The sequence below is a fragment of the Agrobacterium sp. 5Ca50 genome (assembly GCF_055381905.1).
On record NZ_AP026439.1, the window covers coordinates 633,873 to 864,558 of the forward strand.

193 protein-coding genes, 2 pseudogenes and 2 riboswitches (2 of these 197 only partly in view) are annotated in these 230,686 nt (G+C 53.1%); of the genes and pseudogenes, 105 read left to right on the top strand and 90 right to left on the bottom strand.

Annotation, left to right across the window (positions count from 1 at the left end):
- The 4 genes in view from ACZ5FM_RS20480 to ACZ5FM_RS20495 are tightly spaced (at most 37 nt apart) and all read left to right on the top strand, a layout consistent with a single transcriptional unit that may run on beyond the window.
- A protein-coding gene (locus ACZ5FM_RS20480; protein ID WP_312947600.1) for a carbohydrate ABC transporter permease crosses the window boundary here: on the top strand, window positions 1–110 show its 3' end. It extends 766 nt beyond the left edge of the window; 110 of the gene's 876 nt are visible here — the last part of the coding sequence; its start codon lies off the left edge, out of view; its stop codon occupies window positions 108–110.
- A 17-nt stretch (window positions 111–127) separates the two neighbouring features.
- Complete coding sequence (locus tag ACZ5FM_RS20485; RefSeq protein ID WP_464040569.1) at window positions 128–1,141, top strand: Gfo/Idh/MocA family protein; 1,014 nt, start codon at window positions 128–130, stop codon at window positions 1,139–1,141.
- Window positions 1,134–2,201: a Gfo/Idh/MocA family protein gene (locus ACZ5FM_RS20490; protein WP_312947604.1), complete on the top strand. Its 1,068-nt coding sequence runs from the start codon at window positions 1,134–1,136 to the stop codon at window positions 2,199–2,201. The genes ACZ5FM_RS20485 and ACZ5FM_RS20490 overlap by 8 nt, the downstream gene beginning before the upstream one ends.
- Before the next feature lie 37 nt (window positions 2,202–2,238).
- Window positions 2,239–3,315, top strand: coding sequence for an ABC transporter ATP-binding protein (locus ACZ5FM_RS20495; protein ID WP_464040570.1), 1,077 nt, complete (start codon window positions 2,239–2,241; stop codon window positions 3,313–3,315).
- An 18-nt stretch (window positions 3,316–3,333) separates the two neighbouring features.
- Here ACZ5FM_RS20495 and ACZ5FM_RS20500 read toward each other — a convergent pair whose 3' ends face one another.
- Both ACZ5FM_RS20500 and ACZ5FM_RS20505 read right to left on the bottom strand, forming a co-directional pair.
- Window positions 3,334–4,386 (bottom strand): polysaccharide deacetylase family protein, encoded by a 1,053-nt coding sequence (locus ACZ5FM_RS20500; protein WP_464040571.1) that lies wholly within the window; start codon window positions 4,384–4,386, stop codon window positions 3,334–3,336.
- Between the two features lie 26 nt (window positions 4,387–4,412).
- A complete protein-coding gene (locus tag ACZ5FM_RS20505) occupies window positions 4,413–5,618 on the bottom strand; it encodes a carboxylate--amine ligase (RefSeq protein WP_464040572.1) in 1,206 nt (401 codons plus the stop codon).
- 258 nt (window positions 5,619–5,876) lie between these two features.
- Here ACZ5FM_RS20505 and ACZ5FM_RS20510 point away from each other — a divergent pair, with 258 nt between their 5' ends.
- The 8 genes from ACZ5FM_RS20510 to ACZ5FM_RS20545 all read left to right on the top strand — a co-directional run bounded on the left by ACZ5FM_RS20510 (window position 5,877) and on the right by ACZ5FM_RS20545 (window position 14,236).
- Window positions 5,877–6,701 carry a class I fructose-bisphosphate aldolase gene (locus ACZ5FM_RS20510; RefSeq protein ID WP_464040573.1) on the top strand — a complete coding sequence of 275 codons (825 nt, stop codon included), beginning with the start codon at window positions 5,877–5,879 and terminating at the stop codon, window positions 6,699–6,701.
- Between the two features lie 27 nt (window positions 6,702–6,728).
- On the top strand, window positions 6,729–7,883 hold the full coding sequence (locus ACZ5FM_RS20515; protein ID WP_464040574.1) for a Gfo/Idh/MocA family protein: 1,155 nt from the start codon (window positions 6,729–6,731) through the stop codon (window positions 7,881–7,883).
- A complete protein-coding gene (locus ACZ5FM_RS20520; protein ID WP_192489308.1) occupies window positions 7,883–8,554 on the top strand; it encodes a D-lyxose/D-mannose family sugar isomerase in 672 nt (223 codons plus the stop codon). The genes ACZ5FM_RS20515 and ACZ5FM_RS20520 overlap by 1 nt, the downstream gene beginning before the upstream one ends.
- The gene (locus ACZ5FM_RS20525; RefSeq protein ID WP_464040575.1) at window positions 8,554–9,603 is read left to right on the top strand and encodes a carbohydrate kinase family protein; all 1,050 of its coding nucleotides are present in this window, start codon (window positions 8,554–8,556) and stop codon (window positions 9,601–9,603) included. The genes ACZ5FM_RS20520 and ACZ5FM_RS20525 overlap by 1 nt, the downstream gene beginning before the upstream one ends.
- 65 nt (window positions 9,604–9,668) lie before the next feature.
- Complete coding sequence (locus ACZ5FM_RS20530; RefSeq protein WP_259146732.1) at window positions 9,669–10,631, top strand: substrate-binding domain-containing protein; 963 nt, start codon at window positions 9,669–9,671, stop codon at window positions 10,629–10,631.
- Between the two features lie 73 nt (window positions 10,632–10,704).
- The gene (locus ACZ5FM_RS20535) at window positions 10,705–12,207 is read left to right on the top strand and encodes a sugar ABC transporter ATP-binding protein (protein WP_464040576.1); all 1,503 of its coding nucleotides are present in this window, start codon (window positions 10,705–10,707) and stop codon (window positions 12,205–12,207) included.
- Window positions 12,208–12,222: 15 nt separating this feature from the next.
- Window positions 12,223–13,209, top strand: a complete 987-nt coding sequence (locus ACZ5FM_RS20540) for an ABC transporter permease (protein ID WP_464040577.1) — start codon at window positions 12,223–12,225, stop codon at window positions 13,207–13,209.
- A gap of 13 nt (window positions 13,210–13,222) precedes the next feature.
- On the top strand, window positions 13,223–14,236 hold the full coding sequence (locus tag ACZ5FM_RS20545; protein ID WP_464040578.1) for a hypothetical protein: 1,014 nt from the start codon (window positions 13,223–13,225) through the stop codon (window positions 14,234–14,236).
- A 19-nt stretch (window positions 14,237–14,255) separates the two neighbouring features.
- On the opposite strand, the gene ACZ5FM_RS20550 is transcribed toward ACZ5FM_RS20545, so the two are convergent.
- The 3 genes from ACZ5FM_RS20550 to ACZ5FM_RS20560 all read right to left on the bottom strand — a co-directional run bounded on the left by ACZ5FM_RS20550 (window position 14,256) and on the right by ACZ5FM_RS20560 (window position 16,985).
- The gene (locus ACZ5FM_RS20550) at window positions 14,256–15,275 is read right to left on the bottom strand and encodes a LacI family DNA-binding transcriptional regulator (RefSeq protein WP_464040579.1); all 1,020 of its coding nucleotides are present in this window, start codon (window positions 15,273–15,275) and stop codon (window positions 14,256–14,258) included.
- Window positions 15,276–15,350: 75 nt separating this feature from the next.
- Window positions 15,351–15,653 (bottom strand): DUF6522 family protein, encoded by a 303-nt coding sequence (locus ACZ5FM_RS20555; protein WP_464040580.1) that lies wholly within the window; start codon window positions 15,651–15,653, stop codon window positions 15,351–15,353.
- A 105-nt stretch (window positions 15,654–15,758) separates the two neighbouring features.
- The gene (locus ACZ5FM_RS20560) at window positions 15,759–16,985 is read right to left on the bottom strand and encodes a M24 family metallopeptidase (RefSeq protein WP_464041061.1); all 1,227 of its coding nucleotides are present in this window, start codon (window positions 16,983–16,985) and stop codon (window positions 15,759–15,761) included.
- A 235-nt stretch (window positions 16,986–17,220) separates the two neighbouring features.
- Between ACZ5FM_RS20560 and ACZ5FM_RS20565 the strand changes: the two genes are divergently transcribed.
- The 13 genes from ACZ5FM_RS20565 (at window position 17,221) to cysG (ending at window position 32,226) form a co-directional block, all read left to right on the top strand.
- Window positions 17,221–18,744, top strand: coding sequence for an ABC transporter substrate-binding protein (locus ACZ5FM_RS20565; protein WP_464040581.1), 1,524 nt, complete (start codon window positions 17,221–17,223; stop codon window positions 18,742–18,744).
- A gap of 173 nt (window positions 18,745–18,917) precedes the next feature.
- On the top strand, window positions 18,918–19,883 hold the full coding sequence (locus ACZ5FM_RS20570) for an ABC transporter permease (protein WP_464041063.1): 966 nt from the start codon (window positions 18,918–18,920) through the stop codon (window positions 19,881–19,883).
- On the top strand, window positions 19,880–20,743 hold the full coding sequence (locus ACZ5FM_RS20575) for an ABC transporter permease (RefSeq protein ID WP_464040582.1): 864 nt from the start codon (window positions 19,880–19,882) through the stop codon (window positions 20,741–20,743). Before ACZ5FM_RS20570 ends, ACZ5FM_RS20575 begins: the two co-directional genes overlap by 4 nt.
- On the top strand, window positions 20,740–21,549 hold the full coding sequence (locus ACZ5FM_RS20580) for an ATP-binding cassette domain-containing protein (RefSeq protein ID WP_464040583.1): 810 nt from the start codon (window positions 20,740–20,742) through the stop codon (window positions 21,547–21,549). Before ACZ5FM_RS20575 ends, ACZ5FM_RS20580 begins: the two co-directional genes overlap by 4 nt.
- Window positions 21,546–22,298 (top strand): ABC transporter ATP-binding protein, encoded by a 753-nt coding sequence (locus ACZ5FM_RS20585; RefSeq protein ID WP_275642451.1) that lies wholly within the window; start codon window positions 21,546–21,548, stop codon window positions 22,296–22,298. Before ACZ5FM_RS20580 ends, ACZ5FM_RS20585 begins: the two co-directional genes overlap by 4 nt.
- A gap of 62 nt (window positions 22,299–22,360) precedes the next feature.
- Window positions 22,361–22,960 (top strand): ANTAR domain-containing response regulator, encoded by a 600-nt coding sequence (locus ACZ5FM_RS20590; RefSeq protein WP_192489451.1) that lies wholly within the window; start codon window positions 22,361–22,363, stop codon window positions 22,958–22,960.
- A gap of 64 nt (window positions 22,961–23,024) precedes the next feature.
- On the top strand, window positions 23,025–24,320 hold the full coding sequence (locus ACZ5FM_RS20595) for a CmpA/NrtA family ABC transporter substrate-binding protein (protein WP_464040584.1): 1,296 nt from the start codon (window positions 23,025–23,027) through the stop codon (window positions 24,318–24,320).
- Window positions 24,321–24,701: 381 nt separating this feature from the next.
- On the top strand, window positions 24,702–26,000 hold the full coding sequence (locus ACZ5FM_RS20600; RefSeq protein WP_464040585.1) for a CmpA/NrtA family ABC transporter substrate-binding protein: 1,299 nt from the start codon (window positions 24,702–24,704) through the stop codon (window positions 25,998–26,000).
- Between the two features lie 117 nt (window positions 26,001–26,117).
- The gene (ntrB, locus tag ACZ5FM_RS20605; RefSeq protein WP_312947654.1) at window positions 26,118–27,011 is read left to right on the top strand and encodes a nitrate ABC transporter permease; all 894 of its coding nucleotides are present in this window, start codon (window positions 26,118–26,120) and stop codon (window positions 27,009–27,011) included.
- Between the two features lie 10 nt (window positions 27,012–27,021).
- A complete protein-coding gene (locus ACZ5FM_RS20610; protein ID WP_192489293.1) occupies window positions 27,022–27,819 on the top strand; it encodes an ABC transporter ATP-binding protein in 798 nt (265 codons plus the stop codon).
- 4 nt (window positions 27,820–27,823) lie between these two features.
- Window positions 27,824–30,271: a nitrite reductase large subunit NirB gene (gene nirB / locus ACZ5FM_RS20615; protein WP_464040586.1), complete on the top strand. Its 2,448-nt coding sequence runs from the start codon at window positions 27,824–27,826 to the stop codon at window positions 30,269–30,271.
- A gap of 4 nt (window positions 30,272–30,275) precedes the next feature.
- Window positions 30,276–30,608: a nitrite reductase small subunit NirD gene (gene nirD / locus ACZ5FM_RS20620; RefSeq protein WP_464040587.1), complete on the top strand. Its 333-nt coding sequence runs from the start codon at window positions 30,276–30,278 to the stop codon at window positions 30,606–30,608.
- A 136-nt stretch (window positions 30,609–30,744) separates the two neighbouring features.
- Window positions 30,745–32,226 (top strand): siroheme synthase CysG, encoded by a 1,482-nt coding sequence (gene cysG / locus ACZ5FM_RS20625; protein WP_464040588.1) that lies wholly within the window; start codon window positions 30,745–30,747, stop codon window positions 32,224–32,226.
- Between the two features lie 22 nt (window positions 32,227–32,248).
- Here cysG and ACZ5FM_RS20630 read toward each other — a convergent pair whose 3' ends face one another.
- Together ACZ5FM_RS20630 and ACZ5FM_RS20635 are read right to left on the bottom strand one after the other, a co-directional pair.
- Complete coding sequence (locus ACZ5FM_RS20630; protein WP_464040589.1) at window positions 32,249–34,204, bottom strand: polysaccharide biosynthesis protein; 1,956 nt, start codon at window positions 34,202–34,204, stop codon at window positions 32,249–32,251.
- 216 nt (window positions 34,205–34,420) lie between these two features.
- Window positions 34,421–35,590, bottom strand: a complete 1,170-nt coding sequence (locus ACZ5FM_RS20635) for a glycosyltransferase (protein ID WP_464040590.1) — start codon at window positions 35,588–35,590, stop codon at window positions 34,421–34,423.
- Window positions 35,591–35,771: 181 nt separating this feature from the next.
- On the opposite strand from ACZ5FM_RS20635, the gene ACZ5FM_RS20640 reads away from it, so the two are divergent.
- The 12 genes and pseudogenes from ACZ5FM_RS20640 to ACZ5FM_RS20695 all read left to right on the top strand — a co-directional run.
- Window positions 35,772–36,656, top strand: coding sequence for a glycosyltransferase family 2 protein (locus tag ACZ5FM_RS20640; protein WP_464040591.1), 885 nt, complete (start codon window positions 35,772–35,774; stop codon window positions 36,654–36,656).
- Window positions 36,657–36,796: 140 nt separating this feature from the next.
- Window positions 36,797–37,873, top strand: a complete 1,077-nt coding sequence (gene gmd / locus ACZ5FM_RS20645) for a GDP-mannose 4,6-dehydratase (protein ID WP_464041064.1) — start codon at window positions 36,797–36,799, stop codon at window positions 37,871–37,873.
- Between the two features lie 2 nt (window positions 37,874–37,875).
- Window positions 37,876–38,820 carry a GDP-L-fucose synthase family protein gene (locus ACZ5FM_RS20650; RefSeq protein WP_464040592.1) on the top strand — a complete coding sequence of 315 codons (945 nt, stop codon included), beginning with the start codon at window positions 37,876–37,878 and terminating at the stop codon, window positions 38,818–38,820.
- A complete protein-coding gene (locus tag ACZ5FM_RS20655; RefSeq protein WP_464041065.1) occupies window positions 38,795–39,988 on the top strand; it encodes a DegT/DnrJ/EryC1/StrS family aminotransferase in 1,194 nt (397 codons plus the stop codon). The genes ACZ5FM_RS20650 and ACZ5FM_RS20655 overlap by 26 nt, the downstream gene beginning before the upstream one ends.
- 28 nt (window positions 39,989–40,016) lie before the next feature.
- A complete protein-coding gene (locus ACZ5FM_RS20660) occupies window positions 40,017–40,865 on the top strand; it encodes an ABC transporter permease (RefSeq protein WP_192489278.1) in 849 nt (282 codons plus the stop codon).
- A 3-nt stretch (window positions 40,866–40,868) separates the two neighbouring features.
- The gene (locus ACZ5FM_RS20665; protein WP_464040593.1) at window positions 40,869–42,128 is read left to right on the top strand and encodes an ABC transporter ATP-binding protein; all 1,260 of its coding nucleotides are present in this window, start codon (window positions 40,869–40,871) and stop codon (window positions 42,126–42,128) included.
- 2 nt (window positions 42,129–42,130) lie between these two features.
- Window positions 42,131–42,961, top strand: a complete 831-nt coding sequence (locus tag ACZ5FM_RS20670; protein WP_464040594.1) for a glycosyltransferase — start codon at window positions 42,131–42,133, stop codon at window positions 42,959–42,961.
- A gap of 62 nt (window positions 42,962–43,023) precedes the next feature.
- Entirely contained in the window at window positions 43,024–44,073 is a 1,050-nt protein-coding gene (locus tag ACZ5FM_RS20675) for a glycosyltransferase family 10 domain-containing protein (RefSeq protein ID WP_464040595.1), read from the top strand.
- A gap of 14 nt (window positions 44,074–44,087) precedes the next feature.
- Entirely contained in the window at window positions 44,088–45,062 is a 975-nt protein-coding gene (locus ACZ5FM_RS20680; protein ID WP_464040596.1) for a glycosyltransferase family 2 protein, read from the top strand.
- Window positions 45,059–45,967, top strand: coding sequence for an alpha-1,2-fucosyltransferase (locus ACZ5FM_RS20685; RefSeq protein WP_464040597.1), 909 nt, complete (start codon window positions 45,059–45,061; stop codon window positions 45,965–45,967). Before ACZ5FM_RS20680 ends, ACZ5FM_RS20685 begins: the two co-directional genes overlap by 4 nt.
- Entirely contained in the window at window positions 45,964–47,019 is a 1,056-nt protein-coding gene (locus ACZ5FM_RS20690; RefSeq protein WP_464040598.1) for a glycosyltransferase, read from the top strand. The genes ACZ5FM_RS20685 and ACZ5FM_RS20690 overlap by 4 nt, the downstream gene beginning before the upstream one ends.
- Before the next feature lie 364 nt (window positions 47,020–47,383).
- Window positions 47,384–48,289 (top strand): annotated as a pseudogene (locus tag ACZ5FM_RS20695) (acyltransferase family protein); the annotation flags it as partial.
- A 72-nt stretch (window positions 48,290–48,361) separates the two neighbouring features.
- Here the strand turns inward: ACZ5FM_RS20695 and ACZ5FM_RS20700 are convergent.
- The 3 genes from ACZ5FM_RS20700 to ACZ5FM_RS20710 form a co-directional block, all read right to left on the bottom strand.
- Window positions 48,362–49,309, bottom strand: coding sequence for an NAD-dependent epimerase/dehydratase family protein (locus ACZ5FM_RS20700; protein WP_464041066.1), 948 nt, complete (start codon window positions 49,307–49,309; stop codon window positions 48,362–48,364).
- 78 nt (window positions 49,310–49,387) lie between these two features.
- On the bottom strand, window positions 49,388–49,954 hold the full coding sequence (locus ACZ5FM_RS20705) for a sugar transferase (protein ID WP_464040599.1): 567 nt from the start codon (window positions 49,952–49,954) through the stop codon (window positions 49,388–49,390).
- 118 nt (window positions 49,955–50,072) lie between these two features.
- Entirely contained in the window at window positions 50,073–51,350 is a 1,278-nt protein-coding gene (locus ACZ5FM_RS20710) for a nucleotide sugar dehydrogenase (protein WP_464040600.1), read from the bottom strand.
- A gap of 245 nt (window positions 51,351–51,595) precedes the next feature.
- On the opposite strand from ACZ5FM_RS20710, the gene ACZ5FM_RS20715 reads away from it, so the two are divergent.
- Window positions 51,596–52,609, top strand: coding sequence for an NAD-dependent epimerase (locus tag ACZ5FM_RS20715; protein ID WP_464040601.1), 1,014 nt, complete (start codon window positions 51,596–51,598; stop codon window positions 52,607–52,609).
- A 51-nt stretch (window positions 52,610–52,660) separates the two neighbouring features.
- Here ACZ5FM_RS20715 and traA read toward each other — a convergent pair whose 3' ends face one another.
- Window positions 52,661–56,275, bottom strand: coding sequence for a Ti-type conjugative transfer relaxase TraA (traA, locus tag ACZ5FM_RS20720; RefSeq protein ID WP_464040602.1), 3,615 nt, complete (start codon window positions 56,273–56,275; stop codon window positions 52,661–52,663).
- A gap of 253 nt (window positions 56,276–56,528) precedes the next feature.
- Here traA and ACZ5FM_RS20725 point away from each other — a divergent pair.
- Window positions 56,529–56,660 (top strand): annotated as a pseudogene (locus ACZ5FM_RS20725) (TraC family protein); the annotation flags it as partial.
- A gap of 726 nt (window positions 56,661–57,386) precedes the next feature.
- Window positions 57,387–57,851 (top strand): outer membrane protein, encoded by a 465-nt coding sequence (locus ACZ5FM_RS20730; protein ID WP_464040603.1) that lies wholly within the window; start codon window positions 57,387–57,389, stop codon window positions 57,849–57,851.
- A 184-nt stretch (window positions 57,852–58,035) separates the two neighbouring features.
- On the opposite strand, the gene ACZ5FM_RS20735 is transcribed toward ACZ5FM_RS20730, so the two are convergent.
- Both ACZ5FM_RS20735 and ACZ5FM_RS20740 read right to left on the bottom strand, forming a co-directional pair.
- Window positions 58,036–58,911, bottom strand: a complete 876-nt coding sequence (locus ACZ5FM_RS20735) for a glycosyltransferase (protein ID WP_464040604.1) — start codon at window positions 58,909–58,911, stop codon at window positions 58,036–58,038.
- 614 nt (window positions 58,912–59,525) lie between these two features.
- Window positions 59,526–59,753, bottom strand: a complete 228-nt coding sequence (locus tag ACZ5FM_RS20740) for a helix-turn-helix domain-containing protein (protein WP_464041067.1) — start codon at window positions 59,751–59,753, stop codon at window positions 59,526–59,528.
- A gap of 539 nt (window positions 59,754–60,292) precedes the next feature.
- Here ACZ5FM_RS20740 and ACZ5FM_RS20745 point away from each other — a divergent pair.
- From ACZ5FM_RS20745 to ACZ5FM_RS20785, 9 genes are all read left to right on the top strand, one after another.
- The gene (locus ACZ5FM_RS20745) at window positions 60,293–61,840 is read left to right on the top strand and encodes an ABC transporter substrate-binding protein (protein WP_464041068.1); all 1,548 of its coding nucleotides are present in this window, start codon (window positions 60,293–60,295) and stop codon (window positions 61,838–61,840) included.
- A gap of 4 nt (window positions 61,841–61,844) precedes the next feature.
- Window positions 61,845–62,822, top strand: a complete 978-nt coding sequence (locus tag ACZ5FM_RS20750) for an ABC transporter permease (RefSeq protein ID WP_312948444.1) — start codon at window positions 61,845–61,847, stop codon at window positions 62,820–62,822.
- 12 nt (window positions 62,823–62,834) lie between these two features.
- Window positions 62,835–63,743 carry an ABC transporter permease gene (locus ACZ5FM_RS20755; RefSeq protein ID WP_464040605.1) on the top strand — a complete coding sequence of 303 codons (909 nt, stop codon included), beginning with the start codon at window positions 62,835–62,837 and terminating at the stop codon, window positions 63,741–63,743.
- A gap of 101 nt (window positions 63,744–63,844) precedes the next feature.
- Window positions 63,845–65,509, top strand: coding sequence for a dipeptide ABC transporter ATP-binding protein (locus tag ACZ5FM_RS20760; protein WP_464041069.1), 1,665 nt, complete (start codon window positions 63,845–63,847; stop codon window positions 65,507–65,509).
- A gap of 247 nt (window positions 65,510–65,756) precedes the next feature.
- On the top strand, window positions 65,757–67,061 hold the full coding sequence (locus ACZ5FM_RS20765; protein WP_464040606.1) for a CapA family protein: 1,305 nt from the start codon (window positions 65,757–65,759) through the stop codon (window positions 67,059–67,061).
- Between the two features lie 174 nt (window positions 67,062–67,235).
- Window positions 67,236–68,537: a peptidase T gene (gene pepT, locus ACZ5FM_RS20770; RefSeq protein WP_464040607.1), complete on the top strand. Its 1,302-nt coding sequence runs from the start codon at window positions 67,236–67,238 to the stop codon at window positions 68,535–68,537.
- Between the two features lie 4 nt (window positions 68,538–68,541).
- Window positions 68,542–69,507, top strand: coding sequence for a citrulline utilization hydrolase CtlX (ctlX, locus tag ACZ5FM_RS20775; RefSeq protein WP_464040608.1), 966 nt, complete (start codon window positions 68,542–68,544; stop codon window positions 69,505–69,507).
- A 252-nt stretch (window positions 69,508–69,759) separates the two neighbouring features.
- Window positions 69,760–70,365 (top strand): TetR/AcrR family transcriptional regulator, encoded by a 606-nt coding sequence (locus ACZ5FM_RS20780; RefSeq protein WP_464040609.1) that lies wholly within the window; start codon window positions 69,760–69,762, stop codon window positions 70,363–70,365.
- 217 nt (window positions 70,366–70,582) lie between these two features.
- A complete protein-coding gene (locus ACZ5FM_RS20785; RefSeq protein ID WP_464040610.1) occupies window positions 70,583–72,322 on the top strand; it encodes a chemotaxis protein in 1,740 nt (579 codons plus the stop codon).
- Window positions 72,323–72,347: 25 nt separating this feature from the next.
- Here ACZ5FM_RS20785 and ACZ5FM_RS20790 read toward each other — a convergent pair whose 3' ends face one another.
- From ACZ5FM_RS20790 to ACZ5FM_RS20875, 18 genes are all read right to left on the bottom strand, one after another.
- Complete coding sequence (locus ACZ5FM_RS20790) at window positions 72,348–73,049, bottom strand: ParA family protein (protein ID WP_250985195.1); 702 nt, start codon at window positions 73,047–73,049, stop codon at window positions 72,348–72,350.
- Between the two features lie 124 nt (window positions 73,050–73,173).
- Window positions 73,174–74,265, bottom strand: a complete 1,092-nt coding sequence (locus tag ACZ5FM_RS20795) for a protein-glutamate methylesterase/protein-glutamine glutaminase (RefSeq protein ID WP_464040611.1) — start codon at window positions 74,263–74,265, stop codon at window positions 73,174–73,176.
- Window positions 74,266–74,273: 8 nt separating this feature from the next.
- The gene (locus tag ACZ5FM_RS20800; RefSeq protein WP_312947712.1) at window positions 74,274–75,122 is read right to left on the bottom strand and encodes a CheR family methyltransferase; all 849 of its coding nucleotides are present in this window, start codon (window positions 75,120–75,122) and stop codon (window positions 74,274–74,276) included.
- Window positions 75,123–75,135: 13 nt separating this feature from the next.
- Window positions 75,136–75,630 (bottom strand): chemotaxis protein CheW, encoded by a 495-nt coding sequence (locus ACZ5FM_RS20805; RefSeq protein WP_464040612.1) that lies wholly within the window; start codon window positions 75,628–75,630, stop codon window positions 75,136–75,138.
- Between the two features lie 3 nt (window positions 75,631–75,633).
- Window positions 75,634–77,448: a methyl-accepting chemotaxis protein gene (locus ACZ5FM_RS20810; RefSeq protein ID WP_464040613.1), complete on the bottom strand. Its 1,815-nt coding sequence runs from the start codon at window positions 77,446–77,448 to the stop codon at window positions 75,634–75,636.
- Between the two features lie 175 nt (window positions 77,449–77,623).
- Window positions 77,624–79,318, bottom strand: coding sequence for a methyl-accepting chemotaxis protein (locus tag ACZ5FM_RS20815; protein WP_464040614.1), 1,695 nt, complete (start codon window positions 79,316–79,318; stop codon window positions 77,624–77,626).
- Between the two features lie 25 nt (window positions 79,319–79,343).
- On the bottom strand, window positions 79,344–79,859 hold the full coding sequence (locus ACZ5FM_RS20820; protein ID WP_192489260.1) for a chemotaxis protein CheW: 516 nt from the start codon (window positions 79,857–79,859) through the stop codon (window positions 79,344–79,346).
- On the bottom strand, window positions 79,856–81,850 hold the full coding sequence (locus tag ACZ5FM_RS20825) for a chemotaxis protein CheA (protein WP_312947717.1): 1,995 nt from the start codon (window positions 81,848–81,850) through the stop codon (window positions 79,856–79,858). Before ACZ5FM_RS20825 ends, ACZ5FM_RS20820 begins: the two co-directional genes overlap by 4 nt.
- Window positions 81,847–82,215, bottom strand: a complete 369-nt coding sequence (locus ACZ5FM_RS20830; RefSeq protein WP_250985202.1) for a response regulator — start codon at window positions 82,213–82,215, stop codon at window positions 81,847–81,849. Before ACZ5FM_RS20830 ends, ACZ5FM_RS20825 begins: the two co-directional genes overlap by 4 nt.
- Window positions 82,215–82,538, bottom strand: a complete 324-nt coding sequence (locus ACZ5FM_RS20835; RefSeq protein ID WP_250985203.1) for a hypothetical protein — start codon at window positions 82,536–82,538, stop codon at window positions 82,215–82,217. The genes ACZ5FM_RS20830 and ACZ5FM_RS20835 overlap by 1 nt, the downstream gene beginning before the upstream one ends.
- Window positions 82,528–83,667, bottom strand: a complete 1,140-nt coding sequence (locus tag ACZ5FM_RS20840) for an HD domain-containing phosphohydrolase (RefSeq protein WP_464040615.1) — start codon at window positions 83,665–83,667, stop codon at window positions 82,528–82,530. The genes ACZ5FM_RS20835 and ACZ5FM_RS20840 overlap by 11 nt, the downstream gene beginning before the upstream one ends.
- Window positions 83,668–84,114: 447 nt before the next feature.
- Entirely contained in the window at window positions 84,115–85,917 is a 1,803-nt protein-coding gene (locus tag ACZ5FM_RS20845) for an aminopeptidase P family protein (protein WP_464040616.1), read from the bottom strand.
- Window positions 85,918–85,933: 16 nt separating this feature from the next.
- Window positions 85,934–87,235, bottom strand: a complete 1,302-nt coding sequence (locus tag ACZ5FM_RS20850) for an alpha/beta fold hydrolase (protein ID WP_464040617.1) — start codon at window positions 87,233–87,235, stop codon at window positions 85,934–85,936.
- A gap of 14 nt (window positions 87,236–87,249) precedes the next feature.
- Complete coding sequence (locus ACZ5FM_RS20855) at window positions 87,250–88,206, bottom strand: ABC transporter permease (RefSeq protein ID WP_192489253.1); 957 nt, start codon at window positions 88,204–88,206, stop codon at window positions 87,250–87,252.
- Entirely contained in the window at window positions 88,203–89,168 is a 966-nt protein-coding gene (locus ACZ5FM_RS20860) for an ABC transporter permease (protein ID WP_464040618.1), read from the bottom strand. Before ACZ5FM_RS20860 ends, ACZ5FM_RS20855 begins: the two co-directional genes overlap by 4 nt.
- A complete protein-coding gene (locus tag ACZ5FM_RS20865) occupies window positions 89,165–91,018 on the bottom strand; it encodes an ABC transporter ATP-binding protein (RefSeq protein ID WP_464040619.1) in 1,854 nt (617 codons plus the stop codon). Before ACZ5FM_RS20865 ends, ACZ5FM_RS20860 begins: the two co-directional genes overlap by 4 nt.
- 162 nt (window positions 91,019–91,180) lie before the next feature.
- A complete protein-coding gene (locus ACZ5FM_RS20870; RefSeq protein WP_464040620.1) occupies window positions 91,181–92,923 on the bottom strand; it encodes an ABC transporter substrate-binding protein in 1,743 nt (580 codons plus the stop codon).
- A gap of 150 nt (window positions 92,924–93,073) precedes the next feature.
- Window positions 93,074–94,069, bottom strand: a complete 996-nt coding sequence (locus tag ACZ5FM_RS20875) for a LacI family DNA-binding transcriptional regulator (protein ID WP_275642350.1) — start codon at window positions 94,067–94,069, stop codon at window positions 93,074–93,076.
- Between the two features lie 182 nt (window positions 94,070–94,251).
- Here ACZ5FM_RS20875 and ACZ5FM_RS20880 point away from each other — a divergent pair, with 182 nt between their 5' ends.
- The 11 genes from ACZ5FM_RS20880 (at window position 94,252) to ACZ5FM_RS20930 (ending at window position 109,873) form a co-directional block, all read left to right on the top strand.
- Window positions 94,252–95,496 carry an ABC transporter substrate-binding protein gene (locus ACZ5FM_RS20880; protein ID WP_464040621.1) on the top strand — a complete coding sequence of 415 codons (1,245 nt, stop codon included), beginning with the start codon at window positions 94,252–94,254 and terminating at the stop codon, window positions 95,494–95,496.
- Window positions 95,497–95,669: 173 nt separating this feature from the next.
- Complete coding sequence (locus tag ACZ5FM_RS20885; protein WP_464041070.1) at window positions 95,670–96,599, top strand: carbohydrate ABC transporter permease; 930 nt, start codon at window positions 95,670–95,672, stop codon at window positions 96,597–96,599.
- Complete coding sequence (locus ACZ5FM_RS20890) at window positions 96,596–97,465, top strand: carbohydrate ABC transporter permease (protein WP_275642348.1); 870 nt, start codon at window positions 96,596–96,598, stop codon at window positions 97,463–97,465. Before ACZ5FM_RS20885 ends, ACZ5FM_RS20890 begins: the two co-directional genes overlap by 4 nt.
- A gap of 31 nt (window positions 97,466–97,496) precedes the next feature.
- Complete coding sequence (locus tag ACZ5FM_RS20895; protein ID WP_464040622.1) at window positions 97,497–99,443, top strand: glycoside hydrolase family 127 protein; 1,947 nt, start codon at window positions 97,497–97,499, stop codon at window positions 99,441–99,443.
- Window positions 99,444–99,452: 9 nt separating this feature from the next.
- Window positions 99,453–100,550 carry an ABC transporter ATP-binding protein gene (locus ACZ5FM_RS20900; RefSeq protein WP_464040623.1) on the top strand — a complete coding sequence of 366 codons (1,098 nt, stop codon included), beginning with the start codon at window positions 99,453–99,455 and terminating at the stop codon, window positions 100,548–100,550.
- A 224-nt stretch (window positions 100,551–100,774) separates the two neighbouring features.
- Window positions 100,775–101,299, top strand: a complete 525-nt coding sequence (locus tag ACZ5FM_RS20905) for an RNA polymerase sigma factor (RefSeq protein ID WP_275642345.1) — start codon at window positions 100,775–100,777, stop codon at window positions 101,297–101,299.
- Complete coding sequence (locus ACZ5FM_RS20910; protein WP_464040624.1) at window positions 101,296–102,249, top strand: FecR family protein; 954 nt, start codon at window positions 101,296–101,298, stop codon at window positions 102,247–102,249. Before ACZ5FM_RS20905 ends, ACZ5FM_RS20910 begins: the two co-directional genes overlap by 4 nt.
- 33 nt (window positions 102,250–102,282) lie before the next feature.
- A complete protein-coding gene (locus tag ACZ5FM_RS20915) occupies window positions 102,283–104,886 on the top strand; it encodes a TonB-dependent receptor (protein WP_464040625.1) in 2,604 nt (867 codons plus the stop codon).
- A gap of 252 nt (window positions 104,887–105,138) precedes the next feature.
- Complete coding sequence (locus ACZ5FM_RS20920) at window positions 105,139–105,663, top strand: RNA polymerase sigma factor (protein WP_464040626.1); 525 nt, start codon at window positions 105,139–105,141, stop codon at window positions 105,661–105,663.
- A gap of 121 nt (window positions 105,664–105,784) precedes the next feature.
- A complete protein-coding gene (locus ACZ5FM_RS20925; RefSeq protein WP_464040627.1) occupies window positions 105,785–106,774 on the top strand; it encodes a FecR family protein in 990 nt (329 codons plus the stop codon).
- A 192-nt stretch (window positions 106,775–106,966) separates the two neighbouring features.
- Complete coding sequence (locus ACZ5FM_RS20930; RefSeq protein WP_464040628.1) at window positions 106,967–109,873, top strand: secretin and TonB N-terminal domain-containing protein; 2,907 nt, start codon at window positions 106,967–106,969, stop codon at window positions 109,871–109,873.
- A gap of 82 nt (window positions 109,874–109,955) precedes the next feature.
- Here the strand turns inward: ACZ5FM_RS20930 and ACZ5FM_RS20935 are convergent, their stop codons facing one another.
- Complete coding sequence (locus ACZ5FM_RS20935) at window positions 109,956–112,319, bottom strand: putative bifunctional diguanylate cyclase/phosphodiesterase (protein WP_464040629.1); 2,364 nt, start codon at window positions 112,317–112,319, stop codon at window positions 109,956–109,958.
- Between the two features lie 3 nt (window positions 112,320–112,322).
- Window positions 112,323–113,546, bottom strand: a complete 1,224-nt coding sequence (locus ACZ5FM_RS20940) for an FIST signal transduction protein (protein ID WP_464040630.1) — start codon at window positions 113,544–113,546, stop codon at window positions 112,323–112,325.
- 389 nt (window positions 113,547–113,935) lie between these two features.
- Here ACZ5FM_RS20940 and ACZ5FM_RS20945 point away from each other — a divergent pair, with 389 nt between their 5' ends.
- Complete coding sequence (locus ACZ5FM_RS20945) at window positions 113,936–114,670, top strand: hypothetical protein (protein ID WP_464040631.1); 735 nt, start codon at window positions 113,936–113,938, stop codon at window positions 114,668–114,670.
- A gap of 20 nt (window positions 114,671–114,690) precedes the next feature.
- Here ACZ5FM_RS20945 and ACZ5FM_RS20950 read toward each other — a convergent pair whose 3' ends face one another.
- The 5 genes from ACZ5FM_RS20950 to ACZ5FM_RS20970 form a co-directional block, all read right to left on the bottom strand.
- Window positions 114,691–115,389: an ABC transporter ATP-binding protein gene (locus ACZ5FM_RS20950; protein ID WP_464040632.1), complete on the bottom strand. Its 699-nt coding sequence runs from the start codon at window positions 115,387–115,389 to the stop codon at window positions 114,691–114,693.
- Window positions 115,390–115,392: 3 nt separating this feature from the next.
- On the bottom strand, window positions 115,393–116,130 hold the full coding sequence (locus tag ACZ5FM_RS20955; protein WP_464040633.1) for an ABC transporter ATP-binding protein: 738 nt from the start codon (window positions 116,128–116,130) through the stop codon (window positions 115,393–115,395).
- Window positions 116,127–117,089: a branched-chain amino acid ABC transporter permease gene (locus ACZ5FM_RS20960; protein WP_464040634.1), complete on the bottom strand. Its 963-nt coding sequence runs from the start codon at window positions 117,087–117,089 to the stop codon at window positions 116,127–116,129. Before ACZ5FM_RS20960 ends, ACZ5FM_RS20955 begins: the two co-directional genes overlap by 4 nt.
- Window positions 117,086–117,967: a branched-chain amino acid ABC transporter permease gene (locus ACZ5FM_RS20965; protein ID WP_192489236.1), complete on the bottom strand. Its 882-nt coding sequence runs from the start codon at window positions 117,965–117,967 to the stop codon at window positions 117,086–117,088. The genes ACZ5FM_RS20960 and ACZ5FM_RS20965 overlap by 4 nt, the downstream gene beginning before the upstream one ends.
- A 99-nt stretch (window positions 117,968–118,066) precedes the next feature.
- On the bottom strand, window positions 118,067–119,377 hold the full coding sequence (locus tag ACZ5FM_RS20970; protein WP_464040635.1) for an ABC transporter substrate-binding protein: 1,311 nt from the start codon (window positions 119,375–119,377) through the stop codon (window positions 118,067–118,069).
- 457 nt (window positions 119,378–119,834) lie between these two features.
- On the opposite strand from ACZ5FM_RS20970, the gene ACZ5FM_RS20975 reads away from it, so the two are divergent.
- The 3 genes from ACZ5FM_RS20975 (at window position 119,835) to ACZ5FM_RS20985 (ending at window position 125,382) form a co-directional block, all read left to right on the top strand.
- Window positions 119,835–121,274: a hypothetical protein gene (locus ACZ5FM_RS20975; protein WP_464040636.1), complete on the top strand. Its 1,440-nt coding sequence runs from the start codon at window positions 119,835–119,837 to the stop codon at window positions 121,272–121,274.
- Between the two features lie 140 nt (window positions 121,275–121,414).
- On the top strand, window positions 121,415–124,015 hold the full coding sequence (mprF, locus tag ACZ5FM_RS20980) for a bifunctional lysylphosphatidylglycerol flippase/synthetase MprF (RefSeq protein ID WP_464040637.1): 2,601 nt from the start codon (window positions 121,415–121,417) through the stop codon (window positions 124,013–124,015).
- Window positions 124,012–125,382: a virulence factor family protein gene (locus ACZ5FM_RS20985; RefSeq protein WP_464040638.1), complete on the top strand. Its 1,371-nt coding sequence runs from the start codon at window positions 124,012–124,014 to the stop codon at window positions 125,380–125,382. Before mprF ends, ACZ5FM_RS20985 begins: the two co-directional genes overlap by 4 nt.
- A gap of 71 nt (window positions 125,383–125,453) precedes the next feature.
- On the opposite strand, the gene ACZ5FM_RS20990 is transcribed toward ACZ5FM_RS20985, so the two are convergent.
- Together ACZ5FM_RS20990 and ACZ5FM_RS20995 are read right to left on the bottom strand one after the other, a co-directional pair.
- The gene (locus ACZ5FM_RS20990) at window positions 125,454–125,981 is read right to left on the bottom strand and encodes a DUF992 domain-containing protein (protein ID WP_192489230.1); all 528 of its coding nucleotides are present in this window, start codon (window positions 125,979–125,981) and stop codon (window positions 125,454–125,456) included.
- 188 nt (window positions 125,982–126,169) lie between these two features.
- On the bottom strand, window positions 126,170–127,399 hold the full coding sequence (locus ACZ5FM_RS20995) for an ROK family transcriptional regulator (RefSeq protein ID WP_275642328.1): 1,230 nt from the start codon (window positions 127,397–127,399) through the stop codon (window positions 126,170–126,172).
- A 293-nt stretch (window positions 127,400–127,692) separates the two neighbouring features.
- Here ACZ5FM_RS20995 and ACZ5FM_RS21000 point away from each other — a divergent pair, with 293 nt between their 5' ends.
- The 4 genes from ACZ5FM_RS21000 to ACZ5FM_RS21015 all read left to right on the top strand — a co-directional run bounded on the left by ACZ5FM_RS21000 (window position 127,693) and on the right by ACZ5FM_RS21015 (window position 131,336).
- Window positions 127,693–128,715 (top strand): sugar ABC transporter substrate-binding protein, encoded by a 1,023-nt coding sequence (locus ACZ5FM_RS21000; protein ID WP_275642327.1) that lies wholly within the window; start codon window positions 127,693–127,695, stop codon window positions 128,713–128,715.
- A 130-nt stretch (window positions 128,716–128,845) separates the two neighbouring features.
- Entirely contained in the window at window positions 128,846–129,931 is a 1,086-nt protein-coding gene (locus ACZ5FM_RS21005) for an ABC transporter permease (RefSeq protein ID WP_312947788.1), read from the top strand.
- The gene (locus ACZ5FM_RS21010; RefSeq protein WP_250985231.1) at window positions 129,931–130,713 is read left to right on the top strand and encodes an ATP-binding cassette domain-containing protein; all 783 of its coding nucleotides are present in this window, start codon (window positions 129,931–129,933) and stop codon (window positions 130,711–130,713) included. The genes ACZ5FM_RS21005 and ACZ5FM_RS21010 overlap by 1 nt, the downstream gene beginning before the upstream one ends.
- Window positions 130,710–131,336 (top strand): nucleoside triphosphate hydrolase, encoded by a 627-nt coding sequence (locus tag ACZ5FM_RS21015; protein ID WP_464040639.1) that lies wholly within the window; start codon window positions 130,710–130,712, stop codon window positions 131,334–131,336. The genes ACZ5FM_RS21010 and ACZ5FM_RS21015 overlap by 4 nt, the downstream gene beginning before the upstream one ends.
- Window positions 131,337–131,363: 27 nt before the next feature.
- Here the strand turns inward: ACZ5FM_RS21015 and ACZ5FM_RS21020 are convergent, their stop codons facing one another.
- Window positions 131,364–132,164, bottom strand: a complete 801-nt coding sequence (locus ACZ5FM_RS21020) for an NAD-dependent epimerase/dehydratase family protein (protein ID WP_464040640.1) — start codon at window positions 132,162–132,164, stop codon at window positions 131,364–131,366.
- Between the two features lie 191 nt (window positions 132,165–132,355).
- Between ACZ5FM_RS21020 and ACZ5FM_RS21025 the strand changes: the two genes are divergently transcribed.
- The 7 genes from ACZ5FM_RS21025 to ACZ5FM_RS21055 all read left to right on the top strand — a co-directional run bounded on the left by ACZ5FM_RS21025 (window position 132,356) and on the right by ACZ5FM_RS21055 (window position 139,098).
- Window positions 132,356–133,096: a FadR/GntR family transcriptional regulator gene (locus ACZ5FM_RS21025; RefSeq protein ID WP_464040641.1), complete on the top strand. Its 741-nt coding sequence runs from the start codon at window positions 132,356–132,358 to the stop codon at window positions 133,094–133,096.
- Window positions 133,097–133,165: 69 nt separating this feature from the next.
- Window positions 133,166–134,077 (top strand): 5-dehydro-4-deoxyglucarate dehydratase, encoded by a 912-nt coding sequence (kdgD, locus tag ACZ5FM_RS21030; RefSeq protein ID WP_192489222.1) that lies wholly within the window; start codon window positions 133,166–133,168, stop codon window positions 134,075–134,077.
- Window positions 134,074–135,210, top strand: coding sequence for a mandelate racemase/muconate lactonizing enzyme family protein (locus tag ACZ5FM_RS21035; protein WP_464040642.1), 1,137 nt, complete (start codon window positions 134,074–134,076; stop codon window positions 135,208–135,210). Before kdgD ends, ACZ5FM_RS21035 begins: the two co-directional genes overlap by 4 nt.
- A 1-nt stretch (window position 135,211) precedes the next feature.
- Window positions 135,212–136,087: an amidohydrolase family protein gene (locus ACZ5FM_RS21040; protein WP_464040643.1), complete on the top strand. Its 876-nt coding sequence runs from the start codon at window positions 135,212–135,214 to the stop codon at window positions 136,085–136,087.
- Window positions 136,088–136,234: 147 nt separating this feature from the next.
- Window positions 136,235–137,212 carry a TRAP transporter substrate-binding protein gene (locus ACZ5FM_RS21045; protein WP_192489219.1) on the top strand — a complete coding sequence of 326 codons (978 nt, stop codon included), beginning with the start codon at window positions 136,235–136,237 and terminating at the stop codon, window positions 137,210–137,212.
- 83 nt (window positions 137,213–137,295) lie between these two features.
- Window positions 137,296–137,817 carry a TRAP transporter small permease gene (locus tag ACZ5FM_RS21050; RefSeq protein WP_192489218.1) on the top strand — a complete coding sequence of 174 codons (522 nt, stop codon included), beginning with the start codon at window positions 137,296–137,298 and terminating at the stop codon, window positions 137,815–137,817.
- Window positions 137,818–139,098: a TRAP transporter large permease gene (locus ACZ5FM_RS21055; protein WP_192489217.1), complete on the top strand. Its 1,281-nt coding sequence runs from the start codon at window positions 137,818–137,820 to the stop codon at window positions 139,096–139,098. It begins immediately after the preceding gene.
- Window positions 139,099–139,173: 75 nt separating this feature from the next.
- On the opposite strand, the gene ACZ5FM_RS21060 is transcribed toward ACZ5FM_RS21055, so the two are convergent.
- A complete protein-coding gene (locus ACZ5FM_RS21060; RefSeq protein WP_464040644.1) occupies window positions 139,174–140,367 on the bottom strand; it encodes an AGE family epimerase/isomerase in 1,194 nt (397 codons plus the stop codon).
- 206 nt (window positions 140,368–140,573) lie between these two features.
- Here ACZ5FM_RS21060 and ACZ5FM_RS21065 point away from each other — a divergent pair, with 206 nt between their 5' ends.
- Window positions 140,574–142,004 carry a mannose-1-phosphate guanylyltransferase/mannose-6-phosphate isomerase gene (locus ACZ5FM_RS21065; protein WP_275642321.1) on the top strand — a complete coding sequence of 477 codons (1,431 nt, stop codon included), beginning with the start codon at window positions 140,574–140,576 and terminating at the stop codon, window positions 142,002–142,004.
- A gap of 53 nt (window positions 142,005–142,057) precedes the next feature.
- On the opposite strand, the gene dps is transcribed toward ACZ5FM_RS21065, so the two are convergent.
- The 5 genes from dps to ACZ5FM_RS21090 all read right to left on the bottom strand — a co-directional run bounded on the left by dps (window position 142,058) and on the right by ACZ5FM_RS21090 (window position 146,366).
- Entirely contained in the window at window positions 142,058–142,579 is a 522-nt protein-coding gene (gene dps, locus ACZ5FM_RS21070; protein ID WP_275642562.1) for a DNA starvation/stationary phase protection protein Dps, read from the bottom strand.
- A 112-nt stretch (window positions 142,580–142,691) separates the two neighbouring features.
- On the bottom strand, window positions 142,692–143,450 hold the full coding sequence (locus ACZ5FM_RS21075) for an iron ABC transporter ATP-binding protein (protein WP_464040645.1): 759 nt from the start codon (window positions 143,448–143,450) through the stop codon (window positions 142,692–142,694).
- Window positions 143,447–144,415, bottom strand: coding sequence for an iron chelate uptake ABC transporter family permease subunit (locus ACZ5FM_RS21080; RefSeq protein ID WP_312947818.1), 969 nt, complete (start codon window positions 144,413–144,415; stop codon window positions 143,447–143,449). Before ACZ5FM_RS21080 ends, ACZ5FM_RS21075 begins: the two co-directional genes overlap by 4 nt.
- Window positions 144,405–145,367, bottom strand: coding sequence for an ABC transporter permease (locus ACZ5FM_RS21085; protein WP_275642318.1), 963 nt, complete (start codon window positions 145,365–145,367; stop codon window positions 144,405–144,407). The genes ACZ5FM_RS21080 and ACZ5FM_RS21085 overlap by 11 nt, the downstream gene beginning before the upstream one ends.
- Window positions 145,368–145,436: 69 nt before the next feature.
- Entirely contained in the window at window positions 145,437–146,366 is a 930-nt protein-coding gene (locus ACZ5FM_RS21090) for a siderophore ABC transporter substrate-binding protein (RefSeq protein WP_464040646.1), read from the bottom strand.
- Between the two features lie 285 nt (window positions 146,367–146,651).
- Here ACZ5FM_RS21090 and alkB point away from each other — a divergent pair, with 285 nt between their 5' ends.
- On the top strand, window positions 146,652–147,302 hold the full coding sequence (gene alkB, locus ACZ5FM_RS21095) for a DNA oxidative demethylase AlkB (protein ID WP_464040647.1): 651 nt from the start codon (window positions 146,652–146,654) through the stop codon (window positions 147,300–147,302).
- Between the two features lie 164 nt (window positions 147,303–147,466).
- The gene (locus ACZ5FM_RS21100; protein ID WP_464040648.1) at window positions 147,467–148,423 is read left to right on the top strand and encodes an NAD-dependent epimerase/dehydratase family protein; all 957 of its coding nucleotides are present in this window, start codon (window positions 147,467–147,469) and stop codon (window positions 148,421–148,423) included.
- Between the two features lie 48 nt (window positions 148,424–148,471).
- On the opposite strand, the gene ACZ5FM_RS21105 is transcribed toward ACZ5FM_RS21100, so the two are convergent.
- Genes ACZ5FM_RS21105 through ACZ5FM_RS21115 form a run of 3 tightly spaced genes read right to left on the bottom strand, consistent with a single transcriptional unit; the run spans window position 148,472 to window position 150,624 of the window.
- The gene (locus ACZ5FM_RS21105) at window positions 148,472–148,954 is read right to left on the bottom strand and encodes a glycosyltransferase (RefSeq protein WP_464040649.1); all 483 of its coding nucleotides are present in this window, start codon (window positions 148,952–148,954) and stop codon (window positions 148,472–148,474) included.
- Window positions 148,951–149,397 carry a glucuronosyltransferase gene (locus ACZ5FM_RS21110; RefSeq protein ID WP_312947827.1) on the bottom strand — a complete coding sequence of 149 codons (447 nt, stop codon included), beginning with the start codon at window positions 149,395–149,397 and terminating at the stop codon, window positions 148,951–148,953. Before ACZ5FM_RS21110 ends, ACZ5FM_RS21105 begins: the two co-directional genes overlap by 4 nt.
- Window positions 149,398–149,457: 60 nt before the next feature.
- Window positions 149,458–150,624 (bottom strand): nucleotide sugar dehydrogenase, encoded by a 1,167-nt coding sequence (locus ACZ5FM_RS21115; RefSeq protein ID WP_464040650.1) that lies wholly within the window; start codon window positions 150,622–150,624, stop codon window positions 149,458–149,460.
- An 834-nt stretch (window positions 150,625–151,458) separates the two neighbouring features.
- On the opposite strand from ACZ5FM_RS21115, the gene ACZ5FM_RS21120 reads away from it, so the two are divergent.
- Genes ACZ5FM_RS21120 through ACZ5FM_RS21135 form a run of 4 tightly spaced genes read left to right on the top strand, consistent with a single transcriptional unit; the run spans window position 151,459 to window position 155,240 of the window.
- Window positions 151,459–152,313, top strand: coding sequence for a glycosyltransferase family 2 protein (locus ACZ5FM_RS21120; protein ID WP_464040651.1), 855 nt, complete (start codon window positions 151,459–151,461; stop codon window positions 152,311–152,313).
- Window positions 152,314–152,336: 23 nt separating this feature from the next.
- A complete protein-coding gene (locus tag ACZ5FM_RS21125; RefSeq protein WP_464040652.1) occupies window positions 152,337–152,741 on the top strand; it encodes a hypothetical protein in 405 nt (134 codons plus the stop codon).
- Window positions 152,738–154,210 (top strand): oligosaccharide flippase family protein, encoded by a 1,473-nt coding sequence (locus tag ACZ5FM_RS21130; protein WP_464040653.1) that lies wholly within the window; start codon window positions 152,738–152,740, stop codon window positions 154,208–154,210. The genes ACZ5FM_RS21125 and ACZ5FM_RS21130 overlap by 4 nt, the downstream gene beginning before the upstream one ends.
- Complete coding sequence (locus ACZ5FM_RS21135) at window positions 154,200–155,240, top strand: glycosyltransferase family protein (RefSeq protein ID WP_464040654.1); 1,041 nt, start codon at window positions 154,200–154,202, stop codon at window positions 155,238–155,240. Before ACZ5FM_RS21130 ends, ACZ5FM_RS21135 begins: the two co-directional genes overlap by 11 nt.
- Window positions 155,241–156,227: 987 nt before the next feature.
- Here the strand turns inward: ACZ5FM_RS21135 and rfbA are convergent.
- From rfbA to ACZ5FM_RS21180, 9 genes are all read right to left on the bottom strand, one after another.
- Complete coding sequence (rfbA, locus tag ACZ5FM_RS21140) at window positions 156,228–157,097, bottom strand: glucose-1-phosphate thymidylyltransferase RfbA (RefSeq protein ID WP_464040655.1); 870 nt, start codon at window positions 157,095–157,097, stop codon at window positions 156,228–156,230.
- 66 nt (window positions 157,098–157,163) lie between these two features.
- Window positions 157,164–158,060, bottom strand: coding sequence for a dTDP-4-dehydrorhamnose reductase (gene rfbD / locus ACZ5FM_RS21145; protein ID WP_464040656.1), 897 nt, complete (start codon window positions 158,058–158,060; stop codon window positions 157,164–157,166).
- Window positions 158,057–159,130: a dTDP-glucose 4,6-dehydratase gene (rfbB, locus tag ACZ5FM_RS21150; RefSeq protein WP_464040657.1), complete on the bottom strand. Its 1,074-nt coding sequence runs from the start codon at window positions 159,128–159,130 to the stop codon at window positions 158,057–158,059. The genes rfbD and rfbB overlap by 4 nt, the downstream gene beginning before the upstream one ends.
- Before the next feature lie 106 nt (window positions 159,131–159,236).
- Complete coding sequence (gene rfbC / locus ACZ5FM_RS21155) at window positions 159,237–159,809, bottom strand: dTDP-4-dehydrorhamnose 3,5-epimerase (protein ID WP_464040658.1); 573 nt, start codon at window positions 159,807–159,809, stop codon at window positions 159,237–159,239.
- 292 nt (window positions 159,810–160,101) lie between these two features.
- Window positions 160,102–161,361 carry a hypothetical protein gene (locus tag ACZ5FM_RS21160; RefSeq protein ID WP_464040659.1) on the bottom strand — a complete coding sequence of 420 codons (1,260 nt, stop codon included), beginning with the start codon at window positions 161,359–161,361 and terminating at the stop codon, window positions 160,102–160,104.
- 49 nt (window positions 161,362–161,410) lie between these two features.
- Window positions 161,411–162,721, bottom strand: a complete 1,311-nt coding sequence (locus ACZ5FM_RS21165) for a hypothetical protein (protein ID WP_464040660.1) — start codon at window positions 162,719–162,721, stop codon at window positions 161,411–161,413.
- Window positions 162,722–164,072: 1,351 nt separating this feature from the next.
- Window positions 164,073–165,020, bottom strand: a complete 948-nt coding sequence (locus ACZ5FM_RS21170; RefSeq protein ID WP_464040661.1) for a glycosyltransferase family 2 protein — start codon at window positions 165,018–165,020, stop codon at window positions 164,073–164,075.
- Between the two features lie 36 nt (window positions 165,021–165,056).
- Complete coding sequence (locus ACZ5FM_RS21175; protein WP_464040662.1) at window positions 165,057–165,890, bottom strand: glycosyltransferase; 834 nt, start codon at window positions 165,888–165,890, stop codon at window positions 165,057–165,059.
- 1,194 nt (window positions 165,891–167,084) lie between these two features.
- Window positions 167,085–167,684 carry an SGNH/GDSL hydrolase family protein gene (locus ACZ5FM_RS21180; RefSeq protein WP_464040663.1) on the bottom strand — a complete coding sequence of 200 codons (600 nt, stop codon included), beginning with the start codon at window positions 167,682–167,684 and terminating at the stop codon, window positions 167,085–167,087.
- Between the two features lie 324 nt (window positions 167,685–168,008).
- Between ACZ5FM_RS21180 and ACZ5FM_RS21185 the strand changes: the two genes are divergently transcribed.
- From ACZ5FM_RS21185 to ACZ5FM_RS21215, 7 genes are all read left to right on the top strand, one after another.
- The gene (locus ACZ5FM_RS21185) at window positions 168,009–168,893 is read left to right on the top strand and encodes a dihydrodipicolinate synthase family protein (protein ID WP_464040664.1); all 885 of its coding nucleotides are present in this window, start codon (window positions 168,009–168,011) and stop codon (window positions 168,891–168,893) included.
- 24 nt (window positions 168,894–168,917) lie between these two features.
- Window positions 168,918–169,577 carry a GntR family transcriptional regulator gene (locus tag ACZ5FM_RS21190; RefSeq protein WP_250985263.1) on the top strand — a complete coding sequence of 220 codons (660 nt, stop codon included), beginning with the start codon at window positions 168,918–168,920 and terminating at the stop codon, window positions 169,575–169,577.
- A 77-nt stretch (window positions 169,578–169,654) separates the two neighbouring features.
- On the top strand, window positions 169,655–170,986 hold the full coding sequence (locus ACZ5FM_RS21195) for an ABC transporter substrate-binding protein (RefSeq protein ID WP_464040665.1): 1,332 nt from the start codon (window positions 169,655–169,657) through the stop codon (window positions 170,984–170,986).
- Entirely contained in the window at window positions 170,986–171,924 is a 939-nt protein-coding gene (locus tag ACZ5FM_RS21200; RefSeq protein ID WP_464040666.1) for a carbohydrate ABC transporter permease, read from the top strand. The genes ACZ5FM_RS21195 and ACZ5FM_RS21200 overlap by 1 nt, the downstream gene beginning before the upstream one ends.
- A complete protein-coding gene (locus tag ACZ5FM_RS21205; protein ID WP_464040667.1) occupies window positions 171,924–172,745 on the top strand; it encodes a carbohydrate ABC transporter permease in 822 nt (273 codons plus the stop codon). The genes ACZ5FM_RS21200 and ACZ5FM_RS21205 overlap by 1 nt, the downstream gene beginning before the upstream one ends.
- Before the next feature lie 50 nt (window positions 172,746–172,795).
- Window positions 172,796–173,851, top strand: coding sequence for an ABC transporter ATP-binding protein (locus ACZ5FM_RS21210; protein ID WP_464040668.1), 1,056 nt, complete (start codon window positions 172,796–172,798; stop codon window positions 173,849–173,851).
- Complete coding sequence (locus ACZ5FM_RS21215; protein ID WP_464040669.1) at window positions 173,848–174,765, top strand: sugar kinase; 918 nt, start codon at window positions 173,848–173,850, stop codon at window positions 174,763–174,765. The genes ACZ5FM_RS21210 and ACZ5FM_RS21215 overlap by 4 nt, the downstream gene beginning before the upstream one ends.
- Before the next feature lie 21 nt (window positions 174,766–174,786).
- Here ACZ5FM_RS21215 and ACZ5FM_RS21220 read toward each other — a convergent pair whose 3' ends face one another.
- Window positions 174,787–176,097 (bottom strand): sensor histidine kinase, encoded by a 1,311-nt coding sequence (locus ACZ5FM_RS21220; RefSeq protein ID WP_464040670.1) that lies wholly within the window; start codon window positions 176,095–176,097, stop codon window positions 174,787–174,789.
- A 19-nt stretch (window positions 176,098–176,116) separates the two neighbouring features.
- A complete protein-coding gene (locus ACZ5FM_RS21225; protein ID WP_192489437.1) occupies window positions 176,117–176,770 on the bottom strand; it encodes a response regulator in 654 nt (217 codons plus the stop codon).
- Between the two features lie 1,092 nt (window positions 176,771–177,862).
- On the opposite strand from ACZ5FM_RS21225, the gene ACZ5FM_RS21230 reads away from it, so the two are divergent.
- Window positions 177,863–178,939 carry an acyltransferase family protein gene (locus ACZ5FM_RS21230; protein ID WP_464040671.1) on the top strand — a complete coding sequence of 359 codons (1,077 nt, stop codon included), beginning with the start codon at window positions 177,863–177,865 and terminating at the stop codon, window positions 178,937–178,939.
- 101 nt (window positions 178,940–179,040) lie between these two features.
- Here the strand turns inward: ACZ5FM_RS21230 and ACZ5FM_RS21235 are convergent, their stop codons facing one another.
- From ACZ5FM_RS21235 to ACZ5FM_RS21255, 5 genes are all read right to left on the bottom strand, one after another.
- The gene (locus tag ACZ5FM_RS21235; protein ID WP_464040672.1) at window positions 179,041–181,059 is read right to left on the bottom strand and encodes an SGNH/GDSL hydrolase family protein; all 2,019 of its coding nucleotides are present in this window, start codon (window positions 181,057–181,059) and stop codon (window positions 179,041–179,043) included.
- A gap of 28 nt (window positions 181,060–181,087) precedes the next feature.
- On the bottom strand, window positions 181,088–181,480 hold the full coding sequence (locus ACZ5FM_RS21240) for a transposase (protein ID WP_464040673.1): 393 nt from the start codon (window positions 181,478–181,480) through the stop codon (window positions 181,088–181,090).
- Between the two features lie 166 nt (window positions 181,481–181,646).
- Window positions 181,647–181,871: an IS110 family transposase gene (locus ACZ5FM_RS21245; protein WP_464040674.1), complete on the bottom strand. Its 225-nt coding sequence runs from the start codon at window positions 181,869–181,871 to the stop codon at window positions 181,647–181,649.
- Between the two features lie 193 nt (window positions 181,872–182,064).
- Window positions 182,065–182,439: a diacylglycerol kinase gene (locus ACZ5FM_RS21250; RefSeq protein WP_464040675.1), complete on the bottom strand. Its 375-nt coding sequence runs from the start codon at window positions 182,437–182,439 to the stop codon at window positions 182,065–182,067.
- Between the two features lie 5 nt (window positions 182,440–182,444).
- Entirely contained in the window at window positions 182,445–184,064 is a 1,620-nt protein-coding gene (locus ACZ5FM_RS21255; protein WP_464040676.1) for a phosphoethanolamine transferase, read from the bottom strand.
- A 327-nt stretch (window positions 184,065–184,391) separates the two neighbouring features.
- On the opposite strand from ACZ5FM_RS21255, the gene ACZ5FM_RS21260 reads away from it, so the two are divergent.
- Window positions 184,392–185,108 (top strand): FadR/GntR family transcriptional regulator, encoded by a 717-nt coding sequence (locus tag ACZ5FM_RS21260; RefSeq protein WP_250985271.1) that lies wholly within the window; start codon window positions 184,392–184,394, stop codon window positions 185,106–185,108.
- Here ACZ5FM_RS21260 and ACZ5FM_RS21265 read toward each other — a convergent pair.
- Window positions 185,077–186,504: an aspartate ammonia-lyase gene (locus tag ACZ5FM_RS21265; RefSeq protein ID WP_250985272.1), complete on the bottom strand. Its 1,428-nt coding sequence runs from the start codon at window positions 186,502–186,504 to the stop codon at window positions 185,077–185,079. The two genes, ACZ5FM_RS21260 and ACZ5FM_RS21265, sit on opposite strands and share 32 nt — an antisense overlap.
- 273 nt (window positions 186,505–186,777) lie before the next feature.
- On the opposite strand from ACZ5FM_RS21265, the gene ACZ5FM_RS21270 reads away from it, so the two are divergent.
- Both ACZ5FM_RS21270 and ACZ5FM_RS21275 read left to right on the top strand, forming a co-directional pair.
- Window positions 186,778–188,256, top strand: a complete 1,479-nt coding sequence (locus ACZ5FM_RS21270; protein ID WP_464040677.1) for an amino acid permease — start codon at window positions 186,778–186,780, stop codon at window positions 188,254–188,256.
- Window positions 188,253–189,197 carry an asparaginase gene (locus ACZ5FM_RS21275; RefSeq protein WP_464040678.1) on the top strand — a complete coding sequence of 315 codons (945 nt, stop codon included), beginning with the start codon at window positions 188,253–188,255 and terminating at the stop codon, window positions 189,195–189,197. The genes ACZ5FM_RS21270 and ACZ5FM_RS21275 overlap by 4 nt, the downstream gene beginning before the upstream one ends.
- A gap of 97 nt (window positions 189,198–189,294) precedes the next feature.
- Here the strand turns inward: ACZ5FM_RS21275 and ACZ5FM_RS21280 are convergent, their stop codons facing one another.
- From ACZ5FM_RS21280 to ACZ5FM_RS21310, 7 genes are read right to left on the bottom strand one after another with little or no spacing between them, the layout of a single operon-like run.
- Entirely contained in the window at window positions 189,295–190,293 is a 999-nt protein-coding gene (locus ACZ5FM_RS21280) for a TRAP transporter substrate-binding protein (RefSeq protein ID WP_464040679.1), read from the bottom strand.
- A 13-nt stretch (window positions 190,294–190,306) separates the two neighbouring features.
- A complete protein-coding gene (locus ACZ5FM_RS21285) occupies window positions 190,307–192,118 on the bottom strand; it encodes a TRAP transporter large permease (protein WP_464040680.1) in 1,812 nt (603 codons plus the stop codon).
- A 2-nt stretch (window positions 192,119–192,120) separates the two neighbouring features.
- Window positions 192,121–192,915 carry a bifunctional hydroxymethylpyrimidine kinase/phosphomethylpyrimidine kinase gene (gene thiD / locus ACZ5FM_RS21290; RefSeq protein ID WP_464040681.1) on the bottom strand — a complete coding sequence of 265 codons (795 nt, stop codon included), beginning with the start codon at window positions 192,913–192,915 and terminating at the stop codon, window positions 192,121–192,123.
- Window positions 192,912–193,574, bottom strand: coding sequence for a thiamine phosphate synthase (gene thiE / locus ACZ5FM_RS21295; protein WP_464040682.1), 663 nt, complete (start codon window positions 193,572–193,574; stop codon window positions 192,912–192,914). Before thiE ends, thiD begins: the two co-directional genes overlap by 4 nt.
- Window positions 193,561–194,304, bottom strand: coding sequence for a hydroxyethylthiazole kinase (locus tag ACZ5FM_RS21300; protein WP_250985279.1), 744 nt, complete (start codon window positions 194,302–194,304; stop codon window positions 193,561–193,563). The genes thiE and ACZ5FM_RS21300 overlap by 14 nt, the downstream gene beginning before the upstream one ends.
- The gene (locus tag ACZ5FM_RS21305) at window positions 194,301–195,245 is read right to left on the bottom strand and encodes an ABC transporter substrate-binding protein (protein WP_464040683.1); all 945 of its coding nucleotides are present in this window, start codon (window positions 195,243–195,245) and stop codon (window positions 194,301–194,303) included. Before ACZ5FM_RS21305 ends, ACZ5FM_RS21300 begins: the two co-directional genes overlap by 4 nt.
- Window positions 195,245–196,027, bottom strand: coding sequence for an ABC transporter permease (locus tag ACZ5FM_RS21310; protein ID WP_464040684.1), 783 nt, complete (start codon window positions 196,025–196,027; stop codon window positions 195,245–195,247). Before ACZ5FM_RS21310 ends, ACZ5FM_RS21305 begins: the two co-directional genes overlap by 1 nt.
- Before the next feature lie 139 nt (window positions 196,028–196,166).
- Window positions 196,167–196,269: riboswitch (TPP riboswitch) on the bottom strand.
- A gap of 299 nt (window positions 196,270–196,568) precedes the next feature.
- On the opposite strand from ACZ5FM_RS21310, the gene ACZ5FM_RS21315 reads away from it, so the two are divergent.
- From ACZ5FM_RS21315 to ACZ5FM_RS21335, 5 genes are all read left to right on the top strand, one after another.
- On the top strand, window positions 196,569–198,566 hold the full coding sequence (locus tag ACZ5FM_RS21315; protein WP_464040685.1) for a methyl-accepting chemotaxis protein: 1,998 nt from the start codon (window positions 196,569–196,571) through the stop codon (window positions 198,564–198,566).
- 107 nt (window positions 198,567–198,673) lie between these two features.
- Window positions 198,674–198,911: riboswitch (cobalamin riboswitch) on the top strand.
- A gap of 182 nt (window positions 198,912–199,093) precedes the next feature.
- Complete coding sequence (locus ACZ5FM_RS21320; protein WP_464040686.1) at window positions 199,094–200,113, top strand: ABC transporter substrate-binding protein; 1,020 nt, start codon at window positions 199,094–199,096, stop codon at window positions 200,111–200,113.
- Between the two features lie 5 nt (window positions 200,114–200,118).
- Window positions 200,119–201,150 carry a FecCD family ABC transporter permease gene (locus ACZ5FM_RS21325; protein WP_464041041.1) on the top strand — a complete coding sequence of 344 codons (1,032 nt, stop codon included), beginning with the start codon at window positions 200,119–200,121 and terminating at the stop codon, window positions 201,148–201,150.
- Complete coding sequence (locus ACZ5FM_RS21330) at window positions 201,147–201,911, top strand: ABC transporter ATP-binding protein (RefSeq protein WP_464040687.1); 765 nt, start codon at window positions 201,147–201,149, stop codon at window positions 201,909–201,911. Before ACZ5FM_RS21325 ends, ACZ5FM_RS21330 begins: the two co-directional genes overlap by 4 nt.
- A gap of 2 nt (window positions 201,912–201,913) precedes the next feature.
- The gene (locus ACZ5FM_RS21335; protein WP_464040688.1) at window positions 201,914–202,687 is read left to right on the top strand and encodes a class I SAM-dependent methyltransferase; all 774 of its coding nucleotides are present in this window, start codon (window positions 201,914–201,916) and stop codon (window positions 202,685–202,687) included.
- Between the two features lie 3 nt (window positions 202,688–202,690).
- Here the strand turns inward: ACZ5FM_RS21335 and ACZ5FM_RS21340 are convergent, their stop codons facing one another.
- The 5 genes from ACZ5FM_RS21340 to ACZ5FM_RS21360 form a co-directional block, all read right to left on the bottom strand.
- A complete protein-coding gene (locus ACZ5FM_RS21340) occupies window positions 202,691–203,944 on the bottom strand; it encodes an NAD(P)/FAD-dependent oxidoreductase (RefSeq protein WP_464040689.1) in 1,254 nt (417 codons plus the stop codon).
- A gap of 131 nt (window positions 203,945–204,075) precedes the next feature.
- Complete coding sequence (locus ACZ5FM_RS21345; RefSeq protein ID WP_464040690.1) at window positions 204,076–205,506, bottom strand: cryptochrome/photolyase family protein; 1,431 nt, start codon at window positions 205,504–205,506, stop codon at window positions 204,076–204,078.
- 51 nt (window positions 205,507–205,557) lie between these two features.
- Complete coding sequence (locus ACZ5FM_RS21350; protein WP_464040691.1) at window positions 205,558–206,775, bottom strand: class I SAM-dependent methyltransferase; 1,218 nt, start codon at window positions 206,773–206,775, stop codon at window positions 205,558–205,560.
- Window positions 206,762–207,565, bottom strand: coding sequence for a DUF1365 domain-containing protein (locus tag ACZ5FM_RS21355; protein WP_464040692.1), 804 nt, complete (start codon window positions 207,563–207,565; stop codon window positions 206,762–206,764). Before ACZ5FM_RS21355 ends, ACZ5FM_RS21350 begins: the two co-directional genes overlap by 14 nt.
- Window positions 207,565–208,914: an NAD(P)/FAD-dependent oxidoreductase gene (locus tag ACZ5FM_RS21360; protein ID WP_464040693.1), complete on the bottom strand. Its 1,350-nt coding sequence runs from the start codon at window positions 208,912–208,914 to the stop codon at window positions 207,565–207,567. Before ACZ5FM_RS21360 ends, ACZ5FM_RS21355 begins: the two co-directional genes overlap by 1 nt.
- Before the next feature lie 221 nt (window positions 208,915–209,135).
- Between ACZ5FM_RS21360 and ACZ5FM_RS21365 the strand changes: the two genes are divergently transcribed.
- The 3 genes from ACZ5FM_RS21365 to ACZ5FM_RS21375 are packed head-to-tail and all read left to right on the top strand — an operon-like array spanning window position 209,136 to window position 210,818.
- Window positions 209,136–209,711 carry a sigma-70 family RNA polymerase sigma factor gene (locus tag ACZ5FM_RS21365; protein ID WP_312947951.1) on the top strand — a complete coding sequence of 192 codons (576 nt, stop codon included), beginning with the start codon at window positions 209,136–209,138 and terminating at the stop codon, window positions 209,709–209,711.
- Window positions 209,711–210,373, top strand: a complete 663-nt coding sequence (locus ACZ5FM_RS21370) for a ChrR family anti-sigma-E factor (protein ID WP_464041042.1) — start codon at window positions 209,711–209,713, stop codon at window positions 210,371–210,373. Before ACZ5FM_RS21365 ends, ACZ5FM_RS21370 begins: the two co-directional genes overlap by 1 nt.
- A 25-nt stretch (window positions 210,374–210,398) precedes the next feature.
- The gene (locus ACZ5FM_RS21375; RefSeq protein ID WP_250985292.1) at window positions 210,399–210,818 is read left to right on the top strand and encodes a DUF2177 family protein; all 420 of its coding nucleotides are present in this window, start codon (window positions 210,399–210,401) and stop codon (window positions 210,816–210,818) included.
- Here ACZ5FM_RS21375 and ACZ5FM_RS21380 read toward each other — a convergent pair.
- The 7 genes from ACZ5FM_RS21380 to ACZ5FM_RS21410 all read right to left on the bottom strand — a co-directional run bounded on the left by ACZ5FM_RS21380 (window position 210,805) and on the right by ACZ5FM_RS21410 (window position 218,468).
- On the bottom strand, window positions 210,805–211,500 hold the full coding sequence (locus ACZ5FM_RS21380; protein WP_464040694.1) for an HAD family hydrolase: 696 nt from the start codon (window positions 211,498–211,500) through the stop codon (window positions 210,805–210,807). The two genes, ACZ5FM_RS21375 and ACZ5FM_RS21380, sit on opposite strands and share 14 nt — an antisense overlap.
- A 45-nt stretch (window positions 211,501–211,545) precedes the next feature.
- The gene (locus tag ACZ5FM_RS21385; RefSeq protein ID WP_464041043.1) at window positions 211,546–212,565 is read right to left on the bottom strand and encodes a LacI family DNA-binding transcriptional regulator; all 1,020 of its coding nucleotides are present in this window, start codon (window positions 212,563–212,565) and stop codon (window positions 211,546–211,548) included.
- Between the two features lie 143 nt (window positions 212,566–212,708).
- Entirely contained in the window at window positions 212,709–213,989 is a 1,281-nt protein-coding gene (locus ACZ5FM_RS21390; protein WP_464040695.1) for a D-tagatose-bisphosphate aldolase, class II, non-catalytic subunit, read from the bottom strand.
- The gene (locus tag ACZ5FM_RS21395; protein WP_464040696.1) at window positions 213,989–214,939 is read right to left on the bottom strand and encodes a tagatose kinase; all 951 of its coding nucleotides are present in this window, start codon (window positions 214,937–214,939) and stop codon (window positions 213,989–213,991) included. The genes ACZ5FM_RS21390 and ACZ5FM_RS21395 overlap by 1 nt, the downstream gene beginning before the upstream one ends.
- Before the next feature lie 21 nt (window positions 214,940–214,960).
- The gene (locus tag ACZ5FM_RS21400) at window positions 214,961–215,923 is read right to left on the bottom strand and encodes an ABC transporter permease (RefSeq protein WP_192489155.1); all 963 of its coding nucleotides are present in this window, start codon (window positions 215,921–215,923) and stop codon (window positions 214,961–214,963) included.
- Window positions 215,920–217,434: a sugar ABC transporter ATP-binding protein gene (locus tag ACZ5FM_RS21405; RefSeq protein WP_464040697.1), complete on the bottom strand. Its 1,515-nt coding sequence runs from the start codon at window positions 217,432–217,434 to the stop codon at window positions 215,920–215,922. Before ACZ5FM_RS21405 ends, ACZ5FM_RS21400 begins: the two co-directional genes overlap by 4 nt.
- Window positions 217,435–217,577: 143 nt before the next feature.
- Window positions 217,578–218,468, bottom strand: coding sequence for a substrate-binding domain-containing protein (locus ACZ5FM_RS21410; protein ID WP_464040698.1), 891 nt, complete (start codon window positions 218,466–218,468; stop codon window positions 217,578–217,580).
- A gap of 304 nt (window positions 218,469–218,772) precedes the next feature.
- Between ACZ5FM_RS21410 and ACZ5FM_RS21415 the strand changes: the two genes are divergently transcribed.
- Window positions 218,773–218,952, top strand: coding sequence for a hypothetical protein (locus ACZ5FM_RS21415; RefSeq protein ID WP_464040699.1), 180 nt, complete (start codon window positions 218,773–218,775; stop codon window positions 218,950–218,952).
- Between the two features lie 691 nt (window positions 218,953–219,643).
- Here ACZ5FM_RS21415 and ACZ5FM_RS21420 read toward each other — a convergent pair.
- From ACZ5FM_RS21420 to ACZ5FM_RS21430, 3 genes are all read right to left on the bottom strand, one after another.
- A complete protein-coding gene (locus ACZ5FM_RS21420) occupies window positions 219,644–220,576 on the bottom strand; it encodes a rhizobiocin (protein WP_464040700.1) in 933 nt (310 codons plus the stop codon).
- Between the two features lie 162 nt (window positions 220,577–220,738).
- Window positions 220,739–222,085 (bottom strand): HlyD family type I secretion periplasmic adaptor subunit, encoded by a 1,347-nt coding sequence (locus ACZ5FM_RS21425; RefSeq protein ID WP_464040701.1) that lies wholly within the window; start codon window positions 222,083–222,085, stop codon window positions 220,739–220,741.
- The gene (locus ACZ5FM_RS21430) at window positions 222,072–223,772 is read right to left on the bottom strand and encodes a type I secretion system permease/ATPase (RefSeq protein WP_464040702.1); all 1,701 of its coding nucleotides are present in this window, start codon (window positions 223,770–223,772) and stop codon (window positions 222,072–222,074) included. Before ACZ5FM_RS21430 ends, ACZ5FM_RS21425 begins: the two co-directional genes overlap by 14 nt.
- Before the next feature lie 1,605 nt (window positions 223,773–225,377).
- On the opposite strand from ACZ5FM_RS21430, the gene ACZ5FM_RS21435 reads away from it, so the two are divergent.
- From ACZ5FM_RS21435 to ACZ5FM_RS21445, 3 genes are all read left to right on the top strand, one after another.
- Window positions 225,378–226,751, top strand: a complete 1,374-nt coding sequence (locus ACZ5FM_RS21435) for an ISNCY family transposase (protein WP_312951373.1) — start codon at window positions 225,378–225,380, stop codon at window positions 226,749–226,751.
- A 274-nt stretch (window positions 226,752–227,025) separates the two neighbouring features.
- The gene (locus ACZ5FM_RS21440; protein WP_312951373.1) at window positions 227,026–228,399 is read left to right on the top strand and encodes an ISNCY family transposase; all 1,374 of its coding nucleotides are present in this window, start codon (window positions 227,026–227,028) and stop codon (window positions 228,397–228,399) included.
- 629 nt (window positions 228,400–229,028) lie between these two features.
- Window positions 229,029–229,454 (top strand): hypothetical protein, encoded by a 426-nt coding sequence (locus tag ACZ5FM_RS21445; RefSeq protein ID WP_464040703.1) that lies wholly within the window; start codon window positions 229,029–229,031, stop codon window positions 229,452–229,454.
- A gap of 121 nt (window positions 229,455–229,575) precedes the next feature.
- On the opposite strand, the gene ACZ5FM_RS21450 is transcribed toward ACZ5FM_RS21445, so the two are convergent.
- Window positions 229,576–230,686 carry the 3' portion of a DUF4139 domain-containing protein gene (locus ACZ5FM_RS21450; RefSeq protein ID WP_464040704.1) on the bottom strand. The gene runs 830 nt beyond the window's last position, so the window shows 1,111 of its 1,941 coding nt (coding positions 831–1,941); its start codon lies beyond the right edge, outside the window — the gene reads right to left on this strand; the stop codon is at window positions 229,576–229,578.

The window sequence follows — 230,686 nt, forward strand, 5'->3', positions numbered from 1 at the left end:
CAGCCTTGTTCGCCATGTCCAACCTGTCGCTGATACCTGTTTTCCTCTTCTTCCTGTTTTTCCAGCGCCTTCTGATCGAAGGCATCGCAACAACCGGCATGAAACGCTGAAACGCCAAGGCATACCCATGAAACCTGTTCGATTTGCAGCCATAGGCATCAACCACGACCACATTACCGGGCAAACCCGCTGCCTGCTGGATGCGGGCGCTGAGTTTGTCGGTTTCCATGCAGTGGAAGACGACTTGTCCCAGGCCTACAGCGCGAAATTCCCCGGCGCACAGCGATTTGATGAAAAGCGCCGCCTTATTGAAGACGAAACCATCGACCTGATTATCAGCGCTGCCATCCCCGATGAGCGTGCCGGCATCGCCATCGAGGCCATGAAGGCGGGCAAGGATGTGATGGTTGATAAACCTGGAATGACCACGCTTGAACAACTTGCCGAGGTAAAACGCGTTCAGGAAGAAACTGGCCGTATTTTCTCTATTCTCTACTCAGAGCATTTCGAAAATCGGGCGACCGTCAAAGCGGGTGAATTGATTGCTGACGGTGCAATTGGCAAAGTGGTGTCGACGGCCGGTTTTGGGCCACATCGTTTGCGCGCACCGACCCGCCCTGAGTGGTTTTTCAAACGCGAGCGATATGGCGGTATTCTGGTTGATATAGCGTCACACCAGTGCGAACAGTTCCTGTTTTTCACCGGGTCAGATGCGGCCGACATCCTGTCTGCAACGGTTTCAAACCGTGCCAATTCGCAGTTTCCCGGCCTGCAGGATAGCGGTGACATCCATCTTTCGACGGCTGATGCCGATGGCTTTATCCGAGTAGACTGGTTTACACCCGAAGGGTTGCCGAGCTGGGGTGATGGTCGTCTGTTTATCACTGGAACAGAAGGCGCAATCGAACTGCGCAAAAATATTGACGTTGCTGGTCGTGAAGGTGGCAATCACCTGTTCCTCAGCGACAAAAAGGGTGTTCAATACATCGATTGCTCCGATGTGCAGCTTCCCTATGGTGCGCAACTGCTTGCCGATATCCGAAACCGTACCGAAACGGCGATGCCGCAGGCCCGTTGTTACGCGGCGATGGAACTTGCCCTGAAGGCCCAGAAGCTGGCGGAGGATAAAATCCATGGCTAAGCGTTACAAGGTAGGCATTATCGGCTGCGGTATCGGCAAGTCGCATATGGAAGAGGGATATTTTCCGCATGCCGACAAATATGAGGTTGCTGTGTTGTGTGATCTCGATGAGGTCAGGCTGAATGCGGTTGCTGATGAGTTCGGTGTCAAAACGCGGACATGCCTGTCCGATGAGGTGATGGCTATGGAAGATATCGACATCATCGATATCTGCACGCCGCCCGCCACGCATACTAAGCTCATCCTGCAGGCGCTTGCCGCAGGAAAACATGTCGTTTGCGAAAAGCCTTTGACAGGATCATTGGCGGAAGTGGATGAAGTAAGGCGTGCCGAACAGACCGCAAAAGGCGTTCTCATGCCGATTTTCCAGTATCGATATGGTGAAGGTGTCGCGCAGGCACGTCACATCATTGAAAACGGTTTGGCAGGTAAACCTTATGCTGGTACCGCCGAAACCTTCTGGAAGCGTACTGCCGATTATTACGACAATCCATGGCGTGGACGCTGGGCAACCGAGCTAGGCGGTGTGCTGATGACCCACGCAATCCATCTGCATGACATGCTGACATATCTCATGGGGCCGGTTGAGCGAGTTTTTGCGCGCACGGCAACGCGGGTAAATGCCATTGAGGTTGAGGATTGTGTTTCAGCCAGCCTTCTGATGCAAAATGGTGCGCTTGTTTCCGCCACCTGCACGTTGGGGTCTCAGGACGAGATAAGCCGTCTTCGGCTCGCATTTGAAAATGTCACCTTCGAAAGTGTGCATTCTGCCTATTCGCCCGGGGATGGGCCCTGGCAGATCATTCCTGCAAATGAAGAGATCGGTTTGAAAATCGCTGAGCTTGTCAAAGAAATGCCGCCGATCGGTCGACGGTTCAACGGCCAGATGGCAGCCTTTTATGAGACGCTTGAAAAAGGAGAACGCCCACCGGTGACGAGTGATGACGCGCACCGCTCCTTGGAGCTTTTGACGGCGATTTATCATTCAAACGATACCAACAGCGATGTTGCCCTGCCGATTACGCAGGCCCATCCGAAGTACAAGAGCTGGCGGCCTTAACAGGCTGGATCTAGGCTGCCGGACGGGAGGAAACGATATGGCAAGCAGCATTAAACTGGAAAAAATCGTCAAACGTTATGGTTCGCTGCCAGTCATCCACGGCATCGACCTGCAAATTGAGCCGGGTGAGTTTACGGTTTTTGTCGGTCCTTCCGGCTGTGGCAAGTCAACGCTGCTGCGCATGATTGCCGGGCTGGAAGAAATCTCCGGCGGCGAATTGCGCATTGATGGTGAGCGGGTGAATGAGACGGCTGCGTCCAAGCGTGGCATAGCCATGGTGTTCCAGTCCTATGCGCTCTACCCGCATATGAGTGTTTACAAGAACCTGGCTTTTGGTCTGGAAACGGCCGGTTACAAGAAGCCGGAAATCGAAGCACGCGTCAATAAGGCAGCTGATATTCTGCAGATTGGTCCGCTGTTGCAGCGCAAGCCAAAAGCACTCTCCGGTGGCCAGCGTCAGCGTGTTGCGATTGGGCGTGCAATTGTGCGCGAACCCAAGATATTTCTGTTCGATGAACCTCTGTCCAACCTTGATGCCGAACTGCGCGTGCAGATGCGCGTTGAAATTGCCAAACTGCACCAGACACTTGGCAGTACGATGATTTATGTGACGCATGACCAGGTGGAAGCCATGACCATGGCGGACAAGATTGTTGTGCTTCGGGACGGACATATCATGCAGGTCGGCAAGCCGCTCGACCTCTATAACCATCCAGCAAATCAGTTCGTTGCAGGCTTCATTGGCTCGCCCAAGATGAATTTTCTTAATGCGAAACTGGCGGCCGACGATGGTTCAAAGCGGACTTTAGAGGTTGCAGGCCAGAAAATACAGCTTGAGAAACCATTGGCGGCGCAAGACGGCGAGCCACTGACGTTTGGTTTGCGGCCCGAACATGTTGAACCGCAGGCACAGTCCGCGACCCTTGGTCAGGGCGCAATTCAGCTTGTCGAGCATTTGGGTGGTTCGACCGTTGTCTACACCAATACAGTGGATGGCCAGTCTGCTACGGTGCTGCTGGATGGCCAAAAGCACATCAGGATTGGTGAAACCATTCCGCTGGCGTTTGAGCTTGCAAATACACACATCTTTGGCGCTGATGGGCGCAGGCTTTGAGGATGCTCCGTCCCCTGTCTATTTTGCAATCTTGAACGGGATGCCGGACACCAGTGTTTTCACATAGCGTTTTTTTTGGAAAAGCCCATTCAGGGAAACGCGAGGTAGAAGTCCCATGTTGTCACGACTGGCGTTCGACAGAACACCCGGTTGCGTGGTGACGGCGACCGGGATGCCAGCACTTACAACGGCATCCGCTTCGCGTTCTCCAGTTGCCGACTTGTAGCCGTAGGGATAAGAGAACGAGCGCGGCTTGACGCCTGTAAAGCCGTGCAATATCGAAATTGACTGGCGGATTTCACTTTCCAGTCGTGCTTGGTCGACACGTTTCAGATTAACATGTGTCATGGTATGCGCACCCATATGCGCAAATGCATCGTCGCTTACCAGTTGGCGCAACTCATCCGTTGTCATGATGAGATTATCGACAATGCTGAGCGGATCGACGCCATACTGACGCGCTGCCGCGTCAATGCGTGCAACGGCGACATCCTCATCATTTGAGTGCACGAAGGCGGCAAGACGGTCAAACGCATCGTATTTTTGCGTTAGGCTTGCTGCTATTATGGTTTCAGTGCCTTGGCCAAAATCAAAGTCAAATTTGTCCTGTTGGCGGACCAGCGCCTCCGCGGTTTCCCACCACATGGAACGCGTGCGTTGTGTGAGGCCCGGGGATATGAATATCGTGTAGGGAACTTTGTATTTGCGGAAGATAGGCGCCGCAAACTGCGCATTGTTGCGATAGCCGTCATCCAACGTGAATGCCACAAATGACCTGACATCTGTCGGGTCGCTCAGCAGGGCTGGCAGATCATGCAAATGTACCGGCGTGAGGTTCAATTCCAGCGCGGCGTTGATCGCTTCCTCCAGGAATTGCGGGGTGACCGAGAGAATGGCGTTCGGGCCAAAGGCGGGTGGCGCATCCGGGCGGACATGATGCAGGGTGAAAATGAGGCCCCGTCCACCTGCTTTGGGAAACAAGGCCCGAATAACCGGGATGGCAGAGACTTCGAGACCGGCCCTGATAATCTCATATTTCAGGATGCGCTTTGCGGATTTCAAAGAGAACATGGGATCGGTCCGGTTGTCTCGCGATTTTACTTCTTTGACAGGTTGAGTACTCTGCGTGTCAATACACGCCATGCGGTTAACGGCAGGTCAAGCAGGCCTGGCAGGGGATCTTTCCAGGCAAACGCCGCCACGGCGCGCACTTTGGTGAAGGAACGGATGAACGTTCCCATTCGCAGCTTGCCGCGTTTGATGAGTGTCATTGCCGCAGCGAGGTCACGAACAGCGTAAATCCATGCTGTTCCGGGCTTTGCGGTGGCAGATACTGGTGTCTGATATCCTTGGGCGATGTTCCACATCATTGGGCCGAAATCGATACCGGCTGCGGCTGAAAGTGCGAGCCAGGCCCAGGGTCTTGGATTGACGTCGAGAATATTGAGGGTGCCGTTGAGAGCATGGCGTTTGAACTCAATTTCGACCAGACCACTAAATGTCAGGGACGAGAGTAGCTTGTGCGATGCTTCGATCAGTGCAGGTTCGCTGACGACCTCGACATAGGTGCTGGTGAAGCCGAAATCGACCGGATATTGCCGGGTGCGGCGCGCCGTGAATTCAGCCACCGCTTTTCCATCATGCCACAAGCCGACATAGGAAAACTGGCTTTCACCACCGCCAGGGATAAGTTCCTGCACAACAACATTGCGCGCACCAATTTCTCCGGCAGCATCGGTGAAACTGTCAATAAATGTCGTCTTGTCATCAGCCCTGATGACTTTTGCCTTGACGATTCGGCTGTTTCCACCACCCATATTGGGTTTCAAGATCACTGGGAATGTGGGCGCCAGCAAGTGCGCTTCTTCGGTGGATGCCAGTTCGTATGTGCGTGGATATTGCAGCCCCAGTTCCTCTGCACGCTTGTAGAGAAGAGGTTTGTCGCACAGCCATTGCAGCTCTTGCCATTGCGGTAACATGATGCGGTATTCCGCTTGCAGGATCTGTTTCTCTTGCGAGACCAGTAAAACCTCTGCATCGCCGGCCGGCACCAAAAGACTACCTTGCAATGCGTTTTTACGAGCAAAATCCACAAGGAAGCCGATTGCGTCCGCATGGTCCGCGCCTGGCCATCTGATCTGCTTTTGCACGAAGCGCGACCAGCCGGTGAGGGGGGAATCATTACTGATATAATGTACCTTTATGCCTGAGCGCCCGAGGCTTCTTGCCAATGCCAGTGCTCCGTGCGCTCCGCCAAGGATAACGACACCTGTCGATTGCGGTGAAATGGCTGTGCGTGGCAAGATTTTGGTCCTGAAAGGGCGCCGAACAAGGACGGCTAGGCGGGGCTGGTACGTTAGAACGATACGCCCAAATGACAAGCAAACCCTTAATTCCTGCGGGACACGCACCAATGCCGTCTGAATAGTTTCACTGGCTTCGAATTGCCTATGCTCGAATATCTGAAACAGAATGTGGAAACGTTACCACATTTTTGTTGACGCTCGCTCTTGAACCCGATAGCAAAATATGGAAACGTTACCATATTGGGGGGAACCATCATGAAGGCAGCACGCCTCAATCGTCTTTTCGGCACGTCCGGAAACTGCTTTGACGTGGCAATCGACCACGGCATGTTCAATGAGCGCACGTTCCTTGCGGGCATTGAAAACATGAAAACCGCCATTCAGGTGATTGCTGAAGCAAAACCGGATGCCATTCAGCTTCCGCCGGGCACAGCACCCCTTCTTCAGGCTATTCCAGGCAAGGACCGTCCAGCCCTGGTGCTGCGCACCGACGTCGCCAATATCTACGGCAATCCACTTCAATCCGTCCTGTTTTCAGAAGTGATTGACCGGGCTGTCGAACAAGGCGTTGTGCTGGATGCGGCCTGCGTGGTGGTCAATCTACTGATGTTGCCGAACCAGCCTGAGGTTTACCAGGCCTGCGTGCGCAATGTGAACATTCTCAAGCGCGAATGCGAAATCTACGGCATGCCATTGATGGTTGAGCCTCTGGTCATGCAGGACAATTCCAAGGGCGCTTATATGGTTGACGGCGCGATTGATAAAATCCTGCCTTTGGTACGCCAGGCTGCTGAATTGGGCGCTGATATCATCAAGGCCGATCCATGCGACAACGTTGAAGCATATTACCGCGTTATCGAGATTGCGCAGGGGCTTCCCGTGCTGGTGCGTGGCGGTGGCCGCGTCAGTGATCAGGAAATCCTGTCACGCACCAAGGTGCTGATGGAGCAGGGCGCTCGCGGCATTGTCTATGGTCGTAACGTAATCCAGCACAACAATCCCAAGGGTATGACACAGGCGCTGATGGCTATCGTTCACGACGGTGTAACTGCAGAGGAAGCGGCACGCCTTCTCGGCTAACCGTGCGGTAACGAAGGGAGGAATGTTATGACGAAGATTTTGCGCTTCGGCGTTATCGGCTGCGGTCTGATGGGTCGTGAATTTGCAAGTGCGGCCGCGCGCTGGCTGCACTTGGTGGATGCGAAAGCACGACCAGAAATTGTTGCGGTGTGCGATACGAACACCACCTTGATGGACTGGTTCAGCGACAACGTACCAACCGTTCGACAGCGCACAACGGACTATAAGGAACTGCTGGCTAATCCGGATGTGGATGCCATTTATTGCGCCGTTCCGCATGTCCTGCATGCCGAATTCTACACGGATATCCTTCAGGCAGGCAAACATCTGCTCGGCGAAAAACCGTTTGGCATGGATCAGTTACAAAACAGCGAGATCATGAAGGTTTTGAGTGAAAAACCTGAACTCGTGGTGCGCTGCTCGTCTGAAATGCCGTTTTTCCCCGGTGCGCAGAAAGTCATTGATCTGGCGCGTAGTGGTGAGATGGGAGAGATCCTGGAAGTCGAAGCGGGATTCCTGCATTCTTCCGACATTGATCGGCAAAAGCCGATCAACTGGAAGCGTATGGAACACATCAACGGCGCCTACGGTTGCATGGGTGATCTTGGCATGCACGTGCTGCATGTACCGCTGCGTCTCGGCTGGCGCCCTTCCACCCTTCACGCGCAATTGGTGAAGAAGGTAACGGAACGTCCAGACGGCAAGGGCGGCGTTGCACCCTGCACCACCTGGGACAATGCGACCATCAGCGCTCGTGTCACGACGCAGGATCAGGACTTTCCCATGGTGCTGAAAACCTGGCGTATTGCGCCCGGTGAATCCAACACCTGGTATATCCGCATTCTCGGTATGAAAAAGAGCGCCTATTTCAGCACCAAGTCTCCACGCCAGTGGCAGTGGATGGACTATAATGGCGCCAGCCAGGCCTGGAGCACCGAAGATCTCGGATATGGTTCGCTTTTCCCTGCGATAACAGGCAAGATTTTCGAGTTCGGTTTTGCCGATGCCATCCAGCAAATGTGGGCCGCATTCGTTGACGAATTGGCGGGTGGTAATGGTAGAGGTTTCCATTGCGCGACACCGCAAGAAGCCGCTGCACATCATGCCGTGTTGACGGCGGCCTTGCAGTCTGGCCGCGAAAATCGCGTTGTTTCCGTCAATTATGCTGAGGGGGCGTCCTGATGAAGCGCTCCGAAATCAACACGGCCCTTAAATTTGCCGTTGAGATGCTGGATAACTGGAAATGGTCGCTTCCGGTGTGGGGTGACTGGACCGGTGAAACACTTGCAGCCCGACCCGAAGATGCTGCCTATCTGCGTGCCCACCAATTGGGCTGGGATGTGACAGACTTTGGCAGCGGCAGGTTTGCTGAGTGTGGTCTTGTGCTTTTTTGCCTGCGCAACGGCATCGTTGGCCAGGCTGATGAACGGACCTACGCCGAAAAATTGCTGTTCGTTGCCGAAGGGCAAATGACGCCCGCACATCTTCACAAAGCCAAGATGGAAGACATCATCAATCGTGGCGGCGGTACGCTGGTGATCGAGTTCTGTGCTGCGAATGAAGATGGTACGTCGAGCAGTGAGGATGTTGTTGTGCTAGTTGACGGCCTGCCACAGCTGTTGGCGCAGTGGGAAGAGCTTGAGCTGTCTCCCGGACAGAGCGTGACGATCCATCCCGGTCTTTACCACCGGTTCTACGGCAAGGCAGGTGACGGACCGGTGCTGGTCGGCGAGGTCAGCCAGGTCAATGACGACCGCAACGATAACTTCTTCCTTGAACCGATTGGACGCTTTGCGGACATTGAGGAGGACGAGCCACCCTTCCGGCCTCTCTGGAACGAAGGGGGCGGCTGATGTCTTTGGGGGAGGAGACAAAAGGCGGACATTCTGGAGGTATTGTCTGCGCCGGAAATTTCATCGTGGATCGCGTCCATGCACTGTCCTATTGGCCGGAGCAGGGTAATCTCACGCACATCTTGCATCAGGACATCGGCGTTGGTGGCGGAGCCGCCAATGTTGTGACTGACCTTGCTTCGCTTGGTTTTCGCGGCGGGCTTTCTGCAGCCGGCTGCCTTGGTGATGATGCTGATGGCCTGTTTGTCCGCGAACGTCTTGCACAACACGGCATCGATGTTTCAGGCATGGTGTCGTCAGGTGAAGCTGCGACAGCCCATACCCATGTGATGACGGTTCCCGGGCAAAGCCGGACCTTCTTCTACCATGGGGGTGCCAATGATGACATGACGCAGGCGTCGATCAACATGGCGTCCTATGCCCAACAGGGGTATCGCCTTTTTTATCTGGGCTATCTCATGTTGCTGCCGGGGTTGGACAAGCTTGATGGTGATGGACGCTCCGGTGCCAGTCATCTGCTGGAAGCTGCGCAAAAGGTCGGATTGCTGACCTGCGTGGATTTCGTTTCCAGCGAGGACCCTGCCTTCCAGCGTCAGGTTGGCGTTGCTTTGCCCTATTGCGACTACGTTATCATAAACGAGATCGAAGCCGGTCGGGCGACGGGAATTGCCGTTCGTGACAGCCAAGGCAAGTTGCTCGTTGATGCCGTTCACCAGGCAGGCAACAGTTTGCTGGCTGGTGGCGTGCGGCGTGGCGCAATCATCCATGCACCAGAGCTTTCTTTATGGCTTGAGCGTGGATGCGAGGCGATCACAACCCACTCGCTTCCGGTCGCAGTAGAAGAGATCGTAAGCCCAGTCGGTGCTGGAGATGCTTTCTGCGCCGCTGTTCTTTACGGCCTGCATGAGGGCTGGCCCTCTGCCAGAATTGCCGCTGTCGCGCATCGCGCGGCGGCCCATTGTCTCGGTGGCGCAACCGCCACCGATGGAATTCCGCATATGTCCGTTCTCGTTGAGGAAACAAAGGAGGCGAGACCGGCATTCGGCTAAATCCCGGTTTTTCGCAGAAGGAGTATGCGAAGGCCGGTACCATCAACACAAGGGAGGAGAATAGCATGAAGGCATATCTTAAAGCCGCAGCATTGGGTTTGATTACATCTGTCAGCATGGCGCCAATGCTGGCACAGGCTGCCGACAAACCGGTGGTGGCAAGCATCGTGTTCCAGGGCGACCAGTTCATGAAATCCCTGCAGGCCGGGATGCGCAGTGCAGCTGAAAAAGCCGGTGCGGAAATTCTTGAAATCAATATCGATGGCGATCAGGCCAAGGAAACGCAGGCGATCGATACCTATATCGCCCGCAAGGTGAATGCGATCGTCATTGCCCCTGTGTCTGCCAAGAACTCGGCCGCAGCTCTGAAGCGCGCCCGTGACGCAGGCATCGTCGTAGTCGCCGTCAACGGTGGCCTGACCGATGCCGGTATTGCACAGGCAACCTTCTCGACCTCAAACAAGGATCTTGGCATTTCTACCGGCAAGGCGGCAGGCAAATTCATCACTGAAACTCTGGGCGGTAAGGCAAAGGTTGCCATTTTGGGCTTCAAGTCGCTGCTGCCGGAACAAAGTGGTGAGCGCACAGGGGGCTTCAAGGAAGCCGCAGCTGAAGGCAATACCGTTGATGTCGTGACCGAACAGGACGCATGGCTTCCAGAAAAGGCCGTGTCTGTCGCCACCGACATTCTCACTGCCAACCCTGACGTCAATGTGGTCTACGCGGCCAATGAAGGTGGTACGATTGGTGCCATGCAGGCTGTGCGCAATGCTGGAAAGGCTGGTTCCGTTTATGTCTTCGGTATCGACGGTTCCGAACAGCTTGCCAAAGGCTTGATGGCCAATGACAATGTTCTGCAGGCCGTTACTGCGCAGTCTCCATTCGACATGGGCGCACAGGGTGTCGATGCCGCTCTTTCCATTCTTAAGGGCGACAAGGTGGCTGAACAGACGACCGTTCCGGCTCTGCTGCTGTCACGCGCTGATCCTGACGGCGTAAAGGCCTTTGCCGAAAGCCTCAAGAAGTAAGGAAACGCGCACGGCATAATCAATTTATGCCGTGCGCATTCTCCCACCCTCCAGACAACATAACGGAGAACGTATGTCTTCCGTCCTCGAATTGCGTGGCCTCACCAAGCATTATGGCCGGGTGACGGCGCTCGACGACTTCAACCACTCCTTTGAACGGGGGAAGGTTCACGCCCTGCTTGGTAAAAACGGTTCAGGTAAAAGCACCTTCATCAAGATGATGTCCGGTGCCACCGAACCGACAAAGGGCGAGATCATTCTGAATGGTGAAGTATGCCGCTTTTCGCGCCCATCCGACGCGCTGGAAGCGGGTATTGTCACGGTTTATCAGGAACTAAGCCTTGTGCCACATTTGAGTGTGGCCGAGAACATCTTCATGGGACGTTTGCCCAAGCGTAAAGGCACGCCGTTTATTGACTGGCCTGCGTTGCGCAAGTGTGCGGCCCAATTGCTCAATGATATGGGGGCGGGTGACATTGATCCGGATATTCCCGCTGGTGCCTTATCCGTCGGACGCCAGCAGGTGGTGGAAATCGTCAAGGCGATGTCGTTCAAACCGATTGTGCTGCAATTGGACGAACCGACCTCGGCGCTCGCCCAGGCTGAAGTCAAACAATTGTTTGAACTTGTCCGGCGTCTGCGGGATCGCGGTGTGACGATCATCTATATTTCGCATCGACTGGCAGAACTGACCGAGATTGCCGACACGGTAACAGCGCTGCGGGATGGTGTTTTCACGGGCTCTTGCTCGATTGAGGAGGCGACACCTGCGGTCATTCTTGAAATGATGTTTGGGGAAATCCAGCCGGTTCATCGCCCGTTGCACCCCAAAGAGCGGACCAAACCAATCCTTTCGGTGCGCAACCTGTCGCTTGCCCCTTTGCTAAAAGACATTTCCTTCGACCTTTACCCCGGTGAAGTGGTCGGTATTGCGGGAATGCTCGGCTCGGGCAGAACGGAGCTTTTGCGGGCGATCTACGGCGCAGGACCGCATGATACGGGTGAAATTGTCGTTGATGGCGAAACCGTTTCGAACGTCTCCATCCCTGTCATGAAAGCATTTGGTATCGGTTACACCTCCGAAGACCGCAAGCATGGAGGATTGGCGCAAATTCTGTCCAGTCATGCAAACCTGTGTCTTGCCGCCATGCAGCGCATTGGCAAACTCGGTTTCATAACCACCGGTCGCGAAGACCCTTATGTCAAACGGCAGATCGACAATTTGCTGATCAAGGTGGGAGATCCGTCGCTGCCCGTTTCCAGCCTTTCCGGCGGTAACCAGCAAAAAATTGTGGTTGGTAACTGGCTGAATGACGACCCTCGCATACTGCTTTTTGACGAGCCGGGTCGCGGCGTTGACGTGTTGGCCAAACAGCAGATCTACAACATCATCTGGGAACAGGCGACGCGCGGCCTTGCCAGTATCGTGGTCTCCACCGAACTGGAAGATCTGGTCGAATGCTGTGACCGCATTCTCATCTTGCGCGGCGGCGTTATCGCCGACGAATTCGTCAATGAGAAACTTGATCCCAAAACCCTCTATGCCGCCTGCATGGTCCGGCACCAAACCCATTGAATTCAGGAGATTTCCATGACGCTTTCCGGCGGAAAAATCGGAACCTTCGCACGACGGAACTCCATGCTGATCATCCTCATCGGCCTTTACGTGCTGGTGGCGTTCACCGCACGCGGGTTCATGTCGCTTGATAATCAGCTCAATATTTTGCGCACCATCGCCGTACCCGGCATGATCGCATTTGGCATGACACTGCTGATCATTGTTGGTGAAATTGACCTTTCAGTCGGCTCCATGGTGGCGGCCTCTTCATGTCTTGTCGCGTGGCTGGTGTCATGGATATCAGGCGGTGACTTTGAGCCGGCTATATTGGTCGTTATTGCGGCCTTTGCACTGACATTCGCTTTCGGCGCCGGCATCGGTATCTTTAACGGCTGGTTGAGAAACCGCTTCATGGTGCCGACCTTTATTTCTTCGCTGGCGATGATGGCAACGCTTGCCGGTTTGGCCAATCTGATCACCGACGGAACACCAATCGAGTCCTTCCCGTCATGGTATTATTTCATCGGAAGCGGACGCATATTCCACGTTCCGGTACCGGTATATCTGCTGTTGATTGCCTTTATTATCGCTTACGTTCTGGCCAATTACACCAGCTTTGGACGTTCGGTCTACGCCATCGGTGGTAATGCGGAGGCAGCGCGCCTTTCAGGTCTTGCTGTGAGCCGCACCCGCACCTTGTGCATGATCATCACCAGCCTTTTTGCTGTCACGGGTGGTATCGTTTATTCGTCGCTTCTCAATTCCGGCAATCCGACCATTGCTAAAGGCATGGAATTGGAGGTCATCTCTGCTGTCATCATCGGCGGTGTCAGCCTGTTTGGGGGCAAAGGATCGATATGGGGAGCCTTTGTTGGCGTGTTGTTTTTAGGTGTGCTTTTGAACGCTATGACGTTGTGGGGCTTTAACCCCTACGCGCAGCAGGTGGTTCGTGGCGCACTGATCCTTGGCGCTGTATTCATCAATCTGATCATCGATCGCCCACATGCCGGCCATGGCTGAGGAAGACAAGCACATGCAAAATTTGTCGATGTTATGGGATCGGGGTGAGGCAGCACTGCAAAGTCTGGGCGGCATGCTGGGACCGGTGTCTTTTATCCTCGAGGATGGGCGGTCAGTGTCGCCGTTGCATGTTGCTCCCTGGGCAAATGAGGATATGGCCGATCAACCGGCCATCCTTCAGCGTTTGCGCGGTGTATGGCCTTGCGTGCCATTTGGTGCGGTTCCGGATCGACCACTTCCCGAACGCTGGCGCGAGGCGCAAGGACGCGCCGTCATCTCTGATCCTGCATTCGAGGATCCACATGGCATTGGTTCAAACCACCATTGGACCATCTCGGCTGGTGGCGAAGGAGAACTTCTGGCTGAAATTGAATATCCGCAGGCAAGCGTGATCAAATCCCTGCAACGGCGTATTGTAGCTGTGACCGGCAATGCGGGGTTGGAATTTGAGCTAACGATCACGGCGCGGCGCGATTGCGAGATACCTATTGGCCTGCATCCCTGTTTTGTTTTGCCGGAAACGCCTGGTGCCATCAAGCTTCACACCGGTCCGCACAGTGGTGTGTGGACACACCCTCTGGATGAACGCCAGCCATTGTCACGTTTTGCAGAGGATCAATGTTTCGCAGATCTGTCCGTGTTAAAGAGCCGCGACGGCGATGAGGTCGATGCCACCGCTTTGCCATTTGCGGGGCAATCCGAAAATCTTCTTCTGGTGACGGTCGTTGAAGGACGGCTGGTCCTCGATAATCTCGAGCAGAATTATCGCACCGTTCTTGAATGGGACCGTGAAATCTTCCCGAGCCTGATGTTGTGGATTTCCAATCGCGGCCGCAGCCAGCGCCCGTGGCTCAACAGACATCTGGCACTCGGGGCAGAGCCGGTGAGGGCGGCGTTCGATCTGGGGGTCGGCATTTCAGTGGCCTCAAATCCGCTCAATCAGGCTGGTGTGCCAACAGCGTGGCGTTTTACGGCCGGTGAGAGCCTGACGACACGTTATTCGATTTCAGCTTCTGTTCTGTCGTGACCGCAATATTGCCACCGGGTTAAAGCCGTGCAGGCCCGGTGGATTCACGCTTAACCAGCGTAACCGGCAAGCGCAGCACTCCCATGGCTGGAAGGTCCTTTTCCTTGCGGTGTGCATCAATCAATTTTTCCAGCCGCTCGACAGCCTGCAGACCAACCTCACGAATGGGCTGTGCAATAGTGGTAAGGCGCGGCAACATGTGCGACGCTTCCGGCAAATCATCAAAGCCGATTACCGAGTAATCCTGCGGCACAGAGTGCCCCTGATGATGAATGGCATGAATGGCGGCAATCGCGGCAATATCGGTTGTCCCAATCAGCCCCGTTACGTCGGGGCAGTCGCGTAAAAGCTGTTGCGCCATTTCGTGGATTTCCGCAAAGCGATGTTCCTCGCCGATTGCTTCCTTGGCGGGCGCAAGTCCGTGAGCGGCAAGTTCCTGGCGAACACCTTCAAGGCGCAGTTGAATAGGCTGGCTGTGACCGGGTGCGCCGATGACGGCGATTTTGCGGTGGCCAAGGTCGAGAAGATGTTTCGCCATCATGCGTCCACCCTCGATATGGTCAGCCATAACAGCATCTTTGGAAATGCCGCTCATTTCGCGGTCAATTCCGACGATTGGAATTTGTGTACTGGCGAGAGAACGGAAATGCGACAGGTCGCCAAAGGCGCTTGCAACGATGACGCCATCAACACGCTGCGACAACAGCATGGAAATGTATCGTTCTTCATGTTCACGGTTTTCAGCGGTGCTGCAAATCAGCGTCTGATAGCCCCGTTCAAAAAGCTGTTGTTCGATGCTGTGGGCAAGAATACCAAAAAACGGCAGATCGATTGATGGCAACAGCAAACCAATCATGCGGCTTGGTTCGCCGCGCAACATGCGCGCCCCCTTGCTCGGCGTGTAGTTGAGTTCCTTGATTGCCGCTTCGACCTTTTCACGCACATCTGCGGACGTGTAGCCGCTGTTGTTCAGCACGCGCGAGACTGAGGTAACGGAGGTTCCCGCCAATTTGGCAATGGTTCTAATGCTTGTTTTCACGTCGATGGGTTCCATACCCAGAGGGTATTCAGTCAATACTTGGAAAAGGCGATGTTCACAAGTTTTATCAGTGCCTTATCGTGACTGAGGTGACACGAAACGGATGGTCTCGTCATGTAATTCGCCATCGATCCCCAGTATCGCCCGCCACTGCCGGTTGCCACACCGCAAGGTAAGCCGCCAGGTGTTTGCGTCAGTGTCGCGACCTTCCTCGACCAGGCTGTGAACGAGGTTGCGCCGCATCAGGTCGCGCACGGCATTTTCCTGCAGGCCAAAGCGGCTGGCAATGAATTCTGCATCGAGAATGAAGTTTCCGTCTTCATCGCGCTTTGCAGAAGGGGCTTTTTTGTTAGGTGATACTGTTGGAGGCTGGCTCATGGTGGTTGGTGATTTCCGCACAAATGGCGTTGGTTGCTTGCCTTTGAGGATAATGCGCAGATGCGTGATGCGCCAGTGACCGACTGACGCATCAATTCTTGAATTTCAAACGATCGATACGAGCTCGCGAGAAAGACGGTTCATGGTTTCTGCGCCAGTGGATGCGATCAGGAATTGCTCCTCAATCATCAGCGCACCCAGGCCATTGGCATAAAATGGCACTTCCAATGCCAGCACCATATTGGGTTCTATGGTGATGTCATTGCCATGTGAAATAAATGGCCATTCTTCGATGCCAACTGCGGCGCCAACCGAGTGGCCGAAATGGCCGCGATAATATTCCTCAAAGCCGAGCTTGCGCATGTTTGCCAACATGACTGCGTGGACCTGACCGAATGTATTGCCGGGTTTGAGTGCGTCCACCCCGATAAGAAACGTTTCAAGCAATGCCTTGTAGACTTCGCTGGCGAGTGGTGAGGGCTGACCAAAGACGAATGTTCGCGCGCCATCGGATGAGTATCCGCCGACGAGCGTACCGACATCGGCCTTTATCAGGTCGCCGTCTTTAACGGTTGCTGCCATGTTCTGCAGATCTGCGCCGATGGAGATGTAATCCCAGTGTCCTGAAAGAACCTCACCATTGGCGATCGCTGCTTCTGTCGCACCTGTGAGCCATGCGGTGGACAAATCCTTGAGGCTGGAGCCAGATTTTGCTGACTTTGCCAGCAGTTGCAGCCCGGCTTCCGCATAGGATGCAGCATTGCGCAAACGCTGGATTTCAGGGGGATTCTTGATCATCCGCAGCCGTTTGACGATGCCGGACGCGTCCTGCCAGTTGACTGTCGGGATCGTCTTTTTCAGTTTCGCAAAATCGGCTGCGGGCATGAACTCGAGATCGACACCGAGGCGTGCATGATCGAGACCACGCTCCTTTATGATGTCGGCCAGAAGCTGAAAACATGCCTGTTGGTCAAAGGTTTCAGGCCTCGGTCCAATATTATTGCTGTTGCGATAGGCCGCATTGATGTCTGAAACCGAGGTCGTCTCATGAAGAGACACGGCATCGATCCAGATGCGGTGTGAACGCAGATCGATCGATTGGCGCAAATTGCCTGTACCGGCAAAAACATGGTCGCTGACGACTGCGGCGAGCCTCGATGTGCTGTCGGCCGGGACCAGTGCGATAGCCGAGCCCGCACGCCCCCACATGATGGCAACGCCCGCGCTTATGCCGGTCGCATAACGGAAGGTTTCCGGCTGGAATAAAACCATGCCGTCCAGCCCCGAGGCGCCCAGCAGTTGCTGCGCCCGTTCGCGATCCATATCCGCCATCATGTCCTCTTGTCGTCGATTCCAGATTTGATGGAGTGAAGTTTATCCTGTCCGACGAAAACATGCTTCTGCCAATTTAGCAAAAAATCTCTACGTAACGATCTTTAATCGAGATAAATTTCTATGAAACAATTATAAATAGGTGTTCAGCCAGATATCGATCCTATCGGCGTGATTGTATAATCTCTGTCGACGGCAAGCCACAACAGGCAGCAATTTCGAACAGGAGAATGATATGAGCGGTTTCAAAACCCGCAACGGCACCATGAAACACACCAACCGGGCTGTAACGACCGCACTTGCGATCGTGCTTGGAGCCGGCGTGTTCACCCATGCGTTTGCTGCTGAAAACAATCCGGATGCCACAATCAATATCGGTTCGCTCTATGAGCCGCAAAACCTTGATAACACCGCCGGTGCCGGTCAGGGTATCAACGAAGCCTTCAATGGCAACGTTTATGAAGCGCTTTTCCGCCTTGATGATGATGGCTCCGTACAGCCCGCCCTGTCGAAAGAGTTCACTGCAAGCGAAGATGGTTTGACATACACCTTCAAACTTCAGCCTGGTGTGACCTTCCATTCGGGTGCGCCGCTGACCTCGAAGGACGTCAAGTTCTCTATTGAACGCGTTGCTGCGCCGGAATCGAAAAGCTCGCGCAAGAACAGCCTGAAGACAATTGCCGGTATCGAAACCCCTGACGACGAGACTGTTGTCATCAAGCTCTCGTCTCGGTCGATCTCGCTGCCATACAATCTGAGCTATGTCTGGATCGTCAATGACGATTCAACCGATCTGCAGGCGAAAGAAGACGGTACCGGTCCATATGCGCTCGAAGATTGGCGTCGCGGTTCGTCTCTGGCCATCAAGCGCTTTGACAAATACTGGGGTGAAAAGCCGAAAAATGGCGAAGTTGTTTTTCAGTATTTCACCGAAGCGACTGCGCTAAATAATGCGCTGCTGACTGGTTCGGTTGATGTGATCACCTCGGTGCAGAGCCCTGATTCTCTGGCGCAGTTCAAGGATAATCCTGAATTTACCGTCAGCGAAGGCAAGTCCACCACCAAGCTTCTCCTTGCGTATAATGACCGCGTTGCACCATTCGACAACGTCAAGGTTCGCAAGGCGCTGGCGCGCGCCATCGATGACCAGAAGTTGCTGAAGGCTGTCTGGGGCGATTATGGTACGCTCATCGGTTCTTTCGTACCACCGACAGATCCATGGTATGTCGATCTGACCAAGGTCGACGCCTACAATCCTGAAAGCGCCAAGGAATTGCTGAAGGAAGCCGGTTATCCCGATGGCTTCACCTTCACAATCGACACGCCGAACTACGACCCACATCCGATTGCTGCCCAGTTTATCCAGAGCGAACTGGCCAAGGTGGGCGTGAAGGTCAACATCAACATCATCACCGCCAATGAGTGGTACACGAAAATCTACAAGGCGCATGATTTCCAGGCGACCCTGCAGGAGCACGTGAACCACCGCGATATCGTGTTCTACGGTAACCCGGACTTCTACTGGGGTTATAACAACCCTCAGGTTGTTGACCTGATCAAGCAGGCGGAAGCCAGTGCGACGACCGATGAGCAGACTGCAAAACTGACCGAAGCAAACAAGATCATTGCCGAAGATGCAGCCAGCAACTGGTTCTATCTCTATCCACAGATCGTTGTTTCGAAAAAATCGGTCACCGGTTATTCGCTGAACGGATTGAACTCGCAGTTCTTCGCTTACGACATCACCAAAGCCGAATAAGCAGAGAAACTCTATACTCGACACGGAACGCCGCCTGAATTATTTTCCGGCGGCGTTGCTGCGTTTGCTGTAATCCGTTGATCTTGTATAAGGAAATGGTCAGCAGCAAACTGTGAAATGTCAGCCGATGAGCGGACCGGAAGTCGGTAGCTCATGCTTGAGAGGTAAGCGTCATATTTTCCTATCTTGTTCGCCGCTCGGCCATTCTGGTCCTGTCGGTCGTTATCGCTTCTCTCGTCCTGTTTGTTTTGCTGCGGCTGCTGCCGGGCGATCCTGCCAATGCGCTGGTTTCTGTCGGTGCCGATGCCGCGCAGATTGAAGCCGCGCGCCGGCAAGTTGGTTCCGATCTACCGCTCTATGAGCAGTTTTTGCGCTTTATCAGCAGCCTTGCGCGTTTTGACCTTGGAAACTCATTCGTCAGTGGCGCGCCTGTACTGTCTGAAATCGGCAAACGGTTGATCGTGACAGTACCGCTGACGCTGATGGCGTTTTTTGTGGCAATCGCAATTGCTGTTCCGCTCGGGATTTTGTCGGTGGTGCGCCAGAACCGCTGGTATGGGACGGTGATATCAGTCGTTTCACAGCTCGGTATCGCGGTTCCGGTCTTCTGGATCGGTATCCTGCTGGTCGGCATTTTTGCGGTTAACCTACGGCTGTTTCCATCGGGCGGCTTTCCGTCTCGTGGATGGCAAACTGCGCCTGCCGCGTTTCAATCCCTTGTGCTTCCCGTCGCGACCATCGCCATCGTCATGTCAGCCTCGTTGATCCGCTATGTGCGGTCTGCGACGCAGGATGTGCTGGGCAGTGATTATCTGCGCACCGCACGCGCGCTCGGCGCGACGTTTTCGCAGGCGCTGATCCGCCACGGAATTCGAAACGGCGCGGTGCCGGTCATTTCCATTAGCGGTATCGAACTGGCGTCCACTTTGCTTGGCGCCGTGGTGGTTGAGCGGGTGTTTTCGCTTCCCGGCCTCGGCTCCATGCTGCTTTTGGGCATTGAACAGCGCGACTATCCGAATGTTCAGGGCGTGCTTTTTATCTCGACACTGCTGGTGCTGCTTGTCGGTTTTGCGGCTGATCTGGCGCAACGAATTATTGATCCGCGATTGCGCAATCGCGTAGCAGGAGGTGGAGTATGAGCGATCATCATATGACCCTTCCTGTGGAGACAACCGAAGCGAAGATAAAACTGCCATTGCCGCTGCTGATTGGTGGTCTGTTTGTCGCCCTGCATCTGGCAATTGCGCTTCTGTCACTGTTTTGGACACCTTACGGTGTCAGCGACATGGTCGGTGGCAGGCTTGAAGGTCCATCGCTCATTCATTGGGCGGGAACCGACAGGCTGGGCCGCGACCTGATGACACAAATCATGATTGGCTCGCGGATCGCTCTGATCGTCGGCTGTGGTGCGGTTGCCATCAGTGCATTGATCGGGGTGACAATTGGCATACTCTCGGCATTTGCAACGCAGACACTGGATGATGTGCTGGCCGCGACGCTTGATATTCTGATTGCCTTTCCGACACTGCTTCTGGCCATGCTGATTGTCGCCTCAAGCGATGGAGCCAGCCTTTGGACTGCAATCCTTGCCATCGGTATTGCCGGTTCTGCCATTGTCGCCAGACTGACCCGCATTCTGGCAAAGCGTGTCTTGGCGATGGATTACATAACGGCCTCCAGAATATCTGGAACCTCCTGGCTGGGCATCGTTCGTATTCACGTCCTTCCCAACATCTGGCCGACATTGATCGTCAATTTTGCCCTGCAATTCGGCTTGGCCGTCATTGCGGAGGCGTCGCTTTCCTATCTTGGACTTGGCGCGCCACCCCCCAATGCATCGTGGGGCAGATTGCTGCAGGAAGCACAGGCATCCGTTTATACAGCACCTTTTGGTGCCATTGCTCCGGGTCTTGCTCTGGTGTCTCTGGTGATTGGGTTGAACTTGTTTGCCGATGGCCTGCGTGATGCGGCAGATCCAACACGCAGGAGACAGAGATGAGCGTTTTGCTGTCGGTTGAAAATCTTGAAATCGAAACCGCAGGCCGCAAGCTGGTTTCCGGCATCTCCTTCTCGATCTCACAGGGTGAACGGGTTGGACTTATTGGTGAGTCCGGCTCGGGCAAATCATTGACGGCGCTTGCTGCTATGGGCCTGCTGACCGACGCCATGCGAGCAAGCGGCTCCATCATCCTTGATGGACAGCAGGTGATCGGGGCGAAAGACCGTGACCTCGTGCCTTTGCGCGGCAACAGCGTGGCGGCTGTATTTCAGGAGCCGATGACAGCGCTTGATCCATTGATGCGAATTGGCAACCAAGTTGCAGAGGTCGTATCTCGCCGTGCGTTACGCGATGGGCAGAGAGCTTCGAAGGCCGAGATTCACAAACGGGTTGTGGCGTTGCTGGAGCGCGTTGCATTGCCGGATCCGGAGCGGATTGCCGCGTCATGGCCGCATGAAATCTCCGGCGGCCAACGGCAGCGTGCGGCGATCGCAATGGCCTTGGCCTGCCGCCCCAAGCTGCTGATTGCGGATGAACCGACAACTGCACTTGATGTCACAACGCAGGCCGAAATTCTGAAACTGCTTGAGGCGCTCGTGCGGGATGAAGGCATGGGGCTGCTGTTTATCAGTCACGACTTGCCAGTTGTTGCGACTGTGACCGAACGTGCACTTGTTTTGCGGCAAGGAGAGTTGATTGAGCAAGGACCAGTAGGATCCCTGTTTTCCCAACCCGCGCATCCTTATACGCAGGGGTTGGTTGCCGCGGCCCGTGCCTTTGACAAGGCGTTGGAGATTGCGTCATGAGCCTGCTGAATTTGTCCAATGTGTCGTTTTCCTACACCGCAGGAAAACCGGTGTTGCATGATATCAACCTGACGCTGGAGGCTGGCAGCAATCTGGGAATTGTTGGCGAATCCGGTTCAGGTAAGACAACCATGCTGAAGCTGTTGCTTGGGCTTCAGCGAGCGTCTGCTGGACAGGTTTCTTTCCGCGGAGAGGCGCTTGATATTAAAAATAGCGGTTTCATGCGTGGCTTTCGTCGCAGCGTGCAGGCCGTGTTTCAGGATCCCTATTCGTCGCTTGATCCTCGTCAGCGTGTGTTCGATATTATTGCCGAACCACTGCGTTCTCTCAAAATCGAAACAGATATCATGCAGGCTGTGTCGCAGGCTCTGGCAGCGGTTGACCTGCCTGCGGATGCGCTCAGACGTTATCCTCATGAATTTTCCGGTGGTCAGCGTCAACGTATTGCGATTGCCCGTGCGATTGTCTCAAACCCCGATCTCATTATCGCCGACGAGGTCGTCAGTGCCCTCGATCTCTCCACGCGCGCCCGTATCATCGAGTTATTGCGGGACCTGTCAAAACGCATGACTTTTGTTGTGGTGTCGCATGATATTGCACTCGTTTCCATGCTTTGCGACAGGTTGATCGTGCTTGAAAAGGGCAAGATCGTAGAGCAGGGCGCGACACGTGATATCCTCGCCAACCCTTCCCATCTCTACACCCAGAAACTACTTGCTAGCACGCCCCGCATGCCCAGGGCCGGCTGAACATTCTCATCAATCCCCTGAACTCGAATGATGAGGGATTGCGCAACGTGCTGCGCTGCGTCATGAATTGCGCCATGACGCACCCGGACCTGACAATCCTCGTTATTGATGAAAACGCTATCCGTGCTTCCATTATCGAGGAAGGCTTGCGGGAGGCAGGGCACAGCCGTGTCACTGTCATTCATGAGGTTCACGGTGTCGCGCGTACCATCGAGACGCTCTGTCCGGATGTTATCGTTATCGATATTGAAAACCCCAACCGCGACATGATGGAGCATCTGTTCCAGTTAACCCGGACGGTTGGCCGGCCAATTGCCATGTTTGTGGACCGCTCTGACACAGCCTCGATTGAGGCGGCTGTTGAAGCGGGTGTTTCCGCCTATATTGTTGATGGATTGAAGAAGGAGCGGGTCAAGCCGATCCTCGATATGGCAGTCAGTCGCTTTAATGCGTTTAGCCGCCTGCAGCGTGAACTGGCGGAGGCGAGATCGGCGCTGGAAGAGCGCAAGATTGTTGAGCGCGCCAAGGGCATCTTGATGAAAATGCGTGGTTTGTCCGAAGAGGAAGCTTTTGCGTTACTGCGCCAGACCGCCATGAACGAAAAGAAAAAACTGTCTGAAATTGCGCAAAGCGTGGTGACGGCTGCCGGTTTGCTGATGTAACGCCCGCAGGAGAATTGACCTCGGGCGTCACGCGCACACTGACGGTAGATGTGGAGTGAATGACATGACGGCAAACGGTAGTGGAACCAACAGACAGGGTGAAAACCCGGCGTCTCATGCTGCGCCGGAATTGATCGGTAACGACAGACAGCGCACACTGCGCGCTGGCTTCATTCCCCTGGTCGATGCGTCTGTGCTGATTGCTGCCGCGGAATTTGGATTTGCCGCCAAAGAAGGCCTGAGCCTTGATCTGGTTAAGGATGTTTCCTGGGCGAACGTGCGAGACAGATTGGCATTTCGCCAGTTCGATATAGCGCACACGCTGTCGCCCATGCCTGTAGCCTCGATGCTTGGCCTTGGCTCCAACCCGTCGCCGACCATCACACCGTTTTCGCTGGGTCGTGGAGGCAATGCGATCACTTTATCCAGTCGGCTTTTTGTCAAAATGCGCGAAGCGACCGGTCTTTCGGAAACGGCAACCGCTCTGGAAAACGCTGTCGCACTGAAGCGGGTGCTTGAAACTCTGCGTGAGCAGGGTGAGCCACAGCCTACCTTCGGCGTGACCTATCCGTTCTCATCGCACAATTATGAGTTCCGGTACTGGCTGGCAGCCGGCGGCATTGATCCTGATCGTGATGTCAAACTTGTCGTCGTGCCGCCGCCTCTAACCTCGGATGCGTTGGCGGCAGGCGCTATTGATGGTTTTTGTGTCGGAGCGCCATGGAACATGGTGGCCTCTGAGCGTGGTGTTGGCAAAATTGTCGCCGCCAAGCAGGACATTTGGCCTTCTGCGCCTGAAAAGGTCATTGGCATGCGCCCTGAATGGGCCGAAACGCAGCAGGAATGTGTGGGGAGACTGCTGGTCGCATTGGATGCGGCGGCGCGGTGGTGCGATGTGCCTGACAACCATGATGCGCTCAGCAGTGTGCTGGCTGACCCGCGCTACATCGGCACTTCGTCTGGGATTTTACGGCATGTATTGGCGGGCGAGTTCAACATTGATGATCGCGGCAACCGTCGGGTCATCAGCCGTTATTTCACCTTCCATGGTGACCATGCCAATTATCCGCGGCAGAGCCAGGCCCTGTGGATATATAGCCAGATGATCCGCTGGGGCCAGACGAGGTTTTCACCGCAGGGAGCCGATGCCGCCGCATCTGCATATCGGCCTGATATCTATCGCGCAGCACTCGGGGACGTAAGTCTACCGTCTGATGCTGATATTCGCGTTGAAGGTGCTGATGCTGATGATCGTTTCATGGACGGACATGTGTTCGACCCGGCCTCCATTGAACGCTACGTAGAGGCATTCGCGGTGCGCCGGAAAACCGGCGAGCTTGCACGTCGCGATCACGAATAAAATCTGCAAGCTGCACAAACACTGCCCAAAACAGGTTTCGTGCTTTTCAGCAATTGCATAAATAACACCCTATTCTTGTGCGGCCTAAAAAATAGGCGTTTAATGTTCCTTTCAAAATAATCGTTAGAATACAGCGCTTTGTTGTCCGGTTTTCGAATTGGCACGCTGATTGCTTTGTATTTTGCGCAGCGGTCAATGGAGATCGCGGCAAGCTGGGTGCGAGATATGCACCCACAGAAGACACGGACGTCGCAAGGTTTTGCTGCCCGGGACATTGGATCCTGATGGCGCAATATCCGAGCGGCGTTTTTTTTTATTTCCGGATTTTTTTCGCAAGAAACAAACCACCGTTCTGGTGGTCACCAAAAGGGGAACATGCGAATGAAAAATATACTCACGGGTTCTGTTAGTCGCCGCGGTCTTTTGAAAACCACAGCAACCGCTGCCCTGATTACGGCGGTCCGGTCAGCATTTCCATCCGGTGCCTTTGCTGCCGCTTCCACTCCGGAAGTGACAGGGGCAAAGCTCGGTTATATCGCCCTGACGGATGCCGCTCCTTTGGTGGTGGCAGCGGAAAAAGGCCTGTTTGCCAAACATGGCATGCCGGATGTTGAGGTTATCAAGCAGGCGTCCTGGGGTGCGACACGCGATAATCTGGTGCTGGGTGGTGCCTCTAACGGCATTGATGGCGCGCATATTCTGACGCCAATGCCTTATCTCATGCATACCGGTAAGGTAACGCAAAACAATGTGCCGGTGCCGATGGCAATTCTTGCTCGCCTCAACCTTGATAGTCAGGGCATTTCGGTCGCCAAGGAATATGCCGAGACAGGCGTTCAGCTTGATGCGTCGAAATTGAAGGCAGCGTTTGAAAAAAAGAAAGCTGAAGGCAAAGAAATCAAGGCCGCCATGACGTTCCCTGGTGGAACACACGATCTGTGGATCCGCTATTGGCTGGCTGCGGGTGGTATCGATCCCGACAAGGACGTGTCCACCATTGTCGTTCCTCCTCCGCAGATGGTCGCCAATATGAAGGTTGGCAACATGGATGTTTTCTGTGTTGGTGAACCGTGGAATGAGCAACTCGTCAATCAGGGTATCGGCTTCACAGCCTGTACCACCGGCGAGCTGTGGAAGGGACATCCCGAAAAGGCGCTCGGCATGCGTGCCGATTGGGTCGAGAAAAATCCAAATGCTGCAAAGGCCCTGCTCATGGCCGTGATGGAGGCGCAGCAGTGGTGCGACAGCATGGACAACAAGGATGAGATGTCGACGATCCTTGGCAAGCGTCAATGGTTTAACGTGCCCCCGAAAGATGTTTTGGGCCGCCTAAAAGGCGACATCAACTACGGCAATGAACGTTTCGTTCACGGCAGTGATCTCTATATGAAGTTCTGGAAAGACGGTGCGTCTTATCCATACAAGAGCCACGACACGTGGTTCATTGCTGAAAATGCCCGCTGGGGCAAGTTTGCACCAGACACTGATATCAAGGCGCTGGTCGATCAGGTCAACCGCGAGGACCTGTGGCGGGAAGCAGCGCAAGCGCTTGGCGTCGCTGCTGCCGATATTCCTGCCTCACCTTCGCGTGGCAAGGAAACATTCTTCGACGGCAAGGTCTTCGATCCGGAAAACCCATCATCCTATCTCGAAAGTCTCAGCATCAAAGTTGCCTCCTGAGGAGGAGAGCGGGGATGTGTCATGCCTTAGCGTCGCACCCTTTCGTTCCCCTCTTTGGTGCGGTCCGACCGGCGGGCATATCCCCACGGCATACAATTGATTTTAAAGGAATAATTCATGTCTGCATTGGCCCGTGAATTGCAACCGCAACCGGAAAAGCCGAAGATTTCCAAGGCGACAGTCGTGACACTGACGACGAAGCCTGCTTCGCGTTTTCGGTTTGACCAAATTGGTATTGCTGCTGCACGCAATACGCTGCCGCCTCTGGTGGTCTTGGTGATGATGCTGGGGATCTGGCAGTTTCTCTGTTCTGCCCCAGGTGCGACCTTGCCGCCTCCCAGCCAGGTTTTTCAGGAAAGCTATGACCTGATTGCCTATCCTTTCTTCAACTACGGCTCGCAGGATATCGGTCTTGGCTGGCGTGTCCTGGTGTCGCTGGAGCGTGTCGCTTACGGGTTTGGTCTTGCCGCGATTGCCGGCGTCGTGGTCGGTGCTGTCATCGGACAATCGATATGGGCCATGCGTGGTCTCGATCCAATCTTTCAGGTGCTGCGTACAGTACCGCCGCTTGCCTGGCTTCCGCTTTCGCTTGCAGCGTTTCAAGACAGTAATCCATCGGCAATTTTTGTGATTTTCATCACGTCGATCTGGCCGGTCATCATCAATACGGCCGTGGGTGTGCGTAACATTCCGCAGGACTATCGCAACGTCGCCAAGGTGTTGCGGCTCAATCAGCTAGAGTTTTTCTTCAAAATTATGCTGCCGTCCGCCGCGCCGTACATTTTCACCGGGCTTCGCATTGGTGTTGGCCTGTCCTGGCTGGCTATTGTTGCAGCCGAGATGCTGACGGGTGGTGTCGGTATTGGCTTCTTCATCTGGGATGCGTGGAATTCATCGCGGCTGCCCGACATCATCGTCGCGTTAGCATATATCGGTGTGGTCGGCTTTGTCCTCGACAAGCTGGTGGCCGCACTTGGAAAATTCATCACCCGTGGCGCCGCGGCAAATTGAGGAGCCCATCATGAATGCTTATCTCAAGCTTGATCATATCGACAAATATTTCGACAAGGGTGGTTCTCGGGCCGAGGTATTGAAAGGCATCAACCTCACCATCGACAAAGGTGAGTTTGTGTCGGTCATCGGCCATTCCGGATGCGGAAAATCGACGATGCTGAACCTGATTGCAGGCCTCACCAAGGTGTCTTCTGGCGCGGTTTTGCTTGAAAACCGTGAGGTGAATGAACCGGGCCCGGAACGTGCCGTCGTATTCCAGAACCACAGCCTGCTTCCCTGGCTGTCGGTCTACGAGAACGTCAATCTGGCGGTTGAAAAAGTATTCAGCTCCACCAAAAGCAAATCAGAGCGGCATGACTGGGTCATGCGCAATCTTGATCTGGTTCAGATGGGGCACGCCCGGGACAAGAAACCCTCGGAAATTTCCGGTGGCATGAAACAGCGTGTCGGCATTGCCCGGGCACTTTCTATGGAGCCAAAAATTCTGTTGCTGGATGAGCCGTTTGGCGCGCTGGATGCGCTGACACGTGCGCATCTCCAGGACGCGGTGATGGAAATCCATGCCCGCCTCGGGAACACCATGGTGATGATTACCCATGATGTCGACGAAGCGGTGCTGCTGTCCGATCGCATTGTCATGATGACCAACGGACCAGCCGCCCATATCGGTGAAGTGCTTGACGTGCCGCTGTCTCGACCACGCAACCGGATCGAACTTGCGGCCGACAAAACCTACCTCAAATGCCGAGAAGCCGTTTTGAAGTTCCTTTACGAACGTCACCGTTTTGTTGAAGCCGCGGAGTGAAACCATGACGCAAAAACTTGTCATTATCGGCAACGGCATGGCTCCGGGCCGCATGCTCGAAAATCTGTTTGAGACGGCTCCAGGCCTTTATGATGTTACGATTTTTAATGCCGAGCCTAGAGTTAACTACGACCGTATCATGCTGTCACCGGTGCTTTCCGGCGAGAAGGATTATGAAGATATCATCATTCATTCGGATGAATGGTATGCGGCAAATAATGTGACATTGCACAAGGGAGCCAAGGTCTCCGGAATTGATCGTGATCGCAAGACAGTAACCAGCGAAAACGGTATTACAGTTTCCTACGACAAGCTGGTTATTGCCACCGGCTCCTCGCCATTCATCATCCCTGTTCCGGGGCACCAGTTACCGGGTGTTCTGGCCTATCGTGATCTTGATGATGTCACGAAGATGCTGGATATCTCGCAGCGTGGCGGCCGGGCAATTGTCATCGGGGCTGGTCTTTTGGGGCTTGAAGCAGCCTATGGGCTGAAGCGTCAGGGAATGGACGTTACCGTCATTCACCTGATGCCGACCATCATGGAGCGCCAGCTTGACCCCGCCTCTGCCTATCTTCTTGAAAAGGCTCTCACGGATCGCGGTATCGACATCATCACCAAAGCCAACACCAAGCGTATTCTCGGTGCGGATAAGGTGGAGGGTATTGAACTCGAAGATGGCCGCATCATACCAGGTGAGATGGTGGTTATGGCGGTCGGCATTCGTCCGTCCGCCGGGCTTGCGAAGGATGCTGGCCTTACCGTCAACCGAGGTATCGTGGTCGACGATGGCATGATGACCTCTGATGCTTCGATCTATGCGTTGGGTGAATGTGCCGAACATCGTGGCATGTGCTACGGCCTTGTCGCTCCGCTTTATGAAAGTGCAAAGGTTTTGGCCGACAGGCTGACTGGCGGCCAAGCGGAATATCATGGCTCCGTTACCAATACTAAGCTGAAGGTCACAGGCATCAATCTGTTTTCTGCAGGTGATTTTGCCGAGGGTGACGACCGTGAAGAGATCGTGCTGCGTGATGCCACGGCCGGCGTCTACAAACGCCTGATCCTTAAAGAAAACCGTATTATCGGTGCTGTGCTTTACGGTGAAACCTCGGATGGCTCGTGGTTCTTCGACCTGTTGAAGAAAGGCACGAATGTCTCCGAAATGCGGGATACACTGATTTTCGGGCAAGCCTATCAGGGTGGTTCTCCGCTCGATCCGATGGCGGCAGTAGCAGCCTTGTCAGCTGATGCGGAAATATGCGGCTGTAACGGCGTCTGCAAGGGACAGATCGTCAGTGCCATTACATCAAAGGGTCTGACGAGCCTTGACGACGTTCGTGCCCACACCAAGGCCTCTGCCTCCTGTGGCAACTGTACGGGTCTGGTTGAGCAGTTGATGACCCTGACGCTTGGCGACAGTTACAATCCGGCAGCCGTTCAACCGATGTGCAAATGTACGGATCTTGGCCATGATGATGTTCGCCGACTGATCAAAGCCAAGGGTCTGAAGTCAATTCCTGCTGTCATGCAGGAGCTGGAATGGAAGACATCATGCGGTTGCGCGAAATGTCGCCCGGCGCTGAACTACTACCTCGTCTGTGGCTGGCCAGATGAATATGCCGACGATTACCAGTCCCGTTTCATCAACGAGCGCGTTCACGCAAATATTCAAAAGGATGGCACCTATTCTGTTGTGCCGCGCATGTGGGGCGGTGTGACCAATGCCAATGAATTGCGCGCAATCGCCGACGTTGTCGACAAGTTCGAAATTCCCCTTGTGAAAGTTACAGGCGGCCAGCGTATCGACCTGTTGGGGATCGAGAAAGAGGATTTGCCAGCGGTATGGGCTGATCTTGGCAAGGCCGGGTTCATTTCCGGCCAGGCCTACGCCAAGGGTCTGCGGACGGTGAAAACCTGCGTTGGCCAGCAGTGGTGCCGCTTTGGAACACAGGATTCGACCGGATTTGGTGTGCGCATCGAAAAGTTCATGTGGGGTTCCTGGACACCTGCAAAATTGAAGCTGGCCGTGTCAGGTTGTCCACGCAACTGTGCTGAGGCGACCTGCAAGGATATCGGTGTCATCTGCGTGGATTCCGGTTTCGAAATCCATTTCGCCGGTGCCGCCGGTCTGGATATCAAGGGGACCGAGGTTCTTGGTCTTGTTAAGGCCGAGGATGAGGCACTTGAGCACATTGTGGCTCTGACCCAGATGTACCGTGAACAGGCGCGGTATCTTGAGCGCATCTACAAATGGGCCAAGCGTATCGGTTACGACGAGGTTCGCCGCCAGATTATGGAGGATGGCGAAAAGCGGCGCGCGTATTACGACCGCTTTGTGTTCAGTCAGAAATTTGCGCAGGTCGACCCATGGTCCGAACGTGTGTCGGGCGAACATAAACATGAGTTCAATCCGATGGCGACCATCGGTTTTAATCAGGCCGCGGAGTAAAGCCATGAGCAACTGGGTCGAAATTGGTCATGTCTCGGATATTCCACAGCGAGGTGCGCGCTGCGTGAAAACGCCTATGGGGAAGATTGCCGTTTTCCGCACAGCGGACGATCAGATCTTTGCAATTGAAGATCATTGCCCGCACAAGGGCGGTCCGCTTTCACAGGGCATCGTCCATGGCGCGTCCGTTACATGTCCATTGCACAACTGGGTGATCTCGCTTGAGACGGGGAAGGCCTTGGGAGCGGATGAGGGGGAGGTGAGAACCATTCCGGTCCGCAACGTTGACGGCATGTTGGCCATTGCGCTTGAAGCGCTGATGATCGCGGCAGAATAACCGTATTCTAGTCGCGGTCCTGCATTCGAAAACGCCTGCGCCATTTTCTCCTGGCGCAGGTTCAAACACAACAGCCACATTTTCAATGCCAACGCGACCTGCAGCAGATCGGCCGCTACGATGGAAGGGATTATCCATGGATGTCGTGCAAACCAAGAGAAATGAAGCGGTGCGAATGGAGACGCTGGCCAAATTGCCGGTGTTCTGGGATTTGAATGGCAAACCCGTCGTCTTGTCTGGTGGATCGGATGCTGCTGCCTGGAAGGCCGAACTCGTTCTGGCCTGCGGTGCACAGCTACATCTTTACTGCCCGCAACAGCAGTGTGGCGAAGCCATGTTGTCGTTGATGGCGCGCGTTTTGCCAAATCCGGCGGCTGCGATCATCCATCACGATACAGAATGGTCTGCGGAATGCTTTCAGGGAGCTGTTCTGGCGATTGCTGACTGCGAGGGCGAACAGGATGCCGTGGCGTTTTTTGAGGCCGCCAAACGTGCAGGCGTTCCTGCCAATGTCATCGATAAACCCCAGTTCTGCCAGTTTCAGTTTGGTTCGATCGTCAATCGATCACCTGTTGTGGTTGCGATTTCCACTGATGGTGCAGCGCCTATCCTGGCGCAGGCTATCCGCCGACGCATTGAGACCTTGCTACCGCTGTCGCTTCAGAAGTGGGCCGACATGGCCCAACATATTCGTGAGCATGTGAACGGCTCACTTGCGCCCGGAAATGCCCGGCGGAACTTCTGGGAGCGGTTTGTTGATCGCGCATTTACCGAGAGTGCCGACAATCAGATGCAGGACAAGTTATTGTCGGATATCGGCGGCGCCGGAAAACTCGCCAGTGGCAGCTATGGCAAGGTCACGCTGGTTGGTGCCGGGCCGGGGGATGCGGAGCTGTTAACGCTCAAGGCGGTTCGTGCACTACAGGCGGCAGATATTATTCTGTTTGATGACCTTGTGTCTGATGAGGTGCTTGAACTCGCCCGACGTGAGGCCAAACGCATGCTGGTTGGTAAGCGTGGTGGCCGCACAAGCTGCAAACAAGAAGACATCAACGCGATGATGATCAGTTTCGCCAAGGCTGGCAAAAGGGTTGTGCGGCTGAAATCAGGCGATCCGATGATTTTCGGTCGGGCTGGGGAAGAAATTGCAGCTCTTGAAGGCGAGGGTATCCCGGTGGAAATTGTGCCTGGCATTACTGCAGCGAGCGCCATGGCGTCCCGTCTCGGCGTTTCCCTGACCCATCGCGATCATGCGCAATCGGTAAGGTTTGTGACCGGTCATTCCCGGAGAGGTCATTTGCCGGAAAATCTGGACTGGTACAGCTTGGCTGATGCGACGATAACGACGGTCTTCTATATGAGCGGGCGTACTGCACCAGAAATCAAAGCACGCCTCATCGAACATGGCATGAGCGATTGCACACCCATTGTTATCATGAGTGCTATTACCCGCGCTGGAGAGCGGCGCTGGTGCGGACGTTTGCGCGATCTCGATGCCGGAATTATTGAAATTGGTGTAGATGAGCCGGTTTTGATCGGCATTGGCAATGCATTTGCACCAGCGCTTAAGCGGCGTGGTGAACAGCCAATCGAACACTTTGTTCAAATGGCTGTGTAACCAGATATATTGTCTATGTATCTTAGCCGGTTGGTGTTTCGGTAAACGGGTCTAACAATGTGTCGTTTTCCCGCTGCCGCATCATGACCAAATCAACGATATCCGCACTTGGTCGGTAACCCGATACCATTGTGCCCATCAGCTTGCGCACCTCAACGAGATCATTGGCATCCATCGCCGATTTCAGTTTTTCGAGCATGGATTCCAGTTCAGGCCAGGGGAAAAACTCCTCATGGGCCGTCATGATGCGAGGGTGTGTCGTTTCAGCAGGATTATCGCCGATCAGCAGCTCCTCGTAGAGCTTCTCGCCCGGTCTTTGTCCGGTCATGACGAACTCGATATCACCCTCCGGATTTGTCTCATCCTTGATTGTCATACCTGATAGCTCAACCATGCGGCGGGCGAGATCGATGATCTTTACCGGTTCGCCCATATCAAGGACGAAAACATCGCCACCTGTGGCCATCGCACCTGCCTGAATGACCAGCTGAGATGCCTCAGGAATTGTCATGAAGTAGCGGGTCATTTCCGAATCGGTAAGCGTGATCGGGCCACCATTGGCAATTTGCTGTCGGAACAATGGAACGACCGAACCCGAGGAACCAAGCACATTCCCAAATCGTACCATAGAGAATGTTATGTCAGAGTTTTTGACGGCGAGAGCCTGCAGAACCAGTTCTGCAACTCGCTTTGACGCACCCATTATGTTGGTAGGGCGAACGGCTTTGTCCGTGCTGACCAATACGAATGATTTTACGCCTTTTTCTATCGCAACTCGGGCGGTCTCAAGCGTGCCGAGAACATTGTTGGAAATACCCTCTACCGGGTTCTGTTCGACGATTGGCACATGCTTGTATGCCGCAGCATGATAAATTGTGTGGGGTTTGAAGCTTTCCATAATGTCGGCCATGCGCTTCGCATCGCGCACTGAGCCGAGAAGAGGGACAACGATATCTTCCTTGGAGGGATCGTTACGCACCAATTCGGCGTGAATGGAATAAAGTGTGAACTCGTTCTGTTCGAACAAAATCAATCGCTCGGGACCGATCTGCAGGATCTGACGACACAGTTCGCTGCCGATTGAGCCGCCAGCGCCTGTCACCATGACAACCTTGTCTTTGATGTTGCGTTTGAGCAGTTCTTCGGACGGCTTGACTGGTGGGCGGCCGAGAAGGTCGTCAATGGCCAATTCCTGGAAATCCGCCATATGCACGCGACCCTGTGCAATCTCGCTGACATTCGGCACCAGCCTAACCGCAACACCAACACCCCGGAGGCTTTCTATAATCGCCATTCGGCGTTCAGCGCTGATATTTGGTACAGCGAGAAGAACGGTTTTGACGTTCAATAAGGTAGCTGCATCTTTGAGTTCGTGCGGTGCATAAACACGCACACCGTTGATCAGCGCGCCATGAAGGTGCTTGTCATCATCAAGGTAACCACGCACCGAGAGCTGCCCACCGTTCAGCAGTGCGCTCGCAAGCTGGCGACCGACGGTTCCGGCACCGTAAATCAGCACATTGCGTTGGGCGTTTTTGCTGAGTTCACGCCGGTAGGGAGCGCCGAGTATCTGGCGTGTAACCAATCTCGAGATGCTGATGGCCAACAGCAGCAGGAGAGGCTGCATGATGCCGACCGTTCTTGGTATGCCCGGCACGCTGATAAAGGTGAACACCAGCATGAACAGAACGCCATAGATCGCGATGGCCCGGATGATGGCCAGAAAAGCGGCCCAACCAATGTAACGAAAGATAGCTCTGTACAAGCCGTTCACAATGAAGAGCGGTAGAGCAATGGCGAGAGAAACCGGAATCGTCAGAAGCTGGACGCCCGACAGGAAATCCCATGTATCCAGCCGTAAAGAAAAGGCCAGCCATAGCGTCAGCACACACAGAGCGCTGTCAACGCACAGGGCGGTAAAGCGCTTTAGCCAGCGCGGGAGGCTCAAAACGACCGAAATAATGTTTCTAAATGCCATTCGTTGATGCCTGGTGCCAATACCGCAGATGTATTCCCGTCACGGAGCGATCGCAGCCTAAGGAGGTTGGTTGTCATGAAACTTTATCAAGCATGGATATGTTTTTATAATGCGACATCTCTCATGTCTTGAAATCTGGTGATAAGTTCAAAAATGCTCAACTGCAACGTTTTACCGCTGTCTTGCGTGAGCGGAAATCGCCTACTCCTCTTTTGGTCAAACTTTAAGGGATTTGCCCGAAAAACCCAAAAGTTCAACAAAATGCTCGATGACAGAACTTTCGGAAAATCCACCTGCACGGAAGTGACTGAGGGCTGCTTTTGAATGTGCTGCCAATATCGACGGGTTTTTCGCATATACATCAGTTGCGGACGCGATGTCATCGGCCATTTCAGAGAGCGCTCCGGGTTTAATAAGTACGCCTGTCTCACCATCCAGCACGATCTCGTTACAGCCAGGAACATCAGTCGCTATTGATGCTATACCGCAGGCCGCCGCTTCAATTAAAATACGGGGTATACCCTCTCCGTACAAAGTAGGAAGGCAAACGACATCAACGGTTCTAAGAAGTGACGGCATATCATTTTGCTCACCCAAAAACGTGATTGCTGGATTGCGCGCCAATTCTTCTGCAGAATAGCCATCGGGATCATCTGCTTCGATCATCCCAGCTACGACATACTGGATTGAACTACCATGGACGTTTTTTTGTGCCGCCATGAGGAATGCCTCCAGGCCCTTTGATTTCAGCAGTCGAGAGGCAAACAAAATCCGCAAAGCGCCCGTCGGCTCGGTTTTTTCCTTTGGGTAGAATAGGGCGGGATTGACGCCGGCGCCTTTGATGACAGATGCATTGGTTTGAATGACAAGTTTTTTCTCAACAAAAACAGAAAAATCGTGTTGAGTTTCGAATGTGAAATGAACGTCTTTTTGCGATGAGATAAATCTGAGGGCCAATCCGATCAGTTTTCGAGCAAAATTTGCCATGAACCCAGACATGGAGCTCGATGGTGACATGAGCCGCCCTAAGCCTGGTATGGTGATTAGAACTCTCTTTGGGCCTCCGCCTAATGCTCGGGAAATTAGCGCGGCAATGCCAGCATAGATTGCGGGTTTTAAAGTTATCAGATGAACTGCTTCAGGTTTCGTCCGAAGAAATATTTTCAACGACCTGACAGTCAGAGCCGCGTCTAAGAACGGATTGAATGAAAAACGTTCAATCGGTGTGTGCTCAAAATCAAGGTCTGGTTGATCCGATACCTGCGCAAATCGACCTCCGGTTACAATCGTAACCTGATGGCCGTTCTTTTTAATTTTGAGTGGCACCTCCGCCCTATGCCGGAGGAAGTAATCAAGGTCGTTACAAATTACCACCAAGCCAGACATCTTTTTTATCTCAATTGAAGTGCAAGAATTTAGGGCGAAAACAGCGCGACACATTCCAAAAAGTAGAGTTTCCTCAAACTAATTTGACTTGGAGTTTAGTTTGCATTGCCATTGTCCGACTTATGATGTCAATGCGCGACATCCGGATTGCAGCAACGACGCATTTATCAGGTGAAATTGTATGAAGGCACAGATACCACTGACGTTTGTAATTCCGTCATATGGGCGTCAGCAAAAACTTGAACGCGCTGTAAACAGCATCTTGGAGCAAGATGTTTGGCCGGTAGAGGTATTGGTTATTGATGATGCGTCGCCGGAGCCGCTGGTGTTGTCTGAACGTACTGCATCAACAGGCATAGTAAGGATTGTCCGGCTGGATGCGAATGGCGGTGCGGGAAACGCACGCAATGTCGGCTTGGAGATTGCCAAAACCGAGTGGGTCAGCTTCTTAGATAGCGATGATTGGCTGCTCCCCGGCACGATGGAAGCGCGGTGGGCATATCTTGATGACGCAGAGAAGCATTGCCCAGTGCCAGGCCGAACCGTTTATGGCTGTGGCTGGATGGACGTTTTGCCGAGTGGAGTTTTATGGCAGGAGAGAGTTCCTCTACCTGCTTCCACACCGGATGAGTTTTTCCGAGGGTGCTGGTTCGCGCCGGGCTCGTGCATCGTACTAAATCGCGCTGAAATCATGAATGCAGCTGGTGGTTCCGATGTCAGTCTACGTCGTTTGGAAGATTATGAATGGTTCGTGCGCATTGCGTTAGCTAACTTCGAACTGAAAATTCAAGACATGATTGGTGTCGCTGTAGAAAGAGGCAATAATACAAACCTCGTTGCTGTGACGAATGCGTCCGCCTATATCCGTCATAAAATTGCATCGCTAACCACCGACAAATCCTTGCGCAAGACCGCTGATGCCTACCTGTTTTACGAACGCGCGGCATCGGCATGGCGTGAACGTCGCTTGGCAAGTTTTTTGTTGTTGATAACAGCGTCGCTTTTGTCCCGGCCGAGGATTAAGCTTTCTCCGTTACCCGGATGGCGTGTGCGGCGGTTACGGTAGTTGTACGGTGGTTACACAGGCCTGGAGCGGCGGTATCGTAGAATTTTGACAGTTGTCGATAGGTAGTGCTTCGTGTAAGTGGTGGTCAATTCTGCGACGGTTTTTTACATGATCGCGAAGTTCGTATCACTAAAATATGGATTTTATCTTTGCAAAAACGCGCACTTATCACTGGTGTAACTGGACAAGATGGCGCTTACCTGGCCGAGCTACTGCTTTCCAAGGGCTATGCTGTCTGGGGCGTAAAACGGCGGTCGTCGTCCTTTAACACCGGTCGAATTGACCACCTGTTTAAAGACACACACGAAGAGGCTACGAATTTCCGTCTTGTTTACGGAGATATGACAGACTCGACGAATATTATCCGAATTATTCAAGAAATTCAGCCTGATGAGATTTATAATCTCGCCGCTCAGAGTCATGTTCAGGTGAGTTTTGAGACTCCCGAATATACTGCAAATGCTGATGCTACCGGAGCGCTGCGTATTCTTGAGGCTATTCGTCTGTTGAAGCTAGAAGGTAAGACGCGGTTCTATCAGGCGTCTACATCAGAGCTTTATGGCAAGGTACAAGAAATACCACAAAAAGAAACGACACCATTTTATCCCCGCAGCCCCTACGCGGTGGCGAAGTTGTATGCCTATTGGATTACGGTGAACTACCGCGAAGCTTATGGCATGCATGCCTCTAATGGAATTCTATTCAATCACGAAAGCCCGCTTCGCGGTGAGACGTTCGTTACTCGAAAAATTACACGAGCCGTTGCTGCTATCGAGCTTGGACAGCAGAAAGCACTCTATCTCGGTAATTTGGATGCGAAGCGAGATTGGGGACATGCGCGTGACTACGTCGAGGGCATGTGGCGAATTCTGCAGATGGATCAATCCGACGATTATGTGTTGGCGACTGGTGAAACCCATGCTGTCCGCGAATTTGTAGAGCTTGCTTTTGCTGAAGTTGGTCGCGAAATCGCGTGGAGCGGTACCGGAGTGGACGAAGTTGGTGTTGATGCGAAAACCGGCGCTGAGTTGGTGAAGATTGATCCTCGGTATTTCCGCCCAACAGAAGTTGATCTGCTGCTTGGCGATCCTTCTAAGGCGTTTGCCAAGTTGGGTTGGCGCCATACGACACCTTTCCGCGACTTGGTAAAGGAAATGGTTGCAAGCGATCTGGAAGAAGCGCGCTGTCTTGACCGAAGTAATGCGGCGAAGGTCTGACCATGGCGCGAGTTCTTGTTACCGGCGGCTCAGGCATGGTTGGTCGCAATCTGCTAGAGCTTCTTAAGGCGAGCCATCACGAGGTTCTTGCGCCGAGTAGTTCAGAACTTGATCTCATGGCTCACGGTGCAACGTTTGCCTGGTTGGAAAAACATCGTCCGGACGTGATCATTCATAGTGCTGGTCACGTCGGAGGGATCCAGGCAAACATCCGCGAGCCAGTAGCTTTCTTGGCGCGAAATCTGTCCATGGGGCAGAATCTGTTACTTGGAGCGCGTGAGGCTGGTGTTGAGACTGTCCTTAATTTGGGCAGTTCTTGTATGTATCCTAAGAACAGTCCAAACGCTCTGCGTGAGGAAGATGTCCTGACGGGCGCCTTGGAGCCGACCAATGAAGGCTACGCTCTTGCTAAGTGTGTTGCTGCACGGATGTGCGGTTACATGCGAAGTGAAGATCCATCATTGCAATACAAGACACTGATCCCGTGCAATCTTTACGGAAAATACGATAAGTTTGATCCCAAAGTATCTCACTTGGTTCCAGCTATCATTCGTAAGCTGCACGTCGCTCGCCTAACTGGACAACGTCATGTCGAGATTTGGGGGGACGGCAGTGCGAGGCGAGAGTTTATGTACGCTGGCGATTTGGCGGACGCGATCGTGTTCTTCCTCGAGCGAACCTCGGAATTGCCTGGCGATATGAACGTCGGCTTGGGGTCTGATCTGTCCGTATTGGAGTACTACCAGGCTGCGGCGGATGTAATTGGATTTGATGGAAGTTTCGTCTTCGATACCACAAAGCCGGTTGGTATGATGCGGAAATTGTTGGATGTTTCTCGCCAGAAGAATTTGGGTTGGTCTGCCCCAACTTCGTTGCGGGAGGGTATCCAGAAAGCCTATGAATATTTTTTGACATTGGATGATGCAAATGACTTATCCGCTGGCTAATTCGAGCTGGGACGAAGAAGAGTACGAAGCAATTCGTAGCGTAACCGAATCGGGCATGTTCTCGATGGGGCCGCGCGTGGCTGAGTTTGAACAGGCGTTTGCTGAGTATTGTGGCAGCAAATATTGCGTCATGGTGAACTCGGGTTCATCTGCCAATTTGATTATGGTTGGCGCACTCAGATATCGCAGCAATTCTCCACTGCTGCCCGGGGACGAGGTTATCGTGCCTGCAGTGTCCTGGAGCACGACATATTATCCACTTTACCAGTATGGACTAAAGCTCCGGTTCGTCGACATCGATATCAATACCCTTAACTATGATCTGGCCAAATTGGAGCGCGCGATAACGCCTAGCACTAAGGCGATTATGGCGGTCAATCTGCTTGGTAATCCCAATGACTTCGCCAAGATCAGGAAGATCATTGGTGACCGGCAAATTGATATCATCGAGGACAATTGTGAATCGATGGGCGCAACTTTCGAGGGGCGGCAGGCCGGGTCACACGGTATCATGGGCACATTTAGCGCGTTCTTTAGTCATCACATTTCGACCATGGAAGGCGGGATGGTAATTACTGATGATGAAGAGCTTTATCACATATTGCTTGCGCTCAGAGCGCATGGCTGGACGAGAAATCTGCCAAAAGTCAATAAGATCACAACGCCGAAGAGTGATGACGCCTTCACGGAATCGTTCAGGTTTATCTTGCCTGGATATAATGTAAGGCCATTGGAGATGAGTGGCGCAATTGGCCTGGCTCAGCTGCGCAAACTTCCAACGCTTGTCAGTGAACGTAGACGCAATGCCGAGACGTTCAAGGCAATCTTGACTGACTATCCATTTTTGCGCACTCAACGCGAGATTGGCGAAAGCAGCTGGTTTGGTTTTTCGATGATTGTGAGCGCAGATGCTCCTTTTTCCCGTGAGCAGCTGGTTGCGTCATTCAATAATCACAAGATTGATGTCCGACCAATTGTCGCTGGAAATTTCGCGAAGAACGAAGTTCTGAAATGGTTTGATTATTCAATCAGCGGCAATCTTCCAAATGCGGAGATTATCGATGGCGCGGGCCTTTTCATTGGTAATCATCACTATCCGCTTGATGAAGAATTCGGGTTACTGCGTTTGGCAATTGAAGAAGCAATTGCTGTCGGAAGCGGCACGTAACTAAGATTCGAAAAACGGAATTAGACGAATGACAGATATGCTCTCGAAACACGGCGCTGCGCGTGTTGTAATTCGTCCGCGAGCAGATCGAACAATGTGGGACGGTCTAAGGGATATATGGTTAAATCGAGATATCGCTTGGACGCTCGCTTTGCGAGAAATTCAGATTCGATATAAACAATCGGTGATTGGTATCGCTTGGGCCGTCTTGCAGCCTTTGATAACGACGATTATTTTTTCGGTTATATTTGGTTTTCTGGCAAAGATCCCTGCCGACGGCATTCCGTACCCAGTCTTCGTCCTTTCCGGCCTTCTATTTTGGCAGTATTTCAGCAAGGTCGTTGTTGAGGCGTCTGGAGCGCTTGTCAAAAACGAAGGTATTATCACGAAGGTGTTTTTCCCTCGTATTATTCTTCCTTTGGTCCCGACAATATCGGCCGGAGTGGACCTTTGCATCTCCCTTGTTATTTTGTTGGCGCTGATGCTGATTTACGGGGTGGTGCCTACGCCTTATGTCGTACTCCTGCCGCTTCTTTTGATTTTTGGTGGATTGCTTGGCTATGCGATAGGGTTGATGCTCTCGCCTCTGAACGCGATCTATCGTGATATTGGTATTGCCCTACCATTCTTTGTGCAGATTGGTATGTATGTGACACCTGTGATCTACCCTGTCAGTTTTGTTCCAGAAAAATATCAGTGGGTGTTTATCCTCAACCCAGTTGCAACGCTTTTGGATACAGCTCGGGCAGTGCTTCTCGGTACTCCGTTTCCGTCCCTCGCTGCTCTTGGAATTGTGGTGCTTTGGGCAGGGATTATCTTCAACTTCGGCTTTCGCATTTTTCGTAAGCTGGAACCGACGATCGTCGATAGGATCTAAATCATGTCTCCGATCATCAGTGTAAACGGTATCGGAAAACGGTATCAACTAGGCGGTTCAGGACCTGCTCACGATACGTTGCGGGATTTGCTGGCATCTATCTTCAAAGGAAAAATAAAAGAGAGCGCCGAAAATGGCCAGCCCTCTCAGAAGGGGGAGTTCTGGGCACTGAACGACGTCAGTTTCGATGTGAATGAAGGTGAGGTTGTTGGTATCATTGGTCGCAACGGCGCCGGCAAAAGTACTCTTTTAAAGATTCTGTCTCAAATTACCACACCGACATCTGGCGAAGCAATTCTGAACGGACGCGTTGGTTCATTGTTGGAGGTTGGAACAGGTTTTCATCCTGAACTTACCGGGCGCGAAAATGTTTTCTTCAACGGAACGATACTCGGGCTGAGGAAGCACGAGATCAAGGCGCGCTTCGATGAGATCGTAGCTTTTTCTGGCGTGGAAGAATTTATCGATACGCCAATAAAGCGCTACTCCAGCGGCATGAAAATGCGCCTTGCTTTCTCTGTGGCTGCTCATCTGGAGCCAGAGATCATGATCATTGATGAAGTATTGGCTGTCGGTGACGTTGATTTCCAGAACAAGTGCCTCGGTAAAATGCGTGATGTTGCCAGCGCGGGTCGTACGGTGCTGTTTGTGTCGCACAACATGAGCGCCGTCCGACAGCTCTGCTCTCGTATCGTCTGGCTATCTGGCGGCCAATTGCAGCTAGACACCCACGATGTGGATGATGGCTTGACCCGGTACACTCAGGCAGGCGTCACGCAGGCTGACTGGCGGGCTAAACTGCCAATTGGGAAGGAATACTTCACGGTTCACGACTTCCTGACATTCCAGGGCGATCCAAGTAACCTATCAACCAGTTTTGGTGACGGGGACAGCATCGGCGTTTTGATTGACGTTGACGTGCATAGGTACGTGCCACAACTTAACTTCGGCATTCAGGTTCATGACGCGCTCGGCAATGCCCTGTTTTATTCGCTCACAACGGATGGAGCGCAGCAAGACTGGCCTGTGACATCGGAGGGGCGCCACCGCCTTGTGGCTTATCTACCCGCGCGTGTGCTCAATGCTGGTGATTACAATATCCGTCTCGTCGCTAGTCTGCATAACGAGAGGTGGATTCTTGACCCGGAAGAAAGTGAAGCCGGAAGCCGGATCACCATCGAGTTCACCGGCCTACAGTCGCCTTACTGGCGCACGCGCCGCCCCGGCCTCATCGGCCCACAACTGGATTGGCAGAGAATTTAAGTATGTCGGCAGCTCCAGTCATTTCCTTCGTCACTCCATGCTTTAACCGTCGCAGCTTTCTCGCGCGTTGCATCGAAAGCATTCCCGAGGCTTTTAGGGGACAGGTGGAGCACATCATTGTAGATGGTGGGTCTACGGATGGCAGCTTGGAGCTGATCCGTACCTATCCTCATATCCGCCTTCTGAGCGAGCCGGATGAAGGCCTCTATGACGCCGCCAATAAGGGCATACGCATGGCACGGGGGCAATATGTCGGATTTCTTGCTACGGATGACTTCATCTCGGACTCTTTCTTCGAGATGTTTCTGCAGTCGTATCGCGAGTGTTCCGATACTCCGGTTCTCACGTTTGATTTCTTCAATCATACGGGTGAAACAGAGCGGCGCTGTGCTGCCTCAACGTTTGACCTTGAAGGTATTTTCCATGGACGTACGCCGCTTTTTTCCATGCTGGTGAAGAGGGACATTCTGACGAAACTCGGGGGCTTTGATGCTTCCTATAGGATTGCCGGAGATTTTGAATTGAACTTGCGGCTTGACCGTCTCAACTTGGAGGCGCGAGTGTCACCCTATCCCATGCAGAACTTCTGGATGCATGATGGTTCGCTAACCGGGCACTCGGGGAACGGGCGAGAAAGGGAGTTTAGTGAAGTTATCAGGATTATCTTCGCTAATATGCTCTCTTCGACGGGACGACCGGCCTATCTGCGTCTTGCCCGGGCGCGCGTCGCCGATGTTGCGAGGCATTTGTACCGGACCAAAGGCCTGAAACCGCTATGGTCAAATTGGCGACTGTTGAGTCTCATTTTGGTGATGGTTATCGATTTCAGGTGAGTATTACCCGCCTATGACATACAGACGATTATGGCCGTAATTTTGGGGGCGGCGTTCGAAACATGAAAACTGATTCATCTCTCATACGCGCCGCTTTTGTCACAGGGCATGAAACCTTACCATGGAACCGGCAACTTCCCGAAGGACAGGGCACGGTGCATGGTGTTCAGTTCTTTGTGCCTGTTGATCAAGCGGATGTTGTCTTTGTCTACGACGCCTTGCCCGCTTCGCGACTTACGGTTCCTAGCCATGCGCTGACCGTTTTCGTCTCCTCTGAGCCTGAGAATGTCAAACGTTACAACGCTGCCTTTTTAGCCCAGTTCGATGTAGTGATTACGTCTGACCGGGAGACACGGCATCCTAACCGTGTCTTTGTCCAAGCAGGGCTTCCCTGGCATGTTGGGTGTATGACAGACGGCGGAAAATTTCTGTCTAAACCAATGAGTTTTGAGGAATTCGAGCGCCACGATCCGTTGAAAACACGGCTCGTCTCGGTCGTTTCGTCGGACAAGGCGTTCACGGAAGAGCACCGGGCGCGTCTTGCATTCGTGGCCAAACTCAAGGAGATGCTTGGTGATCAGGTTGATGTCTTTGGACGGGGCATTGCCGATTTTGCTGATAAGCGAGATGTTCTTGATACTTACCGGTACCACATTGCTCTCGAGAACTGCTCCATCCAGGACTATTGGACGGAAAAAATCGCGGATCCATATTTGACTTTGACATATCCAATATATCACGGCTGCCCGAATATATTGGATTATTTCAACGACGATGCTGTAACTCAGATAAATATATACAATCCTGATGAAGCCATAAGCACTATCAAAAAGATTATTGAATCTGATTTGGCTGAGCGTAGTCGAGGGGCGTTAATAGAGGCCAGACGCCGCTTGATGACGGAGCACAATGTGTTCTTTTTGTTGGCCAAAGTCGCTCGTGATGAAATGTCGGGTAAAAGCAAGGCTAAAGCGAGAGTGGTCGGACTGAAACGAGAGGTCGCATTTTTACCATTTGGTGTTCGGTGGAAGATTTACGCGTTGGAATTCGTTGAGGAAAGGCCCCGGTTGAGGTCTTTTCTACGAAAGATTAAGCTTTTGATCTTCAGGTGAAACATTCGTTAGATATGACAAATAATATGTTCGGCAAGCCATCAGTTGATGTGATTGTACCCGTGTATAATGGGGAATTGTACTTAGAGGCGGCAATTCGGTCAGTGCTGTCGCAGACTTATCCGGTAAACAAACTCATTCTTTGCGACGATGGGTCGGAGGATGGAACTGCCCTAATTTGTCAGCGGTTTCAATCAGAACATGAAAATGTGCTCTACCGCCGTTTATCCAAAGGTGGCGTTTCAGCAGCTAGAAATGCTGGGATTGCAGGTTCGTCTGCAGACCTCCTGGCCTTCCTGGATGCGGATGACATCTGGCTAAGTACCAAACTTGAGGAACAAGTGCGGGTTCTGACGAATAGCGGTCCTCGTGTTGGTTTTGTTCACTCCTCATATTTCTTGATTGATGCACAAGGGAATCAGATTTCCTCTGAGGGTGTCGTTCCGCCACGGCTTTCCGGTGATATTTTTCTTCCACTCGTATTGGAAAATTACACTTTGTCCGGTTCTGCATCGAGTGTGCTTGTACGTCGGGATGTCCTAGACGAAGCAGGACATTTTGATGAGCGACTATTCTATGGTGAGGACTGGGATCTTTGGATGCGACTAGCTAAGGTTAGTGAAGTTAACTTCACCCCAGAGGCGGTAGTAGGCATCAGGGTTCATAATCGGAGCGTTCAGCGGCAGGCTGATCCTGCAAAATTCATCGAATTCTTCAATCAACTTTTATTGATTTTTTCAAAGTGGGAGTTGGTGTTGATTGAAAATTCGCAGTTCAAGGCTGGTTTGAAACGTCGAGCTGTCGAAACTATACTTCCGTTTTGGAGAAGACCAAAAGAATTACATGCATTTTATAAAAAAATTTCGCGCAGTGATATATTGATTGCAAGGAAAATTTTCGCAAATGAAATAGACTTTTGGTTCTCCGTTGCGTTCGCGCTATATCGAATATCTTGCAGGCGCATGAAGCGCAAAGTGGGGCTGAAATGACCGGTAACTCGGGCACAAGCGGCACGGTTGTAACTCGAATCCGTGGCGGGCTTGGTAATCAGATGTTTCAATACGCAGCAGCGCTTGGTTTGGCTAAGCGGCAAGGTAAGGAGCTGCAACTGGATATCTCGGCCTTCGAAAGCTATAAAATCTGGCCCTATCAACTTGATTGCCTCAAGGTGCCGCAAAGCATTTATAGAGGGCGTCCATTGGCCACGCCTGTCTCGAATTCACTAGTCGCGCGTTTGATACGCAAAATTAATGGCGGGTATACTTTCCGGGATGGCGTCTACCAAGAGCCGCATTTCCACTTCGATCCTGCGGTCTTCAACCTTCCGGGCGATGAGATTCTACTTGACGGCTATTTCCAGAGCCCTCGATATTTCGAAGGCGCAGATGCGCTTCTTCGTGAGCAGTTTCAGCCCGCAGCGCCGTTGACGGCTACTGCGGCCGAATGGGCGGCCAGGATTGATGCTTCACCTTGCAGTGTCTCTCTGCATGTGCGCCGGGGTGATTATCTGACAGTCGACGCTTCCGCCATGCATACGGCTTTGGATAAGGGGTACTATGACCGAGCCATTGCTTTGATGAAAGATCTGGTCGGACCAGAGGCGGAGTTCTTTCTCTTCTCCGATGAGCCGGATTTTATCGCGGACGCATTTGTCAACCTGCCGCGCGCCCATGTGGTACGCTCCGATTCGTCAGCTCCATGGGAAGACATGTTCCTGATGGCGCGCTGCACGCATAACATAGTTGCCAACAGTTCCTACTCCTGGTGGAGCGCTTGGTTAAATCAGGATAAGGATAAGCGTGTCATCGCACCAGCGCGCTGGTTTACACCGGATAAGCTGGCCGCTTGCAATGTGCTTGACCTTTATCCGGCTGACTGGATTCTTCTTAAATGAATGATCGACCATTAGTCAGCGTTATTTTACCTGTTTATAATGCCGAAAAATACGTGCGCGAAGCTGTGGAAAGCGTGCTGGCGCAAACACTTTCAAATTTTGAGCTGATCGTCATCAACGATGGCTCAACGGATGGAAGTGGGGAAATTTTGCGCGAGTTGGCTGCCAATGATCAGCGTATCGTACTCGTTGACCGACCCAATAGGGGGCTTGTTTCTACCCTTAATGAAGGAATGAAACTGGCCCGCGCTGAACTCATTGCACGTATGGATGCTGATGACATTTCGTTACCAGAGCGTTTCGCGGAGCAGTACCGTCGCATGTCCGAGGCACCAAATCTTGGAGTCCTAGGCAGTTTTATTGTTCTCATCGACGCTGATGGAGAGACTATTCGTCAGGGGGACTATCCTATCTCTGAGGGCGACGTTTCAGCGTTTCTCGAAGCCGGATGCCCATTCGCACACCCTACTGTATTCATGAGAAAGGAAGCGGCACTGGCTGCTGGTGGGTATCGCCGAGCATTTTCTCATGCTGAAGATTATGACCTTTGGTTGCGTATTCATGAGCTTGGTTATGCGCTCAGCAACATTCCAAAGCCTTTGTTAAAATACCGAGTTCATGACACAAATGTCTCGCTGGTTCATCGCGAGCAACAAGAGCTGGCGACTGTGATAGCCAAACTGTGTCATCGGATGCGTGTAGCGAAATTGCCTGATCCTTCTCAGCATGTAGAATCGGTCGGCCCTGATCTTATCGATACGATACCTGTTGAAATGCGCAGAGACGTAGAAGCTTCTCTCTTTGTCATTCGCCATGCACGCGTTTCACTCGGCCAAGTTACTGAGCTTAAAAGTGCCTGGCAAGACTATCAGCACTTAGACGCGAAAACTCGTTCCGAGCCCATTATGACTGATTTTCTTCTCAGGCTATTTAATGGTGCAGTACGCAAGTCATCGATCATGCTGGCGGTCTGTGCGCTAAGTTTGGCAATAAGGGTCGACCCTAGAAGGGCGTCCGGACTGTTATTGCGTAAAACGAAAATTAGATTTTGAGAATTAAGTTATTAACTTAATTCATCTTTGCGTTCTGTAGAAGAGTTGCGATTGTTGCCAATGTCCTGCCCGTGGCTGGCAGAGAAGATACTATTTTTTGTTATTGTCAGCATGATAACCGACTACAGATACCCTTGACGACGGTTATCGCTCGTGCAAAAGCCTCGGTCATGGGTGCTCTTCGTCTTTTGCTTGCGACATACGTTGTTCTTGCGCATTTCCCTGCTTGGTGGACGGGTTTTCGTCCACTCATGGGCGGCGAGATGGCAGTGGAAATCTTCTTCATGATTTCCGGATTTTATATGTCATTGGTTCTCACAGACAAATACAGAAATGCTGATGCAACCATCCGGACGCAGATTTTTACGTGGCAAGAGCACTCAGGATTTATCCTGCATATTGGGCAGTGCTGGCGTTCATGTGCATTTGGACAATCGTTGAGCGCGCGGCGATAATCAAACATGCAATTGAATTGGGACCGTTGTACACTGCTTGGGCCGTGTTCTCGAATACCTTTATATTTGGCCAGGATGCGCTGTTATTTACGAAAGTGACGGATGCAGGCACAGTGCTTGTTGATGCACTTGGGCGAGCGCCGATACCGCAGCCTTATCATCTTGCGTTGATCGCGCCAGCTTGGACGCTTAGTCTCGAGTTGATGTTTTACTGTTTAGCACCGTGGTTCTCTAAGCGGAGAACAAGAGTTCTCGTATCGATTATCGCACTTTCAGCGATTGCTCGTTTTGCGACTTACCAAGCCGGCTATGAAGGTGATCCCTGGAGATATCGCTTTTTTCCGTTTGAATTAGCGTTGTTCTTGGCTGGAATGGTGTCTCACCGCATTTACGTTTCTGGCAAGTTGCGGAAGTGGCGGTACGCCACTGGTTTGCCTGTGATGCTTGTTGTCCTTGCTGTCATTCCTGACATCAGAATTTCACACATATCGGTGATCGGTAGCTTAACTTTACTGAGCGCGTTTTTTGCATTGCCTTGGATATTCCAATGGAAGAAAAACTCTAAAATTGATCGCGCAGTCGGCGAACTTTCCTACCCTGTTTATCTTATTCATCTGCCGGTTCTGATTGTGTGCTCAAAGTGGTTCAGCGGACAAAATGAGTTGCTTGATGCCTTAGTGATACTGATATGCGTTTTTGGTGCTTCGTTCGCACTTGAATACATTAATAACCGCTATCTTGATGGTTGGGGCCGGAGGGGCTTGCTGCTTATCGGAATCGGACGCGCCAAGCTTTTGAGTGGAAGCCAAGTCTAATCGTAGCGGGAAACTAAACTCCATAGGTGACTATGTTGTCTCTGATCACAAATGGTCGAAACCAATATGACGTTAAGTTTGATTAAGCTTGCGTAAGCTCTCACTTACCGAAAATGTTGGCGTCCAACCTACTGACTGTGTCGTCATTGACGCGTCGACTTCAAGGTTTTCCGTCAACCGTGCAATCATGTCCTTGCGACCGACAAGTGCTCCAAGTCCTCGTAAGATAAACGGAGGGAGTGGTATACTTTTAGGCGTGCGTCCAAACTCTGTGGTCAATCTGGTCAAAAGTTCATGGGTTGAAAGATCTTCGCCATCACTTACCAGAAATACTGAATTTGATGCGTTGGGGTGATCCAGAACCGTTATGAGAAAATCACAAAGATTATCGACGGAGATGAAGGATCGTTTGTTGTCTACCTTGGAAAAAATCGATGGCCCGCCCTTACGTGCCCATTTGATCAAGGTTTGAAAATTACCTTTAACGCCAGGGCCGTAGACGAGTGGGGGACGAACGATTGTAATCCCCATTCCCGTTTTCGCGCCTAGTTCAATGAGTGCTACCTCGGCTTCTGCTTTTGAGATGCCATATGGATCCAGTGGGCCTCGCGGGTCAGTTGCGCGAAATGGTTTCCCGGCCGGTGTGGACTCACCATTCACCTTGATGGAGCTCACGAATACAAAACGTCGAACGCCGGCTTCTGCAGCGTGTTTAGCCAAATTAATCGTCGATAAAACGTTTGCTTCACGAAATCGCTTGATTGGATCTACGTCGGTCTCTCTCATCACGTGAACGCGGGCGGCTAAATGTACGATAGTCTCGACATCCTTGAGATAAGGATGCCAGCTCATGTCTGAGCTGTAAGAGGGGATCGTTACCAAGTTAGGCGCACTGCCTCTCGTAAGTCCCCTAAACGGCATGTTACGTCGCGCCATCTCGGTAACTAGGTGGGAACCCACAAATCCAGACGCTCCAGTGACCAATGTCGTCTTCAACAAAAAAAATACTCCATCAATCAATTCAAGTGTGCTGACTACCTTTCTCAAAGAAAGGCAAAATTCTTGCTGGGCGATGACTTGGCATCAAAAACTGAAGTTCTAGTGCTTGACGCCTCTGGCTCTGATAACGCTCACGGCGGTCATAATCAAAATGCGCATATCGAGAAAGAAACTTTGCCGTGCTAGGTAGTGAGCGTCTAAGGCGACTTTTTCTGGAATTGCCAATTCATCTCGACCGTTGATCTGTGCCCAGCCCGTCAGCCCTGGCGGAAGTGAATGGACATTGCACAAGGTCCGCGCTTCAATCAGGTCGTATTGATTGTAAAGAGCGGGCCGCGGCCCCACGAAACTCATCTCGCCATTCAGTATGCACCAGAGCTGGGGTAGTTCGTCGAGACTGGTCTTGCGCAAGAAGCTGCCAATTGGCGTTAAATGCTTTGCTGGGTCATTTAAGAGATGTGTTGCGACCACTGGGGTATCCACAGCCATCGTTCGAAACTTTGGCATATCGAACAATTGATTGCCTCTACCAACGCGTTTCGACCAGTAAAGAGCCGGACCCTTCGAGGTAAGCCTCACGGCAATGCCGACCATGATCATGGGCACGGCGAGAATTATCGCTGCTAGTATCACGAGAACTAGATCGGTTATGCGTTTCGCCGTCATTTTCAGAGCTCTGAATTATAATATTGTAATCTCATCGACTGCAGATAGACGATGTATTTGGAAACGGCCAGCCTAGCAACCTCGACATCTCAAGGGCCGGAAGAGTTCCCAAAAACCGTTATAGTCTCCAATCGGTTGTTTCCTTGGCGAATATGGATTTCACGTCCAGCAATGCGCCATTTTCCTTTGCAAGGTTGCGCAATGCGTCTGTGCCCATTTCCTTGAATTGGCTGTGGCCAACAGCGACGATAACAGCACTGTAATCGTCAGTTTCTGGTAATGCTGTCAGGCATTTCAGGCCGTACTCACGGTCGGCGTCCTCAACATTTATGCAAGGGTCGTAAATATCGACCTCAAGATTATATTCTTTGAGGGAGTGAATGATGTCGACAACTTTGGTGTTGCGTAGATCCGGGCAATCTTCCTTGAATGTCAGCCCGAGCACGAGTACCCGCGCATTGTTGAGCGGTAAATCACGTTGCAAAATAAGCTTTACCGTCTTTTCTGCAACAAATGCGCCTATGCTGTCATTGATGCGGCGCCCGGCTAGGATGACAGCTGGATGATAACCGATCTGTTGAGCCTTGTGTGTGAGGTAGTAGGGATCAACACCAATGCAGTGGCCGCCAACGAGACCGGGTCTGAACGGTAAGAAGTTCCATTTCGTACCGGCGGCTTCAAGCACGTCCATCGTGTCAATTTCCAGCCTCTGAAAGATCAGGCTCAATTCATTCATCAAAGCGATGTTGACGTCTCGCTGGGTGTTTTCAATCACTTTGGCGGCTTCGGCAACACGAATGGAACTGGCCTTGTGGGTGCCAGCCAGAATGATCTGTTTATACAGGCTATCAACAAGGTCAGCGGTTTCGGGCGTGCTGCCACTCGTGACCTTTACGATGTTCTCCAAACGGTGGACCTTATCCCCAGGATTGATACGTTCCGGGCTGTAACCGCAGAAAAAATCTCGGTTGTAGACCAAGCCAGACTCCGCTTCGAGGATAGGTACACAGACTTCTTCCGTCGCGCCCGGATAGACTGTGGATTCGAAAACGACGACATCGTTTTTTTTCAGCACTCGTCCCACTGTTTCGCTTGCCTTAACAAGCGGTGTCATGTCCGGGCGATTTGCCTCATCCACGGGTGTCGGAACGGTTACGATAAAGATGGAGGCGGTTGATAACTGCGCCGGATCCGCCGTGAACGATATTTTGGTGCTGGCTTTCAACTCATCCGGCGTCAGTTCCTGAGTACGGTCGTGTCCCGACGAAAGTTCCGTTATTCGCGTTGGGTTGATATCGAAGCCGATTGTTTTTCTAACGCGACCGAATGCTGCTGCGAGAGGAAGTCCGACATAGCCAAGGCCAATAACGGCTACAGTGCGATTTTCCAACGTCATTATCTCACCTTTCAGAATGATATGAGCAGCTTCTTCGTAACGCTTGAAGGTATGTGCGATTAGCAAAGTGCACGTGGTTTTTCTATGGTGGATTGTCGTTTTAAACTGCACTATCTGAATGTTGATCGTCTTTAAGTGTAAAACGAATTGACGATTTATCGTTTGTGTTGGAAACGCTTGGTGTTCCGTTGCCGAGGCGACGAGTCACACATTACTGAACTTAACTGCGAGTTGGAGCGTCTGTCGTGAAAATACTGCTTACTGGTGCGGCGGGATTTATCGGGATGCACACAAGCATTCGTTTGCTTGAGCGTGGCGATACGGTCATTGGTGTGGACAACTTGAACGACTACTATGACGTCGCTTTAAAAGAAGCGCGTTTGGCACGGTTGAAAGAGTATCCGAATTTCATCTTTTCCAAGCTGAGTGTCGAAGACAAGGATGGTGTTGCCGGCATCTTCAAACAACACCGTCCGCAGCGCGTCATTCATCTGGCCGCACAGGCCGGTGTTCGGTATTCTTTAGAAAATCCGCACGCTTATATCGATTCCAACATTCAGGGTTTCCTGAATATTCTTGAGGGTTGTCGGCATAACGGTGTTGAAAGTCTGGCCTATGCAAGTTCGTCCTCGGTGTATGGTGGAAACACCGCTTTGCCGTTCAGCGAACATCACAATATCGACCACCCGATAAGTCTTTACGCTGCCACAAAAAAGGCAAATGAACTCATGGCTCACACATACAGCCATCTGTTCAATCTACCGACGACAGGTTTGCGCTTTTTCACGGTCTATGGTCCGTGGGGACGCCCGGATATGGCGCTGTTTCTGTTCATTAAAGCAATATTGGACGGTAAGCCGATCAATGTCTTCAACCACGGGCAAATGGTCCGTGATTTCACTTATATCGATGACATTGTCGAAGGTGTTGTGCGAATAAATGATCGACCTGCCGAGGCCGACCCTAATTTTGATCCGGCCAATCCTGATCCCTCAACCAGCAACGTGCCGTATCGTGTATTCAATATAGGCAACAATCAGCCAACCCATCTCATGGACTACATCGGCGCGCTAGAGGATGCCCTAGGCATGAAGGCTGAAAAAAACTATCTGCCGATGCAGATGGGTGATGTGCCGGCAACCGCGGCTGATACCGATGAACTTGAACGTTGGGTCGGTTTTAATCCAGACACGCCGGTCAAGGTTGGGGTCGCGCAATTTGTCGAGTGGTATAAAAGCTATTATGCTGTAAACACTTGATGTTCGTTACGTATACGGGTTCGTTGGGTCATAATTGAGGTACCCGTATTATCATCTTAGCACCATCCCTTGGTTCTTTGTCTGCTGGAGTGTCTCTGCTTCCTTGAGTGCCGAGGCTGTCCGCTCATGGGCGGCCAGTTGCTGCGCGGTCCTCATGGTTTTCCAGGACTGGGCGACCTCTTTTTTCTGAGCCGTGTTCATGCCTGACGTCACACGCTGGTACGTCGCGCCATCGCTGTCTTTGGCTGCGAGCGGCAGGAACGTCCGTTCACCGAAACGCTCAGAGACTGCTTTGGCAAAACCATCAAGCTCGGCTTTGATCATCGTGTCGGCCAGCGCATAGTCGAGACCTCCCGACAGATCGTTTCTGTCGATAGCCTCACGAACACGTTTAAGGACAGCTTTGGCATTCTCAGAAAGTGCAGGTATTGCAATCGCGACCCTTTCGCGGCGAGCGGTCTCGTTGGCAATATGACGCTGTTCCACCTCACTGCGCTGACGCAGGTAGTCACTGATGCTGGCTGCAAGTGCTGTGACATTGTTTAATGCCCGATCACGGTTGGTCGTGTCAGTTCGACTGGCAAACAAGCCTGTCTTGCCCTTGAGTGCGCCGAACGTCTCAGGCCTACTGAGGATTTTGGCAAGCTTCTCTGTCGCTGTCGCCTGATCGCGCACCATCGCATTGACGTCGATGGCTGCAAACGCTGCCTGTGGCTCCGCATAAACAAGATGGAAACGCATCGACACTTCCTCCCACAGCGTCTTCAGGCCAGTGTCGGCTGCAACCCTGTCATCAACCACCTGCTCGATCGTCCTGGGATAAAGGGTGATGCCGGACACCATCGGCTTGACCTCTCTTTTCGGATTGATTGCCGTGTGGGGACCAGTGGTATTGCTGGCGCCTTTCAGGCCCATTGCGAGGTCGATCTCACGCCACATCCTTGCGCCAATGGTTGCAAGTCGATCTCCCAGATCCTGCAACCGATGTTTTTGCAGAATGGTCGATGCGAGCCGGTCTCTGGCGATCGTGCGGGCGACATTCATCAGGTTGAGGCCGCGCGTCTGCGCAAATCGCAGCGCGGCGCGATAGGAAGACGCCTGCTGATAATCGAGTGTGGTTTCCTTGGATCCGTCACGAGAAAGGCGCTGCTTCAACCGCTCCATGGCAATCTCATGCAACGGTACAACATGCCAGCTGTTGCGTTCGGCTGTTGTACCATCTGGCAGTGTGACCGGCTGTGAACCCTTGTGCTCAAGTGCGATGTGGTCACCGATATTTGCCTTGGCATCCGTGATCGCACGGGCCAGATCAACACCCCATAGGGTGTGCTGCTGGCCATCACGCTGTGCGAGCGTCACGAAGTAGCTTTTGCGGTTGTCCGGTTGGTGCTCATAGGGTGCAGCACCATGGTCGATGAGAATGCCACCGCGTTTGCCGATGAACTCATCCATGCCGACGTAGATCTCGGCTGTCTGACGGTGCCGCGTCATCGCGACATAGGTCAGATGACGGTCCAGCGTGTTTGAGGCAAGGACCTTCACACAATCAACCGTAGCACCCTGGGATTTATGGATTGTGGTCGCATAGCCATGATCGATGTTGTTATAGAAGCGCTGTTCGATAGTGACCTGGCTCCGGTTCGTACCGTCACCGATCTTTGCCACGACACGGCCCGGGCCTGCGTCCACGACCCTGGCCAGCATCCCGTTTTTGACCCCGAGGCTGCCCTCGTTCTTGAGGAAGACGATCCTGTCACCGACATCAAAATGACGAACCCCATCCTCGGTACGGAACGCAAAACCTTCCCTGACAATGCCACGGTCGACCAATTTGGCACGGGCCAGTTCGTTCAATTCACGAACATCACGACGGCGATGGGCGAGGATCAGTGAGGATGACTGGTCTTGGAACTCCTGGTTCCAGGTTTCGATCAGCGCCTCAATTGCGTCCTGACGTGAGGACGCAATCCGCACCAGTCCGGCCCGCTCATACGCCTCCAGGCCTGTGGCGACGTTGCCACGCGCCAGATCCAGCGATGCATTGCGCATCCATTGTGTCTGCTGGCGATAGATCGTCTCAAGTTCTGCATATCCAATACGATCGGCAATGGCCCGGAATGCAGCACCTGCTTCGATCGGCTGAAGCTGATCGGGATCACCAACCAGCACGAGTTTGGCGCCAGCCTTCGTTACCGCCTCGACGAACATCGCCATCTGCCGTGACGACACCATGCCAGCCTCGTCGAGAACAAAGATCGTTTTGTCATCAAGCTGATCACGACCCTCATTCCAGCGAAGTTCCCAAGAGGAAAGCGTGCGCGAGACAATGCCGGCTTCCTTCTCCAGACCATCGGCAGCCTTGCCAGCCAGTGCGCCACCGACCACGCGGTAACCGGCTGCCTGCCATGCCTGACGAGCGGCCTTCATCATGGTTGTCTTTCCCGCACCTGCGCGCCCGACAACGGCTGCGATCCGTTCCCGCCCGGCAATATGGGCAATGGCGGTCTTCTGCTCCTCGGATAGTCTGGTGTGTTGGATAAAGGCAGTGTCGAGCACTGACTGACGAACGCCGTGCGATGATCGTCGTGATAGCCAGAGCGCCTGGGCTGCCATGCCCGCTTCCAACCGGATCAGGTCTTGCGTCGTGTACTTCTCGAGCGACCGCGCACCACTCTCAAAGTCGATCCTCTCGCGATCAAGCCGCAGGATCTGCGGGCTTTGCAGAATGCGTGCCATCAGGCTCTGGAAGAGGGCGGCATCATCGATATAGCGATGCAGGATTTTTGCAATGTCGTGACTATCGAAGACGCTTTTCTCGCGACTGATCAGGTCAAGCACAAGATCGGGATGACGCTCGATACGGCGGGCATTCTCCGCACGACGCTCCTGCTGCAGCTCGAGCCGCTCAAGCTCGGCTGCCTTTCCCTCAATGTCAGCTTTGCGCTCGATGGCCCTGGCGCCGACGCCCAGATGAATGGTCGGAGTGAGATCGATGCCTTGCTTTTCAAATGAGCGGCCATCAACGGTGATATCAAGACCGGCACGTGCAAGGTGACGGTTCTGGCAGGCGAACCAGCCATCGCGGAGCGCGTTGAAGTCGTCGATGCCACCGGCCCAGAGTTCATAGGCGATCTTGCCGGCATCATTGCGAAGCGGCTTGCCATCCGGACCTGTCACCGCAATCTTTTTTGGCCCGAACCCGTCTTCGGTCAGCGGTCGCAATGTGGTCATCAGATGGATATGCGGATTATCAGGCGCATCATGATAGACCCAGTCAGCCACCATGCCACGCGCCGTGATGTGATCTGCCACGAAGTCCCTTGTCAGTTCGATGTTCTGTTCCCGTGACAACTCGATCGGCAGGGCGATCGTTATGTCCTTGGCAAGCTGTGCGTCGGAACGCTTCTCAAAATCCTCGACCCTGTTCCAGAAGACTTCAGCCGCAGTTGAGACGGAGTGATCGGCGATCATTTCGCGCAGCCATTCAGGGGCATCGGCGGGAATGGCGAACTCCTCATGCAGGAGGTCCTGCTTGCGGGTGTAGTCGATTGTTCGGGCTTCGCGCCCATATTCCATCTTTGCACAGTGGCGATAGGCCGCCGACAACACGGCACTGCGGCCGGAGCCACGTGCAACGATGCTGACTGAGAAGTGCGGGACGGCCATAACGACAAAAGATCCTTTGCTGGAACATCATCAGAAGTGTTCGACAGGATCGGATGGCCCCGCCAGGGGTCTACAGCAACACGTCGCATAGCGACGTATAATTGCGCCCTTCGGATCCGTCCTTCGAACGGTCGGGATGGTGCGCAAAAGCGTAGGCTGCGCCTACTCGCATTTCTGTCAGTGGATCGGCGCGCCGATCTGACAGAGCATGATGGCATAAATTACGATCAATGCCGTCAAGGGACAATCGGAAATGAAGAAACCATCATCAAAGATTCGGCAGGAAATCGCCAAGCTGCAGGACCAGCTAAAGGAAGCCGAGACGAGAGAGGCCGAGCGCATTGGGCGCATTGCACTAAAGGCTGGGATTGGCGACATCGAAATCGCCGCTTTAATTTGGATCGGAGGGCTAGAAAACTGACGAACGAACTCGGTTCGTTCTCTGGCTCAATATTGCCTACAACCTTGCCAAGAACGCATGTGATTGGCGCGGTAATGCCGCGCAAGCGTTCCACGATGTCGCTCTTTCGTCGCTGGCTTTCTGGACTTGGACGCTGAGTGTAAATGGCCAAAAGTATTGCCGAGAGCATTGAGCCCGCCGCACTGTTTTTCGTGCATCATGAGGCGTCGTGCGCCGCGCCATAACGGCGCGGGTCACATTCGGTGCTGTTCCAGATCCGGCCGAACGTGAAAACTGCCATTGCGGCATAGACGCCTATCCCTGCACCTATGAGAACCTGCGTTATACTCCGCACACGATTGCTGCTGGAAACATCGTCGAGCTGGTTTTGCACGAGGAATCTCACGTGCCTGGTGTCCCGTTGTCAAACCGATCCACATCTCCTTTTGGAACTGTTCTTTTGATATCTTTCCAGCCCTTTAGTCCTCTCTGATGTTCGCCTCGGCGGTAGCAATCATTTCCGGGTTCGCATTTTCGCTCAATCTCAGACCTCTTGCTTTGCTGGTGCATCTGGGTGAAGCTTTGCGCGTCCGTTCAGCATGGTCCTGATGGCCGCTCCGGATCAGGTATCAGGTGTATGCAATCATTGGCAATCGTCGCGGCGTGTTTAACGGCAGCATTCCAAGCGTCATCCAGTAGTGTCGCCTTGTCGTGCACTGGCGCGGTTATGCGGAGCGCAGCACCTCGAGAGCATCAAACGGAAAGAACCAGCACTTCGCGCCGCTTTCGTTTGAAAAGTCCGCCCGCACGACGGCGATTTCGACCGCGAAAATCGATTTGGATTATTACGGCACTGTGCGGGCTCGCGCTGGCTGCGCCTTCGATCTATTCATGCCGTATGTAGCTGCGGGTGTCGCATACGGTCAGGTTAAGTCTACTGTGGACATAGATGTGTTGGGCCGGTACGCTAGCCTCAATGGCAGTAATGTTGGTTGGATTGTTGGTGCAGGTGCAGACTATGCCGTGATTGGAAAACTTTGGTTGCGAACTGAGTATTTGTATGGCGACCATGGTACCGCGAAGCATCTCAGTGTTTCTGGATTTGGGGGCATATCCAGTTACGTCGCGGATTTGATCGTGAAAACCGTTCGTATCGGCCTTAATTACAAATTTTGAGCGCGCGGCCGCCAAGATAACCATCACCCTATTATCAAATGGGTGGGGGTGGTTGTTCGCTTGCTTAGACATGTGCCGTGTGGGATCATGCAACACATGTAAGGGGCCGTCCATGGATTTCAATCGCAACACTACGGTCCGCGCAACCGGCAGTCTGGACGAGGAGAGCTTCGCTGCTTTTCAATCAGCCGTTTATGCGCTTGCTCGTTGGAGCCGATAACTCAGGCAGGTATCGGTCTGCCAATCGGCCCAAAAGTGTCGTTGTCGGCCATGGGCTGTTCTTGTCGAAGCCCTTCTTGCGCCATCGCTCGTTATAGCAGTGCAGAAAGCCAGTGCTCTTGGGCAGACGGGTGCCTTTCTTGAAGAGGGCGCGGGGGCATTCAGCGGGCAGGAGCGGATTGGCGAAATCCGGTTCCATCAACGTGGGTACGACCACCGGGTAGTTTCTGGCAAGCATCGTTAATAGCCTCGGTCCGCAATCGCCCCATCGCAGCTTCTGGGTGTCGTAGCGCTCCGCAATCGCAAGGGCGAGATCGATGATATCGCCGGATTTCGGTTGGGGGAGGTAGATCAGATTGTTGTTCAGCCGGTAATGACGTCCATCCATTTTGTGTTCCGTTACGACGAAGCCATCAACTGCCTTTGCTTTCAACTGCAAAGCAGGAAGCATGCAGATGACGTCGAGATCGGACCAAAGACCACCCTTCACGCAAAGGACGGCATAGCGGAACAGATCGGCGAAACCCGCGTAGCTGCCATTGTAATAGCGAAAAATGCGGCTTTCCGGCAGGATTTCGCGCGCGTCGCACAGCTCCACACCAGCGGGAACTTCACGCATATCGCCATATGTCCAGAGCTGAACACGGTATCCGTTTTTAACGAAGCTGGAGCATGAGAGCCGTTCGAGGTTGCTCAGCTCTCCATTAACCCAAAGCATATGGACCGCGACCTCGACGTCGGGTGCAGCAGGCTTTTTTGGCAGGTCACTAAAGTACGAGAGCGGTATGCTGTCCTTACTTGCAATTGCTTTTGAAAAGCTTTTTTTTAGTCCAAAAAACACAAAAAATTTCCTTGGCGTCGTATCGATTGGATCGCACAACCAAAACTATATTGCAATCACCCCTTAGGCATTTGGTGGGGTGTGCATCGTCTAATTCTAAGCTGAGGTTGCGCGAACAATAGAGGTTACATCAATGACCGATCCTCGCGAGAGCCCGATAGTGCTATAGTTGGTGCTGGATAGCCTGAAGTCAGAAAGAATACCCGATTTGACGAGTTATCCTTGCTCACAGGAGCAGCTCCTTACCATTCTGAATGAGATGCTTATGTTGTTCGCACCTTAACAAACCGAAGGCGCGTTGGCAGTCACCTTTCTTTCACGATCTACCATGGCCTTGAGGCCATTTTCTTGATTACGCAGGTCGGTAGTCTCAAATCGTGTTTCGCTGCCCTTGATGCATTATTTCCTTAGGCAAGGAGGCCTAGGCGTCTATGGCTTCTGTGGGAATTTCGTAGCGCGCTATCACTGCAGTGGGTGCTGCTGTTTGGACTGTTAGGAGGTTAAACGCGCCGGATCTTGAGGCGTCCATCGTTTGCGCGCTATTGCTGCCCGGATTTACGCGCTAGTTATTTTCTTGGATTTGCTAACGGCGTTGCGCTTGAGTGTATCAATAGTCACGATGGGTTTTTGAAACGCACTCCGACACCACCGCCATTTGCATCGATGAACTCGATACCAGCGTTTTCGAGCGCTGTTTTTATGCTTTCGAGTGTGGCTGGGCGCAATTGTTCGTCCCGTTCCAAACGCGTAATAGTTTGTGTCGAAACGTTAGCATTTTTAGCAAGTTCCAGAACACCCCACCCCAAAGCAACCCGCGCAAGTTTGCACTGAATTCCCTTCATATCACCATACCATGATGATTTCGGTTGCGCATCTGTAAGTTGCCTTGTATAGTTTCGCATATTGAAACGGCTGCATTCGGTGTTACGAGCACCAAATGCAGCCTGACCACAATCAAGCTGTTTGGGAGCTCGGATCATGGCTGATTCCGACAATAGCAGAACTTTGTCTGCAATCGCGAGACCTGATTTCATATCAAGCACCTTTGTGCAACTTTTTGCAACTTCCTGGCGGGCAGGGTGCAACGCATGGTCGCGTCTTCTGTCGTCGATTTTTCCAATAAAACGGACCTATCCGGCCAGTTAGCGCAGCTGCGTAAACTGCCAAGAGCGGTGCTCGTGATTTCCTGACCCGGACAGGAATGTGACCCGCGTTCGGCTTTTGTGGCCCCAGAATTTCAGAACAGCAACCGCAAACCTCTCGATGTGGGCAACCACAGCGCGGAGTGCGGTCGCCTTTATTCCAATAACAAAGAGGGAACTATCTCATGAACTTTGCATATGCATTTCGTCCCGTCGCGATCACTGCGGCCATCCTGTCCATGACAGTGTTCAGCGGGCCAGCAGCCCTGGCCCAGACCGGGGCACAGGCAGAACTGCGGATCGCAACATCCTACAAGCTGATGACGCTGGATCCGCATTACGCCAACCTCAACGAGAATACATCGCTGCTGTCGCATATCTATGAGCGGCTGGTGTACCAGGATGAGCAGCTTGCCCTTAAACCCGGCCTTGCCGTGTCATGGTCTATGGTATCGGAGACGCAGTGGGAGTTCAAACTGCGTGATGGCGTCAAGTTCCAGGATGGATCGGAGTTTACCGCTGATGATGTCGTTTATTCCATCGAGCGTATCCGGGATTTTCTGCAATCGCCGAGCGGGGGCTATCGTTCCTACGTGACCGGCATCAAGACAGTCACGGCAACTGACCCGCTGACTGTGGTTATCGAGACAAGCACAGCCGTACCCAACCTGCCGCTTTTGATGTCGTCGGTGTTTATCATGCACAAGCCGGACGAGGGTTTTCAGACCACGGAAGAACTCAATGGTGGCCAGGCATCCAATGGCACCGGGCCCTACAGGTTCGAGCGCTGGAGTTCCGGCGAGACCCTGCAACTGACCCGTTATGACGGCTACTGGGGTGATCGTCCGGCATGGCCGTCGGTAAGCTTCCGGGTGATGGAAAGCCCGGCTGCCCGTGTGGCAGCCCTGTCGACCGGTGATGTCGATATTGCCGATGCCATTCCGGCCCGCGATGTCGGCTCTCTCAAACAGCGCGGCGCCGATGTCGCCAGTATCAGTGCGGCCCGGATCAACTTCCTGCAGTTTGATGTCGAGAAAGAAGCGGTTGCAGGCGTTACCGACAAGGCGGGGTCCGCTATCAAAAACCCGTTCCGGGATGTGCAGGTCAGACGCGCTCTTGCCATGGCAACCGACCGCGACGTGATCGTGGAAAAAATCCTGTCGGGGTATGGCACGGCCGCCTCGCAGGTGTTTCCCGAGGGGCTGCCGGGCACCTCGGCGAAGCTGAAGGCCGCAGCACCGGATTATGATGCCGCAAAAGAGCTTCTGACCAAGGCCGGTTTTCCAGATGGCTTTAATGTCATTCTTGCCGGTCCCGCCGGGCGTTATCCCGGTGATGGCGACAGTCTGCAGGCGGTGGCACAGAGCTGGGCACGCATTGGTGTGTCTGTGCGCCCGCAGGCCTCGCCATTTTCGGTGTTCAACACCAAACGTGCTGCCGGTGACTATGCCGTCTGGTATGGCGGCACCTCAGGGGAGGCGGTCGACATCATCCTGCATGCGCTGGTCGCGACACAGGACAAGGAGCGCGGTACCGGTGCGCTGAACTTCGGCCACTACAGCAATCCGGAGTTTGATGCGCTGCTGACCAAGGCGCAAGGCATTGAAGCGGGTGAGGTTCGCAATCAGGCACTGGCAGACGCGACCGAACTTGTCATGCAGGACCAGCCGATCATCCCGCTCTACCACTTCCACCACATTGTCGGCTTTGGTCCCAAGGTCGGTTCCTATGTCATGCATCCGCGCGGCTGGACCACAGCGATGCAGACCAAGGCAGCGACGGAGTAAGCGGATGGCCATTCTCTCTGCCGTCTCAGGGCGACTGACCCAGGCTCTGCTGTTGCTGCTGGCCATGTCGCTGATCGGCTTCATCGGCATTCACAGCGTCGGCAATCCGGTGTTCAACGTCGTCAATATCGAAACCGCCACGCCTGAGGATATCAGGCGTGCCACGATCGCGCTTGGTCTTGATCTGCCGATCTGGCAGCAATACGGGCTGTTCCTCAAAAATGTGCTGAGCGGTCAGTTCGGCACCTCCTACATCTACCACCAGCCGGCATTCGATCTGGTGATGAGCAAACTGCCCGCGACGCTGGAGCTTGCCTCGCTGGCCATGCTGGTTGCGGCAACCGCCGGGGTGGGGCTTGGCCTCGTTGCCGGACGTCGCAAAGGCTCAACTCTCGACCGGATCGTGCTGCGTGGCAGCGTCTTTGCCCTCAGCATTCCCTCCTTCTGGCTCAGCATGATGCTGATCCTGACCGGTGCCATCCTGACAGGATGGTTTCCGTCGGGGGGCAGGGGACCGACCACCACCGTGATGGGCACCGAGTGGAGCCTGTTTACCGGTGAAGGCCTCAGGCACATGGTGCTGCCAATGCTGGCGCTGGCCATTCCCAATATCGCACTGATTGCCCGCCTGACACGGTCAGGCACGATCGAGATCGAAAGACAGGAGTTCACGCGCTTCAGCCGGGCCCGTGGTCTGTCACCACGCCGTATCCTGTTTGCCCATACGCTGCCCAATATCAGCGTGCCACTGGTGACGATCATCGGGCTGCAGTTCGGCGGCATGCTGGCCTTTGCGGTTGTCGTCGAAACCATCTTCGCATGGCCGGGCATCGGCAAGCTGCTGATCGATTCCATCCAGCTGCTCGACCGGCCGGTGGTGATGGCAACGCTGACCTTCACCGCCGTTGCCTTCGTCCTGCTCAACGCACTGGTCGATCTCTACTACGTCGTGATCGATCCACGCGTGCGAACGTCATCATAAGGGAGGATGGATATGAAACCGCTCATCTTGCGGGCACTTGGCATGCGCAGCAGCTCAGGGCATGGCCCGCTGTTGCCAACCTGGCTGTCAGCCTATCTGCACCTATCCACTGTGCTGCTTGGCCTGTCTATCGTGGCGGCCATTGCCGCACCACTGATCTCGCCGCAAAACCCCTATGATCCGCTCCAGATCTACGCTTGGGAGGCGTCATCACCACCGGGCACAGTTGGCAGTGGCGGGTTTACCTATCTGCTGGGCACGGATGGCCTTGGCCGCGATATCTTCAGCACCATTCTCTATGGCTTGCAGATCAGCCTGGTCGTGTCGTTCACCAGTGCGGCCCTTGCCGCCATCATCGGGCTGACGGCCGGTGTGACGGCGGCGTATTTTAAAGGGTGGGTCGATGTCGTCATCATGCGCATCGTCGACCTGCAGCTTAGCCTGCCGACCATTCTGGTGGCGCTGATTGCCATCGTGGCGCTCGGACCGGGTGTTGACCGTATCATTCTTGCGCTGGTGATTGCCCAATGGGCGGCCTATGCACGGCTGGTGCGCGGTGTGGCACTTAGCGAGACACAAAAACCCTATATGGATGCCGCACGGCTGATGCGGCTGCCAACCCGCCGGGTGATCTTCCGCCACCTTTTGCCCAACAGCATTGCACCGGCCATCAGTCTCATCCCCATTGAAGTCGGGCATGCCGTTGCCCTTGAGGCCACGCTGTCATTCCTTGGCCTTGGCGTGCCGCTCGACAAACCGTCGCTTGGTTCGGCAGTTGCCAATGGTTTCCAGTATCTTCTGACCGGTCAGTACTGGATCAGCCTGTTTCCGGGGCTTGCACTGTTTTGCCTGATCGCCACCATCAATTTTACCGGTGAACACGTCCGTCTTCGCCTTGATCCCGGGAGTAATCTGCGATGACACCAGCCCTGTCCAATCATCCTGTCTCTTCAAACGATCCACGATCAACCCACTCAACGGGAACGAAGGTACTCACAACGCATATACTGACAGCCGACGCAATGCCGCTGCTCGAGGTCAAGAACCTTGGTCTGCGCCACCGATCGCCGGGTGGAACACACACCATCCTCAGCGATGTCAGCTTTACCCTTGGGCGAGGGGAGATCCTTGGCATTATCGGAGAATCCGGGGCTGGCAAATCGTCTATCGGCAATGCCGTTCTCGGCCTGATGGCCCCGGGCATGCAGCAGGTCTCCGGAACCATCATGCTTGATGGGTCGGCGATCGATGCCATCGAGACTTCACATCACGCCAGCAGGCGCCAGAAAATCTCGGCGGTGTTCCAGGATCATACCGCCTCACTGGATCCGCTGATGTCGGTCGGGGCGCAACTGCTCGAGACGGTGATTGCCCATAATCCGCAGATGTCTGCACGACACGCGCATGATCGGTCGCTGGAGTTACTGGAACAGGTTGGTATCCGCGAACCCGACCGCCGTTACCGCAACTTCCCGCATCAGTTCTCGGGCGGACAAAGACAGCGTGCGGTGATTGCCATGGCGCTGGCTGGCTCACCCGATATCATCATCGCCGATGAACCGACCTCTGCACTCGATGCCACGGTCCAAAAGCAGATCCTGCATCTCTTGCGCAGCATCGTCGACCAGACCGGTGTATCGGTCATCCTCGTCACCCACGATATGGGTGTGGTCTCCGAGGTCACTGACCATGTGCTGGTCATGCGCAACGGCAAGGTGGTCGAGTTCGACAGAACCGACAGGGTCCTCGACAATCCAAGAGAAGACTACACCCGCGAGCTGCTGGCGGCAGTGCCACGCCTCCACCTGACACCCAATGACCCGCCATTGCACAATCAAATCGCCAGAGAGCAAAGCGACATCGGTAAAAACGACAGTGCAATGAGAGACCCGATTGTTCTGGTCTCCGGCATCACCAAAACCTTTGCCCCAACCAACGTGGTGTCATTCGACAGACGGGGCAGGGACGGTTCCCGGCCCGCCCTTGATGACATCTCCTTCGTTCTGCCACGCGGCGAGATCACCGGCATTGTTGGCGAAAGCGGTAGTGGCAAGTCAACGATCGGACGTATTCTGGCCGGTCTTGTGACGGCGTCATCCGGGACACTCACGCTGGACGGGCAACGCTATGATGTAACCAGGCCTGGCCATCGCAGTGGCCTCATCGGTCAGGTGCAGATGATTTTCCAGGATCCGGCAGTCTCGCTCAATCCACGCATGCGCATTGGAGAGACATTGCGCGAAGCCATCCGTTTCGGGGCAGGTCTCAGAAACCGGGATGCGCATTACGAGATCGAAGCGATGATGGAAGGGTTGGGACTACCCGTCTCGTTGCTCAGCCGTTTTCCGCATCAACTCTCAGGCGGACAGAAACAGCGCGTGTGTATTGCAAGGGCGCTTCTGGCCCAACCGCGCATTATCATCGCCGACGAGCCGACCTCGGCACTCGACGTCTCTGTTCAGGCACAGATCATCCAGCTTTTGCGCGACACCGTCAAAGCCCGTGATCTTTCGATGCTGTTCATCTCCCATGATCTGGCCGTCGTGCAGCAGCTTTGCCAGTCGGTGATGATTTTTAAAGACGGCAGGATCGAAGACAGGGGAAGCTGTGACGAGATATTTTCCAACTCACAAAATCCCTACACCCGCAGCCTGATCGACGCCCGGCCAAGGCGGTTTTCGCGTTGAACGACAAACATTGAGCGACATGCCTGCTCGGCAACTCTGCACTCCGAGGCCCGGGACGCCGGGCAGTGGGGCAAGGAACCGGTAAAGGGAATTGGCAACGGGTCAAGAACGGGCGGCTTACGCCGTTGCTTGCCATCGTCTTTCCGGCGCCAGTCGTTGCGCTCCTCGTCGCTCGATGCCCGTCAATCTTCGGGCATAGTCACAGCCAATCCAATGCCATCTCGTTGGCAACAACAGGTAATAACCCATGACCAATCGATTTACAGTGGCTGTCACCGGCCAGTCCCTCATCAAACACGATATCCGTGATATCAAGAGCCCGGGTTTCCAGGCCGTCAAACAGGTGCTGCGACAGGCAGACCTCTCCTTCACCAACTTCGAAAGCACCATCCTCGGCAGCCATGGTGGCTGGCCGCTCAAAGGGTCATATTTCGGGTGCAGTGAACCGGCGGTGCTCGATGCCCTAAATGATCTCGGCATCGGTGCGCTGGCACTGTCCAACAATCATGCCTTTGATCTCGGTCCATCAGGCGTACTGTCCACACTGGAAGAAGCCGATCGCCGTGGTTTCCTGCATGCAGGTGCCGGTCGCAATCACGCCGAGGCAGCGCGGGCCGGGCAGGGGATCGTCGGCAACCGGCGAGTTGCCATGGTTGCCATGGATGGCGGACCCGGACCGGATATCATGTATGCAGCCGATGGCGGACTGTTGCGGCCAGACCGTCCCGGCATCAATCGCCTTAAACTCACCCAGCTGCTGGAGGTCGATGATACTGCCTTTGCTCAGCTGAGGGCAATTCGCGACAGGGTCGGTTATACATCGACGGATCTTGCCAATGACAGCCAGCCCAATGACCCGCCTTACGTCGACCCTCACGATGAACTGGCAATCGGCCGGACAATATTCAAACGAGCCGGTCGTTTTGGCCGCAACGTCCGCATCGATATCGCCGATTTCGAACGAAACCTGCAGGCCATCACCGCTGCTGCCGAAGACGGGGCACTTGTGGTTGCCTATCTGCATCATCATCATTGGGCGTCCAACTGGTACCAGGTGCCGGACTGGGTGGCATCCGTTGCCCGTCAATGCATCGACGCTGGTGCCGCGATGTTCCTCAGCCATGGTGCACCGGTTCTGCAGCCGCTGGAGATTTATCGCGGCCGTCCGATCTTCTACAGCTTGGGCAACTTCATCTTCCACGTACCGGCAACAGCAAACTGGCAGGCGCCGGAGGTGTGGGAGAGCGTGATTGCGTCCTGCGCTTTCGATCATGACAATACACTCACGGATATCGTGTTTCATCCGGTGGTGATTGGTGGAGAAGACACCATGTCGGACCCGGATCTGTCGTTGCGCCGTGCGCCCTATCTGGCCACCGGGGAACGGGCGACACGTATTCTCACAAGGTTTCAGGAGCAGTCGCACCGGCTGGGAACAGAGATTGATGTGTCAGACGGTATAGGTTCTCTACGGTTGGACACCAGGGATATCGACGTGGTCGCCGCAAAAGAGCATATCAACGCCGGGTATACCAGGCAGCGCACATCATGATGGTGCAAACCAGCGGACGACTGAAGCGGGGAAAGGGATCAAAGGCCATTGTCGACAGCGCTTCGCCCCTTCTCGTCATTGGCGGATGCTCAAAAAGTGCACCTGGCCTACAGCCTCAAGCAGATATTGAGCGGTAGACAGTCAACAGCAATGCCTCAGAATGCGGATGATAACATGACACCAGAAACACAGGCTGCAACGGACATTCGTGACGAACTCGTTGAGCGGTTCTTTCGCTATGTCGGCATCGAGAGCCAGAGTGATGCGGCGGCAGCCACCCTGCCATCAACGCCGGAACAACTTGACCTCGCCCGGCTACTGGCCGACGAACTGCGTCAACTTGGCCTTTGCGATGTGGTGGTTGATAACAGTGCAATCGTCACGGCAGTCAGGCGTGGCAACAATCCTGACGCGCCCTGCATCGGCTTTATCGCCCATCTCGATACAGTCGATGTCGGCCTGTCTCCCGACATCCACCCGCAGATCAAACGCTTCGAAGGTCTCGATCTCTGCCTCAACCCCGAGCAGGATATCTGGTTGAGGGTCAGTGATCACCCGGAGATCAAACGCTGGGCGGGCGAGGACATCATTTTCAGCGACGGTACCAGTGTGCTCGGCGCCGACAACAAGGCGGCCATTGCCACCATCATGACCTTGCTGGCACGCCTGGATACTGAACAGACACTTGGCGATATCGCCATTGCCTTCGTTCCCGATGAGGAAATCGGACTGCGGGGTGCCAAGGCACTCGACCTCAACCGCTTCCCTTGCGACTTCGCCTATACCATTGATTGCTGTGAGCAGGGCGAAGTTGTCATCGAGAACTTCAATGCTGCAACGGCCGAGATCATCTTTACCGGGGTCACTGCCCATCCGATGTCCGCCAAGGGTGTTCTCGTCAATCCGCTGCTGATGGCTATGGATTTCGTGTCGCATTTCGATCCGGCCGACACGCCAGAACATACCGAGGGCAGGCAGGGCTACTTCTGGTTCAAGGACCTCGATGCCAATGACAGCAAAGCGCGCCTCAAGGTGATGATCCGAGATTTCGACCGGGAACGCTTTGAAGAGCGCAAGGCCCGTATCACGGAGGTTGTCGAACTGATCGAGGCCGATTACCCCACGGGTACCATCCAGACCATCATCACCGACACCTATGCCAACATCGGGGATCATCTGGCCAGCGACCCGCGCGCCGCCACCCTGCTGTTTCAAGCTTTCGAACATGTCGGAATTGAACCCAACGTCATTCCCATGCGCGGCGGCACCGATGGGGCCGCATTATCGGCACGCGGCATTCCGACACCGAACTTCTTCACCGGCGCCCACAATTTTCATTCCCGCTTCGAGTTTCTGCCGATCAGTGCCTTCGTGAAGTCCTATGAGACCGCGACGACAATCTGCAAACTGGCTGGACTGTCCTCTGTCTCAGACAATGGGCAACACCCATTCAATCCCACCGCTGAGAAGGCGTGACGCGATGTTTCATTCTCCACAGGCACCGGCAGCCGTCGTCATGGTTCGACCACGTCATTTTACCGTCAACGCTCAGACGGCAAAGGACAACAGCTTCCAGGCGCAATGCACCGATACAAAGCACCTTGCCCAGAAAGCCTGGCAGGAAATCACCATGGCCGCCCAGACGTTGCGCAGCCACGGCGTCACGGTTCACCTGTTTGAGGACGAGGGGACAGAGACACCGGATTCGGTGTTTCCCAATAACTGGTTTTCCACCCATGCCGGTGGGCATATTGCCATCTATCCGATGAAAGCAAAAAACCGTCGGCTGGAGCGCCGGTTCGATATCATCGAGATGCTCAAATCCACCTACCGCGTTCAGGAAGTCGTTGACTATTCCGGACTTGAGCAGGACGGACTGTTTCTCGAAGGCACCGGCGCCATGGTGCTTGATCACATCGATCGTGTTGCCTATGCGGTAAGGTCAGACCGCACGGATCCCGTCATCCTTGAACGCTTTGCAACGAAGTTCGGCTTTGAGCCCATGGTGTTTGATGCCTTCGATGCCAACGGGGTTCCTGTCTATCATACCAACGTTTTGATGTGCATCGGCACGGATATCGCCATGATTGGCACGGACCTTATTCCTGACGTCGAGCGATGCAACGAATTAGCAGCGCGCCTGCAACGCTCAGGCCGACATATCATTGAACTGCGACACGACCAGATCGGCAGATTTGCAGGCAACGCTCTTGAGCTCCAGAGCAAATCGGGACGGATTCTCGCCATGTCGACAACGGCTTTGGCGTCTCTCGATCCCATCCAGCGCCAGGCAATCGAAGAACGGACACCCATCGTTGCGCTCGATATCCCGACCATTGAAATGGCCGGTGGTTCAGTGCGGTGTACTCTCGCTGGGATCCATTTGGCACCGAGGGAAACGAGCCCAATCCGTCACAGCAACGGTTCCTCCTGGGACCTCAAATAGAGGATGGCGTCTGCTCGTTCGAGGAAGTGCTTACAGTTCTCAGGAAACCAGTACACTTTGTTACTATTAAAAGGCCGTCAAGGCTGCTCGGGGTAAGTGATTATTTGATTGGCAGCGGCAGAAATTGTTACTAGCAATAGAAATGGACGGCAGCCCAACAATCAGATCAAAGGCTTGAACCTGATTGCAACGTAGTCCTACTTCGCTCGCTGCGTCGTGATGTGCAGTTCATTAGCTAGGGACGTTCCCAACTTGAAACAGAAAGCTTACAAGAGCAGCGATGCGTCGCTTGATGGAGTTTCCAGATTAACCGACCGCCATCTCGAGGTACTAGAAGCAGCAGGTACGCTATTTGCCGAGCGTGGGTTTGCAGCGACCTCCATCCGCGACATAGGTGAAAAAGTCGGGCTGCTCGGCGGTTCGCTTTACCATTACATCAAGTCCAAGGAAGCCCTGTTTGTCAAAGTCCATGATATGGCCTTGCAAATGGGTGAGGACCGTATTCGCGCCGCCATCGAAGGCGTTGAGGATCCCTGGAAGCGGCTGGAAGTCGCATGTATCACCATGCTGGATATCCAGCTTGACCCGAATTCATTGACCTTGCCGCTGATGAATGATTTTCAGTCAGTGCCACCTGCGGTCCGTGAAAAACTGATCCTGAAGCGCGATGCTTTTGAGGCGCTGTTTACAGAACTCGTCAACGCGCTACCGCTCGATCCAGCTCTTGACCGCGGCATTTATCGCCTTTTGTTGCTGACATTGCTCAATAAGGTGGCTGGCTGGTATCGGGCAGGGCGTCTTTCACCGGAAGACATTGCTCGCCAAATCGTGGCGATATTCCATCATCCTGCGCAGTGACATCAAGTTCTTAGATCAGCACAAGAAATTCGCTTCACAGTCGAGATAAGACAGGGTGTAGAGACCTTGCTGTGACAGATCCATTGCAATTCTAGTGATATGTGACTCAGTTCATTAACCTTCAAATTGTTCTGTTTTAGAACAGGCGCTCGAATTTACCTGTCATTTCCATATTCCACCTAGCTTGCCTTCAAACAGGGCGGTTGGGAAAAGAATAGTGAACGCACAACGTAAACTCACAACCAATATAATTGATCATCGAGCGGACCTGTCGACAGGCTTGTCGGTTGCGCATGCTCGCATCGAAAAGACCTTTCTAGATGGCGGCTCAGTGCTGGTTTCCGTCATGGAAATTTTGAGTGATCTGATTGCAATTCTCGACCGCATGGCCGGTACGATGGATGGCGGTACTGCTGATGCGGCGATTGCCGGCATGCGCAAGACGATTGAAGACCTTGCCCGTCTGCCTGATACCGAGCAGCAGCGGCAGGTGGCGTTTGAAGCCATGGCTGAATTCTGCAAGTCGACGGACAATCATCTCGATGATATCAGAGAGACAATCCGCTATCTCAAGACATTTGCCATCACGGTGAAGATTACCGGCGCGGGTATTGCCGAATTTTCTTCCTTTGCTGACGAAATCCGTGAGCGTATTCAGTTCGGTGCTGACGAAGTTGGCAAGTTTGGTACCTATCTTGAAACCATGCGCCAGCAGCTTGGCAAGGCGCGCAATTTCTCTGCAGCGATCTTAAAGGATTTTCAGGCAACGATCCCGGAAATCATTGAAGGTTTGAAGCGCAATTCAGCGCTGGTGGGCGAACAGCACCGCGAAATGAAACAGATGGCTGCGCAGGTCAAATCCATTGCGCAGGGCGTTCAGAGCAAGATTGCCTCCGCACTGTCATCTTTGCAGATCGGCGACATCACACGCCAGCGCATCGAGCATGTTCAGTCGACCATGCAGATGCTGGATGAATATCTGAATTCGGATGAGGGCAGGGAGCTCTCTCAGGATGAAGTCGATACATTGAAAGAAGCGGTTGCGGTTCTCGTGAATGCACAGCTGGAGGAAACCACGACAGATCTGCAGCGGGACTGCCGCAAGATTTTCGCAGGTATTTCCAGCTTCGCCGATGACGCTGCACGTATTCTGTCCCTGCGCGATAACCTCGTTGAGAACACGCGCCAGGGCGGTGGCGGTGCCTTGCAGCTTATGGAGCGTGATATCTCCAAGGCCTGTCAACTGGCAGAACGTGTGCAGGGTAGCAGTACGGATGCCGATGCTGTTGTGAGCACGGTTACACAAACTGCGGACGACCTGCTCCGAGGCATGGGGGTACTGCGTTCCATCAAGACAGAAATTCACTACATGGCTTTGAACTCCAACCTTCGTTGCTCCAAACTGGGTGATGAAGGACGTTCTGTTAATGTGGTGAGCGCTGAATTGCGGGTATTCGCGGAGAAGCTGGAAAGTCCTGCAGACGCGATCGTGTCCGACCTGCAGCAGATCGAAACGGCCATCGGCAAACTTGGTCTCAATGAAACCAATCCTTCCAATGACCTCAGCCAGCCTCTGCGCGACGCACTTGCTGCCGTCACCGGTGCCAAAACTGAAATGGAAGCTGGCATGGAGGACCTGGCGCGGGAAGGTCAGGCCGTGTTCAGCCGTATCAGCTCGGCTGTTGTGAAACTCGATTTTGAAAACGAACTTGGCAACGTTCTGGATGAGTGCTGCGGACTGTCCGCCAGCGTTTTGAACGGTGGTTCGACTGACGTCGCGTCAATCGGCGAAAGAATCCAGCCCTTCTCGAACCGGATTTACAAGCTTTACACCATGGCGCAGGAGCGTGACATTCACGCCCAGTATTTCCCGGTTGATCTCGGCCCCGCCAAAGCAACGGTTAGCTCGTCATCCGTAAACGACGATGACGACCTGTTCGCTGACGCTTTGTTCTAAACCGGTCGGTGCTGCCTGAACTTGTTCAGGCGGCGCGCATCATGTCCGACTTGCGTTTGGCTGTTGAGGCCGGAAGCAGACGCAGAATTTCATCTGCAAAACATCCGGCGTTGTGAATGGCCTTGTCCAGGTTGCTCACCTGCGCCGGGTTCATCATGTGCAGATAACCGTTAAATTCGAACATGTCGCGGAATGCAGAGCGCTCGATGATTGGCGTATCCAGAACATGCACATTACGCGAGGCCAATAGTTGACGTGCAGCCTGCAAGGCGCGTGTGGTAACCAGTGAATTGACGCGGGTCAGCACAACGGAATGCGGAATGCTGATATTGGCCTTCTCATAGAGATAACGCAGCAGTTCCAGCACTTGGGCACCACCTTGCGCGTCCATCGTGCTTCCCTGCACGGGGATCATGACGTGATCTGAGAGACCGATTGCTGTGGCCAGCAAAGGTGATTGTGCGCCTGGCAGGTCGATGATGACGTGATCAAAGGCCTTGCGGCTGTCCAGCACATGCTGCTGCAAGTTGGATGCGGTGACGTAAGTAATGACTGTAAAGCTGACCCGGTAATCGGCGGCATCGCGCCACCGTGAGATCCAGCGCTGTGGATCGGTATCAATCACACATACGCGCAGGCCCCGACGGGCAAGTTCAGTCGCTAGCAACAGGACTGCGGTTGTTTTGCCCGCGCCGCCCTTGGTGTTTGCAAACGTGATGACTGACATGGCCGCAGATCCGAAATTTTGACAGAGACGTTCATGCCTCACAGGACGCACCGGGTCGCATGGTGGTGCGTCCATCATTCGCCAACATGGTTAATGAACAGTAAAATAGCCGCCGGAAATCTGATTATCGCCGGCGATCTTCGGCCAATATTTCCGCAGCAATGCGGTCGAGTGGCAGGATCTTATCGACACCGCCATGGGCAATGGCTTCCTTCGGCATGCCGAAGACGACAGAACTTGCTTCATCCTGAGATACGGTGAAAGCACCAACCTGATGCATTTCCAGCATGCCTCGTGCGCCGTCGTCACCCATGCCGGTCATGATGACACCCATGGCATTGGCGCCGGCGGCGCGCGCTGCCGAACGGAAAAGCACGTCAACAGACGGGCGGTGGCGTGATACCAGCGGGCCGGTGCGCACGGACACATGATAACGCGCGCCCTGACGTTCCAGCAACATGTGTTTGTCCCCGGGTGCAATCAGCACATGACCACGCAACACGGGGTCACCGTCGGCCGCTTCCTTGATTTCCATCTCGCACAGGCTGTTGAGACGTTTGGCAAAAGCGGCGGTGAATTTTTCCGGCATATGCTGGACAATGACGATGCCTGGGGTATTGGCAGGAAGTTTCTCCAGCATTTCCCTAAGTGCTTCTGTGCCACCGGTCGAGGCACCCACACAGACGACCATTTCCGTGGTGCGAGCCATCGCCTTGCCCGAGGGAGGAGGAAGAACTGCATCAGCCGTCAGCTTGGCAGTTGGCCCACTGAGTTCCGACTGGCGGGCGGACGTAACCTTACGACGTCCTAGCCTTGCCTGTGCAGCACTTTTCACGACTTCGCATATCCTCATGGCAGACTCTGCAAGATGGTCTGCTGCGCCAATTTTGGGCTTGAGGATAATATCGACGGCGCCGGCTTCGAGAGCCTGCAGCAGGGTTTCCGAGCCGGATTCCGTCAATGAGGAACACATCACCACAGGGATCGGATGTTGTGACATCAATTTGCGGAGAAAGGTGATCCCGTCCATACGCGGCATCTCCACATCTAGTGTAATGACGTCGGGGATCTCTTCTTGTATTCGCTTGGCGGCGATAAAGGGATCGGCCGCTGCGCCGATCACTTCGATCTGCGGATCGGATTGCAGGACCGCTGTGAGCGTCTGGCGGACACTCGCAGAATCGTCAACGATGAGGACGCGGATCTTCTTGGACATAACGCTGGTTAGTTCTTCTTGAACACGGTGTTGGCAACTTGTCGTATCGGAAGGTCGATCCCCGTGACGGTTTCAGAATGACCGATAAACAAATATCCACCTGAGACAAGGTTTTCACAAAGTCGCGACAACACGTGGACTTGCGTTTTCTTGTCGAAGTAGATGAGGACGTTCCGGCAGAAAATCATCTGAACGGGTTCGCCGATCTGATACTTCGCGTCCATCAGATTAAGGCGTGCGAACCCTACCTTCGACCTTAATGCGGGAGAGATACGAACGTCGGTCCTGTGTTTGTCCACCGGCTGCATCACATATTTTTTTGCCAGTGAGGCGGGTACAGGCTCTACAAGATCACGCGGGTAAACCCCACTGTGCGCTTTTTTCAGGACATCCGTTGAAAGGTCCGTTGCCAGGATACTGTAGTCCTGGATCACGTTCCTTTCGACAGCTTCCGCCAATATCATGGCCATTGTGTAGGGTTCCGCACCTGTTGAACATGCCGAACTCCAGGTGCGAATGCGACGATGACCGTCTCTCGCGAGTGTCGGCAGGACGACTTGTTCCATGTACTCAAAATGGTTCGGTTCACGGAAAAAGTCTGTCTTGTTGGTTGTAACGACATCGATCAGGTGAATGGACTCTGCATCCATGCCACCTTCTCGAAACACGTAGTTACAGTAGGCGCTGAATGTCCCACAGCCTGTCGCCCGCAATCTCTTGCGAAGGCGACCTTCCAGCATTGATCGTTTTGTATCGGGCATCTTGATGCCGCAATAATCATAGATGTAAGCCGCGAGTTGACGAAAGTCCCGTTGGCTCAGGCTGTCATCAAAGGTGTTTCTTGCAGTCGCATTCAAGACAAAAGCTCCTTTATGCGGCTTGGTCAGGGCGGCTGAATGGGCGCGAAAGCACCCCGGCAGCATCGGAGAACAACCGTGCGAGATCGATGATCACCACGAAGTCAGTTTCCCGTCGTACCACTCCGGCTATGTAGTCCGAACTCCAGTTTACCCCGATGTCAGGAGCGGTTTCAATCTGGTCACCCCTGAACGGCGTGACCTCAAATACCTTGTCGGCCACCAAGCCGAGCGCAAGTACGCGCTCGGTCATTGGAATATCGAGAACTAACATCCTGGTGTGGGGTGTCTTGACCGTCCCGCTCATGCCTAAGCGAAGTCTGAGGTCAATGACCGGAACGCCTTGTCCACGCACATCGCGCAAGCCAAGAAGATAATCCGGTCCGTGTGGGATCTTGAATGCATCCTCATGATCGAGGATTTCACGAACCACCTCAACAGGTACCGCAAAGACTTCGTCGCCCAGGCTGAATGTAACAAACTGACCTTCGGAGGATACATTGGTCATAGATCAGGCACTTTCTCTAAAATCTGCATCGCCTGCGTCCGGTCCGCCCATGGACATGTCGAGAGCGAAGCCTTTTGCCCGAGCTTGCTGAGATGCGACCGAGTTCGCTGTTGCGGATCTCGATGCTGGAGCCTTGGCGACAGGTCGTGCAGCAATTACAGGCTTTGCGGCAGGTTTGCGAACCGCAGCGGCTTGCGGAACTACCGTACGGTCAACGCGGAAGAAAGCGATGCTGCTCTGCAGTTCTTCAGCCTGTGCGGCAAGCTCTTCAGATGTTGCAGACATTTCTTCGGAGGCACCGGAGTTTTGCTGCGTGACTTTGTCCAGCTGCTGAATGGCTTCGTTGATCTGGCTGGCACCGATATCCTGCTCACGGCATGCGGCCGAAATTTCGGATACTAATTCTGCAGTCTTACGGATGTCGGGCACGAGGCGGTTGAGCATTTCGCCCGCTTCCGTCGCGACCTGAACGGTCTCACCGGAGAGTGAACTGATTTCCGATGCAGCTGCCTGGCTGCGTTCGGCGAGCTTGCGGACTTCGGAAGCGACGACCGCAAAACCCTTGCCATGTTCACCCGCACGGGCTGCTTCCACAGCGGCGTTGAGAGCGAGAAGGTCTGTCTGACGTGCGATCTCCTGAACAATCGAGATTTTTTCAGCGATGGTACGCATTGCACTTACCGCACGACCCACAGCCTCGCCGCTTGCTTCGGCATCCTTAGATGACTGACGGGCAATCTTTTCGGTCTGAGCGGCGTTGTCGGCGTTCTGCTTGATGTTGGCTGCCATCTCTTCCATCGAAGCAGAGGCTTCTTCGGCGGATGATGCCTGTTCGGTTGCACCCTGAGAAAGCTGCTCAGAACTTGCAGACAGTTCCTGGCTACCGGAAGAGACATTGTCTGAGGCAGAGAGTGCGTCTGCCACAACGCCGCGAAGGCGCTCAACCATGCGTTCCAATGCCAATCCGAGCGTGTCCTTGTCGGACAGCGGTGTTGGCGTCACTGTCAGGTCACCGTCAGCAATCTGGTCTGCGATAGAAGCCGTGTTGCGCAGATTGCCGGTCATCACATTGATGCGGTTAACGAGGTCCTTGATTTCGTCATTCGTCTGGATGTCGACATCCTGGTTCAGATCGCCAAGAGCAACAGCTTCTGCGACAACCATGATTTTCTTCAAGCCGCGGTTTATACCGATAGCAATCCACAGAGCTGCGATAACCGCAAGCACGAGCGCGATCACTGTCAGACCGACGATGTAGTTGCGGGTTGCCATGTACTGCTCGTTGGTGTCTTGGTCTGCCTGGACCATTGCAGCCTTGTTCGCGTCGACGCGAGCTGTGATCAAGGCCTCAATTTCATCCACGATGAGCCGTCCCTGGCCAGTGGCAAGACGGACTGCCTCTGTCGCGTTGTTGACCCGTGCAAATTCCCGGATCTGATCGTCAATCGCGAACAGGCGAAGGCTCGCAGCGCGGACATCTCTCCAAGCACGCTTGCCTTCTTCCGTCGGGGCTGCCTGTTCGAGTTCATTGACCTGTTCTTCGAAGCGCTGACGGTTGGTAGCGCTGGCTTCGATGTATTTTGTCACGTCCGCACTATTGGTTGCCGTTGCCATGTTCATCTGAGAGCGGGTGATCCGAAGTTGGAGGTTGCTGAGGTTTTGAGCGGTCTCCAGCCGGTGCGCCGGACCTGCGATGATGTCCGTCACGGCCTGATTAAGATTTGCCAGGCTATAAATGCCGTAGCCCGCAGTGATGGCGAGCAGTGTAATAACAAGACCGAAGGCCATTGCCAATTTCAGTTTGATAGTCAGACGCATGTATGTCCCCGATGACAGTGATGTGCGAAGTTGGCTCTTCATGTTCCACGGAAGAAAAGCTTTAAGAATGCAGCGGGGCGATACATCCACCTGTCTGCAGGTCCGTGCGACCCAAGGACCACCGCATACACGCGGTGGTGTGATGCCGGATTAACCGGCATCAGATTGTCGTGTTTCAGGCGCTTTCCCTGAAGTCAGCGTCGTGTGCGTCCGGTCCACCCATCGACATGTCGAGGGCGAAACCCTTTGCGCGTGCCTGCTGGGCCTTAACCGTACCGCTTGCAGCCGGTTTGAAGGACGAAGGCTTCGCCGCCTGACGTGCAGCTGGTTGTGGCTTTCCGACGGCCTTGCGCACTGGTGCGGATTGCGAGGTAGCGGCGCGATCGACTTTGAAGAAGGCGATGCTGCTCTGCAATTCTTCGGCCTGTGCAGCAAGCTCTTCTGAGGTCGCCGACATTTCTTCGGATGCGCCGGAGTTCTGCTGCGTGACCTTGTCGAGCTGCTGGATCGCTTCATTGATCTGGCTGGCACCGATATCCTGCTCGCGGCACGCCGCGGAAATTTCAGCCACCAGTTCAGCAGTCTTACGGATGTCCGGAACCAGACGGTTGAGCATTTCGCCCGCTTCGGTTGCCACCTGTACCGTTTCGCCGGACAGAGAGCTGATCTCGGATGCAGCTGCCTGACTGCGTTCAGCCAGTTTGCGCACTTCAGAAGCAACAACTGCAAAGCCCTTGCCATGTTCACCTGCACGGGCAGCTTCAACCGCAGCATTAAGCGCGAGCAGGTCTGTCTGGCGGGCGATTTCCTGAACGATGGAAATCTTTTCGGCGATCGTACGCATCGCGCTGACGGCGCGGGCAACAGCCTCACCGCTTACTTCAGCGTCCTTCGAAGACTGACGTGCAATCTTTTCAGTCTGGGCGGCGTTGTCAGCATTCTGCTTGATGTTGGCTGCCATTTCTTCCATGGAAGCAGAGGCTTCTTCGGCGGAAGAGGCCTGTTCCGTCGCGCCCTGGCTCAGCTGTTCAGAGCTTGCAGACAGTTCCTGACTACCGGACGAAACGTTATCGGATGCGGATAGGGCATCGCCCACGACGCCGCGCAGTCTTTCGATCATGCCGTTCAGATAGCTGAGCATCTCGCCGATTTCGTCTTTGCTCGAAATAGCAGCGAACTCAGTCAGATCTCCTTCAGCGACGCTCTGTACGGCACGAACCGCATTGCGCAACCCCTTGTTGATCGACAGTGCAATCCAGAATGCAGCGATAACAGCGATGACCAACGCAAATGCAGCGACAGAAATCATGATTGTTCTGGTGTCGATGTAGGTTGCATTGGCAGCCGTTTCAGCTTCGTCCAGGCGGGTCTCTTCCAATGAAACAACTTCGGTAAGCAGCGCGTCAATTTCGTTTGTGACTTTGCGTGCTTCGTTTGTAGAGACCTGCAGTGCTGCGGGAGTGTTGCCCTGTAGCATCAACGAGCGAATGCGGTCGTCCTGACGGCGGAATTCTGCCGTAAAATCAGCCAATTTTGCCCAGATGGCCTTACCCTGTTCGGTTGCCCGGGCATTCACTTGGTTGAAATTTTCATCGAAGGCACGGCGCGCATTGTCCGAGAGCGTAATGTAGTTCTGCATCTCTGCTGCACCTGGTGCCAGGAGCAAGTTCTTTTGCTGCCGTAGCTGCTGAAGCTGCTCGTTGCTCAGATTTTGGGCCAGCTTGAGGCGTAGAGCAGGTCCCTGCAGAACACTTCCCAGCGTATTGTTGAGGTTACCAAGGCTCAGAATTCCGTAGCTCGCGGTCGCAACGAGCATGACGATGATGAAGCCGAAGGCTAGTCCAAGTTTCAACTTGATCGAAGCACGCATGTTAGTTCTCCATTTCTGGCTCAGTTTAACCGTGCGAGGGTCCAGCCGCCGATTGTGAATTGTGATTTGAGAAAATTGCCGCCAGGTTCGGCAGGATAACAAACTGGTTTTCCCGCTTGATCAGGCAATCGATGTAATCTGCGCGCCAACGCATTCCGACACTGGGTGGGGCTTCACTGGCGCTTTTTGAAAAGGTGGTGACTTCGAAAACCCTGTCGGTCCGAATGCCGATAAGTGTGCGTTCATCACCAAGTGGCAACTCAATCACCACAATCCGGCTGTCGATCGTTTTTTCTCCAGCCTCCATTCCGAAGGCCAGTCGGATGTCCGCCAGCGGAATGACTTTGCCACGAAAATTGATGACACTCCCAACGAAAGGCAAGCTTCCTGGAACCGAGGTTTCGGGCAGAAGATCAAGGATTTCCTGGACCTTGACTGCTTCAATCGCGAAGGTTTCTCCGGCGAGACTGAAGGTAAGAACCTCTACGTCGTCGTCCTTGCTCCAAATGGTACCGGCATTGATTGTAATGTGCTGGTTCATCCTGCTGCGCGCAACTGCGCCTCCTGGTGTTGTCCCGCTGCCACGAGGTGGCCGACGTCGAGGATCAGAGCGACGCTGCCGTCGCCGAGAATTGTCGCCCCTGAGAAGGTGGATACGTCATGATGCAGTTTCGACATCGCCTTGATGACGGTCTGGTGATCGCCGATAATCTGGTCAACAACCAAGCCCACACGTTCCGAGCCCGTCGATACGACGACGACTTTTTGGAATTGGTCCGGAGGGGTTCCTGTCCTGAAGAGGTCACGCAACCGGATGAATGGCACGAGACTTTCGCGCAGCGAGATGAACGACCGACCGCGAGAACGCAGGTCTTCTTCGGGAGAAAGCTCAAGGCATTCTTCAACAGCGGACAATGGAATGACGTAGCATCCTGTGCCGACCCGTACGAGCAGGCCATCGATGATGGCGAGGGTGAGCGGGATTGCCAGAGATATCTCGGATCCTACGCCAGTGGTGCTGGTGACGTTGATCGTGCCGCGAAGCGCTTCGACGCTGCGCTTGACCACATCCATTCCGACACCTCTGCCCGACAGGTTGGTGACCTGGGCGGCTGTCGAAAAACCGGGTTGGAAGATCAGTTGCAGGAGTTCCTGATCGGCAAGAACCGCGTTCGCTGCGATAATCCCTGAAGACTCAGCCTTGGCGCGTACACGGTCGCGGTTAATGCCCCGACCATCGTCGCGAATGCTGATCGTGACATCGCCACCGGATTGGCGCGCAACCAGAGTAATCGTACCAATTGCAGGCTTGCCTGCAGCAATTCGTTCTTCCGGTGTTTCCAATCCATGGTCACAGGAATTGCGCACAAGGTGGACCAGTGGATCTGCCAGGCGTTCAATGACCCCCTTGTCGACCTCGGTGCTTTCGCCTTCGGTGACCAGTTCGATGTGTTTGCCGGTTTCCCGGGCAAGGTCATGGATCAAACGGCGGAACCGGCCAAAAAGCTGGGCAATCGGCACCATGCGCAACACCATCATGGTATCGCGCAACTCGCCCGAAAGACGTTCGACATCCTCGGAAACAGAGCGAAGCAGAATGTCGGCGCTACCACCGGCCAATTGCGACAGGCGCGACTGGGCAATAACCAATTCACCGACGCGGTCCATCAGTTCATCCAGCCGCTCTGCCGGAACGCGGACATTCTCGTTGGCCTTGGCGTTCTTGGCGTCGTTTTGTACCGGGGCTGCTGCTGGCGCGACTTTCGCTGGTGTCTGAAGGACTTCTTCTACAACAGGGGTCTCTTCGACTTCTGCAGTGTCTTCAACCTGGCGAATGTTGATTTCCATGTCATCCATAACGAAAATGAAAACATCTTCGATGGCGGACTTTGGTTGTTCCGTCGTAAGCGTTACCGACCAACCGACATGCAGATCGCTCGGATTGAGAACATCGAGCGATGGGACCTTTGAAAGGTCCGCGACGATTTCGCATTCACCCAGTTCATCCAGCTCATCCAAAAGCCCAAGCGGATTGGTTCCGTTTGCCATGGCGTTGATTGGAAGGCGAAAGCTGACGTTCCATGTCGTCGCTTTCGGCTTTGGTGCCGGTTGTGCCGCTTTGACTGCGGCTGGTACGTGGGTTACCGATCCGCGGTTACCCTCGCCAACGGCGTCATGCAGTTTGGCCAGCAATTTGTCGCCGATATCGCCGGGAACACCGAGTGGGTTCTCTACGAGGGCGCGCATGTGGTCCTGCGCTGCCAGAACAGCTGCGATAAGTTCGCTCGTGGCGGGCACTTCGCCTTTGCGCACCCGGTCAAATGCCGTTTCGCAATGATGGGTAAAGGCGGCAAGTGCCTCAAACCCGAACATTGCGCCGGACCCTTTCAGGGTATGCAGGCCGCGAAACACGGCGTCGATCTGATCTTGATCGGAAAGGTCGTGAAGCAGATCAAGCAGGCCGCTTTCGATCTGTTCGAACAGCTCAGCCGCTTCCGTCCTGAAAACCTGAATCGGGTCAAGCGTGGTCATTTTCCCAGTACCTTTTTGGCAATCTTGACGAGGTTTTCAGCGTCGAAGGGTTTTGTCAGCCAGCCAGTTGCGCCGGCCGCTTTCGCACGGGCCTTCATGTCGGCATCGGACTCAGTGGTGAGGAAGATGATCGGAATGCCGGTATGTGCCGGCGACTGCCGCAATGCCTCGATCATTTCCAGACCGTTCATGTTGGGCATGTTCAGATCTGTGATGATCAGGTCGAACGTCGCACCCTTTGCCTTGGCAAGGCCGTCCTGGCCATCAACCGCTTCGGTGACCTGATAACCGGCGTTGGTCAACGCGATCTTTGTGGTCATGCGGATGCTGGCAGAGTCGTCGACTGTAAGAATATTGGCGCTCATTAGATGTCCTTTCCATGCAGCCAAAACTGACGTGACTCTTTGTCCATACGTGACAGGAAGCCGCTTCTGCGGAGTGTCTGCTGGAGGTTTTCACTGGCAGGGTGTTTCAGGCTGACTGTTTTTCCGTGTTTTTTGGCGTAGAGGCGGGAGGCCTCGATCAGTTGAATGAAGCTGAGGTCAGTGTCGGCGTCGTCTGCAATGTCCAGAAGCAGGGCGTCTTCTTTCTCGAGCTGCTTTAAAAGCAGTTCGTGTGCGCCGGATATCTGCCTGATGGAAAGCGAGGGAGGGAACACCAGCGTTTCAGCGGTTGCGTTACTTGACATTGGATGTTTCTCGTATTGGTGCGGGTTTTTCAGAGACGGTTTGGTTCGGGCCAGCCGGTTCGTCGGGTGTTTCCAAGCTGGGAACATCAACGATCGTTTTTGGCAGATCCTGCGCCATGAGGCTGGCGATGCGTGACCATTGGTTTTCAAAGGCCGTCACACAGGCTGGGTCGAAATGGAGGCCGCTTTGCGCGATGATGTGGTCGCGGGCCTCTTCAATGGGCCAAGCGCGTTTGTAAGGCCGTTCTGAACACAGGGCTTCAAAAACATCGGCGATTGCGACGATGCGGGCTTCGATCGGAATGTTTTCGCCGGTAATGCCCTTTGGATAGCCGGTGCCGTCCCATTTTTCATGATGGCCACCGGCAACCGCCTCGGCAATCCTAACCAGATCGGAGGTTCCTTTTTCCAGTATCCGCACGCCAATTTCGACGTGTCTGCGCATCTCTGTAATTTCCTCCGGCGTCAAGCGGCCGGGTTTGAGCAACACGCTATCTGAGATTCCGATTTTGCCAACGTCGTGCAAAGGGGCAGCAAGATAGATCATGCGGCAGTGTTCACTGGAGAGCCCGAGATCCTTTGCAATCAGCTTGCTGATTTGGGCGACACGGGAAATATGATCACCAGTATCGCCATCGCGAAACTCGATTGCACGTGCCAATCGCCAGATGATTTCTTCTTCACGTTCGGCAAGCTCTTCGGTTGCCTTGTCAACTTCATCGACAAGCCTGCTGGCCTGCTGGGAAAGGTCGCGTTGCGCTCTGCGCAGCGCCAAAAGGTTGCGCACTCGCGCTTTCAGTTCAATCGAGTCAAAAGGTTTGCCAATGAAGTCGGTTACGCCAGTCTCAATGGCCTGAATGCGGATGCTGCGTTCCGTTTCCGATGTCACCATGATGACGGGGATATGTTGCAGGACGTTTTGACGTTTGAGTTCAGCCACAAGCTCAATGCCGGTGTATTTGGGCATTGTGAAGTCAACGATCAAAAGGTCGATAGGGGATTTCAGGCAGTGTTCCAGTGCCTTTGCTGGATCTTCAAATGCAATAACATGCACGCCGGGAATTTCCCGAACTGCTATATCAAGTGCAAAAAGAGCAGACCTGCTGTCGTCTACCAGTACAATATGCACGTTTGGCCCCCGATTGCCGTATTCAACTGAAAAATGCGCGCACGAAAATGGTCCGTGAAAACGGTGAATTTCGCTAAGATTGGACATTTTTTGAAGGTGTTCTGAGTGGCGTCATGCCATCAGTTGAGAAGCACGGAGACGTCGCGAGCGCTTCCTCGAGATATTCCGCTTCGGGTTGCACTATGTGGGCACATAGTTAATGTCTAATTAATGTGAGGGTGCAATTGATTGCCTATTAGTATAGGGCAGTGAATTGAATATACTTGTAAATTGAGAAGGTTAGTCATGTTTGAGGCCAGTGCCGCCTCGTTTCATGCTTGTTTTTGACATGTTTTTGCCTTTTTTCAGGTTGTATTTTTCCACCCTTTAATCGACCGTTAAGGTTGGCACGTCTCGCCCTTCTCGAAAATGGGAGGTCTCGCGAAGTTTGCCGTGATTTTGTTGTCTTTATTGCGGACGTGTAATCGCCTGGGTTTGCTCCGTCAGGAACGCAAGCGTCTCTTGCTTCACCCTTGATGAGAGCACCTCTCTCACAGTCCGATGGTATTCGTTCAGATAGACGATTTCCTCGTCCGACAGCTTGGCAATATCGACGGCCGACAGGTCGATAGGGACCAACGTCAAGGATGCAAATCCGCAAAACTTCGAGGAGACGGCAGTCACTTCGACCTGGTTTTCTATACGCAGCCCATATTCTCCGGCCGCATAATATCCAGGTTCGATCGTCATGATGTTGCCGGGCTCAAGCCCATAGGGATTTGCAATCTTGGCAAAGCGGTGCGGGTATTCATGAATGAGAAGATTATGCCCTACACCGTGTCCTGTGCCGTGATCATAATCCAGGCCCAGATCCCATAGAGGACGGCGGGCAAAGGCGTCCAATTGATGGCCCTGTGTGCCGATCGGCATTTTTGCCATGAGCAGCGACAGAAACCCTTTCAAAACGGCTGTGTAGGTCTGCCGCACGGCATCACTCGCCGTTCCCAGCATTAATGTGCGGGTTACATCTGTTGTGCCGTCTGTATATTGGCCTCCGGAATCAATCAGATACGGTGAGTGGCTGTCGATTGCAGCGTTGGTGTCTTCTGCGGAATTGTAGTGGCACATTGCAGCATTGGAGCCCGCTGCGGAAATCGAGCGGAAACTTGCTTCCAGAAAACCTGCGCCTTGCGCTCTGAATGCCAGCAATTTTGCTTCGGCCTCAAGTTCGGTCAGCGGATTTGCCGTGCCTTCACGCTCACGTCCTTCTTTCAGCACCCAGGCCAGGAAATTGGTGACGGCAACGCCATCCTCCACATGGCACCGACGGTAACCCTCCAGCTCGACAGCATTTTTGGATGCTTTCAAAATTGTCATTGGACTGGTTTTGCTCACTGTCTTGCCGCCAGAGGCTTCGACCGCGAGACGCACAGCAACAGGAGAAAACTGCGGATCGATCATAACGGTATTGCCGGACGCCAGTTCGCCGAGACGATCTATGAATGTGTCGGGCGACGATAGTTGCACGTTATCAAGTTCGAACGTCGAGAGATCGTTTCCGAGTTTGCGCGGATCAACGAACCACTCCGCTGCTCCATCGGATGATAGCGTCAGGAAGGAATGTGGCACGGGGTTCATAGGCACGTCTGAACCACGAACGTTCAAAAGCCATGCAATATTGTCTGGCAGTGTCTCCACGATGATGTCCGCACCGCTTTGAGTGATTGATGCGGCAACACGTTGTTTTTTGCTGTTCGAAGTCTCGCCTGCGACGCTCACTGGCATCGCGCGAACAGCTCCCAATGGCTTGCGTGGACGGTCTTTCCAGACCTGGTCGAAAATGTCGTCTGCTACAGGCGTAAGAACGGCGCCCACATCCGTCAGGGCGTTGGACATCCTGTTGTGCAGTTCACCATTGATCAACATCGGATCAAAGCCTATCTGCATGCCCCTCGTCGCATTGCCATGCATCCATCGGTCGATGGGCGCATTGTGCAGGTGATGAACCTCAAACAATGCCTGATCCACCTCGTGGCGCACCTGGATATCATAGCGTCCATCGACGAAAATCAGGGCTTTGTCTGCCATGACCAATGCCAGACCGGCAGAACCGGTGAAGCCAGTGATGAAAGCCAGGCAGTCGTCACGCGGTGCCGCCACTTCGCTTTGATGGGCATCCGCTCGGGGTACGACAAAGCCATCTAGCCCCTTGGAGGCCAAGACCGCACGAAGCGCGGCAAGCCGCGTTTTGATATCAGCAGAAGAGGTCATGCTAATTTGCTTTCATTCAGGAGAGCGGGCCGCCTTTGTCCCGGACCATATCAAGCAGGCGACGGAACACTCTGGAAGACTGGCGTACACCATCATGCTCATATTCGTTGGTAACCCATGCCTCGACATTGCCGGTGCGTTTCGCGGTGTCCAGCGACAGGCCCGCGTCGACATACATGTCATCAAAATAGACAGCGGCGGCCACTGGAACCTCGTTGCTGGCAAGGCGTGTGGTATCGTAGAGCTGGCTATGGCTCTGGCGTTCGGCCAGAGCACGGGCGCCGGCACGGAATGGTTTGAGAGAACGGATTTCGTCAAACATCCATGAGAACATCATCTCACCGGTGAATTGCAAAGGCCGTTTTGTTTCCTCGAAGTCGGCAAACTCTGCGCGAATGCGTTCTGCTGCCCAATTGGTGGCACCTTGTCCTTGTCCGTAGATGCTTTCCTGCAGCACGGAAAAGAGCGGATTTCCATCATAGGATGTCAGGTTCATCACTGATGCCAGAAAATGATCAGACAGACGATCCTCCGCGCTGGACGAAAAAGCCTCATCAACCAGCCAGTGAATGTTTTCAAAGCCGGGCGCCATGCCAAAATCGATGCCAACGGTCTGGAAGCGACGCACGGTCAGACGATCGCCATCCGGCAACCGAACATCATTGTTGGCGATGAAATCGGCAATCTTACCCACTTTGGCGCGATCGGCAGCGTAGCGTTCGTAATAACGAGCCGTTTTGGCAGCGACACGCGGATAGGTGCAGCGGTAGACATCATCTGCCGTCGCATCAATGCCAGCCAGACCACCAGTGACGTAGCAGGCAGACAGACCTTCAGGGGCCTTAGATAGATAGGTGAGCGTCAGGAAGCCACCATAACTCTGGCCAAGCGTCTCCCATTTTTTTCCGCCAAACAAGGTTTTGCGAATGTGCTCGCAATCCGCAACAATGCTGTCCGCGCGGAAGCAGGCAAGATAATCCGCCGCCTGTGCGCCGTCGTCACCAAAACGAGCCATGGTGGCGCTTTCAATGCGGCTGCTTCGTCCGGTACCACGTTGATCAACCAGAATGACACGGTGGCTTTTCAGTGCTTCAGCAAGCCAGGAGGGACCACCATTTGCCGGACGGGGAGATTTGCCGCCGGGGCCGCCCTGCAGAAACGCAAGCAGCGGCAGTGTAGCGTTGCGCTTGGTCGGGTCACATACCTCGCGTGCAAAGACCTCGATCGTTTCGCCATCCGGTTTGCTCCAGTCGAGCGGAACAGTGACGATGTGATCACGAATGAACATGCCGGGAATGACGTATTCGGAAAGAGCCATTTTATTTTCCGTTCCTATCTTCGAACCCTGGGGTCCAGAACAGCGTAAAGAAGATCGACGACGATATTTGTCACGACGATGAAAAGACCACCCAATAACACCACGCCAATGATGATCGGGCGATCCTGGTTGTTGACAGCCTGGACAGCCAGCGCACCGACACCCTGCAGGCCGTAAATCTGCTCGATGACGATGGCGCCGCCCAGAAGCAAGGCGATGTCGGCACCGAGTTGCGTTACCAGCGGCGTCAGGGTGCTGCGCAGACCGTGTTTAAAGAGAACGGTTCGCTCTGAAAGTCCCTTTGACCGGGCCGTGCGGATGTAATCCTCCCCCATGACCTGCAAAAGATGACCACGTGTGAGACGGGCATAGACCGCAGCTGTAACCAGCGCAAGCGTCATCCATGGCAGGAAGAGATGCCATGCCCAGATGATTGGATCTCTCAGGAACGGCTTGTAACCGCCGGCCGGAAACAGGGTGAACCCCGCCTGCTTGGGCAGAAAATAGAACACATAAAGCGACAGCATACCCAGAACGAAGGTCGGAAAACTGAGACCAAGCAGAATAAAACCTTGCCCCATACGGTCGCGAAAACCGCCGGGATGTCGGGCAGACATCACGCCGATCGGAATCCCAATCAGCAGCCAGAAAATCACACCGCCGATAACCAATGAGACGGTGGCTGGAATTCGGTTGACGATGAGTTTGGTAACCGGCTGCTGGTTTCGATAGGAAAAGCCGAGATCACCCTGAACCGCTTTGCTGATGAATTTGAAATATTGCTCGGGGATCGGTCGATCCAGCCCGAGATTGGTGCGAATCTGGACCAGTTGCGCTTCAGTTGCCTTTTCTCCGGCGATGACGCGGGCAGGGTCTCCGGGCGCAACAAAGAACAGAAAGAATACGAAACCGCTGAGGGTGAACAGGATCAGTGCCGAAAAGCCCAGTCTTTTTAAGAGGTAACGGATCATGGCTTTCCTGCCTTTGCGGCTTTTTTCAAAAACCGGCTCATACGAACGGGGCGAGCTTTCGGATCAAGCGCATCACGCAGTCCATCGCCCAGAATGTTGAAGGCAAGTGTCGTAAATAGCAGCGCCATGCCCGGGAACACCACCAGCCACCACGCCACAAGATAAATCGAGTTGGTGGCCGCATCGGCCAGCATGCCGCCCCAGCTCGGCGTTGGTGGCACAATGCCCAGCCCAAGGAAGGACAGGGTTGCTTCAAACACGATGGCGCTCGGGATCATCATCGTGGTGTATACGATGATGGGTACGCTCAGATTGGGCAGAATATCCCGCAGCATGATGGACACCGGACCTGCTCCCAATGATCGGCTGGCTTCGACAAATTCACGACGACGAAGCGAATTGACCTCGGCGCGTATGACACGGCCCATCGTCGTCCAGCTGAAGAATACGATAACCCCGACACTGAGGCCCAGACTTGGCCCGAACACCGAAACGAGTGCCAAAGCGCAAAGCAGGAAAGGCACGCTCATGACGAGGTCCATCAGGCGGCTCAGAACCATATCGGTTGCCCCGCCGACATAACCGGCAATCATGCCAATCGTCAGGCCAATGAAGGCGGCAGCCAGCGATGCCAGAACGCCAACCAGCAAGGAGACGCGCGCGCCGTATGCGAGACGGACAATAACGTCACGGCCCAGATGGTCTGTGCCCAGCGTAAATTCATCGTTCGGGGCGACCGGCAGGCCCATTTCGCTTAGGCCGGTTGTCCGGTACTGCTCAATAGGAGAGTGCCCTGTCGCATTTTCGATCAACGGTGCGCAAATGGCGATGACGATGAGTGCCAGGATAAAAATCAGCGCAATGACGCTGGCACGATCTCTGGAAAAGCGACGCATTGTCAGCTCTAAAGGGCCGCGCTGAATAACCGTCGTTTCTGGTGTGGTTTGTGTTGTGTCGGTCATGCGGCCTCTCCCGGAATGGAGCGGATCAACTGCCTGTCTTGCGCAACAACCGTGTTCGGGGTGTGAATGGACGCGGCAATCAGCGTTTTTGTGTAGGGATCCTGCGGGTTGGAATAGATGCTTTCTGCATCGGCAAGCTCGACGATCTGCCCTTTGTTCATCACCGCGATGCGGTTGCACACGTGTCGTACGACGGAAAGATCGTGGGAGATGAACAGATAGGTCAGATTCAACTCCTGTTGCAGTTCCCGCATCAGATTCAGCACCTGTGCCTGAATGGAGACATCCAGGGCAGAAACCGGTTCGTCAAAGATGATAAGTTCAGGGTTGAGTGCAAGGGCGCGGGCAATGCCGATACGCTGCCGCTGACCGCCTGAAAACTCGGATGGAAAACGGTTATAATGTTCTGGGTTAAGCCCGACTTTTTCCATTAATGTCTGAACGGCCTGCTTGCGCCGGTTTCCCGCAAATACGCCGTGGATGCGAAAGGGGTCGCCGATGATGGAGCTGACGCGTCGACGTGGATTGAGGGAGCCGAACGGATCCTGAAACACCAGCTGAATGCGCTTTCGCATCTCACGCCATTCGCGACCGCTGAGGGCTTGCAGAGATTTTCCTTCGACCATAACGCTGCCGTCGGTTGCCGGTATCAGGCCAGCCAGAACACGTGCCAGTGTCGATTTCCCGCAGCCGGATTCTCCGACGAGGCCCAGCGTCTCTCCCTTGTAGAGATCGAGATCAATGCCCTTCAGCACCTCCAGCGTACTGCCCGGTCCGAAGGGGCCGCCGAGATTATAGCTCAGCTTGACGTTGCGCGCTTCAATGACCTTGGCCGGTGCCGTGACCATGTCGGCTCGTGAGGTCACGGCCAAGGTATTCTGCTTTTCTTTCAATGATGCAGGTATTTCGAGCCAACAGAGGCTTTGCGTTTCGTCATTGAAAATTCGAAGCGGTGGTGGAGTGGCGCAGATTTCCTGCGCCTGCGGACAGCGGGCTTTGAACACGCAACCTTTTGGCAGGTGAATAAGGCTTGGCGGCCGGCCGGGGATCGGCACCAGTTCTGCACCCGGTGTGTAATTGGCCGGAGACGAATTCAGCAGCCCGGCGGTGTAGGGGTGGGCTGGCTGGGAGAAAAGCGCGTTGCTGGAGGCGAGCTCCATGCGATTGCCCGCATACATGACCATGACATGGTCAGCGATACTGGAAAGCAGGCCGAGATCATGGGTGATCATGATGACGGTGGTGCCGCGCTCGCGACGCATCTCATTGAGTAGTTCGATAATTTGCGCCTGAACGGTAACATCGAGGGCTGTCGTTGGTTCGTCGGCAATGACCAGCGGCGGATTAAGCACAAGTGCCATGGCAATCATTACACGCTGACGCATGCCACCGGAGAACTGGTGAGGATAACTGTTAAAACGGCTGGCGGCATTGGGTATGCCCACTCGCTCAAGCATTGCAATGGCCCGCTTTTTTGCCTCGTCGGCCGAGACGCGCTCATGGGCATGGATCATCTCTGTGATCTGCGAACCGATGGTGTAATAGGGATGCAGGCTGGACAGTGGATCCTGGAAGATCATGCCAATGCGCGCGCCGCGATAGCTGCGCATTTCCTTTTGGGAAAGGGTCAGCAGGTTCTTGCCCTGAAACAGGACTTCACCGGTAATCTCGGCGTTGGGCAGCAGGCCCATGACGGCTTGCGTCAAGACACTTTTTCCAGAGCCAGATTCGCCGGCAATGCCGAAAAGTTCGCCCTGTCTTACTTCAAAAGAAACATTTCTGGCTGCCTGAACAATGCCGTCTTCCGTCGGGATTTGGATGTTCAGATTGCGGGTTTCCAGAATGGGCATCGATCAATTCCCTGAACTCAACAGTTGCAAAGGCGTGACCCTGCTTTGACGATAGCTGGTCCAAACCATTGGAACAAACAACAAGGGAGGCGAATGGTCGCCTCCGCATGTCCTGTCGGAACGAAAAAAGGCCACCTGCAATGTGCAGGCGGCCTTTTGTGATTAGCGATCCAGCCAGACGTTGGTCCAGTCACCCTGTGCACCAATGGCATAAGGCTGGAAGTTCTGCACAGCCTCACCATGGTAGAGAACGACCTGCTCGGAAATGAACGGAACGATTGGTGCGTCCTTCATGACCAGTTCGTCGACTTTGGCCCAAAGCTTGGCAGCTTCGTCCGGTGTTGTGGCGTTGATGGCCTGCTGGGCGAAGGAGTTCGCTTCCTCGTTATTATAGTCGGTGTAGTTATAGGTCTGGTGAGTGCCATTATAGGTGAACTGCGGCTGGAAGACCGAGCGTGCAGCACCACCAACCCAGTCAGGAGACCAGCCAACCGGCGCAATGTCCCAGTTTCCTTCCTTGGTGTTGAGCGGGTTGGTCATGAATTTGGAGTAATAGTCGGCAGGTGCGACCGGCGTCAGTTCAATCTCGATACCGGCTTTCTTCATGCTGGCCTGGATTGTCTGGGCGATAGCAGGCTCCGCATTCTGGTTGCGGTAAGGCATTTTCAGCGTGATGCCATCAGGGAAACCGGCCTCAGCAAGCAGAGCCTTTGCTTTTTCAGGATCGCCCTTTGAACCTTCCGACGGGTAGAGGTCGAAGTCGTGATAACCGAGGACACCGGGGCCAAAAATACCATGCTGCGGCTTGGCAACGGTTGGGCCACCACGCTGCTGCACGGTTGCGGCCTTGTCGATCGCATATTGAAGCGCCTGGCGGACTCGCAGGTCTTTCAAAGCGCCTTTGTTGTTCTCGGAAACGGTGTTGATGAAGATGAAGGCGGTACGGCCAACCGACATGGTCATCAGCTTTTCATCGCTGGCAGTCGTCAGCATGTGCAACGTTGCAGGCGGAATAACGATGTCATAGGTCATGTCGCCATCACCCGCCTGCAACTGCTGGATGGCTGCGTCAGGCTGGATGCCGAAGGTGATTTCCACTTCATCGACATAGGCTTTGCGAAGCGGGTCGGATTCTGCCTTCCAGGATGGATTACGTACGAGCTGAAGGCGGCTGTCCGGTACATATTCGCCAATGGTGTAGGGACCGCTGGAGATGAAGTTGGAGCGATAATCCGGACCGTCAGGCATATAATCGAGAACTTCAACCGGTGCCGGAGCTGCTGTTGGCAGGGAAAGCATGTAGACGAAGTCACCGGCTTTTTCGGTCAGGTTGATGACGACAGTTTTCTCATCAGGGCTTTCGATGCCAGAGATGTCATTGCCTTCAATATAGGCCTTCATTGCCTCGGCGGTTGGTTCAACCTTGGCGAAGCCGTCGCAGAACTCGCGCATGCCCTTGATCAGGTCGACGTAATAGGTCAGCGCAGCGGAACCCAGTGATGGGTTGCACATGCGCTTCATGCCACGCTCGAAGTCTTGCGAGGTGATTGCGCGTTCGCCTGACGGTGTGTTCCAGGCCACACCATCGCGCAGGGTGAAGGTATAGGTCAGGCCGTCATTGGTCGGCTGGGGAACTTCTGTCGCAAGGTCGCCTTTGGGCTCAAGGCGGGCGTTCTCATCGGTCGATGCTTCGTAGCTGATCAACTGGCGGCTAACTGCGCGCAGGAAATTGTTGGTGGTCACCAAGGCGCCGGAGGTCGGGTCAAAGTGGTCGACATCAGCTGTTCCGAGAATTCGTAGCACGCCGCCGGCCTGTGGATCGGCTGCCAGTGTCAGCGTCGAGCAGGATGCGGCAAGCATAAAAGCAGCGATACCCAATGCGTGTTTTTTTGTCCGAAAACTCATGTGTCCAATCCCTCTTTGAAGTTCCCTGATTGTTACGGCGTCTTAGATGAGGCCGCTGACGTCGCATTCTGGACAATCTCAACAGACTGTCAACTTATTTGTCGACAGATTGCCCACAAAACAATTTGGGGACAATTTTCCAGTGCCTTATCAGCAGGATTGGCGAGCAATCAGGCTGCAATGCAGCTTGCGCGTACCACCAACTGTCGTCTCTCCCTCTGAAAGCGCCAGCACGGCGAGCCCTGCCTGTCTGCCCAACTCCTTCAATTCCATGTCGATCGTGGTCAGCGCTGGCCGGGTCTGTTCAGCGACGATCTCCCAGTTGTCGAAGCCAACAACAGAGACGTCTTTCGGGATACGGATGTTGCGATCGCGGAGTGCATCAATCACACCGCGGGCGATCTGGTCGTTTCCGCAAAATATGCCATCCGGGGCAGGGGTGTCTCGTGACCAAAGGCGCTCGACGGCGTCATGCCCCCACGTCTCTGTCCATTCGCCAAACAAGGTGGGTTCGCTGTCGCCGCAAATCCGGTGATAGGCGCTGGATCGGGCGCGCGCTGCGCGAAAATCTTCAGGCCCGGTAATGTGAACGATGCGTTTGCGTCCCTTTTCAATCAGGTGATTGACGGCAAGTCGTGCGCCCTGTTCATCATCCGGGATGATCGTGACGCTGCCTGGTGGCCCCTCGGCGAAGACATAGACCACAGGAATAGGTAGGTTCGACAAGTCCATTGGTGGTCTACGGTCAAGCCGGGTCGCCGAGAAGATGATGCCATCGACCTGTTTGTCGAGCAAAGCCTCGACATGCAGTCTGGCAAGCTCCGGATTGTCATTGGTGGCGCAGAGAAAGACCGAAACACCGTTGTCGAACAGCGCCTCGGAGGCGCCTGCCATCATCGGAAGCGAGAACCGGCCATAGGTATCGTTGGTCAGCAACCCGATTGTCAGGCTTCGACGGCTTAACAGTCCGCGGGCAAGGGCGTTGGGCCGAAATCCTATTTCTGTAGCAATCCGTTTGACCCGTTCGCGGGTATCCGGATGCATACGGCCGTTGTCGTTGAGAGCTTTTGAGGCTGTCGAAATACTGACGCCTGCCGCTTTCGCGACATCGTGAATTGTCTTGCGTCGCGATATTTGAGGTTTCAACCAATCACTCCCTGTCATTTTGAGAAAACCTTTTATCAAACGATTTCAACGTTGGGAAAAGGTTTTCTCACATTTCTCACATTTTTCTGGCTACACACTGTCGACAACGAAAAAAATCTAGAATAGCGTTTCCCTCACGTCAACCGGACAAGGGTTTTGACGACAACCAAAAGGGGAATGCGATGCACAAGACCAAACTCATGCTCGCGGCACTTTCGCTTGCAGCATCCACGTCTATCGCAAGTGCGGAAGAGATTTCACTGTGGGTGCGTACGTCATCTGCAGCAGTACTTCAGGGGCTGGCAGATCAGTATAATGCAGCCCATGATGACAAGGTTATCGTAACACCAATCACGGCAGAGCAGATGGTGCCAAAGCTGGGTGCTGCCCTTGCCGGTGGTGCACCGCCGGATGGTGCTGTGCTTGACCTGATCTACCTGCCGACCTTTGCTGCCAATGAAAGCCTTGAGGACATCACTGACTTCGTGAAGGGGCTGCCTTACGCTGACGCTTTGAGCCCGTCACATATTCGTCTGGCGACCTATGAGGACAAGATTTATGGCGTGCCTGCACTGCCAGATGCCTCAATCATCGCTTACAACACCGAATTGTTTGAAAAGGCTGGCCTTGATCCGAAGAAAGCACCTACCACCCTTGAGGAAGTCGCTGAGTCTGCCAAAAAAATCCACGCCCTTGGTAATGATACCTACGGTTTCTATTTTGTCGCAAACTCCGGTAGCTGGCTGATTTACGACTTCTTGCCGCATCTGTGGGCGGCAAATGCGGATATTCTCTCCGAAGATGGACGTGAAGCGACGGTCGATACACCGGCATTGCGTGACACCTTCGCCGCCTATCGCGACATGTGGAAGGCTGGGGCCATTCATCCGACATCCCGTTCGGGCAATGGCAATAACGCCGTTGAAGCTTTTGCGTCGGGCAAGGTCGGCGTTCTCATGACCGGCTCCTACATCGTCAATCTTTTGACCAGCAAATATCCCGATGTGAAATTTGATGTTGCGCCGATCCCTGGTCCAAAGGGTGGCGTTTCGAGCTTTGCTGGCGGCGATACTCTGGCCCTCGTTAAGGGTGTCAGTGAGGAAAAGAAGAAAGTGGCACTGGATTTTGTCAACTTCTACATGCAGCCTGAGCAGCAGGTCTACATCACAAAGGAATCCGGCATGCCGCCGCGTACTGATGTGGCCGACCAGGCCTACGCCCAGTTCGACAAGCGTAACCTGATTGCCTATGACGTGCTGGCAAAGGCCAAGACGCCTTATACTTTCTCGTCGGATGAGCTGTTCGTCAGCCGCACCGGTCCATTCCTGAATCTTATTCAGAGTGCGATCTTCGGTGACGATGTCGATGGTTCGATCAAGAAGGCGCAGGACGAGTTTACCAAGATCCTTGAGCGTACCAATCCGTGACATGAGGGCAGGGCCGGTGATGTCTGCCGGCCCATTCCCAATGAATTGAAAGTTTGTTTCGCCTCGTTTGTTGATGGCGAAATACCGACCGGACATTCTGGTTCAGGCAGCGCGATCTGGACCAGATGATCTGACGCAATCCATTCACGCTTAGAGAAGGACTTTGCACCGTGGTGTCCAAGTTCCCGACCAAAGAAGCGAGTTCCGACAAAACCGGCGTTCATGAACGCGAGCCACGCGGCTGGCTCGGGCTTGTTTTTCTGTTGCCCAGTATGGTGCTTATCATCGGGCTGTTTCTCATTCCGCTCATCATGACCGTGTGGATGAGCCTTTACCACTGGCCATTGCTTGGCCGTAAGAAGTTCATTGGCCTTGAAAACTATGTCGAGTTGATGGGCGATACGCAGCTATGGAACTCGCTTGGGTTCACATTGCTCTACACAGTATTGGTAACAGCTGCGATCCTGCTTGTTGCTTTCCCGCTGGCATTGCTGGTTGACCGGCCGTTGCGCAGCGCATCGTTTTTCCGCACGGTTTATTTCATGCCGGTGGTGACGGGTTTTGGCGCCGCGTCGACCTTGTGGATGTGGCTGCTTAATCCCGACAGTGGCGTATTTTCAAGGCTCCTGTTGGGGCTTGGCCTTGTCGATAGCGCGCCGCGCCCGCTTGAAAATTTCTGGCCGGCTCTTGCGGTGATCATTTTGATGGTTGTGTGGAAGACCGCCGGTTTCACCATGGTCATTCTGCTGACCGGTTTGCAAAGCATATCGCCTGATGTCGTCGAGGCTGCCAAGATCGATGGTGCAAGTGTGTTCAGCCGGTTTCGCCGAATTACATTGCCATTGATGCGCAATTCGCTGCTTCTGGCGCTCATTCTCAACATAACATCGTCGATGCTGGCCTTTGACCAGTTCTTCATCATCACGCAGGGCGGACCGGGCAACAGTACCATTTCGGCAGTGTTTTCCATCTACCTGGCATCGTTCTCGTCATATCGGCTTGGTTACGGTTCAGCTTTGTCTTTCGCGCTGCTCGTTGTTCTCGTCGCCATCAGTTCCATCCAGCTCAGCTTCATGCGTCAACGTCCGGAGGAAGGTCGATGAAGATTTTTTATTCCAACGGTCAGGACAAAACCGTCGCGGAACGGCTGGGCCACATCACCTTCGTTCTGGTCTCGCTGCTGTTCGCCATCTTTTTCCTGATGCCGATCATCTGGTCTTTCGCCAATTCGTTTAAACCGGCGGCTGAGGCGCTGGCCAATCCGGTGGCGCTGTTTTCAAAAGCGTTCTCGCTGGAGAACTATCGTCGTCTCGAAGGCGTCGGGGCTGGCTGGTATGTCTATGCCAGCAATTCCGTCCTGATCGCGCTTGGCACAATTTTGTTGACGGTCCTGGTGGCTGTACCCGCCGGTTACGGGTTTTCGAAATTCCGCTTTCCCGGACAGTCGCTGATCTTTGTAATTGTCATGGCAACGATGATGATCCCGTTCCAGTCCATTCTGACGCCGCTGTTCCTGATCCTGAAGTTTTTAGGGCTGCAGAACAACCTGTTCGGATTGGTGCTGGTCTATACGACCTTCCAGCTGCCGTTTTCCATTTTCATGATGCGCAATGCCTTTGATGCGGTGCCCGGCGCTTTGATCGAGGCGGCGCGTATTGATGGCGCGTCACAATGGACGCTGTTGCGTCGCATCCTGCTGCCCCTCGCGCTGCCGGGCGTGGCAACCGTTGCGATGTTTGCATTCCTCAATTCGTGGAACGAGTTTCTGGCGGCGCTGATTTTCCTGTCGGACCAGAACAAGTTCACGCTTCCCATCATGCTCGTCAATGTGTCCTCGGGCATTTACGGCATCATCGATTGGGGGGCGCTGCAGGCCGGTATTACCGTGACCATGGTGCCGTGCATCCTGCTTTTCCTCGCTTTGCAACGTTATTATGTGCGCGGCCTGACCGCTGGCGCCGTCAAGTAAATCCGCAGTGACCCTGCGATAAGGAGTTCTTATGTCTTCATCTCTCAAACAGACCGCCAGCCAGTCAGAGCGCCGTTTCAAGCGGTTGGTCCCGGTTGATCATTCAAGCGTTTCTTTTGACGGCGGTTTCTGGAAAAGCTGGTCAGACACTGTTCGCAACGTCACCATTCCTACACAACACAAGCGCCTTGAAGAAGAAGGTTTTCTTGAAGTGCTGGATTTCGACAAGCCTGCCGGTCCTCTTGCCCGTCCGATCCAGCCGAGCGGCCTTTCCATGCAGCATTTCTTCGATTCCGACTTCGGAAAATGGATAGAGGCTGCAAGCTATACGCTCAAAAAACACCCTAATCCGGATGTGGAGGCCAAGATCGATGCCATTGTCGATAAGCTGGAGCAGGGACAGATGGCCGATGGCTATCTCAACAGCTGGTTCATTCGCAGAGAACCTCAAAACCGCTGGACCAACCTGCGTGACCTGCATGAAATGTATTCCATGGGGCACTTGCTGGAAGGTGCCGTCGCTTATTTTGAAGCAACCGGCAAACGCAAGTTTCTGGATGTAATGATACGTGCAGTCGATCATATTGCCGATACTTTCGGTACAGAGCCGGGCAAGTTGCGCGGTTACGATGCCCATGAAGAAATCGAGCTCGCGCTGGTCAAGCTTTACCGCGTCACCAAGGATCCGCGCCACCTGAAACTCGCCACCTATTTTGTCGATGAGCGTGGCCAGATGCCGTCCTATTATGACGAAGAGGCGCGCAAGCGCGGTGATGATCCGGCAAAATATGTCTACCAGACCTATGCTTACAGCCAGGCGCATATGCCGGTGCGTGAACAGACCCAGGTGGTCGGTCACGCCGTGCGCGCCATGTATCTGTTTTCTGCCATGGCGGATCTTGCCTATGAAAATGACGACCAGAGCCTGAAAGATGCCTGTGATCGCCTGTTTGATAATCTGACGGGTCGCCAGCTTTACGTCACCGGTGGTCTTGGGCCATCGGCCTCAAACGAGGGGTTTACCCGCGAATATGATCTTCCCAATGAAACGGCTTATGCTGAAACCTGCGCGGCTGTCGCGCTTGGTTTCTGGAGCCACCGCATGGCGCAGATCGATCTTGACAGCAAGTTCACCGATGCGCTGGAAACAGTGTTGTTTAATGGTGCGCTGTCAGGCATTTCGCGGGATGGCGAGCATTATTTCTATGAGAATGCACTGGAAAGCCACGGACAGCATCGCCGCTGGAAATGGCATTATTGCCCTTGCTGCCCAACCAATATTGCACGATTTATCGCGTCGCTTGGTCAGTATTTTTATTCCGCCAACGAAGAGACGCTGGCGGTTCATCTCTACGGTGAAAATAGCTCTGAACTGACAATCGGAGACAGTTTCCTACGTTTGCGGCAGCAAACCGCCTATCCGTGGAATGGCGATATCAAACTGTCACTTGGCCTGTCTGCCACAAGCACATTTACACTGAAGTTGCGTATTCCCGGCTGGTGCCGTTCGTCGAAGGTCAGCATTAACGGCGAGAGTGTCGACATTACTTCATCTACCGAGAAGGGGTATGTCTCGATTTCTCGTGCGTGGAAGGATGGCGATGAAATTCGCCTTTCCTTCGATATGCCGGTGGAGCGTCTTTATGCCAATCCGGCTGTTGGTGAAGATGCCGGTCGTATTGCCCTGCGACGTGGTCCGGTTGTCTATTGTGTTGAGCAAGCCGATCTTGGCAGCGAACCGCAGCAGCTTCGCGTAACGCCACAGGCCAGCATTACCCCGCGTTTCGATGCGGACCTCTTAGGCGGCGCAACGGTACTTGAGGGAGATGCGCTGGAAGCAGACACATCGTCCTGGAAAGGAACGCTCTATCGCACCGCACCGGCCGAACTGAAAACCCGGTCTTTCAAGGCAATTCCATATCATCTCTGGGCCAATCGTGACGAAGGTGCGATGCAGGTCTGGCTGGCTGAGAAGTAGGAGCGGTCGATGGCAAGATTACAGCTTAAAAACGTCATCAAATCCTATGGAAGCTACGAGGCTGTGCGCGGCATTGATCTCGAGATCGAGGATAAGGAATTCGTGGTTTTTGTAGGTCCGTCCGGGTGCGGAAAGTCCACGACGTTGCGAATGATCGCCGGTCTGGAGCATATTTCCGGCGGTGAGATCATTATCGATGATCAGGTGGTCAATAAACTTGGCCCGGGCAAGCGCGATATCGCCATGGTGTTTCAGAACTATGCGCTTTATCCGCATATGACCGTGCGCGATAATATCTCCTTTTGCCTGGAGCAGCAGCGCCTGCCAAAGCCAGAAATTGAACAACGCATCAAACAGGCCGCGGAGACACTACATATCAGTGATCTCCTGGATCGTCGCCCTGGCCAGCTTTCAGGTGGCCAGAGGCAACGCGTTGCTATGGGTCGCGCCATCGTGCGCAACCCCAAGGTCTTTCTGTTTGACGAGCCCTTGTCGAACCTTGATGCCAAATTACGTGTGAAAATGCGCACTGAAATCAAGCGGCTGCACCAGCTTTTGCCGACCACGACAGTTTATGTGACCCACGATCAGATCGAAGCGATGACAATGGCTGACCGGGTCGTGGTGATGAACCAGGGATTGGTCGAACAGGCAGGTCCACCACAGGAGCTATATCTCAATCCGGCCAGTAAATTTGTCGCAGGCTTTATTGGTTCGCCATCAATGAACTTTCTCGAGGCGAGATTGGAAGGCGGGACCGATGGATTGTTTGTGGTTCTGGAAGACGGAAAACGACTTGCCGTGCCGTCGGAGAAAGCCGCCCGTTACATGTCTCTTGCTGGCAAGGCGGTGACATTTGGTATTCGCCCCGAGTCCATTTCAGCACGGCAGGAACGTCCAGGTTATGTTCCAGTCGATGTCACGATTGATTTGGTCGAGCCGCTCGGTGCTTCAACCATGATCTATTTTAATGTTGGTGCGGCAGGTCTTTGTGCCAGCATTGAACCGCAGGATGGATTGCGGGCAGGGGTTGTCATGCCGCTGTCCCTCAACATGAACCAGATGCATCTTTTCGATGCCGAGACAGGCCGTTCACTGGCAAACTGAGGTAACAGCATCACTTAGAGTTCTAGGTCAAATCAAAACCCCACGGTCGGGCGACCGTGGGGTTTTCGTTGTTTATCCCGATATTAGCGGAGAAAGTTGCAGGTGGTCGCTACAAGATAATATGATTTTTCTAGTCATGTTTATTGCCTTGCTGACCCCGATCCGTTAAACGCATGCCAACCGCGTTGCCTCGCGGACTTCTCCAAGCCAACTAAGGCCAGATCATGTGGGATAAACCTGCCTCGCGCGTTACGCTCGATGATGCAATGGAAACCTATTATCAGGAATTGTGCCTTGTTGCGCGTCGTCATGGTCATGCACCACCGGTAGCGCATGAGATCGTTCATGATCTCTATCTTCGGCTGACCGGCAACCCAAAGGCACTGGAGGGGCGTGCATCTCTCAAGGCATTTTTGATGCGGGCGTGTATTAATCTTGGAATTGATCGCTTTCGCAGAGAGAGGCTTGAGCGCCGTTTGTTTAATGGGACCGAACTCGAGGCCATGTCGGTTGCTGCGGAGTTGCCGGACGCAGAAGCGCTTGCAGACAGGCAATACCGACTTGGCCTGTTGCACAAAGCCATCCTTGAAATGTCGGTTGAGCGCAGAAGAGTGTTTCTGGCCAGCTGCATCGCCAATCTGACATCGGATGAAATTGCACAGCGTTCGGGAATTTCCCGCAACATGGTCGATCGTCATTTGAGGAAGGCTTATCTCCATTGCCTTCACGCGTTGGAGGACACACTATGACGGCAGATGAGCCAAACATAGGTAAGCTTCGTGAGCAGGCAATTGACTGGCTGCTGAAACTGCATGATGCCCCCGATGATATGAAACTCAATGCCGATTTTGAAGCTTGGGTCGCAAGTGATCCACGTCACGCAGAAGTTTACGAGCTTGTTCGATGTCTGATGGGAGATGCCTCCCGTCTGTTATCAAGCGATCCTGCCTTTGTTCACACTGCGTCCACACGCAAATCGGGCTCTTCCACGGGTCGATCGGTGGCACTGTCGCTCTGTCTAGCAATGATGACCGGAGCATTTTTTGCGCTTGATATGCCATTGCGCTTAAAAGCGGACGCCATCTCCGGCACGGCTGAAAGGCAAACGCTCAATCTGCCTGATGGATCAGAGCTGATATTGAATGCCGATACGGCGGTTTCTTTCAAATTCAGTTCGTCTGAGCGCCGGGTTGTTGTGTTGAAGGGCGAGGTTTTCGCCACAGTTGCTGCTGACAAGATGAGACCTTTCGTTGTCGAGGCAAATGGCGGAACAACGACAGCATTGGGCACAGCCTTCGACGTCGAAATGTCGAAAAATGGCACCAATGTCACCGTGCTTGAGCACAGCGTGCAGGTAGAGGCGGGAGATGCCAATCGGTCCATCCGCATCAAGGAGAACCAGAAGGTTGCATATGACGCGGAGGGGTCAATTGGTTCGATAGAAACGGTAGATCCACTTTCAATCGCGGCTTGGCGACAGGGCAGACTGGTGTTTGAAAACCGCCCGCTTTCCTCCGTTGTTGCTGAACTGGAACGTTATCTTCCTGGCCGCATCGTCATTGCAGGAGCAAAGATTGGTGAGCGGCGCATTACCGGAAGTTTTGATCTCGCTGATCCGCAAGCTGTTCTGCATGATCTGACTGTTGCTTTCGATGTTGGTGTAACGCGGTTGGGACCGTATCTGACGATGCTCCACTAGTGTTCAATATTTTCAATGGCTTGAATATGGAAGGTGAACGACTTTCAGGCAGACACTAACGTTTTTCTACAAAAAAATCTCTCTGGGTATCCCAAATCCGAAAGCTCATTCGTATCCGGGACAAGTGCAGATGATCCTGCACAATGGAGAGCTAGAAATATGACACATATGAGCCGGTCCGGTATCTTTCTTTCATTGCTGTTTAGCAGCGTCGCATTCACGAGCCCGGACTCGCCGGCATATGCCCAGCAAGTTGATATGGTTCGCGTCGATCTGCCGGCTGTTAATATGGCAAGTGCGTTGAACCGACTGGCGTCGCAATCCGGTTTGCAAATGATCTTTGATGCCTCTGTCGCCAGTGGACTCAAAAACCGGCCGGTGGCCGGAAAAATGTCGCCTCGCAATGCGCTCGATAGATTGCTGTCTGGAACTGGCATCCAATATCATTTCATTGGCGAAACCACGGTCAAGCTGCAGATTCCAGGCACGGTCACCTCCGCGGCGGATAGCGACGCGACCAATCTGCAGACGATCACCGTCATGAACAATGCGCCTTTCACCAACCCCGGCCTTAACACGGCTGAACTGGATGCAAAGGCTATCGAACGCGCGCAATCTTCGTCAGTGCGAGATCTCCTTTCGAAGATACCCGGTGTCAGTGGTACCGGTGGCGTAAGATTGGAAGGCCAGACGGTTGCGATGCGTGGATTTACCCGTCAGTCTGACGTGCGTATTCTGTTGGATGGTGCTCCTAAAAACTTCGAGCGATACGATCAGGGCACTGTTTTCATTGATCCTGAACTGCTGAAGCGGGTGGAAGTGCAAAAGGGCGCGACCTCTGTACGATATGGCAACGGCGGCTTTGGTGGCACTGTCTCCATGGAGAGCAAGACAGCCAAGGATATGCTGCGCCAGGGTAAGAGCTGGGGTTTCTGGGGGAAGACCGGATACGAAACAGCCAATAAGCAATTTGTCGAAACAGGCACGCTCTACGGCATGTCAGACTTTGGTGGTCCGATAACCTATGACGGCCTCGTATCAGCGACTTGGCGCAAATCTGACAATATGCGCGTCGGCGGAGGCGAGGTGTACGATGCCTCAAATGACGAGTTGGCAACATTCACGGCAAATGCTGGTGCCGAATACGACGGCCATGAATTGCGTGGTTCCGTGGTTTACGGCACGTCAGCAAATTGGGGCCCACCTGCTGCTATCCGCGGTCAACTGTCATTGTCAGATTATTCCATCAAAACATATGGTTATGAGCAAGCCAGACTTAGGCTGCTATCTTGGCGTGAGCTAGAAGATTTCACCTCAACACTGAAGTACAGCTATACCGGGGATAGTGACCTGGTGAATTTCAAGTCAATGGTGAGTTATTCTTCCACCTCACAGCACGGAACACGTCCAGCTATTCCTGGTTTTAACCCATCAGGCTCTTTGGGTGGTAATGAGAATGACACACAATATACCGACATAAAGTTCGAAGCGGAGAATACCTCGAATTTTGAACTGGGTGGCCTGTCGCATATGGCCAATTACGGCATCCAATATAATCATCACGACCGAGATGTATGGATGTTTGAAAAGGGGAGAGCTACCGATCCAAGCTATAACTATGGTTATTATGCGCCATGGATTTTGCCCGAAGGTACGCAAGAAACGATTTCAGCCTTTTTCCGCGATGAGATCAAAATTACCGATACATTCAAGATAACGCCTGGCTTGCGTTATGATCATGTGCGGTCAGAAGGTGTGCCGAACCTGGCGCCACGTTATAATAATCCAGCTGCCGGTCATGATTATTCAGCGATATCGCATGATGGCTTCACGCCTGCCTTGAGCATGGATTGGGATGTTACACCGGAGACCAAACTTTACGCCAACTGGGCTTACGCAATGCGTACGCCGAATATTGATGAAATCTATTCGACGCAAAGCGTGGATACAAAGGCGTCGAAGACATCCCGCGATCTCGATGTCGAGCGCAACAATAACGTCAATATCGGGATCAACCAGATGTTTGACGACTTGTTGAGTGACGGTGACAATCTGACTGTTGGTCTGGAAGGCTACTACAACCGCGTCAGTAACCCGGTTAACCGCCGCACGGGTACCAAGAACCTCGCCGGTTTAGCTTATGCCTCTGTTCCATTCTATTGGAATACGCCCGCCTTCAAGATCTGGGGTGTTGAAGCTTCCGCACACTACGAGAATGATATTCTGTTTGCGGATCTCGGTGTGTCCTGGATGAACGGCCGTCGCAATGGCTCACTTAGTGATGTAAATGGCTCAGATACTTACGCGAAAGACCTCTTTCCGCTGACAGCCGATGCGCAGTTTGGCTTTAAACTTGTAGATTACGATCTGTCATTTGGTTGGAACGGCAAGTTCGTAGACAATCAGAACCACACATCAGCTAAAATAGAACCCTTGTATGCACGTCCTGAAAGTGCCGGTTATGCAGTGCATGGATTATTCCTTGATTGGTCGCCGAAGGAGGGTCTCATGAAGGGTGGTGAAGTGCATGTAGCGTTGGATAACATCTTCGATAAAAGATACGAACCGTACCTGTCTGACGGTATTACGGCCATGCCGGGTCGCAATTTCAAGATTTCCATCAGCAGAAAATTCTAATTGAAGCCTCACCATTGATCATTACAAAGCGCGGCAGTTCCTGCCGCGTTTTCATGTTTATAGGGCTGTTGAATAAAACGTTCTGTTCGGCTAATGGAAAGCTGATTATTAAAATCCACTTTTGAACTGTAGGTCTGTGGTGTTGAGAGGCACAAAGAATTGCCATTGGTAATTCATTGTTGATCGGTTCTGAACTACATCCCACTGCCTCCGAATGAACAACCGAATTGCTGATACGGATTTACTGACACTATGGATGACGAAGCCGCAGACGTGAACAATGCGTTTCTGCGCGCGCGCAACTCCCTGTTGTGGAGTGTTTTCCGCATTGTCCGTGACAAACAAACCGCTGAGGAATTGACGCAGGAAAGTTACCTGCGTGCTCGTAAGGCGGTCTCAACCGGCGCACTTCTCAATGCCGAGGCTTTTTTGCAGCAAACGGCACGTAACCTATCGCTGGATTATCTGCGCCAAAAAAAGGTGCGCAGCGCCCACGAGGCAAGTGAAATCAGCGGCGAAGCCATTGATTTGGTGGCGGATGATCAACCGTCTGCCGAAGACAAGGTCATCCATCTCGACCGTTTGCGCGCCTACCAATCAGCGCTCGATAAATTGCCGAAACGTGTGCAACAGGTCTGGGTCTTGAGCCGTGTGGAAGGCTGGACGTACCCACAGATTGCCGAACATCTGGATGTGTCCCAGAACACCGTCTTCAATGACATGAAACATGCCATGGCGCATCTCAACGATTTCAGAAAGAGGCTGGACAAGGAATGATGTTCCGCGAAATAACGAAATCGACAATCTGTCGTTGCGGGGCTGCTTTTTTTTATGAGAAATGGTCCGCTCAAACGTCTGATTCATTGTGGGTACGCGAAGAGACCCTTGGGCAGTGTTTATGAGGAATAATGACGCGCAGATTGTTGGTTTGCAGACTGATGTGGTGATGAACGCCGCATTGGATTGGTTCGTCCATAAACAATCCGGTGTCCCTGATCCCTCACTGGATGCAGGTTTTGATACCTGGATATCCAGCGATCCAGCCCATGCGGCCGCTTATGCCGAACTTGCCGGCGTATGGCACGAATCGGAGCTGTTTTCTGCGTCGCAGCGTCATGCGCGGCAAATCGATTTGCGTGCTGTAAAACCTGCCTATTCCGTTTTTTGGAGAAAGCGCGCTCACTGGTTGTCGCTGGCGGCGGCAGTGGTGCTGTTTGTCGGCGGATATGCGGCCTATCCGGAAATCATGGTTCGATGGAGTGCCGATTATCGCACCGTCGCGGGCCAGATGCAGAAAGTCACCTTGCCAGATGGTTCCCGCATGCTGCTGAATACCGACAGCGCGGTCGAGCTTGCCTATCAAGGGCAGCAACGTGGTGTGCGTCTTATCAAGGGCGAGGCATGGTTTGATGTTGTCCATGATGCTTCGCGTCCGTTTCGGGTCAAAGGGCATTTCGGTGATGTGACCGTGAAGGGAACTGCCTTTGTTGTTCGTGCCGAGGCAAATCGGGATGTGGTTGCGCTTGAGCGCGGGCGCGTTGATGTCACCCGTGATGGCAGTGCGCAAATTGCTGTGCAGCTGCTGCCCGATCAGATGGTGGCCGTGGATGAAAAATCCATCTCAGACATAGAGCCATTTGAACCGGATGAAATGCTTGCCTGGCGCGAAGGGCGCATTGCTTTTTCAGGCAAACCTCTCGGAGCTGTGTTGGGCGATCTCGCACGTTATTATGACGGACGTGTTTTTGTTCTACGCCGAGATCTGCTTTCGGTGGCGGTGAGCGGTAACTATCGAACGGATGATGCGGTCGGCGCTATTGGCAGTATCGTCACCGCTGCAGGCGGCAAAGTCGATACGCTGCCGGGTAATTTCATAATCATTCGTTAAATTCTCAACTTTTTTTGTGAGATTGAAAAGTCTCGAACGTCGAAGGCAATGAGGCGGTACTGGCATGAAGCCAAAACCCCTTGCGTGTCAGGGCTTTCGGGGGACGGAAACTCTGTTTGGAACGACCTTCCGCACGCGGATGCAAAGTGCCGGTGACGTTTAACGTAGCCAAAGGCGTTCAGGAGTAGGGTAATGGCAGTGCAGAGCAGGAAAAGAAGCGGCAAGAATGTTGTCTCGTTGCTTCTTGCGTCGACAATTCTTGGCTACGTAGGGGTGATGGCGGTGTCAGCCGACGCTGAAGCGCAACAAAGCGGTTCAGTTGCCTCTGCAACGGTTGGCTTTAACATTCCTGCGCAGCCGCTTGGCAAAGCTCTGAACAGTTTCATCAAGTCTACAGGTTGGCAAATCGGTTATTCCTCGGCTCTGGTCGATGGAAAGCAATCGGCTATCGTGTCGGGCAAGCTGACGCCTGAGACGGCGTTGCGCACGCTGCTTTCCGGTACTGGCATTGAAATTCGCATGACTGGGCCTAAAACGGCGTCATTGCTTGCCGGCGGACAGGCGGCAGTGAGCGCAGACGGCACGATCCTGCTTGAGGCTATTCAGGTGCAGTCAAAATCCGGTCAGTCTGTTCTTGGCACAAGCTCTATTGCTGACACTGGCACCACCACAATTTCCGGCGGACAATTGAACGGCCGCACAGGCGGTAGCGGTGACGCCAATAGCGTTTTGCGCAACATGGCGAATGTTCAGTACCAAAATGAAATCAACACTGATGCAGGTGAAACAGATCAGTCGGTCATCGACCTGAAACCAAAGGAAATTTCGATTTCGGGCGCGCGTGTCTATGAAAATAATTTCATTCTCAATGGCATGGAAATCAACAATCTAACAGGAAGTGTCGATCAGTTTCGCTCAGATAGTTATTTGAATACGTCGCTTAGTACCGACTTTAATAACATGTTTGGGATGCATTCTCAGACGATATATGTGCCGATCGATTTTGTGTCTGGCACCACAGTTATCGATAGCAATGCTTCCGCCCGTTACGGCAATTTTCAGGGCGGAGTGGTCTCCTATGATCTTGAGAGTCCGTCAAAGGATCGTTGGAGAGCATCTGTTTCGTCTGATTATACAACCAGCGACTGGGCAAAATTCAATCTACTCACACCAACCGGATTAAACCCGAATGGTGTTGCACGGAATGATTATATTCGTCGTCGCTCCTCTGTTTCTGTTAGCGGTCCAATTGCGGAAAATATCGCAATTATTGGGCAATATAGCACGCAAAGCGCTGTAACTCATAAAGACAGAGCGAAGAGGTATGTGGACACCAGCCGAATAGAAGAAGATTCTGAAAGTAATTTTTATAGACTACAAGCCGTAGCTGAAACCGATGTTGGTAATTTTACCCTCGAAGGTATTTACAACAACTACGGCCAGATTTGGGAAAATACACTGTGGCGTAATACTCCCTTAAATATGGGGTCTGATGGTCTGGCAACCAAATTACAGCATGACTATGATTTCACCGATTTTAGTGTGGGCGGCGTTGCGTTTAGCAACGTAAAATTGAAATCTATCCTAAGTTATAAAAAGTCCAAAAGTTTCAATGATGCTGGGCCCAACGAAGCTAGACTTTATAATCAAAATGTTGTCCGCACCGGCACCGGTGAAATTTTGTGGTCATCGACTGAATTGGGTGACTGGTGCCAAAAAGAGCCTGGAACAACATCGATTAAGACGATGACCGCTTGTTACGAAGGTGGTTGGGGGTACAAGGATCAGGGGCAAGAACAGTGGAGCCTATCCGAAGAGCTGACTGGTGATGTTTTCCTTGGTTCGTTTACATTTGGAGCCTCTTACACAAACACTGATGCCTACCGTCGCAGGCCAGAGGAATTCACGTATAACCTCGCAAATACGACTGTTTATTCATTCCCGGCACTGATGGCGGGGGATGGATTCGTATGTAACAGCGCGGATAATTGCAGCCCAGAGCAGTTTGCCAGCACCAGGCAAATTTATAGCGCCTACGATATTCGTAAGAGCCTGAACGAATTTAATGTTTATGCTGAGTTGGACCAAACCTGGGAATGGTTCAATGTTCGCACCGGCTTGAGAGTGTCTTATGACGATTATATGCAAAATCTTGATCTCGCTCCGCGTGTCGTGGCGACGGTAACACCCTTTGAAGATTTTTCGATCGCGGCTGGCTTTAATCGATACTACAATGGTGCAACACTTGCGTACGCCCTTCGTGAACGCATTCCTCGGTACCAGATCTTCACCCGTACTCAAACTAGCGGTGTTGTTGGCGGGTGGCGACCAGGGACAACTGTTGCAGGGTATGAAAACCGAGCTTCAGGATTGGACACGCCGTATAATGACGAAATTACGTTTGGAGTTTCTGGCAAAGATCCATTGTTTGATGGTCAATGGCGGTTGCGTTTTCTAGATAGGCGTGGCCGAGATCAGTTCGCAACAGAGAAGTTGTCGACATACGTTAACAAACTTACGAATGACGCTTCTGGTTCTTACCAGTCAATATCTGGTGAATATTCAAAGGAACTGGACACCGGCAATATTGAAGCGCTTGATGCGTTATCTTTCAATGCATCGTTCACTTGGTCACGCCAAGAAAAGAGCAATAATACCTATTTTGAAAATGACTTAACAGATGAATATATTTGGTACAAAGACCAATCATATTCGGAAGCCGGTTTTAGCGTGGTAACAGGCAACATGGACATACCGATCCGTCTTCAGGCGGGCTTTGCCAGCAGTTGGTTTGACAATCGTTTGAATGTTGATGTGTCTGCCAACTACAATTTGGGCTATCGTGGTGCGCGAGATACTGGAGATACGATCACGCTTAGCGGACTACAGCATGCAATTTACGAAGATTACGACTTTTCTCCAACGCTCACCATCGATCTCTCCACAAGTTACGAAGTTTACAAGAATGAAGATCGTGGGTTGATGCTCAATATGAAAGTTGGCAACCTGTTTAATGAGACAGGCAATGCAACAACGAATATTGCCAGACCTTGGAGCATTGGCCGTACCGTTTGGGTTGGTGCCAAGGCGACGTTCTGATCGACTTCAGACATAGGAAAGATCTGCAAACCGGTGGCGAATTTTCGCTTCCGGTTTTGTGTATTTCGGACCGATCAGAAAACTAATTCGAGGTTTTTTGCCGATCATTGACGGGCGTTTCCGTTTCAAAAAAATTCGATAGAGCGCTGCCGCTCAGGAATGTTTCCGGAAAAGCCGGTTTGCCGAAGAAGTACCCCTGAACCAGCCGGATTTTGGTGTTTTTGGCCAGATAATCCAGCTCTTCGCGCAGTTCGACACCTTCTGCCACCATGCCGATGCCGAGTGCCGCGCAAACGGATTCGATAGCTTTCAGAATGTCCTGGCTGCGGGGACGTTCATGAATGGACATGATGAAAGCGCGATCCACCTTCAATTCATCGGCATCAATGTCGGCGAGAATGGAAAGCGATGAGAAACCGGTTCCGAAGTCATCAATTGAAATGCGAACGCCCAGCTGGCGCAGGCTTGGCAAAATGTCATTCTGGAAGAAACGCGCTGAAACAAGCGCCTCCTCAGTCAGTTCCACGATGAGGTTTTGACCGACTCCGGCAGCTTCAATTCTCTGTAGAAGAAGCCGCATGAAATCAGGTGAGTTGGCCTGGCGCGCGGCAACATTGAGGCTGAGTGTGATGTCATCACCAAACCTTTCCTTCATGGCGGGAAGGTCGCGGGTGATCTCATCCAACATGAAATGGGTGATCTCGCCAATCAGGCCCAATTCGCTGGCAATGCCGATAAAGTTGCCCGGCATATGAATGGTACCATTGGGCTCTACCCAGCGCACGAGCGCTTCAAAACCCTCGATCCTGCCGGTTTCAATGTCGGTCTTTGGTTGATAGGCGGCCTTGAAATGACGATCGCGGACGGCGGCGCGCAGTTTTTGTTCGGTTTCCATCCGCGCTGTCAGCGCGTCACGCATGGTGTCATCAAAATAGGCGGCACTACCCTTATGCGCGCTCTTTGCTCGATACATGGCGTTATCGGCGCTGCGCCGTAGGGTCTCGTAGTCATTGCCGTGCAGGGGGTAGATGCTGACGCCGATGGAGGCTGAGGAAAACACCTCATGGCCTTCCAGCATGAACGGCCTGCGTAATTCATCGACAATGGCATCGACGATCTTGGTGACACCAGCTTCTGAGGTCACATCGCCGATAAGCAGCAGGAACTCATCGCCACTGATGCGCGAAAGCATGTCGCGTTCGCCAATTATATCCTGAATACGGCGGGTAATGGCCAGCAGCAACTCGTCACCCAGAGCGTGGCTGTAAAAGTCGTTGACCTGCTTGAAGTTGTCGATGTCGATGAAGGCGAGTGCAAACTGTTCGCCCTCTTTTATGGTCGAGAGTTTCCACTCGACCTTTTCTTTCATGAGAGAACGGTTGGGCAGGTCGGTCAATTGGTCATGGTAGGCGCGGTGATGCAGTTCGTCTTCCGAGCGCTTTCTCCCGGTGATGTCCATCGATGTGGTGATCTGCAAACTCTCATCAAAGATGTGGGCCGGTGATGAACTCACCAGCATCACACGTTTTTCACCGTCAATGACGGTCTCATATTCAAACGACTGATTGAAGTCCTGTTCCAGGCTGCCTGTCAGACTATGGATTGGCGAAAGGCCAGATCCCATGCCCTTTGCAGGGTGAATGGCTGACGGCAGTTGTGTCGCATGTTTGCCAAAGGTTTTTTCGGCGAATTCGTTGATGACCAATGGTTCACCACTCGCGTGCTGTACCAGAACGCCGACCGGCAGGGCATCCACAATCTCCTTTAGAAGATTGGAGTTGCGTTGCGCCATCTGTTCGCTTTTGCGCAACTGCTCTCCCATTTCGCGCAAACGCCTCCCTTCAGCAGCATTCTGGCTGGCGTATCGTGTTGCGAGAGCGTGGGACACAACGACGGAAAAACGCCTGGCCAGTGCGATTTCGTCACGGCTAAAACCTTCCGATCTGGCTTCACGGATCAGCAGCAATATACCGCGCCTGTCGCGCACGCGCACAGGCACGTAGAGAACAGGGCTTTCGCGTGAAAGTCCATGCGTCTCGGCACAATCCCACTCCGAAATGCCCTTGCTGGAGAAGGTCGTAACAACCTTGCCCGACATGATTTTTGCAAAGAGCGCGCCGACCGGCCACTGGGAGTTCAGAAGTTCTGACCGCTCCGAGATAATGCAGTCCAGTCTCTTATGATCACTGTCTTCGACTTCTGCCAGCATCAGCACATGTGAGAAGGAGAACACTTTTCGTAGCGATGCAAACACCACAGAGAATGGATCGCTATCTTCCTCAATGCCCAGCAGTGTTTCCAGAGCATCCAGCAGTTGTTGTAGGTGAATGCTGGATTGGCGCAGCGTGTCGTGATCCTGATGCAGAGAGAGCAGGGCTTCGCGTAAGGTCTCGTTGCTCTCTTGCAAGCCGGAAAAGCGAGGAAGAAAAGGGCGCGTTGGAAGCATCGATTATTTTCCGAAGACCACGGCTGAAATCATCAGGTTTCCGTGTACGTTTTTGTCAAGCAAATAGCCCTGTTCGCCAAAGGTGAAGCAGCCAATAAAAGGCGTGCCGCCGAGCGTAAGACCAACTGTACGTGCAACTTCGCTAATATCGTCGCCAACCGCCAGTTTGCAGCCACCGCAATAGATCATGATGGCTCCGGAAATGGTCTTATGCTCCAGCTCAAGGTTACGTTTCGCATGGTCGGCCACGCGTCCTGCACGTGCCACGAGCTGTTGTCTGTCGCCACGCATGGCATGAATGCGCATGCCGGTTTCCAGCTCCCGGAAGGTGCGCAAACCACCTTGCGGTGAAACAGATTCCGGATGGATCAACAGATACTGACCGACGCCATCGATGTCGCCGGTATTGATGGCGATGGGGTACATTGTCGTTTCTGCCAGAATGGAGCCGCCGTCCAGCTTGGACGCGATGGCATTGTTGGACCACCGGTTGTAAACCTCGGCTGCGGGCGCACCATCGATTGTCAGGACATCACGTCCCGCGCCGTCGGTGACCACACCGCTTTCTCCAGCGCTATGGTAGCCAATGCAGGTTACCGTGCCTTGTGGACCGGACGGTTCGTAACCGCCCTGAAATGCAAAGCCGATTGGGGAGGATGGAAACATCACCGCGATAACCAAGCCATTCGATAATGCGCCGCTTGGGCCCAGAAGGTGCCATTGACCGCTGACGTCATTATCTGCCGCCGTTCCACCCATGATGGGGCAATGGTCGCCGACGATATTACGCAACCCGCGCATGACTGCTTCCTCGTGACCGGGCGTCTGATAAAGCCAGATCAGTTCGGGCAATTGGCCGGTGCAGTTACAACTATCCAGCGCCTGCAAGAGAACTTTTTCCGCAAGCTTTTCCGGGTTGTTGTCGAATGCGCCGTCTGCGACACCATATTCGCCAGCCTTATCCTCCAGGACAAGCAAACCGACTGTATCCTGGTCCCAGAACCCGTTTTCGGTCATCAGTCCGCCCGATGAGCTGCCGCCTATGATCGCTTTGCCCGAGAAATTTTCCTGTAAAAAAGCGTCAATGAGAATGCCATTGTGATCACAGCCATAGAAGGTGAATACCAGACCGTTTCCGTTGTCGGGGTTTTGCAATTGCTCGGCCAATAACGCCAAGGCGGCTATCGTATCTTGGTCATTGGCTGTGTAGCTCTTGACTTTATCCATGTCGCTCTCCCGCAAGCGCAATTGAAATACTGTATCGCCAATTCATTCAGCGGGGTGTTGCCGTTCATGGGTGAAGTGCCACTCACAACGTCGTCTATCGTATTTTGCTAAAGTAAACGCCGGGTGTAATTTTAGCCAACTTCAGATTAGGCTTAAGTATCTGTTTCTATTTTATGTCCAGTTGCACAAACCCATGATGAGCGACCGGGGCGTTGGCAGGCGTGAAGAGTGGAAACGATGTGTTGTGTTATCAAGGATTGACTTTAAGGTAGGCAAAGGATTGGGAGGACTTCAATTGCCAATAACGCGCGCCATAAAGCTGTTTTGAGGTGTTGATATTTCGCGCCGTTTCCCTTGTTTGATCATGTTACAGTTCAGGACTTAACCCGATGACCACTATTGATAATTCTTCGCTGGCTGGCGCTCTTTTTGACGCCATGTCTAACGGCAAGGCATTGGACCGCAACGCCGTTGCTCCGCTGGATGTTGAAGCGGCGTACAAGGTGCAGGCGGAGGTGTTTCGGCGCTCCGGCCGTCCGCTTGAAGGCTTAAAACTGTCGAAGCGGGCAGACGGTACCTATAGCGCGCCGCTGTTTTCGGTCATTCGTGATGACAGATATCAGTATGTCGATGGCATCGTACTGGAAGTGGAACTGGCTTTCACGCTACAGAGCGATCTGCCGCCACGCGGTGAGCCCTGGACACGGGAAGAGGTTGTCGCGGCAATCGGCACTGTTTCGATTGGTGCGGAGTTTGTCCGCAGCCGTTACGAGGGTGGCGCTGGTGGTATCTTCGCGCTTGGCCTTGCCGACAGCCTCAGCAATATTTCTTACGCAGTCGGGCCGGAACTGTCGCGTGCCATATTGGAAGATCCGGCATTCGATTCTCCGCTGAAGGTTCTGGGCAATGGCGCAACGCTTTATGATGCGCCTTCAAATCACCAGGATATCGATCCAGTTGCAGGTGTGATCGCTTACGCCAACAGCACGCCATCGCCACTCGGTTTTCTGCGCAAGGGTCAGGTTGTCACCACAGGTACTCTGTGTGGTGCTGTCAAAATCGCTGAACCGGCACGGCTTGAAATTCTGCTCGACGGCAAAACCTTCATTATCGAGGTTGCGTGATAGTCTCGCCGGTGTCGTGGTTACACGATGCCGGCATATTGACGGAACAAGGCCGGGTCGTCACAAAGCTCATCCGTTGGCATGGTTGCCTTAACCGTACCATTCTCAATAAAGCAGACACGGTCAGCCACCGCCAGCACCGCCTCTATTCGTTGCTCCACAAGCAGCACGGCTTTGCCGTTATTTTTGAGTTCGAGGATGACATCGCGAATGGTGGCAATCATTGAAGGCATCAGGCCTTCCGTTGGTTCGTCCAGCAAAACAACCGATGGATCGAGGCACAAGGCACGGGCCATGGCCAGCATCTGCTGTTCTCCACCCGATAGCGTACCTGAAACCTGTGGCAGCCGTTCTTTCAAGATGGGGAACAACCGAAATACTTCGGTCAGAATTTCGCGATCCGTTCCGCGTGCCATCAGGCCAATTTCGAGATTTTCTTCCACCGTCAGTTCTGCGAACAGACGTCTGCCCTGCGGAACATAACCAATGCCGCATTTCGGCACCTCATGCGCTGCCCATCCCGTCAGTTCCACATCATCCAACGTCACCCGGCCCGAATGAGCCGGTAACAGGCCCATAATGGCTTTCAGGGTTGTTGTTTTACCAGCCCCATTTCGGCCGAATAGACAAAGGACTTCGCCGCTGGCAAGTGACAGGGACACACTTTTTAATGTGCGGCTGCTGCCGTGGTAGACATTGAGATCCTCAAGCTTCAGCACAGGTCAATGTCCTCCCAGATAGGCGGTTTGCACTGCGCTGTTGTCGCGAATGTCATCCGGCGTTCCTGTCGCCAGCACCTGCCCGTGGTTCAATACGGTAATTCTGTCAGCCAGTTGCATGACTACATCCATATTGTGCTCTATCAATAATGTGGTGATCTGACCTGAAACGGCTTTGACCAACCCGCAGAAATTGGCAATTTCCGGGTCTGAAAGCCCCTGTGTCGGTTCATCAAGGATCAGCAGCTTCGGCTGCAAGGCTAGCCCCATCGCAACTTCCAGCAGTCGCTGGTGACCGTAAGCCAAGGCGCCTGCCGTCTCATTGGCGTATTGTGCAAGGCCAACCTGTTCGAGTACGGCGTGAACATCAGTCGAAAGCAGATTGGTATCTATTCGGCTGAACAGCCCGGTGTTCCGCCGCTGCGCAGTTTGAGCGGCAAGCGCCACATTGTCGTAGACACTCAGATTTGGATAGATGCTGGTAATCTGGAACGTGTAGGCAATTCCCTGCTTTACTCGCTCGAATGCAGGCATTGCAGTAATGTCTTTTCCGGAAAATACGACATGTCCGGAAGACGGGGCAAGTCGCCCCGACAAAAGGGATACAAAGGTCGTCTTGCCAGCCCCATTAGGGCCGATCAAGGCATGGATTTCACCTTGCGTGATCTCAAAATCCACGGCGTTGACCGCGGTCAAGCCACCGAAGCGACGGGTCAGGTTTTGTGTTGAAAGCAACGTCATGGCAGCCACTTCAACCACCTCTCACGGATGCTTCCCAAAATACCCCGAGGGAAAAACAGGATAAGAAAGACAAGCATGATGCCAGTCACCAGCATGTAAGCCGGTGTGTAATTGCTGGCGATATCGATCATGTAAAACATCGAAACGGTGCCCAGCAATGGCCCAAGTACGGTGCCGGCCCCACCCAGCAGGGTGAACAACAACGCCTCGATGGAATATTGTATCGATGCAAAAGACGACCCGATATAGGCAAAGAGCAAGGCATAGGTTGCGCCAGCCATGGCCGACAGCGAGCCCGACACTATCAGTGCCACAAGCTTCAGCCGGAATGTATCATATCCAAGCATCAGCGTCCGTGGTTCGTTTTCGCGCACGGCGATCATTGCGCGGCCCAGCGGGCTGCGCACGACAATAAAGCAGATCAAAAGCGCCACAGTCATCAACACGAAAGCAAGATTATAGCGGGTCGCGGCATCGGTCAGATCAAAGGTCACTCCGGCGAGGTCGAAGCTGCGTGCCGATTGCGGTAAAACCAGCCCTTCCTCACCACGTGTCCATTGCGAAAAATACAGGCTGGCTAAATAGGCAACCTGCGCAAACATCATGGTCACAATCATGAACGCCACACCGGTTGTGCGCAGCGAGATCAGGCCAATGAACAGAGACATAACAAATCCTGCCAGGATGCCGCACAGGAATGCGGCTGGCACGCTCCATTCCAGATGGTAGGCTGCAAGACCCGCACCATAAAGGCCGCTGGCAAAAAACAGGGCGTGGCCGAGGCTGAGAAGTCCTGTGTAACCAAAAAGAAGATTGTACCCCATGGCGAAAATGGCCAGCACCATAACGCGCGTCATGGCAAGGTGATGATACTCCGGCAGAACAAACTGCAGGCCGAAGAAGATAGCGATGACAGCAATATGGAGCAGCAGGACTTTTAAGGATGGCGCGGTGTTCATCGTGTCTTTGCCCCGAAAAGCCCTTCCGGCTTGAACACCAACACCAGTGCAACAAGCAGCGTCGACAACATCTTGGCGAGTGTTGGCGAAAAGAACATAGAAATAATGCCGTCACTTAAGCCAATCACCAAGGCTGCAACTACGGTGCCACGAATGCTGCCAAGTCCGCCGATGATGACCACGATGAAGGACAGCAGCAGGGGATCAAGCCCCATCAGATAGTGGGCTTGTCGGATGGGTACGATCAAGACAGCAGCGATCGCGGCTAGCATCGCACCGGCTGCGAAGACCAGACCGTAGACTTTGCCGATTGGAATGCCGAAGGCCTGTGCGGTTTCACTGTCAAATTGTGCTGCGCGCATGATCAGCCCAATTTTGGTTTTGGTGAGCACGAACCACGTGATGGCTAGGACGATGATTGCAGCGGCAATAACGAAGAGGTTGTAGGCCGAATATCCAAACCATGGCAGTTGCAGTCGATAGTAGAAGGGTGCCGTTACCGGACGAGCATCCGGGCCGTAGGTCAAAAGGACTGTTTGCTGGATAATGTAGAGCATGCCAATCGTCGCGACGATTGTTGCCTCGGGATTGTAGGAGAGGCGTCGCAACACGAGCCTTTCACCTGCATATGCAATGGCGCCGACGGCGAGGGGGCTGATGAGCAATGCGGCAACGAAACCAAGCGCAGGCGGAAGGCCGAGCATGGACGTCACCCACCATGCGATGACAGCACCGAGCATGAAGAACTCACCATGGGCGACATTCACCACCCGCATCACCCCGAAAACCAGCGAAAGACCAAGCGCAGTCAGCGTCAGGACTGCCGCTTGCAGCAAACCTTCCAGTGTTGCCAGTAACAGAAATGGACCGAATGCCAAAACAAGCTCCTGCGCCAAAACAAAATTCATTCAATGCTGGATAACGCATTGAATGAATTTGCATAAAGTTAAATTAACTCGATGTGAGGTAATCACGGATCAGAGCGACATTTTAGTGTAGTCGGCGGTAACTTCATAGGCGCCATCCTCAATTGAGGTCTTGTGCACTACATTCAATTTGCCGTTTTCGACCTTCGATATGTACTGGTGGCCGTAACATTGGTGGTTCTTACCATTAAACAGCTTGTCGCCCTGTGGGTGATCACGGCCCTCATCAAATTTTTCGAAGGATTCCATGGCTTCGATAAAGGCAGCCTTGTCTTGCGGTCCGCGATATCCGGCCTTTTCCATGGCTTTCTTGATGACGAACAGTGTTTCCCAGCATCCAAACATATGGGCGTAGGTGGAGATGTCTTTCGCATCGGCCGTGCTGGCGCCATTGTCATCAATGCCAATGGCATTGCGGTAAAATTTGTCCCATTCGCTCTGATCCTTCTGGGCATAACGCGGCATGCCTTCCCAGAAATAGGTTCCGTCGAGATAGGAAAGTTGTGGCGTGGCCAGATCAACGGCTTCGAGGCTGTCGATAAACCCGAAAATCTCCGGGCGTTGTGAGCCGTAGAATTGACCGAGTTCGGTCACGAAGGTCAGGACCGATGGGCCGACCATGACGTGGTAGAGAACTTCGGTGTTCGAGGGAATACGCGGCAGATATCGGGTGAAGGATGTCTCAGTTGGCGGAATAGCGATCATTTCGACAATCTCGCCACCCTGCGCTTTCATGGCTGCCGAGAAATAGTCGCGGTGATCATGGCCGAAGGCATAATCCGGGAAAATCATCGTCGCTTTTTTGCCGAGGTTTTGCGAAACCCACGGCGCCATGGCCGTGACCTGGCTGCGAACATCGGTAATGCACGGCTGGAAACAATAACGGTTCAGATTGCCGGACGCGACATGGTAGCCCTCTGAGACCACGATGTATGGCATTTTCAACTCGCCAGCACGCGGCGCGGATCCGATAACGACATGCGAGAAAAGCGTGCCGTAGATCGCATCGACCTTGTGCTGGGTTGCGAATTTTTCGACCACTTCTGCACCGCGTTTGGCGTCGGTACCATCGTCTTCAATGATGATTTCCAACGGGCGTCCGTTAATGCCGCCTTCGTCGTTGATGATTTTGGCAGCGGCCTTTGCAACACGCTCATACCAGCGACCGTAGGATGCGCCGATGCCGGTGCGGTGGAGCTGCATGCCGATCTTGATCGGTTCCGAAGTTTGCGCCTGTGAGTAGCGCACGAAGCCCGGTGCTGCAGTCGCTGCAAGGCCTGTTCCGACAACCGCGCCCATTCCCAACAGGGTAGAGCGGCGGGTAATAATGGCATTCTCGGGCTTAATGATCTTGTCGGACATGAAACTCCCCTCTCATGCAAATGGCGTAAAGATTATCCCGGCAATGCAGCCGTTCTGGCAGCACATTGCGGCTCATGATCATTGTTTGAATTTGCCGCTTTCAAGCGTACAGGCATACTCACTGGCATACGAAACGGCGACAATTCTCCTCTGTCGGACCGTGGCGGCATGTAAGGCAACTGGTTTGACCAATCTTATGACAACAGCTTTAGCCGTCGTAAACAGAGCATTTGATTTTTGGCGCTTAAAGACCACCAAATGTCGTATTTTCTTCACCTGAAACGTTTGAAGCACAAACTGTTTTAACGCTTAAAGGTTGTTTGCTGAAATTTATTCCAGTTATTGGAGTTTTGTCGGCCTTTTCGCGATCAAATGCAGCTTGCGAAACATCGTGCCTGCGTGAGATGAACCGGCTCAACGGAGCGGAAACGGGCGGGTTTTGGAGGAGGAGAGGGTGGTGAGACATTGCGGTAGCGCCCACCTGAAGCAAATCGCTGCCGTGGCGTTTCTTGTGATGATGGCAGGTGACGCCAGTGCACATGGCGCAGAGCGCGGCCTGGTCATGTTGTTGCCGACAGGGTTTTATGTCACCGGCGGTGCGCTGGCGGTATTGTTTTCATTTCTTTTGCTGGCATTTGCGCCGAGCGCCTGGTTTGCCAAAAGTGGGGGCGCCAGCATAAAAATCGCTCCATATTTCGCGGTGCAGAAGACCCCGTTCAGTTGTCTGTCTTTTCTGCTGCTGCTGCTGTGTGTTGTCGCGGGTTTTGTTGCGCCTTCCGATCCGCTAAGCAATCCTCTGCCCTTGCTGATCTGGACCGGCTGGTGGGTTGGTTTTACGCTGTTACAGGTGGTCACAGGCAGTCTTTGGCCGTGGCTTAATCCGTGGACCGGTCCAGTTGCCCTGCTTCGCAAGCTTGTTGGGCCGAGGCTAGCTAAAGCCTCACATGTGAATTTACCGGTTTCTGTCGGTTTCCTGCCGGCAATTTTGCAGTTTTCAGCTTTCGCATGGTTTGAGCTTGTCTCGCTCGCACCAGATGATCCGCCCCGGCTTTCTACCTCTGTAATTGTCTATTGGTTGGTGAATTTCACTGGCATCTTGATCTTTGGTGGAAAGGCATGGCTGTCGAGAGGTGAGCCCTTTTCAGTGTTCTTTCGCATGATCGGTATGTTGTCGCCCATTGGGGTGTCGCACTCGGAAAGCGGCAAGATGTTTGTGCTGATATTGCCGGGCGACCGTTCTCTCGTTGCTGATGCTCTACCACCAAGTGGTGTTATCTTTATTCTGCTGACATTGGCGACCGCGTCATTTGACGGTTTTTCCGAGACGTTCACCTGGCTTGGTTTCATCGATGTAAACCCGTTGGAGTTTCCCGGTCGAAGTGGCGTGATGTCTGTCAATACGTTAGGTCTGCTTGCCTCACCTGTTATTCTTGTCGTGCTGTTTTATAAAGCCGTGATCGCGGGTGCGTGGCTTGCGGGGGAAAGAGATATAACCGGATGGATGGGTCTCTCCGGGAAACTCGTTTATTCCATCATTCCCATTTCGATTGCATTTCATGCGGCGCATTATTTGACGCTTCTTCTCGTCAATGGGCAGTATCTCTTGATCATGATGTCCGACCCGTTTGCACTCGGTTGGAACCTGTTTGGCATGGCGCACTGGCATGTGACGACATCATTCCTGCTCAACATCGATGATGTCAGAATTATCTGGCTGACACAGACCGGCATTATCGTGGCAGGCCATGTGATTGGCATTGTTCTGGCGCACGCAATTGCCTTGCGTCATTTCGGTGAGGCGAAGAGAGCTGTGGTCTCGCAACTTGTGCTGGCGGCTCTCATGGTGTTTTATACCGTCTTCGGGCTTTGGTTGTTGTCCACGCCTTCGGTTGGTTGATCATACAGGCATATAAAACGGAGTGAAAAATAGCGCCGTTATTCCGCCTTTATTAATGCGCATTGCAGCACATCCACCGAGCTTTTCGGCGTGACATTTCCTGCTATCTTCAATGTAAATGAACAGCAATTCGGTGTTCCATGCCTGCACAAGAACAAGTGCCTGAACAACAGCCCGCGTCCTCGGCGATCTGGGCGTTTCTCATTCGTTTCAAGCCCTATCTGACGTCACTTGCCATCATTGCGGTTTTCGCACTGACGGCCTTCGCCATCTACCACCTAACCTCCGAAGTTCGTTACGACGAAGTCGAGACCGCGTTGCTCAGCACCAGTTGGACCTCGATCTTGCTGGCGATCGTGTTTACGGGTTTAAGTTTTGTTGCGCTGATTTGTTATGATGTAAACGCTATCGATTACATCGGCAAAAAACTGCCATTGCCAACCGTCGCGATTACCGCGTTCAGCGCCTATGCTATTGGCAATACTGCCGGTTTTGGTGCGCTGAGCGGCGGCGCGATCCGGTTTCGTGCCTATTCTCGCCTCGGACTGAACCCCGGTGAAATTGGTCGGATTATTGCGTTTGTGACGCTGTCCTTCGGGCTTGGCCTTCTTGCTGTAACAGCGCTTTCGTTGCTGATGGTCGCACCACGCGTAGCCTCGATTGTTGGGCTGGATCCACTCTGGTTGCGGATTGGCGCAGTTGTTATCGTTAGCATCATGGTCGCGTTGTTTGTTGTGGCCCGCGGTGAGCGCACCGTCAGCATTGGCTGGCTGCGTCTGCGTCTGCCGGATACACGCACGGCTTCTCGCCAGTTTCTTGTCTCAGCACTCGATATCGCGGCAACAGCCACGGCACTATATGTGCTGTTGCCTGACACCCATGTTGGCTGGCCATCGTTTTTTGCGATCTTCGCGACGGCGGTTGGTCTTGGTGTTCTGAGCCATGTGCCTGCTGGTCTTGGCGTTTTTGAAACGGTGATGATTGCCGGGCTCGGCAATGCCATTGATATCGACACGCTTCTGGGCAGCCTTGTGCTTTATCGCATCATTTATCACGTGCTGCCGCTTATGCTGGCAACTGTCCTGCTGGTGGCGAGCGAAATCCGCCAGCTTGCAGCGAGGCCACTATTTGCCGATATAGGACAGATAACGGTTCGGCTTGCGCCGTCGTTGCTCTCGACACTGGCGCTTATCGTTGGCGCCATGCTGATTTTTTCGAGCGTTACGCCAACACCTGACGATAATCTCGATTTTCTGTCGAGTATTCTGCCGCTGCCGATTGTGGAAGCTGCCCATTTCCTGTCCAGCATTCTCGGACTTGGATTGGTCGTTGCGTCACGCGGCATTGGCCAACGGCTGGATGGTGCATGGTGGGTTGGAATTATTGCAGCGTCTGCGGCACTTGTCCTATCTTTGCTGAAAGCTGTCGCCGTATTCGAGGCCATGTTTCTCGGCGTATTCATTGCGGTCATGTTGCTGAGTGCGGGGGAATTTACCCGCCATGCCTCGTTGCTGCGAATGAGAATGGGGCCAGCCTGGTTATCGGCAATAGCAATCATCATTGCCGGCGCCGCGACCATCCTGTTCTTCGTTTACCGCGATACGCAATATAGCCACTCTCTCTGGTGGGAATTCGAATTTTCCGAGGAAGCGCCGCGCAGCCTGCGTGCTCTGCTGGGGCTGGTTCTGGCATCAAGTGCCCTGGCAATTTTCAGCCTGTTGCGGCCCGTCACCTATAGACCCGATGAAATGGGGGGCGCCGATCTCGAAAAGGCGATCGCCATCGCTAAAACACAGGATATGGCCGATGCCAATCTGGTGCGGATGGCCGACAAGCACATCATGTTTTCGCAAGACGGCAATGCCTTTATCATGTATGGCATTCAGGGGCGCTCATGGATTGGTCTGACGGACCCAATCGGCGAAGAATCCGAAATGTCGGAGCTGGTTTGGCAGTTTGTGGAGACGGCGCGAGCGGCTGGCGGACGCGCCGCTTTCTATCAGGTGTCGCCGAAACTGCTTTCCTATTGCGCCGATGCCGGGCTTCGTGCGTTCAAACTGGGCGAACTCGCAATTGTCGATCTTGAGACCTTTGACTTGAAGGGCAGTCGGCTTTCGGGCCTGCGCCAGGCGTTGAACCGCGGCACGCGCGATGGACTGGCATTCAGCCTGCTGACACCGGATGAGGCAAAGTCTGTCCTTGGCAATTTGCGGGACATCTCAGATGCATGGCTTGCCCATCATAACACCCGTGAAAAGACATTCTCACTCGGATCGTTTTTGGATGAATATGTGCTGTCGCAGCCTGTTGCCGTCCTGCGCAAGGATGACAAGATTGTCGCCTTTGCCACCGTCATGGTGACTGACACCAAACAGGAAGCAACCGTAGATTTGATGCGGTTTCTGCCGGAGGCGCCACGTGGCGCGATGGACTTTCTGTTCATCAGCATCATGGAGCAAATGCGCAGCGAAGGATATCGCACCTTTAACCTCGGCATGGCTCCGCTATCGGGCATGTCAAAACGTGACATCGCACCGGTTTGGGACTGGATTGGTGGCACGCTTTTCGAGCACGGCGAAAAATTCTATAACTTCAAAGGTCTGCGTGCCTTTAAGACCAAATTTCACCCGAAATGGGAGCCGCGTTATCTTGCCGTCTCGAATGGCGCAGGAGCGGCTCTTGCCTTGATGGATGTAACGCTTCTGATTGGAGGCGGCGTGAGGGGAGTGGTTGGGAAATGAGTGTATCGCGTTTGATCTATGCTGCCCTTGGCTGCGCGTTCATGGTCCTGCCGCATACGGTGAATGCGCAGGACAAACCAAACTATCAATTGGGCATGCTGCCCCCTGGCCATATCATGCTTCCAGAGGGCGATGTGCAGGCCAACATTTTCCTGATGTCTGATGCTGGCGGATGGGGCGACGAGGAAGAAAAACAGGCGAAGGCCTTGGTTGAAAAGGGTGCTGCCGTCGTTGGTATAGACTTTCCCACCTACATGAAGGCGCTCAGTGCCGATGAAGGTGACTGCGTCTACATGATCTCCGACATCGAAGAACTGGCGCACGAAATCCAGCGCGAGGCCAAGGCACAAACCTACCGACTGCCAATCCTTGCAGGTGTTGGTGAAGGCGGTGCACTGGCATTGGCGATGATTGCGCAAAGCCCGGCATCGACCATCGGTGAAGCGATCGCCGTTGATCCGCTGGCAGGCATTCCTCTTGAAAACAGGATACTCTGCACGCCGGCGACCAAGGAAAAGGCTGGCAACCGCACTATTTATGGGCTGACAGATGGCGATCTGCCGACGCCCGTAACGGTGCTGTTTTCTATTGCTGCAAAGCAGGAAGGGCGTGACCATGCCACAGCCTTGCAAACCAAACACCCCGATATCGATATTCAGGATGTGACAGGGCAGGCGAATGATGAACTGTTGCAGGCGCTTAGTGACCGGGTGGATGCGGCCGGAGACACGGATCAACCGCTTGGTTTGCCGCTGACCATTCTCGACGCCAAACCAAGCATGGATACGATGGCTGTTATCTATTCCGGTGACGGCGGCTGGCGTGATATCGACAAGGAAATGGGTGGATATCTGGAAAAGCAAGGTATCCCGGTGGTAGGCGTGGATTCGCTGCGTTATTTCTGGTCGGAGCGTAAACCACAGGAAGCAACCGACGATCTTGCACGGATCATCGAAACCTACCGGCATCAATGGGGCGTCCATCATGTGCTTTTGGTCGGTTATTCATTCGGCGCCGATATTCTGCCTGCGCTTTACGATCTCTTGCCAGAAAAAGACAAGGAACGTGTCGCCCTGATGTCACTGATGGCACTGTCACATCAGGCTGATTACAAGGTGTCCGTGGAAGGTTGGCTTGGTATTCAGGGCGAGGGCTCTGCCGGCGATCCGGTTGACTACATCAAGAAAATGGATGCCAGCATGGTGCAATGCATCTACGGCAAGGACGACGACGAAAATGCCTGCCCTGCATTGGAAGGTTCAGGCGCCAATGTCGTTGCACTCGAAGGCGGACATCATTTTGATGGTGATTATGAAGCACTGGCCCAACGTGTTCTAACGCTGCTGAAAACGCGGCTTGGCAAATAAAAACACCGTCATCCCCCTAGGGATGACGGTATCTCAAAAGAAAATCTGTTCAGATTTACAATACGTCAGGTTTACTGAACAGATGTCAGTGTCATCGACGTGCCGGTTACGGCTGCGTTGAGGCCAACCTGGCCCTGGACGCTGATTGTCTGAAGGTGGATGGAACCAGAGGTGCCGCCAACCAGAATGTTGGTGCCGACGCCGACGCCAAGCGTGGCTTCTGCAGAAGCGCCCTGATAGAGACCGCTCAGTGAACCGCGGTGGTAACCGGCAGTGGGTGCAAATACGGCCCAGACGATGCGGCTTTTGGCGGTAAAGCCAAGGTCGATACCCATTTTACGGATAGCGCCGGTGTACTGTTCCGTCGCCTTGCGGCCGACTGTGGACTGGAATGTGCACTCTACTTCCTTTGCGGAGCCAAGTACGTAACCAACGCCACCGCCAACGGAGCAATCGAGGTAACCGATCTTCACACCGTTACGGTCGTCGTCGTTCTGATAGGCAGGATATTCTCTCGCCAAGTCAGCGGCAAAAGATGAGGTCGCACCAGCCAAAGCCAACGCAGAACCAAGCAGGGCCATGGGAACGGTCTTTTTCATGTTTTTCTCCTTGTATACCCCCAGCAGGTAAATTGTATTGCGCAATATTTATTTCAATTCAACGGGGATCGTTTTGTTCCGTAAACGGGACATTATCGTGACAATAAAAATGCGAGAGCTTTTATAAGGAGGCTTTACTGTGGAGAACTGCTTTCATAGCCGTCAGGCCGATTTTTAGTTCATCGGTTTCAACCTGTTTCCTTGAAAAGTACGTTGTGGTCCAAGAGGTAACGGTCGAAGAGGGGCAGGCTTGCACCCCCTATGGCACGGGCCTGGCTGCCGACCATGCCTTCAATGATATCTGGCACGACAACACCTTGCAGGTCATGCGCGCCGAGTGCCTTTTTTGTTGCATTTACAATGCGTTCGCGTACCCAACTCGGGAAGCCGCCATCGATCACCACGGCTGAAAAATCGATGACAGATGCTGCGGCGATTACCGCTTGCGCCAGAGCGGCTGCGGTATCATCGATCCAGATATCCAGTGGTTTTCCAAAATCGATCCAGTCGTCAGGTGAGAACCATAATGGCTTTGGATCAATGCCATGATCACGCAGAATATTTTCGAGAACGAAAATCGAGGCGATCTTCAAAAGCTGGACGGTTTTTCCGTCCCGTCGCTGGACGGGTAATGGACCAACCGCACCAGCCGTTCCGGTGCGCCCCGAAAACAGCGCGGAATTTAGAACGACGCCGCCACCGATGAACGAGCCGATAAAGAGATAGAGAAAATCGGCGTGGTTCTGGCCGGCACCAAATACCAACTCCGCCCCACAGGCGCTTGTGGCATCGTTCTGGAGGTAGACGGGATAAGGAATGCGGTCGGCTATCTCTTGCTGCAGATTTACGCCATGCCAGGTGTCCATTTCCGCTTGTGGGGCGCCCACTTCTTCCGCCCAACTCCACAACTCGAACGGCGCTGCGATGCCAGCGCCGACGATGCGTTTGCGTTCGCTTTCGTCGAGCTTCATTTCAAGCTCCCGTATGCCGTCCGTTACAAAGGAGATGATTCCTTCTGGCAGCGGGTAGGGGTAGGCGCGGCGCAGTTTCAGCCGGATTTTGCCAAGAAAGTCCATCAACACCAGATCAGCACTGCGTCTGCCAATTTTCACACCAAAGGAATAAGCGGCGTCTGGATTAAGTCGCATGGGGGTGGAGGGTTGGCCGACCTTGCCGCGCTTGGGTTCGTCACGCAACAGTAATCCATCATTTTCAAGCGCGCGCATGATGACGGTTACGGTCTGGGCGGAAAGCCCGCTGCGACGGGCGATTTCGGCCTTTGACAGGGCATGATGGCGACGAACCAGAGACAGGACGAGCCGCTCATTATAGGCCCGGACGCGCACCTGATTAGAGCCGCCGCTGATATCAAGGGTGGCATTTGTTGCAGGCCATGTCGGCTCGGCTACTCGAGACATTATTTCCTCCCTCCCTTCATGACTGCATATGCCGCCACTCAGGATTCGCGACAAGCCACCTGATTGCGTATTCGGTCCTGTTTTCCGCTCTTGCACAGGCGAGTTGACCGGACATGCATTGTGTTGACGCGTCCAGAGCATGCCATATCGAATTAATAATTCAATTGGATTTATTTATTGACACTTTGTTCATTTGGTGTTTCCATTTGCGTGGTGGTGCCGCTCACACCTTGGAGGAGGTTGGCCCCCGGATAGTTTCATAAGAAGCATCCGCACGTCTTTAGGAGGACTATATGAAGACGACCGTTTCCGCCTTTATTGGCGCACTTGCGCTTGGCGTTTCCTTTGCAGGCATGGCATCCGCGGCTGATACATCCGTATGCCTCATTACCAAAACAGACACGAACCCCTTCTTCGTGAAGATGAAAGAAGGCGCGACAGCCAAGGCCAAGGAACTCGGTGTTACCTTGAAGGCTTATGCCGGCAAGATCGATGGCGATTCTGAAAGCCAGGTCGCTGCCATCGAAACCTGCATTGCCGATGGCGCAAAGGGTATTTTGATTACGGCGTCCGATACGAAGGGTATTGTACCGGCTGTTCAGAAGGCTCGTGATGCCGGCCTGCTGGTCATCGCACTCGACACACCGCTTGAGCCGATTGATGCTGCTGATTCGACATTCGCGACCGATAACCTGCTTGCTGGTGAACTGATAGGCAAATGGGCTGCCGCCACTCTCGGCGACAAGGCAAAGGATGCGCGCATCGCTTTCCTCAACCTCACGCCATCACAGCCGAGCGTCGACGTTCTGCGTAACCAGGGCTTCATGAAGGGTTTTGGCATTGATGTGAAAGACATCAACAAGATCGGTGACGAAGACGACGCTCGTATCGTTGGTCATGATATCACCAACGGTAACGAAGAGGGTGGTCGCTCCGCAATGGAGAACCTGCTCCAGAAAGATCCGACCATCAACGTCGTGCACACTATCAATGAACCAGCCGCTGCCGGCGCTTATGAAGCGCTGAAGGCTGTTGGTCGTGAAAAGGATGTGTTGCTGGTGTCGGTCGATGGCGGTTGCCCAGGCGTTAAAAACGTTGCGGAAGGCGTAATCGGCGCAACATCGCAGCAGTATCCGCTGGCGATGGCAGCACTTGGCGTCGAAGCCGTCAAGAAATTTGCTGATACCGGCGAGAAGCCAAAGCCAACTGAAGGTAAGAACTTCTTTGATACCGGCGTGACGCTGGTCACAGACAAGCCTGTTGCTGGCGTTGAATCCATCGATACCAAGCAGGGTTTGGCAAAGTGCTGGGGCTGATCGCCTGAATAATATCCCGAAACAGGAAAGGTGCTGAGGCACCTTTCCCTCAATGTGCCCACGTCTCTTCTGTTCGCATATCATCCGCACAGCAGACGGCGAAAAATACGGACGACCGGGGAGGAGTGGTATGGACGACCAATCAACAACACGTGCCCAACCGCACAATGAATTCGAGAAAGTTCTGACGGGCAGTTCTGCGCAGCTTGCCGCGTTCGATACACACGACAAAACACCCATCGAGAAATTCCAGCACTTCCTGCATTCCAGCCCCGCGGCTGTGCCGTTGATCGTGCTTGTCATGTCGCTGGCAGTGTTTGGTCTGCTGTTGGGCGGTAAATTTTTCTCGGCCTTTTCTCTAACCTTGATTTTGCAGCAGGTTGCGATCGTCGGTATCGTCGGTGCCGCTCAGTCGCTGGTCATCCTGACGGCCGGTATCGACCTCTCCGTCGGCGCCATCATGGTGTTGTCCTCGGTCATCATGGGGCAATTCACGTTCCGCTACGGCCTGCCGCCCACACTCTCGATTGCCTGTGGTTTTGCGGTGGGTGCCCTTTGCGGTTACATCAATGGTTTCCTTGTTTCCCGCATGCGTTTGCCACCATTTATCGTAACGCTTGGCATGTGGCAGATCGTGCTGGCTGCAAACTTCCTCTATTCCGCCAACGAAACGATCCGGGCGCAGGATATTTCCCAGAATGCGCCGATATTACAGTTTTTTGGCCAGAGTGTGCGCATGGGCAATGCGGTATTCACCTATGGCGTGATCGTCATGGTCCTGCTGGTTGCTCTGCTCTGGTATGTGCTGAACCACACGGCATGGGGCCGACACGTTTATGCTGTTGGTGACGACCCTGAGGCTGCAGAACTTGCGGGTGTTAACGTCAAGCGCATGCTCATTTCGGTCTACACTTTGTCTGGTGTTATCTGTGCGCTTGCCGGATGGGCGTTGATTGGACGTATCGGCTCGGTATCCCCAACCGCCGGTCAGTTTGCCAACATCGAATCCATCACAGCGGTGGTGATTGGTGGCCTGTCACTGTTTGGTGGGCGTGGGTCCATTCTTGGCATGTTGTTCGGTGCTCTTATCGTGGGGGTGTTCTCACTTGGTCTGCGTCTTATCGGCACGGACCCGCAATGGACTTACCTTCTCATCGGTGTGCTGATTATCGCCGCCGTTGCAATCGACCAATGGATCAGAAAGGTAGCTGGCTGATGTCGAACGAACCCATTCTCACAGCCCGCGGTATTGTTAAACGGTATGGCCGCGTCACCGCTCTAGATAACGCAGACTTTGACCTCTATCCCGGTGAAATTCTGGCGGTGATTGGTGACAACGGCGCGGGAAAGTCCTCGTTGATCAAGGCGATTTCCGGGGCCATCACACCGGATGAAGGTGAAATTCGGCTGCACGGCCAACCGGTCCAGTTTCGCTCGCCAATCGAGGCCCGGAAGGCTGGTATCGAAACAGTGTATCAGAACCTCGCGCTGTCTCCGGCCTTGTCTATCGCCGACAACATGTTCCTTGGTCGCGAGATAAGAAAACCCGGTTTGCGTGGCAGTCTGTTGCGCACACTGGACCGCCCGGCCATGGAAAAGTTCTCACGGGAAAAACTCTCCGAGCTTGGCTTGATGACCATTCAGAACATCAATCAGGCGGTGGAGACGTTGTCAGGCGGTCAGCGCCAGGGTGTTGCCGTGGCCCGTGCTGCAGCATTCGGCTCAAAAGTTATCATTCTTGATGAGCCGACTGCAGCACTCGGCGTAAAGGAAAGCCGGCGTGTTCTGGAGCTTATTCAGGAAGTTCGATCCAGAGGGCTTCCGATCGTGCTGATTTCACATAACATGCCGCATGTGTTCGAAGTTGCAGATCGCATTCACATCCACCGGCTTGGACGGCGGTTGTGTGTTATCAAACCGAAGGACTATTCAATGTCGGATGCCGTGGCATTCATGACCGGTGCAAGAGAAGCACCAAAGGATGTAGTTGCCGCATGAGACTGGAAGATCTGGTTGCAGACATCACGAAACGCGCGGCCGAACACCCGCGTTTCATTATCGCCATTGCGGGACCGCCAGCTGCCGGCAAGTCAACCGTGTCTGAGGCGCTGCGTGAGCGTCTTTTGGCAAAAGGAGTCAGCGCGGAAATCCTGCCGATGGACGGCTTCCATCTGGACAACGGACTGTTGGAGACGCGTGGACTTCTACCGCGCAAAGGTGCGCCGGAAACCTTTGATGTCAGGGGCTTCCTAGACATTATTGCTGCGGTTCGCAAGGCTGATCAGGAAGTGCTTGTGCCGGTGTTTGACCGGTTACGGGAAATTGCCATTGCCTCTGCTCGGGCGATCGCCGCAGACACACGTTTCATTCTGGTGGAGGGCAATTACCTGCTGTTGAACGAAAGTCCGTGGACCAGGCTCGATGGCTGCTTTGATTACACGATATTTATCGGTCCTGATGCCGATGTCCTGACTGAACGGTTGACCCAGCGTTGGACGGATATTGGTATGGACGCCGACGGCGTTGCTCACAAGCTTTACGGCAATGACCTTCCCAATGGCGAGCGGGTGATCAGAAATTCAAGACCCGCAGATTTGCGGGTCGAGACAATCGAGTTGTGATATGCTGGAAAGGTGGCTTTCCGTCGCTTAGTCTTCTGTAAAAATCGGGTCCTTGACGAACTGACCGCCTTGATAAAGCGATAGCGGTTCGTCGGTGCCGGGACGAGGCAAGGTTTTTTCCAACTCGGCGCGGTAAATTTCTGCATTGTCCTTTGGGCGCCAGCCCAGATACTCCGCTTGAGAATTGTCCCACCAACGACTGTCATTGTTGGAAACGCCCCATATGATCGGGCAGCCGAGCAGCGGCGCGCGAAACGCACAATTGATCAATGACGCGAAATCATCATAGGACATCCAGCTCGACAGCATCCGGTAATTGACCGGTTTCTCGACGCAGCTGCCGATGCGCACAAGGGCAGTTTCCTGTCCGAATTTTTCAAAATACATGCGAGCTAGTGCTTCCCCAAAGCATTTTGACACGCCGTAAAGCCCATCCGGGCGCATTGGTGCGCTCGCGTCGATATGCTGGTCCTGGCGATAAAAGCCGATGGTGTGGTTGGAGCTTGCAAAGATAATGCGTGGCTGGCCGTTGGCGCGTGCCGCCTCGTAGAGATTGTAGAGACCAAGCAGATTGGCATTCAGGATCTTGGAGAACTTGTCCTCCACTGAAATGCCGCCAAGATGAATGATGCCGTCACATCCTTTCACCAATGTGTGTACCGCTGCTGCATCAGCAAGGTCGCAACGCACGAAGGTCTCGTTGGCCGCCAGGTCGCCTTGTATCTCGACGATATCGGAAAGACGCACTTCGTCTGCCATTTTGGAAAATCTGTCGCGCATGGCGCGTCCAAGCCCACCGGCTGCTCCCGTTACCAGAAGTCGCTTCAAAATTCTTCCTCCCGTCGCCAGCCCTCACAGGCTGTATAATGATTTAATGTAATATGGCTTTGAAGTTATCATACATCTTGATATGGTGTGGTCAACCAGTGTGATTGGTAAGGTGTGGGTTCTGCGTAATTTCTATGATAGCCAACCCGGAAATTGGCATTCGAATGAACGGGATAGGGAAAGAGGCGGGGATGAACACACAGACCAGAATAGAAGGTGGTGCGGGCACGCTGACGGAGCGGCTGGGTGAGAATTTGCGCCAGGCAATCGCTGCAGGGCAGTTTCCTCCCGGCACAAAATTGCCCAGTGAGGCGCAGCTCGTTGAGGCGCATGGCGTAAGCCGCACCGTTGTACGAGAGGCGATCGCTGCCTTGCGCGCTGATAAACTGGTCGAGGCGAGGCGAGGAGCTGGCGTATTCGTTCTGACGACGCCTGTTGCTAACGATAGTCTCCTTTCCTTGCATGCTGTTGATCCAGCTCGCGTTTCTTCAATGATCGAGTTGCTGGAATTGCGTACGGCGGTTGAGGTTGAGGCTTCCGGCTTGGCAGCGCTTCGTCGCTCGCCCGCGCAGGAAGAAGTAATTTTTGAATGTCATCACGCTGTGCGTGCCTGTCTCGATGCCGGTACATCCAGTTCTGAGGCGGATTTCGCGTTGCATATTGCCATCGCTGAGGCGGCCAACAATTCGAGGTTTCCGGAGTTTTTGACGATGATTGGCCGCAATGCCATTCCGCGTGCGGCGCTGAGCAGTGACGAGTCCGAGGCTGATCAAGCGGCCTATATCAAGCTTCTTGATAAGGAGCATGATCGAATCGTTGTGGCTATTTCTAATGGTGATGAGGATGCGGCGAGAGAAGCGATGCGCGCTCATTTGCGCGGTAGTCAGGCCCGGTACAGGGCGTTGCTGCGCGAGCAGCGAAAACATGTATGATAACTATTGACACTTTTCTGACCTAGACGTATGACAAGTTAACTGAGTACGTAGAAAAGGAAATCAGTGATGAATCCGCAAGAAATCAAGGTCGCGCTTGGCTCGGGCCTGTTGTCGTTCCCTGTCACGCACTTTGATGCACAAGGCAAATTCCAGGCTGAAAGCTATCGTCGTCACGTTGAATGGCTGGCTGGTTATGACGCTCCTGTGCTTTTTGCTGCTGGCGGTACGGGCGAATTTTTCTCGCTGGCTCCGTCTGAAATTCCCGACATTGTCCGCGCAGCCAAGGAAGCGTCTGGTAAGACTGCGATCGTTTCTGGTTGTGGTTACGGCACGGAAATGGCCATCGATCTGGCGCGTTCCGTTGAAAAAGCGGGCGCTGACGGCATTCTCCTTCTGCCACACTATCTGATTGATGCCCCACAGGAAGGTCTTTACCAGCACGTGAAGCGCGTCTGCCAGTCCATCGGTATTGGCGTCATGGTTTACAACCGCGACAATTCCGTTCTTCAGGCTGACACATTGAAGCGTCTGTGTGACGAGTGCCCGAACCTGGTTGGTTTCAAGGACGGTACCGGCGATATTGGTCTCGTTCGTCAGGTGAGTGCAACGATGGGTGACCGTCTGACGTATCTTGGTGGCATGCCGACCGCCGAACTGTTCGCAGAAGCTTATCTGGGCGCTGGTTTCACAACCTACTCTTCTGCCGTGTTTAACTTCGTGCCCGGTCTGGCTATGGAGTTCTACAATGCTCTGCGTGCGGGTGATCGCACAAAGTGTGAAACTATTCTCAAAGACTTCTTCTACCCGTTCATGGCTTTGCGCAGCCGCCGCAAGGGTTATGCTGTTTCCGCTGTTAAGGCCGGTGTTCGCCTGCAGGGCTTCGATGCGGGCAAGGTTCGTCCGCCGCTTGATGATCTGACCAAGGAAGAAGAAGCAATCCTCGACAAGCTCATCGGTACCTGGAAGCGCAGCGCATGAAAATAACAGCAGTCCGCACACATCTGCTCGAACATCGTCTTTCGGTTCCCTTCGAAAGTGCTTCAATGCGCTTCGATCGTCGCCTGCATGTTCTGGTGGAGATCGTTTGTGATGATGGCACCATTGGTTGGGGCGAATGCCTTGGCCCTGCGAAAGCAAATGCTGCCGTGGTCGAAACCTATGCGGGCTGGCTGATTGGCGAAAACCCGCTGGAAACGGAAAAGCTCTGGGCGAAGCTCTACAATGCGCTTCGCGACCAGGGGCAGCGCGGTCTTACACTGACGGCGCTTTCCGGCATCGATATCGCGCTATGGGATATCAAGGGCAAGCACTTCGGTGTTCCCGTTTCCACATTGCTGGGTGGTCGTTTTCGTGAATCTGTCCGTGCATATGCCACGGGCAGCTTCAAACGTGATGGCGTCAATCGTGTTGAGGACAACGCGAAGGAAGCCGCTCGCTACCGTGCGGAAGGGTTTCACGCCAGCAAGATCAAGATCGGTTTTGTTGTCGCCGAAGACCTTCAGGTCATTCGCGCCGTCCGCGAGGCGATCGGCCCGGATATGCGGTTGATGATCGATGCCAACCATGGTTATGGGGTTCTTGAAGCCATTGAACTCGGTCGCAAGGCGGCTGAATACAATATCGACTGGTTTGAAGAGCCTGTTGTGCCGGAACAATTGGCTGCCTACCGCGAGGTGCGCGCCAAGCAGCCCATTCCGGTTGCCGGTGGTGAGACATGGCATAGTCGCTGGGGTATGAAGGAGCCGCTTGAAACCCGAGCGGTCGATATTATTCAGCCTGATCTCTGTGGTGTGGGTGGTTTTACAGAGGCCCGCCGCGTTGCGGATTTTGCGTCCATTCACGGCGTGCGCGTGGTGCCGCATGTCTGGGGAACTGCGGTACAGATTGCTGCAGCCTTGCAGTTCATGGCATCAATGGTGCCAGACCCTGTTCGCACAAACCCTGTTGAGCCTATCCTTGAGTTTGATCGCACGGACAATCCTTATCGTCAGGCTATCGTTAAGACACCGCTGGAGCATGTCAACGGTGTGGTTTCCATACCGAATGCGCCCGGCCTTGGCATAGAGATAAACCGTGACGCGCTGGCGGAATTCCGCCTGAAGGAGGCTTGATATGGTTGTCAGGACCCTCTCTGGCCCCGCTCCGAAAATTACATTGCCCAAAGGCGCAGTGGATACGCAGATGCATATGTATCTGCCAGGTTTTCCGGCTTTGCCGGGCGGCCCTGATTTGCCAGCAGGTACTCTGCCGGACGCTGAGCAATATCGCAGTTTTATGAAATGGATCGGTATCGATCGCGTCATCATCACCCAAGGCAATGCTCACCAGCGTGACAATGGCAATTTGGTCGCCTGCCTCACAGAAATGGGCGAGGCGGCGCGGGGCGTTGCGGTGATTTCAGCTGATACAACTGATCGTGATCTCGATGCGCTGGCAGACGCCGGCGTTGTTGGTGCACGTATAATGGATCTGCCTGGCGGTGCGGTTGGTCTTGAGGGACTGGAAGATGTGGATGCCCGGGCATCGGCGCTCAACTGGATGGTTGCCGTGCAGTTCGATGGCAGTAACATTGGGGATCACGAAGAACGCCTGTCGCGTTTGAAATCCCGCTGGGTGCTTGATCATCATGGCAAGTTCTTTTGTGGCGTGACACCGCGAAGCCCGCAGATCGATGTGCTGAAGCGTCTGATCGATAAGGGGAATTGTTGGTTCAAATTTGCGGGTGTTTACGAATCCGCCAAAAGCGCTGGTCCTGACTATGAGGATGTTGCTGCTGTGGCACGTGAGATTGCGGCATACGCGCCTGAGCGCATCGTCTGGGGCACGAACTGGCCACACAATCTGGCGAAAACAACTGCTGATTATCCTGACGATGCGGCTTTGGCTGACACCGTCCTTGGCTGGTTTGCTGACGATGCCGCCCGCAGGCTGGCGTTGGTTTCCAACCCCGAGGCACTTTTTAATCTGCCTGCATTTACAGCGGCATAAGTTTAACCGCATGCGCCGGGGGAGTGGAGGCTCCCGCGCATTGTGCCCAGAGAATGAAAGGCATTGCATACCCGCCCGAACGGGCAGGACGACAGCGGACCCGGGACCTGGGGAAGGTCGGGCCGTTTTAACGGAGGAGAACTAATAATGAAAAAGATTGCTGGCATGCTTTGCGTTGCCATGGGCATGGCCCTTGGCAGTGTTTCTGCGCAGGCGCAGGAGATTAACTTGCGTTCTGCTGATATCCATCCGGATGGCTACCCGACGGTCGAAGCCGTCAAATATATGGGTGAGCTGCTTTCTGAGCGCACCAATGGCCGCATTAAAATACAGGTCATGAACAACGCTGTACTTGGCGGCGAAAAAGACACCATCGAACAGACCCGCTTCGGCGTCATCGACATGAACCGCGTTAACGCGGCTCCCTTCAATAACCTGGTCAAGGAAACGACCGTTTTGGGTCTACCTTTCCTGTTCCGCTCTACCGAGCATATGCACAACACGGTGGACGGTCCGATTGGTGATGAGGTGCTGGCCGCCTTCGAGCCCCATGGTTTGATTGGTCTGGCATTTTATGATTCCGGGGCGCGGTCTTTCTACACCACCAAAAAGCCAATCGAAAAACTCGACGACCTCAAGGGGCTGAAAATTCGCGTTCAGCAATCCGACCTTTGGATCGCGATGATGCAAGCGTTTGGTGCCAACCCGACACCGATGCCTATGGGCGAAGTTTATTCGTCGCTGGAAACCGGCGTTGTCGATGGCGCGGAAAACAACTGGCCTTCGTACGAATCCGCCCGTCACTTCGAAGTGGCCAAGAACTACACTCTTACTGAACACTCTCTGAACCCTGAAATCCTCGTTATATCCAAGGTGTCCTGGGACAAGCTGTCGCCTGAAGATCAGACGCTTGTTCGTCAGGCTGCCAAGGATTCTGTTGGCAAAATGCGCGAACTTTGGAGTGCTCGTGAAAAGGCTTCCGAAGAAAAAGTTCGTGCCGGTGGCGTCAATGTCATCAAAGTCAATAAGGAGGAATTTGCTGCCGTTATGAAGCCGGTTTACGACAAGTTCGTAACCGATCCGAAGATGAAAGATCTTCTGGAGCGCGTTCAGGCGGTCAAGTGAACAGTTACACGAAGGACCGGCTCATTATTGAGCCGGTCTTTTTTTATCCAGCTGCATGGGCTGGAGTTGTGGAGGACGGGAACATGCGAAATTTTATGAGGGCGATACGCCCCGGTCTTGGTGCGCTCAATCGTGCATCGCTTTATGTCGCTGGCGTCGGCATGGTTATCATGACGCTGATTATCGGCTGGCAGGTTTTCAGCCGCTACATATTGAATGATTCGCCAAGTTGGTCCGAACCTTTGTCCATTCATCTTATGGCCTGGTTCATCATGCTTGGGGCAGCTGTTGGCGTGCGTGAAAGCGTACATCTTGGGCTGGATATCATTCGCTACATGATGAGACCCGGCATCCAGAAAATAATGGATATGATCAGTCTCGGTCTCATTGTCTTCTTTGGGGCGGCGATGACCTTTTACGGCGTGCAGCTTTGCATGGGCACATGGACGGCGACGATTCCGGTTCTGGGATGGCCTGGCGGTGTGGACTTTTTCCCGCTGATCGGTGGTGGTTTTCTTATTGCACTCTTTGGCACTGAGCGATTCATTGATGTTGCTCTCGGCGAGGAAATTGCAGCGGATGTGATCGTGCAGGAGGCTGCGTAAATGGCATACACTATTCTTTTCGGGGTCTTTACCCTGTTAATGTTGATCGGCACACCTATCGCATTTTGTCTCGGCATCGCTTCCCTTGCCACCGTTCTCTATATGGGGCTTCCGCCGGTTGTTATTTTCCAGCAAATGAATTCGGGCATGAGCGTGTTTGCCATGATGGCTATTCCGTTTTTCATCTTCGCGGGTGACCTGATGGTGCGCGGCGGTATTGCACATCGTCTCATACGGTTCGCGGCAGGCCTTGTTGGTCACATGCGTGGAGGGCTTGGGCAGGTCAACATTGTGGCGTCAACGTTGTTCGGCGGTATTTCTGGTTCCGCTGTTGCTGACGCATCGGCTGTGGGTGGTCTGATGATCCCTCAGATGGCTGCTCGTGGTTATGACAAGGATTACGCCGTCAACGTAACTGTCAATGCGGCGATCATTGCGCTGATGATCCCGCCATCGCACAACATGATCCTTTATTCGATCGCCGCTGGTGGCAATGTCTCGGTCGCGGATTTGTTTACAGCAGGGATTATTCCGGGTTTCCTGCTTGCCGCTGCCTTGATGGTAACCGCCTATATTGTTGCACGTCGAAAGGGTTATCCATCTGAGCCGTTTCCGGGCTTCTCCAAGCTGTTTTATTACTTGCTTGCTTCATTTCCGGGCATCCTGTTGATCGGCATTATCTTTGGTGGTGTTCGTTCCGGTGTTTTTACCGCAACGGAAAGTTCGTGCATTGCGGTGCTCTACGCCTTTCTGGTTGCCATGTTGGTCTACCGTGAGCTGAACTGGGAAGGTTTTGTTGAGGCGGTGATGGGGGCCGTGCGTACGACTGCCATGGTGTTGCTGGTTATCGGTACAGCCGCTGCATTTGGGTGGCTAATGGCTTTCCTTCAGGTGCAGACCCTTATGATCAGTGCCATCAGTGCGATCTCGGACAATCCGATCATCGTTTTGCTTGTCATCAACATCATTCTGCTGTTGCTTGGTACATTCATGGACATGGCACCGATGGTGATCATCTCCACGCCAGTGCTGCTGCCAGTTGTGAAAGCCTTTGGTATCGATCCCGTGCATTTTGGCGTTGTGATGATCCTCAATGCAGGCATCGGTCTCAACACGCCACCAGTTGGTACAGTGCTGTTTGTCGGATGTGCTGTCGGAGGAATATCGATACGAGAGGCGATGCGAACCATCTGGCCGTTCTTCGGCGCGAGCGTTCTGGTGCTACTGGCGGTAACCTATATTCCAGCGCTGTCGCTCTGGTTACCAAGCCTCTTTAAGTAACAGCTTGCAGTATCACAAAAAAACCGCCGCAGACGTGGCTTGCGGCGGTTTTTGTTTTGTGATTGTCTAGTTTTATTAGCTTTTATCGATGCGCTCTAAAACGTCACAAGCTTCGTGGATTGCACAGACAATATGATAAAATGTGCTGGCGGGTGCCGGTTCATCAATCATGCCGCCGTCCTTGGTCCACTTGTCGTACCAAAGGCCCCTGATTGGTGTCTCCAAAAAGGGTTGAAGTGCATCCAATGCTTTCGAACTGGAGGCAAGGTACCATTGCCGTTCGTCGCCGGTTGAATTGAGTGCCAGTTGCAATGACGCCTTCAACCATTCGGTCTGCGGCCACAACCGTGCCAGGCTGTCCCTCACGGTGAAGTCGTCCTTCAGGCCCATTATGACGATCTTGCGATCTGGGCAAACGCCGTGCGTTTCGGCAATTTCGAACAGTCGTTTTGCCTTTTGAATTGCTTCCGGCGAGTGACGTGAAGAGCCATAACGAACCAGAAGCCATGCCCATTCGAATTGATGTCCCGGTTCGACCACCTTTCCTGCATCTCCTGGCATTGGCTGCCAATCGTGATCGAAAAATTCACGCAGCACACCGCTGTCTGCGTCAATGAAATGGTTCATTGCAAGCGCGGCGATCTCGTCAGTCAATTCCATCCAAGGTCCGGTCGGATCGACCTTTTCCCAGGCCTGCATTGTCTCGAACAGATGCATATGGGGATTGGAACCGAGGGGCTGTCGTGGCGGATTGGCTTCCTCGAACCCAGCGATAGGATGTTTATACTCTCTTTTCAGAGCGTCCAGTATGGACAGCGCCTTGGCGCGCATTTCAGCTTTCTTCTCAGGCATTGCGATAGAAAGCTCTGCACAAGCAAAAAGTGCAAAAGCCTGATTGTACAGGTCAAATGTTGGATCAATCAATTGGCCATCTGCCGAGGCCAGATTGCCATAAAGACCGCTGTCCAACCGATAGGTTTTATCAAACCAAGCGACACCCTGCTCAACGGCTGATTGCCAAGGGCCAGTCCATCCAGAGTGCCCGGCAGCAGCAAAACAATAAGCCTGTCGCGGTTGAACACGCGAACGCCTGTCGTCACTGAATATCGGAATTCCGTCTTGGCCAATGCGCTCATGGAAGCCACGGCCGTCTGCTGCTAGACCGGTTTTGATCCACAAGGGCAAGGCATCCACGTCGAGCCATCGACGTAGTTCAGAAACCCTGTTTTCAAGTGTATTCACCCGGCTCGCCGGTGACGATAAGGTCATATCTATCCTTCCGATCTCGTGCCTCATGTCATCATAATGCATCAATATCAAGGTTGGTTCATCGCTTAATTTTTATGCAGTTCATGTGTGGAGTTTACTCGGGGGATAACCGTTTGTCTTGACCCGAAACTTTTCCTGGTGAACATTTATTACGTGTATGCATTTAGGGTATATGTTCAAAATTGTTTTAGAATGGGCTGATTGGTATGAGTGATATGACGGATAAAATTACCCCGGTGCTTCTCGCAGGAGGTTCGGGGTCAAGGTTATGGCCAGTCTCACGTGATCAATTGCCTAAACAGTTTCAGCCACTGGTTGGAAATCTCTCCACCTATCAGCAGACATTGAAACGTGTTTCAAATCCCAAGCTTTATGCGTCGCCGCTTGTCATCACCAACGAGGACTTTCGGTTTTTCGCCAAACGTCAGGCAGAAGATGTTGAGGTGCCGACTACAGTGGTGTTGGAGCCTGCACGACGCGATAGTGCGGCGGCGATGGCAGTTGCAGCCGTCATGGCCGAACGGCGCTCAGCAGGTTCCTTGGTGTTGGCGTTGGCCGCCGACCACGTTGTGCTGGACGAGGGGCTGTTTTCTGATGCGGTGAAACTGGGGTGTGAAGCCGCAAAACAAGGCAACATTGTTGTCTTCGGTCTGGTTCCGACTGAACCTCGTACCGCCTACGGTTACATCAATCCCGGTGAGTTGTTTTCCGATAACGAAGATCTGCGCATCGTCGAAGCCTTCGTCGAGAAGCCGAATGCTGAGACGGCGGTCAGTTATTTGCAAAAGGGATATCTGTGGAATTCAGGTAACTTCCTATTTCGCTCCGACGTGATGATTGCGGAATTACGTGCATTCTCCCCTGAGATTCTGGACGCTGTTGAAAAGGCCGTCGACCTTTCAAAACAGGACCTTGGTTTTGTCCGTCTGGATCAGGAAAGCTTTGAGGCATCTCCTAAAAACTCAATTGATTACGCGGTGATTGAAAAAACCAAACGTATGGCGGTGGTGCGTGGTCATTTCCGTTGGTCCGATATTGGCAGTTGGGACGCAATCTGGGAGGTTGCCGACAAACAGCAAGGTGACAACGCAATTGAAGGCAATGGTCTCATTGTCGATTCCGAAGGATGCCTTGTGCATTCACACGGTCTGATGACGACAGTTGTCGGTGCAAAGGATCTTGTTGTCGTCTCAACCAAGGATGCGGTTCTGGTTGTACCGAAAAACAAGACACAGGCGGTGAAAGGCCTCGTTGAGCAGTTGAAGGCCGAAGGCCGGAATGTTGAAACGGAAGTTCACACCCGTGCCTACCGTCCGTGGGGATATGTGGAGAGCATGGATGATGGCGAACGGTTTGGTGTGCGTCGAACCATGCTTGATCCCGGCACTCGGACTTCCTTGCAAAAGCACATGCATCGCTCCGAGCACCTTATCGTTGTTAAGGGCACGGCCAGTGTGACGATCAGTTCGGAAACCCTACTTCTAACCGAAAACCAATCTATCTACATCCCAATTGGCGCGCTACACCGCATCGCCAATGAAGGCCGCATTCCGCTCGAGATTATCGAGGTGCGTACTGGTGGCTATCTCGGCGAGGATGATATTATCCGTGTCGAAGACGACTACAAACGAGATTGAGTGACAAAAAAGCCCCGGTTTTGCCGGGGCTTTTTTGATTATGGTAACGTGTTTCAGTTCTTTTCCTGAACATGAGCTTCCAGGAACCACAAGGCCTTGTCCAGATCGCGCGACGCTGCCGTGAAAATATCGGCGGTGTTCGCATCACCGGCTTCATCAGCTTCATCAATGGCTTTTCGAACCATGTTGGCAACATCGCCATAACGTTCGATCAGCGCTTGAAGATGGTCGTGCACGGGGTAAATGTCCGTAGGGTAGGCTGCAAGTTTTGTCGCAGCAGAAACAGCCTGCAGGCTGCCAAGTGCTGTACCGCCCAATTGCACAACTCTTTCAGCAATTGTGTCGCCGTGGTCATCAAGCTGGTTGCGGAAACCATCCAGCATCTCGTGAACGGCTATGAACTGTGGGCCCTTAAGGTTCCAGTGTGCCTGTTTGGTTGCCAGTGCCAGATCAATGATCGAAGCAAGTGCCTCATTCAACAATGCGCTTACTGTTGTCTTGGCATTCGATGGCAAATCATTTTTGGTCTTATGGGTTTTCACGTCTGTCTTCCTTCTCTCTTTACTGGCAGTCAGAACTGGCCTCGTTCAAAACTTTTATGGACCCGACTAGGTTCCGTCCTGTCTGAAGGCGCGGTTTGAAAACCATGAAATTATCAAAAAATACATGATCTATCGCGGCGGACGATCATTCATAAAACAATCCGATGCGTCGCCCGTCGATCTCATGAATGGCGATTTGCATATCGTAAATCTCTCTTAGCGCATCGGTGTCGATAATGTCATTTACCGTTCCAGTGCCCCACACCTTTCCGTCGCGCATCGCAATGATATGGTCGGAATACCAGGAGGCGAAGTTGATATCGTGCAGCACCAGCACCACGGTCTTTTTCAAGTCGTCGGCGGCCTTGCGCAATATTTTCATCATAGCGCTGGCATGTTTCATATCAAGGTTGTTCAAGGGCTCGTCCAGCAGCACATAATCGGTGTCCTGGCACAGAACCATTGCGACAAATGCGCGTTGACGTTGCCCGCCAGATAGCTCATCGAGAAAGCGGTCTGCAAGAGGTTCAAGGTGGAGATATTGCATTGCCTGATCGACATGCACCTTGTCTTCGACAGTCGGGCGTCCTTTGGAATAGGGATATCTGCCGAATGTCACCAGATCGCGCACGGTAAGGCGTGATGAAATATGATTGTCCTGTCGTAATATGGAAAGACGACGGGCAAGTTGGTCGCTTTGCGTTTTCGTCACGTCCATGTCGTCAACGGTAACCGTTCCCTTATCCATAGCCATCAGGCGCGCGATAATGGAAAGTAGTGTTGATTTTCCCGCCCCGTTGGGACCGATAATCGAGGTCAAACCTCCGACAGGAATTGTGATGGAAACATCATCGACAACCAATGAGTTGCCGTATGCCTTGCTGATGCCGTTGGTGACGATCATCGAGCACCCCGTTTGAGAATGAGAACAATAAAGACGATGCCACCGAGAAACTCAATGACGATTGAAAGTGCCGTGTCGAACGCGAAGACCCGTTCCAAGATCACCTGTCCGCCGACAAGGCAGATGACGCCGATCAAGATTGCGGCTGGCAGCACATGGCGATGTTTGCCCGAGCCGGTCAAGTAATGTGCAAGGGCTGCAATGAGCAGCCCAAAAAACATCACTGGTCCGACAAGGGCGGTGGACACTGCAACCATAATGGAAATGAGCACAAGAAGAGCGGTGACAACACGTTTATGCGCGACGCCGAGACTTATCGCTGCAGGCCTTCCTAGCGACAGGACGTCAAAGGTGTGAAACAGTCTCAGGCCAGCGAGGCTGGCCAATGCAACAATAGCAGCAGAAATAGCCAACAACGTTGTATCAATTGTGTTGAAGCTGGCGAACAGTGTGTCCTGCAACACCATGAATTCATTCGGATCCAGCACACGTTGCATGAAACTGGAGAGGCTGCGAAACAATACGCCGAAGATTATTCCGACCAGCACCAACAGGTGCAGGCTGCGTTCGCCGCCGGAAAACAACCAGCGGAAAAGAATGCCGGCAAAAAAGACCAGCAGTAGGGTTTCACCGATAAATCGCAGACGTGGATCGATCAACAGCACTTCGGAAGATCCGAAGGCGAAGACCATGAATGTGTGCACCAGCACAAATAGGGAATCGAACCCCATGACTGCTGGCGTCAGAATGCGATTGTTGGTCACCGTTTGGAACATGACGGTTGAGACCGCAATCGCATAGGCAACCAACAAAAGTGCCGCCAATTTTATGCCGCGGAATTTGAGAACGAATGCCCAGCTTCCCTTTGCACCAAGTGTCATGAAGGCAATGATGGCAACAATTGCCAGAGCGGAGAGGACCACCAGGATAATGACGGGGCGTTTCTGCTGCAGATCAGTGGGCATGGTCACGCTTCCGAAGCAAAAGATAGAGAAATAAAGCGCTACCAACGACCCCGACGACGGTTCCAATCGGAATTTCGTACGGTGCACGGATTGTCCTGCCGACAATATCGCAAGACAGCACAAAGATTGCGCCAAGGGTCGCAACCCATGGCACGGAACGGCGCATGTTATCTCCAATCATCAGGCTGACGATGTTCGGCACGATAAGTCCGAGAAAAGGGATCATGCCGACTGTGACCACGACGACGGCTGAAACCAGGGACACAATGACCAGACCGAATGTCACCACGCGGCGGTAATTGAGGCCAAGATTGGTTGTGAAGTCACGGCCCATGCCGGCGACGGTAAATCTGTCTGCTGCCAGATAGGCTGCAATGGCAAAACAAAAGCCAATCCAAAGCAATTCATAGCGTCCACGCAAAACGCCGGAGAAGTCTCCTGTTGTCCATGCCAAAAGGGATTGCGTGAGTTCGTAACGGTAAGCAAAAAATGCCGTTATCGCACTGATGATGCCCCCGAGCATAATGCCGATGAGCGGAACGAGCAGCATATCACGCAGGGGAATTTCACGCAGTATCCGCAAGAAGAGCGCGGTTCCTGCCAGTGCAAATGCCGCCGCCACCAGCATCTTACCAAAAATGGGAGTTTGCGGTGCAAGAAGAGTAACAGTCAGAAGGCCGAGGCTGGCGGATTCGATTGTGCCCGCTGTCGATGGCTCAACGAAGCGATTGCGAACCAGCATTTGCATTATAAGTCCGGCAATTGCCATGGAGCTGCCGGCAAGTATAAGGGCGAGCGTCCGGGGGATGCGGCTGACGACCAGTACTTGGACGGCGCGCGCTTCCGTATCCGACGACATCAATGTCGAAAGTGACACATTGCTGACCCCGATGAAAAGGCTGGTGACGGCCAACATTAGGGCTGCGAGCAGGGCTAGAGCCAGATATTTCAACGTAGTGTCCTAATGCGCGATTGCTCCCGATGGCATTGGTCATCGGGAGCGGAAATGAAGAGCCTGGAATTATTTCTTTTCGGACACTGCTTTGTAAACCTGATCGATCAGCGTTGTAAGGGCTGTATAGCCGCTGCTGACAATGTAGGCGGCCTGTGGGTCCAGATAGACGATCTGGCCTTTTTTCCACGCTGTGGTTTGGTGAACCAGTTCGTTGTCGAGAACCTTTTGGGATGCATCACCGCCACTGTTGCCCACACCAGCGTCTCGGTCTACGACGAACAGCCAATCAGGATTTGCTTCAAGGAGATACTCGAACGATACGATGTCTCCACCGTGGAAACGGTCGTCAATGTCTTCTGCAACCGTCTTGAAGCCAACTTCTTTGTGCAGCCAGCCAACCCGTGAGTTAGGGCCATAAGCGCCAACTTTGCCCGCATTCGTGACAAGGATCATTGCTGTGCCGGCGTCGGCAGCCACAGCCTTGAGGGCGGCAATTTTTTCGTCGATTGTCGCATCAAGTTTTGCAGCTTCAGCATCCTTACCAAACACTTTACCTAGGGTCAGGATATTGGCCTTGGTGCTCGCAATGTAGTTTTTTGCATCGACAGACATATCCAGCGCTGGGACAATTGCAGAGACTTCTGGATATTTGGCGCGAGAGCGGCCACCAACGATGGCAAGATCTGCTTCTGCCGCATTGATTGCTTCATAATCCGGCTCAAAAAGCGTTCCAACCTTCAAATATTTGGCATCTGAATATTTGGAAAGATATGCTGGCAGGTTGGAGGCCAGGACACCCGCGGGCTCAACGCCCAAAGCATCCATGGTGTCCAGTGAAGGGATGTCGAGAACCAAAACCTTCTGCGGAACGCCCTTGAGTACAGTCTCTCCCTGACCATGCTTGATGCTGATGTCTTGAGCGTTTGCTGTGAGGGCGCCGAACCCGAAAGCTGCGACAGCAAACAGGCGGGCAGGGTGAAGGGGCTTGAAGTTCACTGACATTTCCTTTGTTGTCCCGTAATGAAGAAAGCCACATTTAAGTGTGGTTGGACATTAATATGATATCTTTCGTCATCTTTAATTGCTCAGGTTTACGATGTCAAAAAACCTATTTCAGAACGGTTCTAAATTTCTCTGATGTTAATTTGCTTGATCGACAGGCAGGTTGATAAAGGGACAAAAAAATAGGATTTGGGCATGGAATGGGTGCGAATAACCTCTGTTACGTGCGACGATATGGCGTATCTCTTGCAAGACAAACAAGCACAGGAGGTTCTGATAATGGATGATTTATTTGCGGAGATGAAATCACCAGAGCCGTCTCGGCAGGACTTGGCAGAAGGCGCCGTATTGCTACGTCAACGGGCGCTTGACGTGGAGGACAAGTTACTGGATGGGGTGTGCCAGATTTCCGACCGCGCGCCGTTTCGCAACATGATGACGCCTGGCGGCTTTTCCATGTCGGTTGCCATGACCAACTGCGGTAGGGCAGGTTGGGTTACGGATCGTCGAGGTTATCGATATCAGGAGAATGATCCGGAGACGCGACAGCCGTGGCCTGCCATGCCTGACGTTTTTCGCAAACTTGCCGAACAGGCCGCGGCAGAGGCGGGATACAATGGCTTTTCACCTGATGCTTGCCTGATAAACCGTTACGAGCCCGGTGCACGCATGTCGCTTCATCAGGATCGGGACGAAAAGGATTTTCAAAACCCAATCGTCTCCATATCTCTCGGTCTGCCGGCGACATTCCAGTTCGGAGGTCTAAGACGAACAGATGAGGTCAAAAAATACCTGCTGCAGCATGGCGATGTCGTTGTCTGGGGCGGCGCCTCACGCCTGTTCTACCACGGTGTCCTGACGTTGAAAGACGGCGATCATCCCAAAACCGGTCATGTCAGATACAATCTCACATTCCGCAAGGCGTATTAGTTGGCATGGGAAGCTCGAAAATTGCTCGACCATGCCGAGCTACCGACCAACTCACTGTAAGTTAATGAACTGAAGCTATTGGTAGAGCGCATGCCGGATCAGAACCTTCGTGTAGATGAATGTTCGCGCGGCTAGGTACAGTTTGCTTGAGAAAGACCTTGTGGATGGAAACGCATATTGTTTTTGGCGGATCAGGTTTTATCGGCTCACATTTAATTCGACGTCTCATAAAACAGGGTGATCGCGTCATATCTGTTGACCGGAAGCCACCAAGGGAAAAACTTACAGGGGTTGATTACCGGTCTGCAGATGTTCGCGACCTCTCCGACTTTGACGCAGGTGCCGGTCTCCGGCGCATTTATAATCTGGCGGCTGTTCATACGACACCCGGTCACCCAACCCACGAATATTACGAAACCAATATTCTTGGCGCGACAGAGATTACCGCTTTTGCGCGGCGCTTCGACATCAACGAAATCGTCTTTACGAGCTCAATTTCTGTCTATGGACCAAGTGAGGAAACGAAAAGAGAAACGTCAGAACCAGCGCCCGAATCTGCGTATGGTCGGTCTAAGCTAATGGCTGAACGTATTCAGCGACGTTGGGCTGATGAAAATGAACAGCGGCGCCTTATTATCTGTCGGCCAGCGGTCGTCTTTGGGCACGGGGAGGGCGGCAATTTTACCCGCATGGCAAAGCTTCTTGGTAAAGGATTTTTTGTCTATCCCGGCCGTAAAGACACAGTGAAAGCATGTTTCTATGTGGATGACTTGCTTGACGCATTGGACTTTGCAACGAAGCAGCCTGATCGCTTTGTCCTGTTCAACGGCTGCTATGCAGATCGCTATACTCTTGAGCAGATTGTAGAAACATTGAGGGTTGGATACTTCCAGCGCGCCAAAACATTTCTGGTTCCGCGCATTGCAGTGTCAGTCGCCGCTACACTTTTGAAACCATTCTCGGTGCTGGGGTTAGGAATTCATCCTGACCGCGTCATGAAGCTCGTGCGTTCTACAGACATTATGCCAGAGTGGCTTGCGCAAAAGAAGCAATCAAAAACAGGCATGCTTGCCTCGGCCTTTGACCGATGGAGCAAGGACAGCGGTAGTAGGTTTAATTGATTGCTACAAGCTAGAAAGAAAAAAGCTCCCTAGGCAGCTTTGTTTGTTTTAAGCGATCATTTTGAGAATTGTTTCGCGCACGTATGTTTTTAAACGGAGCTGACTTACCTTGGTATCTTCCGTGGATTTGACCACTTCCAGAGGTTGGTTCAACAGATCCGAAAGCTCTTCCTGAGTTTCGGCAATGTATATGCCCGGACGTTGGCGAAGTTGCGATACCGTCGCGAGCTGGTGATCATTACGATGTTCACCCATCGATGACAGACGCGGGACAAGAATAATCGGTTTCGCGTATTTATAAGCCTTTAGCACAGTCCCAATGCCAGCATGAGCAATGATGACCGAGCACTCTTTCAGCTTTCTATCAAAGTCAATTGGGTCTACCGTCGCGCTAAACTTCATATTTTGCGGTTGGTAGGTGCTGACACCCACCTGCGCAAAAATCTCCTCGTCCAGGGACGGGGCAATATCGTCGATCATTTTGATGAGGCGATCAAAGGGGAGTTGTGTACCGACTGTCACGACAATCATAACAAGGCTCCTTTGTAGGTTGGTCCCTGATTGTCGCTCAAGTGCTCCCATTGGGTAAGCCAGGTGTCTGAAATGTATCGAGCGAGTTTACCGGACATTGATAGTTGTTCAACGTTGGCAAAGCTATCGATCCAAATAGCTTTTGCACCGATGAGCTTACCAAAAGCCATGCAGATGATGCCAGGTGCAGCGCCAGTTGAAACGATAACTTTTGGGCGCACGGTAAACACGATCTTCGCGCATTCAATGAAGCACTTCAGCAAGAGGAGTGGTTGATTGCGATTGCAATCATTGACCACGCGACCCTGCTTACCCGCTTGGATCAGCAGTTCTTCTTTCGTTGTCACGAACACGGGTGACATATCTTCGAAGGCTTCAGAAACAAGGAGCAACTGCTGCCAGTGCCCACCACTCGATGCAACTGCAAGAATATTCTTTTTCATCGATAACCTCACGAATACTGCCGTAAAAAAGTTCTGATGCGCGAACGCACTAGGCGCGGCTCAGTCGACACCAAAGATGTCGCGGGTATAAATTTTAGGGGTCACGTCAGCGATTTCCGGCGTGATGCGATTTGCAAGAATGACGTCGCTGTAAGATTTAAATTCTTCGAGGTCTTTTATAACTCTTGAACGGAAAAATTCACTCTCGTGGTAGCTGGGTTCGTAGACCACGACCTCGATACCCTTGGATTTGATACGCTTCATCACACCCTGAACGGAAGAGTCTCGGAAGTTATCAGAGCCAACCTTCATGGTTAGACGGTAAACGCCGACAACTTTTGGACCCAGTCGCTGAATGCTCTCGGAGATGAAATCCTTTCGTGTGGAATTCGAGTCAACGATAGCACGGATGAGAGATTGTGGTACTTCGCTGTAGTTGGCCAGCAACTGTTTTGTATCTTTCGGCAGGCAGTATCCGCCATAACCGAAGGAGGGATTGTTGTAATGGTTGCCAATACGCGGGTCGAGGCACACACCATCGATGATTTCGCGGGTAGCAAGCCCGCGCGACGCGGCGTAGGTGTCAACCTCATTGAAATATGCAACGCGCATGGCGAGATATGTATTGGCGAAAAGCTTGATAGCTTCCGCCTCGCTTGCGCCGGTAAACAGAACTGGCACGTTTTTCTTGACCGCACCTTCAAGCAACAGGTCTGCAAAAGCTTTCGCAGCATCTGACTTGTCGCCTACAATAATACGCGACGGATGCAGGTTGTCATGAAGTGCTTTACCTTCACGCAGGAACTCCGGCGAGAAGATGATGTTCGAATAACCCGTCTGCTCCCTCAGTCCTTCGGTGAAGCCAACAGGGATGGTTGACTTGATGACAATACATGCCTTGCGATTGACTGCAAGGACGGCATTTACCGCAGACTGAACCGCTGTTGTGTTGAAGTAGTTGGTCAGCGGGTCGTAGTTCGTTGGTGTTGCAACGATCACGAAATCCGCGTCTGTATAGGCTTCCACACTGTCGGTTGTGGCCGACAGGTTCAGTTCTTTCGTGGCGAGAAACTCTTCGATATCTTTGTCGACAATGGGCGACTTGCGCGCAGCGACAAGGTCAACACGTTGCTGAACTAGGTCAACAGCGACGACTTCATGATTCTGAGCGATGAGAACGGCGTTGGACAGACCAACGTAACCAAGTCCGGCTACTGCAATTTTCATATAAAAAACTTCATAAATGAGTAAGCAAAAATCGCTTGTTGCGACGTTAATACCACCTAATTAATAGTGATTATCTTCTCTTAGCGGTAAGGTTTTGTCAATCTTTTGTGGCTCAGTGCGAAGAAGGTTCGCCGCTCATGTGCGAAAATGGTAAATTCAAAAGTGAGCCTCATTATGGCATGGTTTTTTTGAGCAGTTCCTCTTATTGTTTGTAAGCGAAAGTCTCCAAAATAAATATGTCAGTTGTTTTTTGATCGTGCTGGCGTGGGATAAAATAGCGGTTCTTATGCGTATGACACGACTGGAGCCGTCGTGAAGACTGCAATCGTGGGCTAGAAGACTGAAAATAGAAAGTTTTTTTCATCTCAACCATGCCAATGATTGAAATGGTTGAAGTTTTTTTGATCGTAATTTGTTCAGGTCGGTATTTTTTATCGGAAGGCGCGGCGGCGGAGATCACCGTGATGCCATAACAATATCCGGGCATTATTGTGCCTAAAATCAAACCGCTTAACCAGGGCAGCCCGGGGTATTTAGTCTTATCAAAAAAATAGAATCTGTAACCTTTCTGTTGCCGTGGGAAGTGGCTTTCCTTGCGTTTTGGAGGCGCTCTCGATAACTTCAGGCAAAAGAACTTATTTTTGATACATAATTTTTATATCCACTGAGCGACAATCAAATATCGAAATTTAAATAAAATTTGCTCGAGGCACCTAAAACATAAGTAGATAATGATCGCATTTTTACCGTCGTATTTTATTGGTTTCGGCTAAATAACCTACCTTTAGGTGCCCTTAAAAACGCTTTACGTATTGCATATTAGATCGGGAAATTATGAGCGAGTTCTCATTGAGGGACAGTCTACCTCTTACATTGTTTTCAACTGTTGATATGCAATCTGATCGGGGGGATGTGCTTCGGCGCATGCTTGAATCAGTCGTTGCCTTCCAAGCCCGGCGCAGTGTGGATGTTAAATTGTTCATTCTGCTTCAGAGATGCGACGAGGATGGCTTCGACAATTTTAAAAAGCAGTGGCCGGACTGGGTTAAGCCACTAAAGCAATCTGGACGCATGTCTCTGTCTGCCGCACGTAATGCAATGCTAGCAAATATTGAAGCCACTGAACGACTTCAGTCAGATGGTGTGGTGGCTTTTCCTGATGATGATGCATGGTATCCAGACGGCACCCTCGATAGGATTGTCGATGATTTTACGGCAGACAAAACACTTGATTTCTGGTTTAGCCGTTATGGCATGCAAGCCGTTTCGGCATTAAATTACAAAGCTGTTTCCCCATCACTTCAAAAAGTCATATCCCTGGCGTCATCAAATACAATAGTTGTTCGATCTAATGTCGCCAGCCAGATTGGTGGGTTTGATTTAGATTTAGGTGTTGGTGCTATCCTTTCAGGAGGGGAAGATACAGACTATGCCATTCGGGCATACAAAGCCTCAAGGAAGACATTATTCATTGATGCAAAGTGCGTGGGGCATCGTGATCCGCAACCGGCATTAAAGGCGAAATATTATCCTGGTTCTCTGCGCGCCATCGCCAAAAACACGAGTTTCCATTTGACGGGAATAATAGCGCTTTTCCGTAAGCTTCTGGTGGGAGGCTTTTTGTCTTTGCGCGGAGGGATGGCCCTACGTGACTATATAGCAGCAATCAGGAGTTCATTCGCTCGCTAGAGTGGTGAAACAGAGGAAAATTTATGCTTCGTTCGCTTAATCAATTCATTAAGGTCCAACGGTTTGTTGTTGGTTGTAAGCGTCTCTATCCTGAGAAATTATCGTGTATGCATTTTCATTTTATCGTTTTCATCTCATCCGGTTCTAGACGCGGTGAAACGCATCCAAGCGGGATGCATATCCCTGATGAAACCTATATTTCCCTTGCCCCTGCTATTCTTGCGAATGACATGAGACGTGCAATCAAGGCACAATACGTCCGCGTGCTGGGACGGTTATTTTTAGCTAATTTAAGACTGCTCTCACTCAAGGCGCGATGCGCTCGTAGTCGTTTGTGCAAACTTACCGCACTGTTAGATGGCCTGCCGACCACGTCGAAGGTCTCAAAACGTAACTTAGTATTGCCATTTCGGCAGTTTGTAGTATGACTGTGCGGCGTACTCTGACTGCCGCCGCTTGGAGCTTTGCCGCTAATTGGGGGCAGCAGCTAGCATCTACGGCGATCTTTTTCTACCTTGCCTATAGGCTTGGCCCATCCGATTTTGGTGTTGTTGCCATGGCCGCTGCGGTGGTAGACCTGTTGACCCAGCTCGCGCGCTTCGGTCAGGTGGAAGCATTACTGCAAGGTGGTGACGATACAGATAGCAAGGACATCAACACCTCGTATTGGTTCCTTATCGCCGTCGGAGTGGTACTCGGGCTTGTCATTCTGCTCCTCAGCCAATTTGCGGAAGCGTTGTACGAGGACAGCCGCATTCCGTTGATCCTGTTGCTCCTTGCTCCCATTCCGCTGATTCAGAACTTGACGCTGACACATGAGTATCTGTTGCGCCGTGAGATGGCCTTCAAGGGCATAGCTGTGCGCAACGTCAGCGCCACAATGATCAGCGGAGTAGTCACCGTTGCGTTGGCATTCACAGGTTTTGGGTATTTCGCACTCGTTGCCCAAAAACTTCTGTTCACAATCGTCAACAGCCTGGCTCTTGGTATTTACCGCAAATGGTGGCCAGAGCTCGTTTTCGATACGGGTCGGATGCGTATGCTGGTGGCGGCGGGCTTTAATGTCTCACTCTCAAATCTAACTGTCCTGGCAAATACTCGTATTATAGACCTGTTTGTAGGGCATTATTTTGGTTTCGCTGTTCTGGGCAATCTACGTATCGCATGGCGATTGTTTGATCTGATGCTTCAGTTCACTCTGCAGCCATTGGCCAGTGTGGCGTTAAGCGCCTTCACGGAAAATCGGGCTTCACGTGAGAGTATTGCCGGTCAGTTCATCGGCTATGCCGGAGCGCTGGCCCTCATAGGCTATCCGGTGTTCGCTGGCATGCTTATGATCTCCAGTGATGCGGTTGAGCTGATGTTCGGTACGCGCTGGCAGTTAGCGGGCAATATGCTGCTCGTCCTTTGCCTCAGTTTTACCGTGCTACCGGTGAATTATTTGTTCCCTGCAACAATGTTGGCAGTACAGAGAACTGATACATTGCGTAGGCAGGCTCTGGCGCAGTTTCTTTTCACGCTCTGCACAGTTGCTGTCTCGGCCCAATTTAGCATTGAAGCCGTGCTTACCGTGCATGTCCTGCGGGTTTATATTTTTGCTGCCTATAATTTCGTGGCGGTCCGCAATGCTGTTGGGGTTTCTTCCATGCAGGTGGCTTCGGTTCTTTTGGGACCTCTTGTCTCTGTACTGGGGCTAGCCGGTGTTATCCTGGCTTTCCGGCATTTAGCACCAGGAACCGACGGGACCTTGCGCCTTATCATAGAAGTATTTTTGGGTGGAGTTGTTTTTGTTTTTATTGCGCTGGCTGGAGAGTTTTCAGGTCTCTTTAAACCATGTGCTAAGCCATTTGTCTCGATGATGCTAAGGAAAATCAGGAAAGTACGTCATGCAGAATAAATTCAAGCTCCACTACTATCGGCATCCGTTGACCAACTTTGGCGATGAACTGAATGGCTGGATGTGGGAGCGACTGGCTCCTGGCGCATGGGTTGATGTTGCTTCGAAGTCCTTCTGCGGTATCGGCACCCTGATTGATACCACCCTGCCGCCTGCTGAATATCGCGTCATCTTCTCTAGCGGTGTTGGCTATGGCCCGCTACCAGGTCGCGAGCTTTTGGAAAAGACGCGTTTTGCCTGCGTTCGCGGTCCGTTGTCCGCACGCGTGCTTGGGTTAGGCAGCAATCTGGCCGTCACGGACGGTGCGGCATTGCTCAGCTTTCTTCCTGAATGCCAGCCTCTGCCGGAAAGCGAGCGTAAGGGAGTTGTTTTCATGCCTCATCATTTGGGCATGGAAGACGGCCAGTTAGAGGAAGCCTGCCGCCTTGCTGGCATTGAATACCTGAGCCCTCATGACGATAGCAAGAGCACAGTTCAGCGTCTACGCTCGGCGAAGTTGGTGATTGCGGATGCCATGCATGCGGCGATCGTGGCCGATACACTCCGCGTGCCTTGGGTTCCGGTGCAGACCTCCTCGGAGATCAACAGCTTCAAGTGGTTGGATTGGACCGGATCGCTGGATCTTCCCTATAACGCGACACGGCTGCCTTCTAGTTCGGCACTAGAAGCTGTGCGTGATGTCAGCTTGGTACTGCGCGCCGGTAACTTTGCAGTCAGGGACGCAACTGTCGACGCCGCGCTAGCTCATTACCAGCGCTATCAGCGCGCACGCTTGTCATCGTTATGGGTGCCGCGGCGCAATATTGTCGCCGGCCTACACAAGCGGGTAGCACGGCCGTTGCTTCGTTCTGAGCTAGCGGCGCCCCTTGTTCGGAAGGCTGATCGACGCGCGTTGGAACGCACTGCTGAGGCGCTTCAGAAGTCAGTTTCGCTGCCGTCTTACCTAAGCAGTCACAAGGTGTTCGACGACCGTCGCTTTGAACTCGCCAGACGTCTCGCGGTCGAAACAGGGCAGGCAGTTATCTTATGAATGCAACAAGAGCTTTAATAGAGCAATTATGTCTAGGATTGCCTGGGAGCCGCCTATCATCGTGAGAGGGGTCTCGCAATGTGCTTATGAGATACGCCAGCACCTGCCGTTAGCTGTTGGGCAGACCGATATATCAGATTTCGCGTACCAACGAACGGCTGTCATGAAATCGGCACAGCGCATCGCTAGGCAGCGCCGAACAACTGGAGCAGTTGATCAAGTGGGAGTTTGACAAATTGGGTTGTTAAACTGATCAATACGAGTTTCTGTATGCTCCACGACGTGAGTTTTTTTTGCAAACAGGTTCCGATGCTCTGGTTAATCCGGGGCTTGAAATGTTTGCCGCCTTTCATGCGTTAGGTTCCAAGCCTTTGCGCGCGTGTTAGAACTTCAGTCATTGCGGTGTGAAAACGATTGGAGTTGTTGCCGTTTGTGGCTTTGCGGCTCGAAAGCAGTGTCACGAGCAGCCTCTGTGCGGTGTCAGGCGCTCAGTTGGATTCAACTTGCCCGCATTGTTTGGCACTACTGAAGACCTGCCAACATTGCATTCGCGACCCGATCCATTGATTTTCCGGTAGAGATCGACAATCTATAGGGTCGGCTTCATAGTGGACGCAGAGCCTGCTCCCGCATTTAGCCAGATTGTTTACCATTCCCGCTATCGAAGCCGGTTCAGAGGAAATGTCACCGGAGACGGGACTTCGCCTTCGGCAATCGCAATCTTCAACTTTTTGATGGCGCTAGTATGATAAAGGCTTCGTAATTGTATTTTTTACGTTACCTTGTTGGTCGGTGTGTTGCCTTCTTCGATCGAAAGCTCACACAATCTTCGGCGCGGATGGGCATCATTCACCAACAAAGATATGCTCTTATGTCACCAATAGTCACTGCAGTAAATTTGCAACCGATCCACTTTCACTGACCAGTGGATCGGCGCTGCATGTTTAAGCCTGAGTTAAAGGCGTTGATGCGAAATAAAACGATATCTCACGAAACCAAAACCTTCTGGCGAAGATACACACCGTATTGACTTTTCCCATAAGCATCCGCGAGGTTTTCGAGGTCTGCTCTCGAGATGAAGCTCTTGTGATATGCGATTTCTTCAGGGCAGCAGATCTTAACACCTTGCCGACGCTCGAGGGTGGCGACGAACTCACCGGCGTTAAGCAAGCTATCGGGTGTGCCTGTATCGAACCATGCGTAACCACGACCGAGAATCTGCACGTCTAGCAAGCCTTGTAATAAATAGGCGCGGTTGACATCCGTAATTTCCAATTCACCACGGTGTGAGGGCTTCAGGTTACTTGCTATTTCAACGACATTATGATCGTAGAAATACAAACCAGTTACGGCATGACTTGACTTCGGTTTTTCTGGCTTTTCTTCGATCGATAGTGCCTTCAAGTTGCTGTCAAACTCGACAACGCCGTAGCGTTCTGGATCGGACACTTGATATGCGAATACAGTGGCTCCTCTGAGGTTTTTTACCGCTTGCTCAAATACGTCAGTGATCCCATGGCCATAGAAGATGTTGTCTCCAAGAATAAGGCAGGAAGAGCTTTCACCAACAAAATCAGCGCCGATTATGTAAGCTTGTGCCAAGCCACCAGGCTCGGGTTGCACTGCATAGCTTAATGATATACCCCACTGAGAGCCGTCACCAAGAAGACGTTGGAACAATGGCATGTCAACTGGGGTGGAAATGATCATAATTTCCCGAATGCCTGCCAGCATTAACGTTGACAATGGGTAGTAGATCATAGGTTTGTCGTACACAGGCATTAGCTGTTTGGAAATCACCCTCGTCATTGGGTGGAGTCTAGTGCCGCTACCGCCAGCTAGAATGATACCCTTCATGTCGTACTGATCCTTTTTAAAATGATTTACCGACGTGGTACAAAGTTGCCGTCGGCCAGAGCGCTGTCACACTAACCTCGCAACGACAGTCGCGGTGGATGACTGCCAATTCGGTAGTTTGACTCCGTGGATACTTGAAAGTTTCGTACAATCGAGCCTAGAGTTTGCGGGGCGCTTTGCCAGCGTGGGATATGAGCTCGACGCTATTCGAAAAATAGACGTGTCCGGCCCTCCGATAGTTCTTGAGCGCGCGAAGATCTCGGTGGCGAAGTCTGCCCAGCTTGCCTCGCCGCTACCGGACATGTGGAACACGCCACGCAAGTTTTCTGCATCGCTGTTAATGAGATTGCTCGACACCGTTAGAACCGCATCAGCGATGTCTAGCGCCGATGTAGGATTACCAATCTGATCATCAACGACGTTTAGAATATCGCGCGTTTCTGCTAGACTCATCATGGTTTTTACAAAATTTTTGCCAAAGGGACTGTAAACCCAAGCCGTCCGCAAAATCGCATGATTGCGCGTTGCCAAGCATATCTCTCGTTCTCCGGTTAGTTTCGACCGACCGTATGCATTTATCGGGTCTACAGTATCGTTTTCATGATACGGCGAAGCTTTTTTGCCATTGAAAACGTAATCCGTAGAGAGGTGTACAACTGGAACGCGAAGGCGGGCTGCAGCGGTTGCTATTGCCCCTGCAGCAGCGCCGTTGATTACAGTTGCAACCGCCTCATCCACTTCCGCTTGGTCAACAGCTGTATATGCTGCGGCCGAAATGATGATGTCAGGCTCTAGCACGCGTAACGCAGCTTCGATCGTTTCAGGCTGTGAAAGATCGAGTTTCGGTCTGCCCACCGCGATGACTTCGAATTGTTCCGTGAGGGTAGCGCGCTCTACCAGTGCAGTAACGACTTGTCCTGAGTTGCCAGTTACCACCATACGCTTTTGACGGCTAATGCTCATGCCAAACCCTGTTGTCTTCCACCAGTTTCCAATAGGCCGAGCCTTGTTCCTGTGTACTTGCTTCGCAGGGGGGCCCACCACCAGTGATTTTTAAGATACCAATGTACCGTTTTTTCAATGCCACTCTCGAAATTTTCAAGAGCTTTCCAGCCGAGTTCAGATTCCAGCTTCGCAGCATTAATCGCATAGCGAGCATCGTGACCGGGTCTGTCAGTCACATGGTTAATTAACTTGGAATGAGCCGAAGCACTTGGGTTAACCTGATCCATCACCTCACAAATGCGGGTTACTACGTCGATATTGCGACGTTCATTGCGACCGCCTACATTGTATGTTTCTCCGATACGTCCTCGTTCTGCAATAATATCGAGTGCCCGAGCATGATCCTCAACATAAAGCCAATCGCGAACATGTTTGCCGCTTCCATAGACTGGGAGGGGTTTTCCTTCCATAGCGTTGAGGATCGTGAGGGGTATAAGCTTTTCAGGGAAGTGAAAAGGACCGTAGTTGTTGGAGCAATTAGAAATTATAACTGGAAAGTTGTAAGTGCGAGCCCAAGCCTTGGCGAGATGGTCAGAAGCGGCTTTTGAAGCGGAATAGGGCGAGCTCGGGTCGTAAGGCGTCTCTTCAGTAAATAACCCATTATCACCGAGCGAGCCGTAGACCTCATCAGTTGAGACATGTAGGAAGCGAAACGCGGGTTTTATCTCCGGTTCCAACGTCGACCAGTAGCGCCTAGCGCATTCCAACATGGTAAACGTTCCGATTATGTTGGTATCGACAAAGTCCTTTGCGCCTGTAATAGAGCGATCTACATGGCTCTCAGCAGCCAAATGCATCACTCTGTGAGGTTTGAAGCTCGTGAATGCTTCCGATATTGCTTTTGGGTCGCAAATGTCAGCCTTAAGAAAACGATATGCTTTGTTACCGTTTACTGCAGTTAACGAAGCTTCGTTGCCCGCGTATGTGAGCTTATCGACGTTCAGAACTTCGTAGCCTTTATCCAGGATAAGGTGACGAACTACTGCTGAACCGATGAAACCGGCGCCGCCAGTAACCATTATTCGCATTGTGTGTATCTCCATCAGTATATCGGTTTAGGGCCGCTTTGGTATCACAGATGATACAAACCCTCTGTGGCAACCATAGCTACAAAAATGCGTCCACCGGTCGACATTATTTAGCCGCGTGTTCGTATTTGAAAGTTGTGTTTACTTCGGCTAGCGAGGGTTGATTGCGATCTTTTTCGGAAAGTACTACCGCCGCTAAATCGACGGGCCATTTGATGCCAATGGCCGGATCATTCCACAAAAGACCCCGATCGTGTTCGGCACTGTAATAATTCGTTACTTTATAACTAATTTCTGTGTTGGGCATTGTTGTGCAGAAGCCATGTGCAAAGCCAGGCGGAACCCAAAGTTGACGGCCGTTTTCTGCCGACAGTTCAACTGCTACATGGTGTCCGTACGTGGGTGATCCCAAGCGTAGATCAACAGCGACGTCTAAGAGTGCTCCGGCGACGCAGCGCACCAATTTACCCTGAGCCATCGGATCCGTTTGGAAATGCAATCCGCGAACAGTTCCAGCCTCAACAGATAATGACTGATTATCCTGCACGAAATCCAGCGGGCCGATTTTTTCCTCTAAGATAGATCGCTTATAGGTTTCCATGAAATATCCGCGTCCATCACCTATTTTTTTTGGCGTTATCAATACAACATCACCTATTTCGGTTGTTTCAAATTTCATGATTTATCCATTTTTTCTTAATTCATTTCACTCGACGTTTCTTCTCTTAGGCAATCTATTTTTAGAACCTCAGATTGCTGTATCCTAGTATGATTTTTTCTTCTCTATAGCGATTAAAGTAGTATCGCAGCGCAATCAAACTAGTGAGATCAAATTTCAATAATGCATTAAAAATTAACGCAACCAAGGGTTGTTAAATAAGCTTATTGGGCAAGAAAAAGGCGGTGATTGATGTAGTCGATTGCGCAAAGAAATTCGTATAAAAATGATCAAATTTGGAAAATTTAATAGACTACACTGCATATAATTTATCTTTTATTGTGGCTGGTTTGTTTTGGCTTGAAGAACTCAGCATGATCGATTTTTCTGCGGCGCAGACAAAATAAGGAAGTATAAGAATGAGAATAGCTGTAATCGACGAAAATGTATTGTCGGTTGTGGAGTAAATCGCAAACACTGCAACTGAACAGGGCATGAGTAAATCATTTCTGATTTTCGCGGCGTTCCAAGCGACAAACAAAAGTGTTAGCATTAATAGAAGGCAAGCCGATGATGCAAAAACTCCGAGCTCGAGCTGAAGGCGGAGATATTCGTCATGAGCTGCAGTAGTTCCTACGATTATCTCAAGCCAAGGAGGCACAAAACTCGGTTGATGGCCAAGCCCCACTCCTGCATAATAAAAATTTGCCTTAACATACTCTAGATACTCCCACAGATAATCTCTACCACTTAATGAGTTGTCCATGAATCGATCTATGGTACTTCCCCCAAAAACGATAATGAATACACTCAGAAACATTATAGCAAGGGAGATAAACAAGCCACTTCGGAAGCTTAACTTTATTCGCGTGGCCACTGTCGCGGCGACCAAGACCGCAGTAGCTGCGATCCCCATGCGTCCCCCGGATAATATAAGAATTCCAATATTTACGGGTAGAATTACAGCCGAATGGCGATGTTTATGCGCATATGCAAGCATAGCAGCGAAAGTACCTACCATCGCCACGGCCGTCATTCCGGCAGGAATAAGTGAGCCTTGAAGCCTTAGAAAACCACCATCTAGTCCAGACCATATGGTGTAGATGCCGAAAGTTTGGAGAATAATTCCCCAAATGACGGCGATTATCGGAAGTTTCATAACGAACGAAACAATATTTTTCGCATCACTTACAGTCGGCCTGAACGTGAATAGAATCCACGGCCCTACAAAGCTAATTAGGCTCCGAAAATATCTATCTTCAGAGAAAGATTGGTTATCACTACCAATCGCGGCGAAGAGAGTACAAAAAATAATAAGAATTATAATAACTACTCTAGTAGGGTATATTTTTCTCGTAGCCAGAAATAAAATACCAGATGCCAGAATGGTGAATTTATTTATCTGGTTCATATTCTCGATATGAAAAATAATCGCTGGATTCAATACTAACAAAAGCAGTGACATTTTTAACAACACTATACCAGCGTTATCAAAGAGCTTTGCCATAATTCGGCGCTGAGGTTTGCGTTGAGCTACTCTCCCCCCATTAGGGTATGTCGAGATGGTGACCATTTACTCTCATTGCTCCATACATTCGCGATAGGTGTAAACTGATGGAAGCCTATCCTTTTCGTGTAGCCACAAACGCCCGCTCTTTAGTGTTTGGCAGAGTCGCATGAGAATAACCTGGGCTTATATAGGAAGTACCGCATTGGTTTAGTTCTGGTGAACAAAAATAGCCAGTGGAAGTTCCAGGAGTTGACCTAACCGAAAGGCCATTCGGTGGCGCGACTTGCGCTCCACTATTATATTTGGATATTGGGTCGCCAGTAATCTGGGTCTGTGATGACCAACTCCAGCGAGATGCGAAGCAGTTAGTCATTAATTGCCTCCATTCTGTATTTCTCAGAGTTGCAAAAAAGCTTGTCGAGCCATCCGATAATCTTGCTTGGTCGTCGTCACTCTTATAGGCACGGAACTGCACGTTGGAGTACCACCAGTCGTAAAGCCTCTCAAGACCTTTAACAGTATTAGGTTGTGCAATAAACGCATTCCCTCCCTTTGCGAGAAAATCACTGCGCTCTACGAATAGCTTCGATGGTCCTCTGTAAGCCTGGAAACCATCGGGGTGCGTCCAATCATCATGAAACCGATGATGAAATCCTCTCGAGTGGAGATTTGCGCCTTGGAAAATAGCATCTGCATAGCGGTTGTCGATGTTGATGCCGTCGTTCTGCCAATCTCCACCGAGTAATAATCCTTCAGCATGGCATACGCCACGCCAGTTTTTTAAGGTAAGCGCGTTGACCGCTGCTAAATATCTGTTTGACCGTGGCAATTCGGTGTAGGAGCCTTCCAACTCCTTAGTAATTAACGATACTCGTCCGAGAGCTGCGTTGGCATGCGGAACGACCTTCCATGGTCCTCCGATTCCAGATCCTGTCACTGAGTGACATGCCCCAAGTCCTAGCGTCTTCTCGATAGCCATTTTTATCTGTTGGGCGTCGGCGTCAAACGGAAGAGCATCTGTCTCCGCGGGTGCAATTGAGTACCGTCCAGTTTTTTCTTCGCATCTGATTTTGAAACTGCCACCTGTGGCGCCTCGGAAGCCGATCTCTGTGTAAACCGCAAAATCACTGCCATCATTTAGGAGCATGGTTAATGGGTCATAGTTGCTGTGACATTCAATATGACCACCGATGATAATAACGTGCCTTGCCAAGCCACGGCCATCAATTTCGACACTACCGTTAACCCTTTCGTGTGGCAGCATCACTAGATGATCTCCCTCACCAAGTTGAAACTTTCCGCCGTTTGCGGTGATTTTGACTAACTGGGGATTTTTGAGATCTGGTGGAGTGAGAGTTAATGGCAATTCCGAGGCGAAGGTTTGTCTGCATTGCGCGGTAGCAATGCCTGTACCCAAGGCCAAAAAAAGACGCCTTGAGATCGCAATTCCGTTCCTCGTCCTCATTTTGGGCCCCTTGCTATTTCCAAACTATCATACGGATTTCGTTCAAAGTTAATTTCGTATTTAGCTAATGTCTAATCGGTCGAAAAACCAATCATGAGTTGGTGTAACCAAAATCACCTCTTCGCGTTCGTTCCGTGTATTCCTGAACGTAATGGGGGTATATGGGTGAACCGTGGAAATAATTTGACCTACTATATTTGTCGGACAAAATGTTGAATAACCCAAGATTTGTAAACGTGCTCTTTCCTGATTTTGAGGCAGAAAGTACATCATGAATTACAAGAAATATCGCCTCGACACGATGCGTCGGATCATGGAAGTGTGGTATACAGGTAAGGTGATTTCTTAGTGAAGTGGCATGAGCTAGCAACTAGTGTCTGAATGGTGGGAGAGGCTCTTCAACCCGAACGCCAAATGAGAAGATGAGGCAGAATTTATCAATCGGATGAAGAAGGGATTGGTTAGGGCTGCCGGAGAAAACGTTCTTTCGTTTCAGGCGCAGATCGGACTTTATCCACGCAGGGAAACATCAATTGAGCGCACCGCGAGATTTCATATTACCAAAAATGCAAAAATATTTTCTTCGCCGTTGTAATTTCTGGGAGTGTGGCACGAGATGTTTTTGGTCTTGTTGTGCCGGGCGACAGTTCTCGGGAACTGCTTGATTTGATCGATGCGAGTTTGCCACATACTCAAATTCGCATGATAGGCATTGTGCCATGGGAGGAGGTGATCGACCTAACGTTCCACTTCAGCAAGGGGACTACGAGGTCTGCTGACGTAGCGGTGTAATACGGGTCAGACACCAGAAGTTTCTCCGGCCCACTGCGCAAAACTAGAGGGCGCCTTTTGCCGTTTTATTGTGCTAAAAGTTTTGTCGTAAAACTGTTCCTCCTCCACTAAAACCTGCTCTGAGCCTTCTTTTGTGTGGTGCTGATGTGCTAAGAAAAAATGCTGACATTATCTGAAAGACTGTTTCACGATGCGTTTGTAGGAGTGCGGCCAATGTCAATTGGTCAGCCAAACGTATAATCTGGCCGTAGAAGAAATTTCCTTCTCAATTTGTCCCACTTATATCACACGACGAGCAGTTCACTTCAAACACCTTCGATGCCGTTTGTATATTGGACGTTGCGATGGCAAACCTTCCAGTCTTCCAGCCGCGAGACGCCTGCGTATGATCGGTGTTCATGAGATTATCACGAACCTCGACACCCTAATAAAGAGAATTCCTAGAAGAGGCGTCTGCGTATTTGGTGCGAAATTTCAAATCATGTAACAATTAGTTTGGCCACCTCAGAGAATAAATCTATGCGTTAGTTTTTACTCGCTGATGATTAAAAAAACGCACCGCGGCTTTCGGTACTTCGCCAATTAATGTTGGATGCTTCAATAAACGGGTAGACGCTGAAATCAATCTGCCGGCCCTGATGTCTTCAACCACATTTCCCCAGTCAGACATCCTGTTTAGCTCAAGAACCCGATTATAAAGAAGATTCTGTGATGTTTGAGACAATAATGGCTTTAGCTCCGTGAGCAGAGCTTCGCAATCCGTTGCCATTGCAGCTAGCGGGACTTTCTTGGAAAAACTCAGTGATCCCCTCCGTCTGTAATAAATATAAGTAGGGTCACCATGACCGAAAAACTTTTGCGTTGACACGACAGCTCGCGCAAGCATGCAGAAGTCCTCTCCTACGCTTATATTTGTATCGAACCTAATTCTTTCTCTTTCCAGAAACGCTCTCCTATACATCGGCTTCATAAAACCAACGGACAACGAACGTATGCTTGACGCTGCATTTGCAAAAAAAAGCTCTTGGGTGAGCTGCAATTGGCTATGCCCGCTAAGGAAGGGGAAGGCTTCAAATGTGTGAGTACCGTTTGGAAACCACCTTACACTTTGGTTGTCAACCACGATATCTGCATCGGTGGAGTTGGCTAATCCAAGCAAAAGTTCAATGCGGTTCTTCTCGTATGCGTCGTCAGCGTCCAAGAACGTTACATAGGCCCCACGAGCCTCGGCAATTCCTACATTTCGGGCACTTGATGCACCCATGTTCTCTTTCTGTCGAATAAGACGAACCCTAGTGTCTCCGAAGCTCAAACGTTCCACGATTTCTTTGGAGTTGTCTTCAGAGCAATCATCAACAATCAAGCATTCGATATCCGAATGGGACTGCACCAAAACCGAGCTTAAGGCGTTTTCGATGAACAGTGAGGCATTGTAACAGGGAATAATTATGGTAACCAATGTCATATACTTGTTCCATGCGGCAATAAGTAGACCATAATTTTAGTTTCGCGACAGGGCGGTGTATCCCAATTTTGCGACTGCTCGGCAGATTTCATAGCACTGCCTCAACGGATGAATAACTATATTCTCAAGTGCGATAGAGGTGTTTTTTTCATGAGCGTTTCTAGACAAAAATCTTAGGCAGCCAAAAAGACTCTCTTCTGAACGCAGAGGTATTCTCTTCCCCTTAATTCGGTTCGAGACGTTTGCGCCATGAACCAATTGCAGCCATGCTGGGGGGCCTTGCAGTTGGACTACATCTGCAAGCTTTTGAATATCAACGTGGTTTTCACCCCAAATCGTTTTAATCTTATCTCCCGTCGGTTCAAGCAATGAAGCAAAAGGGTTGCTGTCGTCTTGCGTGCGATAAAGGCGATTAGTTTCACCGACAGAAAGTATAACTCCGTCCGGAAAATTTATTACCATCGGCCGAAGCTCTTGCAGTGAATTTCGTAATCTCTCAGCGAAGTCGACTGCCAACACGTCGTCGCTATCTAATCTCGTCGTTAGTAACCATTCGCTCTTACTATCTGATCCGAATATTTGCGGAACAATTTCTTTCATGCGAAAAAGACCGGTATAAACCGCCTTGAATGGAAAAATGCTCTGTAAACGCGATATTTCTTTGCGATATTTTTCAGGAGTTTGTTCGTCGAAAAATATGATCCATTCGAAATCCTGATTGGATTGCATTTGAACACTCGGAAGGCAGTAGCGTTCGAAGAGTTCGAAGCGACCGTCCAGCCATCCCTGGCGTAGTCGTATGGAATGTTCACGACCAGGTGAGGCGACGTTGAATCTCGTCAATATTACATGTCTAATTTTTCGCTCCATAACTCACCTTATATCTTGCGTTAATAGTTCGAACCGCCACGTAGCGTAGAACTTCTTTAATATTATTTCGTTCAAAAAAACACCGTGATGTGCGTCGCAACATAGAACAGGTGCGCGCACCTGTCACGACCTTATGTGTTTCCTTCAAGCGGTCGTCAAAAGGCAATTTAGACGACGTTGTCGAAGCGTGATAATGTCCGCCAGACCTTTCCTAGGTAAATTGGTTGATGAGGTTTCAACGGTGCTAGGCATGAGCTCTCATTAGTGTGAAAAACTCGACAGAAGTACTACGTCGATGGATGGTGAGCGCAAGCAGCGTGATCAATGCGATCAGGTGGCGCAAGAAAGAAATGGTTTTCTTCACCGCGTAGTGATGCACATGGAAATATTGTCCGTGTATTTCCACCAATTATGCAAGGTGACATACTTATTCATTGCACTGTCATTATTGGTTTTCAGGCGAAAATGCGCCGTATTCGGCATCATTGCTGCGTAATTTACATGTATAGATGAAGAACTCGCCTGAAAGCCGAGACGTCAAAGGCACACGCCATGCCGATGTGCTTTTGAAGTCAAGTGGAGAGGAGTATGGTCTACATTTATCGCAAGCTTCATTGCGGCCTTCTCGAACAGGGTGAATGTGCTGCCCGAACTCGTTGCGAATTTTGCTCCTCTTGCGAAGATAAAGCGCACGTTAGCTTTAGCCCCATAACCTCGTCTGCTTCGTTCCATCTCGGGCACGGCGTTCGAGGTGGCGATCACACTGCCCAATTAACCCTACAATCCATGGAGTTGCGCGGTTGCCATCTCTTGCGATCTCCCTATATGCTCAGCTCGACTAAGCGGTCCCTCTTTTCGTCTGATTAATGATGGCGATGAGAAGTATCTAGGGCGAACAAGTTTCAACGGTGGAATAATTGTAAAAACACGCGGCCTATGTAGCCGAAACGGGGTAGTTTATCTGTCAGCTGCTATTAAGCCGAAGGCATTTTCATGCAAACTGCTTAAAAGATGACAAGATGCAGGGTCAGATTGCAAATCAAATATAGATTAAATTCGGACTGCGAGTCGCTTGCAGGTCTGATTGTCTTGTCGGTCGAAATCAACGGTTCGTGATAGAGTTCTGCATTGCGAGGCATCAATGTGGCGGGTTGTTTTGCTGGGATTCGATGTAATATATTAACGCTATGGCTTTTAGCCATTTCCCTTGCAAAGATAAGGCGTCATGATCGACGTGACGATACGGGCAGCGGCTTCGGGCCTGGGGTGTAATCCGTCAGGAATGGCGGATTCCAGCTCATTTTTTGTCATTTTGGACCAGCCGGGATAATAGTCGACATATTCATAACCGCGGGCAAGTGCCTCGTTGCGTTGCATGTCGATATACCATTCCAGTAATGGGCGCATCGATCCGCGCATTCCGGAAACCGGGTTCATGCGCGTCATGATCACCCGGGTCGCGGGCAGTTCTTTTTTTAGACGATCAAAAACAAGTGCGATGTTTGTGCGGCTGCGCTCGCGCGTCATCAAACGGTTGATGGCTGCGTCATTGGCATAAAACTCAATCAGCACAATATCTGGTGCAAGTCGGACAACATCATCGACATGCGAAACGGCCCAGTCTGATGTGCCGCCGCTTTGAGCAACCTTGAGCACTTCAACTTGCCGATTGAGGCATGAGGCGAGTGAGGTCTGTAACGGCACCTGCCAGCCACCCTGATTGGTCAGGGATGTTCCAAAGGAAACGATCCGCAGTGGCTTGGCATTATCCTGGGCCTGTGTTGGCGTCATCATGGCGCAACCCCAAATCAATGCTGTGACAGCAAGCCTGGACAGCTTAACCGGGCTTTCTACGATCATGTGCCTTACGTCAAAACGAGGAAACCACATCAATTCAATTGCGCCTTTATGATTGGCCACAGCTCGCCGGTGCCAGAGATATTACAGCATCGCATTAATTACCTGCGCTGAAAATAGAAACATAAACAACCGGTAACGAATAATTTCTTATCCGCAAAATGCCTGTCATATCATTCGTCCACAGGCAAACAATTATTGTGTTTACAACTGACATGTTACCTGAATATATTGCTGCTATCAGACTGGAGGAGCATTCAATTGACAACAGCTTTCGGCCTTTCGGCAGCTCTCACGACGCCTTTTGATGAAGCAGGCAATATTGCTTTCGCAACCATGACGCAGCACGCCAAGAACTGCCTGGCGTCGGGCTGCGACAGTGTAACCCTGTTCGGCACAACGGGTGAGGGAAGTTCAATCGGCAGCCGCGAACGAGGTGCGGTCCTCAAGGCGTTTGCAGATGCGGGCATTTCTGGCCGTCAATTTGTGGCTGGTGTGCTTGTTGATTCTGCTGAAGATGCAGCGGATCAGTCGGCGCAGGCTCTGGATGCCGGAGCGCGCAATGTTCTGCTGGCGCCGCCATCCTACTTCAAGAATGTGTCTGACGACGGCCTGTTTGAGTGGTTCTCCAAGGTGTTTGAACAGCTTGGCAGCAAGGCAAGAGACGTCATCGTCTACAATATTCCGTCGGTAACGATGGTGAAGCTCTCGGTCGAGCTGGTTGGCCGGTTGCGCAAGGCGTTTCCGGGCGTCGTGACCGGTGTGAAGGATTCCGGTGGTGACTGGGCACATACCGAGCGTCTTTTGAAAGAACATGCAGACCTGATCATTCTGATCGGTGATGAGCGACATCTTGCCCAGGGTACGCGCCTTGGTGGCAAGGGCGCGATTTCGGGCATGGCAAATGTCATGCCGCAGGAAATTCGCGCCATGGCCGTCGATGGCAAGGAAGATCAGCGCGTCGTTGATCTCGTTGTGGAAATTTTGAAGTATCCGGTCACGCCTGCGGTGAAAGTACTGGTTGCCCGCACGACGGGTGACGCGGTATGGCACAATGTAAGACCGCCACTTGTAACGATTCCATCTGAGGAGCGGGAGAAGATTGGGCAGATTTTTGATGGGCTTTTTTCATCAAAAGCGGCTTGATTGACGGCAAGGTTAGAGGATTGCATGGACGAAACCGGCGAGCAGATCACTCTGAGGGAAAAGGCGTATGAAAGCTTCACGCGCCATCTGCTCGCTCGTGATGTCCGGCCGGGACAGTTCATCTCGCAACGGCAACTTGTTGGCCTGACGGGACTGACGCTGGGAGCAATCCGCGAGCTTATTCCACGGCTTGAGGCGGAAGGTTTGATAAAAACCGTTCCGCAACGTGGACTGCAAATTGCCCATATCGATATCAACCTCATCCGTGAGGCCTTCCAGTTCAGAATTCTGCTGGAGCGCGAGGCCGTGGCGCTGTTTACGCATTCCGCCAGCGATGAAGCCGTTCAGAATTTGCTGAAGCTGCATCGAGATATTGCGGCGGAACTTCAGGAGAAGGGTGCGTCTGCCGAGTTGGAACAGCGGGCACAGGCAACGGACTGGGGCATGCATAATGCCTTTGTGGATGCGATGGGCAACTCGATCATTTCGAATGCTTACCGCGTCAATTCGATCAAGATGCGTCTCATCAATCAGGAGCGTTTCCGCATCGATGGACGTGTCGGGCCAGTCATGGGGGAACATCTGGCCGTGCTTGAGGCAATTGAAAAGCGTAATGCCGAAGAGGCGGTGCAGAACCTGACCGCGCATATCAATAATGCGAGGGATCGTTCACTGGCAATATAATCAGGGCTTAACAGGCCTTTAGGGTATGAGAAGCAAGCCGTGCGGAGGAGTTGTACGGCAATAAGAGGAGGACTGGCATGACATCGTCATTATTGAGACCAACCCGCCGTACGTTTTTGGCGGCAAGTGCTGCCTTTGGTAGCGCAGCCCTGCTTGGCGCACGCACAGCATCGGCTGCCGTGGACTGGAAGAAATTCTCTGGCACCACGCTGGAAGTCAATCTCGTCAAAAGTCCACGCAGCGAGACGTTGATCAAGCATCTCAAGGAATTCGAAGAGCTGACCGGCATCAAGGTCAACGCCGAAGCCACTCCTGAGCAGCAGCAGCGCCAGAAGACGGTTATCGAGCTCAGCACAGGCAAGCCAAGCTTTGACGTTGTGCACCTCAGCTACCACGTTCAGAAGCGCCAGTTCGAAAAGGGCGGCTGGCTGGCTGATATCAGCGGTTTCCTGAATGATCCGTCTCTGACCGATCCATCACTTGTGGAAAGCGATTTTGCTGAGGCCGGCATGTTGTTTGCCAAGGATTCCAACGGCGTCCTGCGTTCGCTGCCATTCTCGGTGGATTACTGGATTGTCTACTGGAACAAGGAATTGTTCGAGCAGAAGGGGCTTTCCTATCCGACGACCTTTGAGGAACTGGTCGATGCTGCTGAAAAGATCACTGACCCATCGACAAACACTTATGGTTTCGTTGCGCGCGGTCTGAAAAACGCCAACACGCCGGTCTGGACGTCGCTGTTGCTGGGCTACGGTTCCGGTCCTATTGATGCTGATGGAAAACTGCAGACGACCTCCAAAGAAGCGGTCGAGGCGGCAACGCTCTATCAGCGTCTGATGACCAAAGCGGCACCTCCAGGTATATCCGGCTTCAATTGGGCGGAAGCACAGTCGGCCTTCCTGCAGGGCAAGGTCGGCATGTGGTTCGACGGCGTTGGTTTTGCACCGCCAATCGAAGATCCGCAGAAGTCCCGCGTTGTTGGGAAGGTCGGTTATGGTGTCATGCCAAAGGGACCAGCGACACAGGCTGCCGGTACCTTCGGTGACGGTCTTGGCGTGACCGAGGCCAGCACCAAAAAAGAAGCAGCTTACCTGTTCTGCCAATGGGCGATTTCGCATGAAATGGGTGCCCGCCTGCTGCAGGCCGGTGCCGGTGTACCGTTCCGCCAGTCCATTCTTGAAGATGCCAAGGTGCGTGAAGGCGTGAAAATGCCAAGTGCATGGCTTGATGCCGTTTCCGGCTCGGGCAAGGTATCCAAGCTGGCTCTGCCGGTCATCATTCCGGTGACGGAATTCCGCGACATCTATGGTGTTGCGCTTACCAACATGATTGGCGGCGCTGATCCGGCCGCTGAACTGAAGAACGCAACAGCCCAGTTCGAACCCGTACTGGCACGTAGCGAGGGGTAATGACAGCCGTGAGCATCGATAATACGATGACGCAAGGCAAACACGTAAAAAAGAGCAAGCCTTCACGGCTTGCTCCCAATTACTGGCCTTTCGTTCTTCCCGCCCTAGTGGTCGTTGCGGCCGTGATTGTTTTTCCCTGGGCGTTCACCCTGTGGATGAGCGTCAATAGCTGGACACTCGGCCAGGAACGGGTCTTTGCCGGTTTTGCCAATTATGTGCGGCTGGCCCAGGATATGCGCTTCTGGGAATCCCTTTGGCATACGACGGTCTACACAGTACTTTCTGTCGTTTTACCACTGTTTCTCGGGACACTCGCGGCTCTTGTATTCGATGCAAAATTCCCGCTGCGTGGTTTGCTTCGCGGTGTGTTCGTCATGCCAATGATGGCAACACCGGTTGCTGTGGCGCTGGTTTGGACAATGATGTTCCACCCACAGCTTGGTGTACTCAACTATCTGCTGTCCTTCATCGGTATTGGTGCTCAGGAATGGATCTATAACCAGTCGACGGTTATTCCTTCGCTGGTGCTGGTAGAAACATGGCAGTGGACACCGCTGGTTATGCTGATTGTGCTTGGTGGTTTGGCGGCCGTGCCGCGCGAGCCCTATGAAAGCGCTGAAATCGATGGCGCAAATGCCTGGCAGAAGTTCCGTTTCCTAACATTGCCGATGATCGCGCCATTCCTGATTATCGCTGTCATCATCCGCTCGATTGATGCCGTGAAAAGCTTCGACATCATCTATGCGATGACGCAGGGTGGTCCGGGCACGGCTTCGGAGACGATCAACATCTATCTGTATAATACGGCCTTTGCCTATTACGACATTGGTTATGGCTCTGCCATGGCAGTGGTTTTCTTCCTGGTCATTATCGCGCTTTCCTTCGTGCTTCTGATGGCACGCCAGCGTGCAAACTGGTCTAATGCGGAGGGACGCTGATGAAACGCAAAACACTCGACAGCATCGGCATGTTGTTCGTAGCCGTTGTGATGGTGTCGCCCGTCATCCTGTTCTTTCTTTGGATGATATCGCTGTCACTTAAATATGAAATCGACAACGGCGCATACCCGCCCATTCTCATTCCAGAAAACATCGCATGGTCGAACTATGCAAAGGTTTTTGAAGAGAATAACTTCCTGCTGTATTTCTGGAATTCCGTGCTGGTGACAGGTGCTGCGACGATCTTGGCACTCATCATCGGTGTGCCGGCTGGTTACGGCATTGCCCGGTTGAAGGCGGAAAAGTCGGCGGTAGTCATCATGATCGCCCGTATGACACCCGGCCTCTCGTTCCTCATTCCGCTGTTTCTGCTGTTCCAATGGCTGAACCTGCTCGGTACCCTATGGCCGCAGATCATCATTCACCTCGTGGTAACTGTGCCAATCGTGGTCTGGATCATGATTGGTTACTTCGAAACGACGCCCATGGAGTTGGAAGAGGCAGCCAGCATTGACGGCGCAAGTTCGTGGCAGGTGTTCCGTCTGGTTGCCTTGCCGATTGCCAAGCCGGGTATCGTGGTGTCGTTCATTCTGGCGCTGATCTTCTCATGGAACAATTTCGTCTTCGGTATTGTCCTTGCCAGCCGTGAGACCCGTACTTTGCCGGTTGCCGTTTACAACATGCTGTCCTTTGAACAGGTCAGTTGGGGACCACTTGCAGCGGCTGCGCTGATTGTGACTCTGCCAGTTCTTCTGCTGACAATGTTTGCACAAAAGCAGATTGTCGCAGGTTTGACGGCAGGCGCGGTCAAGGGCGGTTAAGCGGGCTAAACGCCCGTTCACGAAACGATTTTCGACAGGAATAGATACATATGGCACCCGTCAGTATTCAAAACGTTCAGAAACACTATGGCGCCGTCAAGGTCATTCACGGCATCAGCGTTGACATCACGGATGGAGATTTTGTTGTCCTCGTTGGCCCATCGGGTTGCGGAAAATCCACGCTGCTGCGCATGATTGCCGGACTTGAAGAACTGAGCGACGGCGAAATCCACATCGGTTCTCGTGAGGTTTCGCATCTGCCGGCGCGCGATCGTGATATCGCCATGGTGTTCCAGAACTACGCGCTCTATCCGCACATGACTGTGGCCGAAAATATGGGCTTCGCACTGAAGCTCAAAAAAGCAAGCCCGGCGGAAATCAAGGAAAAGGTCAACCGGGCAGCGACCATTCTTGGCCTTGATGCATTGCTGGAAAGATACCCGCGCCAACTGTCTGGCGGCCAGCGCCAACGCGTTGCGATGGGACGTGCCATTGTGCGCGACCCCAAGGTCTTCCTGTTCGATGAACCGCTATCCAACCTCGATGCGAAATTGCGCGTGCAGATGCGCGGTGAAATCAAGGCGATGCATCAGCGTATTGGTACGACAACTATTTACGTGACGCATGACCAGGTTGAAGCCATGACTATGGCAGACAAGATTGTGGTTCTGCATGACGGGTACATCGAACAGGTTGGCGCGCCGCTGGAACTCTATGACCGCCCGGCCAATATCTTTGTCGCGGGCTTCATCGGTTCACCATCGATGAATTTCATCGATGGTCGTATCGAGGAAGGTATTTTCCGGACGAAAAACGGATTGACCTTGCCACTGCCGAAGGACGTGGCTGCCTCGGCTCATGGCCGTGACCTGGTTTATGGCATTCGTCCCGAGCACATCAGGGCTGCTGCCGGAAACATTGAAGGCACGGTCACACTGGTTGAAGGCACTGGCTCTGAAATCTATGCCAAGCTGAATTGCAAGGGTGATGAAATTGCCTGCCTGTTCCGCGAACGTCTCAATATTCAGTTTGGCAGCACGGTCGGCATTGCCGTAGATACGGATCATATTCACCTGTTCGACAAAGAAACTGGCAAGCGTATTTGAGCAACGTGACAAAGCGTATTCTGTGTGTCGGGGCATCCGTCCTCGACACAATCTTCCGAGTTCATGACCTGCCAAAGGGCGAAGGCAAATTATTGCCTTATGACATGCTGGAGATTGCCGAGGGCATGGCAGCCAGTGCTGCTTATGCCATCGTTCGATTGGGCGGGCATGCCAGCCTTTGGGGTGCGGTTGGCAATGACGAAACCGGTGTCCGGATTTTGCGTGATCTCGGTCACGACGGTATCGACATGTCCGGCATGACGATTGCTGAGGGTGCCCGTTCAGCACTATCGACCATTCTGGTCGATGATCTTGGTGAACGACTGATCGTACCATTTTACGACCATCGCTTGCATGATACGGCAAAGACCTTTGATGATGCCGAGATCGCCGGATTTGATGCCGTGCTGGTGGATGTTCGCTGGCCGAAGCTGGCGCTTGTGGTGTTGCAGGCCGCAAGGCGCGTTGGCATTCCTGCCATTCTGGATGGAGACGTTGCTCCGGTCGAGGTCTTAGAGCGACTGGCACCGGCGGCCAGCCACATCGTGTTTTCCGAGCCTGCCGCGACAAGTCTGACTGGTCTGGACGATGTCACCGATATGTTGCTGGCCTTGCGGAAAAAGTTGCCGGATACACTTTTGTGCATTACGGCCGGCTCAAAAGGCTGTTTCTGGCTGGAAAATGCCTCCAGCACAGTGCAGCATCAGGCGACCTTGACTATCAAGGCGGTTGATACCCTGGCTGCTGGCGATGCTTTCCACGGTGCCTTTGCATTGTCCATCGCCGAAGGTTTGCCACTGCGCGACACGATGCGACTTGCCTCTGTCACAGCCGCACTGAAATGCGAAGTGTTTGGTGGCCGTCGTGGCATGCCGACCAGAGCGCAAGCGCAAGATGCGCTGGAACGTCTGTAAGGTCGCTTTCCAGTTATTTGGCTAGAAGGTCAAAATGGCTTCAAAGCCATCTTTTTTTCCTGATGCGGGTGACGAGAGAGTGAGTTTAGCGTTCATCTTCTCTACGAGATTGCTAACGATCGCCAGACCAAGACCAGAACCGGAGGCCTTGGTTGGCCCACGGGTGAAGCGCGCCGTCAACCCGGCGAGATCTTCTGGGCTGATCAGTTCGCATTCGTTGGCAACACGCAGGCGATTGCCGTTTTCGACAGAAATTTCCACCATGCTGTCTTGCGGGCTGTGCACCAGGGCATTTTCCAGCAGGTTGCGAATGACAATGCCAAAGGCATCCGGATTGATGTGGCGTTCAAGTTGCGCGTCTTTGCGAAGCTGAAGATTGATCCGACCGTCACCACTTGACATTCTTTCGAGGTCGCCCACGACGACCTTTATCACCGGAACGAGGTCTGTCAGCGTATCGGAAATACCGATGCCGGCATCGGCGCGCGACATCTGGAGAAGCTTTTCTGCCAGACGACCAAGGTGTGACAGTGACTGTTCAATCTGGTCGATGCGTGTTGAAAACTCCGTCGGCACTTCTGCTTTCAGACGCTGTGCCTGGGCAAGCGCGCCCGCAATCGGCGTGCGCAATTCATGGGCACTGTTGGAGGTAAATTCCCTTTCCGCTTCGAGGGATAACCGCAGACGTTCAAGCAACAGGTTCACTGAACGGGCGATCGGATGTAACTCGGCCGGCAGGGGGCTTGCATCAACAGGCACCATATTGCCGCTGTCTTTGCGTCCGATATCGTCCCGCAGTTCTTGGATCGGGTACAAGGTGCGACGAACCACAAAGATAACCGCAGCGATGCTGGCAGGGATCAGAATGATAAGCGGCAGGAACAACGCCACGCTTGCTTCAACAATAGCTTCGCGGCGATTGGCAAAAGCATCTGCCACCTGCAGGAAAATCGCACCATCAGGGGATACGGCGGTATAGATGCGCTGTGTAGACGTGTCTGCAAAACCCGCAACGAGCGGCACATCAAAGGGCTCGGTCGAACTGTCATGCGAATGAACAAGAACATGTCCAAGCCGGTCACGCGCCTGATAGGTCAAATACTCCTTGCCAGCGGCTCGCTGCGTTAAGTCTAGCTGCGCGGACGATACGCCACCTTCCTGGATGTCATTCACGACAAGCGGCAACAAGCGCTCAGCCGTTTCTTCAACGGCGCTGTCGAATATCTCTGCAAACTCGTCCTGCATCACCATGATGCCAAGGCTGGAGGCAAGCAGCCATGCCACCGCAACCACAGCGGTTACGGCGTAAACGAGCTTGCGTGTCATGCTCATTTTGGCGTTCATTGTTGCCTCAACGGATTGTGTAGCCAATGCCGCGCACGGTCTCGATGCGGCCATGCCCGATTTTTTTTCGCAGACGGCTGATGTAGACTTCAACCGTATTGCTCTCAATTTCAGCGCCGAATTCGTACAACGTTTCGCTGAGCTGGGTCTTGGAAACAAGTGCGCCGGGACGCTCGATCAATTTGTCCAGAACGGCCCATTCACGTGCGCTCAATGACACAGGCTTGCCGTGGACATCAATGCTGCGTACCGCCTGATTGATCTCGATATCCGGCAGGGTAACAACCGAGACCGACCTGCCTTCGTACCGACGTGAGACTGCCAGCATACGCGCCGTCAACTCGCCAAGATTGAAAGGTTTGACGAGGTAATCATCCGCACCTGCATTCAAGCCTTCAATTCGGTCGGAGACCTGATCATGGGCGGTCAGAATGATGACGGGTGTTGAATCATGGGCGGAGCGCAGGGTCTTGAGCAGTGTAAGCCCTTCACCATCGGGAAGGCGCAAATCCAGGAGCACCAGCCCATAATTGACTGTCTGCGTTGCAGCGATTGAATCTGCCAGGTTCTTGAACCAATCCACAGCATGGCCTGCGGCTGCTACGTGATCACGCAACGCCTCTCCAAGCACATAATCGTCTTCAACCAGAAGGACCCGCAAGACAACCCCATAAAGCGATTTGTCATTGCGTATTCTGTAAGAGGTCAAGGCGTCAAGCCATGACCTAATTGTCGAGGTTGAGGCAGTGTCTGTTTTCAGAAGCCAAATGACTGGCGCGGGCCTATAAAAACAGCACCGCATTGGCGATCGACAGGAAAATGACTTTTCTGGACCAATTCATATTGTTTGATGGCAGCATCAAAATCTACGTATTCGATACGGACTGCTGTTTGAGCATACACCGATATAAAAGAATGGAAGTCTAAAACGCTAACATCCGAAGTCATTTATTCAGACATTAGGCGTTCTTTGGCGAAACCTATCGAGGTGATGCATGGGACGCGCGCTACGCAATCAGCAAGCACAACTATGATGTTTCCCCAGACGAATCGCAGGACTTTATCAACAGTCTGATAGGTAAAGAGGCTGCGGAGTTTATCCGCGAGACTGGTACAGTAGTTGTAAATTATCCCCCAAAACCTAAGTACGCATAGAAGTGAGTACTGACAGTCGTTATCCATTTTAACCCACCAAATGAGGTTGGGGCGGCGTATGGACAAAGCGCGCTAGTAAATAGAAGAAAAATGCCCGTAAGGTAAATTCCGATCATGGAGACCAATATGCATCAATATTTGTTCATCGCAGTAGTTTTCCTGAACGCCGCAACAGCTGCCGCTCAAGAAGTTACAGATATACACGTTTCTAGTGGGTTGGAGCAGACGCTTGAAGGGTCTATTAGCGGCGAGGAAATCAAAATATTGAGCATCCATTCGGCCGTTGCGTCATCTCTCACCGTTACGATTAGTGGCACTCGTCGTTTTTGTAGCGTCGACGTGAGCTCTGATAGTAGGCCTATTTCCATAGAATACCGTGATTTTCCGGCAATAGTATCTGTTCGATCAAACGGACTAGACCCAATAAGACTTTCAGTGCTTCGGACAAGAGTGGCAATATTAAATAAAGCAACCTGCAATTACAAAGTGATAGTGAGATGATGGGGTGACGGCTTGTGGCTACTCATCTTTTGATTGCAATACCGTTTCCGGCAATATATCGAAAAATTGTTTTGTCGGTTCTGCCAAGGTTATAATATTGAAGCATATTAAAGAGCTGGATGGCCTGCGTGGTCTTCTATCCGTTTGGGTTTTATTTGGCCATGTTGTGGCCGCTGCCCCAATAAACAACTTCCTATTTGAGGAAAGACTATTTAACGAATATGCGGTGGCTATTTTCATCGTCATGAGTGGTTTTGTTATTGCCTTGGTTCTTGACGGTCGCCCTCAAAGCTACAAACAATATCTGAAACGTCGCTTCCTTCGTATTTTCCCAGCCTACTGGTTTTATCTTGCAATTTCGATTGCCATCGCGCCTATCGCGCTAGACACATGGCTTTCTTCGCCGGACGGCTCAATGCGGGCCTCACGCATCGAGATTAGCGCGGACACCATGCAGTACTACTGGCAGCACTTCGCGGCTCATGTCACGGCGTTACACGGCGCCATCCCTCGCAACCTCCTGCCTTCTACCGACTATGCCTTCCTTGGACAGGCATGGAGCGTGTCAATCGAGTGGCAATTCTACCTGATCGCACCCTTCGTAATTTTCTTCCTTCGTACCCCTCAAAGCGTGGCATCAACGGCAACAATGACGGCTTTCCTGCTCGGTCTTGTTGTGGTCGCGATCGTGATGCCCACAGGCTTCGTCGGCCGATGGGTTCTCCCTTTCAGCGTAGGGATAGGAAGCTTTTACGCTTTCAAACACTTCGAAGCGTTCATTGGGGTCCACGCCGCAAAGCTGACCGTGTTAGCTCTGGTGCTTGCCCTTAGTGTGAGATCCATTGACGCAATGCCGTATGCGATTTGGGCAATCGTTCTGGTCTCCGCGGCAACCTCTCGCTCTCCGCTTTCCATCGTTTTGAACAGCAGCCCGTTGCAAAACCTGGGCAAGATTTCCTACTCGGTGTACCTGTCTCACATGATTGTTCTCGTTTTTGCGATCCGCTGGCTGCCCGAAATTACTAGCCCCACCGCACATTTCCTTGCGCTGCTGTTCACGACAGCTGTTTTCACCGGCACTATATCTATGTTTTCGTACTTGTTCATCGAACAGCCATTTCAGAAGGTTGGACGGCGTAAAGCAGCACCGCCAATCGATGCTGTAGGGAGTTAAATTGAAGTCTCATCGATACATTCAACTGGACCAGGATTAACAACCCCCTCACGCTTGATCGAAGCATGAGGGGCGCGCGCTACAGCTGTTGGTGCCGATGTCTATGGCAGGTTCCATATCAGACGGGGGTCGCTCACCTTCCGAAGGATAGGGTTGCCGATCTTGATTGTGCCCGTCCCATCCAGCGTCGGGTTGAAGTGGATATCCATCAGCTCCTGTAGCCGGAAGCTCACCAGCCCCTTGCCAACGATGATCTGTGTTGGCTCGCTAATGAGAAGTCCGCTTAGTGCCGGCGTCCTCTTTCGTCCCGGCTCAGCGGAATTACTGGTTGAAACAATGCCGTTGAAACTTGCGATCCATCGAACTGTCGTCGTCGCGCCTTGCATGTCGATTTTCGGCCTGACTTCATTCCATCCGGCCCAATCATCGAACTCAACAGGAATAGCCAACCGTGCCCAATCGCCATCTGCAAACCCAGCTGTTGCGAAAGTCAGAGCCGCGCTCCGTGCAAAGCGGAACCGATGCTGGTCCAATCCGTCTGCGACAGGGGTAATCGTGAGAACCTGCTTGAAACGCCCCGTTGACCCAATAGCTTCCTGAGACCCCACAATTGTCGATGTGCCCGTCAAGCGGGTCAGCGCATAGCCAGTCGGGATCGTTCCAGAACCGATTGATGCATTGACGGCTGTCGTGCCTGTCATTGCATAATTCGGGAAGAGATTCGACACGGTTGGATCAGAGCTAAAGGTCTCACCAGCCGCGACCATTGTCTGGATTAAAGGAAGCACGACATTCACAGCCGCCTTGTAAGCGCCGGTGGGCGTCAACGCGTCGTAATAGGTTTGGCCTGTCGTCGGGATGGTGCGGACCTGCAACGCTTCCTTGTCGTTCCAAACGCTCGTGAGGTCTGCAACCTTGACACCGGTTCGGGACGACTGAGCCTTGATCCAGACATCAACGGCGTCATGAACAACAACTTGACCAGCAGACCATGATGGCCAAGCAGGCTGCAGGGTTGTGATGATGACGTGGATACCTGCATCAGTCAGCATGGCGAGGGCGAGATCAAGGTGTGCCGTGATCTGTGCGGCCGTCTGGCCACCCTGAACATCGTTATCACCGATTTCTAGGAACACGATGGCAGGAGTACGGGCAATGATGGCTGGGATCAGCGATAGCAGGCCTTTCGTGTTGCGAGCTGGTACGTTCGGGAGAACACCCCGAAGCGTTTCCGCCTCAACGCTGATGTTCGCACCGTCATAACCTTGCCTTGGGCGCATCGTGGGAATTGACCCACCAGTCCGGCCAAGGAAGTCGTTTGTGGTCTGCCAGCAATCGACATTCATGCGCCGGTCAAAGATACGGCACCACGGGATAATCCCGTAAGTCCAGTTTGAGCAAGCAACTTGTCCCGATGTGTCGCCACTGTATCGGTCGAGTTCGATGGACTGGTGCCCTGCCGATAGGAGCTTTGCACCTGCCGCCAATGGCAGCGCTGGCAGAGAAGCCGCTGCGAACACCGTCACGGTTTCCGTGACGCTTGCCACACCCGAGGCTGATACGGTGACAGCGAAACTGCCAACCGTGCTTGCCGCAGCTCCAACAACAAGACGCCAACCATCGGCCGAGTTTCCAGCCAGAGCAAGCCGTCCATCGTTAGGCAGGAATGTTGGAACGACACCATTCGGGACTGCATCAATATAGGCCACCAACGACCCTGCCGCTTTGCCTTGCCGGAAAGCGAGTAGCCCTGCAAGGATTACGGCGCGAGGAGCTTTAAAGATCAGTTGCGCGGTCACGGTTTGGGAGGCATCGCCCGAAGTTGCCGAGAAGTTGACCGGATATGACGCCCCTTGTTCGGCCCAGAAGTTGCCGACGTAGACGTTGGGATCGGTGCTGCCACCAGTTCCCTTATTGGCGACCGGGCCATTTGATCCGCCAGGGAGAGGTGTCGGCATTCGATAGGTTGTTGCACCCAGACCTAGACCGGCGAACGGGTCAGACAGTGTTCCGATAACGTCGCCAGGTGCTGCCTGAAGCGTCAAGTTGTCGTTTGACACGGTCAATACCGGAATAACCGGCCCCACACCGCCTTGATGAGCGACTGTATTGTTCGTCAAGTGTCTTTCCATGTTCTTCGATCCCTGATTATGGCGTTAAGGATTGTAAAAGTTTGCAAATTGTTCCGATGAATTTGGGTTTAACAGTCTCAGTAAGCCTATACCGTAATGTCTTATGGTTATTAGGATCGTATCGTCTGCCGACGAGAGTCGCTGTGAATAAGAAAGTGCGCCACTTTGATCCTCCACCACCGGTAAAGCTCGAGCCTTTCCGTTTGCCCGACGGCCGTGTCCACGGAGCAAGTCCAGCCAAGGCAGCGACCTGACGGCGATCAAGGCTTCCTAGTTCAGGGATTTCTGCCAGCAACGTACGTGCCGTGGCTGTCCCGACACCTGGAACCGATGTTAAAAGTGCCTCACGCACACGCCATACCGGTGACTTGCGGATATGATCATCCAGATCGGTATCGATACTTTCCATCTCACGCCTGAGAGAGACCAACAGTCGTTTGATGCTTTTCTGCGTGGGTTTGTGGCAGGCGTAGCCTGTTTTCCTCGGGCACGATCATCTGCACAATCTGCCGTCTGCGGTCGACAAGTGCCGACAATGCCTGGGTTTGCGCGTCACGCAGTGGCCGGATTGGCGGCTAGGTGGCCAACACAAAAGCCGCGATCACCTGCGCATCAATCTCGTCGGTCTTGGCGCGGCAACCAATGGCATTGGCATAGGAAGGCACGTTTGATGGATTGACGATAATCGCACATAATCCAATGGCAGACAGTGGGTGCCGCCAATGTTTCGAAACCACCGGTCCCGCGTCGAAGGCGATGAGAGCGGTGTGCTGCGCATTCAGGTGCTGTAGAAGTATCATCGATACCTGATGCAGGTTAAAGGTTGTATCAGTGCGGTGACATGATCACACAACGCCTCTACAAGCACATAATCGTCTTTAACCAGAAGGACCCGCAAGACAACCCCATAAAGCGATTTGTCATTGCGTATTCTGTAAGAGGTCAAGGCGTCAAGCCATGACCTGTCGTTCGAGACCGGAACAAGAGTACTTGTCATAAAAACAAGTGGCTGACGAGAGCATATAAGAACAGTACCGCATTGGCCGTGAGCAGGCAAAAAACCGCAAAAGAACCAAGGTCTTTAGCATGGCGGCCCGTCGTCGATATCTCCGGGGAAATACGGTCGATGATCTCTTCGACTGCCGTATTCAGCGCCTCAGTCGAGACAAGCGCCAGAAACAGGATGATGGCTGCGCATAGGATCGTCAGGCTAACGCCAAGAGCGAGATAAGTGGCCATCAAAAGCCCGAAGGCAAACACTTCATGGCGGAATGCGGTTTCCTTCCACGCCCGTTTGGCACCCGCTGCGGAATACCGTGTGGCGGCCAGCAAATGCGTGATGCCAGTCAGTTTTGTATAGTCTGGCATTACACTCATGAGACCTGGTTGCTCCGGCAACGGTTAAAGATATCCAGTTTCGGATCGTAGACCGAGGTCTGAACATTCATCATGCTCAGGATGCTGTGGAAAAAGTTGTCGTGGGAGTGAGCACCAGCCGTTGCTTCCTTTGCCATGCAGGCCCGGTCCAATCCCATGGATTCGGCAAAATCATTATCGAACCAGACGAGGAAGGGGACGTGGGTCTGTTGGTCAGGCGCCAGAAGATACGGCGTGCCGTGCAGGTAAAGCCCGTTTTCACCCAAGGACTCACCATGGTCCGATGCGTAGATCATGCCGGTTGCCAGTTTGTCAGAGTGCGATTTCAGCTTGTCGATGATCGTTGCCAGAAAATGGTCGGTGTAGAGAAGGGAGTTGTCATAGGAATTAACGATCTGCGCGTCGGTGCAATTGGCAAGCTCTGCGGTTTCGCAGTCAGGTGTGAACTTCTTGAATTCCTGCGGATAACGCAGGTAATAAGTCGGGCCATGACTGCCCATCTGGTGCAGAACGACAACGCTGTCCTTGGTGATGGAGTCGAGCCACTTGTCGAGGCGCTCCATGAAAATCTCATCCTTACATTCGCCTCCAGTGCAGAAACGAGGGTCATTTGTGGCAGCGAGATCGGTGAAATCGATACGATCGGCCACAGCCTTGCTGCCGGTATTATTGTCCCACCATGTGGCGCTGATACCGGCATGGGACAGAACATCCATCACGTTCTCATTGGCGAGACCCTTGGCATGGGTATATTCCGCGCGTGTGAATTTTGAGAACATGCAAGGGATCGATGTTGCGGTTGCCGTACCGCAGCTGGAAGTGTTCGGGAAGTAAACAATATCGCGCTTGGCAAGTTCGGGATTGGTGTCGCGGGCATAACCATTCAGCGAGAAGTTTGCTGCTCTGGCGGTTTCACCGGCAACGATGACGGTCACTCGAGGCTTTCTGACACCACCGGCCGATGCCATGACCTTGGCATCGAGGCCGATTGGCTCTGCGATGATTTTTGCTTCATGCCCGGCCTGCGTCAGGTAATGCACGGTGCTTGAAATCGGTGTGAGCGGATTGATGCTTTTTACAATGTCCCGGTGCTGGCGTATGGCGGTCGTGAATGTTTTCGAGTTTGCAAAACCGATGAAACCAACAATTGCCACGCAGCCCAGGACTGTCACGGTGTTGCGCATCAGTTTCTGCGGAAATGACCGGTGCCGGACGCGCACGAGGGCAAGAAAAAGTATTGGCAATCCGGCAAACATTGCCATGTAGGACCCGAAACCCCATGTCAGCAGATTGCCGGCTTCCGCAGGTGTCGTTTCAAACACGTTGCGCACCATGTCGCTGTCCACGATGACGCTGAAGCGATCAATGAACCAGGACGCTGATGCGGCAATAACGATCAGCGATGCCAGAAACGGCTTGATCAGATATTTGACCGAAAAGATCGTGATCATTGCGATGAACAATGCACTCATCGCGACGTAAAGTGCAGTAATCGCTACCGGGTAGGGCGAAAGATAGATGTGTATCTTGCTCCAGAACGTTCTGTTGAGGAAAAACAGCAGATAAAGTGCGCCCAGCGCGCTTAATGTTCCGCTGCCAATAACAGGACGAAACATTTCGATCCTGTCGGTTTTCACTGTGAGAAACGCCAATTTGCCACCCGTATTTTCGTTTTGATCATAAACCGGGCAATACTCTCCTTCAGTTTTTGAAGGTCGTGGGATGTGCATTTGCAACCGGCTCTGATGGCTAGATGTCCGGCTTTTCTGACACGAACCTGAATGGCGGTCGTGGGGTGTGTCAGTTGCGTCGAAAATCGCGTAACTTACAGAAATCAATTCCGCTTTTGGTTGTGATGTTGTAGTTCGATATCTGGCTAACAGATCTGCTGCCTTCGGGTGTGGCTTCTTGACAAAGCCCGGATGTTTGTGAAGGTTGCAACTATGAGTGAACTGGCTGATTGGTTATCTGATGCAAGTCCGATCAGTCGGAAGAACGCCGCTGAATCGGTGTTCGAAGATATTCGTTCTGCAATAACGTCTGGACGTCTGTCGGTTGGTGCACGATTACCATCCGAAAGCAGCCTTGCGGTTCGTTACGGGGTTAGCAGGCCGATTGTGCGTGAAGCTTTGCGTTCGCTGCAAACGCTGGGACTAACGCAAACACGTACGGGCAGCGGCACCTTCATTCTCACATCTACACCCAGCACCGAACTGAGTTACGGCAGTTATTCCGCACGAGATCTGATTGAGGCACGCCCCTTTATCGAGGTTCCTGCTGCTGGATGGGCGGCACTGCGCCGGTCTGATGAACAGGCTACGGCTTTGCTGCATCTGTGCGATGCTATGGATCGGCAAACAGATCCCCATAAATGGGTGCTGCTGGACTCTGAATTTCATACGTTGATTGCGGAATCGTCAGGGAATGCGGTTTTTGCTAAGATTGTGACCGATGCGCGGGGCGCTATTTCCCAGCAGTCAGAATTGCTGAACATGATGGCCCATCGCCGGGAAGCGTCCAACATTGAACACCGCCGGATTGCTCAAACAATCCAGGCGGGCAATGAGCAGGACGCAATCAAGGCGATGGAGGCGCATCTTGGTCAGGTCAAGCAGGTTGTGACCAGCATTATGGCTGCGGATCGCTCCCGGCAGTCATAAGATCCTGCAAGTTGGCAAGCCGCTCCGGCTTGAGTGCTTCCAGCAACTGTTCAGCGGTCAGGTAACCGCGGTCGAGTACGATTTCAGGGACGTTGCGTCCTGTGCTGAGCGCCTCGCGCGCAATTTGTGTTGCCGCATAATAGCCGATCAGCGGGTTGAGTGCTGTCGCAAGTCCGATGGACTCTTCCAGACGTAAGGCCATGATCGCTGGATTGGCGACGATGCCCTCAACGCACCGTTCTGCCAGTGTCAGGCAGGCGGCACTCAGGTGACTGATGCTGTCGGAGAGCGACCGCACAATGACAGGCTCAAATGCGTTCAGCTGCAATTGTCCGCCTTCCGCCGCCATCGTAATTGTGATGTCGTTGCCGATGACCGTAAACGCCACCTGATTGACGACTTCCGGAATGACCGGATTGACCTTGCCCGGCATGATGCTTGATCCGGCCTGAACGGCGGGTAGGGTGATTTCTCCGATGCCGGCGCGCGGACCGGAAGACAATAGTCTGAGATCGTTGCAGGTCTTGGACAGTTTGACGGCGATCCGCTTGAGAACGCCGGATAAGTGAACAAAAGCGCCAGGATCCTGCGTCGCCTCGATCAGATCGGCGGCGGTAACGAGCGGGCGTCCGGTCAGTTGGGAAAGATGTTCGCAGGCGCGGGCAGCATAACCAGCGGGCGCATTGAGGCCAGTGCCGATAGCCGTGGCGCCAAGATTGATTTCATGCAGGAGTGCGGCCGATTCAATCAATCTAGCTCTGTCTTCACCAAGCATCACTGCAAAAGTACGGAATTCCTGGCCGAGTGTCATCGGGACGGCATCCTGCAACTGCGTGCGGCCGACCTTCAAAATGCTATGGAATTCAACGGATTTTTTCTCAAATGCCTTCTGAAGCACGCCCATAGAATGAGAAAGGGCATCAATTGCTTCGATTAGGCCGACATTGATTGCCGTTGGATAGGCGTCATTGGTCGACTGACTGAGATTGACGTGATCATTCGGGTGAAGGCGCCCGTAGTCACCCTTTTCATGATTCAGCAGTTCAAGGGCGCGGTTGGCAATCACCTCATTGGCATTCATATTGGTTGAAGTGCCCGCGCCGCCCTGTATTGCATCAACGACAAACTGGTCGTGCAACGCGCCATCACGAATTTCACGGCAGGCTTTGACAATCGCTTCCAGTCGTTCCTGATCCAGCAGACCAAGCTCGTGATTGGCCAGTGCCGCGGCCTCCTTTACGTAGGCAAGGCCACGAATGAGGTATGGGTAATGACCGATCGATGTTCCGGTTATCTGGAAATTTTCAACGGCGCGTGCCGTGTGTACACCCCAATAAACATCTGTCGGAATTTCTTTTGGACCGAGCAAATCGTGCTCCGTACGCGTCGTGACCACATTGTCCTCCTATGGATCGTGACATAATCTGTATAGCTGTAAGACAGATTATGGCTTGTGTATTCCTGTCTGTTGCAAAGGTCAACTGAACAGAATCCTGCTTGACGGCGGGCCCATGCTGCGAATATGAGAAAATATCTGTCATACAGCATTACAGCATGCCAATTGAAATACGGTCCAGCGCAGCCTCCCACGGACGGCAAGGCGACACCGCATTCGCACTCGAAAGTGTAAATCACGATCCATTGCATACAGGGCTCAGAGGGAGGAGCTATGTCAGTCGAAAATCTTCAGAAAACATCCGATGACCGAGCGGTCTTTGCCGAGGAAGACCTCGGATACCATAAGGCGCTGAAACCGCGTCAAATCCAGATGATCGCAATCGGTGGCGCCATCGGCACCGGGCTCTTTCTTGGCGCCGGTGGGCGGCTGGCCATGGCCGGACCGGCGCTGGTATTCGTCTATGCGCTTTGCGGTTTCTTCGCATTTCTGGTGCTGCGTGCACTGGGTGAGCTTATCATGTACCGGCCAAGCTCCGGTTCCTTCGTGTCTTACGCACGCGAGTTCTACGGCGAAAAAATGGCCTTTGCCGTTGGCTGGATGTATTGGCTGAACTGGGCCATGACATCGGTGGCGGACGTTACGGCCGTTGCGCTCTACATGAACTTTTTCAAGCAATATGTTCCGTGGCTTGCCGGCATCGACCAGTGGGTCTTCGCGCTAAGTGCCCTGATCATCGTTCTTGCCATGAATCTTCTTTCAGTAAAGGTGTTTGGTGAGCTGGAATTCTGGTTCAGCCTTATCAAGGTCCTGGCGCTGGCGACATTTCTGGTGGTTGGCGTCTACTTCGTCATCTTTGGGACGCCGATTGAAGGCCACACTGTCGGTTTCAGTTTGATAACGCAGAATGGCGGCTTCTTCCCCAACGGAATATTGCCGGCCTTTGTGATTATTCAAGGTGTTGTCTTTGCCTATGCATCGATCGAGCTCATCGGCACGACTGCTGGTGAAACTGAAGATCCACGCAAGGTCATGCCACGCGCAATCCGCACTGTGGTTATCCGCCTTCTGGTGTTTTATGTCGGTTCAGTTTTGTTGCTTTCGCTGCTGTTACCGTACAGCGCCTATAAGGCGGGTGAGAGCCCATTCGTGACATTCTTCGGTGCTATTGGCATTGAAGGCGCTGATGTCATCATGAACCTCGTGGTTCTGACGGCGGTGCTGTCTTCGCTGAATGCAGGCCTGTATTCCACCGGTCGTATTTTGCACTCCATGGCAATTTCCGGTTCCGCACCGGCGGCACTTGCCAAAATGAATAAGGCCGGCGTTCCCTATGGCGGCATTGCCGTGACGGCTGTCGTGACTGTGATCGGCGTCATTTTGAATGCGATTGTTCCGGCAGCTGCATTTGAAATCGCGCTCAATCTTTCGGCTCTCGGCATTATCTGCGCATGGGGTGTTATCATTCTTTGCCAGCTCAAGCTGTGGCAGCTTTCTCGTCGTGGCCAGTTGGCCCGCCCTGACTTCCGCATGTTTGGCGCGCCATACACAGGCTTTCTCACGCTTATCTTCCTGTTCAGCGTGCTTGTCCTCATGGCCTTTGACTACCCGGCGGGAACATGGACAATTGCTTCCATCTTGATAATCGCTCCGGCGCTTGTCATAGGGTGGTATCTGCTTCGTGACCGAATCCAGCAAATCGCTAGCGAGCACAATCAATCTGACGTTCCAAGCAAGCGGGGCCTGCTGTGAAGTCGCAAAACATTCTTCCTCTGGTGGCGGTAATCGCCACTGGTGGTACGATTGCAAGCAAAAAAAGTGAGGACGGATCGAGCAAGCCGTCCCTCACGGGTGAAAACCTGTTGTCTGTTCTGCCGGATATGCAGGCAAGGCTAAAGCCGGTCGAGCTGATGGCGAAGGATTCGTCCAGCCTGACGCTCGCCGACATGCAAGACATCAGTGATGAAGTCGGCAGGCAGCTGCGTGACCCTGACATCGCTGGTGTTGTCATTCTCCATGGTACGGACGCCATGGAGGAGACTGCTCTTCTGGTGCATCTTCAGCACAAACTGAACAAGCCAGTTATCTTGACCGGTGCGCAGTTTACCGCAGACCATCCTGACGCCGATGGTCCGGCCAATCTGGCAGCGGCGATTGCTCTGGCTGTTGACCCTGCCAATGCAAAGCATGGTGTTCTCCTGGGTTTTGGCGGCAGTGTGTTGTCAGCATGGGGTTTATACAAATATTCGGCTGACGAAGCCGATGCTTTCCGACTTGCGCGGCCTGATATCTGTCCATTGCTGGACACCTTTGAAAAGTCCGTCAGCAATATCCGCGTTGATATCGCTGCGATTTACCCGGGCTGTCATGCTACACATCTCGATGCCAGTCTCATTGCTGGTGTTGACGGCATTGTGCTGGCCGCGCTGGGCTCCGGTAACGCCAACCCGGAAGTGGTACAGGCCGTCAAACGTTGCAGCGACACGGGTATTCCGGTTGTTGTTTCCAGCCGCGTTCCGACCGGTCTACTGGTGCCTGGCTACGGTGGTGGCGGTGGCGGTTATGACATGGGGGCAGCGGGGGCCGTGCATTCCAAAACACTACGGCCCGGTCAGGCAAGAGTTCTGCTTGCCGTTCTGGTTGCCAATGGTGTGACCGCAGAGGTGATCGCCAATTATTTCGGTGATCTGTAACGACCTGCAATAGCGTCCCGCACTGCCAGAAAATGCGGCCTTTGGCCGCTTTTTCTTTTTCATCAATTGAATAGCGCGATCCGCTAAACCATTTTCGTCAGGCAGCTTCCGCTGCATCAATACGTGCCATGCCGCCAACCACATCGGCAAAGTCACGCCACACGGCAGTGGCACCGCCCCGCCATTGATCGAGTGCTTCTGGCTCAAAAACCTGTCCGCCCAAGGATGAGGCTACCTTCATTGACGCTGTTTCATCTTCAACGATCAGCTGGTTGAAGTAGTCGGCGCCAGCAGCCGTCTCCTCCGACAAAACTGTCTTTTCCTCATCCGACAGTCCGCTCCAGAACATACTGGAGAAATACACGACACCGGATGCGCGTATATGTCCGGTCTGTGTCATGCAAGGTACGACCTCGTAAAGTTTGAAACCGGCATAGGCAGATTTCGTCAGATCCATAGCGTCAGCCACGCCAGATGCCAGTGCATTGTAGGTTTCGGTGATAGGGATGCCGACCGGCACCGCGCCAAAAGAGCTCCAGAGTTTTGTATGCAGCGGGCTTTGGATAACCCGGATTTTCTGGCCTGCTATATCCTGCGGTGTGCGGGCCGGTTCTTTTGTCAGAAGATGGCGTGCGCCGTAATCGATAAACCCGCCAACCACAAATTGCTGCTGCAGCAGTTCACCCTTCAGGCTTTGGCCGATATCGCTGTTGACGACACGTCTGAGATGTTCCCCATCGCGAAACAGGAAGGGCAGGTCGAGAAGCTGCAACTGCGGTACCCAGCCCGAGAGGGCCGAGACCGTGGAGAGGCTGGCTTGTACTGAACCAAGCCGCATGCTTTCAGCAACTTCCTTTTCGCCGCCCAGTGCGCCATTTGCAACAATGTTGAAACGGAAGCGGCCCGGCAGGCGCGTTTCCACCTGTCTTGCGATCTGGCGCCAGATCCTGGTTTCAGGTTTGTCCTCTCCCAGCAGTGATGCAACGGTTATTGTCTGGGTCCGGGCGAAGGCCGGTCTCATCAGGACGGCTAGAGGCAGCGTGGCTGTTGCGATGCCGAGGCTTTTCAAAAACATGCGGCGAGAAAATCTATGCACGGAAAGTATCCTTTCAGCGGAAAACAAGCGCGTAGGCGCAAAGAATGGTGAGGGAGACCAAAAGCGCAGTCAGATAGGGGAGAACGGCGCGAAAGAGGGAGGACGCAGGCACTTTCGTCACGCCGCTTACGACAAAAATCAACATGCCGATGGGTGGCGTCAGTCCGTGGATCATCAGGTTCACAACCAGAATGACGCCGAAATGAATGGGATCAATGCCAGCCGCGACCGCCGCAGGCAGGAGGATGGGACCAAACAGCAGAATGGCTGCGCCAATGTCCAGCACCAGACCGGCTGCAAGCAGCACGAGATTGGCCAGGAGCAGCACGGCAAAGGCACTGCCGCCAAGCATGACTACAAAGTCCATGACGTGGCCGGCCACGCCATCGGTTGCGAGCAGGAATGCAAATGTTGCGGCTGTCCCGATCAGTAGCCCAATGGCCGCCGCCTCGGTGGCGGCTTGGCGAAACACACCATAGAGCGTTTTAGCGCCTGTTCTGGCAAAATATGCGAGTGCAAATGTATAGGCCGCAGCGAGAGCGGAGGCTTCCGTTGTGGTGACAATGCCAAAGCGAATGCCAGCGACCACAATAACACCGAGGCCAAAGGCCGGAATGGCTGCAAATGCTGCCTGCCAACGTTCTTTTGCCGGGGCAGGGAGGCGCTTGTTTTTTTCGCGTACGGTCAAATGAATGGCAATTGCCAGACAGCATGCCATGACGCCGCCCGCAAAAAAGCCTCCGACCAGCAATGAACCTATCGAGAGGTTTGTTGCGGCGGCAAGGATGAGAAACGCAATGGATGGCGGGATGACGTTATCCAGCACGGAGGTTGCGGCGATAATGGCGCCTGCCTGTGCAGGTGGATATCCGTGCCGCACCAGCTCCGGCTGGAAGGTCGATGCTCCAAACGCCGCGTTGGCGACCGAAGAACCTGACGCGCCCGAGAAAAGCACGCTGGTCAACAATACGGTTTGCGCCAGACCGGCTTGTTTGTGACCCACCAGTGTCTGGGCAACATGCACCAGCCTTTGTGCAGCCCCAGATGCGCCAAGCAAGCCGCCGGTCAGCAAGAAAAATGGAATGGCCAACAGCAGAAATTTTGACATGCCGGTGACGGTTGTCGAAACAATAGCCTGTTCCGGCAGGGAGCTGCCAAATGAAATGGCCAGATAGGCGGCAACCAGAAATGCATGGGCAAGCGGTGCCGCCAGCAATAAACCTGCCCCTGCGATCAGTGCCAGATAGAGACTGGCCGGAAATGATGTTTCGATAAGAACCAGCGGAACAGCGGTATAGAACATAGTTGCTAAAATTAGTGCAGCAAGGCCTGTCCGCCATTGCCCGGCTGCCAGCCAGCGAAGCAACATCATGATCAACAACAATGCGCCGCCGATGCCGATAAAACCGAAACGAACCCACTCCGGTAGACCAAGCGTCGGTGAGTAGCCGCCAAGCATCGTGCTTATGTTGACAGCGCCAAAGGTCAGCACAAGCGCTGCCATGACACTGATGCTATCAGCCGCAATGCGTGTCAGTGCACGCCCTCTTTCCGGCAACACGCGGACCAGTACATCAAAACGCATTGCCAATGCCCCGGTGACACTGAGCGGGGCAGCAAGCGCGATGAGGGCGATATGCAGCCAGATGCCAAGATCTTCGACGCCGACAATGCCGGTATGGAAAAAATAGCGCATGCCGGCAGTGGCAAGAACAGTGACCAGCATGATGGCAAGGACGACAACAGCAAGTGCGCCGAGCATTGCTTCTATGGCGTCGCTGAGACGCTGCGCAACATGCCTGATGTTATCCTCTCGCCAGACCATATTTACCACCAGCCGTGAAAATGGTGTACGGGTCCGCGACCGTGCCCAATTGAAAGGCCGACACTCGCTTGCAATGCCTTGTGCAGATAATCCTTCGACTGCTCCACCGCATCGGTTAGCGAATATCCTTTGGCGAGATGCGCGGTGATTGCGGCCGCCAGAGTGCATCCGGTACCGTGATCATTTTTGGTGTCGATACGCGGTGCGGAAAAGACTTTGACTTCGTTGCCATCGAGCAGAAGATCTGTGCTGTCAGGACCGTTACCGTGTCCACCCTTGATCAGCACGGCGCGTGCCCCTGCTTTCAGGATGACGTCTGCCTGGCGCGCCATCTCACTCTGGTTTGCAGCGATGGGCAGATCCGTCAACAGCGCTGCTTCTGGCAGATTGGGCGTGACGACGGCTGCAAGCGGGACAAGTTCTTGCTTCAGTGTCTCGATCGCTTCCTGTTGTAAAAGCCGGTCGCCGGAGGTTGCAACCATCACCGGATCGAGAACCACGCCGCGTTTGTAGTGGCGCAGTCGCTCTGCAATGGCCAAAATTGTCTCCGACCGGGACACCATGCCGATCTTGACGGCATCGACATCGAGGTCGGAAAAAATGGCATCCATCTGCGCGACGATTAAGGGTACGGAAATGTCTTCAACAGCCGTCACGCCCCTGGTGTTCTGGGCGGTGATTGCGGTCAGTACACTGGCGGCATAAGTACCAAGCGCTGAAAATGTCTTGATATCAGCCTGAATGCCGGCCCCGCCGCCGCTATCGGAACCTGCAATGGTCAAAGCAATGGCGGTCATGGGTGTTTCTCCGCCAGTGTAGCATCCACTGCGTCACGGAAGCTGCGTGTCGCCTCAGCAATGTCATTGGCTCTGAAAATCGCGGAGATAACCGCGATGCCATCGGCACCGGCCGCGACGACCTCTGGTGTTCTTGCCAAATCGATGCCGGCAATGGCGCCGACCGGTAGTTCGGGTCGCTGCTGACGCAGTGCTGCCCGCAACGCACTGAAACCATCAATGCCGACTGGAAGGTCAGGATTGTTTTTCGATACTGTTTCGAACACGCCGCCAATGCAGACATAGTCGACGGGGGCCGCCGCGGCGCGTGCCGCGTCCTTGGCATTTTTGACGGTAAGTCCGATGATTGCCTCGTTGCCCAAAATGCTGCGTGCCGTCTCTGCATCCATGTCGTCCGCACCCAGATGCACACCATCTGCACCAGCCGCCAGCGCGACATCAACGCGGTCGTTGATGACAAGCGGGACGCCGCTTGTTTTGAGCGCGGCTATAATTTCCTTGGCCCTTTCGATCATCGAACGGGTGGATGCCGTCTTGTCGCGGTATTGAATCAGTGTTGCGCCGTTTTCGGCCGCGATACGGGCGAGTTCCGGCAGCGGGGCGATATCGATCAGGGAGCCATCGACCAACGCGTTCAGGCGATAATCAACCTTCGTCATGTTCTATCCTTGCATGGGAAATGATGTCCTGACGGCCAATGGCCGACAGCATGTCGAGAAATGCCGGCTCGAATGTGCCGGGACCGTTGGCGTAGACCGCGGCCTGCTCTGCAGAAATTCCCGTCACACACAGGGCCGCACTGGCCGCCAGCAGCGCGTCTGGCTCTACCGCTAGGAACGCGGCGATTATGCCGCCGGAAAGGCAGCCTGTTCCGGTCACTTTCGCCATCCATGGATGACCGTTGGAAATACGGACCGATCGATTTGCGAGAGACAAATGGTCTTGCGGACCGGTTTGAATTCGCAAGCTGTTGCCTGTGTCGTCAAACAGCGCCATTTCAGCCGCATTGCCACGGATGATGGTTGGCGAATGTTGCAGAAGGTCCCTTGCAAACGCCAGTCGCGACGGAGAGTAGTCGCAGTGGACGGGGTCAACGATCCAAGGTTTGCCATGCGCATTGGCCACCTGCACAGCAAGCAGGATAACCTTGCGACGCTCCGCATCCAGCGTGCCGAGATTAATGGTCAACGCATCGGCTTTGAGAACAAAACTTTCGATTTCCTCCATCGACGATGTCATCGAAGGAATGGCATCGACCGCCGTAATGCCATCGGCAGTGAATTTCTGCACGACGGTGTTCATCAGGCAATGGACGCGAGGGCGGCTTTGCCGCACCCGCTCGAGCACATCGGCTGCCTTTTCAGCTGATATTGTATGGGCCGTGCTCATTGCAATTCCACCGCAAGGTCTTCAACGGCAGGCGCCTGTTTCACCAGTTCCATGTCCTGCATGAACTGGCCGAAACGTTCGTAACGAGCGCGATCCAGTGCCGAGGGACGTTTGGCAAAACGCGGCAGGGTGTCGATGAATGCCTGGTGGTTCAGGTCGTCATTGAGGCTGGGGTAGGCTTTGATGAACAGTTCCCAAGCTTCCTGCGGGTGGTTTGTGATGAAGATCGAGGCTTGTTCGACGGCATCAAGGAAACGCGGCAAGCGAGTGTCCGAGACCAGGTCCTTGTTGGTGATGAAGATCAGTTCGTCATAAGCGGGAACACCATGCTCCTCAGGGAAAAAGGAGTAACCTTCGTGACCTGCGAGCTTCATCTGGGTCAGTTCAAAATTGCGGAAGCCGCCAAGTGTCGCATCGACCTTGCCGCTGATCAGCGAAGGTGACAGCGAGAAGTTGACGTTGATAAGCTCAACATCGTCACGGCTGACACCTTCCTTCTCAAGCATGCGCTTCAGCATGGCATCTTCGAAACCGGATACAGAAAAACCGATCTTTTTGCCCTTCAGGTCCTTCAGGCTTTTGATCGGCCCATCAGCCAGAACCGTCACGGTGTTAAGCGGTGTCTCGACAAGTGTTCCAAACCGCAGGATCGGCAAACCGGCAGCGTTGTCGAGATAGAGGTTTGGTTGATAATGCACGCCAATGTCGGCCTGTTTGACGGCGACCAGACGCGGAACGGAAGATGGATCGGCTGGTGGTACCAGCTCGACTTCCAACCCTTCAGCTTTGAAGATGCCGCGTTCAGCGGCGATGACCATCGGCGCGTGATCGGGATTGACGAACCACTCCAGCATCACCGTCAGCTTGTCGGCGGCATGTGTCACGGATGCGGGAAGGATCGTCGCAAGTGCGATAGAAAGAGAAAGGGCAAGTTTCTTCATCAGGCGTGTTTCCTTGAGGAATTAAGAAATGGCAGAGAATGTTCAGTCTCGACCGCCCATGGGGTGAGCCCTCTGGTGACGCGGTCCATAAAAAGGCGAGAAAGCACGGTCAGAACCGCAAGAATGGCCATGGCTGCAAAAACCGTATCGGTTTGCATACGGGCATTGGCCTGCACCATGACGAAACCAAGCCCTGAGGACGCGCCGACCCATTCGCCGATGACGGCACCAAGGGGTGCGAGCGGCGCTGCGACCCGCAGGCCCGAAATCAGCCCCGGCAGGGCGAGGGGCACCCGTAACCGCAGCAGGATCTGCCAGTGTGTTGCCTGTGTGAGCGCTGCGGCATCCAGAATTGCTCTTTCCGTGCGTTGCAGGCCGTCATTGAAGGCCGAGGCGACAGGAAAGAAGATGATCAGCGTCGTCATCGCTACTTTCGAGGCCATGCCGAAGCCGAGCCACAGCACGAGGATGGGAGCAAGGACAAACACGGGAAATGCCTGCAGGATCAGCATGGTTGGCCAGACCAGCTTTCCAACTCTCGGAAATGCTGCTGTTGCGAAAGCTGTCCCAACGCCAAACCCAGTGCCCAATACAAGGCCAACCACCATTTCAGTCAGGGTGATCAGGCTGTTTTCGAGCAAGTAGGATGGCTGCCGTGACAGCGCCGAAACGACGTCATAGGGCGAGGGTAGAATATAATGCGCAGGGGCAAACAGCCACGTGCCAACCTGCCAGCCAACGACCAGCAACAGCACGCCGCAAACGGCGGATGAGACACGCATTTGGGTTTATATGAAACGATAAACCAAATGAGGGCGATGGCCGCGAACGGCACCTATAGCAATCTTGAATGTCATCTACGATCTCCAGACTTGTGACAATCACGGAGATCCAGGCAAGCGGAGAAGAGAAAAGGGGGCTTTATGCCGCTGTTTCCGTTCCTACGCCGGTACGACCCGGATCAGGTTCAAGGGTCCGGCTCACCGCCATCTCAGCATCGTAGGATGCCCCCCTCGGAATAGGTGCAAATTGTCGCGTTTTTGCCCCGCTGTCAATGAGATTGACACATCTATATGAAAACTGTCGAACATACTGTTTTTAAGGCGTTTTTTTATAACGTTCGGCCCGGTTTTGACCGATAGCTATACAAGTTTTTAATCAATTTCTTTCTATAACGGTGTCGAACGACACCTTCCGGGGCTGCATGACGCTTGTTGTTTGAGCTTTTAGTCGAAGCATAGTTTTCCCACAAAAATCGATGTCGGAATGCCGCAGCCCTGCGGTACAGTATTCCGTTTGTCCTTTCGTTCTAGGAAGTCCAACATGTTGAAAAACCTCAGCATCAAGTGGAAGATACTTTCCACCTTGTTCATGCTCGGCTTGGTTTCGTTTGGTGGTTTTACATTCATTACCGCCAAGTTCAGTGATGCAAACTCCAGCTACCTTGGCTTCATCGACAAGGAAGCAACCTCCGCCATGATGAGCGCCCGTGCCGCTTCCGGTATCTGGACGTCGGTTGTCTGGGCCGAACGCATGCTGCAAATGGATGCTCAGCATCCTGGCCTGCCGGAGATGCGTGAACGCTTCGCCTCCAACTTCAAGCTTGCCAAGGACCGTCTGGCCGCCGTGCCGGCGTCGGTTCCGAGCCGCAAGGACGATATCGAGAAGTTGCTGGCTTCGACCAACGAACTGCAGACCATGTATGAAAAAATGCTGCAGCTGCATTTCGGCGGCAATGGCGCAGAACTGCCAGCCATGCAGTCAAAGCTGGAAACACTGCTAAAGCAGGTTTCGGATCAGGCCGGTGCCAACAACACCGCACTGTCGCAGCTTTTGGACAATGGCAGCAAGTCGCTTTCCGCATCGATCGGCTCGACGATTACACAGAGCTTCATCTTTATGTGTGTTGGCTTGGTGGCGGCCGTTTGTTTTGCGATTTACGTCGCTCACGCCGGTATCACTGCACCGATGGTTCGTTTGCGCGAACGCATGCAGACACTGGCCAGTGGCGATGTGAAGTCTGAAATTGACGGCCTGGACCGCAAGGACGAAATTGGCAACATGGCGGCCGCCGTGGCCGTGTTCCGCGACAACGCCATTGAACGTGGTCGCCTGTCCCGTCAAGCTGATGAAGATCGCGTCAGCACCGAGAATGAGCGCGCTGAACGCGAGCAGCAGAAGGTCCTGGAAGCCGCAGAAATTCAGAAAGCCGTCGATACGCTGGGTGCCGCGCTTGGCAAACTGGCTGATGGCGATCTGGCTGCGCGTATTGCACATCCATTTAACGGCCAACTGGACACACTGCGTCAGAACTTCAACCATTCAGCAGAAAAGCTTGATCTGGCGATGCAGAGCGTTGGTACAAATGCCCGCGCCATCGATGCTGGTGCTAATGAAATCCGCTCCTCGGCTGACGACCTTTCCCGCCGCACAGAGCAGCAGGCTGCTTCTGTTGAAGAGACAGCCGCCGCTCTGGAAGAAATCACCACGACGGTCAAAGATTCCGCCAAGCGCGCAGAAGAGGCACGCCACCTGGTTTCCCGTACCCGTCAGGAAGCAGAAAAGTCTGGTGAAGTGGTGCGTGAAGCCGTCACCGCCATGGAGCAGATCGAAAAATCCTCCAGCGAAATCGGTAACATCATCGGTGTTATCGATGACATCGCCTTCCAGACCAACCTGCTTGCTCTGAACGCGGGTGTCGAAGCGGCGCGCGCCGGTGAAGCTGGTAAGGGTTTTGCTGTTGTGGCGCAGGAAGTTCGTGAACTTGCCCAGCGTTCCGCGAATGCCGCAAAGGAAATCAAGTCGTTGATCACTGCCTCGACATCGCATGTCGAAACCGGGGTTCACCTTGTCGACCAGACAGGCAAGGCGCTGGACGCGATCGTTTCTCAGGTTCAGGAAATCAACCAGCATGTTCACGCGATTGCTGAGGCAACCCGCGAACAGTCGGTTGGTCTTCAGGAAATCAACACCGCCGTCAACACCATGGATCAGGGCACGCAACAGAACGCTGCCATGGTCGAAGAAACAACGGCGGCAAGCCATGGTCTTGCAACGGAAGCCACGTCCCTCAACTCGCTGCTCGGCCAGTTCAGACTGACAGGCACCGGCGGTATGGCTGGTTTCGCAAGGCCTGCTGCTCCTCGCGCCGCCGCTTCGGTTTCGCGACCTGCTGCACCGGCACCGGTGGCAGCATCGACAAAGTCCAGGCCGATTGCTTCTCCAGCACGTGCACTGGGCAATAAGTTGGCGAGCGCCTTCGGTGGCGGTTCATCTGCCGCTGCGACTACAGCCAAGGAAGCGGACTGGACAGAATTCTGAGCCTCCAAGATTTTTGAGAATGAAAAATGCCGTTGCCTCAATCTCTGGGGCGGCGGTTTTCTTTTGTTCGGTCTGTCGCAATAGCCTTGACCTTGTCTGCCCCTTGGCCATAAGTGGCATCCGACGGTTCTCCAAAGGGTTGTACCTGGAGGGGATTAATAGGGAACATGGTGCGTTTCTGTTGAAGAAACAATGCCATGGCTGCCCCCGCAACTGTAAGCGGATTGCCGCTCATCCTTGTGGTGTAGCTCTTACACCATGCCACTGTGCCGCTGAGTGCACGGGAAGGCAGATGAACGGCGTGAATTCGTGAGCCAGGAGACCTGCCGTTATTTGTTAATCCAACGCACCGGGCGGGGTTGTCCGGAAAGGAATAGTCATGTTATTACATAACATATGCATTTGTTGCCTCCGTTCATTGCATTGTTGGGTTAACCGCGCGTCGTTTTTCTAAACGCTGCACAAACCGGGCAATTCATTCCCGTAATCTCAACTGCATTTCAAATATTTCCAATCGGAAGGCTTCCATGCGTGCCATCATAAAAACTCTCAGTGCTGTAACCGTTTTAGTTGCCGGGTTCTCTGGTAGTGCCCATGCGGCGACCCAATATCCGTTGACGGTAACCAATTGCGGTCAGTCGATTACGTTCGAAAAAGCACCAGCAAAGATCGTTTCGATCGGACAGGGCATGACCGAAATCCTGTTTTCCCTTGGCTTGGCAGACAAGATTGCCGGTACCGCTGTTTGGGTTGGGCCGGTTTTGAAAGAATATGAAGGCGTCAATGCGCAAATTCCGCGCCTTGCAGACAATGACCCCAGCTTTGAATCGGTTGTCGGCAAAGAGCCTGATCTGGTTGCTGCGGAGTTCGAATGGCACGTCGGCACGCAGGGTTCTGTGGGCAAACGCGAACAATTCGGTTCACTTGGCATCAATACCTATGTTTCTCCTGCAGACTGCGTGGCCAAGATCAATGCCGATGGTGGCGATGGCGTACGCAAAGAGCTTTTCACGATGGATCTGATCTATCAGCAGATCAGCGAACTCTCCGATATTTTCGATATCAAAGAACGGGGCGAAAAACTGGTCGCCGATCTGAGGGCACGTGAGGCCGCAGCCGTCGCGTCGATCGGCAACGCATCGTCGGCCAATCTTCCTGTTGTTTTCTGGTTCTCCAGCAAGGAAGTGAAGGGCGACGCCTATATTGCCGGTAAAAACAGTGCTCCGGCCTATATTCTGAAAACGCTTGGTGCAAAAAATGTCGTGAGCACGGAAGAAGAATGGCCGCTGGTCGGGTGGGAAACCATTGCCGAATCCAACCCTGCTGTTGTCGTGATCGCTACCATGGATCGTCGCCGTTATGCAGCCGATGATCCTGCGGTCAAGATTGACTTCCTGGAAAATGATCCGGTCACCAGCCACATGGATGCCGTTAAGAACAAACATTTCGTCATGATGGATGCACAGTCCATGAACCCGACCATTCGTACGATTGATGGCATTGAAATCCTGGCAAAGGGTATCCAGGCGCTCGGGATTTCCAAGTGACAGAAATGTCTGCACGTCGTTCAGCATGGTGGCTGCCTTTGGCAGCCACCGTCTTTTTTCTGATGCTTCTCGGCTTCATGATAAGTCTTGCCGTGTCGATCGGCGAAATTTCCATTCCGCTCGATACGACGGCTAAGGCCGTTATGAAACGCGCCTTTGGAATGCCGTTTGAAATCAGCCGCATCCATGAAGGCGTTATCTGGGACTATCGTCTGAGCCGCGCCTTGGTTGCGGCAAGTGCAGGGGCTGCGCTGGCGCTCTGTGGTGTGATCCTGCAAGCATTGCTGCGCAACCCTCTTGCTGAACCTTTCGTGCTGGGCATTTCCGCAGGTGCCTCAACCGGTGCCGTTTGTATTATGGTTCTGGGCATCGGTTACGGTGTTTTGACACTGTCTACGGGCGCATTTCTGGGCGCCGTCGTAGCGTTTCTTCTCGTGTCACTGCTTGCGGCCGGCGCTGGTGGCAGCAGCGACCGTATCATTCTTGCCGGCGTGGCCGGTTCGCAGCTCTTTAATGCGCTGACATCCTATATCGTCACCACATCTGCAAATGCAGAACAGGCGCGTGGTGTGATGTTCTGGTTGCTCGGTAGCCTGTCCGGTGTGCGCTGGCCGGACGTTTATCTCGCTGCACCCGTTGCATTGTTGGGTTTTGTGTTTTGTGCGGCCCATGCCCGGGCATTGGATGCTTTCATGTTCGGTACAGATACCGCCGCCGGACTTGGTATTCCCGTTCGTCGTGTACGCATAACTCTGCTTGGCGTGACGGCATTGATGACGGCAACCGTCGTCAGCATCGTTGGCTGTATCGGATTTGTCGGGTTGGTCATTCCCCATGCCGCACGGTTCATTGCTGGCTCCGGACATCAGCGTCTTTTGCCTGTGTCTGCGATGATCGGTGCCATATTCATGGTGGCAGCCGATATCGTGTCACGTATCATCATCCCACAGCAAATCCTGCCCATCGGCGTGGTAACGGCATTGTTTGGCGCGCCCGCTTTTGCCTTTATTCTCTACCGGGCACGGAGGGCCGCATGAGTATTTCGCTGGAAAAAGTTCACTGGGCCTCAGGCGGCAGTCTTATTGTCAATGGAGTAACTCTCGACGCTGCACCCGGCACGACGCTTGGCCTGCTTGGGCCAAATGGTTCGGGAAAATCCAGTTTGCTGCGGCTCATCTGCCGTATCCGCAAAGTCCAGAGCGGCGTAATTACGCTTGGCGGCGAGGACATAGCGACCCTTTCTCAGGCCCAGATTGCCAAAAGTACGGCCTTTGTCGAACAACAGGCAACGACGGAAATCCAGGTCCATGTGATCGATGTCGTCAAGCTTGGACGAACACCGCATCGCAGCCCGATTTCAATGTGGAGATCGGAAGATGAGGCCGCCGTACAGGATGCGCTGAGACATGTCGGCATGCTGGATAAAGCGTCTAGGCTTTGGCATACGCTGTCTGGTGGTGAAAAGCAGCGGGTTCATATTGCCCGGGCATTGGCGCAAACGCCGTCACAGCTTCTGTTGGATGAACCAACCAACCACCTCGATATTCAGCACCAGCTGGACATTCTGGCGCTGGTGTCCCGGTTGCCAGTAACGTGTATCGTCGCCTTGCATGATCTCAATCTTGCAGCGATGTTCTGCGATAATCTTGCGGTCATGCATGCAGGGGAGATCGTGGCTTTCGGGCCGCCAGAAGAGGTGCTGACGGAAACGCTCATTCGTGACGTTTTTGGAGTTAGTGCGCGTATCGAGCGATCATCTTACCATGGCCGTTGCCATATCCAGTATAAGACGGCTTGATCATGAGCATCGACAACTTCCATCTCAAGGACGATATCAGGGATTACTGGTCGAAACGGTCGGAAACATTCGATCTGGTATTTGGCCATCGCATTCCACCCGGACCGGAATTTGACGCGTGGCAGCAGCCAGTGCGCGACGCTCTGGGGGAACATCCATTATCCGTGCTGGAACTGGCCTGCGGCACGGGCGAGGTGACACGGCTTATTCACGACATTGGTCATGACGTGACGGCCCTCGATTTCTCCGAGGCCATGTTGTCAGTTGCGCGGCGCAAACATGTGGGAAAACCTGGTCTGCGTTTTGTGCTTGCTGATGCCGAAAACACGATGGAGCCTGACGACATCTATGATGCCATCGTGTGCCGTCATCTGGTCTGGACGTTGACGCAGCCTGAACAGGCGTTTCAGGAATGGCACCGTGTATTGAAGTCCGGTGGCCGTTTGCTGGTTTTTCACGGGGACTGGGCACAATTGACGCTGGTTGGTCGCATCGCGTCAAAGCTGATTGCGCTTCTTGGTCGGTTTTCCCCGCCCGATCCACATTACGACAGTGCTCAAAGCGCCAAACATAAACACATCATGGAGCAACTGCCGTTCGGGGACGGGCTTCGTCCTGAACGCATCATTCCACTGCTGAAGGGCGCCAGGTTTTCAGATATTCGCCTGCACTCGCATGAGCCGATTGCGGTGGCGCAGCGTAAGCAGGCGAAATTGTGTGATCGTTTGAGAACACGGCTTTATCGACGGTTTATTCTGACCGCGACAAAGCCGTGATGTTTAACCAAAGCGGCCGGCCCGGAATGGATCGATGGAAATTGACGGGTCTCGTCCGGCAACGAGATCGCTGACGAGTTTGCCCGTTGCCGCCGACTGCGTCAGGCCAAGATGCCCGTGCCCGAAGGCATAGATGATGGCGGGGCTTACCTTGGAGGCGCCGATAACCGGCAGGCAATCTGGCATGGATGGGCGGAAACCCATCCACTGTTTGCCGCCTTCGGTTTTCAGACCGGGCAGAAACTTTGCAGCTTTTCCCAAAAGTGCTTCGGAGCGTCGGTAATTCGGCGGCAGTGACAGACCGCCCAGTTCGACGGCACCACCCACTCGAATACCGGTGGAGAGCGGCGTCACGACAAAGGCGTGGTCATTGAAATAGAGCTGGCGGGTCAACTTGAAAGACTGGTCGGGCAGGGTTGTGTTGTAACCACGTTCTGTCTCAAGCGGCAGGTTTTCGCCAAGGCTGGCACCAAGGTTCTTTGACCATGCGCCACCGGCGACGACCACCTTTGCCGCGTCGACTGTTTTGCCGCCCGTCAAGGTCACGCGCGCCTCGTCGCCACGGGGCTCAAGACGTAGCGCTTCGCCCTCAATCAGCTTGCCGCCTCGTGCGATGACCAGTTCAGCAATCGCCTTGGTGAATTCGTATGGCTCGGAGACCTGCAGGCCGCCAGGTGTAAACATGGCGTGCTGGAATTGTGGTGCCAGACCCGGCTGCAATTCGTCGATCTCAGCGCGCCCAACACGGTTGAAGACAAAACCGGCTTTTTCCTTTTCCGCCCAATCGGCAGCAGCGGCATTGAAGCTTGCTTCACTGTCGTAAAGATCAAGCGTTCCGGTGTTGGTAAAGAAACCGGAGAGTTCGGGCATCGCGCGGATCACTTCCATCTCCGCGGCAGACAGTTTCATCATCGAGATCTGGGTTTTTAGGCCGTGCCGGAAGGCGGATTCGGAGCTCGCGCGCCAGAAACGCCACAGCCAGGGAGCAACCTTCAGGGCATAGGATGGTGGAACGCTTAACGGGCCCAGCGGATCGAAAAGCCAACGCGGCGCCTTTTTCATGAGACCCGGCGCAGGAATGGGAATGATTTCGGGGAACGCCAGAATGCCGGCATTTCCGGAGCTTGCGCCGCGTGCAATTTCTCCACGTTCCAAAAGGGTTACAGAACGACCTTGTGATTGCAGATAAAGTGCCGACATCACTCCGATAATGCCTGTGCCGACCACAAGCACATCGTGTTTTTCCTGATCGCTCATAAAACGCTCCCGCCGATTTTGTCACTCTTCCCAACCACGGAGGGAGTGCTTTTGGCAAGCACTAACATGATGCAATACATACTGTCGACATAAAACGTCTTCTATGATTGGATGACGCAAAGCCTTGAGTGTCAGGCGAAGAGATCGTCTTCTTCGCCCTTTTTACTGTTGCGTGCACGACGCGATGAGCTTTTCAAATCAACAATAGGTTTCGGATAGGTTTTACCCAGTACTACACCGGCTTTTTCCAGTACGGTGTCTGGTGCTTCAAACGGTTTGTGTATCCATTTGTTCGGCATGTCGGCCAGTTCAGGAACCCATTCACGGACGTAATCGCCCGCAGCATCGAACCGTTCGCCCTGGACAACGGGATTGAATACGCGAAAGTAAGGGGCAGCATCCATGCCACAACCGGCAACCCACTGCCAGCTGCCGGGATTACTGGCAATGTCGCCATCCACCAGCGTATCCCAGAACCACTCTTCACCATGTCGCCAATCGATGAGCAGGTTTTTGGTGAGTAGGGAGGCAACCAGCATGCGGACGCGATTGTGCATCCATCCGGTTGCCCATAATTGCCGCATGCCCGCGTCGACGATTGGGAAGCCCGTCTGTCCTTTTGTCCAGGCGCTGAGCGCTTTTTTGTCCTCCTGCCATTCGATATGGGCGATGGCGTCGCGCATGTCGTAACGCGCAATATCCTTGCGGTGGTAGAGCTGGTGGTAATGGAAGTCTCTCCAGATCAGCTCGGAGAGAAATTTTTCGACGCCCGACGAGACGGAAGGGTGTTGCTCGCTGTAATGAAGAGCACTGTGCCAAAGCTGTCGGACGCTGACTTCGCCAAATCGCAAATAGGGTGAGAGCTTGGACGTTCCCAGCTTGCCGGGAACGTCGCGGCTTTCGGCATATGACTTCACGATCTCATCAAGAAAGTCGTGGAACTGCTCGTAACCGGCCTCTTCGCCAATCTGCCAGGAGCCTTCCATCTTTTCAGCCCAATGCGGCGGGGATGGACGCTCATAGCTTTTAGGCTTGGCAGATGATGATTGTGCTTTGGTGTCGCGCAAACGCAGGGGCGTGGGCACACCCTTCTGACGCAGTGAACGGGCAAACGGTGTGAAGACCTGATAGGGGCCGCCACTGCCTGTTTCGAGTTGCCAGGGTTCAAGGAGAAGATTGCCATGAAATGAGGTTACCGTGAAACCCGACTGGCGAAGCTCAGTCTTTATCTGCGCATCGCATTCCCGCTCAGCTGGTGCGTACCGACGGTTCCAGAAAACCACCTCCGGCTTTATCTCTTTTGCCAGCTTTGGCAGGATGTCCGCGGATTTTCCTGTTTCAACAATGAGGGTTACGCCTAGTTTCTCAAGCCGTTTGCAAAAGTCGGCAAGACTTTGTTCTAGCCACCATTGTACCGCGGCGCCTGGTTTGCGCAGGTTATGGTCCGTTTCGTGTATATAAACGGCTGTAACCGAACTGCCTCTTGCAAGCGCTGCATCAAGTGCAGGGTTGTCGCCAATTCTCAAGTCGTTGCGAAGCCAAACGACTGCTTGTGAAACCATCTTCCGGCTCCTGTTTTATAAAGGTGGAGAGGAAGCATACTGCTATGCTTGTTATTCTAATCGAAAATGAAACTGGCCGACATCAATGCGGCCGGAACGGAAACCTGCGGCGCAATAATGCAGGTAATAACGCCACATGCGCTTGAAGCGGCTATCAAAGCCAAGGGGTTCAATATTGTGCCACTGCGCGGAAAATGCGCGGTCCCACCACAGGAGCGTTTTCTCATAATCCAAGCCGAACAGATATTGGTCACTCAGCTTGAGACCGTGGTGGCTGGCAACGCTGACCAATGCTTCGTTTGACGGCAACATGCCGCCTGGGAAGATGTAGGTCTGGATGAAGTCTGCGGTGTTGCGGTAGGTTTCAAAACGATCGCGGGAAATGGTGATAACCTGAAGCATGGCTTCACCACCTGTCTTGAGTAGATGTTTGACCTTGTCGAAATAGATCGGCCAGTTTTCCTCGCCAACTGCCTCGAACATTTCGATCGAAACGATCTTGTCAAAGGAACCCTCGCAATCCCGGTAGTCCTGAATGCGGATCTCCACACGGTCCAGCAGTCCTGCACTGCGCATGCGTTCCTGCGCATACAGTGCCTGCTCATTGGAAAGCGTAAGGCACAGGATGCGGCAACCGGTGGTGAGGGCAGCATATTCTGCAAAGCCGCCCCATCCACATCCGATCTCCAGTACGGTGTCGTCTTTCTGAATATCCAGCTTTTCGACAATGCGTGCATATTTGGCAGTTTGCGCCTCATCTAGTGGCTGCTCAGGGCGCTGAAAGATGGCTGAGGAATAGGTCATGGTACCATCCAGCCACTGATCGTAAAATTTGTTGCCGAGGTCGTAATGGAAGGCAATGTTACGACGGCTTCCACCCTTGGTGTTGGCATTTTTCCGGTGCCGGTAATTGGCTATGACCTTGCGCATGAAAGGAATAGCAATCAGTCCAGACAGGACTTTCTCGTTGGCCAAACCCAGATCGAGAACAGCGCCAATGTCCGGGCTGTCCCAGGTGCCATCCATATAACCGCGCGCCAGTCCAAGATTGCCTTCCGTCATGATCTGCCAAACGAAGCGGCCTGATAATATCGAGATTGTGGCGGCTGGCCCCGGTTGCTCTCCGGCTACATGATGCATGCTGCCGTTGGGGAACCTGATCGTCAGACTGCCGATCACGATACGGTTGGCCCAGCCCTTCACCAATCTTGCCCAAAAGGGCAAGTTGTTCAGGCGGCTTTCAAAAGACTTTTCTTCAGCGTGAGTCATGAGCCTGATTTCCTGCAGATGAAGGTCTGACGACAGTGCTTGCAACCCGGTTGGTTGCGGCACTATGGCGATAGATCGGAGCGCCTTTGCGCCAGAGGAGCAGGGCTTCCCAGTAGATTCCGGCGGTGATTTTCAGCGTCATCAACGGATGGCGCACAAAGGCGGATAGAAGTGTACGGTTGTTCAACTCTTGTCTGTTGGCGGCAAAGGATGCGACTAGCAGCATGCCATCCGGGTCTTCCTCATCGATCCGCACCAGAACGTTTTCACCGGGTGGTTCGATGTGAAAATTATAGTGGCAGTTCATCGGCACAAAGGGTGAGACGTAAAAATCCTTGGCACAGGATTGGCGAATGCTCTCCTGCTGCGAGGCCCCAACCGCGATTGTGTAGGTATGACGTTCACCGAATGTGTTGCACACTTCGTAAAGAACGGCGCGCAAGCCATTTTTCCCATGGCAGAAATAGAGAGTGAGCGGGTTGAAAACGTAACCTAGGATACGTGGATAGCACAGCACACGGATTTGCATGCCAGGCTCCAAAAGACCGGCTTCATCCAGCCGGATTTCTACCCAATTCCGCAAGCCGTTTGGCTGACCATCGCCATGGTCCTTGTCATGGAAACTGATCAACGCTCGGCGATTGTAACCAAACAGCCGTAGTTTTTTGTCTAGTGATGGAAGTTCATCCAAATCCAGTAAAAGCGAGAAGACGCTGTATTGCAGGCGATGCCGCTTGGGGCGGTACCGCATGTGCATGACCTTTCCTGCAAAAAGCGCCGAATGCGACATTACTCTGCTGCCTCCAATTTGGGAGGTAAATGAATGCGACCGGATTCGTCCGCCACGGTCCATGGGCGTTTTTGCCCGGTTATTGCCTCTGCAACCGCCAGACCGGATTGCAACCCGTCTTCATGAAAACCATAACCACAATAGGCCCCACAGAACCATATGCGGTTTTTACCCTGAATGCGCCAGAGATTGCGTTGAGCCTCCAGTGCAGGGGCGTCGAAAAGCGGATGCATATAAGGAATGAGCCGCAAGATATTTTCCGGCGCAATTTCGCGAACCGGATTAAGCGTGACGAACAACGGGTCGGACATTGGAATATTCTGCAGACGGTTCATCCAGTAGGTCACGCAGAGTGACTGGGCGCCATCTTGTTTCGTCTCACCAATGTAATTCCAGCTTGCCCATGTGCGTTTGCGTTTTGGCATCAGTGACGGATCTGTGTGGAGAACGGCTTCGTTGTCGGTGTAACGGAACGACGCGAGCATATTTTGTTCTTCGTCCGATGCATCGGACAGCAGAGCCAGCGCTTGATCGGCATGGGTTGCCAACACCACATCCGAAAACGTCTCGCGATTACCGCGCTCGTCGGTGATGTGGACCCCGTCTTTGTTTCGCTCAATCGAGACGATCCGGGTCGACATACGTATGTCGGGTAACGTCTCGATCAGGAGCTTTACGTATTGTCGGCTGCCACCTGTTACCGTGCGCCAAAGCGGTCGATCTTTTAGGGTCAGCAGGCCATGGCTTACGAAAAATCGAATGAAAGCCTTGAATGGGTAAGCGCGCATTTCCTGTGCGCTGGCCGACCAAATTGCAGCACCCATTGGCAACAAATGGTTGTCGATAAAGCCCTGACCATAACCATTCATGTCGAGATAATCGCCGATCGTCAAATCGTCCATCTCATGTGACGACAAGGCCAAAGGCGCTTCGCGGTAAAAACGCATAAGGTCTCGTAACATGGCCCAGAAGCGGGGTTTTACGATATTTCCGCGTTGGCCCATCAGTCCATTGAGACCAGAACCGGAATACTCCAGTTTGCCACCGTTTAACGATACGGCGAAAGACATGTTGGATGGCTGAGTTTCAACGCCAACAGTCTTAAACAGTTCAACAAGGTTCGGATAGTTGCGTTCATTGTAAACGATAAAGCCGGTGTCGACATCAATATCGCCATTGCTGCCGGAAACAGTCACGGTGTTTGAGTGGCCGCCAAGCCTATCGTCGCTTTCGTAAAGCGTTACCGAGGCGCTTTTTGAGATCAACCATGCCGCAGAAAGACCGGATATGCCGGAGCCAATCACAGCAACGCGTTTCGTCTCGTTCGTGGATCGTTTTTCGGTCGCCACTGCTTACCTCATTTTTGTAATGCATGTTTTACGCAAGGAAATGCAGGTTGGATCGCTACAGATCAAAAAAAACTGAGTCAGGTGATCTATTGTTCAAGTCGTGACGTAAAAGCGGTATGAACACACATATTTCCATAGGCGCCCTGACGTGGCAAAAGGAAGCTGGAATTACATTCCGGCGGTCTGCTCCATTACGTCGAAAGAGCCGAGGAAATAGTGCAATGGATGATGGCGCCGCAGATAGCGGGCAGCATGAATTTGAAAAACTGATGTTCGCGATTAGCGCGCAAAAGGACATTCATGCCTATGAGATAATTTTCCGGCATTTCGCGCCACGCGTTCGTTCATACATGTCAAAACTCGCTGCAGATAGCCAATTGGCAGAAGAGCTGATGCAGGAGACAATGATCGCGGTGTGGAACAAGGCGGACAGGTATGACCGCTCCAAGGGGTCGCTTTCAACATGGATTTTCACGATTGCCCGTAATCTGCGTATCGATGCGGTCCGTAAAGAGAAAAGGCCGGAGTTTGATCCTGATGACCCGGTGTTCGTGCCCGATGCAGAGCCATCCGCCGACAATGTGCTGGTCGCACAACAGACCGCTGAACATTTGAAGGCAGCACTTGCCGGATTGCCGCGAGAACAGGCGAAATTGCTTGAAATGTCGTTCTTTGAAGATGCAACGCATAGCGTGATTGCCCAGAAGCTCAATATACCGCTAGGAACGGTGAAGTCGCGCATGCGGCTTGCCTTCGCCAAGTTGCGTCTCGTCCTTGGACAAGGAGACGACGCATGATTGAGATCAGACATCATCTTAGCGACGATCTTCTGTCGTCTTATGCGGCCGGAACGCTTGGCGAAGGATGGAGCATCGCAGTTGCCTCACATCTGGCCTTGTGCCCCGCCTGCCGCTCGAGGATGAGAGGTTTCGAGCAACTTGGCGGACACATGATCGACAGACTGCCGGCTGATAATAATGTCGACTCTGCCTGGGATAGCATCAAGACACGGATCACCTGTGAGGGTGATGAGCCAGCATCACCCGTAAAGCGCACAGCTGTTACGCATGATGCCACTGTTCTTCCTGAACCTCTACGCTCCTATGTTGGCGGTGATCTCTCGGATGTGAAGTGGAAGTCATTGGGGCGTGGCGCCTACCATTTGCCGATTAAAACTGGCGATAATGAAACCAGTGTGCGTCTTCTGCGTATACCTGCCGGAAAGCCGGTGCCGGAGCATGGTCATGGAGGGCGGGAACTTACCCTCGTTCTGAGTGGCAGCTTTACCGATGAAACAGACAGCTATGGCCGTGGCGACATAGAAGATGCGGACTCAGAACTGGTGCATAAGCCTGTTGCTTCGACGCAAGCTGATTGTATCTGCCTTGCGGTGACGGATGCACCTTTGAAATTCAGAAGCTGGGTTGTCCGTCTGGTACAGCCGCTTCTTGGCATTTAACCTGCGAAAAAAAGGGAGAGATGATATGGTGAAATACCTGGCGGCCTACGTCGCAACGGCTGTGGTATTCTTCGGCCTGGATTTCATCTGGCTTTCGACCATGACCCGCACCTTTTACCGCAGCCGCATCGGTTCACTGTTGCTGGAGCAGCCGAACTTAACGGCTGCCGGTATATTCTATCTTTTCTACGTGGCCGGTATTGTCTATTTCGGCGTTTGGCCTGCGCTCACTTCCGGCAATTGGACAACCGCGCTTATCAGTGGCGCACTGTTGGGAATGCTCGCCTATGGCACATACGACATGACCAATCTTTCAACCCTAAAGGGCTGGTCGGTGTCGATGACTGTGGTTGACATCATCTGGGGTACATTCCTGACAGGAATTGCATCCCTGTCAGGATACCTCGTCACGACAGCGCTTGTTGGAAAGCTCAGCGGGCCGTAACGTTGGCGCGATCGAGACGCAGAGCACCAGTCTCGGTCACTGTAATGTCCAACTCGTCATAACTGTCGATGGCAAGATGATCCGTCTCGATTGGATGTGAGTGTGTTGCGCTGATCACCACAACGTTTGCGCCCATGCGTTCGCCTGCACTGATACCAGCCGGTGCATCCTCAAATACCACACATTGTGTCGGATCGACGCCAAGCAGCTTGGCGGCTTTCAGGTAACCTTCCGGGTCTGGCTTGCCGTTTTCGACATCTTCACCGCAGATCATGATCTCAGGCGGAACGATGCCGGCTGCGGCGAGGCGAAGGACGGCAAGCGGACGAGGGGCTGATGTGACAATAGCCCAACGGCCCTCAGGAATTTTCGACAGGAAGTCTGCGATTCCCGGAATTTTGATGATGCCGTCAACATCATCCATTTCGCGTTGCAGCAGAATGTCGGCCTGCTCTACAACGTCGAGACCAGGCACAGCTTCGCGGCGAACTACCTCGATGGCGCGGAGGCCATGAATACGCTGCAGAAATGCAGTCGGTTCAATGCCGTTATCAACTGCCCATTCACGCCACACGCGTTCCACGACGGCAATCGAGTTCAACAGGGTTCCATCCATGTCGAACAGAAAAGCGGCGTGAGCCTCGCTCAGGGAGGAGGGAAGGGACCGCATTTCATTCTTCATGGCATGTTTCCATTCATTAGTGGTGGGAGGTTCCGCTTATCACATTCACGCAGAGTCGCGCAGCATGATTTCGGCGTTGAGCAAAATACGTTCGTCCGACGGAATCTCGTTTTTTGCGTCGGTTGCTTCGCCAAGTTTTGACAGCAACAGTTCGGTCGCCAGTCGGCCAATCTCATTATAGTTCTGGGCAACCGTGGTGATCGGGGGACAGGCATAACGTGACAGTGGGTGATCGTCATGGCCGGCGATACGAATGTCGCAATCCACACCACGTCCAACCTTCAGGCCGGATTGCCATGCCGCAGCAATGGCACCAAATGCCACGCGGTCGTTGGCGCACAAAACAGTCTTTGTTGGGAAACTCCCATGCTCCTTGAGGGTGCGCATGGTTTCGTCATAACCGAATTTTTCGAAGTCCCAGTCCCGGCCTTCTGATGTTATAACGAGTTTCGGCTCTATCCGTAATTGTTCCATGGCATCGATATAGGCCAGCCGACGGCTGGTGGCATTGTTGTTGACGCCTGGCATGCCGAGATAGCAAGGCGGTTCACCCGAGCGGCACAGATAATCGACAATCAGCTGGAAACTTTGGCGGTTATTGGTTCCGACGAACGACGAGGTCTCATCCAGTGGTGAATCCACGTAAATCAGTGGAATGCTGGCGCCAAGCTGCGCAAGCGTCTGGTGATGTGACTTAACGCCAAGCGGTGCAATAATGGCACCGGCGACATTCATGGACTTCAGCGTTTCAATGGCCCGCTGTTCAATCTCAGGATTGCCATCCGATGACAGGATGAAGGCCAGAAAACCGGCTTCATTGGCCAGCAACTCCACACGGCGCGTGAGGGCCATGTAGAAGGGGTCGGTTGAATTGGGAATGATGATCCCCAATATGTTGCTGCGGCGTCTATTGAGATTCACCGCAAACATATTCGGCCGAAAACCGGATTCCTTGATGGCAGCCTCGATCAGATCGCGGGTCTTGCTGCGAACAGACGAGGGGTCATTGAAGTATTTGGAAACCGTCGGCCGAGACAGGCCGACGAATTCGGAAAAATCCTCCATCGTTTTGATCGGCGCTTTATCCACGGTATGAATTCCCCATTCGTCAATCCGGCATAAATCGATTGAATTTTTACATCTACCTCCCCGCAAGGGGACGATCAATCTGCCGGAATGATTTTACACGATAAGCTTTGTGCCGCTCCTTAAGAGCGGCATGCCTTGAAATAAATGTCCAGAACGGCATCAACTGCAGCAATGGAAAGGTCATGTGCGTAAGGGCGCACCTTGCCGTCGCGAACCCGTTCATAACTTCCCTGAAGGTACTGGCTGATAAGCGTCTCCGGAATTTCCAATCCATCAAGCAGAGCAAATAACGCATTGATTGCAGAAGTAATTTCAGGATTTGGCCAGTAATAACGAATGCGGTCGCTGTAGCTGAAGTGGCGCTGCAGACGCTGTTCGTCTGCTGTGCCGTGGTAGTATTTTTCCCAGTTTTTGGGATCTGCTGTCAGCACACGCTCGATAACTTCGATGAGGCTTTCCTTACGCTGATTAGGAAACAGGAATGCGGCTATGCGGTCGAGGCCGTAGAATGCTTCGCGAAGGGCGAAGGTAAGGCCAGGCCCCACCTTCAAAATGGCAAACCCGTCATTGACCAGCGACGACAGTGCCTCCTGTGTCTGGTAGTCGGTGGAATGCGCTTCGAAGACAAAACCTGGCATGTCTGCAAGTGTCGCACTCAGGTCGCGGGCGGCCTCCGAAACATACGGAATGACATTGTGGTTGCCGAACTCGACACCCGGCTGCACGACCGCGCCAATAGCGCGTGAAAAAGCCTCTTCCACGCCTGCATCGATAAATGCCTGACGATGAATGTTGACAGTTTCGAGTGCTGCCTGCGGTGAGGTGACCTCAAGCGTCTCCAATTCTTCCATGGCTCCGCCTGGAATTGGCACCTCTGTGCCGATGATGTAGACCGGTTTGATGCCGTTATCACCACTGATGGCAGCTTCAGCAACGGCCGCCAGGTTTGCGGCGCGTTCGGCAGTAATTGCATCTGGAAGGGCAACAGGTTCACCGGCGCAGCCCATGCTGGTGTCCAGATGAAGTTTGGTGAAGCCCGCCTTGGCAAAGGCTGCAATCATCACACGTGCCTTTTCCATGGCCTCGGATGCAGCCAGGTTTTTCCATGGGTTAGGACCAAGGTGATCGCCACCTAGGATCAGTTTTTCCAATGGAAATCCAGTGTTTGCAGCAATCTTTTCGACAAAGGTGCGAAAATCTGCCGGTGTCATGCCCGTGTAACCACCATCCTGGTTGACCTGATTACAGGTCGCTTCAATCAGGAGGTAATTGCCATCTTTCAGTGCGTGCAGCATCGAAGCTTCGATAACCAGCGGGTGGGCCGAGCAGATGGATGGAATGCCGCGAGGACCGGTACGATCTTTCCACTTGGCGATATCGAGAAGTGGGTTCTGGCTCATTATGCTTGTTTCCTTGCCGTATTCGCTATGAAGTCTTCTAGCTCAGCCTGCGTGGAGGCGCCTTCCATTGGTCCTGCTTTGGTAACCGCACGGGCACCGGAGGCATTGGCCAGCGTAAGCGCTGCCGATGGTTCTTTCCCAGCCAGCCAGAAGGTGACGAATGTCGCACCAAAGCTGTCACCAGCACCAGTGGGGTCGACCTCCTCCACTTCAAATCCGGGCTGCGAAATGGTCTGCTGTGCGTCGAAATAGGTCGCGCCTTTTTCACCGCGTTTCAAGACAATGGCCTTGATGCCGCCGGCCAGAAGTTCCGCTACTGCTTCCTGTTCGGTTTTGGCATTGGCGAACAGGAACAACTCTTCGCCGCTTGGCAGGAAGAGGTCAGTCTTTGACAGAACCGTTGTCAGTGCCTCACGCATGCCTAGGCTGCCCAGAATTTCAGGGCGGAGGTTTGGATCGAACGATACAGTTCCGCCCTTTGCCTTGATGCTCTCGATGGCTGCCAGAATGGTTTCAACCACGCTTGGAGCGTATAGGGCTGTGCCCATGACGTGCAGATGGGTGCATTCGTCCAGCAGAGCCCGCGTTTTGTCGTTGAGGCCGATCTGGCCACATGCGCTGTGGCGAATGTTGAACACGAATGCCCGGCTTCCGTCTTCACGGTAGCGCACAAAGGCGCTGCCTGTCGTGCCCTGCGGATCGACTTCGATACCCGAGATATCAACGCCGTCTGCCTCGAGGCGGTTGAGGTTTACATAACCAAAATCGTCTTCCCCGACGCGCGAAATAATGGCGCATTGCTGGCCAAGCTTGCCCACCTGATCAATGAAGATGGCAGGAGCACCGGAAGGGAAGGGGCCGATCAGCGGAACAGGCGCACGGAAGCCGTCTCCGCGATCTGTCGCGATGATTTCGACAAGGATTTCACCGATGGTCAGTATCTTGCTCATGGTATCGTCTTTTATGCGGGATTAGCGTTTTGCCTGCTTGGCGCGAACGTCGAGCCAGACAGCAATGAGGATGACCAGACCCTTGGCGATGAGCTGGTAGAAGTAAGGCACGGACAGCATGTTCATGCCGTTGTTCATCACACCGATGATCAAAGCACCAATCAGCGTGCCGACCATGGTTCCGACGCCGCCAGCAAGGCTGGTGCCGCCGAGAACCGCTGCAGCAATCGCATCGAGTTCAGCGCCTGTACCGGAGTTGGTCTGGGCTGATGACAAGCGGGACGACAGAAGAATGCCGGAGATCGCGGCCATGATGCCGGAGATCATGAAGATGGTGATCTTCATGCGATCAACTTTAATGCCGGAATAAAGCGCTGCTTCCTTGTTGCCGCCGATCAGATAAGCGCGGCGACCGAACGTCGTCTTGCTGAGCAGGATGTGGTTGAACAGGAAGAGTGCCACTACGATCCAGATAATGATCGGCAGACCGAGGAAACTGTCGGCGCCAATTGCCGTCCAGCTTTCATCCATGATCATTGCCGGCGCGCCATTGGTCGGCAGGCTGACGAGACCGCGATAGATGCCCATTGTCGCAACGGTTACAATGAAGGATGGCAGCAGCAGCTTGGCCGTCAGCGTGCCGTTGATCATGCCCATCATGGCACCTGCACATAGCGTCAGCAGAACGGCCGGGAAAAAACCGAAGCCGAAGGCAAAACACTGCGCGCCGACCATGCCGGCCACGGCAATGATCGAGCCAACAGACAGGTCGATTTCACCGAGCAGAATGACCCAGGTCATGCCAAAGGCCGCGATGGCGATAACTGCCACCTGCTGCAGGATGTTCATGAAGTTGGCAACCGACATGAACCGCTGATTATAAGAGGAAAAGACAACGCACAAAATGATGAGCGCGAGAAGAATGCCGCCATACTGCTTCATGATCTTCATAAAAGCGGCTGATACAGAATTGGTCTGGGTCATGATTGGTGCCCCGTCGCGAAGGTCATGATGGTTTCAGGATTAAGATCTGCGCCGCTGGCAGTTGCGATCATGCGGCCTTCGTTCATCACGACGACGCGATCGCTCATGCCCAGCACTTCCGGCAATTCCGATGAGATCAGCAGGATAGCTGTGCCCTCGGCCGCAAGCTGGCGAATGATCTTGTAGATTTCGAATTTGGCGCCGACATCGACGCCACGGGTTGGTTCGTCAAGGATCAGAACCTTAGGTTTGGTAAGCAACCACTTCGCGAGAACGATCTTCTGTTGGTTGCCACCGGAAAGAGAGCCCGCCGTTGTTTCCAGCGATGCGGTCTTGATGGAAAGGCGCGCCACTTCCGCATTGGCGGAACGGCGCTCTTCCTTCCGCCGCAGAAATCCGAACTTGCCCGCAAAGCTTTGCAGCGCGGCCATGCTGATGTTGGATTCCACACTCTGGCTGAGAACTAGGCCTTCTTCCTTGCGGTTTTCGGTCACGAAACCGATGCCATGTTCAATGGCCGAGACCGCCGAGTTGATCTTGACGGTTTCACCGTTCAGACGAACCGTGCCCGTCGACAGTTTCATGCCGAAAAGCGCGTTCATGACCTCTGAGCGTCCAGAACCAACCAGGCCAAAGAAACCGAGAATTTCACCGGGACGCACGTCGAAGCTGATGTTTTCGAATTCGTCCTCGCGTCCCAGGCCCTCTACCGACAACATCGGCGCAACCGATGCTTCCGGAGCAGGGGTTTCGCGCTGCGGATAAATCTCGTCCATCGTGCGGCCGACCATAAGTGCGATGAGCTCTTCAATGGTGGCCTCTTCACGCTGACGCGTTGTGATGTAACAGCCGTCACGGACAACGGTGATATCGTCGCTCAGCCGCATGATTTCTTCCATGCGGTGCGAAATATAGATGACGGCGACGCCCTGCGCCTTAAGTCGCTCGACGATGCCAAATAGAATTTCGGCTTCGCTGTCGCTCAAGGAGGAGGTGGGTTCGTCCAGCACCACCACACGGGCATCGATGCTAAGACCTTTGGCAATTTCGACCAACTGCCGCTGGGCAATCGAAAGGTCGCCGACCTTGTCCGATACGTCGATCGGCAAGCCAAGTTCCTTCACGATGGCGCGCGCTTTGGTCTCAAGTGCGCGGTCGTTGATGAAGCCGGCAAAGGACGGTTCGCGCGTTGCCAGAATATTTTCAGCCACGGTCAGGTTGTTGCACAGGCTCAGTTCCTGAAACACGATGGTCAGGCCCAAACGTGCCGCATCCTGCGGGTTGGCTGGTTGGTAAGGCTGGTTGTCCAGACGAAGGTCGCCGGAGCTTGGCTGGTAAACACCGGCCAAAATCTTCATCAGCGTTGATTTTCCTGCACCGTTTTCGCCCAGCAGTGTATGCACACGGCCACGCCTGACGTTGAGCCGCATATCCTTCAGCGCCGTAACGGTGCCGAATGTTTTGGTGACATTGCTGATCTGGAGAACAGTGTCCGTGCCGGCGTCTGCCATGCGGCGTCTCCTCAAACCTGTTGCGTCTTCTTTTTGTAATTTTATTCAACGGTCCCGCGCAAGGGAGATTGGGGGGAAGCGCGGGACCGTCGAATAGCGTGGCCAATTGCCCTGAAGACAAGGGCCAGCCAGCCTTGGGAGGCTTACTTCTTGGTGTAAACACCAGGTACGATTGGCTGGTCCGCAGGAACTTCCTCGCCAGCAATAACCTTGGCGGCTGTGTCAACAGCGGCCTTGCCCATCTGGTCAGGGAACTGCTGGATAACGCCAACCATCACCGGGTTGGAGTCAACTGCCTTGCGGGCCTCTTCCATACCGTCAAAGCCGATGACCTTGACCTGGCTTTCGAGGTTGGCAGCCTTTACAGCAACGGCAGCAGCGAGAGCTGCGTCATCACCGAAACCGAAGATGCCGTTGATGTCAGGGTTTGCCTGCAGCATGTTCTGTGCAGCAGCCAGGGCTTCAGCGCGCGTGATGCCGGTCTGGATCGAGACGATCTTCATATCAGGATGTTCAGCAATCGCCTTCTTGAAACCTTCAACGCGGTTCACAACCGACTGAACGGTCGGGTAGTCGATGATTGCGACGTTGCCCTTGTTGCCGAGTTCCTTCGCCATCAGTTCGCCAGCCTTCACACCACCGGTGTAGTTGTCGGTACCGATGTGCGAGGTAACTTTTGCGCCTTTGGCAGGAACGTCAACGGTGATGACCTTGATGCCAGCCTTTTCAGCCTTGTTGATAGCGGCGAGTACGCCCTGGCTATCAACCGGCGAAATAACGATGACGTCTACGCCCTTGACGATGAAGTCTTCAACGTCTGCAAGCTGCTTGCTGAGATCCTGGTTGGCAATGGACACTTCAAGCGAAATATTCTTTGCCTTGGCTTCATCCTTCATCGCGTTTGCGAGATCGATGTAGAAGGGGTGCTGCTGTGTGAGAAGCGAAGCACCAATACCTTCCGCATGTGCGGAAACGGCTGCAACAGACAGCATGCCAAGTGCGAAAACAGACTTCAAAATACGATTGCGGATCATTCTTTCCTCCCGAAACGTTTTCGGCGCGGGCCTGTTTTTGATTAGCGGTCGAAGTGGCAGACCCTCCCCGGTTTCGACCGCAGCGGCATCAAGACCATAAAAATTTACGCGCGTCAAATTTAAATTATGTGCGCGACAAATATTTGTGTGGGTGCGTGTGAAGGCGCTCGGCGGAAATTGTGCAGATCTTTTGAGAAGGCTGCGCCTATCGTCGCTTCAAATCGGATTTCAGGGAAAAATTCCTGTTTCGATGATGCCTCGCGTCCGCTGGCGGCAGACGATCAGGTTGGTTTTGAAGAAGGTAATGATATTTGACTTTGCCAATCTAGCACGTCTGCTGATTGATACCTTTCTGGAAGATAATGATCAGTCGCTAAGCTTCTCGATGAAACCAATGCAGAGAATCGAGGTAACGGAATTGCTGGTTGAGACGGCTGGCGACAAGAGTTTTTGTGGGCAGCATTATGCCAAATCGCGATATTAGGTTGCGGAAAGCCCCGTTTGGGGCCGTTAGGTTCGTTTCCGGCAAACAATACGTTTGCGGTATGTTGTAGTCGCGATGGTTGTTGAGTGAAATATTCAATAGGTTAAGCCGGTTAAGCCGGTTAAGCCGATTAAGCCACTAGCCAAGCGCAGTCTACTCAGCCTTAGTGTGTGGTCGGGTACTAAATCTTGATCCCCACTCTGCGTATAGGGGGTACTCCGTTGGCTGGCCGCCGAATGCGGTGCTTGTGTTTTTGAAATCTTCTTTAAAATGCATTGTTAGGGAGCGGTGCATTCTAGGCTATTGGCCTAGCGGCGTCTGCCGGCCCCGACTATCCGAATCGGCGGTTTCGGATTACCGAAAAAGCGTGCTATAGTGTCCCTAAAGTTTTCTTATAACGGCGGCAATTAAGAAGCCTATTAGAACTCAAGGCTTTCCAAGAAACGCTAAGGCGTCTGCCGCTCACCAGTAACTCGTGCGTTCATGGCGATATACGCTATGCAATGTAGGCAGCTATTTGATATTTTTGCGAATTATCGTGATTTTTTCGCGGCAATTAGGAAATGTTCCCGCATTAAGCTTCGAAGAAGCGGTCATGAAATGCAATCGCGATCATGCTTATCGAATATAGCGACTGAATATAAGAAAAGATGACGTCCTTGCGCTGCAAGGACGTCATCCCGTTGTATTGTTAAGCGAACAACCAGCTGCTTGGAGCAGAGGTGATCAGCACGTCTTCAAGCACGATCTTCTCACCAAAGTGCTCGCCAGCCTTATTGTAGCTGATTACGGTGCTGCCCTCGGACTCACCGAATGACCAATCGCTCGCGCTAGTACCCTTGAGCTGCAGTTTATCTGCGTTGACGTCAAAACCAACAATGACGTCTGCGGACAACAGCTTTTTGCCCGTATCGCCAAGGTTGAAGACAAATGTATCAGCGCCGCCACTGGCGCTCATCAAGTCTTTACCCTTGCCGCCGATAACAGTTGAGGATTTCAACGACACTGCACTAAGGTCGATCGTATCGTTGCCGTCGCCGGCATCAATATACACAGTGGTGTTGGAACCGTCGGTGATGCCGTTACCGCCGTTGGATGCGCCAGCTTTTGTAATGCCGCCAATATCCTTAAGGCTCTGTCCTTGGGTGATGACGATGTAATCGTCTCCCTTACCAGTTTTAATGACGGTTTCGTTGACCCATCCGCCATCATTAGACAAAAGCGAGAGGTGTACGTGATCGTTGCCATCACCTGTCACCACATTCGCGCGCTTGACGTTTAGGACTTCGACAGTCGAGTTGCCTGTTCCGCCGAGAATAATGTCAGCGTGAACAAAGTCCTTGACCGAAATTGTCTGTGCAGTGTTCGACTCTACGAGCACGTTCTTGACCGAATTCCAAGCGCCGGAAACGTCGAAGCTGAAGCCATTCAAAGAAGTATCAAATCCAACGTCGACATTTCCGCCGCCCTGCACGGCAACAGTCGAATCTGGAAATGCCTGTCCCAGTGTGGTCGTGTTGGCCGCTGTTTCGTTGGTAAGAAGATTGTTTACTGCAGCTGCTGACTCAGTCAAATCCTTGACGGTGGATGCGCCGCCGTTACCGAATTTTACGGTAAATGCCATGTTGTTTCTCCCTGGTTAATCACTAAAATTACACTTGATCATAATTAGTGCGGTTATAATTACTAATGGGTAACTTATTATACGCCAAATTGAGGCGACGCAACTGAAAACGAAGTGTATCTTAAAAGATCATGTGTTTTACTGACCCAGAATGATTCATTTTTATTCTTCGCGGAACGCTTTTGAGAACCTGTCGGATAGGGGTTTAGTAAAATATGAGGCAACGTTCCTGTCCGCTATCTTTATGAAGACTTCGGCTGGCATGCCCGGATAAAGCCCTTTTCCACTGAGTGCTGCCGCGTTAGCTGCATCTATCCGCAGCTTTACTGCATAGTAAGGCTCATTTGTGCGGCCATCTACCTGTAGATCGGGTCCCACAAACACGACTTTACCTGGCATGTCAGGCGTGACGCTCAGATTAAACGCTGTAAACCTAATATCCGCACTTTGATCAATATGTATTTGGTCAATGTCTTTCGGAGTGAGCCGGACTTCAATCTCAAAGTCCTGCCGATCCGGGACAACGCGCATCAACACTGCTCCGGGTTGGACGACTGCTCCTATATTGTTGATCGTGATCTGGTGTACCCGCCCCTGAACAGGCGAAGAAATTTCGAGGCGCTTAAATTGGTCGAGTGCTGCCGCTCTCCGCTCTTCGTATTCAACAATGCTTGCCTCGGTAGCGGTCAAATTTTCCGCCACTTGTGTTGAGTGATCTCTTTCGAGCTGGAGTATCTGCAGGTCAATTTCACTTGCTTTACCTTCAATCTGGGCCTTCTGTGCAGCCAGCTGCCCAAGTTGCCCTCCAAGGTCGGCTTTCTGCCTCTTCAAGAGGTTGAAGCGCTGAAGGGTGATGATGCGTTTTTGAAAAAGAGCGGCGCTTCGTTCGGCCTCTTCGGTAATCAACTCGGCCTGCTCTTGCACTGCGGCAAGCTGAGATGCGAGCCCTTTAGCTTCGTCTGATAATTGCTGCTTTCGCATCTCAAGCTGACGGCGAGATCCTTCGCGTGCATTTGCTCCGCTTTCGAGGATGCCAGTCTCACTTGCAATGATCATTTCCCGCGCCGCAGGGTCAATAAATGCAAACAGACCTTCGGAAACAGTCAGTATGCTTTTTTTGTTTATTTCGGCGATGAGTCGAGCCCGGCGAGCATACAATCTCGCTAGCGCGCTTTCCACAATCGATAGATTTGCCTTTGCGACAGTTGGATCAAGACGGAGCAAAATGTCGCCAGCCGCCACCTCGTTTCCTTCTTTAACGAGAATCTCGCTGACGATACCTCCCGCCAAGTGCTGGATGTCCTTGGCGTTACCTTCAATCACGACGCGGCCCGGTGCGATGACAGCACTTGAAAGTTCCGTCGTGGCAGCCCACCCACCGATTCCTATAACGAGCGAAACGGACAGAGCAGCTACGATAACGAAGTGCCTTCTAAGCGAGCGCTGCAGAGAAGTGTCGTTGTTATCTTGTACTGCTTTTGATTGATCACGCGTTTCAATCTGTAGCATTGGCAATCTCCTTTGGAGCGGGACCGCCGTTTATTGGACGCACATTGGATGCAGCTGGGCGCAGAAACTGATCGCGGTGACCAAAGTTCTGAACTCGACCAAAGGCCATGACCATGACCTTGTTCACATTTTCCAGTGCACTCGGCCGATGGGCGATGATCATGACGATACCTTTGCGAGCTCGGACGGATGCGATTGCTTCGCTCAGAGCAAGATCCCCATCCCTGTCGAGATTGGAGTTAGGTTCGTCAAGAAGCACAACAAAGGGATCGCCATACAGGGCACGAGCAAGCGCAACCCGCTGCATCTGCCCCATGGACAAAGCTTCGCCTCCATCACCAATTCGCGTGTCGTAGCCTTGAGGCAAGGTGACAATCAACTCGTGGACACCCGCCGCGCGTGCGGCAGAAACGACTGAGGTGGAATCTGCACTTGGGTCAAACCGGGCGATATTCTGGCTGATCGTTCCTGGAAAGAGCTCAATCGATTGGGGTAAGTAGCCGATACTTTTTCCAATGTCTCGCGGGCGCCACTGATCAATGCTGGCTCCGTCAAATCGAACTGTGCCATGCAGAGGCCGCCAGATCCCAACAATCATGCGCGCAAGCGTCGATTTGCCGGACCCGCTGGGCCCAATAATCCCAAGAGCATCCCCCGCTTCTAGTGAAAACGAGACATCAGAAACAGTCACTCGTCCACTGGGTGGGCCTCCAGTTACGTTTTCGAGTGACAATTCATGTTGGGGAGTTGGCAGGGTCGTCTCCACCTTGGAACTCGGAGCATTCTTTAGAAAGGACTGCAGCCGTGCCCAGCCATGCCGCGCCGAGGTGAAGCTGCGCCAGTTCGTTATCCCGAGCTCAACGGGTGCGAGCGCCTTGGCAGACAAAATTGATCCAGCGATGATACTGCCAGCCGAAGCTTCCCCCATCACGACGAGATAGGCGCCGACTGCCATTACACCTGATTGTAAGACCATGCGAATAGTGCGGGATGAAGCGGCAAATCCACCGATTATGTCAGAGGCGTGACTGGTTTCACTTCGCAATGCACTTTGACGTTCACGCCATATCGCAGACATTGCGTCGATCATGCCCATGGCCTTCGCGGCTTCAGCACTTCGCAAACTGCTACTCACGAAAGCGTTCCGCTGCCCCCTCAAATTGTAGGCATTCTCGTTAAGTCGCGCCGTTGACCATTCAGTCAATGCCGCCAAAATAACGAGGATTACGGCGCCGATCAAAACCGTCAACCCTATCAGTGGGTGGAGTAGAAAACAGATGAAGAGGTATACCGGAAGCCAAGGAAAATCGAAGAATGCACTTAGTCCTTGCCCCGACAGAAATGTCCGTATGTTGTCTAGGTCCGTAATTGGTTGTGTTGGATCGCCGCGCGATGATTGAACAAGTGGCGATTGGACGACGGATTCGTATACCCGCGAACTGAGCCGTTCCTCCATGAGATTTGCCGTGCGCGTCATGATCCTCCCGCGCACAATGTCGAAGAGTGCTTGAAAGGCAAATAAGGTAAGAGCGAGCAAGCATAGTGCCAAAAGTGAAGGTATGCTTTTGCTCGGCAGGACGCGATCATACACTTCCAGCATGAACAATGATCCTGTCAGGTTCAGGATATTAATTGCTCCGCTAGCAACTCCAACTGCAATCAGAGATTTTGATGTTCTCCAGATCATACATGTCCCCAAAACGCAGTACTGTTAGTCTTTGTGCTCCATGTAGAGCAAAATAACACCTTCCGCCATGATAATTATAATACTTCGTTAAAATGCGCATATATATTGTATTGAAGTGACACCAGCGCCCGTGATTCCAGTATTTTAAGAGAAACGCGTATTGTCATACGCTTTCAGCCGCGGCAATCATCTAAAATATTTTGGTCATTCGAGATTATGGAGTTTATTCGCGCGGGTTCGCACCGCTCGCAGAAATTTTGTAGTTGGAGATTCGATCTCTATTTTCCGTTAGTTGGCAGGAGTTTTGGTGTGATGCGAATGGCTTCGCTTTCATTGTTTTCGTGGTCATTGTTCAACCAATCGAAAACGCCTAACTCACGCTCCGCTGTCTTGTAAGCCGGGCGGGATGTTGAGCAAACCTGAGAGGTCTCACTTGTACGACTAAGGAGGCCATGTGCAGTTGAACTGATAGATAACGGCTTCGCTTTAGACACAGCGCGAATGTTGACTGCCCAGAACCAATCCGCGGATGTCGATGCCCTAGAGAAAGTTGACAGGCATTCTAACCGGCTTCGCGGAATAACCATCCAGCGTCTCGAATTCGTCGCAGAGTTCAGCTACATTTCTGGCCCCATTGAAAAGGGAAAGCATGTCCTCTGTTCTTTTCATGAATTTTTTCTCGCCTGGAAACTAGCCGGGTTTACAGGGATGTCCGGAACGCTGCTGGCAAAGCTTTATGAAATATCAACGGAGTTGTAGTTGCCACGAGTTGTAAGCAGGCTCGCTCGTGCGGATTACGGAAGATTCAATGCCATCAATAATATGTAAATGCGGTACGCGCCTTCGATTTGGCGAAATTCCAAGTCCCATAGAGTGGCTAGCGATATCAGATAGGAACTATGATAGGTTCAAAGATATGGATCCATGCTGAGGAGCTTTACGATGAGTTCAATCACATACTCAAGTGTCCAAGCTGCAGACGCCTTTGGAAATATTGGAACGGATTTAGCGATCCGACGTGTTATGCGCCCGGAAGTGAGTGAGCACTGCCAAAGCACTGACACCATTATCTAACAATTGTCTTATCCGCGCCGTTGGAGAAGAAAAATGACACTATTTGAATGTGGAAAAACCAATTGTCCGCAGATTCAAGAACCTATATTTTCGGACATCCTTAATTAAAGGTGACTGTTCGACAATTGAACTTGTCGAAGGCGTTTACGTGCTTTGTTTTATTGCTGCTAGGCATTGCGGCGGAAGCATTACGCACATCGTAACGAAAGAGGAATTTGAGTATGTAAGAGGAAAACTCGGAGGATGGACTTGGTGAAAAAATACGAGCAGTTATGCGCTGGGTTGGGCGGAAGTTACGAATCTGCTCAAGGGTCGCCGGGAGGTGGCAAAAGTCGAGGGGCCGAGAAAGCTGGTTTAGGCCATACTTGGTTCCGTTTTTACACTAGATGAAGCCGATTGCGGCTTGATAGATAAGTTCCATAATCAAGGTTATGCGATTTATGCATTGTAGCCGCAAAGTTAAAGTGTCCTGTTTCTGCAAAGTTGGAATGTCACACTCCCCGGGTCTGATTGACACCTGGGAGATTGCAGATGGGACTGATTACGATGAGCGAGCGCGATTTGCGGCGGATCGAGGTTTTGTCGAAAGTCATCGCCGGTCGAATGACGATGGTATCAGCGGCACATGTACTTGCCCTGAGTGAGCGTCAGGTTCGCCGGCTGCTTGATCGGATCCGAACTGGTGGTGCGGCGTCGATCCGGCACAAGGCCATTGGTCGACCGTCGAACAACCGGATCAATGATGGTATTCGCGACTACGCTGTGGCGCTCGTTCGGGAGAGTTATGCGGATTTCGGACCGACCCTGGCGACCGAGAAGCTTGCCGAGCGTGATGGCCTGCAGGTTTCGCGTGAGACGGTTCGCCACTGGATGGTCGATGCTGGACTTTGGTTGTCGCGCAAGCAGCGGCGGAGGTTTCACCAGCCGCGACTTCGACGTGAGGCCTATGGCGAGCTGGTGCAGATTGATGGTTCTGAGCACCGTTGGTTTGAGGATCGCGGGCCAGCGTGTTCGTTGCTGGTGTTCGTCGACGACGCGACCGGCAGGTTGATGCAGCTGCGTTTTGTGCGTTCCGAGAGCGCCTTCACCTACTTCGAGGCGCTGGCGCTTTATCTCAAGCGTCACGGTGCGCCGATTGCTTTCTATTCCGACAAGCATTCGGTGTTCCGGGTGGCAAAGAAGGACGCCAAAGGTGGCCAGGGAATGACCCAGTTCGGGCGGGCGCTGTGTGAGTTAAATATCGAGATTCTCTGTGCAAATTCCAGCCAGGCGAAAGGCCGTGTGGAACGGATGAACCGGACATTGCAGGATCGGCTGGTCAAGGAGTTGCGATTGGCTGGCATCGACACGATGGACGCCGGTAATGCATTTTTGCCTGACTTCATGGACGATTATAACGCACGATTTGCGGTCGTCCCTGCCCGATCTGATGACCTGCACCGACCGGTTAATCTCGCACCGGATCGCTTATCCGATATCCTTTGCAAGCGTGAACAGCGTTATGTTGGATCACAGCTGACATTCTCCTATGAACGCAAACGCATCATGCTTGAGGAGACTGACGTCACGCGCGGCCTTGTTGGCAAATATGTTGAGACCTATGCCTATACGGATGGTCGACTGGACGTGCGCTGGAAAGGGTATTCCCTGCCCTACACGGTGTTCGACAAGGATCAACGCGTGACGCATGCGGCGATCACCGAGAACAAGCGGCTTGGAGATATTCTGGCCTATATCAAAGAACGCCAGGACGAGCGCCCCGCGCCTGAGGTCAAGAGCAGCAGCGATAAAAATGGCTACATCAAACGCGCTCGTGGACCCGGTCGTCGGAAAGACTTCACGAACGATCCGGCCGTCATTGCACGGCGACGGAAAGCGTTGTCGCAGCAGCAAGCGGCGGAGTGAAGAGTTCTAGAGCTCAGCCGAAAGGGTGTTTCATCACCCGCCCCCGCCCTCTCCTTGCAATCGGAGAGCTGGTTCGGTCGGGGGCTGATCTGCGGTGTCAGTGTGGCATGTCTGAACGGCTGAGACGCCTCAATTGGACATTTCTACTTTGCACAGCGGCGGACATTTCAACTCCTCTGCCACAATGCATGTAGCCGCAAAGTTAAAGTGTCCTGTTTCTGCAAAGTTGGAATGTCACACTCCCCGGGTCTGATTGACACCTGGGAGATTGCAGATGGGACTGATTACGATGAGCGAGCGCGATTTGCGGCGGATCGAGGTTTTGTCGAAAGTCATCGCCGGTCGAATGACGATGGTATCAGCGGCACATGTACTTGCCCTGAGTGAGCGTCAGGTTCGCCGGCTGCTTGATCGGATCCGAACTGGTGGTGCGGCGTCGATCCGGCACAAGGCCATTGGTCGACCGTCGAACAACCGGATCAATGATGGTATTCGCGACTACGCTGTGGCGCTCGTTCGGGAGAGTTATGCGGATTTCGGACCGACCCTGGCGACCGAGAAGCTTGCCGAGCGTGATGGCCTGCAGGTTTCGCGTGAGACGGTTCGCCACTGGATGGTCGATGCTGGACTTTGGTTGTCGCGCAAGCAGCGGCGGAGGTTTCACCAGCCGCGACTTCGACGTGAGGCCTATGGCGAGCTGGTGCAGATTGATGGTTCTGAGCACCGTTGGTTTGAGGATCGCGGGCCAGCGTGTTCGTTGCTGGTGTTCGTCGACGACGCGACCGGCAGGTTGATGCAGCTGCGTTTTGTGCGTTCCGAGAGCGCCTTCACCTACTTCGAGGCGCTGGCGCTTTATCTCAAGCGTCACGGTGCGCCGATTGCTTTCTATTCCGACAAGCATTCGGTGTTCCGGGTGGCAAAGAAGGACGCCAAAGGTGGCCAGGGAATGACCCAGTTCGGGCGGGCGCTGTGTGAGTTAAATATCGAGATTCTCTGTGCAAATTCCAGCCAGGCGAAAGGCCGTGTGGAACGGATGAACCGGACATTGCAGGATCGGCTGGTCAAGGAGTTGCGATTGGCTGGCATCGACACGATGGACGCCGGTAATGCATTTTTGCCTGACTTCATGGACGATTATAACGCACGATTTGCGGTCGTCCCTGCCCGATCTGATGACCTGCACCGACCGGTTAATCTCGCACCGGATCGCTTATCCGATATCCTTTGCAAGCGTGAACAGCGTTATGTTGGATCACAGCTGACATTCTCCTATGAACGCAAACGCATCATGCTTGAGGAGACTGACGTCACGCGCGGCCTTGTTGGCAAATATGTTGAGACCTATGCCTATACGGATGGTCGACTGGACGTGCGCTGGAAAGGGTATTCCCTGCCCTACACGGTGTTCGACAAGGATCAACGCGTGACGCATGCGGCGATCACCGAGAACAAGCGGCTTGGAGATATTCTGGCCTATATCAAAGAACGCCAGGACGAGCGCCCCGCGCCTGAGGTCAAGAGCAGCAGCGATAAAAATGGCTACATCAAACGCGCTCGTGGACCCGGTCGTCGGAAAGACTTCACGAACGATCCGGCCGTCATTGCACGGCGACGGAAAGCGTTGTCGCAGCAGCAAGCGGCGGAGTGAAGAGTTCTAGAGCTCAGCCGAAAGGGTGTTTCATCACCCGCCCCCGCCCTCTCCTTGCAATCGGAGAGCTGGTTCGGTCGGGGGCTGATCTGCGGTGTCAGTGTGGCATGTCTGAACGGCTGAGACGCCTCAATTGGACATTTCTACTTTGCACAGCGGCGGACATTTCAACTCCTCTGCCACAATGCATATAGCCGGGGTACATTCTATTTCCAAGTGCGACATGCAATAAAGAACAGCAGGTACGCCATGATCCAATGCAGCGCCCGGCTGATCAATCCGTAACGGTGGCTTGAATCCAGCCAGATGTTTTCAGTCTTGAGGCGTGCTGTTTCGTTTATGCATTTTGTTCTTCTTAAGTTTGTAAGGCGGCTTGCTAGTATCGGAGAGACGAAACCTGTCATGCTCCAATCAATAAGAACGTCAGTTACACTCAACGTCCGAAGCCCAAAGAAGACTAACGAGAAACGAGTTTAAAGCGCGCCTTATTCGTTGATGTCGCACGACTGTCTTGTCGTCTCCGCCAGATCGCGATCAAGAGAGCTTACGGCGGTCATCACCAAGCTGCGCAGCCTCTCGGAGGTCGCTGATCGATATTAGGCCGTGGGCCGTGTATTGAAAATTGCCTCGTGAATATCGACATTCAGGATAACCTGGAGGTCGAAATGTTCTACGTTATCGTTGCGATTTGCGCACTGGTCACAACATTCTTTGTCTGTCGTTATTACGCCGCCAAGACCGTCGTTGCCGAAAAGGATATCGAGGAGGTCATCGCAAGCAAATTTGCCTCGAGTGGCAAAGCTATTGAACTTGCAAAAATCCGTGAGGAAAACGCTGTGATGCGAAATCTGTTACTGGACCTTTTGGAGAACGAAGCGGTGGTCCCGATGCATCACTCCTCCGTATCGAAGGATGATCTTATCAGAATGAAAACGGCCAAGATTCAGAGATATCGTGAGATATTGGCCGAAAGCCACCATGTCCTGCAACGTCGGGAAGCCAGCCATGTTTTGGCGGGCTCCAGTTCGACCGGCGTCGACAGGCGCGGGGCCTGAGGTTCAAATAGCCGAGGTGTGCCGAACGCCCTTGTCGGCACTCACTTGCTCTCTGGTCCAGTTAGTCAGGCATGCATATGAAGCGCTTGCGCCGCATCCTCTCACTTTGCGGTAAATCGCTTCAGAATGTCCTGATAATGTCACCAACTTTCGCGGTGAAATCTTCCAGCACCTTGCGTTGTTCTACCCGTTGACCCTCGATTGCGGTCAGTTTGTCCTCCAGCACGTTGAGCTGCTTGTCGAAGCGGTTTTTCGTATCGCCATCGCCGACGGCCTGCAGATTCTCACGCACCCTCGCCTGTTCCTCTGACGTGCGGCTATAATCCTCATCAAGCACCTGCAGCTTCAATTGCGCGTCATTCTGGCTGCGGCGAGCATCGGCAAGTTCGATCAGTTTGGCCTTCGTCTCGTCATCTGCGGCAGCCTCCTGCCAAGCAACCAGCCTAAAGGCGTCAGCATCAATCAGTGAGACTGTCTCGTCATTGACCAACTCATAGCGGGTTTCGACCGTCTTTTTTTCGCCGGCCTTCAGGCTGGTTTTGATGCGGTAGTCACTGGCTGTCGCTTCGTCCTGTCCCTCAGCGCTAAACGTCCAGCCGCTGCGTTTTGGAACCTCGACCACGACTATGCGCTCACCGTCTTGCGCACCTGTTATGTCGTAGGTCGCTACCTCAACAGTCGAGGACTTAGTCTGGATCATGCCATCGACAACTTTCAGGCTGACAATGTTCTGGCTTGTTTTCACCGCAGTACCGATATTGACCTTCTGGTCCACGGCAAAGCTGACCGATTGCTTCTGGTCGCGTGGGAGGCCATTGATTTGGGCGTCCCCAACATAACCGACACTGTCGTCATAAACCGTCATGATGCCGGGCGGCAGGCTGATGCCGGCATTGTTTTCAATCAGTGCCGCTGCCACCGGATGTTCACCGGCCATGCTGGCCCGGTAAAGCGAAACCATTTCTGCCTTCACGCCCTGATCAAGGATCGGCACAGAGATCGTGTCGCCATTCTTGATGTCATAGCTGCCTTGCAGCGCGAAAGTTGATGTTACATCCTGCTCGGCAGCACTGGCCTCTTGGCCGCTTGCCATGGCAAACGGTGCCGGCGCTTCAGCAGCCATTGCCTCTGCCATAGGGGCGGATGCCAGAAAATCTGCACCGCCCATGCTGTTTCTCGCCACCATGGGTTTTGCCATCGACCCCGCTGGCAGGCCAGCTGCGACAGTATCA

Excerpts from the sequence above, each read along its gene's own strand:
- ACZ5FM_RS20485 (WP_464040569.1), top strand. The coding sequence starts at position 128 with ATGAAACCTGTTCGATTTGCAGCCATAGGCATCAACCACGACCACATT.
- ACZ5FM_RS20490 (WP_312947604.1), top strand. The coding sequence starts at position 1,134 with ATGGCTAAGCGTTACAAGGTAGGCATTATCGGCTGCGGTATCGGCAAG.
- ACZ5FM_RS20495 (WP_464040570.1), top strand. The coding sequence starts at position 2,239 with ATGGCAAGCAGCATTAAACTGGAAAAAATCGTCAAACGTTATGGTTCG.
- ACZ5FM_RS20500 (WP_464040571.1), bottom strand. The coding sequence starts at position 4,386 with ATGTTCTCTTTGAAATCCGCAAAGCGCATCCTGAAATATGAGATTATC.
- ACZ5FM_RS20510 (WP_464040573.1), top strand. The coding sequence starts at position 5,877 with ATGAAGGCAGCACGCCTCAATCGTCTTTTCGGCACGTCCGGAAACTGC.
- ACZ5FM_RS20515 (WP_464040574.1), top strand. The coding sequence starts at position 6,729 with ATGACGAAGATTTTGCGCTTCGGCGTTATCGGCTGCGGTCTGATGGGT.
- ACZ5FM_RS20520 (WP_192489308.1), top strand. The coding sequence starts at position 7,883 with ATGAAGCGCTCCGAAATCAACACGGCCCTTAAATTTGCCGTTGAGATG.
- ACZ5FM_RS20525 (WP_464040575.1), top strand. The coding sequence starts at position 8,554 with ATGTCTTTGGGGGAGGAGACAAAAGGCGGACATTCTGGAGGTATTGTC.
- ACZ5FM_RS20530 (WP_259146732.1), top strand. The coding sequence starts at position 9,669 with ATGAAGGCATATCTTAAAGCCGCAGCATTGGGTTTGATTACATCTGTC.
- ACZ5FM_RS20535 (WP_464040576.1), top strand. The coding sequence starts at position 10,705 with ATGTCTTCCGTCCTCGAATTGCGTGGCCTCACCAAGCATTATGGCCGG.
- ACZ5FM_RS20540 (WP_464040577.1), top strand. The coding sequence starts at position 12,223 with ATGACGCTTTCCGGCGGAAAAATCGGAACCTTCGCACGACGGAACTCC.
- ACZ5FM_RS20545 (WP_464040578.1), top strand. The coding sequence starts at position 13,223 with ATGCAAAATTTGTCGATGTTATGGGATCGGGGTGAGGCAGCACTGCAA.
- ACZ5FM_RS20555 (WP_464040580.1), bottom strand. The coding sequence starts at position 15,653 with ATGAGCCAGCCTCCAACAGTATCACCTAACAAAAAAGCCCCTTCTGCA.
- ACZ5FM_RS20560 (WP_464041061.1), bottom strand. The coding sequence starts at position 16,985 with ATGGCGGATATGGATCGCGAACGGGCGCAGCAACTGCTGGGCGCCTCG.
- ACZ5FM_RS20565 (WP_464040581.1), top strand. The coding sequence starts at position 17,221 with ATGAGCGGTTTCAAAACCCGCAACGGCACCATGAAACACACCAACCGG.
- ACZ5FM_RS20575 (WP_464040582.1), top strand. The coding sequence starts at position 19,880 with ATGAGCGATCATCATATGACCCTTCCTGTGGAGACAACCGAAGCGAAG.
- ACZ5FM_RS20580 (WP_464040583.1), top strand. The coding sequence starts at position 20,740 with ATGAGCGTTTTGCTGTCGGTTGAAAATCTTGAAATCGAAACCGCAGGC.
- ACZ5FM_RS20585 (WP_275642451.1), top strand. The coding sequence starts at position 21,546 with ATGAGCCTGCTGAATTTGTCCAATGTGTCGTTTTCCTACACCGCAGGA.
- ACZ5FM_RS20590 (WP_192489451.1), top strand. The coding sequence starts at position 22,361 with ATGAATTGCGCCATGACGCACCCGGACCTGACAATCCTCGTTATTGAT.
- ACZ5FM_RS20595 (WP_464040584.1), top strand. The coding sequence starts at position 23,025 with ATGACGGCAAACGGTAGTGGAACCAACAGACAGGGTGAAAACCCGGCG.
- ACZ5FM_RS20600 (WP_464040585.1), top strand. The coding sequence starts at position 24,702 with ATGAAAAATATACTCACGGGTTCTGTTAGTCGCCGCGGTCTTTTGAAA.
- ntrB (WP_312947654.1), top strand. The coding sequence starts at position 26,118 with ATGTCTGCATTGGCCCGTGAATTGCAACCGCAACCGGAAAAGCCGAAG.
- ACZ5FM_RS20610 (WP_192489293.1), top strand. The coding sequence starts at position 27,022 with ATGAATGCTTATCTCAAGCTTGATCATATCGACAAATATTTCGACAAG.
- nirB (WP_464040586.1), top strand. The coding sequence starts at position 27,824 with ATGACGCAAAAACTTGTCATTATCGGCAACGGCATGGCTCCGGGCCGC.
- nirD (WP_464040587.1), top strand. The coding sequence starts at position 30,276 with ATGAGCAACTGGGTCGAAATTGGTCATGTCTCGGATATTCCACAGCGA.
- cysG (WP_464040588.1), top strand. The coding sequence starts at position 30,745 with ATGGATGTCGTGCAAACCAAGAGAAATGAAGCGGTGCGAATGGAGACG.
- ACZ5FM_RS20630 (WP_464040589.1), bottom strand. The coding sequence starts at position 34,204 with ATGGCATTTAGAAACATTATTTCGGTCGTTTTGAGCCTCCCGCGCTGG.
- ACZ5FM_RS20635 (WP_464040590.1), bottom strand. The coding sequence starts at position 35,590 with ATGTCTGGCTTGGTGGTAATTTGTAACGACCTTGATTACTTCCTCCGG.
- ACZ5FM_RS20640 (WP_464040591.1), top strand. The coding sequence starts at position 35,772 with ATGAAGGCACAGATACCACTGACGTTTGTAATTCCGTCATATGGGCGT.
- ACZ5FM_RS20650 (WP_464040592.1), top strand. The coding sequence starts at position 37,876 with ATGGCGCGAGTTCTTGTTACCGGCGGCTCAGGCATGGTTGGTCGCAAT.
- ACZ5FM_RS20655 (WP_464041065.1), top strand. The coding sequence starts at position 38,795 with ATGCAAATGACTTATCCGCTGGCTAATTCGAGCTGGGACGAAGAAGAG.
- ACZ5FM_RS20660 (WP_192489278.1), top strand. The coding sequence starts at position 40,017 with ATGACAGATATGCTCTCGAAACACGGCGCTGCGCGTGTTGTAATTCGT.
- ACZ5FM_RS20665 (WP_464040593.1), top strand. The coding sequence starts at position 40,869 with ATGTCTCCGATCATCAGTGTAAACGGTATCGGAAAACGGTATCAACTA.
- ACZ5FM_RS20670 (WP_464040594.1), top strand. The coding sequence starts at position 42,131 with ATGTCGGCAGCTCCAGTCATTTCCTTCGTCACTCCATGCTTTAACCGT.
- ACZ5FM_RS20675 (WP_464040595.1), top strand. The coding sequence starts at position 43,024 with ATGAAAACTGATTCATCTCTCATACGCGCCGCTTTTGTCACAGGGCAT.
- ACZ5FM_RS20680 (WP_464040596.1), top strand. The coding sequence starts at position 44,088 with ATGACAAATAATATGTTCGGCAAGCCATCAGTTGATGTGATTGTACCC.
- ACZ5FM_RS20685 (WP_464040597.1), top strand. The coding sequence starts at position 45,059 with ATGACCGGTAACTCGGGCACAAGCGGCACGGTTGTAACTCGAATCCGT.
- ACZ5FM_RS20690 (WP_464040598.1), top strand. The coding sequence starts at position 45,964 with ATGAATGATCGACCATTAGTCAGCGTTATTTTACCTGTTTATAATGCC.
- ACZ5FM_RS20705 (WP_464040599.1), bottom strand. The coding sequence starts at position 49,954 with ATGACGGCGAAACGCATAACCGATCTAGTTCTCGTGATACTAGCAGCG.
- ACZ5FM_RS20710 (WP_464040600.1), bottom strand. The coding sequence starts at position 51,350 with ATGACGTTGGAAAATCGCACTGTAGCCGTTATTGGCCTTGGCTATGTC.
- traA (WP_464040602.1), bottom strand. The coding sequence starts at position 56,275 with ATGGCCGTCCCGCACTTCTCAGTCAGCATCGTTGCACGTGGCTCCGGC.
- ACZ5FM_RS20740 (WP_464041067.1), bottom strand. The coding sequence starts at position 59,753 with ATGAAGGGAATTCAGTGCAAACTTGCGCGGGTTGCTTTGGGGTGGGGT.
- ACZ5FM_RS20745 (WP_464041068.1), top strand. The coding sequence starts at position 60,293 with ATGACAGTGTTCAGCGGGCCAGCAGCCCTGGCCCAGACCGGGGCACAG.
- ACZ5FM_RS20750 (WP_312948444.1), top strand. The coding sequence starts at position 61,845 with ATGGCCATTCTCTCTGCCGTCTCAGGGCGACTGACCCAGGCTCTGCTG.
- ACZ5FM_RS20755 (WP_464040605.1), top strand. The coding sequence starts at position 62,835 with ATGAAACCGCTCATCTTGCGGGCACTTGGCATGCGCAGCAGCTCAGGG.
- ACZ5FM_RS20760 (WP_464041069.1), top strand. The coding sequence starts at position 63,845 with ATGCCGCTGCTCGAGGTCAAGAACCTTGGTCTGCGCCACCGATCGCCG.
- ACZ5FM_RS20765 (WP_464040606.1), top strand. The coding sequence starts at position 65,757 with ATGACCAATCGATTTACAGTGGCTGTCACCGGCCAGTCCCTCATCAAA.
- pepT (WP_464040607.1), top strand. The coding sequence starts at position 67,236 with ATGACACCAGAAACACAGGCTGCAACGGACATTCGTGACGAACTCGTT.
- ctlX (WP_464040608.1), top strand. The coding sequence starts at position 68,542 with ATGTTTCATTCTCCACAGGCACCGGCAGCCGTCGTCATGGTTCGACCA.
- ACZ5FM_RS20790 (WP_250985195.1), bottom strand. The coding sequence starts at position 73,049 with ATGTCAGTCATCACGTTTGCAAACACCAAGGGCGGCGCGGGCAAAACA.
- ACZ5FM_RS20795 (WP_464040611.1), bottom strand. The coding sequence starts at position 74,265 with ATGTCCAAGAAGATCCGCGTCCTCATCGTTGACGATTCTGCGAGTGTC.
- ACZ5FM_RS20805 (WP_464040612.1), bottom strand. The coding sequence starts at position 75,630 with ATGACCAATGTATCCTCCGAAGGTCAGTTTGTTACATTCAGCCTGGGC.
- ACZ5FM_RS20810 (WP_464040613.1), bottom strand. The coding sequence starts at position 77,448 with ATGCGTCTGACTATCAAACTGAAATTGGCAATGGCCTTCGGTCTTGTT.
- ACZ5FM_RS20815 (WP_464040614.1), bottom strand. The coding sequence starts at position 79,318 with ATGCGTGCTTCGATCAAGTTGAAACTTGGACTAGCCTTCGGCTTCATC.
- ACZ5FM_RS20820 (WP_192489260.1), bottom strand. The coding sequence starts at position 79,859 with ATGAACCAGCACATTACAATCAATGCCGGTACCATTTGGAGCAAGGAC.
- ACZ5FM_RS20825 (WP_312947717.1), bottom strand. The coding sequence starts at position 81,850 with ATGACCACGCTTGACCCGATTCAGGTTTTCAGGACGGAAGCGGCTGAG.
- ACZ5FM_RS20830 (WP_250985202.1), bottom strand. The coding sequence starts at position 82,215 with ATGAGCGCCAATATTCTTACAGTCGACGACTCTGCCAGCATCCGCATG.
- ACZ5FM_RS20835 (WP_250985203.1), bottom strand. The coding sequence starts at position 82,538 with ATGTCAAGTAACGCAACCGCTGAAACGCTGGTGTTCCCTCCCTCGCTT.
- ACZ5FM_RS20845 (WP_464040616.1), bottom strand. The coding sequence starts at position 85,917 with ATGACCTCTTCTGCTGATATCAAAACGCGGCTTGCCGCGCTTCGTGCG.
- ACZ5FM_RS20850 (WP_464040617.1), bottom strand. The coding sequence starts at position 87,235 with ATGGCTCTTTCCGAATACGTCATTCCCGGCATGTTCATTCGTGATCAC.
- ACZ5FM_RS20855 (WP_192489253.1), bottom strand. The coding sequence starts at position 88,206 with ATGATCCGTTACCTCTTAAAAAGACTGGGCTTTTCGGCACTGATCCTG.
- ACZ5FM_RS20860 (WP_464040618.1), bottom strand. The coding sequence starts at position 89,168 with ATGACCGACACAACACAAACCACACCAGAAACGACGGTTATTCAGCGC.
- ACZ5FM_RS20865 (WP_464040619.1), bottom strand. The coding sequence starts at position 91,018 with ATGCCCATTCTGGAAACCCGCAATCTGAACATCCAAATCCCGACGGAA.
- ACZ5FM_RS20870 (WP_464040620.1), bottom strand. The coding sequence starts at position 92,923 with ATGAGTTTTCGGACAAAAAAACACGCATTGGGTATCGCTGCTTTTATG.
- ACZ5FM_RS20880 (WP_464040621.1), top strand. The coding sequence starts at position 94,252 with ATGCACAAGACCAAACTCATGCTCGCGGCACTTTCGCTTGCAGCATCC.
- ACZ5FM_RS20890 (WP_275642348.1), top strand. The coding sequence starts at position 96,596 with ATGAAGATTTTTTATTCCAACGGTCAGGACAAAACCGTCGCGGAACGG.
- ACZ5FM_RS20895 (WP_464040622.1), top strand. The coding sequence starts at position 97,497 with ATGTCTTCATCTCTCAAACAGACCGCCAGCCAGTCAGAGCGCCGTTTC.
- ACZ5FM_RS20900 (WP_464040623.1), top strand. The coding sequence starts at position 99,453 with ATGGCAAGATTACAGCTTAAAAACGTCATCAAATCCTATGGAAGCTAC.
- ACZ5FM_RS20905 (WP_275642345.1), top strand. The coding sequence starts at position 100,775 with ATGTGGGATAAACCTGCCTCGCGCGTTACGCTCGATGATGCAATGGAA.
- ACZ5FM_RS20910 (WP_464040624.1), top strand. The coding sequence starts at position 101,296 with ATGACGGCAGATGAGCCAAACATAGGTAAGCTTCGTGAGCAGGCAATT.
- ACZ5FM_RS20920 (WP_464040626.1), top strand. The coding sequence starts at position 105,139 with ATGGATGACGAAGCCGCAGACGTGAACAATGCGTTTCTGCGCGCGCGC.
- ACZ5FM_RS20925 (WP_464040627.1), top strand. The coding sequence starts at position 105,785 with ATGAGGAATAATGACGCGCAGATTGTTGGTTTGCAGACTGATGTGGTG.
- ACZ5FM_RS20930 (WP_464040628.1), top strand. The coding sequence starts at position 106,967 with ATGGCAGTGCAGAGCAGGAAAAGAAGCGGCAAGAATGTTGTCTCGTTG.
- ACZ5FM_RS20935 (WP_464040629.1), bottom strand. The coding sequence starts at position 112,319 with ATGCTTCCAACGCGCCCTTTTCTTCCTCGCTTTTCCGGCTTGCAAGAG.
- ACZ5FM_RS20940 (WP_464040630.1), bottom strand. The coding sequence starts at position 113,546 with ATGGATAAAGTCAAGAGCTACACAGCCAATGACCAAGATACGATAGCC.
- ACZ5FM_RS20945 (WP_464040631.1), top strand. The coding sequence starts at position 113,936 with ATGACCACTATTGATAATTCTTCGCTGGCTGGCGCTCTTTTTGACGCC.
- ACZ5FM_RS20955 (WP_464040633.1), bottom strand. The coding sequence starts at position 116,130 with ATGACGTTGCTTTCAACACAAAACCTGACCCGTCGCTTCGGTGGCTTG.
- ACZ5FM_RS20960 (WP_464040634.1), bottom strand. The coding sequence starts at position 117,089 with ATGAACACCGCGCCATCCTTAAAAGTCCTGCTGCTCCATATTGCTGTC.
- ACZ5FM_RS20970 (WP_464040635.1), bottom strand. The coding sequence starts at position 119,377 with ATGTCCGACAAGATCATTAAGCCCGAGAATGCCATTATTACCCGCCGC.
- mprF (WP_464040637.1), top strand. The coding sequence starts at position 121,415 with ATGCCTGCACAAGAACAAGTGCCTGAACAACAGCCCGCGTCCTCGGCG.
- ACZ5FM_RS20985 (WP_464040638.1), top strand. The coding sequence starts at position 124,012 with ATGAGTGTATCGCGTTTGATCTATGCTGCCCTTGGCTGCGCGTTCATG.
- ACZ5FM_RS20990 (WP_192489230.1), bottom strand. The coding sequence starts at position 125,981 with ATGAAAAAGACCGTTCCCATGGCCCTGCTTGGTTCTGCGTTGGCTTTG.
- ACZ5FM_RS20995 (WP_275642328.1), bottom strand. The coding sequence starts at position 127,399 with ATGTCTCGAGTAGCCGAGCCGACATGGCCTGCAACAAATGCCACCCTT.
- ACZ5FM_RS21000 (WP_275642327.1), top strand. The coding sequence starts at position 127,693 with ATGAAGACGACCGTTTCCGCCTTTATTGGCGCACTTGCGCTTGGCGTT.
- ACZ5FM_RS21005 (WP_312947788.1), top strand. The coding sequence starts at position 128,846 with ATGGACGACCAATCAACAACACGTGCCCAACCGCACAATGAATTCGAG.
- ACZ5FM_RS21010 (WP_250985231.1), top strand. The coding sequence starts at position 129,931 with ATGTCGAACGAACCCATTCTCACAGCCCGCGGTATTGTTAAACGGTAT.
- ACZ5FM_RS21015 (WP_464040639.1), top strand. The coding sequence starts at position 130,710 with ATGAGACTGGAAGATCTGGTTGCAGACATCACGAAACGCGCGGCCGAA.
- ACZ5FM_RS21025 (WP_464040641.1), top strand. The coding sequence starts at position 132,356 with ATGAACACACAGACCAGAATAGAAGGTGGTGCGGGCACGCTGACGGAG.
- kdgD (WP_192489222.1), top strand. The coding sequence starts at position 133,166 with ATGAATCCGCAAGAAATCAAGGTCGCGCTTGGCTCGGGCCTGTTGTCG.
- ACZ5FM_RS21035 (WP_464040642.1), top strand. The coding sequence starts at position 134,074 with ATGAAAATAACAGCAGTCCGCACACATCTGCTCGAACATCGTCTTTCG.
- ACZ5FM_RS21040 (WP_464040643.1), top strand. The coding sequence starts at position 135,212 with ATGGTTGTCAGGACCCTCTCTGGCCCCGCTCCGAAAATTACATTGCCC.
- ACZ5FM_RS21045 (WP_192489219.1), top strand. The coding sequence starts at position 136,235 with ATGAAAAAGATTGCTGGCATGCTTTGCGTTGCCATGGGCATGGCCCTT.
- ACZ5FM_RS21050 (WP_192489218.1), top strand. The coding sequence starts at position 137,296 with ATGCGAAATTTTATGAGGGCGATACGCCCCGGTCTTGGTGCGCTCAAT.
- ACZ5FM_RS21055 (WP_192489217.1), top strand. The coding sequence starts at position 137,818 with ATGGCATACACTATTCTTTTCGGGGTCTTTACCCTGTTAATGTTGATC.
- ACZ5FM_RS21060 (WP_464040644.1), bottom strand. The coding sequence starts at position 140,367 with ATGACCTTATCGTCACCGGCGAGCCGGGTGAATACACTTGAAAACAGG.
- ACZ5FM_RS21065 (WP_275642321.1), top strand. The coding sequence starts at position 140,574 with ATGAGTGATATGACGGATAAAATTACCCCGGTGCTTCTCGCAGGAGGT.
- ACZ5FM_RS21075 (WP_464040645.1), bottom strand. The coding sequence starts at position 143,450 with ATGATCGTCACCAACGGCATCAGCAAGGCATACGGCAACTCATTGGTT.
- ACZ5FM_RS21080 (WP_312947818.1), bottom strand. The coding sequence starts at position 144,415 with ATGCCCACTGATCTGCAGCAGAAACGCCCCGTCATTATCCTGGTGGTC.
- alkB (WP_464040647.1), top strand. The coding sequence starts at position 146,652 with ATGGATGATTTATTTGCGGAGATGAAATCACCAGAGCCGTCTCGGCAG.
- ACZ5FM_RS21100 (WP_464040648.1), top strand. The coding sequence starts at position 147,467 with ATGGAAACGCATATTGTTTTTGGCGGATCAGGTTTTATCGGCTCACAT.
- ACZ5FM_RS21105 (WP_464040649.1), bottom strand. The coding sequence starts at position 148,954 with ATGATTGTCGTGACAGTCGGTACACAACTCCCCTTTGATCGCCTCATC.
- ACZ5FM_RS21110 (WP_312947827.1), bottom strand. The coding sequence starts at position 149,397 with ATGAAAAAGAATATTCTTGCAGTTGCATCGAGTGGTGGGCACTGGCAG.
- ACZ5FM_RS21115 (WP_464040650.1), bottom strand. The coding sequence starts at position 150,624 with ATGAAAATTGCAGTAGCCGGACTTGGTTACGTTGGTCTGTCCAACGCC.
- ACZ5FM_RS21120 (WP_464040651.1), top strand. The coding sequence starts at position 151,459 with ATGAGCGAGTTCTCATTGAGGGACAGTCTACCTCTTACATTGTTTTCA.
- ACZ5FM_RS21125 (WP_464040652.1), top strand. The coding sequence starts at position 152,337 with ATGCTTCGTTCGCTTAATCAATTCATTAAGGTCCAACGGTTTGTTGTT.
- ACZ5FM_RS21130 (WP_464040653.1), top strand. The coding sequence starts at position 152,738 with ATGACTGTGCGGCGTACTCTGACTGCCGCCGCTTGGAGCTTTGCCGCT.
- ACZ5FM_RS21135 (WP_464040654.1), top strand. The coding sequence starts at position 154,200 with ATGCAGAATAAATTCAAGCTCCACTACTATCGGCATCCGTTGACCAAC.
- rfbA (WP_464040655.1), bottom strand. The coding sequence starts at position 157,097 with ATGAAGGGTATCATTCTAGCTGGCGGTAGCGGCACTAGACTCCACCCA.
- rfbD (WP_464040656.1), bottom strand. The coding sequence starts at position 158,060 with ATGAGCATTAGCCGTCAAAAGCGTATGGTGGTAACTGGCAACTCAGGA.
- rfbB (WP_464040657.1), bottom strand. The coding sequence starts at position 159,130 with ATGCGAATAATGGTTACTGGCGGCGCCGGTTTCATCGGTTCAGCAGTA.
- rfbC (WP_464040658.1), bottom strand. The coding sequence starts at position 159,809 with ATGAAATTTGAAACAACCGAAATAGGTGATGTTGTATTGATAACGCCA.
- ACZ5FM_RS21160 (WP_464040659.1), bottom strand. The coding sequence starts at position 161,361 with ATGGTCACCATCTCGACATACCCTAATGGGGGGAGAGTAGCTCAACGC.
- ACZ5FM_RS21170 (WP_464040661.1), bottom strand. The coding sequence starts at position 165,020 with ATGACATTGGTTACCATAATTATTCCCTGTTACAATGCCTCACTGTTC.
- ACZ5FM_RS21175 (WP_464040662.1), bottom strand. The coding sequence starts at position 165,890 with ATGGAGCGAAAAATTAGACATGTAATATTGACGAGATTCAACGTCGCC.
- ACZ5FM_RS21180 (WP_464040663.1), bottom strand. The coding sequence starts at position 167,684 with ATGATGACGCCAACACAGGCCCAGGATAATGCCAAGCCACTGCGGATC.
- ACZ5FM_RS21190 (WP_250985263.1), top strand. The coding sequence starts at position 168,918 with ATGGACGAAACCGGCGAGCAGATCACTCTGAGGGAAAAGGCGTATGAA.
- ACZ5FM_RS21195 (WP_464040665.1), top strand. The coding sequence starts at position 169,655 with ATGACATCGTCATTATTGAGACCAACCCGCCGTACGTTTTTGGCGGCA.
- ACZ5FM_RS21200 (WP_464040666.1), top strand. The coding sequence starts at position 170,986 with ATGACAGCCGTGAGCATCGATAATACGATGACGCAAGGCAAACACGTA.
- ACZ5FM_RS21205 (WP_464040667.1), top strand. The coding sequence starts at position 171,924 with ATGAAACGCAAAACACTCGACAGCATCGGCATGTTGTTCGTAGCCGTT.
- ACZ5FM_RS21210 (WP_464040668.1), top strand. The coding sequence starts at position 172,796 with ATGGCACCCGTCAGTATTCAAAACGTTCAGAAACACTATGGCGCCGTC.
- ACZ5FM_RS21220 (WP_464040670.1), bottom strand. The coding sequence starts at position 176,097 with ATGAGCATGACACGCAAGCTCGTTTACGCCGTAACCGCTGTGGTTGCG.
- ACZ5FM_RS21240 (WP_464040673.1), bottom strand. The coding sequence starts at position 181,480 with ATGGAAAGTATCGATACCGATCTGGATGATCATATCCGCAAGTCACCG.
- ACZ5FM_RS21245 (WP_464040674.1), bottom strand. The coding sequence starts at position 181,871 with ATGATACTTCTACAGCACCTGAATGCGCAGCACACCGCTCTCATCGCC.
- ACZ5FM_RS21250 (WP_464040675.1), bottom strand. The coding sequence starts at position 182,439 with ATGCCAGACTATACAAAACTGACTGGCATCACGCATTTGCTGGCCGCC.
- ACZ5FM_RS21255 (WP_464040676.1), bottom strand. The coding sequence starts at position 184,064 with ATGTTTCGTCCTGTTATTGGCAGCGGAACATTAAGCGCGCTGGGCGCA.
- ACZ5FM_RS21260 (WP_250985271.1), top strand. The coding sequence starts at position 184,392 with ATGAGTGAACTGGCTGATTGGTTATCTGATGCAAGTCCGATCAGTCGG.
- ACZ5FM_RS21270 (WP_464040677.1), top strand. The coding sequence starts at position 186,778 with ATGTCAGTCGAAAATCTTCAGAAAACATCCGATGACCGAGCGGTCTTT.
- ACZ5FM_RS21285 (WP_464040680.1), bottom strand. The coding sequence starts at position 192,118 with ATGGTCTGGCGAGAGGATAACATCAGGCATGTTGCGCAGCGTCTCAGC.
- thiD (WP_464040681.1), bottom strand. The coding sequence starts at position 192,915 with ATGACCGCCATTGCTTTGACCATTGCAGGTTCCGATAGCGGCGGCGGG.
- thiE (WP_464040682.1), bottom strand. The coding sequence starts at position 193,574 with ATGACGAAGGTTGATTATCGCCTGAACGCGTTGGTCGATGGCTCCCTG.
- ACZ5FM_RS21300 (WP_250985279.1), bottom strand. The coding sequence starts at position 194,304 with ATGAGCACGGCCCATACAATATCAGCTGAAAAGGCAGCCGATGTGCTC.
- ACZ5FM_RS21305 (WP_464040683.1), bottom strand. The coding sequence starts at position 195,245 with ATGAAGAAACTTGCCCTTTCTCTTTCTATCGCACTTGCGACGATCCTT.
- ACZ5FM_RS21310 (WP_464040684.1), bottom strand. The coding sequence starts at position 196,027 with ATGCGTGTCTCATCCGCCGTTTGCGGCGTGCTGTTGCTGGTCGTTGGC.
- ACZ5FM_RS21315 (WP_464040685.1), top strand. The coding sequence starts at position 196,569 with ATGTTGAAAAACCTCAGCATCAAGTGGAAGATACTTTCCACCTTGTTC.
- ACZ5FM_RS21320 (WP_464040686.1), top strand. The coding sequence starts at position 199,094 with ATGCGTGCCATCATAAAAACTCTCAGTGCTGTAACCGTTTTAGTTGCC.
- ACZ5FM_RS21325 (WP_464041041.1), top strand. The coding sequence starts at position 200,119 with ATGTCTGCACGTCGTTCAGCATGGTGGCTGCCTTTGGCAGCCACCGTC.
- ACZ5FM_RS21330 (WP_464040687.1), top strand. The coding sequence starts at position 201,147 with ATGAGTATTTCGCTGGAAAAAGTTCACTGGGCCTCAGGCGGCAGTCTT.
- ACZ5FM_RS21335 (WP_464040688.1), top strand. The coding sequence starts at position 201,914 with ATGAGCATCGACAACTTCCATCTCAAGGACGATATCAGGGATTACTGG.
- ACZ5FM_RS21340 (WP_464040689.1), bottom strand. The coding sequence starts at position 203,944 with ATGAGCGATCAGGAAAAACACGATGTGCTTGTGGTCGGCACAGGCATT.
- ACZ5FM_RS21345 (WP_464040690.1), bottom strand. The coding sequence starts at position 205,506 with ATGGTTTCACAAGCAGTCGTTTGGCTTCGCAACGACTTGAGAATTGGC.
- ACZ5FM_RS21350 (WP_464040691.1), bottom strand. The coding sequence starts at position 206,775 with ATGACTCACGCTGAAGAAAAGTCTTTTGAAAGCCGCCTGAACAACTTG.
- ACZ5FM_RS21355 (WP_464040692.1), bottom strand. The coding sequence starts at position 207,565 with ATGTCGCATTCGGCGCTTTTTGCAGGAAAGGTCATGCACATGCGGTAC.
- ACZ5FM_RS21365 (WP_312947951.1), top strand. The coding sequence starts at position 209,136 with ATGGATGATGGCGCCGCAGATAGCGGGCAGCATGAATTTGAAAAACTG.
- ACZ5FM_RS21375 (WP_250985292.1), top strand. The coding sequence starts at position 210,399 with ATGGTGAAATACCTGGCGGCCTACGTCGCAACGGCTGTGGTATTCTTC.
- ACZ5FM_RS21380 (WP_464040694.1), bottom strand. The coding sequence starts at position 211,500 with ATGAAGAATGAAATGCGGTCCCTTCCCTCCTCCCTGAGCGAGGCTCAC.
- ACZ5FM_RS21385 (WP_464041043.1), bottom strand. The coding sequence starts at position 212,565 with ATGGAGGATTTTTCCGAATTCGTCGGCCTGTCTCGGCCGACGGTTTCC.
- ACZ5FM_RS21390 (WP_464040695.1), bottom strand. The coding sequence starts at position 213,989 with ATGAGCCAGAACCCACTTCTCGATATCGCCAAGTGGAAAGATCGTACC.
- ACZ5FM_RS21395 (WP_464040696.1), bottom strand. The coding sequence starts at position 214,939 with ATGAGCAAGATACTGACCATCGGTGAAATCCTTGTCGAAATCATCGCG.
- ACZ5FM_RS21400 (WP_192489155.1), bottom strand. The coding sequence starts at position 215,923 with ATGACCCAGACCAATTCTGTATCAGCCGCTTTTATGAAGATCATGAAG.
- ACZ5FM_RS21405 (WP_464040697.1), bottom strand. The coding sequence starts at position 217,434 with ATGGCAGACGCCGGCACGGACACTGTTCTCCAGATCAGCAATGTCACC.
- ACZ5FM_RS21410 (WP_464040698.1), bottom strand. The coding sequence starts at position 218,468 with ATGATCCGCAATCGTATTTTGAAGTCTGTTTTCGCACTTGGCATGCTG.
- ACZ5FM_RS21415 (WP_464040699.1), top strand. The coding sequence starts at position 218,773 with ATGATATTTGACTTTGCCAATCTAGCACGTCTGCTGATTGATACCTTT.
- ACZ5FM_RS21420 (WP_464040700.1), bottom strand. The coding sequence starts at position 220,576 with ATGGCATTTACCGTAAAATTCGGTAACGGCGGCGCATCCACCGTCAAG.
- ACZ5FM_RS21425 (WP_464040701.1), bottom strand. The coding sequence starts at position 222,085 with ATGCTACAGATTGAAACGCGTGATCAATCAAAAGCAGTACAAGATAAC.
- ACZ5FM_RS21430 (WP_464040702.1), bottom strand. The coding sequence starts at position 223,772 with ATGATCTGGAGAACATCAAAATCTCTGATTGCAGTTGGAGTTGCTAGC.
- ACZ5FM_RS21435 (WP_312951373.1), top strand. The coding sequence starts at position 225,378 with ATGGGACTGATTACGATGAGCGAGCGCGATTTGCGGCGGATCGAGGTT.
- ACZ5FM_RS21440 (WP_312951373.1), top strand. The coding sequence starts at position 227,026 with ATGGGACTGATTACGATGAGCGAGCGCGATTTGCGGCGGATCGAGGTT.